The sequence below is a fragment of the Methylorubrum sp. SL192 genome, assembly GCF_026672325.1.
GTDB classification, from domain to species: Bacteria; Pseudomonadota; Alphaproteobacteria; order Rhizobiales; family Beijerinckiaceae; genus Methylobacterium; species Methylobacterium extorquens.
Genome location: NZ_JAPPQV010000003.1, coordinates 2,142,504 through 2,365,080, shown reverse-complemented (window position 1 = coordinate 2,365,080; position 222,577 = coordinate 2,142,504). Strand labels below are relative to the sequence as shown.

Sequence of the window (222,577 nt, the reverse complement as noted above, 5' to 3'; positions counted from 1 at the left end):
GCCTTCCTGCACGACCTGATGCAGACCGGTGCCGCGGTGCCGCTCACCCTGCTGCCCGGCGTGCTGTTCATCGGGCTGGTGCTGGCCGCGAGCGTGGTCGCGGGTGTCGCGCTGTGGCAGGACCGGCGCCTCGGCTACACCCTCTCCGTTCCGGTACAGCTCGCGCAGGTGATCTGGTTCGTCAGCGCGGGCCTCACCGTCCGCATCTCGGCCAGCGGCTGGCTGCTGGCCGACGTGTTTCTCCGAGCACCTGCGGAAGGTGAGCTCGTGCTGGGCTGGCAGTTCGATGCGGCACGCAAGGGCGGCTACGCCCTCTCGCTGGCCCCGCGGGAGGATTTCACCCTCGCGCTGAACCTGATCGCCTTCGCCATCCTAATCTGGCTCGGATTTCGCCTGCGCGGCCTGCTGCCGTTCCGCAGGGGCGGGTAACAGTTTCGCGCATCCGAAACAGGCTGCCCGAGCCCGGCTTTGTCGCCTTGCTGCGCTGCGTTATAGGGGCGGCGACAGGGTTCCGGAGAGACGCGCGAAGGGCAGCCGGCCGGGCGCGCGGCACCGGGCAACTGAGGGACCGACATGGCGAAGATCAAGGTGGCCAATCCGGTCGTCGAGCTCGACGGCGACGAGATGACCCGGATCATCTGGGCGGAGATCAAGAACAAGCTCATCCACCCCTACCTCGATCTCGATCTCGACTATTACGATCTCGGTGTCGAGCACCGCGACGCCACGAACGATCAGGTGACGATCGATGCGGCCGAGGCGATCAAGCGCCACGGCGTCGGCGTGAAATGCGCCACGATCACGCCGGACGAGGCCCGCGTCGAGGAATTCAAGCTCAAGGAGATGTGGCGGTCGCCCAACGGCACGATCCGCAACATCCTCGGCGGCGTCATCTTCCGCGAGCCGATCATCTGCAAGAACGTGCCGCGCCTCGTGCCCGGCTGGACCCAGCCCTTCGTGATCGGCCGCCACGCCTACGGTGACCAGTACCGCGCCACCGACTTCAAGGTGCCGGGCAAGGGCCGCCTCACCATCAAGTTCGAGGGTGACGACGGCACCGTCATCGAGAAGGAGGTGTTCAAGTTCCCGGACGCCGGCGTCGCGATGTCGATGTACAACCTCGACCAGTCGATCATCGATTTTGCCCGGGCCTCGTTCAACTACGGCCTCGCCCGTAAGTACCCGGTCTATCTGTCGACCAAGAACACCATTCTCAAGACCTATGACGGCCGCTTCAAGGACCTGTTCCAGAAGGTGTTCGACGAGGAGTTCAAGTCGAAGTTCCTGTCGCTCGGCCTGACCTACGAGCACCGCCTGATCGACGACATGGTGGCCTCGTGCCTCAAGTGGTCGGGCGGCTATGTCTGGGCCTGCAAGAACTACGACGGCGACGTGCAGTCGGACACGGCGGCCCAGGGCTTCGGCTCGCTCGGTCTGATGACTTCGGTGCTGATGACGCCGGACGGGCAGACCGTAGAGGCCGAGGCCGCCCACGGCACCGTGACGCGCCACTACCGCGAGCACCAGAAGGGCAAGGCGACCTCGACCAACTCGATCGCCTCGATCTTCGCCTGGACCCGCGGCCTGTCGCACCGGGCCAAGCTCGACGGCAACGCCGACCTCGCGAAGTTCGCCGCGACCCTGGAGAAGGTCTGCGTCGACACGGTCGAGGCCGGCCACATGACGAAGGATCTCGCGCTCCTCGTCGGCCCGGACCAAAAATGGCTCACCACCAACGGCTTCCTCGACAAGGTCGATGAGAACCTGAAGACGGCGATGGCCGTCTGAGATAAGGGAGCAATCACCCTCCCCCCTCTGCGGGGGAGGGTGTCCGCGGAGCGGACGGGAGAGGGGCCGGCTCAGGTCTCTCCGGAAAGGTCGCTCCCCTCACCCGACCCCCTTCGGGGGCCACCCTCTCCCGCAGAGGGGAGAGGGATCAGCGTTCGTCAGCCCGCCTTCTTTGCTGCATTCCGCTTGCGCGTCTCGGCCGCCTTCTTGGCCGAGGCGGAGCGCTGCTCCTTCGTGCGCGAAGCCGAGGCCGTGCCGCCGGTGCGGCCGCCTTTATGCGCGGCGGGATGGTCCGTCGTCTTGCCGCGGCCCGAGCCGCCGGGCTTCTTGCCGCCGCCATCGTCCTTGTTGACGGTCGCCCAGGCGCGGGCCTCCGCTTCCTTTTCCGGAACGCCGCGGGACTCGTAGGATTCGGCGATGTGCTCCGCCTTGCGGACCTGCTTGTCGGTGTATTTCGACTTGTCACCCTGAGCCATGGTGCTCTCCCGATCTGTCGCGCCGGTCAGCTCCGGTTCGGCGCATCGATGGCCGCCCGCACCCGCCGGATCAGCTCGGCACGGCGGTACGGCTTGTTCAGGATATCGAACTCCGGACGCTCGATTCCGGTTCGCTCCAGGCTGGCCTCGGCATAGCCGGTGGTGAGCAGGATCTTCAGATCGGGATGGCGGCGGCGCGCTTCGCGGGCGAGCGTCAGGCCGTCCATGCCGCCGGGCATGATCAGGTCGGAGAAGAGCAGGTCGATCTCCGGATGGTCGTTCAGGATCTCCAGGGCCTCGCGGCCGTGGCGGGCCATCAGGGTGCCGTAGCCGTAATCGCGCAGGATCGCCCGGGCGAGTTCGGCGACGTCGGCGCGATCGTCCACGATCAGGATCGTCTCCGTGCCCGGCCGCTCCTCGACGGTGGCGGCCGGTTCTGCGCTCTCCGGCGCACCGGCCTCGTCGCTCGCGGGGAAGGAGATACGCACCGTCGTCCCCTCCCCCATCACCGACTCGATCTGCGCGAAGCCGCCGGACTGCTTGGCGAAGCCGTAGACCATCGACAGGCCGAGCCCGGTGCCCTTCCCCTCCTCCTTGGTGGTGAAGAACGGATCCATCACGCGCGCCAGCATGTCCGAGGGGATGCCGGCGCCCGTATCGGTCACCGCGACGCTCACGTGCCGGCCCGAACCGTCGGGCCGGCCGGATTCCTCGTTGCGGGTCGTGATCGTGACGCGCCCGCCCTCCGGCATCGCGTCGCGCGCGTTGATGAGCACGTTGAGCAGGGCGACCTCGGCCTGGGTCCGGTCGATCCGGCAGGGCCAGAGGTCGGGGGCGAGATCGGTCTCGATCGTCACCGCGTCGCCCAGCGTGCGCCCGGCCAGTTCCTTCGTCTCGGAGACGAGGTCGTTGAGGTTGAGGGTGCGGCCGTCGAGGCGCTGCTTGCGGGCAAACGAGAGCAGTTGCTGCGTCAGCGTCGAGGCCCGCTCGGCCGCCTCGCGGATGTTGCCGACGGCGCGGCCCATGCGGCCCCGGTCGGCGTCCGGCCGGTCCAGGTTGGTCGCCAGCGAGTCGGCGTAGCCCAGGATCACCTGGAGCAGGTTGTTGAAGTCGTGGGCGATGCCGCCGGTGAGCCGGCCGATCGCCTCCATCTTCTGCGCCTGATGCAGCGAGTCTTCCGCCAACCGGCGGCGGGTGATGTCGAGCTGCGAGCCGAAGAAGTACAGGAGGTCCCCGGCGGCGTTGTAGACCGGGCTCACGAACAGCGCGTTCCAGAACGACGAGCCGTCCTTGCGATAGTTGAGGATCTCGGTGGCGACGTCGCGCCGCGCCGCGACCGCGTCGCGCACCAGCGCCCGCGTCGCCGGATCGGTCTCCGGGCCCTGGAGGAAGCGGCAGTTGTGGCCGATCACCTCGTCCCGAGCGTAGCCGGTCATTTCCAGGAAGGCTTGGTTCACGAACACGATCGGGTGGTCGTCCTGGTTCGGATCGACCACGACCATCGGCATGCGCGTCATCTCGACGGCGGCGAAGAAGATGCCGCTGCCGGATTCGAATTCGTGGCCCTTCGCACCCGCCTCGACGCTGGGATGGACGCCGTGGGGTCTCTTCTCGGGGATGTCGGTCATGCGAACCCACGGCGTGACAAATCTTGTGAGGCTGCCGGCACGGCCGGCGCATCCCCGATGCAGAGCGTAAGATAGGGCTGCGGGAAGAATATAGGGTCCGGAGCGTCGAGGCTCCGGACCCCATCGAAATCGGCAGGGGCCGCTTGCGGCGAGCGGCCCCTTGCCCGCGCCATCAGACCTCCTCGTCGATGCCGAAGCTCACGCTCTCGACATTCGCCCGCTCGAAAGCCTGCATCACGTATTGGTAGGAGCGCTCCATGTCGCTGTGCTCCTCGTCCTCGTCCTCGTTCTCGACGGGCTTGAGGACGAACATCAGCATCGAGCGCCCCGTGACCGAGTAGCTCTCGCCGACGGCGAAGCTCTCCACCTCCTGGCTGTCGGGCAGGTTGGTATCGAGCAGCCGCGTCCAGGAGGTGCCGCCCGGCGCCTCGGGGAGAGTGAAGTCCACTACGTCGTGATAGGCGTTGTAGAACAACAGCAGGGTGGCATCGCCGCCGCGCTTGTGGATGCCGCTCGCCTGGGCGCGCCCGTCGAGCAGCACGGCGAGGGTGCGCGAGTTGCCGTCGTTCCAGTTCTCCGGGCTCATCTCGGTGCCGGTGGGCGTGAGCCAGGTCACGTCCTTGACGCCGAACTCCTCGTCGTAGGCTCCCGTGACGAAGCGCCCGCGCGAGAGCATCGGCAGGGCGTTGCGCAGCAGGATCAGGCGCTGCGTGAACTCGGCCAGATCCCGCTCCTCCTCGCCGATGGCGCCCCAATCGACCCAACTGACCTCGTTGTCCTGGCAATATGCGTTGTTGTTGCCCTTCTGCGTCCGGGCGAACTCGTCGCCGGCGAGCAGCATGGGCGTGCCCTTCGACAGGAACAGGGTCGCCAGCATGTTGCGCATCTGGCGCAAACGCACCGAGCGGATCTCGGGATCGTCGGTCGGGCCCTCGACGCCGTAATTGTAGGAGAGGTTGTGGCCGTGCCCGTCGCGGTTGCCCTCCTCGTTCGCCTCGTTGTGCTTCTCGTTGTACGAAACCGTGTCGTTCAGGGTGAAGCCGTCATGTGCGGTGATGAAGTTCACCGAGGCCCAGGGGCGGCGACCGCGCTTGTTGAACTTGTCGGCCGAGGCGGTGATGCGCGAGGCGAGCCCCGGCAGCAGCCCGGCATCGCCCTTCCAGTAGCCCCGCACGTCGTCGCGGAACCGGTCGTTCCACTCGGCCCAGCCCGGCGGGAAGCCGCCGACCTGATAGCCGCCGGGGCCGCAATCCCACGGCTCGGCGATGAGCTTCACGTCGTTGAGGACGGGGTCCTGACGGCAGGTGTCGAGGAAGCCGCCGCCCTCGTCGAAGCCGTAGGGCTCGCGGCCGAGAATGGTGGCCAGATCGAAGCGGAAGCCGTCTACCCGCATCTCGGTCGCCCAGTAGCGGAGCGAGTCCGTGACGAGCTGCAGCACGCGGGGATGCGAGAGGTTGAACGTGTTCCCGGTGCCCGTGTCGTTGATGTAGTAGCGCGGCTGGTTCGGCAGCAGGCGGTAGTAGGAGGCGTTGTCGACGCCCTTGAACGAGAGGGTCGGGCCCTTCTCGTTGCCCTCGGCCGTGTGGTTGTAGACCACGTCGAGGATCACTTCGAGGCCAGCGCCGTGCATGCGCGCGACCATCTCCTTGAATTCGGAGAAGGCGAAGTCCGGCACCGCCGCGTAGCGCCGGGCGGGCGTGAAGAACGAGATGGTGTTGTAGCCCCAGTAGTTGATGAGATCCTTCTGCTGCAGGTAGTCGTCCTGCACGAAGGAGTGGACCGGCAGCAGCTCGACCGAGGTGACGCCGAGGCTCTTGATGTAGTCGAGCACCGCCGGGTTGCCGAGGCCGGCATAGGTGCCGCGCAGCTTCTCCGGCACCGCCGGGTGCAGCTTGGTGAACCCCTTCACGTGGGTCTCGTAGATGATCGTGCGCTCCCACGGCACGCGCGGCTTCACATCCCGGCCCCAGGTGAAGGCCGGGTCGATCACGCGCGAGCGGCGGGTGTAGGGCGCGGAATCGCGCTCATCGAAGGTGAGGTCGTCGCCCGTCTCCATCTTGTAGCCGAACAGGGCGGGGTTCCACTGGATCGTGCCGACCAGGCCCTTGGCGTAGGGGTCGATGAGGAGCTTGTTCGGGTTGAAGCGGTGGCCGGCCTCGGGCTCGTAGGGGCCGTGGACGCGGTAGCCGTAGATCGTGCCGGGGCGCGCGTCCGGCAGGTAGCCGTGCCAGACCTCGTCGGTGTACTCGGGCAGCTCGATGCGCTCGATTTCGTTCTCGCCGGCATCGTCGAACAGGCACAGCTCGACCTTCGTGGCATGGGCCGAGAACAGCGCGAAGTTCACGCCGCGGCCATCCCAGGTCGCACCGCGGGGATGCGGCGAGCCTTCGCGGATACGCGTGCGCGATGTGCGGGGCCTCGGCGTCGCAGTCCTGTCGGTATCGGCCATCGATCGTCCCATTCTCACTTATAGCGGCCCCCGCGGGTCCAGCCGGACTCTGAACGTGCACGGAACGGCGAAGCTCCGTGTCGTCTGACGCGACGCAGCAAATTTTTGTCGATCCGCTGCGCGCCGCCGCGGATGTGGTAGGCCTTGGACGAAACTCACGGTGAGGGTTCGCGTTGCAAGGCCCCTCATCGATCGACACGGACAGGTTCGAGGGGGACCATCACCCATGATCGAAGACCCCGAACATCGGCCCGCCGGGCTTCAAGCCCTGGCCGAGCGGCACGGCGTCAGCCTGGAGGCGGTGCGCCATCTGCTGCGCGCGCTCCAGGCGGGCCAGGGCAACATGGCCCAGTTCGACCACCCCGATCTCGGCGGCTTCGGGCAGTGGTCGCGCGGCGGCATGGTGATGGTCGGGCGCATGAACGACCATGCCCTGAAGGCGCAGGTCGATGCCCTGTGCACCGAACTCGCCACGGCCCTGCCGCTCTCCGGCTTCCGCGAGGAAGCCGCCTCGGGCAATTGGTGGCCGGACGAACTGGGGCTGCCGTCGAGCGCGGGCGCGCAGAACGCCACGCGCTACGCCTTCTTCCCCGAGCGCCGACGCCTCGCCATCGAGACCGACGGGCGGCTCGCCCTCTACGACACCGGGGACCGCCTCGTCACCGGCGTGAGCCAGCAGCAGGGCGGCAGCTCGTCGCTGCGCTTCAGCGGACCGCAGGGGAGCTTCTCGCTGGAAGATCTGACGCCGGTCGAGCGGGATACGGGGGCGGCGGCGCCGCAGCCGCCCAAACCGCCGGCGGACACGAGTGTCGCCGCGTTCGCGTCGTCATCGGTCGCCTCCGCGGCCAGCCCGGTCCCGTCGGCGCCTGCCGCCAGCCGGCCGGTCGCGGCACCCTCCGGTGCACCCTCGGGTGCGGGCCCGACCGACATCCTGTCGATCCTCGAACGGCTGGCCGACCTGCACAAGAAAGGCGTGCTGACCGAGGGGGAGTTCTCGGCCAAGAAGGCGGAGCTGCTGGCGCGGCTCTGACAGGACGGCCTGTCGCCGCAGGCCCCGCCGGAAGGCCGCGCTCGCCCTAGATCCAGGCCATGGCCCCGCGCGACCTCATCGACATCGACCGCATCTTCCACGAGCCGGCGGTCGCCGATTATCCGCGCGGACGCGAGATCCTGGCCCGCTATCCGAATGCCGAGCGGATCGCGGTCCCGTCGCACTGGAACATCCCGGAGCTGCACGGCAATGCCGGCTCGGTCGAGGACTGGGTGCGGATCAAGCGATCGACCCTGGTGCTCGGCGTGAAGAAGGGGCTCGCGATGCGGCCGAACGGCCGTTCCGCCCACTTCATCGCGCCCTCGACCTCGAACGGCTGCGCGATGGCCTGCGCCTACTGCTACGTGCCGCGCCGCAAGGGGTTTTCCAATCCGATCTCGCTGTTCGTGAACGTCGATGCGGTCTGCGCGGCGATCACGCGCCATGCGGCCAAGCAGGGCCCGTTGCCGGAGCCCGATCAGATCGACCCGCAAGCCTGGGTCTACGATCTCGGCGAGAACGGCGACCTCTCGATCGATGCGATGATCTGCGACAACGTCCGCGATCTCGTCACGCAATTCCGCGGGATTCCCAACGCCAAGGGCTCGTTCGCGACCAAAGCCGTGAATCGCGATCTCCTCGCCTACGATCCGCAAGGCCGCACCCGCATCCGCTTCTCGCTGATGCCGGCGCGGATCGCGCGGGTCGTCGATGTGCGCACCGCGCCGATCCCCGAGCGGATCGCCGCGATCGACGACTTCCTGCGGGCCGGCTACGAGGTCCACGTCAATTTCTCGCCCGTGATCCTCTACGAGGGCTGGGAGGCGGATTGGACCGCGTTGTTCGACGAGATCGACGGGACGATCTCGAATGCCGCCAAGAATCAGCTCGCCTGCGAGATCATCATGCTGACCCACAATGCCGGGCTGCACGCGGTGAACCTCGGCTGGCACCCCAAGGCCGAGGATCTGCTCTGGCGACCGGACATCCAGGAGACCAAGCGCTCGGAAGGCGGCGGCGAAAACCTGCGCTACCGCACCGGCTGGAAAGGGAAATGGCTCGCCCGCTTCAAGGCGCTGCTCGCCGAGCGGATGCCCTATTGCCGGGTGCGCTACGCATTCTAGAGCCGTATCCGACCTGACTGCATCAGGTTGGATACGGCTCTAGATCTTTGTTTTGACATCCTCTTTTTCCGAAAGCCGGTGACCACCTTTCGGGACGATGTCCTCAGGAGAAAACCGATGCCGGATCACGAGAGCTATCTACGCGAGGCGACCGAACTTGCCCTCGCCAACGTCGCCGAGGGTGGCCGACCCTACGGCGCGGTGATCGTGCGGGATGGGGAGGTGGTCGCGCGGGCGGCCAACCGCATCCATGCGACCAACGATCCGAGCGACCACGCCGAGATGGTGGCGATCCGCGCGGCGAGCCAGCAGCTCGGCCGGCCCAAGCTCGACGATTGCATCGTCTACGCCAGCGGGCGGCCCTGCCCGATGTGCCACGCGGCGATGCGGCTGGCCGGGGTCAAGCAGGGCTACTTCGCCTTCACCGCCGAGGAGGCGGAGGCCGAGGGTCTGCTCAGTGCCGGGATCTATGCCGAGCTGTGCCAGCCGCTCGAAGAGCAGCCGATGCAGGTGCGCCACCTCCCGCTTGCCGATGATCCGAGCCCCTACCGCGCCTGGGCGGAGCGGAAAGGGCGCTGAACGCGAGGTCCCGCCTCACGAAATGCCCGCTGCTTCCGGCGCGGCGGGCGCCTCGTGAGAGACACTCAGTGCGTCCAGGGCGCCGTGCGGTTGAACTTGAAATTGTCGGAGTAGGAGAGGCCCTTGCGCGCGATCGGCGGCGGCGTCTCCTCGACGCGATAGGCGATGCCCGAAGCCTTGGCGTAGGCCACCGCCTCGTCCGAGGTGTCGAATTCGAGCCGCACCTGCTGCAGCATGTCGGAGGAGCCGGTCCAGCCCATCAGCGGGTCGGTCTCGCGCGGTTCGGTCTGGTCGAACTCTAGAACCCATTGCTTCGTGCGGGCGAGCCCGGACTGCGTGGGATCCTTGGCGGGACGGTAGATGCGGGCGCTCGGCATCGGACGGCTGACGTCTCCGGGGAAGGTATGGTCGGGGCGATAGGATTCGAACCTACGACCCTCTGCTCCCAAAGCAGATGCGCTACCAGACTGCGCTACACCCCGACGCTGTGAGGGAGATACCCCCTCGGGTCCCGGCCGGCAAGGCGCTGCTCGTCACACGAGAATGTCGAGGACGCGTTTCTCGGTCTCGATCGAGGATTTCAGCACGGCGGTGTTGATGGAAACACCGAGCGAGGCCGAGGCCAGCTCCGTGACGGCCGTGACCGGCTCGGCGGCGGATTGCGGTGAGGCGACGCGGGAGGCCGCCCCGTCGAAGCGTTGCACGGCCGCGCTGAGGCCCGCCGAACTCGTGGACACTGCCGAGACCATGAACCGCCCTCCCTGCGTCCCGGCAACTCAGCACGAAAAAGGTAAAGGCCGTCCTCAGCGGACTGGCGCAAGGCGAGCGCATTCCGACGAAGTGGCCACCGGCTCCTCGAAAGAAGGCGCGTCACAACAAGGACCGAGAGACGCCGGCCCGATGCAATGGGGTCGGATACGGGTCGAATGGGATCGGCCGCGGCTTGATCGGATCGCTCGACATTCCCACTTCGCCGCAGGCCTGAGGCATCGCCCTCGTGGGCGCGAAGACAAGGTGTCGCGATGATCGACCTGCATTACTGGCCGACCCCGAACGGTCACAAGGTGACGATGTTTCTGGAGGAGGCCGGCCTCCCCTACACGATCCACCCGGTGGATATCGGCAAGGGCGCGCAGTTCGAGCCGGCCTTCCTGAAGATTGCCCCGAACAACCGGATGCCGGCCATCGTCGATCACGAGCCGGCCGATGGCGGTGCGCCGGTCTCGCTGTTCGAGTCGGGCGCGATCCTGCTCTACCTCGCGGAGAAGACCGGGCGCTTCCTGCCCGCCGACCTGCGCGGCCGGGCCGAGACCCTGCAATGGCTGTTCTGGCAGATGGGCGGCCTTGGGCCGATGCTCGGCCAGAACCACCACTTCTCGCAATATGCGCCGGAGAAGATCCCCTACGCCATCGACCGCTACGTCAAGGAGACGAACCGGCTCTACGGCGTGCTCGACCGGCGGCTCGCCGACCGCGCCTTCGTCGCGGGTGCCGATTACACCATCGCCGACATGGCTTCCTATCCCTGGATCGTGCCGTGGGAGAAGCAGGGCCAGCGCCTCGACGACCACCCCAACCTGAAGCGCTGGTTCGAGGCGATCGCCGAGCGCCCCGCCACCAAGGCCGCCTATGCGCGGGCGGTGGAAGCCAACCCGAACCACGGCCAGCCGATGAGCGAGGACGCGAAGAAGGTGATGTTCGGCCAGACCGCGACGAACACCAAGCGCTGAGGCTTACCGCCCGCTGCGCCGGGCGGCCACCGTGGCGAGCCCGGCAAAATCCTTGTCGCCGTCGCCGTGGGCGATGGCGTCGAGGAGGTTGTCGCGCAGCACGCTGGCGAACGGCATCGGCACGTTGACCGCCTCGCCCGCGGCCAGAGCGAGGCGGACATCCTTGAGGCCGAGCCGCATGGTGAAGCCCGGCGGCTCGTAGCGGCCTTCCATGATCATCGCGCCGTAATTCTTGTAAACCGGCGAGGCGAAGAGCGTGCTGGTGAGCATCTCCAGCACGTCGGCCCCGGCGATGCCGTGCCCCTCTGCGAAGGCGGCCGCCTCGCCCATCGCCTCGATGGCCGAGACCAGCATGAAGTTGCCCGCGAGCTTGACGGCGTTGGCCTTCTCCGGCTCCGCGCCGAAGCGCCAGGTCTTGCTGCCCATGGCGTCGAACAACGGCTGCACCCGCGCGATCGCCGCGTCGTCACCCGCGGCGATGATGTTCAGCGCCCCCTTTTCCGCCGCGTCCGGCCGGCCGAAGACCGGCGCGGAGACGTAAGGCACGCCCGCGCGGCCGTGGACCGCCGCCAGTTCCCTGGCGAGCGCTACCGAGATCGTGGACATGCCGACATGGACGCCGGGCCGCTGCCCGGAATCGAGCAGCCCGCCCTCGATGGTGACGGCGCGCAGGGCCACGTCGTCGGCGAGCATGGTGATCGCGGCGTCGCCCGCGAAGGCCTCCGCGGCGTTGGCCACGGGCTCGGCGCCCTCGATCGCCCTCGCCGCCTCCGGCGACCGGTTCCACACCCGCACCCGGTGGCCCGCCGCGACGAGCCGCGCCGCCATGACCCGGCCCATGCGGCCGAGCCCGATGAAACCGACATCCATGTTTGAAACTCCGGATTTGCTGTCACGTCGCCGTCCGGGTGCAACGCCCCGGCCGGCGATGGGTCGCGAACGGTCGAGCGATCAGTGCGTGTTGAGGAATTCCAGCGTCAGCGTGTTGAACATCTCGGTCGCCTCCATGTGGACGAGGTGGCCGACATTGTTGAGGACCTCGGCCTTGCCGTTCGGCATCCGGCCGGCGAGCGCGCGGGCATGGCCCGTGTTGTCGCCCATGCTGGAGCGCATCTCCGTCGGCGCAAAACCCTTGCCGGGGGCGTTGTGGTCGTTCGCGCCCATGATGAACAGGGTCGGCGCCTTCACGAGCGGGATCTCGTGGACGATCGGCTGGCCCCAGATCATCTGGTAGGAGTTCACGAACGACTTGAGCCAGCGCGGATATTCGCCCGAACCCTTCACCCGCTCGCGGATCGACACGAACGGCTCGATCGCCGAGGCGGGGATCGACAGCGCGTAGCTCGTCATCAGCTGCTTGCGGTAGGCGTCCGCCGTCAGGTCCGCCTCGCGGGCGATCAGGGCCTCGTCGGAGACCGGCGGGACGGTGAAGCGGTAATCTTCCAGCCCGATCGGCGCTTCCAGCACGAGGCTGTTGACCCGCTGCGGATAGTTGCGGGCCATCCGCACCGCGAGCATGCCGCCCATGGAATGCGCGACGATGTCGAACCGCTGGATCTTGAGGCTGTCGGCGAGCGCCAGGGTGTCGGCGGCCATCCGGTCGAAGGTGTAGGAGCCGATCGGTTTCGAGGACTTGCCGAAGCCGAGCTGATCGGGGACCACGACGCGGTAGCCCGCGTTCGACAGGGTGCGGATCACCGGCTCCCAGTAGCTCGACGGGAAATTGCGTCCGTGCAGCAGCAGCACCGTGCGTCCGTTGGCGTTGTCGGCGGCCGGCACATCCATGTAGGCGAGGCGCTGCGCTTCGCCGTCGCGGCTCAGCGGCAGGAACCGCACCGGAAACGGATAGGCGAAGCCTTCGAGGCCGATGCCGAGCGGCGACGGCTCCTCGGCATGGGCGGCGGGCGCCAGCACCGGCGCGAGCGCGAGACAAAGCGCGAGGCAAGGCGCGAGGATCGGCGCGAAAATCGGGTGGGCACGCATGGACACTTCGTCTCCGGCTCGAGCATCGTCCCGAAAGGTGGTGGCCGGCTTTCGAAAACAGACGATGCAGATACAAGACGCCTGCGCATCCTCCCCGGCGCGGGCTCCGGGGGCGTTGCGCGAACGGCGCGGGCTCTGCCCCGGCGGCGCGCCGACAACGCGTGGCGCGGCCTCCGGTGAGAGACAGATAGGGCGGATCGCTCGCCTGCAAGCACCGGAAGATGGACGGTGACGGCTCAAAAGGCCGGAGACCGGAGCGGCGACGGGCTGCCGCTGCGCGAGCGGCTCCTGGCGCTCTGCGCCATGGCGCTCGCCATCTCCATGGCGGTGCTCGACGGAGCGATCGTCAACGTCGCCCTGCCGGTGATCGCCCGCGACCTCGACGTGCCGGCTTCCGAGGCGATCTTCGTCGTCAGCGCCTACCAGATCGCGGTCACCGCCGCCCTGCTGCCGCTCGCCACGCTGGGGGAGATCTGGGGCTACCGCCGGGTCTATCTCGCGGGGCTTGCCGTCTTCACCGTCGCCTCGCTCGCCTGCGCGGTCTCGCCGAACCTGGCAAGCCTCACCGCTGCGCGAGTCGCCCAAGGGCTGGGTGCGGCCGGGATCATGAGCGTCAACATCGCTCTGGTGCGCTTCATCTATCCGAGCCGGCTGATCGGGCGCGGCGTCGGCAACGTCGCGCTCATCGTGGCGGTGGCGTCGGCCGCCGGTCCGACGGTCGCCGCCGCGATCCTCTCGGTCGCCGCCTGGCCCTGGCTGTTCCTCGTCAACTTGCCCGTCGGGCTGGTGGCGCTGGCGGTGGGCGCGCGCACGTTGCCGCGAACGCCCCGCTCCGCCCGGCGCTTCGACCTGCGGAGCGCAAGCCTCAACGCCCTCACCGTCGGGCTGCTGATCGTCGGTCTCGACGCGTTCGCGGATCCCGACACGCGCGGGCTCGCCGTGGCCGCGATCGGCGCCTCGGTCGGGGTCGGCATCGTCTTCGTACGGACCCAAATCCGGCTCGCGGCGCCGCTGCTGCCGCTCGACCTCCTGCGGATTCCGGCCTTCGCCCTGTCGATGGTGGCCTCGATCTGCTCCTTCGCGGCGCAGATGATCGCCTACGTCGCCCTGCCCTTCTACTTCCACGACGCCCTCGGCTTCTCGGAGACCCGAACCGGCTTCCTGATGACGCCGTGGCCGCTCGCCATCGCGGCGATGTCGCCCTTTGCCGGCCGGCTCGCCGACCGCGTCCCGCCGGGCTTGCTCGGCAGCCTCGGCCTCGTCCTGCTCGCCTTCGGCATGGCGGCGCTGGCCCTCCTGCCGGAGGCGCCGGCGACCTTCGACATCGTCTGGCGGCTGACCCTGTCGGGGATTGGTTTCGGGCTGTTCCAGTCGCCCAACAACAAGGTCATCATCACCAGCGCGCCGCGGGAGCGCAGCGGTGGCGCCAGCGGCATGCAGGCAAGCGCCCGGCTCGTCGGCCAGTCCCTCGGTGCGGCTTGGGTCGCCATGTTGTTCGGCCTCGTCCCCGGTGGTCCAGCGGGCGCCTTCGCCGTCACGCTCTGGTGCGCCGTCGCCCTGGCGCTGGCGGGTGCCCTGGCGAGCGGCCTGCGGCGGACGGGACCCTGACCGCGCATCTTCGCTCAACACCATGGCCCGGCTCGTGCGTTGACGCCGGGACAGGGATGGCCGCGGCCAACGGAGGCGGATGATGGATATCGACTTGAAGGGGCGCAGTGCCCTCGTCACCGGTTCCACCGGCGGCATCGGCTACGCGGTGGCCCGCGAACTCGCCCGGCTCGGCGCCTACGTCGCCGTCAACGGCCGCACCGGTGAGCGGGTGGAGGCGGCCATCGCGCGCCTGCGCGGCGAGGTGCCGGGGGCCGAGTTCATCGCCGGCATCGGCGATGTCGGCACCGAGGAGGGGGCGGCCGAACTCCTCGCCGCCCTGCCGCGGGTCGACATCCTGATCAACAACGCGGGGATCTTCGAGCCGAAGCCGTTCTTCGAGATCGCCGATGCCGAGTGGCGCCGCTTCTTCGAGATGAACGTGATGAGCGGCATCCGCCTCTCCCGCGCCTACGGTCCCGGCATGGTCGAGCGCGGCTGGGGACGGATCGTCTTCATCGCCAGCGAGTCGGGCGTCAACATCCCGCCCGAGATGGTCCATTACGGCGTGACGAAGACGGCGCAGCTCGCCGTCTCCCGCGGTCTCGCCGAGACGGTGGGGGGCAGCGGCGTCACCGTCAACAGCGTGCTCCCCGGCCCGACCATGACCGAGGGTGTCGCGGATTTTCTCGAATCGATGGGCGGGGGCGAAGGCGATCTGGAGGCCAAGGGCCGCGCCTTCATCGCCGAGAACCGGCCGACCTCGCTCCTGAAGCGCCTCGCGCAGCCGGAGGAAGTGGCCAACATGGTCGCCTATCTCTGCACGCCCGCTGCGAGCGCCACCACGGGGGCGGCCCTGCGGGTCGATGGCGGCGTGCTGCGCGGCATCATCTGAGGCTCACCGCTCCCGAGCCCACCGGACGTACGGGGCCGGCTGGACCGGCACCGTACTCCGAGGGACGGCCCGCGAACGGTTCCTTCAAATCAGGACTTGAGGTGCGCGGCGAGGTGCTTGTTCATCTCGAACATCGAGCACTTGTCCTTGCCGAAGATCTTCTTCAGCTTGTCGTCGGCGAGAATCTCGCGCTTGTTCTCCGGGTTCTGGAGATTGTGCTTCTTGATGTGCTCCCACACCTTGCTGACGACTTCGCCGCGCGGCAGGGGATTGTCGCCGACGATGGCGGCGAGTTCGGGAGACGGCTTCAGGGGCTGCTGAAGCGCGTTGGGCTTGGTGCCGGAGGCGGCCTTCGTGGCGGTCTCCTTCTTCGGGGCACTCTTGGGCGCAGCCGCCTTCTTCTCCGTCGTCTTGGTAGCCATGGTTTCCCTCCGTCCTGCGGACCGGCGATTCGTGACACGAGGCCGAGCGGCATCGGGGCACTGAGGAGCAACAACTAAGCGGTGCCGCGCCCGTTCCAAGTGGAGAACAGCGCCGCCACCGTGTCCATCCACAGATCAGCGGACCTTTCCGCAGCTCAATCCACTGCCTGAGGGATTTTTTCGCGCTGACCGGGGCTGCTCCGGTGATCCGCGGCCTGTCCCGGTCGGGGCGGGAACCGGGCTTGCCGCCTCGCATTCAACCAAGACACCCGGATCACGGGCCTGTCGCGGGCCTGTCAGGGATATGCTGGAGACGTGGATGCCGACGGATCTGCCCGAAGAGCGGGCCTATCGTAAGCCGGGAACGCTTGAACTGGACCCTGCCTCCGGCGAGGGGGTCGCGACCGACGAGACGCCCCGGTTGATCGCTTCCGACAAGGTCGAGGGTACCCCGGTCTATGACAGCACCGGGCGCCACCTCGGCAGCGTTTACAATTTCATGGTCGACAAGGTGTCGGGACAGGTCGCCTACGCCGTGCTGTCCTTCGGTGGCTTCCTCGGCTTTGGCGAGAACCACCACCCCCTGCCCTGGAACGCGCTGACCTACTCGGTCGAACTCGGCGGATACGTGGTCGATATCGACCCTGCCGATCTCGAAGGCGCGCCGACCCAGGGGCCCGGCGAAAATCCGTTCGACGATCCCGGTTTCGGCGGGCGCCTCAACGATCACTGGGGCGGCCGCAAGGCGCCGACCGCCTGAGGCGGCGGCGCCTGTAATCCAAGGTCAGGTGCGGCTCAGAATTTGCCGCCGAGGCCGACACTGCCGCCCGCGCCCATCTGGGGGGCGAGACCGCCGGAGCTGGACCGCGACGTCGTCTCGCCGTCGATCTCCTCCCGGCGGATGCGGCGCGGGCCGTCATCGGCGGTGCGGGTGTCGCCGCGGAAGTTCTTCGGCAGCTCCAGGGCGCGGGTCGGGGCGGCGGCGAGCGGACGGCCGTCATCGTCGGTCTGGGCGCTGCGCAGGGGGCGGCCGGGCAGCGTGCCACGGGCGGAGGGCGGCGGGCCGAGATCGGTTTCCGGCATTACGCCACCACCGCCACCGAGCGCCTGGCAGCCGCCAAGGCTGGCCGCAAGAAGCGCCGCGGCGCAGAGTCTCGACGGGTCGAACATGCAGTCTTGTCCTCGTACCGGCCGTTCCCGGCCACGGCTCGGCCGGGGGACGGCCAAGGGTCGGGAACGTTAAGATTTCCTGCATCCGTCTAAGGCAGGGTTTGGGCGAAAACCAGACGGCCGTCGCCCGTGTCCACCCGGTTCCGGCGCGACGGTTGGAGCGGCGTTTCCGGCCCATCCACAACTTCGCCGTGGTTGCCGGGCATGGACGATGCGTCCGCCCGCCCCATGATGTCCGGGGAGCGCCGGCCCGCAGAGGCCGGCTCGCTCATCTTTTTCGACTGTCGAGAGGTAGTAGGGGTGCTCAGACTGATCCGGCCGATCGTGACACCGGCGATCGCCCTCCTCGCTACGGCGGCCATGGCCGCGGACGGCTCGTCGGGTGCCCCCGGCGGCGCTTCGCCTCCCGTTGTGACCGCTTCGCCTCCCGCCGTGTCCGCTCCGCCTCCGGCCGCAGCGACGGCGCCGGCTGCACCCGCGAACGGTGCCGTGACGCCGTCCCAGGAGGGCGGCACCCCGGCGGTGGTGCTCGATACCCAGGATTACGAGAGCCTGCTCGGTAAGAGCGTGCGCGCGATGAACGGCGACGATCTCGGCCGGATCATCGACGTCATCATCGACCGCGACGGACGTCCCCGTGCCGCGGTGATCGATTTCGGCGGCTTTCTCGGCGTCGGCTCCCGCAAAATCGCGGTGGATTGGCGCGTCCTGAAGTTCACCACCGAGGGCAAGGTCGGACGCCTCACGCTCCAGCTCAACCGCAATCAGGTCCGCGTCTCGCCCGAATACAAGTCCGGCGACCCGATCGTCGTGCTCGGGGCCGCCAGCCCAGGTGCCCCCCCCAGCCCGAGTGCCTCCAGCCCAGGTGCTGCGAACACCGGTGCGACCGTCCCGCCGGAAGGCGATGCCTCCGCCGCCGCCGAGAAGTCTGCCGCCCCGTCCGACAAGGCCCCGGACCGGCCACCGGAGAAGACGCCGGACAAATGACGGCAAGCCCGGTGACGGAACGGCGCGCCTATCCAGCGCGCGAGCGCGACAGCCATCGCACCGACCTGCGCGAGCGCGGCGGCCCCCGTCCGGTGCGGCGCGCGGGCCGACCGAGCACGCCCGGTCCCGCCGATCCGTCGCGCCGGGCGACCTACGGCCTCGACGCGTTCACGTTCTTCATCGCCAACCTGCAGACTGGGTTCGGGCCCTTCCTCGCCGTCTACTTCACCCAGCAGAAGTGGACGCAGTCGGATATCGGCCTCGCGCTCACCGTGGGCAGCCTCGTCAGCCTGCTCGGGCAGATGCCGGGCGGCGCCTTCGTCGATGCCTCCCGCTCGAAGCGCTTCGCCGCCGGTTTCTCGGCGTTGTGGGTCGGCGCGAGCGCCGTGATGCTGGCTGCACTTCCGACCTATCTCGTCGTGATGCTCGCCATGGCGATCCACTCGGCGGCGAGCTGCGTGCTGACGCCGGCCATCGCCGCGATCTCCATCGGCCTCGTTGGCCATGCCCGGGCCGGCGAGCGGCTGGGGCGCAATGCCAGCTTCTCGGCGGTGGGCAACGCGCTCGGCGCCGCCGGCATGGGCGCGATCGGCTATTATCTCTCGAACAACGCGGTGTTCTATCTCGCGGGCGTGTTGGTGATCCCGGCCCTGATGGCCCTGTCGTTCATCCCGTCGGGACGCGCCGTGGACGCCGGCAGGCCCCGGCCCGCCGCTCAGGAACCGGAGCCACGGGAGGCCGGCGGCGTCTCGGCGCTCCTGAAGAACCGGGCGCTTCTGTGCTTTGCCGCCTGCATGGTGCTGTTCTTCCTGGCCAATGCCGCGATGCTGCCTTTGGTCGGCAGCGTCATGACCCTGCGCGCCAGCGAGACGGCCACGGCTCTGGTGGCCGCCTGCATCATGGTCCCGCAGGCGGTGCTCGCACTCACCGCCCCCTTCGTCGGCCGCCTCGCCGAACGCTGGGGACGAAAACCGCTCCTCGTGATCGGTTTCGCGGCCCTACCTGTCCGTGGCCTGCTCTTCGCTTTCGTCAGCGACCCCTACTGGATGGTGGCGATTCAGGTCTTCGACGGCATCTCGGCCTCCGTCCTCGGGGTCATGGTCCCGCTGATCGTCTCCGACGTCACTCGCGGCACCGGCCGGTTCAACACCGCACTCGGGGCGGTCGGGACCGGCATGGGCATCGGCGCTGCCCTCTCCACGGCGCTCGCCGGCTTCATGGCCGACGAACTCGGCAGCCGAACCGCGTTCCTGGGGCTCGCCATCGTCGGCGCCGCTGGCCTCGCCCTCGTCCTCCTGATCATGCCGGAGACCCGGCGCAGGAACGGGGATGAGGCGCATGACCCGTCTTGACCTGCGCCGGCCGACGGGGTTGGAATCGTTTTTGCGCCGCACATCCGCTTAAGCGCGGTTCATCTTCGCCGAGCTATCCGGCGGAAAGCCCCGCGCGCTTGAAACATAAGGCGACGCTTCGCGTTGCGGTTAACGGGTGCCCTGTGCGCCCTCCAGCCACAATCGGCGCCCAGCGGGTCTGATCGAATCGGGACTGACGATCGCGATGGAAGATCTCTGCCAATACGCCAACAGACCGGGGGCCTTTGTCGGGCGCTATCTCAGGCGCCGGATCGTCCCGCATCTCGTGATTCTCTTCTCCGTGCTCGGTGCGGTGTCCTTCTCGGTCTCGACCGACTACGCGCTCAAGGGCGTGGTCGATGCCCTCGGCAAGGGGCCGAGCGCAGGGCAGGTCTGGACGGCCTTGGCGGTGCTGATCGGCTTCATCGCCGCCGACAACCTGCTCTGGCGCGTCGCGGCTCTGGTCGGGGCCTTCACCTTCGTCGGCGTGACCGGCGACATCCGCCGGGATCTCTTCCGCCACATGACGGGCCACGCCCCGTCCTTCTTCGCGGACCGCCAGCCCGGTACGTTGGCCTCGCGCATCACCGCGACGTCGAACGCGATCTTCACCGTCGAGAACATGTTCACGTTCAACGTGATGCCGCCCTGCGTCGCGGCCGTGCTCTCGATCATTTACATCGGCACCGTGAACCTCACGATGGCGCTCGTGCTCGCGGGCATCTTCGCCGCGGTCGTGCTGCTGATGTTCAAGATGGCCTCCGCCGGCAAGCCGCTGCACCACGACTTCGCCGCCAAGGCCGCGAGCGTCGATGGCGAGATGGTCGATCTCGTCGGCAACATGCCGCTGGTGCGCGCCTTCTCCGCGTTCAACCGCGAATTCGTGCGCTTCGACGGCACCATCGGCTCCGAGATGCGGGCGCGCCGCTCCTCGCTCCTCTATCTCGAGAAGCTGCGCATCACCCACGCCATCCTCACCGTGATCTCGATCCTCGGCTTGCTCTACTGGTCGATCAAGATGTGGGAAGCCGGTCAGGCCACCACCGGTCAGGTCGTCCTCGTCTGCACGCTGGGCATCCGCATCCTCGCCGCTACCCGCGACCTCGCCGTCGCGCTGGTGGATGCGACCCAGCACACCGCCCGCCTGTCGGAGGCGCTGCACACGCTGCTGCAGCCGCACGAACTGGTCGATCATCCGGAAGCGGAGAAGCTCATCGGCCAGACCGGCGCCGAGATGCATTTCGACCACGTCGCCTTCAGCTATCCCGACGGGCGCACCGTCTTCTCCGATTTCGACCTGCTGATTCCGGCCGGTCAGACGGTGGGGCTGGTCGGCAAGTCGGGCGGCGGCAAGTCGACCCTGTTCTCGCTGATTCAGCGCTTCTACGAGGTGCAGGGCGGGCGCATCCTCATCAACGGACAGGACATCAACCGCGTCACGCAGGATAGCTTGCGCGAGGCGATCACGGTGGTGCCGCAGGACGTGTCGATGTTCCATCGCTCTCTACGCGAGAACATTCGCTACGGCCGGCCCGACGCGACCGACGAGGAGGTCTGGAAGGCGGCGGAAGCGGCCCACTGCACCGACTTCATCCAGTCGCTGCCGGAAGGCTTCGACACCATTGTCGGCGACCGCGGCGTGAAGCTCTCCGGCGGCCAGCGCCAGCGCATCGCCATCGCCCGCGCCATCCTAAAGGATTCGCCGATCCTGCTGCTCGACGAGGCGACCTCGGCGCTCGATGCCGAGTCCGAGGAGGCGATCCGCGCCGCGCTCGCCAACCTGATGAAGGGCCGCACGGTGATCGCCATCGCGCACCGCCTCTCGACGCTGAAGGACTTCGACCGGATCGTCGTACTGGAGGGCGGGCGCATCGTGCAGGACGGCTCGCCGGAGAAGCTGACCCATCTCGACGGCTTCTACCGCGAGTTGATGAAGAAGGAATCGATGTCGATGTCGCTCGCCGCGGCCTGACATTCGAGCGGCTGCATCTCTGCCCATCGGCTGGGAGGGGTGCAAAAATCGGCCCTTGGATCGACATGGGTGTCATGAGGCCGGGCGGGTCCCTCACCGCCCGGCCTTCTTTTTGACGCCGATACGAAGCGGGAGCGTGCCGTGGCCGAACAGCAATTCGCCAGCGACAACTATGCCGGGATCTGCCCGGAGGCCCTCACCGCGATGCAGGCGGCCAATGCCGGCCACGCCCCCGCCTACGGCGCCGATACCTGGACGCAGGCCGCGGCCGACGGCTTCCGGCGGTTGTTCGAGACCGATTGCGAGGTGTTCTTCGTCTTCAACGGCACCGCCGCCAACTCGCTGGCGCTGGCTTCGCTCTGCCAATCCTATCACAGCGTGATCTGTGCGGATTCGGCGCATATCGAGACCGACGAATGCGGCGCGCCGGAATTCTTCTCCAACGGCTCGAAGCTGCTGACCGCCGCGACCGATGACGGGAAGCTCACGCCCGAGATCGTGCGGACGATCGCCGGCAAGCGCAGCGACATCCACTTCCCGAAACCGCGGGCGGTGACGCTGACCCAGGCGACGGAGACGGGGCGGGTCTACAGCCTTGACGAGATCGCGGCCATCTCGGCCGTTTGCCGCGCATCGGGCCTGCGCCTGCACATGGACGGCGCGCGCTTTGCCAATGCCTGCGCCTCGCTCGACGCGTTCCCGGCCGAGCTGACCTGGAAGGCCGGCGTCGACGTGCTCTGCTTCGGCGGCACCAAGAACGGCATGGCGGTGGGCGAGGCGGTGATCTTCTTCGACCGAAAACTCGCGGAGGATTTCGACTATCGCTGCAAGCAGGCGGGCCAGCTCGCCTCGAAGATGCGCTACCTCTCGGCGCCCTGGGTCGGCATGCTGGAGAACGGGGCGTGGCTCGACAACGCCCGCCACGCCAATGAATGTGCCCGACGGCTGGTACGGGGGATCGCCGACGTACCGGGCATCTCGCTCGCGGCACCGGTAGAGGCCAACGGCGTGTTCCTGAACTTGCCGGCACCGGTCCAAGAGGGGCTGCGCGCCCGCGGCTGGCAGTTCTACGGCTTCATCGGCGGGGCGTCCCGCTTCATGTTCGCCTGGGATTCAGAGCCGGCGCGGGTTGATGCGCTGGCGCAGGACATCCGCCTCTGCGCCCTGCCCGCGGCGGCGTGACCGCGGCGGCGTGACCGCGGCTTCGTTCGCGGCAGGATCAGACGAGATAGGTGATGGTGGCTGCCAGAGCCGTCGCCACGGTGGCGATGGCGAAACCCGATGACGAGAGCAGCATCGCGGAACGGGACGCGGTCGGCTCGGGCTCGTCGGCATAGCCGAAGGCCTGGCCCGCGGCCTGTTCCAGGCGCATGAGGGAGAGGTGACGCGCTTGAGCGGCAGCGGGGGTCATCGGCGTGGCTCCCTTACGGTCAAGCTGACCGTGCTGAGTTAACGTCCGGAAACCATCTTCTGTTCCCATCGCCATCCTGGGCCGCGCCGCCTTAACGTTCCGCTGCCTTGTTTCAGCCGCAGGATTGCCGCCCACCACAGGCTTCGTGAGGCCGTCTTAACCATCCGCCCGCATCACTGTGATGACAACGCGCCGGGCTTGGCAGGATCGTCGGGCTTCGAACGCGGCCGGCCGTCGTGGTACTGCGACCGGCGGAAGCGGACAGGAGACTTTTTGTTTCCTGTTTGTTCCGCTACAGTGAGGGTATGAAGAGCCATGCAGCCCGTCTCCGACCCGATTCGAGGAGCCGTCGCGTGAGCGATCCGGCACGCGACCTGTTCGGGCCTGGTGCCAAGCCTCCCCCCGCGGAGGCCGAGCGCCGCCGCCGCCTCACCCCCGTGGCACCGTCTCCGGCGCCCGCGCCAGAAACGGCGGAGGCGGGTTATGACGCCTCGACGATCGAGGTGCTGGAGGGGCTGGAGCCGGTGCGGCGCCGGCCGGGCATGTATATCGGCGGCACCGACGAGCGGGCGCTGCACCACCTCTTCGCCGAGGTGATCGACAACTCCATGGACGAAGCGGTCGCGGGCCACGCGAGCTTCATCGAGGTGGAGCTGGAAGAATCGGGCTCTCTCGTCGTCACCGATAACGGCCGCGGCATCCCGGTCGATCCGCATCCGAAATTTCCGGGCAAATCCGCGCTCGAGGTCATCATGACCACGCTGCACGCGGGCGGTAAGTTCGACTCGAAGGTCTACGAGACCTCCGGCGGCCTGCACGGCGTCGGCATCTCCGTCGTCAACGCGCTCTCGGACGTGCTCGAGGTCGAGGTCGCGCGCAATCAGACCCTCTACCGGCAGTGCTTTTCCCGCGGTCATGCGCAGGGAAGCCTGGAGACGATCGGGCGGGTGCAGAACCGGCGCGGCACGCGGGTGCGCTTCCATCCCGACGCGCAGATCTTCGGCTCGCTGCGGTTCGACCCGCGTCGCCTGTTCAAGATGGCCCGTTCCAAGGCCTACCTGTTCGGCGGCGTCGAGATCCGCTGGCGCTGCGCCCCGGCCCTGCTCGAAGGGCTGGAGGATGTGCCGGCCGAAGCCGTGCACCGCTTCCCCGGCGGGCTCTCGGACTATCTCGCCCGCGACATAGAGGGGAAGGAGCTCGTCCTCGATTCCATCTTCTCGGGGAAGATCACCAAGCCCGGCTCGCACGGCTCGCTCGAATGGGCGGTCGCCTGGACGGTGGCCGATGACGGCGTCTCGCACTCGTACTGCAACACGATTCCGACGCCGGAGGGCGGCACCCACGAGGCGGGCCTGCGCGTCGCCCTGCTGCGGGCGCTCCGCGAGCATGCCGAGCGCGTGAACCAAGCCAAGCGCATGACGGCGGTGACCACCGACGACGTGATGGCGACCTGCGCCTCGATGCTCTCGGTCTTCATCCGCGAGCCGGAATTCCAGGGCCAGACCAAGGACAAGCTCGCGACGGTGGAGGCCTCCCGCATCGTCGAGACGGCGATTCGCGATGCCTTCGACCACTGGCTCGCGGCCTCGCCCGCCCAGGCCAACAAGCTGCTCGACTGGGTGATCGACCGGGCGGAGGAGCGCCTGCGCCGCCGCCAGGAAAAGGAGGTCGCCCGCAAGAGCGCCACCCGCAAGCTGCGCCTGCCCGGCAAGCTCGCCGATTGCTCGGCCGCCGGCACGGTGGGCTCCGAGATCTTCATCGTCGAGGGCGACTCGGCCGGCGGCTCCGCCAAGCAGGCCCGCGACCGCGCCACACAGGCGGTGCTGCCGTTGCGGGGAAAGATCCTGAACGTGGCCTCGGCGAGCCGCGACAAGCTCGGCGCCAACCAGCTCATCTCGGATCTGACGCTGGCGCTCGGCTGCGGCACCGGCGCGAACTTCCGCGAGGCGGACCTTCGCTACGACCGGGTCATCATCATGACCGACGCGGATGTGGACGGCGCCCACATCGCCTCGCTCCTCATCACCTTCTTCTACCGGCAGATGCCCAAGCTCATCGACAAGGGGCATCTCTACCTCGCGATCCCGCCGCTCTACCGGATCAGCCAGGGCGCGAAATCGGCCTATGCCCGCGACGATGCGGACAAGGAGCGGATCATCAAGACCGTGTTCAAGAACGGCAAGGTCGAGATCGGCCGCTTCAAGGGCCTCGGCGAGATGATGCCGGCGCAGTTGAAGGAGACGACGATGGACCCGAAGAAGCGCACGCTGCTGCGCGTCGCGATCCTCGACGAGGCGCGGGAATCGACGGGTGATACGGTCGAGCGCCTGATGGGCAACAAGCCCGAGGCGCGCTTCGCCTTCATCACCGAGCGGGCATCGTTCGCGGATGGGACGGAGCTGGATATCTGATCCGCTCCGCTTTTCCCTCGACGGAAGCCGTCTGGGGCAATGAATCGCCGTCGTGCCGAGTCGTGTCGCTGATGCTCGCGCCGCAGCGATCCGTCAGGCCGGCTCGGCCATCGCTCTCTCCGTGATCTCCACGATCCGCCCTTCCGCCAAATGCAGCACCCGGTCGGCGGCGTCGAAGTAGCGATCGTCGTGGCTGATAACGATGAGGGTTCGGCCACCGCTTCGCAGGTCCGGCAGAAGCGCCTCGTAGAAGCGGCGCCGGAAGGTCGGATCCTGTTCCGCTGCCCACTCGTCCAGCACGAGGACCGGGCGTCCTTCGAGGGCGGCCTGGACCAGGGCGAGGCGCTTGCGCTGGCCGGTCGAGAGGTCGGTGGTGGAGAAGCGTCCCTCGCTGATGCCGACCTTGTGGGCCAGATCGAGCCGTTCCAGCAGGGGCCGGGCGGCCTCGGAGTCGGCGCCATCGGCGGGGATCAGTTCGTCGAACAGGTGGTAGTCGAAGAAGATCGCCGAGAAGTGCTGGCGGTAGGCGTCGCGCGTCTGCGCCGTCACCGGCACGCCGTCGAGCAGGATCTCTCCCGTTTGCGGCGGGTACAGACCGAGCAGCAGCTTGATCAGCGTCGTTTTGCCCGAGCCGTTCTCGCCGACGATGAACAGGATCTCGCCCGCCCGGATCGTCAGGTCGAGCGGGCCGAGCGTGAAGGGGGCCTTGTCGCCGGCCGCCGGGAAGCCGTGGCTGACGCCGCGCAGGGTGATCTCGCGGATGCGGCGGCCCGCCTCCGACGGCACGGCTGCGAGAAGGCCGGCTTCCGCCTCCGTTCCCTCTTCCGAAAACTCGGCGATGCGCCGGTAGGCCACTTGGGCCTGCCCAATCATGGGCACGAAGTGGATGAGCTGGCCGATCGGCGCCTGGATGTAGAGCAGCACGAGCACGAAGCCGGAAAGTTCGGCGCCGCTGATGCCGGCCAGGACCTTGTAGGCGATGAGACCGGCGAACAGCAGGAAGTTGGTCGATTGGCTCAGCATCGACAGCGATTGCTGGATGACGGCGATCCGCGTCATCAGATGGCGCCCCTGCTCGATGCAGGTACTGAGGGCGACGTCGCGGAGGTGGAGCCGGCGTTCGCGGCCGATGCGGAGCTCCTTCGCCGCCTCGGTCAGGGTGAGGTAGTGCTTCTGGGTCGCCTCGCGGTTCTTGCGGACCTCCTCGAAGGACCGGAGCATGTTCCGGCGCAGGGCGTTCGCGCCGAGGCTCTCGAGGATCAGGACCACCGCCGTCACCGCCGAGAGGGAGGGTGACAGGAGGATCATGTAGGCCGCGCAGCCGATGAGCGTCCCGCCCGCGACCACCATCGGCGAGAGGAACGCGATGGCCGTGAAGATGGTGGTGACGTCGCCCTGGAGCGAGGCGAGCAGCTTGTGCTTGCCGAGGCGCTCGATCCGTTCGATCGGGGCGGTCAGGATCTTATCGGTGAGGTCGCGGCTGAGCGCCGCCTGGATGCGCCCGCCCGCGTAGCTGTTGCCGAAACTGGCCGCAAACGTGCCGAGAACGCTCAAGGCGGCGAACCCGGCAAACGCCAGCAACACGCCGTCGGCGAGCGCGCCCTCGCCGTAGAAGGCCTCGTTGATCTTGGCCAGAGCCGCGGCGGTGGCAAGGCCGCCGACCGCCCCGAGCGCTGTGGCCACGCTCACCAGCGGCCAGACCGGCCGGAGCAGCCGGATCGCGTCGTGCCGGAAATGACGAAGGATTGCGCCGTCCTGCCCCATCCTGCCGATTCCTCCAAGCAAGGTCGCCGCCCGCTACGGCGACCGGGGCGTCTGCACTAACGACAGGTCTGGTGAAGGTGAAATGCCGATCCGGCGCGGCTCACCCCTCGCGCGCATGGGTTTTACAAATTCTCACTTCGGAGATATTTGAAGAGCAGGCCCGATTCGCCGATGCGCTCAGTCTAAAAGCGCCGGATCGCTCTGCGGCGGCCTACGGCTTCGTCCCCACGCTTACCACCGGCGTCGCCTCGCGATCGCCCACGATCATGATGAGCATGTTCTGGGCCATGCTGGCGCGGCCCTGATCGTCGAAGAGGATGCCGGCATGGCCGTCCTCCGGCTGTTCCAGGCGGCGGATCGTGTCGCGCACGATGGCGACCGCGCCCTCCACGATCTGGCGGCGGGCCGCGATGATGGCGCCGGCCTGCTGGCGCTTGAGCATCGCGCCCGCGATTTCCGGCGCGTAGGCAAGATGGGTGATCCGCACATCCTCCACCACCACGCCCGCCACCGCGACGCGCTGGCCCAGTTCGGCGATCAGGTCGGCATGGATGGCGTCGCGGTCGGCCCGGAGCGAGGCGACGCGGGTGGCCTTCTCCGCGAGCCGGCGCTTGGCGTCGCCCGCCTCGTCGCCGACGTTTTCCGCCTCCTCGTGGTCGTAGGGCCGGGTCGAGGCGATGTTGCGCAGGGCCGCTTCCGCCTGGAGCGAGACGAAGTCGTGGTAGCTGCCGACGTCGAAGGTGGCGCGCGCGGCATCCTGTACCCGCCAGATCGCGGCGGCCGCGATGGTGATCGGGTTGCCCATCAGGTCGTTGACCGTGATGATCTTGGTCTCCTGCGCCTCGGTCGCGAGCGAGACCTTGGCCACCGCGGTCAGCGGGTTGCGCCACCAGAAGCCGTCGCGGGCGATGGTGCCGTGATAGCGCCCGAACAGAGTCAGCACCGCGGCCTGCCGCGGCTTGAGGGTGATGAGCCCGGCCAGCAGCACGATCCCGGCGACGAACTCCACCACCGGGACCAACAGGGAGGTGGGGCCGACGCTGCCGCGGACGAGCACCAGCGCGCCGCTGCTGAGGAAGGTCAGGGCCGCCAGCACGAGGCAGGGGATGGCGATGAAGAGTGCCAGCCAGCCGTTCAGAGCGCGATAGGGCACATCCTGCGTGACGCTCGCTCCAGCCATGCTCGCTTCCCTCGTATCGCCGTGCGACCCCAACCTTACGGAGGCGGTGCGTGCAATCCTAGGGCGGTGGCCTCCTCACGGCCGGTGCTCACAAGCAATGATGCCGGCCTGAGGTGGCGCACCATATCGGCGGCACCGAAAGGTTGATGCGGACGGAGGACCCCGTTGAGCGAACCTCGAAAACAACTCCATCTCGGCGCGTTCATGCGCCCGATCGGCATCCACACCGCGTGGTGGCGCTATCCCGGCGGCTTTCCGGACGCGAACTTCAACCTCGACCACCTCGTGCGCTTCGCCCGCACCCTGGAGGCCGCCAAGTTCGACGCCTTCTTCATGGCCGACCATCTGGCGGTGATGAACATGCCGATGGAGGCGCTGAAGCGCTCGGCCACCGTCACCTCGTTCGACCCGCTGACGCTGCTGCCGGCGCTGGCCATGGTGACGGAGCGGATCGGCCTGATCGCCACCGCCTCCACCACCTATAACGAGCCCTACCATGTCGCCCGCAAGTTCGCCTCGCTCGATCATATCTCGAAGGGGCGCGCCGGCTGGAACCTCGTCACCTCCGGCAACCCGGACGAGGCGCTGAACTTCGGCCGCGACGCGCATCTCGACCACGCCACCCGCTACGCCCGCGCCCGCGAGTTTTTCGAGGTCGTCACCGGGCTGTGGGATTCCTGGGCCGACGACGCCTTCATCCGCGATGTCGAGCAGGGACTGTTCTTCGACCCCGAAAAACTCCGCACGCTGAACCATCAGGGCGAATTCCTGAAGGTGAAGGGGCCGCTCAACGTCGCGCGGCCGGTGCAGGGCTGGCCGGTGATCGTGCAGGCCGGCGCCTCCGAGGCCGGGCGCCAGATCGCGGCGGAGACCGCCGAAATGGTGTTCGGCTCGGCCTCGTCGCTGGAGGCGGGCCAAACGTTCTACGCCGACGTGAAGGGGCGGATGGCGGCGGCCGGCCGGTCCCGCGACGCCCTCAAGATCCTGCCCGGTGCCTTCGTCGTGGTCGGCGGCACGGAGGCGGAGGCGAAGGCGAAGAAGGCGCGGCTCGATGCGCTGGTGCCGGTCGAGAGCGGGCTCGCCAACCTCTCGGTTCGTCTCGGCACCGATGCCAGCGGCTTCGACCTCGACGCGCCGCTCCCCGAAATCCCGGAATCGAATGCCAGCAAGAGCGGGCAGGCGCAGATCGTCGACTATGCCCGCCGCACGGGGGCGACGGTGCGCGACCTCGCCCGCCGCGTCGGCGGCTATGGCGGGCTCAGCTTTATCGGCACGCCGGAGCAGATCGCCGACCGGATGGGGGAATGGCTGGAGGGGGAAGCCTGCGACGGCTTCAACGTGATGTTCCCCTTCGTGCCGGAAGGGCTCGACGATTTCTGCGCCGGCGTCGTGCCCGAACTCCAGCGGCGCGGCCTGTTCCGGACGGAGTACGAGGGCACGACCCTGCGCGACCATCTCGGCTTGGAGCGGCCGGGCAACCGCTTCTTCGAGACGCGATAGGCTCCCCGCCGAACCCATCGACGGTCCCGCGGGGAGTCTTTCAGCGCAGGTCAGCGCCGGTTCGTCATCCCGTAGATCGCGAAGCCTACGAGCGCCGCGAGGCCGAGGGTGAGCAGGCGGTTGCTGCCGAGCGTGTCGGCGGCGGCCCAGCCGGTGCTCTTGGCGCTCTCGATCACGGCGCGGCCCCGCAGGATGCGCGCGGCCCGCTGCCGGTTCGCCTCCCGCGTCGGCAGATGGACGATGTAGGTGTCGCCCTCACGGTCGATATCGATGCTGTTGCGGGCGAACCCCGCCCGCACGAGGCGGTCCTTGGCGGCGTGGGCCGCTTCACGGCTCGTGAAGTCGGCTTCGACGCTGACGGTCTCCTGGGACATGTCTCCTCCTCGACAAATGTGGGGATGTGCCGCGCGCGATCCGTTCGCCGCGGACCGTCGCAAGACGGCCGGTGGCATGCGTTTCGTGCGGCACTCCAAGCGGGAGGAGCAATCCGGGCCTGGCCTTCACGGTTCCGCGAGAAGGCTCACGCCGCCTCGGCCTCGCAGGCATCGATCCGCACGGCGCCGTCGGCCGTCAGCGAACAGATCACCTCCGTTCCATCGTCGAGCGCGAAAGCATGGAACAGGCGGCGCTCGAGTTCTTCGAGCCCTTCGCCGGGTAGTTCTGCGATTTCGCCCCGCGTCCGTTCTTCGAGAGCGGGAAGAACACCACTTCTCTCAGCGATTTCCTGCGCGGATTGCGTCAAAACGATATCGAAAGACATTGCCGCCTCCCTGTTACGACGCCGGTTACGACTTGTTCGATCCACGTGAAGACAGGCCCCTCTTGCGACTTTTTTGGGGCAGCCTTTTTACGGCGCGGGAAACACGTTCGCGATCAACGGCTTGGCAGAGGCCCGCAGCCGCGCGACCGATCGCGGCGTATTGGCCGGAATGACTTGGGACGGGCCGCCGGCCGGATCGGAGCGCGGACATCCCGTCCGGCCGAACCCGACCGGGCTGCTGTGACGCATCGGCTCGGCGCAGCTTTTCGAGGTCTTCTCCGGTTTCGACCAGCGGGCCGCGCGTTCGACGCTGGCCCGCCGGTCTCAAAGGTCCGCCTAAAGGGTCCGCCGGAGCGTCGCGCGTTCCGACCACGCGAAGAACATCCCCGGCAGGGAGGCCGGCCCCATGAATTCCATCCTCGTCGTCGCCTTGATCTGTGCGTCCAGCGTTCAGATGCCCGATTGCTCGCGGGAAACCGCTCTGGACGTGATCATCGGTCCGGCCCACACCCTTCAGGAATGCCTGATCCAGGGTCCGGTTCTGGCCGCAAGCGCGGGCCATGGCTCGGGCGCCGACACCTACGTGAAGACGCGCTGCGAACAGCGGAAGCCGCGATAGGTTTCTGTGTCGCGCCGGCTTCTTCCGAAGGACGGCAACGACCCTGTGGGGCAAGGCTTTGGGAGGCACCGATGACAGAGGATGAAACGGTCGATCCGGAGCGCGCCGTCGCGGTGGGCCTGCGGGCCCGCCTCGCGGTGGTCGAGCGCACCGCATGGTTCGGTTTCATGCACGCGATGCGCGAGCGGCCCGAGGAAACCCAAGCCTTCATCGAGGCCGAGCGCGTGCGATGCCGCGAGGGTTTCGGCAGCGGCGCCTGGGCCAAGGACCTGACGGCGGCGGAGCGGGCGCTCCTCGGCGAAGAGGTCGATGCCGGCCTCGCGCAGCTCGTGGAGGATGCCCGCGCCGAGCTCGGCGACGGCACCGACGGCACCTGAACGGCGCCCTCCCCCGCGCCATCCTTTCGCCTTGCGGACATGGCGGGAAGAGTACAGTGTCCCCCGCCAAACCGGGACCGGCCGGAGGAAGCTCCGTCCGTCGGGCCCGCGAAGGAGCCGTGACTGGTGCCCATGTTCGGATACGCCGCCCGCCGGAGCGCCACCGCGCTCACCCTGCTGCTTGCTTCGACCGGTCTCGGCTCTCTGCCGGCGGCGGCCATGCAGCCGCGGGAATCCTCACCGCTCTCCGAGTACGAGCCGGCGGAATCGCTCGAGGGCAACTTCCTCTCCGCCTATATCGCCGGTGCCTCGAAGGACACGGCCGCCGCCGCGAGCTACTACCGCGAGGCGGTGAAGGGCGACCCGCGCAACGCCGAGCTTCTGGAGCGCGCCTTCGTGTCGCTGCTGGCCGACGGCGCGATGACCGACGCCTTCCGCGCTGCCGAGCGGCTCGCCACCCGCGAAAGCTCGAACGGCCTCGCTCAGCTCGCCCTCGGCGTGCGCCAACTCAAGGCCGGCCAGTACGGCCCTGCCCGCCAGAGCTTCGGCCGCAGCGGCCGGGGTGCGGCCGCCGACCTCACCGGGACGCTGCTGACGGCGTGGGCCTATGCCGGCGCGGGTGACGGCAAGCGCGCCTACGAGACCCTGAACCGCCTGCGCGGCGAGCGCTACTTCAACGTCTTCCGCGACTACCATGCCGGGTTGATCGCCTCGGTCATCGGTGACCGGGCGGAGGCCGAGCGCAAACTGAAGGCGGCCTACGACGCCGACCACAACACTCTGCGCATCGTCGACGGCTATGCCCGTTTCGAGGCCGGCATCGGCCGCACCGATCTCGCCATCGACGCCTACAGCGAGTTCGAGAAGGTGATGCCGCGCCACCCCCTCGTGGTGGACGCGCTCGACAAGCTCAAGGCCGGCAAGCCGCTCAGCCCCCTGATCGCCTCCGCTCAGGAGGGCGCGGCGGAAGTGCTGTACGGGCTCGGTTCGGCCGGCTCGACGCAGGGCGACGAGCTTCCGGCGGTGGTCTATCTGCGGCTCGCGCTCTACCTCGCCCCCGACCACGCCGTGGGACGGCTGACGCTCGCCGACGCCCTGGACCGCATGAAGCAGGTCGAGCGCTCGAACGAGGCCTATGCGCAGATCCCGGCTTCCTCGCCGCTCAAGCTCAACGCCGACATCCAGATCGGTCTCAACCTCGAGCAGTTGGGCCGGGGTGACGAGGCGCTCCAGCACCTCGACACGGTCCTCAAGGCGAACCCCGACAACGTCGACGTCATCTCGGCGCTCGGCAACGTGCAGCGCGCGCGCAAAAAGTTCACCGAGGCGACCGAGACCTATACCCGCGCGATCAACCTGATCGAGCCCGGCCGCGAGGCGAACAACTGGACGCTGTTCTACTTCCGCGGCACCGCTTACGAGCGGGCCGGCGAGTGGCAGAAGGCCGAGGCCGACCTCAAGAAGGCGCTGAACCTCGTTCCGCCAACCCAGCCGAACGCCAAGGCGCAGGTTCTCAACTACCTCGCCTATTCCTGGGTCGATCGGAACATGAACATCGACGACAGCTTCACCATGCTGAAGCAGGCCGTCGATCTCTCTCCCCGCGACGGCATGATCATCGACAGCCTCGGCTGGGCCTATTTCCGCCTGGGTCGCTGGGACGACGCGGTGCGCGAGTTGGAGAAGGCGGTCGAACTGAAGCCGGGTGACCCGACCATCAACGACCACCTCGGCGATGCCTATTGGCGCACCGGCCGGCGGCTTGAGGGCAAGTTCCAGTGGCAACACGCCAAGGACCTGAACCCCGAGCCTGAGGAACTCGCCAAGATCAACGCCAAGCTGAAGGACGGCCTGCCCGAGCCGGACAAGCCGACCGCCACCGCCGAGAACCCGCCCGCGCAGGACCCGGCGCAGACCGTGCCTGCCCCGGTGGCGGCGCCGCACAACGCGGAGAACCCGGAATTGCCGAAGGGCGCCCCCGCCCCGAGCGAGCCGCCGGGCGCCGCGGACAAGAAGCCGGGGAAGTAAGGGGCGACGCGTCCCTCCTCCCCTGCACGATGTCGCGCTCGAATCCGCCGCGTGGCGCGGCCGCTGACGGCCATGGCGAGGCTCGGCGCCGCTCATCCTGAGCGCCGCTTCGTTCGGCGCGTTCGCGTTTGTGATGGCGCAAGAGCGAATCGACTGACGCGCTTCGCCCCCATGATGTCCATGCGTCGTCCGGGACGTCGGGCGGGCCTTTCGTGATGCATCGTCTGTTCGCGAGGCTCGGCCGTCACCGCTCGGATGGTTGCCCCAAGACGGGCCTCTGCCCGAACCGGTGGCCGGGTTCTGCTGCAAATGTCGGCATCGCCGACTTGGCCCCAGGTGCCTCTGCACCCGCCTCCGCCGCCCGAAATCCATGTCCGAAGCGGTAACTTATCATTTGTTGCATTGGCGCAACATGTGGCCCGAGGCGGATGTGTAGGTTTGATCCTGCCGTATTTCGACGACTCGCGTATTCTCAGCGAGCGCTCGACAATCCATTCGCGACCGAGGAAATTTGTCGGCTAAACTGGCCACAGTTGTTTTTATAAGTCGGATGATTTACTTTATTAAGGAATTTAATATTGCATATGAATAAAATTGTGGCCCTAAATTGCGATCAAAGTGATCTTATTGCAAGTGTAAATTCCTCCTGGCTGAGTTTAATATTTCATAAGCTGAATGCACCGGTAAACTCATGCTCTGATTATTTGATTTTCTATTTCTTATATCGATCTATGTGCAGGTCGTCGATACCTTTTGGCTCCTCATCATCGTTAGATTGAATTAAGGCCGTGGACTGCGGCCTACACTTGACACATGTCGCCGCGCGGATTGTGCGGCCGGTCGGGTCTTGCGAGACGGCACCGATCTGAGCGGCACAGGACTTGTAGTAGCTTCGACATCCGCAAACCAACCGGCGCGTGTAGCCGGAAGAGGAGTGTCGATGTCGCGGTTGAAATCGGGCCTGCTGGCCTGCTGCGCCAGTCTCGCCGCCGGCCCTGCCGGACACGCGGCGGATTTCCCCAGGGGGGACAGCGGACTGGCCGACGACTTGCGCGCCTGCAACGCCTACGGTGCCGGCTTCTTCTTCATTCCCGGTACGGATACGTGCGTGCGCTTCTCCGGCCGGGCGCGCTACGAGGCAGGTTTCGTTCCGAACCGCAACCGCACGCAGAGCCAGGGTGACCAATCCCAGGCGCGCGGGATGATTCGTCTCAATCTCGATGCCCGCAGCCAAACCGATTTCGGCGTCTTACGGGCGTTCCTCCGCATCGACGCCGCGAGCCGCACCGGCATCCTCCAGTCCACCGGTACGCAGCAGCGCATTGCCAATGCCTCCCCGGCGCTCGGTCAGGATACGTTCGGCCGCATCCAGAACTTTTTCATTGCCGAAAAGGCCTTCGTCCAGTTTGCCGGCATCACCGCTGGCCGCGCCGCCTCCTTCTTCGACTTCTACGCGCATGATTATGAGATGAGCGGCCTCACGACCGGATCCAATCTCTCCTCGACCAACCTACTTGCCTACACGTCGAGGATCGGCGGCGGCTTGAGCTTGAGCCTGTCGATGGAAGACCCGTTTTTCCGGAAGCAGCCGGTCTACGCGGCCTCCGTCGCGGCCGCTGCCGCCCCGCTCGGTGCGCCCTCGCAGTTCGTCGCGCCGACGGCGGCGCCGACACCTGTAATCCTGGCGACCGATGGCGGCTTCAACGCCACGGGCGCTGCCTTCCTCGACGCCGTGCAGCGCTCGCGCATGCCGGACTTCGTGGCAGCGCTGCACTACGATGACAGTTGGGGCTCCGCCCATCTCTCCTCCGCCGTCGCGAACATCAATGTGGGCGGCTTCATCGCCACCCCAGCGCTCGGTCCGGCCGGCACCACCATCGCGAATGACACGGCGGCCGCACTCCTGGCGGCGCGGGGTGTCACGTCCGGCGCGCAGACGGATTACGGCTGGGCGGTGCAAGCCGGCGTCAAGCTGAACCTGCCGATGATCGCATCGGGCGATGGCATCTACCTTCAGGCGGCCTATGCCGAGGGCGCCATGAACTACACCGGCTTCACGTTCTTCACGGGCAGCTACGCCAGCAATCTGACGCCGATTCAGGGGGCTTCCGTCCAGCAATTCGTCTCGGATGCCGTGGTCAACCCGATCACCGGCAAGCTCGAATTGTCGACGAGCTTCACCGTGGTCAGCTCCTTTCTCCATTACTGGACGCCGGAATGGCGCTCGGCCTTCTACGGCAGCTACGGTGCGCTCAACTACAAGCGCGGAACCCGCGAGACCTTCAGCATGCTGAATGGGTTGGTTGGCAACTCCGCCCCGCCCAATGCTTTCGCCAATCCGGTTGCCTTCGGCCTCAGCCCCGTGCTTCGCGACACGGATCAGGTGATCGCCGGCGTGAGTCTGATCTGGTCGCCGGTCCGGGATCTCGATATCGGCATTGAGGGCACGTATATCGGCACTTCGGTCCAGAGCGGGCGCGTTCCGGATGCGACCTACCCGATCCTGGTGAACGGTCTGCCGTTCGTGACGGCCAATCGCCACGATGCGGGTCAGATCCGCATGCGCATCCAGTGCGATTTCTAGAGCATCGCCCCGAAAGACGGGTGCGCGGCCGTCGCCCGTCGGCCGCTGCGGGCCGGTGCGAACCGCCTTGCTCGTCGGGAAGGCTCCCCCTATGGCAGTGCCCGTCCCCCGCCTCATCGGCCGAGAGCTCCTGTGTCCGTCCTCACCACCCGCGCTCCGGCCAAGATCAACCTGACCCTGCACATCCTCGGCCGCCGGCCCGGCGACGGCTACCATGCGCTGGAGAGCCTCGTGGCCTTCGCCGACGTGGCGGACACGCTGGAACTGGTGCCGGGCCCTGATCTGTCGCTGGACATCTCCGGCCCCACCGCCGGGCCCGCCGGACCGCTCGACGACAACCTCGTCCTGCGCGCCGCCCGCCACCTCGCTGCGGGCGTGGACGGCCTGAGGCTCGGCGCCTTCCGCCTGCACAAGCAACTGCCCGTCGCGGCGGGGATCGGTGGTGGCTCCTCGGATGCGGCGGCGGCCCTGCGGCTGCTGGCCGAGCTGAACGGGCTCGCCCTCGACCATCCTGCTGTGATCGCCGCTGCGCGGGCGACCGGCGCCGACGTGCCGGTCTGCCTCGATCCGCGGGCGCGGATGATGCGCGGCGCGGGCGAGGAAATCGGGCCGGTGCTCGGCCTCGCATCGCTGCCGGCGGTGCTGGTCAATCCCGGCGTGCCTGTCTCGACCGCGCCGGTCTTCAAGGCGCTCGGCCTCGCGGTCGGTCAGCGGCTCGACGGGGCGGAGCATCCGGTCGTCGGGGCTAGCCTCGATGCGGACGCCGTGCTCGGCGTCATCACCCCCGCTCGCAACGATCTCGAGGCGCCGGCCCTCACCGTCGCCCCGGTGATCGGCGAAGCGCTGGCGCTGCTGCGGGCTCAGGCCGGGTGCCGGCTCGCGCGGATGTCGGGCTCCGGGGCCACCGTGTTCGCAATCTTTTCCGATGACGGGGCGGCGGAGATTGCGGCCGCAGCGATCCGCACCGCCGAGCCGGGCTGGTGGGTCGAGCCGACGCGGCTCGCCTGACCCGTCGGCTGCGGGCGCTCAGTGCGCCCGGGCGATGCAGAAATCGACCACCTGCAGCAGGGCGGCCTTCATCGGCCCCTGCGGGAACGGCTCAAGCGCCGCGCGGGCCTGATCGCCGTAGTGGTGCGCCCGCTCGATCGTGTCGTCCAGGGCGCGATGGCGGCTGAGGATGGCGAGCGCCTGCTGAAGATCGCCCTCCGCCCGATCCTCCCGTTCGAGGGTGCGGCGCCAGAAGGCGCGCTCCTCGTCCGAGCCGCGGCGCAGCGCCAGCACGATCGGCAGGGTGATCTTGCCCTCGCGGAAATCGTCGCCGACATTCTTGCCGAGCGCCGCGCTGGTGCCGCCGTAATCGAGCACGTCGTCGATGAGCTGGAACGCGATGCCGAGATTCATGCCGTAGGCGCGGCAGGCTGCCTGCTCGGATTCCGGCCGTCCGGCTAGGACCGGGCCGACCTCACAGGCCGCCGCGAACAGCTCCGCGGTCTTGCCGCGGATCACGGCGAGATACTCGTCCTCACTGGTCTCGATGTTCTTGGCGGCGGTGAGCTGCATCACCTCGCCCTCGGCGATCACGGTGGCCGCCGCGGACAGGATGTCGAGGGCGCGCAGGCTCCCGACCTCGACCATCATGCGGAAGGCTTGGCCGAGCAGGAAATCGCCGACGAGCACGCTCGCCTCGTTGCCCCACTTGATGCGGGCGGCGACGCGCCCGCGGCGCATGTCGCTCTCGTCCACCACGTCATCGTGGAGGAGGGTCGCGGTGTGCATGAACTCGACCGCGGCGGCGAGCTTCACCGCGCCGTCGCCGCTGCCGTAATCACAGAGATCGGCGCAGGCGAGCGTCAGGATCGGACGCAGGCGCTTTCCGCCCGACGCAATCAGGTGGTTGGCGACCTCGGGGATCATCGCCACGTCGGAGCCCGTGCGCGACAGGATGGTCGCGTTCACCCGCTCCATCCCGGCCGCGACGAGGCTCACGAGATCGGTGAGGCTGGCCTCCGGATCGGAGCGGCCTTCATCGAGGGTAACGACGACGCCCAAAGCGCGATGCCTCCGGAAAAACTCTCGACCGGCACCCTGCCGGAACCCCTGCCCCGCGGCTGCCCCTGTCGCACGGGGCCGGCGGCAGGGCAACACGCGGTCGTGCCGCACGGCTGCGCAACAGCGTGGAGAATGTTACCAGCCGGGAGGCCGCGCGATCCCGCCACGGGGTGCCGGCGAAGGATGATGGTGCCGTGAAGGAACTGATCCGCAGCAACGACATCGTCCTGATCGGCTTCGCGCGCTCGCTCCTCGAAGAGGCGGGCGTGCCGCTCTTCGTCGCCGACGAGCATATGAGCGCACTCGAAGGATCGATCGGCGTGTTCGGCCGGCGCCTGCTGGTGCCCGACGACCATGCGCCGCAGGCCCGCCGCATCCTCATTGATGCCGGCCTGTCCGCCGAACTGCGCGACGAGCCCTGAGTGGGCGCCGAGCCGGATGCCTTCCTCGGCGGTCGCCTGAGGCTGCGCCAGCCGCCCCGCGGCGCCCACCGCGCCGGAACCGACGCGGTGCTACTCGCTCGCATTCTGGCGCCGGCGCCGGGCGCCACGCTCTACGACCTCGGCGCGGCCACCGGCGCGGTCGGGCTGGCCGTGGCGCGGCTCACCGAGGTGGGCCGTGTGGTGCTGGTCGAGCGTGATCCCGACCTCGTCGCCCTCGCCCGGGAGAATGCCGCGGCGAACGGGCTCGACGCGCGTGTCGCGGTGATCGAGGCGGATATTCTGGCGCCGGGGGTGCAGCGCCGGGCGGCGGGCCTGGAGCCGGACAGCGCCGATATCGTGCTGACCAACCCGCCCTTCTTTGAGGAGGGCGCACACCGCCCCTCCCCCGTCCCGCAAAAAGCCTCGGCCCACAGCTTCGCGGCCGGCGGGCTCGATCTGTGGCTGAGAACCTGCGCCGACCTGCTGCGCCCCGGCGGCCGGCTCGGCCTGATCCACCGGGCCGATGCTCTGCCCGCCTGCCTCGACGCCCTACGCGGGCGTTTCGGCGATTGCGCCGTCCGCCCGGTTCACGGGCGGGCCGATCGACCGGCGATCCGCGTGCTGGTTGCGGCGGTGAAGGGCAGCCGCGCCCCGTTTCGCCTGCTGCCGCCCCTGGTGCTTCAGGACGAGGCCGGGCGCTTCACCGGGGAAGCCGAGGCGCTGCATCGGGGCGAACCCTGGCCGGCGCCGTGAAGCCGGATCCCGGTCGAAGCGGGCGCCCGCTGCAATGGATCGGCTGGCGACGTCCTGTTAACGGAGAACGGACCTGCCTCGTGGAGCCGTATCCGACCCGATTGCATCAGGTCGGCGTCTCCCGCCCCATATTTAGACGCGCAGTCTTTCGACGAATCGGTGACCGCTTCGTCGGGATGCGATCTAGGAAGCCGCGCACCCGCGCGTTCTGAAAAAAGGCCGCCATGCCGCTGACCATCCCGACCTGGATGCGCCGCCTCCTGCCCCGCCGCTTCCGCGAGACCCCGCCGCGGGTCGCCGTGGTGCGCCTGAGCGGGGCGATCGGCGCCGTCTCGCCGATCCGGGCGGGCCTTTCCATCGGCACGGTGGCGCCGAGCCTGGAGCGCGCCTTCACCATGCCGGGCCTGTCGGCGGTGGCGCTCGTCATCAATTCCCCCGGCGGATCGCCGGTGCAGTCGCACCTGATCTACCGGCGCATCCGGGCGCTGGCGGCGGAGAAGGAGATCAAGGTTTTCGCCTTCGTCGAGGATGCCGCGGCCTCGGGCGGCTACATGATCGCCTGCGCCGCCGACGAGATCGTCGCCGATCCCGCCTCGCTCGTCGGCTCCATCGGCGTGGTCTCGGCCGGCTTCGGCTTCGACCGGCTGATCGAGCGCATCGGCATCGAGCGCCGCGTCCACACCCAGGGCGAGGCCAAGGCGATGCTCGACCCGTTCCGCCCGGAAAACCCGCAGGACATCGCCCGGCTGAAGGAGATCCAGGCCGACGTGCAGGCCCTGTTCTCCGGCCTCGTGCGCGAGCGCCGGCCGACACTCGACGCCAGCCGCGACCTGTTCACCGGCGCGGTCTGGACCGGGCGGCAGGCGCTCGATCTCGGCCTCGTCGATGCACTCGGCGATCTGCGCGGCACCCTGCGCGCCCGCTACGGCGAGAAGGTGGATCTGCGGCTCGTGGCCGAGAATCGTGGCTCCTGGCTCGCCCGCCTGCTCCGCCGCGCCGGTCCGGGCCAGACCGCGGCCGGACTCCCCGATGCGCTGATCGCGGCGGTGGAGGAGCGTGCCGCCTGGGCGCGGCTCGGGCTGTAGACTGCGAGCGAAGACTCGCGGTCCTGTTCGCGGCTCATGATTGGAATCCGCCCGACACAGCTTCGAGATCAGGCTTGTCGGCGCAAGAGAACGTCTGTACCGATCGGTATTGATCGTACCGATCAGTACAGAAAGGCCTTGCCATGTCGCGCCCCCCGCTTCCGCCCTTCACCGACGAGACCGCTGCGCAGAAGGCGCGCATGGCGGAGGATGCCTGGAACAGCCGCGACCCGGAGCGCGTCGCCCTTGCCTACACGCCGGACAGCGTCTGGCGGAACCGCGCGGAGTTCGTCCGGGGACGCGAGGAGATCGCGGCTTTCCTACGCCGCAAGTGGGCGCGTGAGTTGGAGTACCGGCTGATCAAGGAAGTCTGGGCGCATCAGGGCAACCGGATCGCCGTGCGCTTCGCCTACGAGTGGCGCAACGACAGCGGCCAGTGGTTCCGTTCCTACGGCAACGAGAATTGGGAGTTCGACGAGGCGGGCCTGATGCGCCACCGGATCGCCTCCATCAACGATCTGCCGATCGCGGAAGCCGACCGGAAGTATCATTGGCCGCTCGGCCGCCGCCCGGACGACCACCCGTCCTTGAGCGATCTGGGGCTGTAGGGCGTGGCCCGCACCGTCGCCGAACGGTCCGACGTGCTGCCGCTGCTCGCGGAGGTGTTTCGCGAGCACGGCTACGAGGGCGCGAGCCTGTCGCTGATCTCGAAGGCGACGGGGCTCGGCAAGGGCAGCCTCTACCACTTCTTTCCCGGCGGGAAGGAGGAGATGGCAGGCGCCGTGCTCGCCGAGATCGACGGCTGGTTCGAGGCCAACGTCTTCCGCCCCCTGCGGGAGGCGGAAGACCCGGCGGCGGCCGTGGCCGCGATGTTTGCGACGGTCGGCGACTATTTCCGCTCCGGCCGCCGGGTCTGCCTCGTCGGGGCCCTGAGCCTGAGCGACGCCCGCGACCGGTTCGCGGGCCGTCTCCGAAACTACTTCGCCCGTTGGGTCGAAGCCCTTGCCGCGGCTTTGGGCCGGGCGGGACATCCTTCGGCGTCGGCCGGCATGATCGCCGAAGAGGCCGTCGGCGGCATCCAGGGGGCGGTGGTGCTGGCCCGCGCGCTCGACCGGTCGGAGGTGTTCGAGCGGATCCTGGCGGGATTGCGGGTGCGGTGCCTCGCCCGACCCTGAGCCGGTTTCAGCTCAGCGCGCGCAGCCGGCCGGAGCGGCGTAGCCGGAATAGACCACCCGGACCTTGCGGGCGCAGGTCTCGGAGGCGGGCATGGCGGCGACCGGCGCGATCTCGACGGGGGTGACCGCCACCGTCTTCTCGACGATGCCGCTGCCATCCGGCGTGGCGAAAGCGTTCGAGGCGCCCATCATGAGCGACGTAGTGGCGAGCGAGGCCGCGACGAGGGCGGCGAAAACAGTCAAACCCGTGCGCATGATCTGTCCGAAAGTGTTAACCGCTCGCCGCGAGGGCCGGAGCGTGGCTGTTCATTTGCCGTCTTAACTTGGCAGAAACCTTTGCCGTTCCCGCGATGCGGCCGCGTCCGGTAAAAAGATGTGCCGGGGCGCACCGGGGCCTCGCCACCGGCCCCGTTCGGCCCCCGGCCTCGTAAATGCCGGCCGGCGCCCCATATGAAGGAAACCCTCCGCGCAATCCCGTGCTTTGGGCGTTTTTGCGGAGACCGATATGGCTTATTCTTCGGATAAGGGGGGCGCACGCCCCGTGTCAGCGACCGACTTCAACGACCGCGTGAAGCAGTTGCTGGCAGACAAGCCGGCAATCCAGGCGGTGCCGAAGGACCGGACGGCCAAGCGGAACTTCACCCGCTCCGCACCCCGGGCCTAGACCGATGACAGGGGGCGGCCCCGGCAGCGAGTTTGCTTGACACCCCGCCCCCCGCTCTTAAACGGTCCGGCAGCTTCCCTCCTGTCGGACCTTCCATGCCGAGTGACGCCGACCTTTCGCCGACACGCTCGTTCCAGGGCCTGATCCTCACCCTGCAGCGCTTCTGGGCAGCCAAGGGCTGCGTGATCCTCCAGCCCTACGACATGGAGGTCGGCGCCGGCACCTTCCATCCGGCCACGACTCTGCGGGCCCTCGGCCCGAAGCCCTGGAAGGCGGCCTATGTGCAGCCCTCGCGGCGGCCGAAGGACGGACGCTACGGCGAGAACCCCAACCGGCTGCAGCACTATTACCAGTTTCAGGTGATCCTGAAGCCGAACCCGCCGGACCTCCAAGAGCTGTACCTCGCCTCGCTGGAGGCGATCGGCGTCGATCTCAAGCTCCATGACATCCGCTTCGTCGAGGACGATTGGGAGAGTCCGACGCTCGGCGCCTGGGGCCTAGGCTGGGAATGCTGGTGCGACGGGATGGAGGTGAGCCAGTTCACCTACTTCCAGCAGGTGGCGGGCTTCGAATGCGCCCCAGTGGCCGGCGAGCTGACCTACGGCCTGGAACGCCTCGCGATGTACGTGCAGGGCGTCGAGAACGTCTACGATCTCAATTTCAACGGCGGCGAGGGTGAGGACAAGGTCACTTACGGCGACGTCTTCCTCCAGGCCGAGCAGGAATATTCGCGGCACAACTTCGAGGCCGCGGACACGGCGATGCTGTTCCGCCACTTCGCCGATGCGGAGAAGGCCTGCCGCCTCTATCTCGAAGCCGGTGCCCCGGAGAGCGAGGGCGCGCGCCACCGCATCGTGCAGCCGGCCTACGACCAGTGCATCAAGGCGAGCCACGTCTTCAACCTGCTCGACGCCCGCGGCGTGATTTCGGTCACCGAGCGTCAGAGCTACATCCTGCGCGTACGCGAACTGGCCAAGGCCTGCGGTGCCGCATGGCTGAAGACCGAGGCCGGCGGCCACGCCGCAGCGGCCTGAGATGCGGCGGCGCGCCGTCCTCGCTCTGGCGTTCGCGCTCCTGGCGGGGCCGGCCTTCGCGCAATCCGCGACCGACCCGGTGGAGACCGTGCGGGCCTTCTACGCGGCGGACGACATCAACGCGGTGCGCTTCTACGCCAAATCCCTGCGCGCGCTCTACGAGCGCGACCAGCGCGAGGCCAAGGGCGAGGTCGGGCGGCTCGGTTTCGCTTTTTACGTCAACGGCCAGGACACCGAGCCGGGTTTCGCCAAGTCGTTGGCCCTCGCCCCGCTCTCGAACGACGGCGACCGGGCCGAGGTGCGAGCGACCTTCCGCAACGGCGGGCCGCAGGAACTGCGCTACAACCTCGTGCGCGAGGCCGGCGCATGGACAATCGCCAACGTTCGCTCGCTGAAGGGCGAGACCTGGGATCTCGCCGCCATCCTGTCGGCGCCGCTGCCCTAGAGCCGTATCCGACCCCATTGCATCAGGCCGGCGTCTCTCGGTTTTTATTTCAACATGCTTTCTTTCGCCGAACCGGTGTCCACTTCGTCGGAAAGCGCTTGAGCGCGCGGCCGCACCGGGAACCGTCCCGTCATCGAAGCGACATCGGACGGGCGTAGGCGCGCCGCCTCACGACGGTGGAAGAGACGCGCCCGATGTCCGACACGCCCGACGCTCCGACCCTCGATGCGGTGATCGCGCAGCGCTTCTCTCGGCGCGACCTGATGCGCGGCTCGCTCGCCACCGCACTCGCCGCCGGAATCGCGCCGCAGACCGTCGCGGCCCCCGCCGATTCCTCCGCCTTCGACTTCCCCGAACTCGCCGCCGGAATCGATGAGCACCTGCATGTGGCCGAGGGCTACGAGGCGAAGCCGCTGCTGCGCTGGGGCGACCCGCTGTTTCCCGACGCGCCGGCCTTCGATCCTCAGAAGCAGAGCGCGCGGGCTCAGGAGCGCCAGTTCGGCTACAACAACGACTTCGTCGGTTTCATCCCGCTCGACAAAGACGGCCAGCGTGGTCTCCTCGTGGTCAATCACGAATACACCAATGCCGAGCTGATGTTTCCCGGCCTCGCGGCCGCCGACCGCAAGGCCGTGATCCTCGCCCTGAGCCCGGAACAGGTCGCGATCGAGATGGCCGCCCATGGCGGCTCGGTGGTCGAGATCGTCCGCGAGGCGGAAGGCTGGCGCCCGGTGATCGGCTCGCCCTACACGCGGCGCATCACGGCGGAGACGCCGATCGCCCTCACCGGCCCGGCGGCGGGTCATCCCCGCCTCATGACCGAGGCCGACCCGAGCGGCCGGCGCGTGCTCGGCATGATCAATAACTGCTCGGGCGGTGTCACGCCCTGGGGCACGTGGCTCTCGGGCGAGGAGAACATCAACTACTACTTCTCAGGAACTCTCCCTGCCGGACATGCGGAGGCCGGCAATGCGAAGGCGATCGGCCTGGGCAGCCCGCAATATGCCTGGAGCCGCTTCCATCCGCGCTTCGATCTCGCGCAGGCGCCGAACGAGGCGAACCGGTTCGGCTGGGTGGTCGAGATCGATCCGTTCGATCCGAGCTCGACCCCGAAGAAGCGCACGGCGCTCGGCCGGTTCAAGCATGAGGGTGCGGCGGGCGCGCGTTCGCTCGACGGGCGCTACGTCGTCTATCTCGGCGACGACGAGCGCTTCCAGCATGTCTACCGCTTCGTCAGCGAGGGCCGGGTGCAGGCCGAGCGCGCGGACAACGCCGACCTCCTCGATTCCGGCACGCTCAGCGTCGCCCGGTTCGAGCCCGACGGCACCGGCCGCTGGCTGCCGCTGGTGCACGGCGCGAATGGGCTCGATGCGGGCAACGGTTTCGCTGGCCAGGCCGACGTGCTGATCGAGGCCCGCCGCGCCGCCAAAAGCCTCGGCGCCACGCCGATGGACCGGCCCGAGGACATCGAGGCGAACCCGCGCACCGGCCGCGTCTACGTGATGCTGACCAACAACGGGAAGCGCACCGCCGATCAAGAGGAGCCCGCCAACCCGCGCGGCCCCAACACCTTCGGCCACGTCATCGAGATCACCCCCGACGGCACCGACCACGCCGCCGAGACCTTCCGCTGGGAGGTGCTGGTGCGCTGCGGCGACCCGGCCAAGCCCGAGGTGAAGGCGAGCTTCTCCGCGCTCACCACGCAGAACGGCTGGTTCGGCATGCCCGACAACTGCACCATCGACGGGCGCGGCCGCCTCTGGATCGCCACCGACGGCAACAATCGCCGCGCCACCGGCCGGGCCGACGGCATCTGGGCGGTGGAAACGGAAGGCCCGCGCCGGGGCACCGCGCGCCACTTCCTGCGGGTGCCGGTGGGCGCCGAGATGTGCGGCCCCTGCTTCACCCCCGACGACGAGACCTTCTTCGTCGCCGTCCAGCATCCCGGCGAGCCCGACGAGGAGGGCGCCCTCGGCTCCTACGAGAAGCCCTCGACCCGCTGGCCGGATTTTTCGCCCGATCTGCCGCCGCGGCCCTCCGTCGTGGCGGTGCGGCGGACGGGGGGCGGACGGATCGGGTGACGGGACCGTCGTCCCGAGGAGACGCCGAATCAATCCGGAGAAAATGCGTCCATGGGCTGCTTCGCCGACGCGCGCGATGACGATGGGGCGGCGGTGACAGATGGGGGCCATCTCCCGTCTCGACGCGGCCCGAGCGGGCGGCTATTCCCGCGCGCATGCCTGACCTTCTGCTCGAACTCCGCTCCGAAGAGATCCCCGCGCGCATGCAGCGGCGTGCGGCCGAGGATCTGAAGAAGCTCGTCACGGACGCGCTGGTCGAGCGCGGTTTCCTCTACGAGGGCGCCAAGGCGTTCGCGACGCCGCGGCGGCTGGCGCTGCACGTCGCCGGGCTGCCCGCCCGCGGCGAGGCGGTGCGCGAGGAGCGGCGCGGTCCCCGTGTCGGCGCGCCGGAAGCCGCCGTGCAGGGCTTCCTGAAGAGCGCGGGACTCGCGAGCCTCGATCAGGCCACCACGGTCACCGATCCGAAGAAGGGCGAGTTCTATCTCGCGGTGATCGAGCGGCCCGGCCGCGAGACGCTCGACGTGCTCGCCGAGATCCTGCCGGGCATCATCAAGAGCTTTCCCTGGCCGAAATCGATGCGCTGGGGCGCGGCCTCGGCCCAGCCCGGCTCCCTGCGCTGGGTGCGCCCGCTGCAATCGATCGTCGCCACCTTCGGCCCCGAGACCGAGACGCCGGAGGTCGTGCCGTTCTCGGTCGATGGCATCACCGCGGGCATGGTCACGAGCGGCCACCGCTTCCTCGCGCCCGAACCCTTCGAGGTGCGCCGCTTCGACGATTACGTGCAGGCGCTGGAGCGCGCCGACGTGATCCTCGATGCCGACCGGCGCAAGGACATCATCCTGCATGACGCGAAGGATCTCGCCTTCGCCCGCGGCCTCGACCTCGTGGAGGACGAGGGTCTGCTGGAGGAGGTGGCCGGGCTGGTGGAGCGGCCCGTGGTGCTGATGGGCTCGTTCGAGGAGCGCTTCCTCGAGATCCCGGCCGAGGCGATCCGGGCGACGATCCGCGCCAACCAGAAGTGCTTCGTGCTGCGCAAATCCGGCTCGGACGAACTGGCGCCGGCCTTCGTCCTGGTCTCGAACCTTATCGCCTCCGATGGTGGCGTGGCGATCACCGCCGGCAACGAGCGCGTGGTGCGGGCCCGCCTCTCGGACGCACGCTTCTTCTGGGAGACCGACAAAGCGACGAAGCTGGAGGATCGCCTCCCCAAGCTCGATTCGATCGTCTTCCACGAGAAGCTCGGCACGCAAGGCGAGCGCGTCGCCCGCATCGCCGCGCTCGCGAAGGAAATCGCCCCGCTGGTCGGGGCCGACCCGGCGCTCGCCGAGCGCGCGGCCCGGCTCGCCAAGGCCGATCTCGTCACCGAGATGGTCGGCGAGTTTCCGGAATTGCAGGGCCTGATGGGCCGCAAGTATGCGGCGCTTCAGGGCGAGCACGACAGCGTCGCCGCGGCGATCGAGGAGCACTACAAGCCGGTGGGTCCGAGCGACCGCGTGCCGACCGATCCGGTCTCCATCGCCGTGGCGCTCGCCGACAAGCTCGATACGCTCGCCGGCTTCTGGTCGATCGACGAGAAGCCGACCGGCAGCAAGGATCCGTTCGCGTTGCGGCGGGCGGCTTTGGGCGTGATCCGCGCCGTGATCGAACGGTCGCTGCGGCTGTCACTGGCATCCCTGCTGAAAGGCCGCTTCGCGAGCGGAAGCGACGAGCGCACCGCGGATCTCCTCGCCTTCTTCGCTGACCGCCTAAAAGTCTACCTTCGTGACCAGGGCGCTCGCCACGACCTGATCGACGCCGTCTTCGCCCTGCCCGGCCAGGACGATCTGCTGATGGTCGTCCGCCGGGTCGAGGCGCTCGGCGCGTTCCTCGCCACCGACGACGGGAAAAACCTCCTCGCCGGCTACAAGCGCGCGGCCAACATCCTGCGCATCGAGGAGAAGAAGGACGGCCGCGCCTACGACGAGGCCCCCGATGCGGCGCTGGCCGCTTCCGGCCAGCCGGAGGAGCGGGCGCTCGCCGAGGCGCTGGCAGCGGCCCGCCAAGAGGCGTCCGCGGCGGTGGCGGCCGAGGATTTCGCCGGGGCGATGCGGGCGCTGTCGCGGCTGCGGGCGCCGGTGGACGCCTTCTTCGAAAAGGTCACCGTCAACGCCGACGACCCGGCCCTGCGCAAGAACCGGCTGCTCCTTCTGAACGCCCTCCGTGCGGCCACCCGCGAAGTGGCGGACTTCTCCCGCATCGAGGGCTGACGGGGCGGGCCGGCGGTCCGGCCCGGCTTCTCGCGGCTCGACGGGGCGATCTGGGTATCGCGGCGGCGTTCGCGCGTGAGCGTAACATTTCCGCCGCAAGTCGTGGGGCAATCCGGGAAAGACCTCTCAAGATCGAGAGCTGTGGCGCATCGGCAATCGTCGGTTGCCCTGGAACATGCTTCAGATTGGGGTTCGTTCCACCCGGAGCGCCTTCCGTCGAAGTGGTTGCCGGTTCGGCGAAGGAAGGCGCATCACAATGAGGGTCCGGAGGCGCCGACCTGAGGGAATCAGGTCGACATCTCTCATGTCGGTCGATGCCCGGTTTCGATCCTCTCGCCTTGATCGACGCGTGTTACGCGGCGGCCGTCGAACCCGAGACGTGGTCTGACGCGCTCGACGGGATCGCCGATGCGGTCGGGGCCCGCGGTGCGGTGATCGTCTCGCACGATCCCGCGCGCACGGCGCAGACGCTGGCCTCCGAGCGGATCGCCGACGTGAATCTCGATTACGGCGTCGGCGGCTGGTGGCAGCACGACACGCGCATCCGCCTCGGCCGGGAACGCGGCATCATGCGGCCGGGCATGGTCACGGTCGATGAGATGTACCTCACGGCGGAGGAGAAGCGCGCCGATCCGTTCTTCCAGCACTTCATCGACCGGCACCGCCTCGCCAACCTCTGCGCCTATGTCGGGGCCGATCCGATGGACCGCCACACCCTGTCGTTCAGCGCCTCGCGCGATGTGCGCAACGGGCCGTTCGAGGGCGCCGAGATCGAGCGGATGGGGCTCGTCGGCCCGCACGTCATCCGCGCCTTCCGGCTGACGGCGCTCGTCGGCGAGATGCGGCGCGAGGCGGAGGGGCTGACCTCGGCCCTGGAGCGGATGCGCGCCGGCATCGTCGTTCTCGACGTCCGCGGCCGGGTCCGTCTCGTCAGCCCCGTGGCGGAAAGGTTGGCAGCGGGCTACCTCGCCCTGCGCACCGGCGCCGAGCCGGAGGCGGCGGAGCCCATCGACAGCGCGCGGTTCGGCCGCTTCCTGGCGGATGTTCTGCCGGAGCGCAGTTGGCCGCGACAGGAGACGATCCTCCTGCGCCGCCGGGGCGGCGGGCGCCCGCTCTATGTCGAGGCGCTTCCCTTGCGCGGCGCCGATCCGTTTCCGGTGGCAGGCGCCGGGCTCGGCGGCGTGGTCCTGCTCCTGCGCGACCTGCTCGCGCCGAGCACGCGCCCGATCGAGCCGCTGCTGGAACAGCTCGGTCTCACCCGGGCCGAGGCGCGGGTCGCGGCGCTGGTCGGCCGGGGTGCCGCGCCGCGGGAGGTGGCCGAGCAACTCGCCGTCGGCGAGAGCACGGTCCGCAGCCAGCTCAAGGCGGTCTACGGCAAGCTGGCGATCCGTCGGCAGAGCGAGCTGGCGGTCTTCATCACCCGTCTCGACAGCCTCTGACCACCGGATCTCTTATTCCGGCTCGTCCCGGCGCAGGCGCAGTTCGGGGGCGGGCAGCTCCGGTTCGGCGACCGGCGTGCCCTGGCTCTCCGAGCGGCTCGAATCCACGAACAGCCGCGCCTCGCCCTCGCGCACGCCGAGGCTGCGCAGGGCGTAGGTCATCATGCCGAGCGCCAGTTCCCGCTCGGCCATGAGGACGAGGCCGACGCCGTCCTCCTCCAGCCGGCGGCGCTCGCTGTCGCTATGGGTCCGCACCACGCTGTCGATGCCGGGATTGGTCGCCCGTGCCTTGGTCAGCAGCCGGCGCGCCTGATGCGGGTCGGGCGTCGCGACGACGACGAGGCGGGCGGAGCCGATATCGGCGGCCTCCAGGATGCCGGGTGCGGTGGCGTCTCCGAACACCGCCGGAACGCCCTGAGCGCGCAACTCCTCGACCCGGCGCCGGTCGCGCTCCACCACCACGAAGGGCAGGTTCCAATCCTCCAATGCCTTGCCGATGGCGCTGCCAACACGGCCGTAGCCGATGATCACCGCGTGGCCGCTCATGCCGGGCGCGGATGCGTTGACCGGCAGCGGAGCGGCGGCGCGGCGCTCCAGGCGGCGGCGCAGCTCCGGCCGCTCGCCGAGCCAGCGCGACACCCGGCCGGCCAGTGCGAAGAACAGCGGATTGAGGGTGATCGACAGCAGCGCGCCGCCGAGGATCAGGTCGCGCCCTTCCTCCGGCAGCAGCTTCAGCGAGATGCCGAGGCCGGCCAGGATGAACGAAAACTCGCCGATCTGCGCGAGACTCGCGGCGATGGTGAGCGCCGTGCCGACAGGGTGACCGAAGGCGAGCACGATGGCGATGGCCGCCAGCGACTTGCCAAGCACGATGACGCCGACCACGCCGAGGATCGAGAGCGGCTCGCGCAGGACGATGCCCGGATCGAACAGCATGCCGACCGAAACGAAGAACAGCACCGCGAAGGCGTCCTGCAACGGCAGGGAATCGGCCGCCGCCTGATGGCTGAGGTCCGATTCGGCGAGCACCATCCCGGCGAAGAACGCGCCGAGGGCGAAGGACACGCCGAACAGCTCGGACGAGGCGAAGGCGATGCCGACGGCGCTCGCCAGCACGGCCAGGGTGAACAGCTCGCGCGAGCCGGTACGGGCGGCCAGACCCAGCAGGTAGGGAATGAGGCGCCGCCCGCCGACGAGCATCACGGCGACGAACACGCCGACCTTGGCGAGCGTCAGCCCGAGCGTCACCCACAGGCCGTGCTCCGGGGGCCCGTGATGGCCGGCGGCCTGCATCGCCTCGCCGCCGAGCGAGGGCGCCAGCGCCGGCAGCAGCACCAGGGCCACCACCATGGCGAGATCCTCGACGATCAGCCAGCCGACGGCGATGCGGCCCTTGTCCGAGTCGAGAAGCCCCTGCCCTTCGAGCGCCCGCAACAGCACCACGGTGCTCGCCACCGAGAGCGCCAACCCGAAGACGAGGCCCGCCCCGGCCCCCCAGCCGAAGCCCCAGGCGAGACCCGCGCCCATGGCGGTCGCCACCGTGATCTGCACGATCGCGCCGGGCAGGGCGATGGTACGGACCGCGAGCAGGTCGCCGATTGAGAAGTGGAGCCCAACGCCGAACATCAGCAGGATGACGCCGAGTTCGGCGAGCTGGCTCGCCAAAGCCGGATCGCCGACGAAACCCGGCGTGAACGGGCCGATGGCGATGCCGGCGACGAGGTAGCCGACGAGCGGGGGAAGCCGCATTCGCTGGGCCAGCATGCCGCCGATGAACGCGCAGACCAGCCCCAGCGCGATGATCGAAATGAGATCGGTGGCGTGTTGCAACGCGCTTCTATCCTCCTGGGGCAGGAGCCGGCCCCAGGATCAGATAAGGCAAATCACGGTCCCGTGTCCGCAACAGCGATGCAGTGCGTGCACGGTTCCTGTCGATCCCTCACACCTTCATGCCCTCACGCCTTCATGCGGACATAGGTGCCCGGTGCCGGCGCCAGGGAAGGCAGGGCCCCCGTTCCGGGAATGCGGGCGGGCACGCGCTCGGGCGCCTGCTCCTCGAGCCACTTGTACCAGTAGGGCCACCACGAGCCTTGATGCTCCGTCGCCGCCGCGACCCAATCCTCGAACCGGCCTCGGGCCGGTCCGCCGGTGCGAAAGCCGTATTTGGCCTTGGGGCCCGGCGGGGCGACGACGCCGGCGATGTGGCCCGAGCCCGCCAGCACGTAATCGACCTTGCCGCCGAACTTGGCCGACCCTTCGAAGACCGAGAGCGCCGGGGCGATGTGGTCCTCGCGGGTGGCGAGGTTGAAGACCGGCACCTTCACCTTCTTGAGGTCGAGGCGCACGTTGCCGAGCACCATCTGCCCCTTGGCGAGCGTGTTGTTGAGGTAGCAATTGCGCAGGTAGAACGAGTGGTTGGCCGCGGGCATCCGCGTGGCGTCGGCGTTCCAGTAGAGCAGGTCGAAGGCGGCCGGCGCCTTGCCGCGCACGTAGTTGTTGACGACGTAGGACCAGATCAGGTCGTTGGGCCTGAGCATGTTGAAGGCGTTGGCCATGCGTGCGCCCTCCAGGTAGCCGTGCTCGGCCATCCGCTCCTCGATCGCCTTGATCTGCCCCTCGTCGGCGAAGACCTTGAGATCGCCCGCATGGGTGAAATCGACCTGCGTCGTGAGGAAGGTCGCGCTCTTGATGCGCCGGTTACCGGTCGCCGCCTGGTAGGCCAGCGTGACGGCGAGCAGCGTGCCGCCGACGCAGTAGCCCGCCGCCGCGACATCGGTCTCGCCGGTCGCCACGCCGATCATGTCGATGGCGGTCTCGATGCCTTCCCGCATGTAGGACTCGAAGTCCTTGTCGCGGTGGCGCTCGTCCGGGTTCACCCAGGAGATCACGAACACCGTGATCCCCTGAGACACCATCCAGCCGATGAGGCTCTTCTGCGGGTTGAGATCGAGGATGTAGAACTTGTTGATCCAGGGCGGCACGATCAGCAGCGGACGCTTCAGCACCGTCTCGGTCGTGGGCGCGTACTGGATCAACTCCATCAGATCGTTGCGGAAGATGACCTCGCCGGGTGTCACCGCCACGTCCTTGCCGAAGGTGAAGGCGGACAGGTCCGTCTGCCGCACCCGGAGCTGACCGCCGCCGGCTTCCAGATCCTCCTGCAGCATCTTCATGCCGCGCATCAGGTTGGCGCCCCCCTCCTCCAGCGTCTGGCGCAGGAGCTCGGGGTTCGTCATCACGAAGTTCGAGGGCGAATAGGCCGAGAGGAGCTGGCGCAGGTAGAACTCCGCCTTGTGGCGGGTGTGCTCATCGATGCCTTCGGCCGTCTCGACCATCTCCTCGGCCCAGCGGCCAAGGAGCAGGTAGCTCTGCTTGATCAGGTCGAAGACCGGGTTCGCGCTCCAATCGGCATGGGCGAAGCGCTTGTCCGTGGGCGGGGGCTGGACGACGGGCTCGGTGACGGCCCCCTGCATCCGGGTCAGGGTCGAGGCCCAGAGCGCGGCGAAGGACTGGCCGAGCTTGGTCTGGGCCTGGAGCGCCTTCTCGGGATCCTTCAGCCATGTCTCCGCGACCCGCGTGAGAGTGCGGGTCATCTCGTCGATCTCGCTGGCGCCCTGGAGGTTCGCGCCCGGGAGCAGGGCTCCCTGGCCCGCCGACTCGAACGGCTTCAGCGAGGCGGCGGCCGATTGCCGGAACACCTCCGCCAGCTGATTCGCGTTGCGCGCGATGGTCTCGAAATCCGGCGCTGCCGGGTTCGTCCGCTCGGTGCCCACGCGACACGTCCTCCCAAAGGTCCGCCCGCATCCCGTCCCGTGGGGCGGCCCGAGCCTCGTTTCCGACAAATTAACGCTCCACCCAGCAGAAGTCGCCCATCCCAGACTCCATTTTCAGACCGTTGTCATGAACGTGCGCCGCACCGTCCGCGCCATCGCCATCGCCTTGCCGGTTTTCGCCGCCGCGGCGGCGACCGGCGGCTGCTCCGGCGACGTGAATCCGCTGAAGGCGGCGATGGTCGGGGCGGGCTCCGGCATCAAGCCGGTGGAGGCGCCCGATTTCGTGGCGCAATCCCGCAAGAGCGATGCGAGCTACATGCCGGTGGGCGAATCGGCGCCTCGGCGCGCCGTCCGCGCCCGCAATTCCGCCGGACAGAGCGCCCTGCAGGCCGAACTGGAAGGCGCGCGCAACCGCAACGAGTCCAAAGGGCGCGCGGCGGAAGGGGCGGCCAAGAACGCCGCGCAGGGGCTCGCGCCCAACCCGGTGGAGTGATCGTTCCACTCCGATCGCGGCGGGGCCTCGCGATGTTGATTTTTAAGTCGGCGCGCGAACGCGTCGATGGTAAACAGGCAGGCTCCTCACCGCCGACGCATCCTCGCGGGAGGATCAGTTCCGCGACACCGGACAGACCAACGCCATGACCGATTTCCACCGCATCAAGCGCCTTCCGCCTTACGTCTTCGAGCAGGTGAACCGGATCAAGGCCGCCGCCCGAGCCCGCGGCGCCGACATCATCGATCTCGGCATGGGCAACCCCGATCTCGACGCGCCGCGCCACGTCATCGAGAAGCTCGTCGAGACCGCCGGCAAGCCGCGCACCGACCGCTACTCCGCCTCCAAGGGCATTGCCGGCCTGCGCCGCGCCCAGGCCGGCTACTACCAGCGCCGCTTCGGGGTGAGCCTCAACCCTGACACGCAGGTCGTGGCGACGCTCGGCTCGAAGGAGGGCTTCGCCAACATGGCCCAGGCGATCACCGCGCCCGGCGACGTGGTGCTGGTGCCGAACCCGAGCTACCCGATCCACGCCTTCGGCTTCCTGATGGCGGGCGGCGTGATCCGCTCCGTGCCCGCCGAGCCGACCCCGGCGATGTTCCCGGCCCTGGAAAAGGCGGTCGTCCACTCGATCCCCAAGCCGGTGGCGCTGGTCGTCTGCTACCCCTCGAACCCAACTGCCTATGTCGCGAGCCTCGACTTCTACCGGGATCTCGTCGCCTTCGCGAAGAAGCACGAACTGATCCTGCTCTCGGATCTCGCCTATGCCGAGGTCTATTTCGACGACAACAACCCGCCGCCCTCCGTGCTGCAGGTGCCGGGCGCGATCGACTGCACCGTGGAATTCACCTCGCTGTCGAAGACCTTCTCGATGGCGGGCTGGCGCATGGGTTTCGCCGTTGGCAATGAGCGCCTGCTCGCGGCGCTGACGCGGGTGAAGTCCTACCTCGATTACGGTGCCTTCACGCCGATCCAGGTGGCGGCCACCGCCGCGCTCAACGGACCGGACGACTGCATCAAGGAGATGCGCGCGACCTACAAGAAGCGCCGCGACGCCCTGGTCGAGTCCTTCGGCAAGGCCGGCTGGAAGCTGCCGACGCCCGAAGCCTCGATGTTCGCCTGGGTGCCGATTCCGGAAAAATTCCGGGACCTCGGCAGCCTGGAATTCTCCAAGCTGCTTCTGGAAAAGTCGGATGTCGCCGTGGCGCCGGGCATCGGCTTTGGCGAGCACGGGGACGACTATGTCCGCATCGCGCTCGTCGAGAACGAGCAGCGCATCCGGCAGGCGGCCCGTAACGTCCGCCGCTTCTTCGACAACGCCGACCGCACGCTCCACAACGTCGTGCCGTTGCAGAAGGCGGTCTAGCATCCTGTGACGCCGATCCCGACTGATGGCGGGATCGGCGCGGCTGGATGAACCGCGCCGGACGTTGTTGCGGCGGGGCGACAGGGCCCGCGCAATCGGCCCTGTCCGGGTGGGCATCGGACCGGGGAAGCTTGTCAGCGGGCATCCGTATCCGCAGGGTCATGTCCGGTTTTGCCGCCGGGTCGTCCCGGCGGACGGACGCGTTTCGAGGTTCCGCATGCGCCGCCTGAAGCTCTTCGCCGCCCTGGCGCTCGCCGGCGCTGCCGCCGGAGCCTGCGCGCCCCACCCGATCGTGGCGCGCGATCCCGTGCCCGCCCCCTCGCCCGAGGAGGCCTATTCCTGCAGCTCGACGCCGCTCCCGCTGAACGCCTACAAGTCCGATTGCAGCCCCGTGGTGCGCGAACCGCGCACCGTCCTGCAATCGAAGGGGTGAGGTGACGATTGCGGAGGGCCGAGAACGCCGGGCTTCCGCACGTCAACGTTTCCTTGTCACGTTCCGGGGTCTGATCGCAGCCTCGAGACGTCAGTCCGAGCCGATCCCGATTGCGCTGCGATCCCGATCGGCTCATGTCCTATCTTGTTGCGTTCTCACGGCTCGGAGCGGCCATCGCTTCGGTCGGAAGAGCGCCGACGACGGAGCAACCCGTGGCCCGTGCCCACCTCCTCCTTGCCGCCTCCCTCTTCGGGCTCGCCGCCCAGGGGGCTTCTGCCCAGAACTTGCAGGATCGCCCCTACGGCGATGCGCGCGGGCCGACGGTGTACGAGGTCGATCCCGAGAGCGGCCGCTTCCGTGGCCCGCCGATCAGCACCGACGGTCAGGATCTGCGCGCCATCGGTGCCGTGCCGGTGCCGACCGTGATGAATGGCGGCGGCTTCGGCCCCACCGGCAACGACTATTACGGCAATGTGCTCCTCGCGACGCCGCAGGGCCCGCGCCGTGCCTCGGACGGCTACGTCCTGGCTCCCGCCTACAGGGCTCCGCCGCTGCGCTGAGGCGCTGGCCTCGGGGCGCCCGGTCGGCAGCCGGGCGCTCGGTTTTCTGCGCATGGGCGAGGGTCGCGCCCGGTCTCGGATCGAGACGTTTTCTCCCAAGCCGGCCTCTGCCGGGAAATGCGCTCGTGCGTCCCGCATCCCCCCGTTCGCATTGCTCTAACAGCGTGACTGCGGCCTGAATCCAGCGCGCGTGTTCGAGTGCGCCCTGCGCTAACTTCGATGCGCCAAGTTCGATACCGTTTCGGCCCGTGTGGGGGCCGGACATCGATGATGATCTCCGAACGCCTGATCAACGACCCCTGATCGTATCGGGTCCGCTTCTTCGCTTCCTTGCAGCGAACCGAAGATCGGCGATGCCGGCAAAGGCGTTGCTCGCGGCAGCACCCATCTCATAGACGGCGATAGCCCTTCCGCCTGGCGTCTGTGGAACCCGAAGCAAAGCCCGGCGGCCATCGAGGCCGACGGCTTCACGGGCTGAGCCGAGGCGGCGCGCGATCCGAGGTGCTCCCGGCCCTCCGATCTTCTGCGCCGACGCCAAAAATGGGCTGCCTCGAGATTGTCCGGACGGGGAGCGAAGGCAGCTTCTCCGAATGTCTGGCGCCGCAGCGATTGCACTGCAGTAACACGAAACTTGTCAGTATTCTGCGTATTGGCCGTTTCGAAAGGTTCTCAACGGCACGAGGCATTTGCGCTGGACGCCGAAGTTTGGCAATTAAGTTCAGCTTCTCGAGGGAGGGCGCCTGAAGCCGAGCAACGTCGCAGCAACGTTCGACGGCCATTCCGGCCGGGCTCGGCACACCACAATCAAAAATCAAGGACGCACGCATGACCGCACTTTTGCTGATCATCGTGGGCGGGCTCTGCGCCGTTGCCTACGGTGTCGTGACTATCCGTGACGTAATGCGACGCGATGCCGGCACCCAGCGCATGCAGGAGATCGCAGGCGCCATCGCCGAGGGCGCGCAGGCTTATCTCAGGCGCCAATACGCCACGATCGGGATCGTCGGCGTCGTCCTCTTCGTCCTTCTGGCCTACTTTCTCGGCATCAAGGTCGCCATCGGCTTCCTGATCGGCGCGGTGCTTTCGGGCGCGGCCGGCTTCATCGGCATGAACGTCTCAGTCCGTGCCAATGTCCGCACCGCGCAGGCCGCCACCCAGTCGCTCGGCGGCGGGCTGGAGGTCGCCTTCAAGTCCGGCGCGGTCACCGGCATGCTGGTGGCGGGCCTCGCGCTGCTCGGCGTCGCCCTCTACTACCTCTTCCTCACCCGCGGAGCCGGGCTGGCGCCGGGAAGCCGCGAAGTCATCGACTCGCTGGTGGCACTCGGCTTCGGCGCCTCGCTGATCTCGATCTTCGCGCGGCTGGGCGGCGGTATCTTCACCAAGGGCGCCGATGTCGGCGGCGATCTCGTCGGCAAGGTCGAGGCCGGTATTCCCGAGGATGATCCGCGCAACCCCGCCACCATCGCCGACAACGTGGGCGACAATGTCGGTGACTGCGCCGGCATGGCCGCGGACCTGTTCGAGACCTATGCGGTGACCGTGGTCGCCACCATGGTGCTTGCCGCGATCTTCTTCGCGGGCAACGCGCTCGTGCTCGAAGCGATGATGATCTACCCGCTCGCCATCGGGGCGGCCTGCATCGTCACCTCGATCATCGGCACCTACGCGGTGAAGCTCGGTGCCAACCAGTCGATCATGGGCGCACTCTACAAGGGCCTGATCGCGGCGGGTGTACTCTCGATCGTGGCCATCGCCGGCGTGAATCTCGCGCTGTTCGGCGGGTTCTCGACCACCTTCACGACGAATACCGGCCTGACCTTCTCCTCGGGCGCCCTGTTCGGCTGCGCGGTGCTCGGCCTCGTCATCACCGCGCTGATCGTCGTCATCACCGAGTACTACACCGGCACGAACTTCCGCCCGGTGAAGTCGATCGCCACCGCCTCCGTCACCGGCCACGGCACCAACGTGATCCAGGGCCTCGCGATCTCACTCGAATCGACCGCGCTGCCGGCCCTCGTCATCGTGGCGGGCATCATCTCCACCTACGCGCTGGCCGGCCTGTTCGGCATCGCCATCGCGGTCACGGCGATGCTGGCGCTCGCGGGCTTCATCGTGGCGCTGGACGCCTTCGGTCCGGTCACCGACAACGCGGGCGGCATCGCCGAGATGGCAGGCCTCCCCGCCGAGGTGCGCAAGGCGACCGACGCGCTCGATGCGGTGGGCAACACCACCAAGGCGGTCACCAAGGGCTACGCCATCGGCTCGGCCGGCCTCGGCGCCCTGGTGCTGTTTGCCGCCTACACCTCGGACCTGAACTACTTCATCGCCAATGCCAGCCCGACGCAGTACCGCTTCTTCCAAGGCGTGAGCGTCGATTTCTCCCTCTCCAACCCCTACGTCGTGGTCGGCCTCCTGCTCGGCGGCCTGATCCCGTTCCTGTTCGCGGGCATCGCCATGACGGCGGTGGGCCGCGCGGCCGGTGCGGTGGTCGAGGAGGTGCGGCGCCAGTTCCGGGCCAAGCCCGGCATCATGCAGGGCACCGACCGGCCGGATTACGGCCGCGCGGTGGACATGCTGACCCGGGCGGCGATCAAGGAGATGATCATCCCCTCGCTGCTGCCGGTGCTCTCGCCGATCGTGATCTTCTTCGTGATCCAGGCGATTGCGGGCAAGTCGCAGGCTTTCGCGACGGTCGGCGCCTCGCTGCTCGGCGTGATCCTCACCGGCCTCTACGTCGCGATCTCGATGACCTCGGGCGGCGGCGCCTGGGACAACGCCAAGAAGTACATCGAGGACGGCCACCACGGCGGCAAGGGCTCGGACGCGCACAAGGCGGCCGTGACCGGCGACACCGTCGGCGACCCCTACAAGGACACGGCGGGCCCCGCCGTGAACCCGGCGATCAAGATCACCAACATCATCGCCCTGTTGCTGCTCGCCGTGCTCGCGCACGCCTGAACCCGGACATCGCAAAAAAAGAACCCGCCGCGGTCATCCGCGGCGGGTTCTTTTTTTCCAGGACTGAAATTCCAAGAAAATCAGTCGCAGTTCTCCTTGGTGACCGTCTTGCGGTCGCCCACGTCGTTTTCCTTCGTCACCGTCTTGCTGGAGCATCCGTCCGAATGCTCGCGCCGCTCGACGGTGGTCGAGGAGCTGCTGGGCGAGCGATCCACCACGACCCGATCCGGCGCGTCGCGCTCGATCACGGTGGTCTGGGCCATGGCGCCCGAGGCCCCGGCGAGCGTCAGAACCGCGGCGGCGGCGAGAAGGGATTTGCGCATGACAATCCTCCGATTGGGATAAATCTGCGCCTGTAACGGCGAGCGAACCTGAACCGTTCCAGCGAACTTCAGATCGGAATTCGCGTCGCCGCCCGGCTCATCAAAGATACGCGATGAGAAGTTGTAGACCGGGCGCGGCCTGAACTTTCACGCGTTCTCCCGGTTCGCTCCCTCAGATTTGCTGAGACGCGAGACTTTTTATGACTGCTGCACCGATTCGCTACCACGACGGTATCGAGACGCTGAGCCCCGACGAGAACGAGACCATCGATCGGATCATCGCCGCGATGACCCACGAGAGCGAGATCACCGCCGAGCGCTACGGACATGCGGTGCGGGCCTCGCATGCCAAGATCAGCGGCGTTGCCGTCGGTACGTTGGAAATTCTCCCGAACCTTCCGCCCGAACTGGCACAGGGCCTGTTCGCGACGCTGGGCACGCATTCGGTCATCGTGCGCTTCGCGCAGGGGCCCGGCGAGCTCCTGAAGGATCGCGTCTCGACCCATCGCGGCATGGCGATCAAGGTGCTCGGCGTCGAGGGCGACAAGCTGCCCGGCCACGAGGCGCCGACCCAGGACTTCGTGTTCGCCACCGGGCCGGTCTTCCCCAATCCCGACGCCAAGGGTTTCCTGGGCAGCATGAAGCAGCTCGAGGCGGGCACCTCCGCGCCGGAAGCGGTGAAGGCCGCGGTCTCCCGGAGCGCGCGGGCGCTCGACGGGGTGGTGCAATCGATGACGGGCGAGAGTTCGCCGCTCCTCGACTTCTTCGGCCACGTGCCGCACCACCCGCTGGCCGAACCGTACTACTCCCAAGCCGCGCTCCGCTACGGCGACCACGTCGCCAAGCTTGGCGCCTTTCCCGCCTCACCGGCGCAGGCGGCGCTCGCCGACGCGCGGCTCGACACCGGCCGCGAGGACGGGAACGTCTTCCGCCACGCGGTGCTGAGCTATCTCGCGGGCCGCGAGGCGGTGTTCGAGATTCGCGTCCAGCTCTGCCTGAACCTCGAAGCGATGCCGGTCGAGGACGCCTCGAAGCGCTGGGACGAGGCGCAGAGCCCCTATCGCACCGTCGCCCGCCTCGTTCTGCCGCCGCAGGACGCGTTCAGCGAGGCCCGGCGGAACTATGCCGACGACGTGCTCTCCTTCCGTCCCGCTCACAGCCTGGCGGCGCACCGGCCGCTGGGCTCGCTGATGCGGGCGCGGCTGAAGACCTATCAGGCGCTCTCCCGCTTTCGCCATGCACGCAACGGCGTGCCGGAGGTGGAGCCGGCCTCGATCGACGACGTGCCGGCCTGACGGGGACAACGCTTTCGTGAAGGACCCCGGCCGCGTGCGCCGGGGTTGCGCTGGCAATCCCGCCGATCATCGGCCCGAGGTTGTCCGACCATGACCAGATCCCTGACCGCCCTCGCCGTGGCACTCCTCACGGGCACGATGGCGAGCGCCCTCCCCGCCCGCGCGCAGGAGGGAAAAGCCGCGCTCACGAAGGTCGCCAGCTTCGAGCATCAGGTGACCGGCATCACGGTGGCCCGCGACGGGCGCATCTTCGTCAACTTCCCGCGCTGGAGCGAGGACGCGCCGGTCTCGGTGGCCGAACTGAAGGACGGCAAGCCCGTGCCTTTCCCCGACGACCAGTGGAACGCGTGGCGCAACGCGCGGGCCGACGAACTCTCGCCGAAGGACCATTTCGTCTGCGTGCAGAGCGTCGCCGCCGACGGGCAGGATCGGCTCTGGGTGGTGGACGCCGCCGCCCCCGCCATGGCGCATGTGATCAAGGACGGGCCGAAGCTTGTCGGGATCGACCTCAAGACCAACAAGGTCATCAAGACGATTACCTTCGACACCACCACGGTGCTCCAAGCCTCCTACCTCAACGACGTGCGGATCTCGCCGGACGGCAAGACCGCCTATCTCACCGATTCCGGTGCCGAGGGCGCGCTGATCGTGGTTGATCTCGACAGCGGATCGGCCAAGCGCATCCTGTCGGGCGATCCCTCGACCATGCCGGACAAGTCGGTGACCGTGAGCTACGACGGCAAGCCGCTGCGCCGCCCCGACGGGCGCGGCGTGGAATTCGCCGCCGACGGCATCGCGCTCTCGAACGACGGCAAGACGCTCTACTGGCAGGCGATCAAGGGCAAGACGCTCTACAGCCTGCCGACCGACGCACTCACCAGCTGGGCCGCCGCCTCGGTCGTGCCCGACACGCTCACCGACAAGAGCCTTGCCGGCAAGGTCGTGAAGGTCGGCGAGAACGGCGTCGCCGACGGCCTGCTGATCGCCCGCCGCGACGGGCGCATGTACGTGACCTCGCCGCAGGACAACGCGGTGAAGGTGCGCGACCTCGCGGGCGGCAAGGACGGGCTCGCCACGTTGGTGCAGGACCCAAGCCTGCGCTGGCCGGACACGTTCGGCGAGGGGCCGGACGGGACGATCTACGTCACCACCTCGCACATCCAGGATTCGGTCGACTACAAGCCCGGCGCGCCGCTCAGCCTTCCGACGGAGCTGTGGGCCATCAAGCCGCCCGCCTCCGACGCCACCGGCTCGACCCAGACCGCTCCGGCCCGCTGAGCCGGCCCTCTGACGACCCAACGGACCCATGGGGCGCGCATCGGCGCGCTCCGCTCAAGGAGCCCGGCATGCCCTTCATCGAGACCAGGGACGCGACGCGCCTCTTCTACAAGGATTGGGGCAGCGGCCCTCCGGTGGTGCTGATCCACGGCTGGCCGCTCGATGCCGACATGTGGGAGTATCAGCAGCCTGCCCTGACAGGCGCGGGCTTTCGCACCATCGCCTATGACCGGCGCGGGTTCGGGCGCTCGGACCAGCCCTGGAGCGGCTACGATTACGATACCTTCGCCGACGACCTGAAGGCCGTGCTCGACAGCCTCGACCTTCAGGACGTGACCCTCGTCGGCTTCTCCATGGGCGGCGGCGAGATCGCCCGCTACCTCGCGCGCCATGGCGGCGCACGGGTGGCGCGCGCGGTACTGGTCTCGGCGGTGACGCCGATGCTCGCCAAGACGCCCGATCACCCCGAGGGCGTCGATGCCAGCGTGTTCGAGGGGATGATCGATGGGATCGAGCGGGACCGGCCGCACTTCTGGTCGAACTTCGTCAAAAGCTTCTTCGGCGCCGGCCTGCTTTCCTCGCCGGCCTCTTCGGAGCTGATGGCCTGGACCGGGATGCTGGCGATGCGGGCCTCGCCCAAGGCGACGGTCGATTGCGTGCGCGCCTTCGGCGGATCGGATTTTCGGTCCGACATGGCCGCGTTCCGGGTGCCGACCCTGGTGATCCACGGCGACGCCGACCAGACCGTGCCCTTCGACATCAGCGGCAAGGCCGCGGCGCAGGCCATTCCCGGCGCCCGTCTCGAAGTCTACGAGGGCGCGCCGCACGCCATCCCCTTCACCCACAAGGACCGGCTGACCGCGGATCTCCTGGCCTTCCTGCGCGCGTAGGGGGGCCGATCAGCCGTCCTGAAGCGCTGCCGTTGCGTCGGCACCGATCAGGCGCGCCCGGAGCGGCTGGGCGCGCCCCGTCAGCGTCAGCTCCTGAAGCGCACCGGGGGAGAGGCCGGCGGCCTCGTAGACGGCCTCCGACACGATCGCGACCTGCCGCATCGGCCCGGTCAGCCCCTCCAGCCGGGCGGCGACGTTGACCGTGTCGCCGAGCACCGTGAAGCGGGATTCGGTCTCGTCGCCGAACTCGCCGACGATGGCCATGCCCGCATGCAGGCCGACGCCGTAGCGCAGGCGCTCGCCGAGATCGGCGGCGAGCATGCGGTTGAGCTGCTCCACATGGCGCGCGATGCCATCGACCGCCTTCAGGGCATCGCGGGCCGCGTGCTTGGGATCGCGATCGAGGCCGAAGATCGCCATCAGCCCGTCGCCGAGATGCTGGTTCACGGTTCCGCCCGACTCCCGCACCGCCCGGCCGACGGTGCCGAGGAAGCGGCCGATGACGAAGACGGTGTCGTAGGGCAGGTGCTCCTCCGCGAACCGCGTCGAGCCGCGCAGGTCGGCGAACAGCACGACGACGAACCGCTCCTCGCCGGTCGCGGCCCGCTCCGGATCGCGCACGGAGGCGGCGCGGGCCTGCGGCGTGAACAGCGGCGCGACGGTGAGATCGCCGTCGGGCCGGAGCTGGCAGGCGAGCCGGATGCCGGGGCTCGCGCCGATGCGGTCGAGAACGAGACGCTCGGCCCGTTCCGGCTCCGGCAGGAGGCGGCTGCGCTCCGTATCGACGACCCGGATGCGGCAGGTCGAGCAGCGCCCGCGCCCGCCGCACACGCTCGCATGCGGGATGCGGCCGCGCCGGCTCGCTTCCAGCACGCTGCTCCCCCGCGGCACCCGGACGGTGCGCCCGTCGGGATAGCCGATGCGCACGAAGCCGCCCCGCGTCTCGGCGAGGGTGCGGGCGCCGCGCGCGAGCAGGACGAGGGCGAGCAACGCCATGTACGCCAGGAACAGCCCGCGCCGGATCGCGCCCAGCCGTTCGGTCTGCTCGGCCAGTCCGAGATGGTTCGGCCCGAGCTCCTGCGCCCGCCACGCCGGATCGGCGGCGAGCGCCGCGACGCTGCGCCCGCCCTGCACCACGCCGAGGAGGGCCAGCACCGGCACCAGCACCGCGCCCGCGAGCAGCCAGGGCGCGGCGCGGGCAAAGCCGCGCTTGAGCCGGAGCCAAAAATAGAGGCCGAAGCAGCCGTGCAGCCACGCCACGACGAGGCCTACCGCCAGCATCAGGCCGTGGCCCGACGCGGCGACCCAGGCGGCGTAGAGAACCTGGGCATAGCCCCGGTCGAGCTCTTCCACGCTCCAGGCCAGACGCGTGCCGACGACATGACTGAGGAGGAGCAGGGGGACGGAAAGTCCGAGCAAGAGCTGCGCGGTCTCCGCCGGCCGCATCCGGTAGAAGCGCCGCTCGTAGAAAGCCTGGAGCCCAAGGGCGAGGTGAATGAAAAGCGCACCGTAGAGGACCACGAGCGCGGGCGGCGTGCGCCAGAGCGCGACCTTCACCGCAAGCCCGGTCTCCAGCGCATCGAGCGAGATGTTGCCCAGCGCGTGGCAGAGCAGGTGCGTGAGCACGTAGGCGAACAGCACGAGGCCGCTGCCGAGACGAAGCTGACGCAGGGTGGGCCGGGCGGGCCAGCGCAAGCCAAGGGTGCGGCCGAAGCCCGGACGCGCCGCCTGCCCCACCGCCCCCGCTCCCTTGTTTGAAAGATGATTCCGCAGCCTTCATAGCGCGGGCCGATGCGGCGGCGAAACCGTACGGTCGCCCGCCTCTTACAGCGGAGCGGCCAGCACCTCTTCCAGGGTGACGCGGCGCCCGGCCTCCTCGAAGCGGCGCAGCAGCGCCGATTGGCGGAAGCGCGGATCTCCGGTTACCTCGAGGCCGAGCCAGGCCGGGCGCTCGAAGGCCTGGGCCTCGTGCTCCAGCTCCACCTCGGCCAGGATCATCCCGGCCAGCGTCCCACCGTAGACATCGATCTCCCAGACGAGCCCGGCATGCGGCACGCAGTGGCGGGTCTTCTCGATGAAACAGGTATCGCAGACGAGGCGCATCATCGCTTCCGCGTCCGCCCGCGGAATCTCGTATTCGAATTCCGGCCGACCGAGGCCGACGCGCGCGCCCTTGATGGTGAGCCAAGCCCGGTCCTCGTCGAGCCGAACCCGCACCTTGCCGGTGTCGAACTGCCCGATCAGCCCGTCGGTGAGCCGGTGCCGGCGGACGACGCCCGCCTTCCAGCCGTCATCGGCCACGAGGAATTTCCGCTCGACCTCGAAACGCATCGGCACAAAGTGACCCTGGCGGCGGGATTATTCCCGCCCCCTTCAGCCGCTCCGCCTTACGGTACTCACAGGTTGCGCGCCATCGCCTCTCGCGCAACGCCCTGTCGCGGGTCGGGATAACCTCAACGCCAGAACGGCTTGGTGTCGACGAGATCCTCGTGCGCCTCGGCCGCGGCCTCCAGGAGCTTACGGCTGCGCGCCTCGATATCGGCCGCCGTCATCCCGGCGGCGAACAGGGTCGTGGCCCCGGCCGGCTCGACCGTTAGGTCCCGCATCAGTTCGTGGCCGGTGGCGATGTCGTTGAGCGCGCCGAGATGGTCCTGCAGGTCGGAAAGCGCCTTGCCGAAGGCGCCGTGGCGCTTGCCCGCCTTCTTGCCGGGGAACAGGGGCGCAAAGAATTCGGCGCCGTAGCGCAGCTTCTTGGCGGCGATGCGCACCCGGTGACGCTCCTCGGGGTCGAGGTCGTCGAGATGGCGCCCGCGCCGCTTCACCTGCCGCCGCCGCCGGTCGAGTTCGCGGGCGGCGAAGACGCGGGCCGGCTCCTCGCGCAGGGAGACGCGGCCGGGGCTGTCGTCCCGCAGCCAGGGGCCGGCATTGATCCAGCCGATCAGATCGAGCAGCAGCATACGCCACGCATCGGAGCGTAGCAGCGCGGCGAGGTCGCGATAGGCCTTCGCGCGCTCGTCTTCGAGCTGCCGCTCGAGGCCGAGCAGGCCGACCTCGTCGGGATGGCGCTCGCGCTCGGCCGGCAGGATGGTGGCGAGGAAGACATCGAGGTTGCGCGCCCGACCCAGCGGCTCGGTCGCCGCCTTCAGCTCCGCGCGGATGCGAACGCCGAGCGGGTCGTCCACGAGGTCGCCGAACAGCGAGAAGGCCGAGCGCAGGCGCCGGATCGCGACGCGCATCTGGTGCAGCGCATCGGCGTCGCGGCTCTTGAGCAGGATGTCCTCGTTGATGCGCATGTGGCGCAGGCAGGCATGGGCGACGGCGCGGAACGCCTCCGCCGCGCTCATGTCGTCATGCAGCGGCACCGGCTCCGACTTGCGTACCCGGTCGATCTTGCCGGCGGCCAGGGCGTAGCCGCGCTCGGCCTTGCTGCGCACGCCGAGCCGCACGGGCACGAGGGCGGCGATGGCGTAGGCGAGCGCAAACACGTCGCTCGCGGTCCCCTCCTTCAGTTCGAGCTCGATCTCGCAGATCGACAGGATGTCGTCGCCGGCGGCCGGCGACTCGATCCGGCCGAGATCGAGGGCGACCTCGATGCGGGACTCACCCTGCTCGACGAGGTAGGTCCGCCGGGTGACGCGGCTGGTGAAGAGCGGCTCCAGCGCGGCATCGTCCGCGACGCGGCGCGCGAAGGGCGTGTCGGCGAGCGCGGCCCGGTCCGGCTCGGCGCCCTCGACCGGCTGCTCCCATTCCGGCCGGTCGAACAGGCCATCACCTTCGGCCTTGAGGGTCTGGACGAAGCGCCCCTCGCTCTCGCGCACCCGCAGCCCGAGCCCGGCTGCGTGCAGCTGCCGGTCCGGCGTGTCGAAATAGACGGAGGCGAGCTCGGCTTCCCCCTGTACCGCCGCCTCCCGCAGGAGCGGATGATCCTGCAGGACGGCGAGGTCGGAGGGCTCGCATTCCAGCTTCAGCTCGATCTCGCGCGGGTCGCTCATGCGGTTTCGTCCTGCTCCTCGTGAGGGTTGTGGCGGATGTGAGCCTACATCCTGCCGCATCGTCCGGGACAGGCACAACGCGGCTGAACCCGTGATGGATCACGCATCCGCGTGACGATCCAGCGACAGAAGCGGAGATATGGTCCGAACAACCTCCGCCATCGACGGCCGCGCCCGGGGATCGGCCCCGCGGCAGGCCTGCTCCAGCGCGCGCCAATCCGCGATGCCGGCGGGTTCGGTCGCGCAAAGGTCGAGCAATTCGCCGAGCAGGATGCCCCAGGCGCGGGTCTCGATGCGCTGCCAGGCGGCGCCGGCCTCGCCGCGCGGCAGCACGGAGGCGGCCCCGAAATCGCTCAGCACCGCCTCGCCCGCACCCCCGTCCCACAAGGTGTTGTGGCCGTAGAGATCGCCGTGGAGCACGCCGCAGCCGTGAAGATGGGCCGCCGCCCGCGCCACGCCGGCCGCGATGCGCAGAGCCGTCTCCGGCGCCAGGGCGAGATCCGGCGCGTAGACGTCGCGGCTGCAGCTTTTCAGGCTCGGCGATCCGGCCAGAACCCGCCAGCCCCCCGGGATCAGCGGCATCAGCAGCCCCTGCATCCCCTCCGGATGCCCCTCGATCCGCCCGAGCGCGCCGGTGAGGTGGGGATGCCGGCCGGCGGCGAGGCAGGCCGCCATTTCCTGTTCGGGCAGCCCGTCGCTGGTCATGCGGCCCTTGAACAGTTTCACCGCGACCGCCGCCTCCCCGTCCGGCCGACGCCACAAAGCCCGGTGGATCCGGCCCGAGGCGCCCTCACCGAGGCACGGGCCGAGCGCGAGCGCCGCCCAGGGCACCTGCGGCACGCGGGCCGGCGCCGGCTCGCCGTCGAGGGGATTGCCGGCCCAGGCGATCCAGGCGAGCCGCGGCAAAGCCGTCAGCCAAGCGGGCAGCGCGTCGAAGCGGTTGGCGGAGAGGCGCAGCAATTCGAGGCTTGGTGCGCCTTCGAGCGACGCGGGCAGCGCCTCCAGCCGGTTTCCCGCCAGCATCAGCTTCTGCAGGTGCGGGCGCCGGCCGAGGGCGTCGGGCAGATGCTCGATCCGGTTGTCGGTCAGCGTCAGCCAGCGCAGGGCCGGCGGCAGCGCCTCGCCCGGCACCTCCCGCAAGCCGGTGGCGCGAAACCCGACCTGGCTCAGCGCCGGGCAATCCCCGAGGGCGGGCGGCAGACGCTCGAAGCGGTTGCCGGAGCAGAACAGGACGCGCAGCCGCTTGAGCCGGCCGATGTCATCCGGGAGTGCGGTGAGTCCGCAATCGCTGAGATCCAGCAGCTCCAGGGTGTCGGCGAGGCCGAAAATTTCGGGCGGGAATTCTTTCAGCGTTCCGCTGAGGCGCAACACTTTGGCCCCGGCGAGGTCGCCGCGGCGGAGGGCGTGCAGCGTTGGTGGCATTGAGGCGTCCATGGGAATCCCGCGGGGGCTCCCGCCGGGATGACCGCCTGGCGGCCGGCGATCAACCCTCTGCACGCGGGAGCGACCGCCCAACGGTCCTACGCTGCACGACAATCGAGACGAAACTCAGGATTTCGAATCAAACTCAATATTCCGAAAATAAGAAAATTTATTCAAAGGCGAGTTAAGTTGGTGGTAGGACTCGGTAAACAATCACAAGGCTATCATCAGCATTCCATTGCCTATGCCAATCTCTATCGGTGACGACTGTAAAAGTTATTTGGAATTGCTCGCCAACCATCTGGTTTGTAATTGGTACTTGCGCGACGCCGCCTCGGCCCTCAGGGCCATCGAACACCCGCCAGCTAGTTGTGTAGCCTGCACGATCGAAGCTGCTATCGACATCAACTTCAGCAATCAAAGTCTGGCCGGGACGCAAATCTCCGAGGCCTCCTCTTCTCATGTCGATGATCCTGCTACTCATTTCTAGAGGAACATCGGTCAAATGATTTTCGTTTCCAAGATTATCAACAAAGCGAACTATGAGCGGAACATCGTATTCGCGGCCCATGCCTTCTTCCCTATAGAACTCAGATATCGAGAAAATAAGATCATTGGAGTAACAAATGGCCTGCTCAAGCGATCTTGCGCTGCAGCCACGGCCGTGAGCTAAGCCGTTTCTTATGTCTCTGATTCTTGTTAGAAAAGTCCTAGCTTCAGAGCTGCCGTCCGGATAAGCCCCATTTAAAGGAATGCGGAAGTGCTTATTGTAAAGATCGGGGTTCAGTAAAACATCGATTGCTTGATCAAATGAAGTGGCATCAATAGTTCTCGGCAAGCGCGCGCTCAGGGAAGTATTTTGTTGTTGTATCCAGTCCCGTACTTTACGCGGAAGTACCCCTGGCTCTGTAGCGTATCCAGGGCCGTGTGCGGCGGACAGACGTTCATGGATGATGCGCCGCATCCACGCTTCGGCGCTATCAATGTGACGGCGAGCAACTTCATCACGCTCTTGACGAGTCAGACGATCTAGCACGATGCGGCGCCCTCCGGTTACCTAGAACGTTACCCAGGCTCTAGATGCGCGATGTGCAGCGGCAATTGAACTATCGGAATTTATGGTGAGCGCGCTGGGACTCGAACCCAGGACCTACAGATTAAAAGTCCGTTGCTCTACCAACTGAGCTACGCGCTCGCACCCGGTTCGCGCGGGGCCGCCGTGGGGCGGGCCGGTTGCGCTCGGGGCGTGGGGCTCGCAATAGGGGGTCGGGCCGGGAGGGTCAACACAGCTTCCGCATGGTGCCAACCGCTGAGTCGATACGAAACCCGATGACGAGAGCGAACCCGGCGGGCGCGCCGCCGGAATGGCGGCGTTTCGTCCTGCTGTTCCTGGCTATGGCGGCCGTTCTCGGCGCCGTCTGCATCGGCTTTGTGGCCGCCCTCGACCCCTACGGGTTGCGGGCCGGGCCGGGGCGGGCGCAGGGGCCGCTGATGGATGGCAACCAGCGCTTCATGTACCCGCAGATCGCGCGCAGCGGCGCCTACGATGCGGCGGTGTTCGGCACCTCGACCCTGCGCCTGCTCGACCCGGCGGATCTCGGCCGCGCCTTCGGGGGCCGCTTCGCCAATCTGTCGATGAATGCGGCGACCCCCTACGAGCAGAGCGAATTGGCCCGGCTCTACCTGCGCCACGAGCGGCCGACGACGCTGCTGTTCGGCATCGACCCGACCTGGTGCGAGCCGGATGCCGCCGAGCGCCGCCTGACCTTCCGCGCCTTTCCCGCCTGGCTCTACGGACGCATCACCCTGTGGGACGCGCTGCGGCAGGTGAACTGGCAGAGCCTCGGCACCGCTTTCGAGGCCGCGCTGTACCGGCTCGGGCTCGTGCGCGCGCGGCTTGCCGAGAACGGCTACGCGGTCTTCACCCCGCCCGAGGCGCTGTACGACGCGGCCCGCGCGCAGGCGCATATCCGTAGCGCAGGGGCGATTCAGGCCGCCGCCGAGGCCGCGCCGGGCTACCGGCCGACGCCCCCCGAGGCGGCGATGCCGGCGCTCGGCTGGCTCGATGCGCTCCTGGCGCAGGCCCCGCCCGAGACCCGGACGCTTCTGGTCTTCCCGCCCGTCCACGTCTCGCAACAGGCGGCGCCCGGCTCGCCCGCCGCGGCGCGGGAGGCCGCCTGCAAGGCGCAGGTGACGCGGATCGGCGCGGCCCATGGGGCGACCGTGGTCGATTTTCGCATCCCGTCGCCGATCACGACGCAGGACACGAACTACTGGGATCCGCTGCATTACCGGCTGCCGATCGCCGGCCGGATCGTGGCCGGTCTGAAGGCGGCGCAGGCGAGCGGGCGCGACGATCCTGAGGGCACCTACCGGGTTCTGGCGCACGCGCCGTAGGCCGAAAATTCGATGAACCGCGCCGCGGAACGGGGGTTCTCCGTGGCGCATGAGTGGCTTGGTCCGTGTGGCTTGGACTGCCACGAGCCGGCCGTACTCTCGCCCGATCGGCAGGCTCTACACCCCGCGGCCCCTCCCGCTGCGCCTGCCTTAAAGGCGGGGGCGGAGGGGGCCGTCATATCGGAGTTGCAGAGAGTCCCATGATCGCACGCACAGCCATCGCCCTGATGATCACCACGAGCGCGGCTCTGGCCGGCCCGGCGGCGGCACCGGCGGGGGACCGCGACGCCCTGCGGCAGTACTGCACCGGGGATTACCTCAGCTATTGCGGCGAGTTCGCGCCGGACAGCACCGAGGTGCGCGCCTGCTTCAAGCAGAACAAGGCCAAGCTCTCGCCGGGCTGTCAGGCGGCCATCACCAGCTACAACAAGGCCCAGAAGCGCGCCGACCTGCGCTGAGGCCAGCTCAGGCCGGCTGGCCGTCAGCCCTTCGCGGCGGCCTCGGCCCGCGCCCAGCCGTCCTTGGTCTCGGCCACGAAATCCGCGAGCCGCCCGGCCGCGATCGCCGCGCGCATGCCGGCCATCAGCGCCTGATAGTAGGCGAGGTTGTTCCAGGTCAGCAGCATCATCCCCAGGATCTCGTCGGAACGGACGAGGTGGTGGAGATAGGCGCGCGAATAGTCCCGCGCCGCCGGGCAGTCCGAGGCCTCGTCCAGCGGCCGCGTGTCCTCGGCGTGGCGGGCGTTGCGCAGGTTGATCCGGCCGTGCCTCGTATAGGCGAGGCCGTGGCGGCCGGCGCGGGTCGGCATCACGCAATCGAACATGTCGATGCCGCGCATCACCGACTGCATCAGGTCGTCGGGGGTGCCGACGCCCATGAGGTAGCGCGGTTTGCCGGCCGGCAGGTGCGGCTCCACCGTCTCGATCATCGCCAGCATCACCGCCTGCGGCTCGCCGACGGCAAGGCCGCCGATGGCGTAGCCCTTGAGGCCGAGATCGGTCAGCGCCCGCGCGCTCTCGACGCGCAACTCCGGCACGTCGCCGCCCTGGACGATGCCGAACAGTGCCTTGCCCGGCTGCTCGCCGAAGGCGACGCGGCAGCGCTCGGCCCAGCGCAGGGACAGGTGCATCGCCTTCTCGATCTCTGCCCCCTCGGCCGGCAGGCGCACGCATTCGTCGAGCTGCATCTGGATGTCGGAGCCGAGCAGGCCCTGGATCTCGATGGAGCGCTCCGGGCTCATCCGGTGGGCGGTGCCGTCGATGTGGGAGCGGAAGGTGACGCCCTCCTCATCGATCTTTCGCAGCGCCGAGAGCGACATCACCTGGAAGCCGCCGGAATCGGTGAGGATCGGCCCGTCCCAGCGCATGAAGCGATGGAGCCCTCCGAGCCGCGCCATGCGCTCGGCGCCGGGGCGCAGCATCAGGTGGTAGGTGTTGCCGAGCACCACGTCGGCGCCCAGATCGCGCACCTGCTCCGGATACATCGCCTTCACGGTCGCGGCCGTACCCACCGGCATGAAGGCCGGCGTACGGATTTTCCCGCGCGGCATGGCGATGTGGCCGGTGCGGGCCTGTCCGTCGGTGGCGGAGACCGTGAAGGAGAAGTCGGTCGGGGGATCGAGCGGTTCGGTCATCGGTCCGGGGATGTGTGAGGCTCGGGGCGGGCGTGATAGCCCGGCGCGGCGTCGATCAGGAAACGCATCGCATCAAGGCCGGCCCGCATCGTCGCCTGCGACACCGCCTCCAAGTCGCCGAAGCGGGCCGCGAGGGCGTCCTCGACCGCTTCGTGATAGGTCTTCGGGAGCAGGACCGTCAGGCGGCGTCCGGCCTCGGTCTTCGAGACGATCCGGCCGCTGGCGAGGGTCTCGACGATGCGGCCCACCCCCAGCACGCCCCATTCCAGCGCCCCTGCGTCGCAGGCGTCGTCGGGCAGCTTGCCGGCCAGCGCCGTCTCGTGATGCGCGAGCCAGGGGCGCCAATGGGCTTCGAGGTGGGCGAGGCCGTAGGCGTGCAGCGTCGCGTCGTCGTCGGCGATGTTCAGCGCCGCCGGCGTCGCCCCGAGGATCGGACGGCTGGACCGGGCAAGGCACCGCCAGGCGGCCGGATTCACCGCGTGGCAGGGCTCGCCGCTGCGAAGCTGCCCGTCCACGCTGAAGGGTACGACGGCGCCGGTCTCCGGCGGGTGACGCAGGGCCTCGATCGGCAGGTAGAAGCCATCGAAATGCGGCCCGCCGGCCCGCGCCAGGGCGGCGTGGACCCGCGCCAGCGCGTCCGTCTCCGCCTCACTGAGCGGGCCGTCGAGGAGGGCGACAAAATCGATATTGCTGCGGCCCGGTCGGAAATCACCGAGCGCCACCGAGCCGACGAGATAGAGGCCGCGCAGTTTCGGGCCGCCCTCGCTCGCGATCAGGCCGAGGAAGCGATCGACGGTGCGGGCGACATCGACTCGGAGCGGTGGGCGCCGGCTGCTCATGTGATGGACTCCGAAACCGGGGCACCCTCCGGAAACAGCAGGCTGGCATCGCCGTAGGAGTAGAAGCGATAGCCGGATTGGATCGCGTGGGCATAGGCCGCACGCATGGTGTCGAGGCCGGCAAAGGCCGAAACCAGCATGAACAGGGTCGAGCGCGGCAGGTGGAAGTTCGTCACCAGGGCATCGACCGCGCGGAAGCGGTAGCCCGGCGTGATGAAGATGTCGGTGGCCCCGGAGAACGGGCGGATCGTGCCGTCCGGGTCGGCCGCGCTCTCCAGCAGGCGCAGGGCGGTGGTGCCGACGGCGACGACGCGATTGCCCCTCGCCCGCACGGCGTTGAGCCGCGCGGCGGTGGCGGCATCGAGGATGCCGATCTCGGCGTGCATCCGGTGGGCGTCGGTGTCATCCGCCTTCACGGGGAGGAAGGTGCCGGCCCCGACATGCAGGGTGACGTGGACCCGCTCGATCCCCGCCGCGTCGATGCCGGCGAGCAGCGCGTCCGAGAAATGCAGGCCGGCGGTGGGGGCGGCGACCGCGCCGGGCTCGCGGGCATAGACGGTCTGGTAGTCGGTCGTGTCCTGCGCGTCGGTGGCGCGCTTGCCCGCGATGTAGGGGGGCAGCGGCAGGGCACCGAGCCCGGCAATGGCCTCGTCGAGCGCCGGCCCGGACAGGTCGAAGCGCAGCAGGATCTCGCCGCCCTCCCCCCGCTCCTCAACCGTGGCATCAAGCCCCGACAGGGCGCAGACTTCGCTGGCGCCCTCGCTGCCGAAGCGGATGCGGTCGCCGGGGGCGAGGCGCTTGGCCGGGCGGGCGAAAGCGCGCCAGCGGTCGGGCGCCTCGCGCAGGTGCAGCATTGCCTCGCAGCGCTGTCCCGAGCCGCCGGCCCGATGGCGGATGCCGGAGAGGCGCGCGGGGATCACCCGCGTGTCGTTGAAGACGAGGGCGTCGCCGGGGCTCAGGAGGGCAGGCAGATCACGCACGCCGCGATCCGCCAAGGGGTCGCCGGGGCGCACCACGAGCAGGCGGCTCGCGTCGCGCGGGCTCGCCGGCCGCAGGGCAATCGCCGCCTCCGGCAACTCGAAATCGAACAGGTCCACACGCATCCCAGGGCCATCAGCACGGATGGGCGCCCGACGCAAATGGCGGATTGATCGCGGAAGCCGGCCGGAGCAGCATGACACAGGAGGCATCGCCTATGGCAGACGTCCTGATCGTCGGCGCCGGGCCGGTCGGCCTGACGCTCGCCTGCGAGCTGGCGCGCTACGGCGTCGGCGTCCGGCTGATCGACCGCGCGCCTCAGGCGACGCAGACCTCGAAGGCGCTCGTCGTCTGGTCGCGCACCCTCGAATTGATGGACCGGATGGGCTGCACCGAGGCCTTCCTCGCGGCGGGCCTGCGCGCCCGCGGCGCAACCCTGCGCGGTGGCGGCCGGGTGCTCGGCGGCCCGGACTTCTCCGACATCGCCAGCCCCTACGCCTTCGGGCTGATGATCCCGCAGAGCGACACCGAGCGGCTGTTGGCCGAGCACCTGCGCAGCTTCGGAGTCGCGGTCGAGCGCGCGGTCGAACTCACGCGCTTCTCACAGACGCCCGATGGGGTGGAGGCACGGCTCTCCCACGCCGATGGGCGCGAGGAGCGGGTGGCGACAGCCTTCCTGATCGGCTGCGACGGCGCCCACAGCGCCGTGCGCCACGGGCTCGGCCTGCCCTTCCGCGGCACGGCGCAGGGCGATGAGTGGCTGCTCGCCGACATCCGCCTCGACGGCGCGGGAGCCCCGCCCGGCGATAGAATCGCGGTCTATCTCCACCGGGAAGGTCCGTTCGTGATCTTCCCGATCCCCGGCGGCCGGGCGCGGGTGGTCGCCACGGTCGGACGCGCGGACGGGCGGCCGAGGCCCGATCCGACGCTGGAAGAGGTGCAGGAGCTGGTCGCCGCGCGGGCCGGGCCCGGCCTCCGGGTGTCGGATCCTGTCTGGCTCAGCCGTTTCCGCATCCATGAAAGGAAGGTCTCGGAGTACGGCCGTGGCCGCGTGTTCCTGGCGGGCGATGCCGCGCATATCCACAGCCCGGCCGGCGGCCAGGGCATGAACACCGGCATGCAGGACGCGGTGAACCTGGCCTGGAAGCTCGCCCTGGTGCGGCGCGGCGCGGCCGCCCCATCGCTCCTCGACAGCTACAGTTCGGAGCGCAACGCCGTCGGCGAGATGGTCCTGCGCAATGCCGGATGGCTCACCGCCATGGCGACGCTCACCCACCCCCTCGCCCAGGCCGTCCGCAACCGCGCCCTGCGTCTTTTCCTCGGCTTTCACGCCGTGCGGCGCCGGATGGCGGCGACGATGAGCGAGATCGCGATCGGCTATCCCGCCTCTCCGCTCTCGGTCGGGCCCGGCGCCGGCCGGCGCTGGCGGCCGGAGGATGCGGACGGCCCGCCGCCGGGCGCCGGCGCCGACCCACGCTTCGTCCTCTACGCGGCCGATGCTGAGCGCGGGACGGCGCTCGCCGCCCGCTTCCCCGGTCTGGTTCAGCCCGCACCACGAGCGAACCCCGAGCCGGAGCGCCTGCATCTGGTGCGCCCCGACGGGTATGTCGGCCTCGCAGCCGGCGCGGCCGATTGGGACGCCGCGGCGCACTACCTGAAAGAATGGGGACCGGTCTGAACGCGGTGCAGCCGAGGCGCCTGTTCGCGCGTTGAGGTAGCGATTCGACGGAGAACGCCGCCCACAATGAAATGGTTTGCAATCAGCCCACGGGATTTCGCCGACCCGCGCTGGCCGCTTCCGGAAACGCCGCGGATCACCCTCAAGGCCGAGAACGCGAACGACGCCCGCCGCCGCTTCGAGGAAGCCTATCCAAGCGAGCCCTTCGGCACGCCGGGCCATCCCACCGGCGATGTCGGACTCGGCAGTTTCCGGGGCGATGCGGAGGCGCTGCTGGTCGACGAGACCGACACGCCACCCGCACCGGACGCTTGAGCCGTGCCGCCGGCCACAGGAATCTTCGCGCCATGACCGAAACCACGACCGAAACCGGCAAACGCCCCCCGCACGAGACCCTCGACGCGCAGCTCGTGCGCTACTGGGAGCGGGAGGCCACTCGCTTCGACGAATTGTCGGCGCGGGCGAGCTTCGGCTGGATCAGCCGCAACTATGCCCGCAGGGCACAGCGTGCCCGTGAAAAGGCCGAACGCAGCCGCGCCAAGGAGGTCGCCCGCGGACGCCTGCCCGCATCCGCGCAGGCGGCCGATCGGGACGGCGATAGCCCGAGCTAAAACCTTTGCCGTGGCCTTCCGGGGCCACGGATCGTAAGGGCGGGACCGTCCCCTCCCCGTCCCCTTGAGCCGCATGACAGGAACCGAAAAGGCTGCCCTGGCGAGCGCCGCCGTCGGCGTGCTCGTCACGGCGCTGAAATTCACCGCCTATTGGCTCACCGGCAGCCTCGCGCTCTATTCCGACGCGCTGGAGAGCATCATCAACGTCGTGGCCGCGGCCTGCGCGTTCCTGGCCGTGCGCGTCGCCGCGCAGCCGGCCGACGAGGATCACCCCTACGGCCACCACAAGGCGGAGTATTTCTCCGCGGTGATCGAGGGCGCGCTGGTCATCGTCGCCGCCCTGCTGATCCTGCGCGAGGCGTATTTCGGCATCCTCGACCCGAAGCCCCTCGACGCGCCCGCGCTCGGTCTGGCTGTCAACGGCGTCGCCACGATCATCAACGCGGTCTGGGCGACGCTGCTGTTCCGGCGCGGCCGGCGGCTGCGCTCGCCCGCCCTGTTGGCCGATGCCCGCCACATCCTCGCCGACGTGGTGACGTCGGGCGGCGTGCTCCTCGGCCTCGGCTTCGTCCTAGCCACGGGAACGCCGGTGCTCGATCCGGTCGTGGCAGGCTTGGTGGCCCTCAACATCCTTTGGTCGGGCTGGACGATGGTGCGCGATTCGATCAACGGCCTGATGGATCAGGCGGCCTCACCCGAAATGGTCACGCGCATCCGCGCCCTGATCTCGGCTCACAGCGAGGGCGCCCTGGAGGCCCACGACGTGCGCACCCGCCATGCCGGCAGCGCCACCTTCATCGACTTCCACCTCGTCGTGCCGGGCGAGATGACCGTGTTCGAATCCCACGCGATCTGCGACCGGCTGGAGGGTGTGATCGAAGCGGGGATCGAGGGCGCGGTCGTGGTGATCCATGTCGAGCCAGGCGATCAAGCCAAGCTGCGCGGCGTGCCCGTGATTTGAGGCCGGCTTCAGGCGCGATATCGGGGCTCGCATGAAGCGGGTCTTCCTTACCTCCACGCTGAGCCACCGCAACGCCTCCGACCTGTTTGACGGACGCTGGGCGAGCGATCTCAGCGAACTTGTGCCCGACCTGATCCGGGTGCTCGCCCATCACGGGCTGACCGAGACGACGATCATCGCCGACGACCCCGACTTCGGGAACGGCCCGGCCGTGACGCTCGCCGCGCAGCGGCCAGGCGTGGCTTCACCGGCTTGACCCGTCCGGCACGGTCTCCCTACACACTCGGACAGGCGCCGATCCGGCGGCGCCGGCACTGAAGTCGAAGAGAATGACCGAGCGCGTCGATCCGAAGAAGCTCATCAAGGGCGGCCTGCACGACTGGGAGGTCGTGATCGGCATGGAGATCCACGCCCAGGTCACGAGCCGCTCCAAGCTGTTCTCCGGCGCCTCGACCGAATTCGGCGGCGAGCCCAACGACCACGTCTCGCTGGTTGATGCGGCCATGCCCGGCATGCTGCCGGTCATCAACGAGGAATGCGTCGCCCAGGCCGTGCGCACCGGTCTCGGGCTGAAGGCCCAGATCAACCTTCGCTCGGTGTTCGACCGGAAGAACTACTTCTATCCGGATCTGCCGCAGGGCTACCAGATCTCGCAGTACAAGGACCCGATCGTCGGCGAGGGCGAGGTGCTGGTCGATCTGCCCGAGGGCGAGTCGATCACGGTGGGCATCGAGCGCCTGCACCTCGAACAGGATGCCGGCAAGTCGCTGCACGATCAGGATCCGACCAAGAGCTTCGTCGATCTCAACCGCTCCGGCGTGGCGCTGATGGAGATCGTCTCCCGACCCGATCTGCGCTCCTCCGAGGAGGCCCGGGCCTACGTGACGAAGCTGCGCACGATCCTGCGCTATCTCGGCACCTGCGACGGCGACATGGAGAAGGGGAGCCTTCGCGCCGACGTGAACGTCTCCGTGCGCCGCCCCGGCGAGCCGCTCGGCACGCGCTGCGAGATCAAGAACGTCAACTCGATCCGCTTCATCGGTCAGGCTATCGAGACCGAAGCGCGCCGCCAGATCGCGATCCTGGAGGACGGCGGCAAGATCGATCAGGAGACGCGCCTCTACGACCCGGGCAAGGGCGAGACCCGCTCGATGCGCTCGAAGGAAGAGGCGCACGACTATCGCTACTTCCCCGATCCCGACCTGTTGCCGCTCGAATTCGATCAGGCCTACGTCGATGCGCTGGCCTCGGGCCTGCCGGAACTGCCGGACGCCAAGAAGGCACGCTTCATCAAGGATTTCGGCCTCAGCGCCTACGATGCCGGCGTGCTCGTCGCCGAGCGGGCCTCGGCCGACTACTTCGAGGCGGTCGCCCGCGGGCGCGACGGCAAGGCCGCCGCGAACTGGGTCATCAACGAGCTGTTCGGCCGCCTCAACAAGGAGGGGCGCAGCATCGAGGACACGCCGGTCTCCGCCGAGCAGCTCGGCACCATCGTCGATCTGATCGGCGACGGCGTGATCTCGGGCAAGATCGCCAAGGACCTGTTCGAGATCGTCTGGTCCGAGGGCGGCGACCCGCGCGCGATCGTCGAGGCCCGCGGCATGAAGCAGGTCACCGATACCGGCGCCATCGAGGCGGCGGTGGACGCGATCATCGCCGCCAACCCCGACAAGGTCGAGCAGGCCAAGGCCAAGCCGACCCTGCTCGGCTGGTTCGTCGGCCAGACCATGAAGGCGACGGGCGGCAAGGCCAATCCGGCCGCGGTCAACGCGCTGCTGAAGGACAAACTCGGTATCGAGTAGGTCCGGCGGTCGCACCTAGAGTGCGTTCATACCAAGGGGCCCCCGGTTCGTCGGAAGAATGCGTGGCAACGCGATGACCTCGGCTGCTTTTGCAACGAAGCGGATGCCGGTTCGGCGAAAGAAAGCGCATTGAAACAGTGGCCTGGAGACGTCGGCTCAATGCAACCCGATCGGATACAACTCTAGCCAGATCAGGATTCCAGCCGTTACCGCAGATGTTGGTCCGATGGTCGCCGGGCGACCCTCGGGCCAACGTTAAGTCAATTCGCAGTTCGCGTCGTGAGGGTCGCGGGCGGGGAAATATTTTCAGGAATTGTCTCTCAGCATCCAATCTCCTTTAACTTCGAGCTGAGAAGCTTCGCTCTCCCCACCAGCCTCGGGCGCCGGCCTCGGTCGACGCTTTCGGGGGAGCCAAGCGATGTCCGCGTCCCGTCCGGTGCCACACAGCGATCGTGGAGCCGCCGCACCCGTCCAGAACGCGCCGCGAGAGGACGGGCTGGAAAGCCGCCTCGACGCCCTGTGCCGCTCCGTCGCCGAAATCTTCGCCGTCCCCGTGGCGGTGATCGCGCTCATCGACGCGGATCGCATCCGTTTCCGCGCCCGCTACGGGCTCGCGGAGGCCGTCATCGACCGCGAAGACGCCCTCTGCCAACACACGATCCGCCAGCCGCGCGGTCACGCCCTCGTGGTGTCGGACCTGATCCGTGACGAGCGTTTCGTCCATTCTCCCCTCGTCGTCGGCGCGCCGCATGCCCGCTTCTACGCGGGTCTGGCGATCCGCTCGGGAGCGGGCCGGGTCGTCGGCACGCTGTGCCTGATGGATCGGGTGCCGCGGGACGATGTCTCGTCCGACCGAGTGCGCGTCCTGCAAGAACTGGCGCTCGTCGCCGAGGCGCATCTTGAGCTCGACGAAGCCCGCCGCGCGAGCGAGGCCGCGGAACGCCGGCGCGCGGAGGCGCATCTTCTGGAATGGGAGGCGCGCCAGAGGGCGCTCGAGGCGGCCCATGCCATGGCCGAACAGATCGCCGCCTTCGGCCATTGGCGGATCGATGCGGCCACCCGCACCATCGCGTGGTCGGACGGGATCGCCCGCATCTTCGGGCGCAACGCCGAACGCGCGACGCTGCCGCTCGAAACCCATATCGGCTTCTATCATCCGGATGACCGCGAACGCGTCTGGGCCGCCATGGACGAGGCGCTCGCGGGCCGCAGCCGGACCCTGGGGGGTGGCTACGAGCACCGCTCTCGCATCCTTCGTCCCGACGGCGAGATCCGGGTGGTGGCCGTTCACGGGATCGGTGAACACGATGATGCGGGCCGGCTCGTCTCGATCTTCGGCGTCTGCCTCGATGTCACCGGCATGGCCCGCTCCGAGCAGCGCCTGCGCGAGACCGGCGAGGCGATGCGGGCCGCTCTCGAGGCGATGGATCAGGGCCTCGTCATGATCGGACCCGACGACCGGGTTCAAGTCCACAACCAGCGCGTCCGCGATCTCCTCGAACTGCCGGAGGACGTCCTGCACGAGGGCGTGTCCTACCGGGCGGTGCGGCGCTTTCTCGGCCGGCGCGGCGAGTTCGTGCATGCGCCGCCCGAAGCCCAGGAATGGCTGGAGCACGGTGACTTCCCGCCCGGCGTCCAACGCTACGAGGGGATGCGGCCCAACGGCACGATCCTGGAGGTACGGCACGCTCCGATGGCTTCCGGCGGCCACATCTGCACCTTCACCGACCTGACGGCGTCGCGGCAGAGCGAGGCGGCCCTGCGCTCGGCCGAGGCCGATTACCAGTCGTTGTTTCAGAATGCGGTGATCGGCGTCTATCGGGCACGGCTCGACGGCGGCATCGTTCAAGCCAACCGAGCGCTCGCCCGGCTGCACGGCTACGGCGATGCGGGCCAGTCCTTGCCGGAGGGCGGCTTCAGCCACGACTGGTACATCGAGCCGGGCCGGCACGAGGCCTTCCTGGCCTGCCTGGAGCGGGAGGGCCACGTCGAGGACTTCGTATCCGAGGTGCGCCGTCACGCGGGCGGGGAACGCATCTGGGTCTCCGAGACCGCCTGGGTGGTGCGCGACGCGGCGGGCCGGCCGATCTGGTTCGAGGGCACTGTCGCGGATGCGACGGAGCGCAAGCGCGCCCAGGCGCTGATCGAGCACATGGCCCGCCACGACGCACTGACCGGGCTGCCCAACCGCCGGCTGTTCCAAGAGACCCTGGCCCGGGAGATCGACGGGGCCCGGCGCGACGGCGGCTCGGTGGTGGTGCTGTGCTGCGACCTCGACCGCTTCAAAGCGGTCAACGACACCTTCGGCCATCCCGCGGGCGACGCCCTGCTCCGCGTCATCGCGGGCCGCCTCCGCGCGACCCTGCGCGAGGGCGACGTGGTGGCCCGGCTCGGCGGGGACGAGTTCGCGATCATCCTGCCAAGCCGAGGGAAGCAGCGCCGTATCGCCGCCTTCGCCCGCCGGCTGATCCAGGCCGCCGGGCGGCCGGTCGATCTCGGCGGCCGCGCCACCACCGTCGGCGTCAGCATCGGCGTGGCGGTTTGGCCCAAGCACGGCGACAGCGCCGACACCCTGTTCAAGAACGCCGACATCGCGCTCTACCGGGCCAAGGATTCCGGGCGAAACACCTTCCGTTTTTACGAGAGCGGGATGGCTCTCGCGGTCGTGACCCGCAACCTCCTGGAAATCGAGATGCGCGAGTCGATCCGCTCCGGCGGGTTCGCGCTGCATTACCAACCGATCTTCGCCCTCGCGGACGGTGCGCCGCAGGGCTTCGAGGCTCTGCTGCGCTGGAATCATCCGATGCGCGGGCCGATCTCGCCGGGGGCCTTCATCCCGCTGGCGGAGGAGAGCGGCCTCATCACACAGCTCGGCGCCTGGGCGCTGCACGAGGCCTGCCGCGAGGCGGCCTCCTGGCCGGGCGATCTGCGGGTCGCCGTCAACGTCTCGGCGGTGCAGTTCCGCAAGACCGGGCTGGAGCAGAGCGTCATGCGCGCGCTGGCCGCCTCGGGCCTACCGGCCGGGCGGCTTGAACTGGAGATCACCGAAAGCGTGCTGATGCAGGATTCGGACGCGGTGATCGGTTCTCTGCACCGCCTGCGCGCCATGGGCGTGCGGATCGCGCTCGACGATTTCGGCACGGGCTACTCGTCCCTGAGCTACCTGTGCCGGTTCCCCTTCGACAAGATCAAGATCGATCGCGCCTTCATCCGCGACATCGACGAGCCCGTGGCGGCGGCGGTGGTGCGCGCGGTGGTGGGTTTGGGTGAGCGCCTCGGCATGGCCATCACCGCCGAGGGCGTGGAGACGGAGGAGCAATTGGTGCAGGTGCGGCGCAAGGGCTGCACCGAGGTGCAGGGCTTCCTGCTCGGCCGGCCGTTGCCGGCCGCGGAGGCCATGACCCTCGTCGCGGGGCGGGTGGCAGCCTGAGCCGGTGCGCGAGGACGGCCGGATGGCGGCACCTGTCGAGGGCGGATCGGCGGAAGTCCTGAGCGGAGGGCGAGCCGGCGCGTCGATCGGAAAGACTGAAATTTAAGAGTAATCGGCTATCGCTTCGGCGGTGACGTCGATGGCGAGAGCGGTGTCCGACCCCGTTGGGTCGGGCACCGCTCTATCCTCTTGTTTGCGGCGCTTTCTTTCGATGAACCGGAACCCGCTTCGTCGGAAAGCGCTCGAGGGGCGGTGATGCAGGGACAGATGCAGCAGGCGGATCCGGACCTCGACCGCGCTCTGGCTCCCGCGCACCGCGCCTGGGAGGCGCTGCGGCAGTATGCGCTGCCGCCCTCCCCGCGGAACTACGAATTGCTGCACACCTTCTTCGCCGGCGCCAATCCGCCGCTGAGCGAACGCCTCGCGGCCTGTCTGGCACCCGGTGGAACGCTGACCGAGGAGCAGGCGAGCGCGCTCTACGACGCTTGTATCGCCGGGACCGGGACGGAGGCCTCCGTGCTCGATGGGGCGGGCCGGCTGGCGGAGGCGGCCGGTACCCTGGCGGAGCGCGTCGCGGGCAGCCGGAGGGCGCTCGCCGGCTATGGTGACGCCCTGACCCATTGGTCCGGCCGCCTGAATGCACGTCCGACCGCCGATGAGCTGATGACGGCGCTCGTCGCCCTGATCGGCGAGACCGAGCAGGCGCAGACCCGCAACCACTTGCTGGAGGAGCAGCTCTCGGCCTCCGCCGCCCACATCGCCAAGCTGCACAAGGATCTCGTCGAGACGCAGCGCGCGGCGGCGACCGATGCCCTGACGGGGCTTGCCAACCGCAAGACCTTCGACGGCTTCCTGCGCGACTCGATCGCCCGGACCCGGAGCGATTCCGGCAGCACCTTCTCGCTGCTCATGCTCGACATCGACCACTTCAAGGGCCTCAACGACCGGCACGGCCACCGCTTCGGCGATCAGGTGCTGCGCCTCGTCGGACGGCTGCTCAGCGCGAAGACGACGGATCGCGACCTCGCCGCGCGCTACGGCGGCGAGGAATTCGCGATCGTGCTCGGCGAGGCCGGCATCGGTGCCGGCGTCGCGCTCGCCCAGGAGATCTGCGGCCGGCTGCGGGGTCAGCGGCTGGTCAAGCGCGGCACCGGCGATGTCGTGGCACAGGTCACGATCTCGGCCGGCGTCGCACAGTACCGACCGGGTGAAGCCGCCCGCGACGTGATCGAGCGGGCCGACCGCGCGCTCTACGAGGCCAAGCGGACCGGCCGCGACCGCGTCTGCCCGACGCCGCGGGCCGCGGTCGCGTGAGGGCGCGCGGCGATCAGCGGAAATCGGTCGGCGCGAGGCCGTAGCGGGCGATCTTGTCGTAGAGGGTCTTGCGCGGCACGCCGAGGGACTCGGCCGCCAGCCGCACGTCGCCGCCGGCCATGATCAGCTCCTCCCGGATCAGCCCGCGCTCGAACCGCTCGACCTGGTCGGACAGGCTGAGAACCGCCATCGGCGCTGCCTCCGGGGCGGCCTGACCGGCGAGGCCCAGCGCGCAGCGTTCGGCGAAATGATCGAGTTCACGCACGTTGCCCGGCCAGGAATGGCGCAGGAGGTGATCGCGCATCGCCGCCGTCACCGGGGGCGCCTCGCGTCCGAACCGGGCGGCGGCGCGGGCCAGGAAGTGCTGGAACAGCATCAGGATGTCCTCACGCCGCTCGCGCAGGGGCGGGATCACGACCGTGACGACGTTGAGCCGGTGGTAGAGGTCGTCGCGGAACGTGCCGGCGGCGGCCTCCTGGCCGAGATCGACCTTCGTGGCCGAGACGACCCGCATATCGATCGGCCGCCGTTCGTTGGTGCCGAGCGGCTCGACCACCCGCTCCTGCAGCACGCGCAGCAGCTTCACCTGAAGCGCCAGCGGCATGCTCTCGATCTCGTCGAGGAACAGCGTGCCCCCTTGCGCGTGCTCGATGCGCCCGACCCGGCGCTTGAGCGCCCCGGTGAAGGCGCCGGCCTCGTGGCCGAAGAGCTCGCTCTCCACCACGCTGTCGGGCAGCGCGCCGCAATTCATCGCGACGAAGTTCTTCGAGGCGCGCCGGCTCCAGCGGTGGAGGGCGTTGGCCACCACCTCCTTGCCGGAGCCTGTCTCGCCGAGCACCAGCACGTCGACATCGGCGCCGGCCACGTCGCGCACGAGGCGGCGCAGGCGCACGATTTCCGGCGAAATGCCGAGGAAGGCGGGATCCTCCTCGACCGCCGCGTCGAGCCGGGCGATGAGCCTGCGGTTTTCCAGAACGAGGCGGCGGCGGTCGAGGGCGCGACGCACCGAACCCATCAGCGCTTCGGCCGGATAGGGTTTGGCCAGGAAATCGTAGGCGCCCGAGCGCATCGCCGCGACCGCCATCGAGATGTCGCCGTGCCCGGTGATGAGGATCACGGGCAGGTCCGGGTCCTCGGCCTGGATCCGCTCCAACAGGGCGCGCCCGTCGAGACCCGGCAGGCGCACGTCGGTGACGACCACCCCCGGTGGCTCGGCCCGGATCGCCGCGAGCGCGGGTTCCCCCGCCTCGAAGGTCTCGACCTGGAAGCCGTCGAGTTCGAGGCTCTGGCGGTTGGCGCGCCGCACGTCCTCCTCGTCGTCGATGAAGACGATCCGCTCGGACGCGCCGTCCGGCTCGCTGCTCATATGGCCTCCAGGCTCCCGACCGGCTTCGCGTTCCGCTTGTCCTGCGCCGCGTCCGCCGGGGCGGGGGCGCGGGTCAACTCCATCCGGAAGGTCGTGCCGTCGGCGCCCGAGTGCAGCCCGAGCGTTCCGCCGCATTCCTCGACGATCCCGCGGCAGATCGCCAGACCGAGCCCGAGGCCTTCCGATTTCGTGGTGAAGAACGGGTCGAACACCTGCGCCCGCACGGCTTCCGGGATACCCGGCCCGTTGTCGGCGACCTCGACCGCGATCCGCTCCTCGCTCGCCTCGACCCGTAGGGCGATCCGCGGCTCCGGGCGGCCGGTCACGGCGTCGAGGGCGTTCTGCAGCAAGTTGACGACGACCTGTTCCAGGCGCGGCCCGTCGCCGAGCACGGCGAGATCGGGCGCGGGAAGCGGCGCATCGAGGGCGATGCCGGCTTGCGCGGCGCGCCAGGAGACGACTTCGAGGCTCCCGCGGACGATGTCGGCCAGGCGCACCGGCTCGCGCCGGCCCGAGGCCCGGCGGGCGAAGCCCTTGAGCTGGCGGGTCAGGGTGCCGATGCGCTCGGTCAGCCGACCGATCGCCGAGACGTTCTCCGCCGCATCCTCGACGCGCCCGCGGCGCACGAGAATCGCGGTGTTGTCGGCATAGGAGCGGATCGCGGCGAGCGGCTGGTTGATCTCGTGAGCCATGCTGGCCGCGAATTGACCCAAAGCCGCGAGCCGCCCGGCCTGGGCCAGTTCGCGGCCGAGGCGCTCGCGCTCGGCCTCGGCGCGGCGGCGCTCCTCGATCTCGGCGAGAAGCTGCCGGTTGGCCTCGCTGAGCGCGTGCGTGCGCTCGGCCACTCGCGCTTCCAGGTCCTCGCGCCGGGCGGCCGCCTCGGCAAGCCGGGTCCGCATCCGCCGCCGCCGGCCCATCAGCATGGCGAGCCCGGCCCAGGCGAGACTCGTCGTCAGCAGGGCGATCACCCGGCCCTGTGCCCGCTCGCGCTGAACCGCGGCGGCGATCGGGGTCAGGGTGTGGAGGCGCCATTCGGTGCCGGGGATCGGGGCGTCGAGCATCAGCGCCGGCCAAGCGGGCTTGGCGCTACCGCCGACCCGGACGAGATCGTCGGCGCCGAGATCGGCGTAGAGCGGCAGGGGCAAGAGCGTCGCTTCGCCGAATTCGAGCGCCTCACGGATGCGCTTGCGCTCCGCCTCGTCGATGGCGCGCAGCGCCTTGAAGCGCCAGGCCGGGTCGCTCGCCACCAGCACGATACCGCGGGCATCGGTGACGAACACGCTCTCGCGGCTCGTGCGCCATGCCGCCTCGATCGCGTCGAACTCGATCTTCACGACGACGACGCCGGCCGCGCGGGGCAGCCGGCGGGCGAGATAGTAGCCCGGCCGGCCGCTGACGGTGCCGAGGGCGAATTGCGAGCCGGAGCCGGTCGCCATCGATTCCCTGAAATAGGGGCGAAAGCCGTAGTTGCGGCCGAGGAAGCTCTTTTCCGAGGTCGCGTTGCTCGCGGCGACCGTCACGCCGTCGGTGCCCATCACGTAGATCACCGCGGCCCCGGTCGCCTCGGCGATCTGAGCGAGGCGGCCATTCACACCCTCGACGAGTTCGGGGTCGGGCGCAGGTGCCACGATGCGGGCGATCTCGGGGTCCGCGGCGAGCGCAAGCGGCAGCGAACTCTGCGCCTGCATCTCGGCTCGAAGCGCTGCGACCTGGAGTCCGAGCGTCGAGGAGGCCGAACGCCGCAGATCGGTCAGCGCCCACCGTTCCGCCATCCGCCCGCCGAGCCAGCCCGACAGCAGCAGAGCCGCGAGCCCCGCCAGCACCACGAGTGCGCGCCGGTAATCTTTCGCGGAAAGCGGAGCGGCGACGATCACCGCGGCAAGTCCAGTGCGAAATTCCGGAACGATCCGGAACCCTGCGTGCGGATCACCGCACCAAGCATTCCAGCGCCTTGCACCTGCGAACGTGAAATATCATTCATTTCAGTGCTTTAACAAAAAGTTATCGGCGCCCTCGGATTGGCATGCCGGTTGCCATTCCCTGATCGTAACGCAGCCATGACTGAACTGCAGAGCTGTGTGCCGCGAGGCCAAAAGCAAGAGCGGACGGTACCGGAATCCTCCTCGGGAGGCGTCCGGCGAACCGATCCGACGGACCGCCCACCGTCCGACAGGGAGAAACGCCCATGGCCACCGTGCCGTCCCCTTTGACCGCGCCCCACGCGCCGCCCGCACCCAAGCCGCTCTATCGCACGCTGTACTTCCAGGTGCTGGTCGCCGTCGCCATCGGCATTGCCCTCGGGCATTTCTACCCGAAGCTGGGCGCCGACATGAAGCCGCTCGGCGACGCCTTCATCAAGCTCGTCAAGATGATCATCGCGCCGGTGATCTTCCTCACCGTCGTCTCCGGCATTGCCGGCATGACCAATCTCGAGAAGGTCGGCCGCGTTGGCGGCAAGGCGCTCATCTACTTCATCACTTTCTCGACGCTGGCCCTGATCGTCGGCCTCGTCGTCGCCAACGTGCTCCAGCCCGGCCACGGCCTGCATATCGACCCTAACTCGCTCGATCCGAAGGCGGTCGCGACCTATGCCGGCAAGGCCAAGGAGCAGAACATCGCCGACTTCCTGATGAACATCATCCCGACGACGGCCGTCGGTGCGTTCGCGGGCGGTGAAATCCTCCAGGTGCTGTTCTTCTCGGTGCTGTTCGGCTTCGGCCTCGCCTTCCTCGGCGAGCGCGGCAAGCCGGTGCTCGACATCATCAAGGTGATGTCGGAGGCGATCTTCGGCGTCGTCAACATCATCATGAAGGTCGCCCCCATCGGTGCCTTCGGCGCGATGGCCTTCACCATCGGCAAGTACGGCATCTCCTCGCTCGCCAACCTCGCCTACCTCGTCGGCGCCTTCTACCTGACCTCGGCGATCTTCGTGCTCGGCGTGCTCGGCGCGGTCGCCCGCTACAACGGCTTCTCCATCCTCAAGCTCATCCGCTACATCAAGGAAGAGCTGATGCTGGTGCTCGGCACCTCCTCCTCGGAGTCGGCCCTGCCCTCGCTCATCGACAAGATGGAGAAGGCCGGCTGCTCGCGCCCCGTCGTCGGCCTCGTGGTCCCGACCGGCTACTCGTTCAACCTCGACGGCACCAACATCTACATGACGATGGCGGCGCTCTTCATCGCCCAGGCCACCGACACCCCAATCACCTATGGCGAGCAGATCCTGCTGCTGCTGGTGGCCATGCTCTCCTCGAAGGGCGCTGCGGGCGTGACCGGCTCGGGCTTCATCACCTTGGCCGCGACGCTCGCCGTCGTTCCCTCCGTGCCGGTCGTCGGCATGGCGCTGATCCTCGGCATCGACCGCTTCATGTCGGAGTGCCGCGCCCTCACCAACTTCATCGGCAACGCGGTCGCCTGCATCGTCGTCGCCCGCTGGGAAGGTGAGGTCGACGAGGCCAAGCTTCACGCCGCGCTGGGTGGCAAGCCGGTCGCCGAGGCGACCCCTGCCCCGGTCCTTCAGCCGGCTGAGTGATCCGGTCAGGAGGGCGCACCGTCCTGCGTCCTTCGTCCGGTATGGGAGCCGCGGCAGCCTGGAAGAGGGCTGCCGCGGTTTCTCGCTTTCTGAGGCCTCTCGGAGCGCATTTTCGCAGCGTCTGTTCTTACCGATCCTTGGAGACGATGCTCTATCCTCCGGCGCATCGCTGCTTGGCGATTCGAGGAGGTTTCATGCTCAAGGGACGCTGCCATTGCGGGGCCATCACCTACGAGATGCCGAGCGAGGTGGCCCACAACACGCTCTGCCACTGCTCGGATTGCCGGCGCCATTCCGGCGCGCCGATGGTCGGCTGGGCGACGGTGCCGGCCGAGCGCGTGACGATCTCCGGCGAGCCCTCGGTCTACGCCTCATCAGAGCACGGACGGCGGCATTTCTGCGGGCGTTGCGGCACCGGCCTGTTCTACGTCAACGAGCAGACCCTGCCGGGCATGATCGACGTGCAGACCGGCACCCTCGATACGCCCGAAGCCCTGCCGCCGCAGGCGCATATCCAGGTGGCCGAACGCGTCGCCTGGATGGAGGAGGCGCACCGGTTGCCAAGCTTCGAGCGATTTCCGGGCGGTTGATACCAAGCTGTATGGACCCCGACCGATGCTCGCTTTCCGGGCGTTCTGCGGAAGCTCGCCGCGCCGCCGCCTGGGCAATCGGCGATGAACCCTCATCGTCGTCGATTGTATGAGGTCTCCTCCGGGACATGCGTGGGGCTTTGTATTCTACCCTATGTTGCATTTGCCTGATGCGCCTGCGAAGCAGAACGGGCGGATAGCCGGTCCGTCGCCTGCCAAGAGCCCGTCATGCCGAGTGCGCCGTGGCCGCTGATCGAGATCTCCGTCGCGGCGGTGTCCGACGATAACCGGAGCAGCCTGCGCAGCGCATTGCTGGAATTGGTGGCCGAGACTCCGGGCCTCGATTTCTCGACCGATTCGACAACCGGCCAATTCATCTTCAAAGCCGGGACCGAGCGGTGTCTCGGCGCCGCACTCGAGCGTCTCCGAGCCGGTCCGATCGCCTTCGAGACCGGGCGGCTGCAGGTCGCTTATCGCGAGAGACTGACCCGGCGACGTGAGATCGACTTCCTGCACAAGCGTGTGATCAAAGGCAACGAAAGCCAGTTCGCGCGCGTGAAGCTCCGGTTCGAACCGAGCGAGCCCGGTGTCGGCAACGTCTTCAACGCGACGATCACCGAAGGGATTCTGCCGATCGAGTACGTCGATGGTATCGAGAGGGGCGTCGCTTCGGTGCTGACCGCCGGTGTCGTGGCCGGCTGTCCCGTGATCGACGTCACCGCTGAACTGATCGACGGCGCTTATCACGAGATCGATTCTTCGCCCCTCGCCTTCGAAATCGCAGCCCGCGCAGCTTTCCGTGAGGCGCTTCACGGCAGCGCCGTGCTCGCCGAGCCGATCATGGCAGTCGAAATCGCCGTACCGGAGCGATCCGCCGCATGGGTGATCAGCGACTTGCAAGGTCGCCGCGGCCTGATCTGGGACAGAAGCGTGCGCAGCGACGCGACCCTCATCACCGCGACGGTGCCTCTCGCTGAGATGCTTGGGTTTGGTTCGCGCTTGCAATCCGTGCCCGGCGACGAAGCCCGCTTTTCAATGGCATTCAGCCATTATGCACCCGTCCCATCGTTGGATCTCGATCCGCCGCCGATGGTTGCTGCGCTAGGCGCGTGAGGATCTTGCGCCGAGCGTGAGAGCGCTCGCGCAAGAGAATTAGAACGCCGACAGCCGTCGGCGAACCCGCTCGATGAACCGTGCGCGCATCGGCTGCGTGGCCCCATCCATGCCGGTGAGCGCGATCCAGTCGAGCCGGCAGCGCGGGGCACAAAGCGGGCGGATGCCGAAGCGGAACATCCGCCAATCGGGCCAGCCGACGAGCCAGAGCAGCCAGCGCGGCGAGCCGTAGGTCGTCACCACGGCAATCCGTCGGATGTTGGTGAGGCGTGGTTGCAGCACCTTCGCCCCGCCCAGCGCGAAGGCCACGCCCGGCAGCCAGACCCGGTCGAACCAGCCTTTCAGCATGGCCGGCGGCCCGAACCACCATGTCGGGTAGACGAGGACCAAAGCCTCGGCCCGGCGCAGGGCGGCGATGTGGCCGGCAAGGTCCGGCCGCCCGGCACCCTCGTCGTAATAGGCGCCCCGTTCCCCCGCGCTCAGCCGCGGATCGAAACCCTCTTCGTAGAGATCGAGCCGTTCGATCACATGGCCCGCCGCTTCGAGCGCGATGGCAGCGGTGTCGCACAGGGCCGCGTTGAAGCTGTCGCGGCGGGGATGGCAATGGACCAGCAGGACGCGCATCGGCGGCTACGGTGCTGGCTTGTCTGCTGCTCGCACCCGATCGAGCAGGGCGGCATCGGCATAGCCGTCGGGGACGAGGCCCTTGGCTTCCTGGAAGGCGCGGATCGCGGCGCGGGTCTTCGGGCCGATCTTGCCGTCGGCGCCGCCGACCGGATGGCCGAGGGCGGCGAGCCGGGTCTGCAGGTCGGTGCGCTCTTCCGTCGTGAGCATGCGGTCGGTCCGCGGCCAGTCGCGGGTGAAGCCCGGTGCGCCGCGCAGCCGGTCGGAGAGATGCGCCACGGTGAGCGCGTAGGCGAGCGCCGTGTTGTAGCGCAGGATCACCCGGAAGTTCGGTTCCAGCAGGAAGGCCGGCCCCTTCGCGCCCGTCGGCAGCAGCAGGGCAGCGCGGCGCTCCGCACCATCGGGAAAGGCGCGGTTGGCCGGCTTGAGGCCCAGCCTTTGCCATTCGGCAAAGGGCCGCTCGGTGGTCTCGTCGGCAACCCGGTAATCGAACCCGTCCGGCAGCAGCACCTCGAGGCCCCAGCCCTCGCCCGCGCGCCAGCCGGACTGCTTCAGGAAATTGGCCGTCGAGGCGAGCGCGTCGGGCACCGAGTGCCAGATGTCGCGCCGGCCGTCGCCGTCGAAATCCACCGCGTGGCGCAGGAAGGCGGTCGGCATGAACTGGGTGTGGCCCATGGCGCCGGCCCAGGATCCGCGCATCCGTTCCGCGTCGGCATCGCCGTCGGTAAGGATCTTCAGGGCCGCGACGAGTTCGTCACGCCACAGGCCGGGCCGGGCGGGATCGCCGCAGGCCAGCGTCGCCAGCGCCGGCACGACCGGACGGATGCCGGCGCCTTCGAGGGCGGCCCCGTAATTCGACTCGACGCCCCAGAAGGCGACCAGAACGTGCCGATCGACGCCGTAGGCCGCCTCGATCCGCCCCAGCACCTCGGACCATTGGGCGAGCTTGGCTTGGCCCGTCGCGATCCGCTCCGGCGTGACGCTCGCCTCGATATACTCCCAGACCGGCTTCACGAACTCGGCCTGCGACTGGGTCGCCGGCACCACCGACGGATCGGGCGCGATCCCCGACAGGGCCGTCTCGGCCACCGTCCGCGGCACGCCGCGCTCCTCGGCGAGCGTCTTCAAGGCACCGAGGCAGTGCGCGAAATCAGGCGGCGCCGGGTCGGTCGGTGCCTCGGCCCGCGCCGGGATCGGCCCGGCGAGGATCGCGGTGGCGAGAAGGAGCGCTTTGGCAGAGGGCTGCATGGGCGCAGCCTTACCATTTCTCCGGCCGATCGCGCGACCGGGCGCGTCAGCTTCCGAAGGCGGTCGCCCGGGCGAAGGCGGCGGCGAAGCCGGCGAGCGGCACGGTGATGATCGTCGGCTCCTTGGCGTCCGGCTTCGTCGCCGAGACGGTGAGGCTGGTCGCCGTCTTCATCGTGTCGGTGGCCAGCGTCGGCAGGCTGATCGGCACGAGGCAGCCGTCGCTGACGCAGAACGAGAAGGGCGCGCCCTTGCCGAGTTGCCGGTCGTCGAGCTTGAACGAGACGCCGGGCTCGATCTGAAGGCCGAACGGCATCAGGATCAGGCCCTCGCTCTTCCCGTCCTTGGGCGGCCGCAGCTCGACGCTGAACAGCCGCTTGCCCGTGCGCCGGTCGCCCTGCGACTGGATGATCACGCAATCGGTGCGCGCCTCGGCGCGGTTGCAGTTCATCGTCCAATCGCCGTAGCTCTCGCTGACCGAGGTGGCGCCGGGCGGCCACTGGGCCGATCCGGAGGCCGCTGCGGGTTCCAGCACCGTGCCGGAGGGCGCGGCGCTCGCCGGCTCTTTTGCCTCTTCCTTCTTCGGTGCCGGCTTGCGCGGGCGCGGCTTCGGTCGCGCGGCCGGCTCCGCGGGGGCGGCCTCGGGCGTGGCATCCTGAGCGGAGGCGATGGCCGGCCCGACCAGGGCCATCAATCCGGCGAGCAGAAGCGCCGTGGAGGACGCGGTTCCGCGGGACAGGGACGGCCGAGACAGGGACGGCATGGTGGAGCTCCTGCGAGTGTCGTCCGGGGCTCTGAGACTACCTCACACAAAGTCCGATCACCGATCGTCTCCCTTCCGGGCCCGTTGGCCCGGCGGGAGTTGTGTAGGAGACACTAAGCCCTTGTTTTAACGTGCTCTCTTGCGCCGGGCCGGTATCCGGTCCAGCCGAGAGCGCTCTAGCCCCGCTTGATCAAGGATGCAATTGCAGGGACGCCGCACGGCACGGGACAATGGAATTTCCAGTCGAGCCTGGAATCGTTCCACGAAATTCAGGACAATATCACCCTTGGAGACGGGACTATTGAGCAATCGACGGCGTTGGGAGCGGTCATGAGCAACCTCTACGATCACGTCCCACGCGACGCGCGCGGCGGACCGCATCCCCTGTCGCAGTATCGCGGCAAGGTGCTTCTGGTGGTCAACACCGCCTCGAAATGTGGGTTCACGCCGCAATATCAGGGCTTGGAGACCCTATGGCGGCGCCATCGTACCCGCGGCCTCGTGGTGCTCGGCCTGCCCTGCAACCAGTTCGGTGCACAGGAGCCGGGCGATGCCACCGCCATCGAGCAGTTCTGCTCGCTGACCTACGACGTGACCTTTCCGGTCCTCGCCAAGATCGAGGTCAACGGTCCGGGCGCCGACCCGCTCTATGTCGATCTCAAGCGCGAGAAGCCCGGCCTGTTCGGCACGCAGGCCATCAAGTGGAATTTCACGAAATTCCTGATCGGCCGGGACGGCCGGGTGATCGGCCGCTTCTCCCCGTCCACGAAGCCCGAGGCCCTGGACGGTGCAATCGAGCGCGCCCTTGCGGAGCCGGGCGAGTAGCCCTTACCGCCCCGCCCGTGCCGTCGGCCCCGGATCGATCGCCGGCAGCTCGCCGGGGGGCAGGCCGGGAATCGCGGCGGATGCCTGCGGCGCTTCGAGGCCGCGGGCGCGGTTGGCGAGCGCCACGGTCAGCTTCTCGGCCGGCTCCGAGCCCATGAGGGCGAGCACCTCGGCCATCTTGCGCGGGTTCATCGCCGTCACGATCGGCACCAGTGTCTCGAGGTTCAGGCGGTCGAAGACCCGGGCCGCGTCCTTCGGCTTCATCGTCTCGTACATGAGGACGATGCCCTTCATCCCGGCCTTCTCCGCCTCGGCCCGCTTGGTCCCCTCGGACCCGACCTTGTCCTCGGCGCCCTTCAGGTCGGCCACGCCGGTTTCGAGCTTGCGCTCGGCATCCTTGAGCATCTGTTCGCGCAGGTCGAGTTCGTCCCGGCGCTGCTTGAGCGTGTCGCGGCGGGCCGCGAGCTTTTCCAGGATCGCCCGCTCGCTGTCCGAGACCGGCTCCGGGACCTGCGGCTGGTAGACCGGCGGCGGGGCGGGTTCCGCCGTCTTCGGCGGCGCCGAGACGGAGCCCGTGGTCGTCGGGTCGGTCGGCTCGTAATTGGTGCGCGCCTTGGCCAGCACGCGGGCGAAGTCCGGCAGCGGCGCGCCGGGCGCCGGCTCGTCCGCGGCCACCAGCGCGGTGAGCTTGAGCACGAGAAGCCCGATCGCCGCCAGGGTCACGGCGTCGATCAGGCGCAGCCGGAAGGGGCGCGCCGGAAGGCTCGCGAGACGTGCGAGTCGGCGCGCGGGAAGGGTCATGCGGCCCTGGCCCGGAGGCGGTCGAGGGCGCGTTCGGACAGGGCCTGGGCCGCGGCGAGCGCCGCGCCGACGCGCTCACCATTGCCGATGGCGGGCACGGCCTCGATGGCCACCGGACGCGGCGCGGCGGGGGCGGCGGCAGGCGCCGCCGTGGTCCGCGCCTGGCCGACGATGGCCGCGATGCGGCTGATCACGCTCTCCCCCGCCTGCACATGTGCGGCGAGATCGGTGCTGGTGCGCTCGGCGCCGGCGAGACGCTCGGTCAGCGTCCGGTCACACTCGTCGAGGGTGGCGCGCAGGCCGGCGATGGCTCGCTCGGCGGTGGCGCTCGCCACCACGAGGTCGCCGATGGTGGAGCGCAGGGCCGCCTCGTCCGCCTTGAGCCGGTTGATGCGCCCCGACAGCTTCACCGAGGAGGCGATGGTGGCGACCAGAAGAACGGCGACGAGCACGTCGGCGGCCATCGAGACGAAGAAGGTCATCATGGTCTTCCTGCCGCTACCCGTCGTTACGGTTCTGCATCGAGATCTCGTAGGCCTGCAGCGTTGTGCGGGACTGCCGCAGCGGCCGGGCGATCTGCACTGCGATCGCATCGTCGATCCGGCCGATCCGCCCTTGCGTCAGCGCCCAGTCGCCGCAGCGCACGGTGATGAGGTCGGACGGCTTGCGGTCGAACATCAGCGTGTCGCCGACCTTGAGGTTGAGCACCCGCTTCAGGGGCAGCGTCACCTCGTGCAGCACCGCCTCCATGTCCACATCCGCCTGCCAGATCTCGGTGGCGAGGTGGCTTTCCCAGACCTGATCGCGCCCGAGCCGCTCGCCCATGAAGCTCTGCATCAGCAGGTCACGGATCGGCTCGACCGTCGCGTAGGGGAACAGGATCTGCATCCCGCCGCCGCGCCCGTCCATGTCGAGCTTGAGCGTGATCAGGATCGCCGCGTTGCCAGGCCGGGTGATGGTGGCGAAGCGTGGGTTGGTCTCGATGCGGTCGATGCCGAAGCGCACCGGCGAGAGCGGCTGGAACGAGAGTTCGAGGTCGGTGAGGATGATCTCGACGAGGCGGCGCACCAGGCTCATCTCGATCGTGGTGAAGGGCCGCCCGTCGAGCCGGCTCGACGAGCCGCCGCGCTTGCCCCCGAGCAGGAGATCCATGGTCGAGTAGGCGAGCGTCTGCTCGACGGTGACGAGGCCCGAGCCCTCCCAGGCATCGGCCTTGAACACGCCGAGCAGGGTCGGGAGCGGGATCGCGTTGAGATAGTCGCCGAAGCGGACCGAGGTGATGTTGTCGAGGGTCACCTCGACGTTGTCCTGGAAGAAGTTGCGCAGGCTGGTCGACAGCAACCGGATCATCCGGTCGAAAACGATTTCCAGCATCGGCAGGCGTTCGTACTGAACGACGCCCGAATCGACGATGGCGCGCACGCCCCCCGCACCGGAGGCGGAGAGCTCGCGCAGGGAGAAGCCAAGGACGCCGTCGATCTCGTCTTGGTTCAGGATGCGGTCGTTGCCGGCGAGTTCGGGGAGATTCTCGGTCTCCCCGTCCTCGATCATCGTCGCCCATTCGGCGGCGACGTCGCCGGCACTCTTGGTCGTGCCCTGTTCGGCGAGCGCCGCGCCCCATTCCTCGGCCAGCGACGCGTCGCCGCCACCGCCCTCGCCGCCCTGCTCGGCAAAGGCGGCCGCCCAATCGTCCTCCAGCTCGTCTTCGGGGCCGATCATGCCTGTCGCGCGCTCGCGGTTGTCTTACGAAAGGGGGATTCGGAGGGATCTGGGTATGGGGACGGGGCGGCCGCTCGGTTCACTGGACGATCACGTCCTTGAACAGCACCGCCTCGGCCTTGGCCGGGTGCAGCGCGATGTTGACCCGCCGCAGCAATTCCTCGCGCAGGCGGTAGAGGCCGGCGGAACCAGCGAGATCGCTCGCCCGGATCTCGCGCAGGTAGGTCTGGAAGGCATCCTCGACCCGCGGCATCAGCGGCTTGACCGTCGCCTCGACCTTGGCGTCCTTCAGCTCCAGCGCGACGCGCAGCTTGAGCACGTTGGACTTGGTCGCCCCCGGATCGGGGCTGAGATTCACCAGCATGTCGCGCATGTCGAGGAACACGGCCTGCGCTTTCGGGTCGAGCTTCTCGGCCCCGTGCTCGCCGTGGGCGTCGGCATGCGCCGCCCGGCCCTTCATGAAGAAGAACCCGCCCCCGCCGCCCCCGAGCAGCAGCACCGCGGCGGCGATGATGATGAGCTTCTTCTTGGACTTCGGCGCTTCCGCCGCGCCCTCCTCGCCTTCGGCCGCGGGCGCCTTCTTCGGCTTCTTGGCCATGTGCTGCTCGTCGGCAAACCGGATCGGGGCGATGGGCGGGGCTCGCGCGTGGCGCGCAATCCCCTTGCCTTCCGTTCTCGGCCGACGTGGTTAACCCTCGGTTAAGGCGGCAGAACTTGCCGGGTCGGACTTGCCGCCGTCCCCCGGCGGGCCGGTGTCGGCGTAAGGCTTCGCTTCAATCAAACTACTGATTGTTAAGGTAAAAACGAAGTTTGCGGGATTGGCACGGCCCCTGCGGTGGAGGGAGCGAACCCGTCGCCATCCGAGGCACACCATGCAGAACGCGCTCTTCGTCGGAGTCTCCGCCCAGACCGCCCTGGCTCGCGAACTCGACGTCATCGCCAACAACATGGCCAACGTCTCGACCACCGGCTTCAAGGCGCGCTCGGCCCGCTTCCAGGAATATCTGATGCCGGTGGCCTCCGCCGACAGCTTCCAGCGGAGCGACCGCCGCCTCTCCTACGTCATCGACCAGGGCACCCCGCTCGACCTCACGCAGGGGCCGGTGGAGCCTGACAGCAACCCGATGCACGTGGCCCTGCGCGGCGACGCCTTCCTCGCCGTCCAGACGCCGCAGGGCCTGCGCTACACCCGCAACGGCGCCTTCGAACTCGACGCCACGGGCAACCTCGTCACCTCGGACGGCCACGCGGTGCAGGGCGACGGCGGCCCGATCACCATCGGCCAGCAGGAGACGGGGCTCGCCATCGCCCCCGACGGCACGATCTCGACCAATCTCGGTATCCGCGGCCGGCTGCGCCTCGTCACCTTCGCCAACGCGCAGGCGCTGAAGTCGGAGGGCGCCAACCTGTTCTCGTCCGAGGCGCCGGCCCGGCCCGCCGGCCCCGGTGCCCATCTGGAGCCCGGCGCGCTGGAGCGCTCCAACGTGAAGCCGGTGGTCGAAATGACCCGGCTGATGGACGTGAACCGCACCTACTCGATGGTCTCGAGCGTGATTTCGCGCCTCGACGACCTGCGCGGCACGGCGATCCGCCGTCTCGCCGACGTCGCCTGACACCCCGGCTCTAAGGACCGACGCCGATGCGCGCCCTCTACGCCGCCGCCACGGGCATGGCGGCCCAGGAACTCAACGTTCAGGTCATCTCGAACAACATCGCGAACCTGCGCACCACCGGCTACAAGCGCCAGCAGGTGCATTTCCAGGATCTGCTCTACCAGAACCTGCGCCGCTCCGGCTCCTCGACCTCGGACCAGAACACGATGCTGCCCGCCGGCCTCGCGCTGGGCTCGGGTGTGAAGACCACCTCGACCGCCCGCGCGATGAGTCAGGGGCCGTTGGCGCAGACCGAGAAGGACTACGACGTCGCGATCCGCGGCGAGGGCCTGTTTCGCGTCCGCCTGCCGGACGGGCGCACCGCCTACAGCCGCGACGGCTCGTTCGACCTCGACGCGCAAGGGCAGATGGTCACCCGCGACGGCTACCTGCTCGATCCCGGCGTGACGGTGCCGAACACCGCGACCTCGGTGACGATCTCGGCCACCGGCGCGGTGCAGGCGACCATGCCGGGCCAGACCGCGCCGCAGGCGCTCGGCCAGTTCCAGCTCGCCCGCTTCGTCAACAAGGTCGGCCTCGAATCGATCGGCGACAACCTTTTCGTCGAGACCGCCGCCTCGGGCCCCGCCATCACCGGTCTGCCGGGCTCGGAAGGCTTCGGCAATCTGCAGCAGCGCTACCTCGAAGAGGCCAACGTCAACGCGGTCACCGAGATCTCGTCGCTGATCGCGGCGCAGCGCGCCTACGAGATGAACTCCAAGGTCGTCACCGCCGCCGACCAGATGCTCTCCACCACCTCGCAGATGTTCCGCGGTTGAGGATTCGACCCGTGATGCACGCCCTCCGGCCGATCCGCCGTCCCGTCCCGCTCGCCGTCACCCCGCTCTCGCGCGGCATGATCGGCCGGACCGTCCTCGCGCTGGCCGCCTTCCTCACGGTGACGTTGTTCACCCTGCCGCTGATGGCCGCCGGCACGACGCTGCGCCTGCGGGGCGACGTCACCGCCCGCGGCGACACGCTCAGCTTCGGCGACCTCGTGGAAGGTGCACCCGCCGATCTCGCCGCCCGCGCGCTGTTCCGCGCGCCGGCCCTCGGCGCGGTCGGCACGATCCAGGCCCGCCGCATCATCGAGGCGGCGGCCGCCCTCGGCCTGACCGGGATCGAGACCGGCGGGCGGCTCCAGGTGACGGTGCAGCGCGCCGCCCGCCGGGTCGGGGCGACGGAGATCGAGGCGGCGCTGAAGCGCGCGCTGGAGACCGGCTACGGCCTCGATCCGAAATCCCTCTCGGTGCGCCTTGACGGCGATGCGCCGATGCTGCTCGCCCCGCTCGACCTCGACGGGCAGGCGGCGGCGGTGGACATCACCTACGATCCGCGCACGCGCCGGGTCGCCGGCCTCGTGGTGCTCGGCGAGCGTCAAGCCTCGCTTCGGGTGGCCGGCGTGGCGGTCGAGACCCGCGAGGTAGCGGTGCTGACCCGCAGCCTCAACCGCGGCGAGGCGATCGCCAGCGCCGACCTCACCGTCGAGCGCCGCCCGCGCGACGGCGTGCCCAACGACGTGCAGGGCGCGCCGACCCTGGTCGTCGGACAGGTGGCGCAGCGTCCCCTCAGCGCCGGCGCCGTCCTGCGCTCGGGCGACGTGGCGCCGCCGGATCTGGTTGCCCGCGGCGACAGCGTCGCCATCGTGTTCGAGACCCCCGGCGTGTCGCTGTCGCTGCGCGGCATCGCCAACGAGAGCGGCCGCATCGGCGCCAGCGTCTCGGTGACGAACGCCGCCTCGAAGAAGGTGCTGCAAGCCGTGGTGATCGCCCCGGGGCGGGTCTCAGTCGGCCCGGCTCCGCAGCCTCAGCCGATCCTTCAGGCCAGTGCGGCCCCGTGAGCCGCGCCGCGTCCCTTCCGTCTTTCTCCCCTTCCCGCTAGCGCCGGACCCATCCGATGACCGCTCGCCGTCCCCGCCTCTCCCGCCTTGCCGTGATCCTGGCGCTCGCGCCGCTCGGCGCCTGCAATACCGTGGACCGCCTCTCCCAGGTCGGCGCCACGCCGACGCTCTCGGCGATCGAGGATCCGACCGCCCAGCCCGGCTACCGGCCGGTGCGCATGGCGATGCCCGACACGAGCCCCGTCTCCTACGCACCGAACTCCCTCTGGCGCACGGGTTCGCGGGCCTTTTTCAAGGACCAGCGCGCCGCGCGGATCGGCGACCTGCTGACTATCAAGGTCAACGTGACCGACCGGGCCAACCTCAACAACGAGACCAAGCGTTCGCGCACCAACGCGGAAGGCTTCGGCCTGCCCAACGCCTTCGGCCTGGAGAACAGCGCGGGCGTGGCCGCGGCCGGCATCGCCCCCGACAAGCTCATCAACGGAACCTCGACCTCGTCGAGCGACGGAGCGGGCTCGGTGCAGCGCGCCGAGACGGTGACCACCAACGTCGCCGCCGTCGTCACGCAGGTGCTGCCCAACGGCAACCTCGTGGTCGAGGGCAAGCAGGAGATCCGCATCAATTTCGAGGTGCGCGAGCTGATCGTGGCGGGCGTGGTGCGGCCCGAGGACATCGAGTCCGACAACACCATCGATTCGAGCAAGATCGCCCAGGCCCGCATCGCCTATGGCGGCCGCGGCCAGATCACCGACGTGCAGCAGCCCCGCTACGGCCAGCAGCTCGTGGACATCCTGCTGCCGTTCTAACGGCTCCCGCGAAACGCCCGCTCCACCGCCATGCCCTAAGGGAAGACAAGCGGTGACCGGGCATTCGGTGAGGTGCTTCCAAGCCGGACGGCGCCGGCGCTTTCACCCGGCAAACAGCAAAAGCCTCGTCCTGGTTATCGGATCCGGGACGAGGCTTTTTCCTGTTGTTCTGCTTCGTCGTCTTCCGAAAGCCGGCAGCCCCCTATCGGGGCGCCGCTCCGGAGGCGTCAGTGCTCGGTGCCGGGCCGGTTCGGGCGAGGCGCTTCGCCGTGGGCCTGGGTGAAGGCCGAGCGGTGCGGGTCGTTCTTCGACTGCGCCACCCGGGCCCGCTGCCAGATCGCGAAGGCCGCGACGAGGACAATGGTGACGATGGCGAGCAGCGGAATGAGCACGTCGTTCGACATCGCCATTTCCTCCGATGATTGTGTTCGGGGGCAAGCGACGCGCGGATGAAAAGTTCCGGAAGATCGTGCTTAGCTATTCAGCCGCGGTGCTGCCAGTTTTCGCAAGTATCTGATGGGATTCGGAACGCTACCACTTCACGCCTTCGCGAGCGGAAAGCGTCCGTGAGCCGGCCGTAGCGCTTCGGGACGGCGCTGGCTCATGGCCCAGCGCGGCCGAGGCGGCGTGGTTCGCTCGCGGCTTTTCTCGCGCGCCATCGATGCCCGGCCATGCGCGGCCGGTGGCACCTGATGTCACGGGGCCGCCGGGGCGCCGCAGCCCCGGATCGTGTCGCCGATGCTTACAGGCTGCGCGAGAACACCAGCGGCCCACCCTGGGCACCCCGGCCGTAGGGCGAGGGCGAGACGGAGGGGCGACCGTAGACGGTGGGTGTGCGCGCCTTGGCGACTTCCTCGGCCAGGGCCTTGATCAGCCCTTCGGAGACGGCGCGGGCGGTGGCGAGCACCTGCTGATTGGTTTCCACCACGGCGGCGAAGCGGTGCTGGGCCGCCTTCAGCGCCTCCAGACCCTCCGGCGCGAAGCGGGCGAGCGCGATCGCGTTGGCCTTGGCCGCCTCCAGGCCGTTCATGTAGGCGGAGGCGAGTTCGGATTTCGACGCGGAGTCCGTCAGCGCCTGGGCGATCCGCCCGGCCCGCACGCCGTCGCTCTCGCGGGTGAGCACCGCTTCCAGCTCGATCATGGTGGCGAGCAGCCCGCGCACGAAGGTCTGGGCCGAGGGGCGGTCGGTGAGGCGCAGGGCGAGGGTCCGATCAGCGGCCATTGCCCGCCTCCTGCATCCGCATCATCTCGGAATAGACCTGATTGCTGATGCCGACGCCACCGGTCTTCACGATGGCGTTGGCGTATTCCTTGGTCATCATCGAGCGCCAGACGCCGCCGCCGGTGCCGTTCTCGCCCATCGGCCCTTCCGTGCCCTCGCTCTGCGTCAGCTTCTCCAAGCTGTCTTCCAGGAACATCTTTTCGAAGTCGTCGGCGGTCTTGCGCGCTTTGACCGAGGCGGTGGACTTGGCCGTGTCCATCGTGTTCGCGTCGGTTTTCGCGAGCGTGTTGAGCAGGTTCTTGCCGACGCCGACGGCGGCGGAGGCCGCGAAGGTTGCGAGGGGCAGCATGGTGCGGTCTCCCAAGGGGAAAGAAGTTACATCAGCTCGATGTCGGCCTGGAGCGCGCCGGCCGTCTTGATCGCCTGAAGGATCGAGATCAGGTCGCGCGGGCCGACCCCGAGCGCGTTGAGGCCGTCGACGAGTTCGCGCAGGCTCACGCCCTCCTTCACCAGGGCGAGCTTGTTGCCGTCACCGGTATCCACCTTCACGCCGGTGCGCGGCACGACCGCAGTCTGGCCGTTCGACAGCGGCGCGGGCTGGCTCACCATCGGCTGCTCGGTGATCGTCACCGTGAGGTTGCCCTGCGCGATGGCGACCGTGGAGACCCGCACGTCGCGGCCCATCACGATGATGCCGGAGCGCTCGTCCACCACCACCCGCGCGGTCTGGTCGGGCTCGACCTTGAGCTGCTCGACCTCGGTGATGAGGCGGATCATGTTGCCGCGGTACTTGGCCGGGATCTGGAGGGTGATCGTCGCCGGGTCGGTCGGCTCGGCGGTGTCGGCGCCCATGAAGTCGTTGATCGCCGAGGCGATCCGCTTGGCGGTGGTGAAGTCGGGGTTGCGCAGCGACAGCCGCAGGGAGCGCGCCTCGTTGAGCTTGAACGCCATCTCGCGCTCGACCAGCGCGCCGTTGGAGATGCGCCCGTTGGTCGGCACGCCGCGGGTGATCTTGGCGGCCTCGCCCTCCGCCGAAAAGCCGGCGATCGCCACCGAGCCCTGCGCCAGGGCGTAGATCTCACCGTCGGCGCCGAGCAGGGAGGTCGCCACCAGGGTGCCGCCCTGAAGCGACTTGGCGTCGCCGAGCGAGGAGACCGTCACGTCGATATGCGTGCCCTGGGTCGCGAAGGGGGGCAGGTTGGCCGTCACCATCACCGCCGCGAGGTTCTGGGTGCGCATGGTCGCGCCGCGGGTGTTGATGCCGAGCCGCTCCAGCATCGCCTGCAGGGACTGCTTGGTGAAGGGGATGTTGTTGAGGGTGTCGCCGGTGCCGTTGAGGCCGACCACGATGCCGTAGCCGACGAGCTGGTTGGAGCGCACGCCCTCGACGGCAGCGAGATCCTTGACCCGCGACAGGGCGCTGGCCGGGGCCGGCGGCAGCAGGACCGCGAGGCAGGCGAGCACCGCGACGAGACGGCGGGCGAACAGGGCAGGAGACAGGGGACGAGGCAGGGGCATCGGAACTCGGCAGCCGGACAGGCGACTTTACGCCGGTTCGATCTCTGCCAGGGCCGTGCCAAACACTAAGTCGCTGAAGATGAGACCGTTTCTCTTTTTCGGTGCCGCCGGAGTGGCATGGGGGACGAGAGCGTTTCCTGCCGCCCCGGCAGCTTCTGCCGGGCTGTTTACCCGCGCTTAACCCTGTCGGCCGATGTCTTCGAAGATCGGCACCCGCCGTGCATCGTCGGGTGCGAAAAGGTTTCGGACGATCATGCGCGTCGACACACGCTTTGCCGCGGCCGCCGCGGGTGCGCTCAACGCCACCCGCCGCGCCGCCGCGCCGGGCGCCTTCGCCCCGACGTCGGGAGCGGAAGAGACGCCCCGGGCGGCGACCGCGGGCGCGAGTCAGACCGGCATGCTCACCGGGCTCGACGCCCTCCTCACGCTCCAGGGACAGGACGGGGCCGACGCGCAGAAGGAGCGCCGCCGCCGCTCGGTGCAGCGCGGGCACGACCTGCTCGACGGGCTCGACCGCCTGAAAGCCGCGCTGATCGGCGGGCGGGTGGCGACGCGCGACCTTCAGGCCATCGCCGGCCGTCTCGCCGAGCGGAATGCGGAGAGCGGCGACCCCCGCCTCGACGGGCTGGTGGCCGAGATCGAACTGCGCGCGGCGGTGGAACTCGCCAAGCTCGAAGCAGCGCGCGGCGCCTGAACACGAAAAGGGCCGGACCCCTTTGCGAGGTCCGGCCCGTACGATCACCAGTAATAGGGCCGTGGGCGGTAATAGCCGTAGGGCCGGTAGAGCGGCCGCGGGCGATAATAGCCGGGGGGCGGGCCGCCCCAGTAGCGCCGCGGACCCCAGTTCGGGCGGCAGATGCCCCAGGGATTGGGGTGGAAGCCCGGCCCACAGCCGCCGGCGGTGCGCTCCACGAGCGCGTTGTCCGTCGCGGTCGCGAGGGGAGCGGGGCTGAAGGGCGCCGCCTGGGCGCTGCCCGCAACACCAAGGCTGCCGGCGATTACCGCAGCCAATGCGAACGCCTTCGCGTGCGTCATCGTACGATTTCTCCGTTGCGGCCGGACCATACGGCCGATGCCCGAAGCTAGGTCTGCCTCGATGAACCGAAGCTGACTGAGGCGTCTCCTTCGCGATGCTGCACGACCACTGCCGGTGAGCCTTGCACATATCCAGGTCATCCGTAGTCCGGACCCTGGTTGCTTGCCGGTATTTCCGTCTGCCCCTCACGGTATCCCCAGGGGCGAGGATGATTCCGACGCGCCCCGAGACGCTTCGGCGCGATTGACGGTTCCGCTTCGATCCTCGACAAGGCTGGCCGCGTGAGCGGGCGCGCGCCGGTCTCACCGGATCGCCAGCGGAGCCGGATCGCCGAGAGACCGGATCGCCAAGGGAATCGTCCGCGCCGCGATGCTGTTCAACTCCTTCGTCTTCCTGCTCGCCTTCCTGCCGGCCGCACTGCTGCTGCACGCCGCCGCCGAACGCTATCGGCCGCAGGCGCGGCTGCCGCTTCTCGTCGGGCTGTCCTTCGTCTTCTACGCGTGGTGGGATTGGCGCTTCCTGCCGCTGCTTCTCGCCTCCATCGGCGTGAACTGGCTCGTAGCCCGCGCCCTGCCGCAGGATCGCACCGGCTGGCTGTTTCCGCTGGCACTCGCCGGCAACCTCGCGGTGCTGGGCGCCTTCAAGTATCTCGGCTTCCTCACCGATCTCGCCGACATGATCCCCGGCATCGACCTTCCGCGGATCGACCTCGCCTTGCCGCTCGGGATCTCGTTCTTCACCTTCCACCACATCATGTACCTGACGGACCTGAGGGCCGGGCGCGCGCCGGGCTTCGGGCTGACCCGCTACGCCCTCTACATCGCCTTCTTCCCGCAGGTTCTCGCCGGCCCGCTCGTGCGCTGGAGCGAGATCATGCACCAGTTCGAGGAGCGCCCCTACGCGCGTCCCGACGCGGCCGAGCGGATCGGGCGCGGGCTGATGCTGCTGACCGTTGGGCTTTCCAAGAAGGTGTTCCTCGGCGATCCGCTCTCGGTCTACGTCAACCCGGTGTTCCAGGCGGCGGCCGCGGGCAAGGCGGTGACGATGGCCGAGGCGTGGCAGGCGACACTCGGCTTCACCTTCCAGATCTATTTCGACTTTTCCGGCTACACCGACATGGCGCTCGGCCTCGCGCTGCTGTTCGGGATCGTGCTGCCGCAGAATTTCGACGTGCCCTACCGCGCCACCTCGCTGCGCGACTTCTGGCGGCGCTGGCACATGACGCTGTCGCGCTTCCTGCGCGACTACCTCTACATCGCCATGGGCGGAAACCGCCGCGGTCTCGCGCTCCAGGTCGGCGCGCTGTTCGCGACCATGACGCTCGGCGGCCTCTGGCACGGGGCGGGGCTGACCTTCGTCGCCTGGGGCGCCGCCCACGGCGTGGGCCTCGGGGCCGGCGTGCTCTGGCGCCGGGCGGGCGGACGGCTGCCGCACCTCCTCGGCTGGGCGCTGACGGCCGGATTCGTGATCCTGACCTGGGTCCTGTTCCGCGCCTCCTCGTTCGAGGCGGCTTTGGCGATCTACAAGGGGCTATTCGGGTTGGCGCCCACGGGGGCGGGCTTCAAGTGGCGCACCATTGCAATCGCCGCCGCCGTCGCGATGATCGGCCCGACCGCCTGGGCCGCCGTGCACCGCCTGCCGCCGAACCGTTGGCTCGCGGCCGCCTTCGCCCTGTTGTTCGTCGTCGTGCTCCTCAAGATCGGGGACGATGCGAACTACGAATTCATCTACTTCCAGTTCTGAGATGGGACCCGCCTCCGGCAGCCATGGGCGGCAGGACTGGGCGGCCTTCGCGCGCCGGTTCCTTGGGACTGCCATCGGCCTGCTGGCCGGATATCTCACGCTCGCTGTCCTGATCGATCCCTACGACAGCGGGCGCTCGACGCTGTTCTCGGCCGGCGCCGTGCGCCCGCAGGGTCCGCGCACCGCCGCCGCGTCACGCGGGCGCGACCCGGCTTTCGCCGGGGCGGTGTTCGGCAATTCGCACATCCAACTGATCGAGCCCGCGCGGCTCACGGCGGCGACCGGCATTCCCTTCGTGCAGCTCTCCGTGCCTGGGACGGGCCCTGGGGAGCAGCTCGCGCTGCTCGGTTGGTTCCTGCGCCACCATCCGGCGCCGCAGGCCGTGATCCTCTCGGTGGACGATTTTTGGTGCACCGACGATCCGGCGCTGCCCAACGACAAGCCGTTCCCGTTCTGGCTCTACAGCCCCGATCCGCTTGCCTATCTGCACGGTCTCCTGCGCTTTTCCGTGGCGCAGGAAGTCGTTGGCCGCATCGGCTGGCTCGTCGGTGCGCGCCGCAAGCGGGCGGCCGCCGACGGCTGGTCGGACTACGAGCTGGATTTCCTGAAGCGCGGCACGCTCGACGACGAACGCCTCCGCGTCATGCGCGAAACACCTTTGCCCGACGCGGCGGCTCCGGGCAAAGCAGGGCCGGACTTTCCCGCCGCGGACCGTCTTGGCACCGCCCTCGCCGCGTTGCCGGCCGAGACCGCCGTGGTCCTGGTCTTCCCACCGGTCTACGCCGCCGGCCTCCCCCGGCCCGGCACGCCGCGGGCCCAGGCCGAGGCCGCGTGCCGAAGCGCGGCGTCGGCGGCACTGCAACGGCACGGGCGCAGCGCGCTCATCGATGCGCGGCGTGAGCGGCCGGCCCTGCACGATCCCGGCCTGTTCTTCGACCAGACCCATTACCGGCACGCCCTCGCCCGCCCCCTGGCCGACGCGATCGCCGCCGCCCTCGTCCGGCTGCGCGGTACGCCCTGAACCGGGATGGTCTCATGGAGGAGCAGTCCCTGCGTTCGTGGGCGGCCTCCATCGCGCGACTGTGGCAGCGGACCCACCGGCTCAACCTGACGGCGGGTCTGGGGCCACTTGAGCGTGTCGTCTATGCCGCATCGCGAGAGCTTTTCACGCGAGACGGTGCAAGGCGGCATCCGCGCGTTGTAGAGCTTGCCCGGCTCGATTATAGCCTCGCCGACGATCGCCGCTGACCGGCAGGGAGCGCGAGGATAAGACGATGGCGAAGGTCACGATCGAGGACGGCTACAGGCCCTCCGACGACGAGCCCTTCATGAATGAGCGGCAGCGCGAGTACTTTCGGCGCAAGCTGCTCAATTGGAAGAGCGAGATCCTGCGCGAGGCGCAGGGGACTCTCACCGCGCTTCAGAGCGAGAACGAGAACCATCCGGATATCGCCGACCGCGCCTCCTCGGAGACGGACCGGGCGATCGAGCTGCGCGCCCGCGACCGTCAGCGCAAGCTGACGAGCAAGATCGACGCGGCCCTGGCCCGGCTGGAGGACGGCTCCTACGGTTTCTGCGAAGAGACCGGCGAGCCGATCTCGCTCAAGCGGCTCGATGCGCGGCCGATCGCGACCCTGTCGCTGGAAGCGCAGGAACGCCACGAGCGCCGCGAGCGCGTCTATCGCGACGACTGACCCGGGCCGCTTCGGCGTTCCTCAGCGTTGTCCCGCCTCGATCCGGACGAAGCTGCGGACGGGTCCGAGGGCGGAATCGGTCCTCGTATCGACCGCGATGCGGCCCTGCACGGGGACGGCACGATGGCGCGGGCCGACATCGGCACCGGCCGTCACCCGGCCCGACAGGCGGATGCAGCTCGCCGTGCCCGGAATCCGGAAGAAGCCCGCCCCCTGGCTCGGGCAGGGTTCCATCGGCGCCTCGGAAGGATGCGGTGCGCGCTCGAACGCGCTTGCGGAGAATGGCACCAGTGCGAGGCACAGGCCGAGGCAGCGCATCACGCTCCGCATTACGCTCTCCCCTGCCCTCACGACGTCAGCGCGTCTCAGTAATGCGGTGGCGGCGGCTCCGGCGCGCCGCTGGCGCTCCGGAAGGCGCTGTCCTCGACCTGCTCCTGCAACCGGCCGAGCTGCCGGGTGAGCCGGTCGATCACCTTCCACTGCGCGGTGATGGCCGCGTTCAGATCCTCGATCATGGCCTCCTGCTCGGTCAGCCGAATCTCGAGGCGTGCAAGGCGATCGGTGTCGGGCGGCAGGTCGCTCATCGCTTGACCATGCCCGGAGCGGCCGCTCCCTGACAACCGGCTCTGATCAACACTCCCCGTTCGCCATCGTATCTAAGCATGAATGATATGCTCCCCGGGAATGGCTATCGGCTGGGATCGGAATTCATCCGGCCTGAAGGCCCGCCACCGAATTCCGTTTCGTATTGTCGCCAGCGTTTTCGTTCGCTGAGAGAAATGTCGTGTAAAAATCTTTGTCGGTTACAAGCTAGAAAGCCGAGAGACGTCCTCTGAATTCGAACCTGTTCGACAGGGGCGAGACCAGGACTGGGTCGGCGGTGAGGCGAGGCGGTCCTCGCCACATTCGGGCGCTTGGTCCGGCGGCTCGGCCGCGAAAATTTCGGAAAAGTCGAGGGATTTTCGGCGTTTTCCCTTCAGGGCTGCAAGGCCAGTGTCGCGCAACGATGACACGCGGCACCATGATCGAGCGCCCAGCTTCCAACCTCCATACGGTGTTCCTCCCTGCGCTGTGCTGGAGCCGGCGGCAGCCCGACTTCTACGCGGTGACGCAGGATCTTTCCCGCACCGGCATCACCTTCCGGTCGGCCTCCGATCCGGCGGTCAATGAGCCGCTCACCTGCAGCATCCGCTACATCGGCCAGGTCGAGGCCCGCGTCGTCAGCAGCGGCGACAACCAGTTCGTCGTCCGCCTGATGGCGTCCCGGCAGCGGGCGGCCGAGGTCGCCCGCACCATGCTGGCGCTGGCCCGCGAGCAGGGGCGGACCTTCGAGTCGGCGCGGGCGCATCCGCGGATCAACCCAGCGCGCAAGGACGTGCTCGTGACCCTCGAAGACGGTCGCGTCCTGCCCGGTCGGCTGATCAACGTCTCGTCGTCCGGCGCAGCGCTCGCGATCGACCACACGCTTTCGCGCGGGGCGAGCATCACGATCGGAGACACGGCGGCGAAGGTGGTGCGCATCTTCCGGGACGGCATCGGCGCGGCCTTCGCCTTTCCCCTCGATCCCGGGCAGGTCCATGCCGGGATCCGGCTCTGACGGTGCGGCCCTTCCCCTCGCATCCCGCCCTCGCATCCCGGCCGCGGAAGGACTAAGTCCCGGGCGTGCCCTGCCCGATGACGCGGCCGAAAGCCTGCCCGTGACCGACTACATCAAGAAGATCCTCTCCGCCCGCGTCTACGACGTGGCGATCGAGAGCCCCCTCGATCCGATGCCCCGGCTGACGAAGCGGCTCGGCCGTCCCGTGCTGCTCAAGCGCGAGGATCTGCAGCCGGTCTTCTCGTTCAAGCTGCGCGGTGCCTACAACAAGATGGCCTCGCTGCCCCAGGAGCGGCTCGAGAGCGGCGTGATCTGCGCCTCGGCCGGCAACCACGCGCAGGGCGTGGCCCTGGCGGCGGCCAAGCTCGGCGTGCGGGCGGTGATCGTGATGCCGCGCACGACCCCGGCGATCAAGGTCGATGCCTGCCGAGCCCGCGGTGCCGAGGTGGTCCTGCACGGCGACGCCTTCGACGAGGCTCTGGCGGAGGCTCGGCGCCTCGAAGCGCAGTGGGGCCTGACCTTCCTGCACCCGTTCGACGATCCCGAGGTGATCGCCGGGCAGGGTACGATCGGCATGGAGATCCTGCATCAGCATACCGGACCGATCGAGGCGATCTTCGTGCCGATCGGCGGCGGTGGCTTGGCCGCCGGCATCGCCACCTTCGTGAAATATCTGCGCCCCGAGACCAAGGTGATCGGCGTCGAGCCGGACGACGCCGCCACCATGTCCGAGGCGCTCCGGGCGGGCGACCGGGTGATGCTGCCGAGCGTCGGGCTGTTCGCCGACGGCGTCGCGGTGCGGCAGGCCGGCGAGGAGACCTTCCGGCTCTGCCGCGAGCATCTCGACGCGGTCATCACCGTCGACACCGACGCGATGTGCGCCGCGGTCAAGGACATCTTCGACGACACCCGCGCGATCTCCGAGCCGTCGGGCGCACTGAGTCTGGCCGGCGCCAAGGCCTGGTCAGCGATGAATCCCGGTACCGGGCCGCTGGTGGCGATCTCGTCGGGCGCCAACCTCAACTTCGACCGCCTGCGCCACATCGCCGAGCGGGCGGAGATCGGCGAGGAACGCGAGGTGCTGCTCGGCGTCACCATCCCCGAATGGCCCGGCGCCTACCGGGCCTTCATCGGCGCGCTCGGGCCCCGCGCGATCACCGAATTCAACTACCGCTACGCGCAAGGCAGCGACGCGCGCATCTTCGTCGGCATCAACCTGCCCGGCGGCAAGCCCGAGAAGCGCGACCTGATCGCGGCCCTGGAGAGCGCCGGCTACCGCGTCGCCGATATGAGCGACAACGAGATGGCCAAGGTGCATGTCCGCTACATGGTGGGCGGGCGCGCGGCGGGGCTCGCCGACGAGCGGCTCTACCGCTTCCAGTTCCCCGAGCGGCCCGGCGCGCTGATGAAGTTCCTGGAAGCGCTCGGCGACGGCTTCAACATCAGCCTGTTCCACTACCGCAATCACGGGGCCGATTACGGCCGGGTGCTCGCGGGGATCGAGGTGCCGACAGCGGAGCGCGCCCGCTTCGACGCCGCCCTCGAAGCGCTCGCCTATCCCTATGTCGACGAGACCGACAACCCGGCCTACCGGCTGTTCCTCGACAACGGCATCGGAGCAGCCGACCACTGACGCACCGTCGCGCCCGGCCCGCGTCCGTCACGCGGGCCTTTGCCGGTCATCCGGCGGGGACCGGATCGCATTACGCGGTGGCGTGAGCGGGCTGGCTGCGGAACAGGGCGGTGCAGCCGGCATCCCGATGCATGCTCAGGATCGAGGCACGATCGATCTCGGGATGTTCGGCGAGAACGCGGCGCACATCTTCCACGACCTTGTCGTAGCGGTGGGCGTCGAAATTCTTCTCGAGCGGACTGACGGCGATATAGGCCTCGACCACGAGCACCCGTTCGGTGCGCTCCTTGGTGACATCGACGGCGATCCAGGCCGATTTGACCAAGCGATTGGCGGCGAGCATGGGACGACCCTCCGATGCCGCCGCGTTGTCCGGCGGCTTTCGACGGCGAGCATGTACCGCGCCGAAGACATTGCCAAGGGATTCCCGAGTCGAGAGCAGCCTCAATCCTCACGGATCTTGCGCAAACTCTCTCGGAACCTGCGCAAGAACCAGCCCGGTCTGCTGCCGGCGCCGACATGAGCATCGCACGCGGACCTTGGTTGCGAGGCGACCGCATGGCGGTGGTGTGATTGTGCGCCGGGGGCCTCGTGCGAGGGAATCGAGCGCATGCCCGATGGCCCTGGCGATGCCCCCGACCTCTCCCGTCACATCACGTGTCGGAGACGAGCCGCAGGCCCCCGTATCCGTTCGGGCGGGACGGCGGCGCGTAGCTTCCCGTGCCGTCCTCGGCATCGGCATCGGCCGATCCCTTCTTGCGCCCTTTCATCAGCGTCGGGCGTGCGATCCACCGCACCACCTTGTCGCCGTTGTATCGCCCGGTCCGCCGCTCGTCCCTGCGCAAGACCCAGCGCGGATGAACCGCCCCATTCCTCACCATGACCCGTCCCCCTCGGGGGGCGCCGCGCCGCAGCCGGCGCCCCCTTGGCACGCCCCGGTCTCACTGCGGCCTGGGCCCCCTCGGGTCGTAGCAGGCAATGATTTCGGGACAATTGCATCCTCCAAATTAGGGATATCCGGCATCATTTGCACTTAAGTAGTCTCGGGCATCCTCAAAGATATTTTTAAGCCTCACAGCGCATGACGCCTCTTCCGTCACCGCATCCAGCCGGCCGTGCATTCAACGCAACAATCGACGCAACATGTCGGCAAACCGCCAAGGCTAGCCCGCTTCTTGCGAAATGTGAGATTCCAGGAGGGGAAAGATGCCGAAGATCGTCGCCGCTGCCCGTGTCGCCGCGATCGTCCTGACCTGCACGGCGTGATGCGGCCATGACCCTGTTCACGATCCTGCTCGCCTGCAACCTCGCCCTCGGGCTGGTCTTCTCACTGATCGCCGCGTCGGTTGAGTGAGCCTGATGGCTGGCGCCGGGGCTTCGGGCGGCGCGCTCGACCGGCGCGCTTGACCTCGGTGCCGGCTTGCGCGCACGAGGTCTTATGCTGACGCTTGTTCGCCTGATGGCATGGGTCGTGGCCATCGGCCTCGTCGCCGTGACGCTTTCGCCGCTCGAGGCACGTCCGGTCCTGGCGCCCCCGACCCTGGAGCGGGCCGGCGCCTACGCATTATTCGGCTTCCTGCTCGTGCTCTCGTATCCGCGGCGTTGGGGATGGGCGCTCCTCGTGGCCGTTGCGCTGGCCGGGGGGCTCGAGGCGGCACAGGGCCTGACCGTGAGCCGGCATGGCCGGCTCATCGATTTTCTGGTGAAGGGCGGCGCGGCTCTGGCCGGAGGGCTCGCCGCGCAGGGGATGCATCTCCTGCTCACCCGCCGCGCGGTGCGTTAGGCCATCCGTCGGCTCTTGGGACCAGGCTCGGGAGACCGATCGACTGACAGCCGGATCAGTCGTAGCGGGCCAGGGCGCCGACGCCGACATGGCGCAGACCTTGGCGGCGGGCCTCTTCCGGCGCGTAGACGTTGCGCAGATCGACGAGGACGGGGGCGCGCATCAGACCTTTGAGCCGGGCGAGATCGAGCGCCCGGAACGCGTTCCACTCCGTCACGATCACCAGCGCGTCGGCCCCTTCCGCGCAGGCATACGCATCTTCGGCGTAAGCGACGGCCTGAAGCAGCGGCCGCGCCTGCTCCATCCCCTCCGGATCGTAGGCCACGATCTGTGCGCCCGCATCCTGCAGGCCGGCGATGATCGACAGCGAGGGCGCGTCGCGCATGTCGTCGGTGTTCGGCTTGAACGTCAGGCCTAAGAGCGCCACCCGCTTGCCCCGCACCGACCCGCCGCAGGCCGCGATCACCTTGCGTGCCATCGCGCGCTTCCTCTGGTCGTTGACCGCCACCACCGTCTCGACGATCCGGACCGGCGTGCCGTAATCCTGCGCCGTCTTGACCAGCGCCAGCGTGTCCTTGGGGAAGCACGAGCCGCCATAGCCCGGCCCCGCATGCAGGAACTTGCCGCCGATGCGGTTGTCGAGGCCGATGCCGCGGGCGACTTCCTGCACGTTGGCCCCGACCTGTTCGCACAGATCGGCGATCTCGTTGATGAAGGTGATCTTGGTGGCTAGGAACGCGTTGGCGGCATACTTGGTCAGCTCGGCCGTGCGTCGTCCGGTGAACAGGATCGGCGCCTGGTTGAGGTAGAGCGGTCGGTAGACTTCCTGCATCACGGTGGCGGCGCGGTTGTCCTCGGCGCCGATGACGATGCGGTCGGGCCGTTTGAAATCGCCGATGGCGGCGCCCTCGCGCAGGAATTCGGGGTTCGAGGCGATGCCGACATCGATGTCGGGGCGGGCCTCGCGAATGATGCGCTCGACCTCGTCGCCGGTGCCGACGGGTACGGTCGATTTGGTGACGACCACGGTGTAGCCGGTCAGCGCCTCGGCGATCTCGCGGGCCGCGGCATAGACGTAGGAGAGGTCGGCAAAACCGTCGCCGCGGCGGGACGGGGTGCCGACCGCGATGAACACGGCTTGCGCCTGCGCCACGGCGGGCTTGAGGTCGGTGGAGAAGGAGAGGCGTTTGGCGCGCACGTTCTCGGCGACGAGAGTGTCGAGGCCGGGCTCGTAGATCGGCATGCGGCCCTCGTTGAGGGCGGCGATCTTGCCGGGATCCTTGTCGATGCAGACGACCTCGTGGCCGAAATCGGCGAGGCAGGCGCCCGACACGAGGCCGACATAGCCCGAGCCAATCATCGCGATGCGCATCGGTGGTCCGTCTCCCTGAAGTGGCGGACCCTGATCCTCAAGAACCGTCGAGGAGACCGCCCGTCACGAGGGTCGGCATATTTTCCGATGCGGGCAATTCGCTCAGCGTGGCCGGCGCAGGCGCATCCGGGGGAAGGCGAAGTCCCGAAAGGCTGTGATCCGTTTTCGGGAACGAGGATCGGGCGACGCGCCGTCCAGGGCCTCTGCTCCGAGGCGCTGGCCCGCAAGGGCTCTACTGGTCCCCGTAATAGTCGAGATACCACCTTACGAAGGCGGGGATGCCGGTCTCCAGCGGCGTCTCGGGCAAGCGGCCGACGAGGTCGCGCAGCAGGTCGGGACTCGCATGGGTCCGGATCACGTCGCCGGGCGGGAGCGGCTTCAGCACGCGCTCGGCCTTGCGTCCCAGGGCCGCCTCCAGGGCGCCGATCATGGCATCGAGCCGGACCGGGCGGCCGCCGCCGATATTGACCATACGATAGGGCGCGACCGTGCTCAGCGTGTCGGCGGCCGAGACCGGGCCGCCCTCGGACGGCATCGGCGGCGGGCGCTCCGACAGCGCGACGATCGCGTCGATGAGATCGTCGATGAAGGTGAAGTCGCGCTCCGCCGCGCCCTCGCCGAACACCTCGATCGGTTCGCCCGCCAGGATCTTCCGGGTGAACAGGAACAGGGCCATGTCCGGCCGCCCCCACGGTCCGTAGACCGTGAAGAAGCGGAACGCCGTCGTCGGTATGCGGAACAGGTGGGCGTAGGAATGCGCCATCGCCTCGTTGGCGAGCTTCGAGGCGGCGTAGAGGGTGAGCGGCGAGACCGCACGGTCGGTCTCGCGGAACGGGACGCTCGCGTTGCCGCCATAGGCCGAACTGGTCGAGGCGACGAGCAGGTGCTTGACGGGGTGGGCGCGCACCGCCTCCAGCAGGTTGGCGAAGCCGACGAGGTTCGCCTCGACATAGGCGCCGGGGTCGATGAGGCTGTAGCGAACGCCCGCCTGCGCCGCGAGATGGAAGACGAGGTCCGGCTTGACCCGCGCCATCACGTCGAGGAGCGCGCCGGGCGTTTCGAGCCGGGCCTCCACCGCCTCGAAGCCGGAAGATTGGGCGAGATCCGCGTGCCGGGCGCGCTTCAGCCCGACATCGTAATAGGGCGAGAGGCCGTCGAACCCCGTCACGCCGAAGCCCGCCGCTAGCAGGCGGCGGCTCAGCGCGTGGCCGATGAAGCCGGCCGAGCCCGTGACGAGAGCATGCATGCGAGGCCCGGTGCGCCGTCTTCCAGAGGATCCGTGTCGCTCACTCAACTCCCGCTGCGCCGCCGTGCCAAGTGCCTTGCCAAGAGGAGAGGCGATTGGAGCGGTGATCGGTCGCCGGGATTTTCATGAGGCCATCCGAAACGGGATAGCGTCCGCCCGCCCGCGTCGCAAGGAACGCAATCAGCCGTCATGAGGCCGGTCGCCGGGCGGATCGGGAACGTTGTGTCTCAACTTCGATTATCGTTTTCACAGGGTTTTTCAGGCAGGTGTCCGCCCGCCTTTCGCCCGGTGAACGAGCTAACCCTGCTTCCAGCGCGCAGCTGTCGCGCCGGCTCAGGGGTTGTTTGTCGGGGAATCAGGTATACTTACACCAGACTATCAGCCGACCTTCGTCTTGCGCCCGTTCGCGACGCCGGTCCCGCGTTCCGCCGGGACTGACCGTCGTCGTACGGATCGCGTGAGACGCGCGGGCCGGCCGAAACATCCGTCCAGGCCCAGGGCGCTGTGCCGCCCCTCGCTTGGGTCCAGCGAGTCCGAACACCGAGTGTCCGCACGATGAACCAACTTTTCCGCCTGCCGCAAGTCGGTGAGGCCGATGCGATTGCCGAACCGTCCGCCGATCTTCGTGTTCCCTTCGCGCAATCCGGCACTTTCGTCTGCAAGTTCATCATCGGTGAGCCGAGCGACCAGGCCGTGTGCTGCGGGGCTCCGGTCGCCGATGGCAAGAGCTGGTGCGCCTATCACCGCCGCATCGTGTTCGAACCGGCTCGTCCCGGCCGCGCTCGCTGAACGCCTCTCACGTCTCCGGTATCTGACGGCCCCGCCTCTGTCGAAAGGCGGAGTCGATCACCTATGCCGCGCCGAATCAGTCGAACGGTGATGGCTGGCTGCTCACGAGGCCGGTCGGCACGCCCGGCCCTCGCCAGCGCATGACGAGGTGGCCGTCCCCGCCCATCCCGACGGCGCGATAGGCCGGTGAGCCGTCCGACGGGAGGCCGAGCTCGCCCGGCCTGTTCCCGACGGTTCCGACCCGGCGCTGCTCGTAATAGGCCTCGGCCGGGGCATCGGGTGCGATGTACCCATAGACCGGGCTCAGGCTCCGTCTCATCGCCCTGACCGTCCTTGGTGGCGGCATCATCCGGGCCACGACCCGCCGGCTCGGTCGGCTCTCTACCTTCCGCGACACTTCCACCCGTGCTTGCCGGATCGGCCGGGCGCGGATCGTGGCCGTTCGAACCCGCTCCGGGCGAGCCTTGGCCGCGCGTCGAGCCGGCCGGGCTTCGGAACGGGCCGAGACCTTCGGCTCTTCGATTTTCGCAGGAGTCGCGGCCGGTTTCGTCGCGGCCGCGTTCATCGCCGGAGTGTTCACCTTGGCCGGCGGATCGGTCCATTGGCCTGCGGCCTTCTCCTCGGCGCCAGCAGAAGGCGCCGCCAGGATCGTGCCGAGCAGGAGGAGAAAGGTCGGAAAGCGGCTGCCGCGCGACATGGAAAATCCTCTCGGGGTCGGAGAAGGACAACGCCGGCCGTGGGCTTTTGCATCGCGTGCATCGGCACCCGCTGCGGAAGCTTTCAGCAAAGATAGGGGCGCCTCCGCACGGCGTCCATAGATCCATGTATCAAAACGCGAAGTTCTGCGAAGCTTCCACCAGAAGTCTCAGGCAAGACGCTTTCGCCTCGGCGGCTCCACCCCTAAAGCCGTATCCGACCTGATCGCATCAGGCCGGCGCCTGTCGGTCCTTGCTTTGACGCACATTCTTTCGGCGAACCGGTGACCACTTCGTCGGAATGCGCTCTCGTTTCGCTGTCCGATACAACCGGAGCGGTAACGGGTCCGGTCTCACCTTCGATCGATCTCAGGAGTCGGCATGGCAGCGGATGGCACGGTCGCGCGGCGGCTCTGGATACGCGATCCCCTCGCGATCCTGGCGGACGGAGCCGGCGGGGGCGTCGTCGTCGAGGGTAGCCGCATCGCCGAACGCGTGCCGGCCGGCGGGCAGCCCGCCGCACCGGTGGACGAGACGTTCGACGCCTCGCGGCACGTCGTCATCCCCGGGCTCATCAACACGCATCACCACTTCTTCCAGACGCTGACGCGGGCCCATCCGGCGGCGATCAACAAGCCGCTCTTTCCTTGGCTGCAGGCGCTCTACGGGATCTGGGGTCGGCTGACGCCCGAGGCGTTCCGGCTGGCGACGCGGCTCGCCTATACCGAGCTGCTCCTGTCCGGCTGCACCACGGCGGGCGACCACCACTACCTGTTCCCGCAGGGGCTGGAGAACGCCGTCGATATTCAGGTCGAGGAGGCGCGCAGCCTCGGCATCCGCGCTGTCGTCACCCGCGGCTCGATGAGCCTGTCGCAGGACGAGGGCGGCCTTCCGCCAAAAGCGCTGGTGCAGGACGACGACACCATCCTGGCCGACAGCGAGCGGGTGCTGCGCCTGTTCCATGATTCCGAGCCCGGCGCGATGGTGCGGATCGGGCTCGCTCCCTGCTCCCCCTTCGCCGTTACCAAGCGGCTGATGCGGGAGAGCGCCGTGCTGGCCGAGCGCTACGATTGCCCGCTTCACACCCATCTCGGCGAAACTCGCGACGAGAACGCCTTCTGCCTGGAAGCGTTCGGGCAGCGCCCGGTCGATTACCTCGAAGAGGTCGGCTGGATGACGCGGCGGGCTTGGCTCGCCCACGGCATCCACTTCAACGACGACGAGGTGCGCCGCCTCGGCGCGGCCGGCGTCGGCGTGTGCCACTGCCCGACCTCGAACATGGTGCTGGCCTCGGGCCATTGCCGGACCTGCGAGTTGGAGGCGGCGGGCTCCCCCGTCGGCCTCGGCGTCGACGGCTCGGCCTCCAACGACAGCTCGAACCTGATGGAGGGCGTGCGCCACGCCCTGATGATCAACCGCCTGACCTACGGCGCGGAGGCCGTGACCCATCTCGACGCCCTGCGCTGGGCGACGGAGGGCTCCGCCGCCTGCCTCGGACGCAGCGATATCGGCCGGATCGAGCCCGGCCGCGAGGCGGATCTGGCCTTGTTCACCCTCGACGAACTCCGCTTCTCCGGCGCCCACGACCCGCTCGCGGCGCTCGTGCTGTGCGGGGCCCACCGGGCGGATCGGGTGATGGTCGCGGGCACGTGGCGGATGATCGACGGGCAACCGCTCGGCATCGAGACCGGACGCCTGCGCGAGGAGCATTCGCGGCTCGCCCGGCACCTGTTCGGCTGACATCAGCGTCCGCGATCGTTCTGGCCGCTCCAGGGGCTGGCGACGAGTGGGACGTGATACGGCCCCTCCGGCTCCGCCGCACAGAAGCGCATCGGCACCACGTCGAGGAAAGCGGACTCCGACAGGATGAGCCCAGTGCGGCGGAAATGCTCGCCGATTGGGAAGCGAGGTTCGTGGGTCGCGATCGGCACCGGGCGACCGCCGATCAGCGGGGCATCAGTGTGCCCGTCCGCATGGGTCACGGCGCGGGCGACTGTCATCGATTCGCCCCCGACGATCGGCTAGGCGGGGTGGGCGCGGTACCCCTTCACGGGATGCCGCTCGTTTAGTCCCGGCAGAAACGCGCGCCGTGTCCGTGCGCACATGTCGGGAAAGGATCATGCCACATGCTATGCGAGCAGGCAGATTCTTTCGAGAAATAGCTAAATCACGGAGAAGTATGGAAAATATCGTACCGCCGAGGCTGCGGTCTGCAGCTTGGGTTGTTTGAAGCGTTCTGTTGCTGCCCGCATTGTACGCAATCGGTGGCTATCCGGTGGGCTTCGCTGCACAAATTCTGTGAGCATCGCGCCCGCGCCGTGCTTATCTCCCTGACCGAAACACTTCGTTCGGGAGACAAGAACATGTCCGTACGCATCTTCTCCGCCGCACTCGTCGCGCTCGCGGTCTCTTCGGGTAGCGCTTTCGCGGGAGACCGGGGCCGGATGTCCGGGGCGCCGCAGCCGGAGGCGACCGGCAGCGTTTCCCGCTCGGCCGAGCCGCTGAACCTGTTCGGCGTCCCGGAGCGCGATCCCCGCCTGGTCGCGCCCGAGCGTCAGACCCGCAGCACCTTCAACGCCAACACCGCCCGCGCGCGCCACTACGAGCGCTGAGCGCCTGTCGGGCGACCTTGCTTCGATGCGTCCGGCCGCTCCCTACCGAGCGGCCGGGCTTCGAGGCTGCGGGCGCAGCGCCTCGATCGAGGGCCGTTGCGAAACAAGCCGCCTCGGCGCTCAGCGACGCTGCCGGCTTTCCGCCTCTGCGGGGGTGATCAATCGCCCTTGGAATCCGGACGCGGCAGGACGCGATAATGTCGCCCGGCATAGAGCAAACTCTCGGCGCCGCTGATCTCGGCGAGCGCCTCGACCGCGCAGATCAGCACGTCGTGCGTGCCGACCTCGTGGCGATCGACGATCCGGCAATCGAAGGCGACGAGGGCACCCGCCAGCACCGGAGCGCCGGTCTGCAACCGGCCCCAGTCCGGTCCCGCGAAGCGCTCCGCCTGCGGCACGCGGCCGGCGAAGTCGGTGGCGAGGCCTTCATGGGCCGCCGTGAGCGTGTTGATGCAGAGCACGCCGTTGCGCAGGAAAGCCGGATAGGCAGTTGAATTGCGGTTGAGGCAAACCAGCAGCGTCGGCGGGCCGTCGCTGACGCTGCACACCGACGTCGCCGTCAGACCCGCACGGCCGCCGGGCCCGTCCGTGGTCACGAGATGCACCGCACTCGCGAGCTGAGCCATCGCTTCGCGGTAGGCCGAGGCGGAGACGGCCTCGGGGTCGGATGAAATCATGACGATCGCCTCTCGGGGCCGGATGAGGTCCCGATCGTTGAGCAGGACGTCGCAAGGCTCGGTTGAACGCCCTTGAAACGATGACGCGGTGGGCGTTCCGGCCGCTCCGGTCAAGGGGAAGAGTGACCACCTCACGGTCAAGAACGGCCGTCGCTGCCCGCATCCTGTGCCATCGCTGCCAAAGATCGGTGCGGGATGGCACCCGACCGATGGGGCCCGCCACCTTGCGGAAAAGGGCTCGGGTGGCCGATGAAGCCGGCACCCGCTCCGCCGGAGGCCGTCCGATCCCCGCCGCCGAACCGCTCCGCCCCGCCTTGTCTCGCCAGCGCTCGCAGGGCGCGGTGCATCTGCGCGTCGCCCCGGCCGGAACGGCCGCGGACGCGCCGACGCGGATCGTCGATCTCGCCGAGAGCGGTCCCTTGCGCCTGCGCTGTCCCCGCCAGGGGGCCGAGCGGATGCTGGAAGGCGTGCTCGTCAACACCGGCGGCGGCATCGCCTGCGGCGATGTGTTCACGGTGTCGGTGACGGTCGAGCCGGGTGGGACCTGCGTGCTGACCACCACCGCGGCGGAGAAGATCTACCGCTCGGACGGACCCTGCGCGCAGATCGTCAACCGGGCCAGCGTCGGCGCGGGCGGGCGGCTCGATTGGCTGCCGCAGGAGACGATCCTGTTCGACCGCGCCCGGCTGGTGCGCCGCTTCGAGGCGGATCTTGCCCCCGACGCGTCGCTGCTTGTCGCCGAGATCGCGGTGCTCGGCCGTGCCGCCCGCGGCGAAAACCTGGAAGAGGCCCTGTTCGAGGATCGCTGGCGCATCCGCCGCGACGGCCGCCTCGTCTATGCCGACAGCTTGTGCCTCGACGGCGCGGTCACGGCCCTCATGGACCGCCGGGCGATCGGCGGCGGGGCCCGCGCATTGGCGACGATCCTCGACCTTTCGCCGCGTGCGGAAGGCCGGCTCGACGAGGCCCGTGCCCTTCTCGACGCCCTGCCGGCGCAGGTCGAGGCCGGGGCGAGCGCCTGGAACGGCCACCTCGCCGTGCGGATGCTGGCCCCCACCGTCGCTCCCCTGCGCGACGCCGCCGCCCGCTTCCTCGCCGCATGGCGCGGGCAGCCGATGCCGCGCGTGTGGCAGACCTCACCAGCTTGACCTTGAGCCGAGCATGATCCTTGCTCGGCCCACCTTCAGGCCCGCCCGACTCTCACCTCAGGACGCACGCCTTGCTCCTTACGCCCCGCGAGAAAGACAAGCTCCTCGTCGCCATGGCCGCCCAGGTCGCCCGCAACCGGCTGGCGCGGGGGGTGAAGCTCAACCATCCGGAGGCGATCGCCCTCATCACCGACTTCGTGGTCGAGGGCGCCCGCGACGGGCGCTCCGTCGCCGAGTTGATGCAGGCCGGCGCCCGCGTCCTCGATGCCTCCCAGGTGATGGAGGGCGTGCCCGAGATGATCCACGACATTCAGGTCGAGGCGACCTTCCCCGACGGGACCAAGCTCGTCACGGTCCACCACCCGATCCGCGGCGCACCCTCGGCGGACGTGCCGGGTACGGTGACGACATTGCCCGGCGAGATCGTCTTCAATGCCGGCGCGCCGCGCACGGTGATCGAGGTGGCCAATACCGGGGACCGCCCGATCCAGGTCGGCTCGCACTACCATTTCTTCGAGGCGAATCCCGGCCTCGTGTTCGACCGCGACAAGGCCCGCGGCCAGCGCCTCGACATCGCACCGGGCACGGCGGTGCGCTTCGAGCCCGGCTCGACCCGCGAGGTGGCGCTGGTGCCGCTCTCGGGCGACCGGAAGGTCTATGGCTTCCGCGGCGACGTGATGGGGCCGCTGTGAGCGGGCTCGATCTGGATCGTCGGGGGGACGTCGCGCTCGTGTCGCGCGCGGCCGATTTCGCCGCCCGCCGGCACGCGGGCCAGCAGAGGAAGGGCGCCGCGCGTGAGCCCTACCTCAACCATTTGGCGGAAGTCGCCTGCCTTCTCGCGGAGACGATGGGGGAACCCGACGCCGCCCTCGTGGCCGCCGGCTGGCTCCACGATACGCTCGAGGACACGCAGACCGACCGCGAAGAGCTGGAGCGCCTGTTCGGCCCGCGTGTCGCCAGTCTCGTCGCGGAGGTGACGGACGACAAGTCTCTCCCGAAAGCGGAGCGCAAGCGGCGGCAAGTCGAGGCGGCGCCGCACAAGTCGGCGGGCGCCAAGGCGATCAAACTCGCCGACAAGACCAGCAATCTCCGCTCGCTGACGGCGAGCCCGCCGGAAGGCTGGGAGCGGCAGCGGATCGCCGACTACATCGCCTGGGCGCAAGAGGTCGTGGCGGGCTGCCGCGGCACCAACACCGCCCTGGAAGATCGCTTCGACCGCGCCGTCGCCGAGGCGCGAAGGACTCTTTAGAAATGGCAGACACCCGCAAGCCCGCCGCCCTCCCCCGCGCGGCCTACGCCGCCATGTTCGGGCCGACCACCGGCGACCGTATTCGTCTCGCCGACACCAGCCTCGAGATCGAGGTCGAGCGCGATCTCACGACCTACGGCGAGGAGGTGAAGTTCGGCGGTGGCAAGGTGATCCGCGATGGGATGGGCCAGTCGCAGGCAACCAACGCCGAGGGCGCCGTCGATACCGTCATCACCAACGCGGTGGTGCTCGACCATTGGGGCATCGTGAAATGCGATGTTGGCATCCGCGCCGGCCGTATCTTCAAGCTCGGAAAGGCCGGCAACCCGGACGTTCAGGCCAATGTCGACATCGTCGTCGGTCCCGGCACCGAGGTGATCGCCGGCGAGGGCAAGATCCTCACGGCCGGCGGCTTCGACAGCCATATCCACTTCATCTGCCCGCAGCAGATCGAGGAGGCGCTCTGCTCCGGTGTGACGACGATGCTGGGTGGCGGCACCGGGCCGGCGCACGGCACCTTCGCCACCACCTGCACCCCCGGCCCCTGGCACATCGCCCGGATGATCGAGGCGGCGGATGCCTTCCCGATGAACCTCGCCTTTGCCGGCAAGGGCAACGCCTCGGTGCCCGGCGCGCTGGAGGAGATGATCCGCGCCGGCGCCTGCGCGATGAAGCTGCACGAGGATTGGGGCACCACGCCCGCCGCGATCGATACCTGCCTCTCGGTGGCGGACGCCTTCGACGTGCAGGTGATGATCCACACCGACACGCTCAACGAATCGGGCTTCGTCGAGGACACCATCGCCGCCTTCAAGGGCCGCACCATCCACGCCTTCCACACCGAGGGTGCCGGCGGCGGCCATGCGCCGGACATCATGCGGGTCGCCGGCCTCGCGAACGTGCTCCCGTCATCCACGAACCCGACGCGGCCCTTCACAAAAAACACCATCGACGAGCATCTCGACATGCTGATGGTGTGCCACCACCTCGACCCGTCGATTCCCGAAGACCTCGCCTTCGCCGAGAGCCGCATCCGCAAGGAAACCATCGCGGCCGAAGACATCCTGCACGACATCGGCGCGCTCTCGATGATGTCGTCCGACAGTCAGGCGATGGGCCGGGTCGGCGAAGTCGTGATCCGCACCTGGCAGACCGCCGACAAAATGAAGCGCCAGCGCGGCGCCCTGCCCGGAGACGCGTCGGGCAACGACAACCTGCGCGCGCGGCGCTACGTGGCGAAATACACGATCAACCCGGCCATCGCGCACGGCGTCTCGCGCCATATCGGCTCGATCGAGCCGGGCAAGCTCGCCGACCTCGTGCTGTGGACGCCCGCCTTCTTCGGCGTGAAGCCGGACCTCGTGCTCAAGGGCGGCATGATCGCCACCGCGCCGATGGGCGACCCCAACGCCTCGATCCCAACGCCGCAGCCGGTGCATTACCGGCCGATGTTCGGCGCCTACGGCCGGGCGCCCTATGCCACCGCGCTCACCTTCGTCTCGCGGGCGGCGCTCGAGGACGGCGTGAAAGAGAAGCTGCGCGTCTCCAAGGAGCTGGTGGCGGTGGAGAACGTGCGCGGCGGCATCTCGAAGAAGAGCATGATCCTCAACGACGCGACCCCGAACATCGAGATCGACCCCGAGACCTACGACGTGCGCGCCGACGGCGAATTGCTGGTCTGCGAGCCGGCGGAGGTCTTGCCGATGGCGCAGCGCTACTTCCTGTTCTGAGCTATGATTGGCCTGTGACAGGAGGTCCTTTGATGACCAGGGCTGCGCTGAAGCCGCCTCCGGCGGCCGATCTCTATGACAGGGATTTTTACGCCTGGACTCAGGCCCAGGCCGAATTGCTGCGCGCAGGTCGGTTCGATGAACTCGATCTTCGTAACCTGATCGACGAGGTGGCCAGCGTGGGGGGCAGCGAGAAGCGCGAGATCGAGAGCCGCCTCGACATCCTGCTGGCGCATCTCCTCAAATGGAAGTTCCAGCCGGGCGCCCGGACGAGCAGTTGGCAGGCGACACTGCGAGAGCAGCGCATGCGCATCGGGCGGATCCTGAAGTCGAGTCCAAGCCTGAAGCGCTATCCGGCCGAAGTCTTCTCGGAATGCTATCTCTCTGCTCGCCTGGAGGCGGCCAAGGAAACCGGTATCGACTTCAGCCTGTTTCCGGAGAAACCTCCCTTCACCGTCGAACAGGCACTCGACCCGAACTACTTTCCGAAGGAGCCTGGGCTCCTCGATCAATCTTGAGCTCATGATCCGCGCCACCCGCGTCATCCGCCGCGACCGTCTCGGCTCCGGCGAGATCGTCGATCGCATCGTGCTCGACTCGAACGACCGGCATCGCCGCCGTATGGCGATGCGCGGCGTCGGCGGCACCGCGTTCCTGCTCGACCTCGCCGAGGCGACCGTGCTCGATGACGGCGACGCCCTCGCGCTGGAGGACGGCCGGCTCGTCTGGGTCGAGGCGGCGCCCGAGGTGCTCCTGGAAATCCGCGCGCCCACCCCGCACGCCCTCAAGCGGCTGATCTGGCATATCGGCAACCGGCACATCCCCGCGGAGATCGGCGAGGAGGCTGTGTGGATCGGTCACGACCACGTGCTCGCCGAGATGGTGCGGGGTTTGGGCGGCAGCGCCGAGCCGGTGACGCGGCCGTTCCGGCCCGAGGGCGGGGCCTATGCCGGCGGTCATGCACATGGCCACGGTCACGGACATTCGCACGATCATCCGCACGCCCATGATTGACGCCCTGCGGCTGATGGCGTGGCTCTCGCCGACCTATCCGGTCGGCGCCTTCGCCTATTCGCACGGGCTCGAATGGGCGGTGGAGTGCGGCGACGTCCGCGATGCCGCCACCCTCGGCGATTGGCTCGCCGACGTGCTGGAGCGGGGCGCGGGGCGCAACGACATGATCTTCTGTGCCGCCGCGCATCGCGTCACCGAGGCCGGAGACGATGCAGGATTGGCCGAGATCAACGACCTCGCTTTGGCACTCGCCCCCTCCCGCGAGCTTCACTTGGAGACGAGCCAGCAGGGGCGGAGCTTCCTGGATGCGACGCTGCGGGCCTGGCCTTGCCCTGCCCTCTCGACGGTTGCCGACCGGCTGAACGCCGAGGTCGCCTACCCGGTCGCCGTCGGTGCGGCGGCGGGGGCGCACGGCGTCGCGCGGGAGGCGACGGTGGCGGCCTACGGCCTCGCCTTCCTCCAGAACCTCGTCTCGGCCGCGCTGCGGGTGGCGCCGGTCGGCCAGAGTGCGGGCACGACGATTCTCGCCGCGCTGACCCCTCGCGTCGCCGGACTGGCCGAGGCGCTGCATGAGGCCAGACTCGACGCGCTCGGCAGCGCAACCCTGCGGCTCGATCTTGGCTCCTTCCGGCACGAGACGCAGTATTCCCGCATCTTCCGCTCCTGAGGATTTTTGGAAGTCATGGCATCCGAGAACGGACCCCTGCGCGTCGGCATCGGCGGACCCGTCGGTTCCGGCAAGACCGCGCTGATGGAGCAGCTCTGCCGCCGCTTCCGCGATTCCTACGAGATCTGCGCGATCACCAACGACATCTACACCAAGGAGGATGCCCGCATCCTCACGGTGGCCGGCGCCCTGCCGGAGGAGCGCATCCTCGGCGTCGAGACCGGCGGCTGCCCGCATACGGCGATCCGCGAGGATGCCTCGATCAACCTCGCGGCGGTGGCGGAGATGCGCCGCCGTTTCCCGAAGCTCGACCTCGTGCTGATCGAATCCGGCGGCGACAACCTCGCGGCGACCTTCTCGCCGGAACTGGCCGACCTCACCCTCTACGTCATCGACGTGGCGGGCGGCGAGAAGATCCCCCGCAAGGGCGGCCCCGGTATCACCCGCTCCGACCTGCTCATCGTCAACAAGACCGACCTCGCCCCCCTCGTCGGCGCCGACCTCTCGGTGATGGAGGCCGACACCCAGCGGATGCGCGGCACGCGGCCCTACGTGTTCGCCTCCCTGCGCGAAGGGCACGGGGCGGACACGGTCGCCCGCTTCATCGTCGAGGCCGGGGGGCTGGGCTGAGGGTGCTTCGCAAAACCTGATCGAGTCAGTGCATGCCCTCTCCCCGCGCAGGGAGAGGGGAACCCGCTCGTTATCATTACGACGCGGCCGAGCGGCGGAAGGCGTCGCGCTCCTCCAGCACCTCGATCAGGTCGAGCACCCGCACGACCTGCTCCGACACGTTCCACCACGGCGGCAGGCGGCGCGCTGCCGGGACCGGATGGTGCATCACGGCTTCCACGAGGAAGGCGGTCTCGGGCAATGGTGGCGCCGATAGCCCCCCGCCGCCCGCGGGCAGGATGGCGGTGGCCAGAAGCCCGGCCTTGCGCGCGCCGGTGACGCGCGCGCGGCGCGTGACCGAATCGAGGCCGTTCGCCTCCACGGCGCGGCCGATCTCCGCGTAGATCAGGCCGGCGGCGCGGATCGCCGGGCGGCAGCTCAACGGGAGCGCGGCGATACCGGGTTCGGCGCGGGCGTAGAGTTCGTCGGCCGCGGCCAGCAGATCGGCCACCACCCGTTGCAGGCCGGGACCGAGCCGAGGCTCGGAGAGGAAGGCGTTCGCGTCGATGCCGGCCGCGTCGAGCCACTCACGAGGCAGGTAGAGGCGCCCGGCGCGGGCATCCTCGCCGACGTCGCGGGCGATGTTGGTGAATTGCATGGCGACGCCGAGATCGCAGGCGCGGGCGAGCGCGGGGCCGTCGCGCACCCCCATCACCAGCGTCATCATCGCCCCGACCGCGCCCGCGACCCGAGCGGCATAGGCTGCCAGCTCCGACAGGGTGTCGTAGCGCCGGCCTTGCGTGTCCCAGGCCAGCCCTTCGAGCAGCGCCCGCGGCAACGCTTCGGGGATGGCGTAGTGGGCGAGCACTTCGGCGAGCGCCCGGTCGGCCGGGTGGTTGTCGGGCCGGCCGGCACAGGCCGCCGTCAGCCGTCGCTCCAGGCGGGCGAGGGCCGCGGCGCGGTTGCCGCCCGCCTCGTCCACCGCGTCGTCGGAGAGTCGGCAGAAGGCGTAGAGGCCGTAGGCCGAGACCCGAACCGAGGGCGGCAGCAGCAGCGAGGCCGCGAAGAAGCTCTTGGAGCCGGCGCGGATCGCGGCCCGGCAGGCAGAGCGGTCCGCCGCGCTGGCGGCGAAGGGTTCAGGCGCAAACACGGGCATCCGGCACCACGGAATCGAGGACACGCGCCGAGGACAGCACGCCCGGCAGACCGGCGCCGGGATGCGTCCCCGCGCCGACGAGGAAGAGGTTGGCCACGTCTTCCGAGCGGTTGTGCGGACGGAACCACGCCGATTGCGTCAGCACCGGCTCCAGCCCGAACCCGGAGCCGCGGAAGCTCAGGAAGTCGTCGGAAAAGTCCTGCGGCGTCGTCACCCGCGAGGTGACGAGGGCGTCCGACAGCCCCGGCAGTACCGAGCCTTCGAGGAAGCGCGCGATCCGCTGGCGGTAGGGCTCGGCAAGCTGCGCCCAATCCTGGCCGCCGTCGAGGTTCGGCACCGGGGCGAGCACGTAGAACGCGTCGTGCCCCGGCGGGGCGAGCAGCGGGTCGGTCGCGGTCGGGCGGTGGAGGTAGAGGCTGAAATCGTCCGACAAGTGCTTGCGGTCGAAGATGTCCTGCAACAGGCCGCGATAGCGCGGGCCCATCAGGATCATGTGGTGATCGACCTCCGGGTACTTCTTCCGGGTGCCGAAATACCAGACGAACAGCCCCATGGAGGACGAGGCGCGCGCCAGACGCCGCGGGCTCCAGCGCCGGGTCCGGCCGCCGAGCAGCGTGCCGTAGGTGAAGGCGGAATCGGCGTTCGAGACGACGATGTCGGCGGGGATGACCTCGCCGCCCGCCAGCACCACGCCGGTCGCCCGCGCCTCCTCGACGCGGATGCGCGAAACGTCCTCGCCGCAGCGGACGCGGCCGCCCTGCCCCCGGATCAAGCCGCAGAGCCCGTCCACCAGCCGCCCGGTGCCGCCCATGGCAAAGTGGACGCCCCATTGCCGCTCCAGATGGGCGATCAGGCAGTAGATGCCGCTGGCGCGAAACGGGTTGCCGCCGATGAGCAGGGGATGGAAGCTGAAGATGGTGCGCAGCCGCTCGTCGCGGATGAAGCGGGACACCACGTCGTAGACGCTGCGATGGCCCGACAAGCGCAAGAGATCCGGCGCGATCCGCAGCATCGAGCCGAGGCTGCCGAACGGGATGTGGCCGAGTTCCTCGAAGCCCATCCGGCACACGGCCTCGCTATGGGCCATGAAGCGCTCGTAGCCCGGCACGTCGTCCGGCGAGAAGCGGGCGACCTCGGCCCGCATCGCCGCGCGGTCGCCGCTATAGGCGAAGCTCTGCCCATCCTCGAAGCGGATGCGGTAGAACGGCTGCATCGGCACGAGGGTCACGTCCTCGCGCATCTCCCGCCCGCACAGCCGCCACAGCTCCTCGAACAGGAACGGCGCGGTGACGATGGTGGGCCCCGCATCGAAGGTGAAGCCGTCCTGGCGGTGGACGCGGGCGCGGCCGCCCGGTTGGTCGAGTCGTTCCAGAACGGTCACGCGATAGCCGCGGGCGCCGAGCCGAACCGCCGCGGCCAGCCCGCCAAAGCCGGCCCCAATCACGACCGCATGCGGCCGGGCATCGGGGTCGGACGTGACAGTCGGTTTGACGGCCAGTGTCAACATAGGTTGACACTATGGCTGGGATTTTCGTCAGCGCAAGAGGCGTTTCAGGGTACCGAGGCGCGAAGGGCTTCCGCCTCCGTCAGAATGATCTCCGCCACCCGCTCCGGCGCCTCCTCATGCGCGAGGTGGCCAAGCCCGCGCAGCAACTCGACGCGGGCACTCCGCAGCCGCTCGCGCAAGGCGAACGAATCGTCCGGCTTGATCGCTTTGTCGTCCCCGCCGACGACGAGAAGCGTGCGGGTTTCGAGCTGCGGCAGGTCGCGGGCGAGCGCCGGAAGATCCCAATTCGCCATCATGCCGAGGGCGCCCGCGACATGGCCGGGGCGGGTGAACAGCCGCCGGTAGAGGTCGAGCCCCTGCGGGTCGAGGCGCGAGCCGGTGCCGTCGATGAGGCGACGCACCGCCGCCCGGTCGGCGCTCCAGGCGAAAACTTTGGGCGTCACGGGGTTCAGGAACAGCATCCGGGCGATGCCGGGGAAGAGGAAGCTGGCGACACCCGGAAACGGGGTCAGCGCGCCGTTGAGCGCCACCAGCAGGTCGGGATCGATGCGCCGGTCGAGGCACATCCGCACGAGCACCGCCGCACCGGCAGAATGGCCGATCGCGAGCCGCGGGTTCAGGCCGAGAGCGGTGACGAGGCCGCCCACCGCCTCGGCCATTCCCGGTAGGGAGAGGCGGCGAGGGGGCAGCGGATCGGTGAAGCCGTGGCCCGGCAGATCGGGCGCGACGACCCTGAACCGTTCGGCGAGAAGCGGAGCCAGCCCGCGCCAGGAATGGGTCGCGGCGCCGGTGCCGTGGAGGAGCAGCAGGCCGGGCGCATCCGGCTCGCCGAATTCCTGCACGTGCCAGCGCAGGCCTGCGGCCTCCACGAAGCGGCTCGCCGCCCGGTGCGGCCAATCGCGGCCGTCGCGCTCCCAATCCGGCCGGTCGTCTTTTGGAGGCAAGGGCAAAGGGGGCCTCAGGCTGTGGCGGCGCGCACCGCCGCGCTGACGCTGCCCGCATCGGCATGGGGTAGCGGACAGTAACGCCCCTGCGCCGCCTCGGCGAGGCCGCGCGCCCCGTCGGGCCGGGCGCCAGTGTCGATCACGAGGATGGGGAGCGCCTGCACCCGCAGCCCGCGGGCGGCGGCCAAAGCCTCTTCGCCGGCCAGCGCCCGGCCGCCGAGGCCGGAGCGGGCGACGTTGGCGCGCCCGTCGGTGAGCAGGACAATGACGGGGCTTCCGCCCGCGCGCCGGACGCTAAGGGCTAGGGCGGCGGCGGTATCGAGCCCGGCGGCGAGCGGCGTGCCGCCTCCGCCGGGGAGGCCCGCGAGCGCGCGCTTGGCCCTGACCAGGGAGCGCGTCGGCGGCAGCACCGTCTCGGCCCGCGCGCCGCGGAAGGCGACGAGGGCGATGCGGTCGCGCCGGATGTAAGCCTCGGCGAGGAGCAGTTCGATGGCGCCCTTCGCCTCCGCCAGCCGTTCGAGCGCCGCCGATCCGGAGGCATCGACGCAGAAGATCGTCGTCGTCTCGCTGCGCCGCTTCAACCGGCGAATCCGGAAATCCTCCGGGGTGACGAGGACGCGGCGCGGATCGGCCTCGCCCCGGCGCAGGCGCTGCCACGGGGCGGCGGCGCGCAGGGTCGCGATCAGGTCGAGCCGTCCCCGGCGCGGATCGCCGGGGCGGCTGCCGACCGGGCGGCCCGCGAGCGGCGAGGCGGAGGCCGCCCCCATCCGCCCGACCGCTCCGGCGCGCAGCGGCGGGCCACCGGCCAGCAGCCGGGCGAGCAAGTCCTTCGGGAGGGCGGCACGGACCGCGTCGAGCACCGTCTCGTCTGCTTCTCTCGGCGTGGCATCCGCCCGCTCGGCCGCGTCCTCAGGGGGGCGATCGGCGTCCTGTGGGGGCTGCGGCTCCGGCGGCGGCGGGTCCGCCGGTTCCGGCTCGGCCGGTTGCGGCGGAGCGGGCAGACGCGTCGCCCGCGGCGCCAGGACGAGACGCGCGGCTTCGATCAGGTCGGCCTTGCTCGGCTCGTCGCGGCCGGCCTCCCCTGCGATGAGCCGGGCGATCCGCAGGGCGAGAAGCGGCGCCCGCAGCGAGGCGATGCCGAAGGCTTCTGCCACGGCGCAGAGGGTGGCGGTGGCGTCGGGCGCGGGTTGGCCTGCCTCTGCGTCCGTTCCACGAGCGGTATGGGAAGGGGCGGCTCTCACGTCCCGCAGGCTCACGCCGGACAGGTCGAGGCGGAGTGCCAATCGGTCGGCCAGCGCCTCGGCGACAGTCTCGTCCTCCTGCCCCTCGTCGAGCAGCACGAGGCCGAAGCGGGCCGGGAGCCGTGCGGCGAGGCCATCACGTTCCAGCACCAGCATGCCGGTGTCGAGGGCGCCCGCGAGCCGGGCCACGGTGCCGCGCTCCAGGCGTTCGGCCATTGGCACCACGACGACACCGCCATCAGCTTCCGCCAGCAGGCCGCGCTGGATCACCGGGCGGCCGGCCCGCAGTGTGGCGGGCAGGTCGAGCCCGCCGATCAGACGGTCGTCGGCGATGCCTGGCGGCATCCGCCGCACCGGGCCCGTCAGCCTGTCGCGGAGATGATCGAGCCAGAGGTCGCGCACCGGACCGGCCCCGGCGCGCAGCACGATGCCGCCGAGGCCGTGCGGGTCGGCGGCGAATAGGTTGGCGGCACGCAGCGCATCGTTCCAGACCCCGGCCGGATCGTCGGGCTCCGGGGCCATCACCGCTAGCGCTTGAACATCGGGTGCTCGACCCGGTCGCCCGCGCGGATGCCGAGCTTGGCGGCGGTGCCGGCGTTGAGTTCGAGCACCGCGAGAACCGGCTCGCCCGACGGGATCACCTTGGTCGAGAGCGGCTCGGTATCCGGGGCGATCCGGGCGATCGAGCCGTCGGAGCGGATGAACACCATGTCGAGCGAGAGGTAGGTGTTCTTCATCCACATCGTGGCCGGCGCCGGCCGCTCGAAGTCGAACAGCATGCCGTGGTCGGCGGCCATGGAGCGGCGGTACATCAGCCCCTTGGCCCGCTGCGCATCGGTGCGCATCACCTCGACCTGGAAGGCATGGCGGCCGTTCTTGGCGACGATGCCGAGCGGCTCGGTCGCGGCCTGGGCGGCGGGCGCCGCCTCCTGCGCGCGGAGCGGAAGCGCCGGCAAGGCCGCCAGCGCGGTGAGGCAGGCGGCGAGGTGCAGGAGCTTTGTCGCGGAGGGAAACACGGGCACGCGGATCACCGTCAATGGGAAGCCGGAAGCGCCCCGTCGACGAGGCGGACTTCCGCCGCCATAGCACCCTTCGAGCCGTCGCCGTAGCGCACCATCACCTCCTCGCCGGGCTTCAGCTCGGCGATGCCGTAGCGGCGTAGGGTCTCCATGTGGACGAATATGTCCGGCGTGTCGTCGCCGCGGCTGAGGAAGCCGAAGCCGCGCAGGCGGTTGAACCACTTCACCACTGCGCGCTCCAGCCCGCTCGTCGGCGTGACGACTTCGTGGGTGCGCGCCATCGGCAGTTCGGAGGGGTGGAGCGCGGTGGACTGATCGAGCGAGAGCACCCGGAAGGCCTGCCAACCGCGGGCGCGCTGCACCGCCTCGACCACGATCCGCGCGCCTTCGCTCGCGGCCTGGTGCCCGTCCCGGCGCAGGCAGGTGATGTGCAGCAGCACGTCCGCCGAGCCGTCATCCGGCACGATGAAGCCGAAGCCCTTCGAGACGTCGAACCACTTGATGCGCCCGGCGACCTCCAAGAGTTCGGCCGGACGTTCCTCCTCGGTCTCCCGCTCCATCGCGCGGTCTCGCGTCTCCGGCATACGAAGCCCGACGGCACTCAGTTCGTGTTCGTTCGACATGTAAGCAACCCGTGCCGAATCGCGCGGCGCAATCCCGGAGCTACGTTAACAAAGTCACATTACGCGGAAAGCCCGTTTGGTCGGCAACGGGACACTTCAAATGATCATTTTTCAGAAGCATGGCGACAATGTCGCATCTCGCATGCGCCGGGTTGCCCGTCCTCTCAATTGATTTGAATGCCGTTCCGCGACGCGAGAGCGTGGCCGGACAACGGGTTAGGATCATCCGTACCGATTTCAGTGCCTTTTAGGTCTCATGCCGGGCTGATTCGATTGGCCGCAAGGCGGTCCGAGCGACAGGTCGTGTCTCGTTGCGCCTGCCCTTCGCCTCGACCGGGGAACGGTGATAGGGCGCGGCCATGCCTGCCTCCCCCGCGACCACGCCCCGCCTTTCGAGCCGGCGGATCGATGCTCTCGACCTCGCCCGCGGCGCGGCGCTCGCGGCGATGGCGGCCTATCATGGGCTGTGGGATCTCGGATTCCTGCAGCTCACGCCGCAGAACTTCGCGCTGACCCCTGCGGGGCGGCTGGCGGCCCACGGCATCGCCGGGGCGTTCCTGCTGCTGGTGGGTGTCGGCCTCGTTCTCGCCAATGGCGACGGCGTGCGCTGGCGGCCCTTCGCCCTGCGGCTCGCGCGGATCGGCGGGGCGGCGCTCCTCATCACCCTGGCGACGCGGATCGCCTTTCCGCAGAGCTACATCTTCTTCGGCATCCTGCACTGCATCGCCGTCTCGAGCGTGCTCGGCTTGCCCTTCGTGTTCCTGCCGGCCCTGGTCACGGCGCTTGCGGCCGCCCTCGTGCTGGCGGCGCCGCACGTCGTGGCCCATCCCCTGCTCGACGCGCCGGAACTCTACTTCCTCGGCCTCGGCCGGGGGCTGCCGGACACCAACGATTGGGTGCCGCTATTTCCCTGGTTCGGGATGGTGCTGGCCGGGATTGCCCTCGCCCGGATCGCGCGGCCGGCTTTGGCCGGGTCGTGGCTCACCCGCTGGCAGGCCCGGAACGCCGTGGCGCGCGGGGCAGCCTTTGCCGGGCGGCACAGCCTCGCCGTCTATCTCGTTCACCAGCCGGCTTTGCTCGCCCTGTTCACCGGCCTCGTCACGCTGACCGGGCCGCATCCGAAGGCCGGGCTCGCGAGCTTCCGCAAGGATTACGTGGGCAATTGCACCCGCTCCGGCGGCGAGCCGCAGGCCTGCCGGATCGCCGCCCGCTGCACGGCCGATGCCCTACGGCGGGAGGGGCTCTGGGGCTCGGGCAAGCCCTATTCCGCGGAGGAGCGGGCCAGGGCGCAGGGTCTCTCGCAGCTTTGCTACGAGGCCGCGGAAGGCACCGCGGCTCCGCCGTGAGCGGATCTTTCGATCGGAAACCCCAAGCCTTTCCCTCATCCTGAGGTGCCAGCGCGAAGCGGAGGCCTCGAAGGGTGTTCCAGAAGCCGCGCGGAATCTGGAGCACCCTTCGAGGCCCGCTATCGCGGGCACCTCAGGATGAGGAGTGGATGGGGGAGCCGCCGACCGAGAGACAATTAGTCCTTGGCGCGCTCCACGTAGGAGCCGTCCGCCGTCATGATGACGACGCGGGTGCCGGTGCTGACATGCGGCGGCACCGAGGTCTTCACGCCGTTCGACAGGAGCGCCGGCTTGTAGGACGAGGAGGCGGTCTGGCCCTTGGTGACCGGCTCGGTCTCGACGATCTCGAAGGTCATGCGCTGCGGCAGCTCGATGGTCAGCGGCACGCCGTTATGGGTCGAGAGGGTCACGGTCATGCCCTCCTGCAGGTAGGGCGCGGCGTCGCCGACCACGTCCGCGGGGACGGCGATCTGCTCGTAGCTCTCGGGGTTCATGAAGTGATACCCCTCGCCGTCCTGGTACAGGAAGGTGTGGTCGCGATCCTCGACGAAGGCCCGCTCGACCTGCTCGGTGGTGCGGTAGCGCTCGGAGATCTTCACGCCGTCGGTGATGCGGCGCATATCGAGCTGCGTCACCGGAGTGCCCTTGCCGGGGTGGATGTTCTCCGCCGTCAGGATGACGTAGAGCTTGCCGTCCTTATCGACGACGTTGCCCTTACGAAGGGTACTGGCGATCACTTTCACGAGCGTGGACCTTGGCTTGACGAGAACGGCGGCTCTTCACCGGCGTCTCGGCCGGATGAGCGGAATCATCCGCGAGGCCCTACCCTATCCGCGGCTCGGTTGCCAGCCGGAGGCTGTTTTCGCGTGAGTCACGAGTCTTCGCCCTGGTGGCATCCCGGCCTCCATGCGGATCGCCGGCCGCTGCTGCTCACCCGCAACCGCATCCTCGCGGGTTTTCGCGCGTGGTTTGCCGAGCGCGATTTCGTCGAGGTCGAAGCCGCCGCGCTGCAAGTCTCCCCCGGCAACGAGGCGCATCTCTCGGCCTTCGCCACCGAGGCGATTCTGCCCGATGGGGCGCGCGAGCCGCTCTACCTCCACACCTCGCCGGAATTCGCCTGCAAGAAGCTGCTGGCGGCGGGCGAACCGCGCCTGTTCAGCCTCGCCCACGTCTTCCGCAACCGCGAGCGCGGCGCGCTGCACCATCCCGAATTCACGATGCTCGAATGGTACCGGGCGGGCGAGAGTTACGACGCACTGATGCAGGACGGCGCCGCGCTGCTGGCGCTCGCCGCCGAGACGGCGGGCGTGCGACGCCTGACCTTTCGCGGGCGCGAGACCGATCCGTTCGCACCCTTCGAGCGGCTGACCCTGGCGGAGGCCTTCCAGCGTTACGCGGCCATCGACCTCCTCGCCACGGTCTCGCCCGATGGCGGCACCGACCGGGATACACTGGCCGACGCGGTGATGACCCGCGGCCTGCGGGTGGCACCGGACGACACCTGGGCCGACCTGTTCAGCCGCGTCCTCGTCGGGCTGATCGAGCCGCATCTCGGCCAGGGGCGTCCGACCATCCTGTGCGAGTATCCGGTGAGCGAGGCGGCGCTCGCCCGGCCGAGCCCGCGCGATCCGCGTGTCGCCGAACGCTTCGAGCTCTATGCCTGCGGCGTCGAACTCGCCAACGCCTTCGGCGAACTCACCGATCCGGCCGAGCAGCGCCGCCGCTTCGAGGCGGAGATGGCGGAGAAGGCCCGCGTCTACGGCGAGCGCTATCCCATTGACGAGGAGTTCCTGGATGCGCTGGCGATCATGCCCGAGGCGAGCGGCATCGCGCTCGGCTTCGACCGGCTGGTGATGCTCGCCACCGGCGCACCCCGCATCGACGACGTGATCTGGACACCGGTCCCCCGGAACCGGTCGCGGTGAGCCTCGCCCTGAAGAGTGCCACGGCGCTGGCCCGCGCCGGGCTGGTGGACGCAGCTGCCCTCCCCACCCTTGAGCGGGTCGCGGCGCGCTACGCGGTCTCGGTGACCGCCGACATGGCCGAGCTGATCGACGCCAGCGATCCCGCCGACCCGATCGCCCGACAGTTCATCCCCCGCGCGGAAGAGATCGAGACGCGTCCGGAAGAGCGCGCCGACCCGATCGGCGACGACGCGCATGAGGCGGTGCCCGGCATCGTCCACCGCTATCCCGACCGGGTGCTGCTGAAGCCGCTGCACATCTGCCCGGTCTATTGCCGCTTCTGCTTCCGCCGCGAGCGCGTCGGGCCCGCCGGCCAGGGTTCGCTCAGCGAGGCGGAGTTGGCGGTGGCCTACCGCTACATCGCCGCGCATCCGGAGATCTGGGAGGTGGTGGTGACCGGGGGCGACCCCTTCGCCCTCTCGCCCCGGCGGCTCGCGGCGATCACCGAGGCGCTCGGCGCGATCCCGCATGTGCGCGTGCTGCGCTTCCACACCCGCGTACCGGTGGTCGAGCCCGCCCGCGTCGACGCGGCCTTGGTCGCCGCCCTCAAGGGCTTTTCCGGCGCGGTGTTCGTGGCGCTCCACGCCAATCATCCGCGCGAGTTCACGCCGGCCGCGCGCGCGGCCATCGCCCAACTGGTCGATGCCGGCATCCCGATGGTGAGCCAGAGCGTGCTCCTGCGCGGCGTCAACGACGATGCGGAAACGCTCCAAGCCCTGATGCGGCGGTTCGTCGAGAACCGGATCAAGCCCTACTACCTCCACCACGGCGATCTCGCGCCGGGCACCGGCCATCTGCGCACGGAGCTGCCGGAGGGGCAGGCGCTGATGCGAACCTTGCGCGGTCGCCTCTCGGGCCTCGCCCAGCCGCTCTACGTGCTCGACATTCCCGGCGGTCACGGCAAAGTGCCGGTCGGGCCGGGCTATCTTGACGCGGCGGGCGAGTCCTGGCGGGTAACCGATCCGAGCGGGGCCGTTCACGCCTATCCCCCCGAGAGCGACGACGAGGACCGAGGATGACGCTGAAGCTGTGGGGGCGGGCCAGCTCCGGAAACGTGCAGAAGGCGCTCTGGGCGCTCGACGAACTTGGTCTGGCCTATGAACATATCGAGGCGGGCGGTGCGCACGGCATCGTCAATGATGCCCGCTACCGCGCGATGAATCCCAACGGCCTCGTGCCGACGCTGGAAGAAGACGGCTTCGTCCTCTGGGAGTCGAACGCGATCCTGCGCTACCTTGCTTATGCCCATGGCGGCCCGCTGGCCCTGCCGGAGGCGCCGCGCGCCCGCGCGCTCATCGACCAGTGGCTCGATTGGCAGGCCACCACCTTCACTCCGGCGATGCGCGACGCCTTTCTCCAACTCGTGCGCGTCGCCCCCGACAAGCGGGACGAGGGGGTGATCGAGGCCTCGCGCGCCGGCTCCGAGCGCTGTGCCGCCCTGCTTGATCGGCATCTGGCGGACACGGCCCACGTGGCGGGCGAGCACTTCACCATCGCCGACATCGCCGTGGGGCTCGCGGCGAATCGCTGGTTCCAGCTGCCGCTGGAGCGGGAGGAGCGCCCGAACATCCGCCGCTGGCTGGGCACCCTCGCGCAACGGCCCGCCGCCTCGGCCGTTCTGTCGCTGCCGCTTACCTGAACTGTTTGCGGCGAAGCTCAGCCCGTGACGGATGCCGTGTCGAACCCCGGACGAAAGAAGACGATGTTCTTCCCGCTCTCGAAGCTGATCTTCTTCGTCCTCACGCCGTCGAACTTCCTGATCCTGCTCGGACTCCTCGGCTGCCTCCTGCTCTTCACCGAGGCCGGCCGCGGGATCGGACGGGTTCTCACGGTCGCCAGCTTCGTCGGGCTCCTCGTCGCCGGGCTCTCGCCGCTCTCGGCCTGGACGCTGGCGCCGCTGGAGAACCGGTTTCCGAGCTTCACCGATGACGGCACGCCCGTCACCGGCATCGTCGTGCTCGGCGGCACGGTCGAGGCCGATACCTCGATCGGCCGTGACCAGATCACCGTCAACGAAGCGGGCGAGCGGGCCATCGCCCTGGCCGACCTTGCCAGGCGCTACCCGCAGGCGCGTCTCGTCTTCTCCGGCGGCGCCGGCAGCACGCGCGAGGACGCGGTCTCAGAGGCCGAAATCGTCAGCCGTTACGCCGACACGCTCGGCGTGCCGCGCAACCGCCTGATCCTGGAACAGCAATCGCGCAACACCCACGAGAACGCGGTGTTTACCGCGCGGATGGTGCAGCCGAAGCCGGGCGAGCGCTGGCTCCTCGTCACCTCCGCCTGGCACATGCCGCGCTCGATGGGCTGCTTCCGCAAGGCCGGGTTCGACGTCACCGCCTATCCCGTCGATTATCGCACCAACTGGCCGCGCGACGCCTACCGCCTCGCCAGCTTCGCCTCCGACGGTCTGGGGGAGCTCGATATCGGCGTGAAGGAGTGGATCGGGATGATCGCCTACCGGCTCACCGGCTACACCGACGCGGTGATGCCGGCGCCGTGAGCCGCCGTCACGCCCGCGGCAGGCTCAAGCGATAGATCCCGCGGAAATCGTCCGGATCCTCCACCGGCTTGCCCTTGCGCAGGATCTGCACCCGGCCCGCCTTCGTCAGCCGCACGGCGACGCGGCGGACCGGCTGCATCAGCGGGCTCCAGCCGTCCGGATGCGGGCCGCCGAGCGCGCGGGCGATTTCGGAGGGGCAGCAGGTCTTGTCCGCCCCGCGCTCGCTCACGAGCCGCAGCATCGTCTCTTCGATCGCCGCTTCATCGGCCATTTGGGTCTTCCTCGGCGAGCAGAAAGGCGCGAATCCGCGAGGAGAACTGGCGCCGCCACATCACCCAGACCACGCTGGCGGTGGCGAGCATCATCACCGGCGCGCTCACGAACCAGCCGAGATAGGCCAGCGCGAACAGGAAAGCACGCTGGCCTTTGGCGAAATGCGAGCCCGCCGCCACGTTCATCGCGCCGGCCCGCTCGGCGGCGCGCAGCATCACCGCCTCTGAGGCGCCCGAGCCCTTGGGCGGGACCGCGCCGATCAGGATCGCGCCGTAATTGAACAGACGGTAGGCCCAGGCGAATTTGAAGAAGGCGTAGACGAACACGACGGCGAGCCCGGCGACCTTGATCTCCCAGGTCTGGCGGGTCGTCCCCGCGCCGAAGGGCAGCGCGGAAAACAGGTTGAGCACGTCGTCGCCCGAGCGGGAGAGTGTCAGCACCGAACCGAGTGCGATCAGCGAGGTCGAGGCGAAGAAGGCGGTGCCGTTCTGAAGCGAGGCGTTGATCGTCGTGTCCACCACGCGGTTGTCGCGGGTGATCATCTGGACGGCCCATTTGTGCCGCTGCCGATTCATGATCTGGCTGAGGCTCAGCCGGTCGCCCCGTCGCCGCTGCACGGCAAAGCTGTAGCCGGCCCAGGACGCCACGAAGAAGAGGAGCGCCGCGAAGTCGAGCGGGGAAAAGGCGTGGAGGTCCCACATGGTCAGGGCGTCGTCATCGCGGTGTCGTCTCGCCGGTCCGGGTGGGCGTGCTGCCCCGGCGGCTACAGGCCGGCGGCCCGACGGGCAAGCCCTCGACCTGTCTAGGCGCGGATGTTGAAACCCGCGCCCGGAGCCGGCTCGGTCTCCTCGCTCACCTCGATGCCGTCGACGCGCGCCGCGAACGGACCGCGCCGGCAGGCGGCGAGCAGCGCATCGACGGCCTCGACGGGACCGGAGAACAAAGCCTCGACGGTGCGGTCGGGCAAGTTGCGGACCCAGCCCGCGACGCCGTGCCGGTCCGCCTGCTTCTTGGTCCAGGCGCGGTAGGACACGCCCTGCACGCGACCGCGGATCACGACGCGGATGGCCTTGTCGTCTGTGCTCACGATGGAGGGGACTCCCGGTTCCGTGCCGGAGCCGGGAGCCTCGCGCTTCCGGCTAGCGGGTGGCCATGGCGGCGGCCGGCGCAGCCTCGGTGCGGCGCGCGGCTGCCGCCTGCGGACGGTCGATGAGATACCACGCCGGCGAGATGAAGAGCACGTCGCCGCCGACGTTGCCGAAGCAGCACGGCGGAGAGCGGGCTACCGAGGAAGTTCCAGCCGAAAGTTGCACAGTTCGAGTGCCAGCGATCGCGTCGAGCCGTGCGGGTCAGGCCGGAGTGCGGCGCTGCCAGCCGCGGATTTCCTGGAGATAGGGCCCCGGTAGTTGGGCCGCCTGCCCCGCCGCGAGCACGGCTTCGAGATAGCCCGGCCGCGGCAGGCCGCCGGCTCCGCTGCGGCCGAGATAGATCAGGGCGCGTTTCGTGCCGGCATCGGTGACGATTGGCTGATAGGCCTTCACGTAGAGGCCGCCGGCCACACCCTCGTAGCGGTCGAGGGCCGGCACGTCGGAGAGCGCCAGTTCCCACAGCACGCCCCAGACCGTGGCGCCCGGCGCGCGCACCACGGAAGCCCAGCCCTCCCGCATGATGATGAAGCGGTGCCGCGGCAGGCGACCGCGCCCGATCAGCTGCGAGGCCGGGCAGCGCTGGGCCATGGCGGCGGCGTCCATGTTGGCGCCGTAGGCGAAGTAGAGCGGCATATCTTCGGGGCGGATGGAGGGGCGTGCCCGCGCTCCGGCGGATGCGGTCGAAGACCGAGGTGATTCGCCCCCGATCCTCGTCGTACGTCTCCAGCCCGGACGTTCGGCGGAGAGGGAGCGGTCGTGCAGATCGCGACATCGTCGCGCTGCCCGACCGCTTCGCTCGCGCCGGCAGGCGCGTCCTGCGATCAGGCGAATTCCAGGATCACGGCATCGACCGCAAGGCTGTCGCCTTCCTTGGCGGCGATCTTGGAGATGGTGCCGTCGCGTTCGGCGCGCAGCACGTTCTCCATCTTCATCGCCTCGACGATGGCCAGCGGCTCGCCGTTCTTCACCTCCTGGCCCTCGCTGACCATGATCTGCTTGACCAGGCCGGGCATCGGGCAAAGGAGCTGCTTGCCGGAGCCGGCATTCTCCTTGACCGGCATCAGGTCGGCGAGTTCGGCCTCGCGGCGGGTGAAGACCCGCGCTTCCGCCGCCGCGCCCGCATGCTGCAGGAACACGCCGTTGAGGAGCGGACGCACCTGGATCGCGACCGACTGATCGCCGACCGTGCCGCTCCAGACCGGCGCACCGGGGCGCCACGCGCTGCGCACGGGGGCTGTCGTGCTGTCATCGAAGGTGACGAGGAGGTCGTCGCCGTCAGGATCGACGGTGACGTTGAAGCGCTGGCCGGAGAGCACCACCACGCGCTCGCGCTGGAAGGTCAGTAGGCTCGGGTCGCGCATCTGGCCGGAGATGCCGCGCTTGCGGATGTTGAGCTTGTGGTCGATCGCCGCCGCCACCGCCGCGAGCCGATGAGCCACCGGCCCCTCGGGCTCGGGTGCGATGAAGCCTTCCGGGAACTCCTCCTTGATGAAGCCCGTCGAGAGCCGGCCGTCGCGCCAGCGGGGATGGGCCATCAGGGTGGCGAGGAAGGGGATGTTGTGGCGGATGCCCTCAATGGCGAAGGCGTCGAGCGCGGTCGCCTGCGCGTCGATGGCTTCCAACCGGGTCGGCGCCCAGGTCACGAGCTTGGCGATCATCGGATCGTAGTGGATCGCGATCTCGCCGCCCTCCTCCACGCCGGTATCGTTGCGCACGATCGCCCCGCCGAGCGGGCCCTCCTCCGGCGGCTGGTAGGTGGTCAGCCGGCCGATCGAGGGCAGGAAGTTGCGGGTCGGATCCTCGGCATAGACGCGGCTCTCGACCGCCCAGCCGTCGAGCTTCACCTGATCCTGCGTCAGCGGCAGCTTCTCGCCGGCGGCCACCCGGATCATCAGCTCGACGAGGTCGAGCCCGGTGATCATTTCGGTGACCGGGTGCTCCACCTGCAGGCGGGTGTTCATTTCGAGGAAGTAGAACGACTTGTCCTGGCCGGCGACGAACTCGACGGTGCCGGCGGAGTCGTAATTCACGGCTTTGGCCAGCGCGACGGCCTGCTCGCCCATCTTGCGGCGGGTCTCTTCGTCGAGGAGCGGCGACGGCGCCTCCTCGATGACCTTCTGGTTACGGCGCTGGATCGAGCACTCGCGCTCGCCGAGATAGATCACGTTGCCGTGCTTGTCGCCGATCACCTGGATCTCGATGTGGCGCGGGTCGGTGATGAACTTTTCCACGAAGACGCGGTCGTCGCCGAAGGAGGACGAGGCCTCGGACTTGGCGCGGGCGAAGCCCTCGGCGACCTCGTCGGCCGATTCGGCGATGCGCATGCCCTTGCCGCCGCCGCCCGCCGACGCCTTGATCATCACCGGATAGCCGATCTCGTTGGCGATCGTCACGGCGTGCTCGGGGCTCTCGATCACGCCGAGGAAGCCCGGCACCGTCGAGACCTCGGCCGCGGCCGCGGCCTTCTTCGATTCGATCTTGTCGCCCATGGCGGCGATGGCGCCCGGATTGGGGCCGATGAAGACGATGCCCGCTTCCGCCAACGCCTTGGGGAAGGACTCGCGCTCAGAAAGGAAGCCGTAGCCCGGATGGACCGCCTGGGCGCCGGTCTGCTTGCAGGCGTCGATGATCTTTTCGATCAGAAGGTAGGACTGCGCGGCGGGTGCCGGGCCGATATGCACCGCCTCGTCGGCCATCGCGACGTGGACCGCATCACGGTCGGCGTCCGAATAGACCGCCACCGTCTTGATGCCCATTTTCTGGGCCGTCTTGATGATACGGCAGGCGATTTCGCCCCGGTTGGCAATCAGGATCTTATCGAACATCGCAGCCGCTTCTTGAGGGTGACTGTCCCGACCTGCCCCTCCCGAAGGCAAGCCCGAACGCATCCCGATAAAGCACTTATGCGAGAGACGGAAGCTGTGCTGCACTCCCCAAAAGGCCAGCTTCGGTGAAATCCGATTGAAGGGCCGTCAATTCGAATTTCGATGGGGCTCGGATGCTAGCCGCGGAGCCGATGCCGTCGGCGCATCTGGGTTCAAAACTGAATTCATCATGCAGCGCAGGGCATGCGACCGGTGCTGCACGCGGAGGCCTTGGCAATTGCGCTCTTCGTCGTCGCGCTCTTGGCCTTGAGGGCGAAGGCGATCAGCGTCTCGTCGCTGGTCTCGGCCTCGCGCACGATCTCCATGGCGATGCGGCTGCCCAGTGCGGTCGGCCCCTTGCGGCCGGCGATGGAGGCGGAGAGCCACGCGGACATCTCGCGGGTGATGATGCCGGTGGGGCGCTCGCCGTAGACGGCGAAGTTCACAACTTCCACCGTGACGAAGGTGGAGAAGCCCTCGTGGGTGTCGGCGACGGCGCGGTCGAGCGCCAGCAGCAGGTCGGCCTCTTCGCGGCCCATGATGCCGTCGGGGAGGATGTCGCGGGCGAGTTCGCGAACGTCGTCCTGGTTCAGGCTGCCGGCGTCGACGATGCGGGTGCAGAACAGTTCAAGCGCAGTGTTGGTCATGGTCTGGTGCCTTTCGAGCTGGTTGTTGCCGGTGTTCGTCCGTGTCTGTGCTGACATTACGGACCGACAACGCTCGAAGAGGTTAATGGCCAAATCTGAACCCGTGTTCAGGTAAACGGCTGCTCACGATTGAGCCTTTCGAAAAGCTTGCTGGACCGAAGTAAGACTCTCTTCAGCGAACCACGACCTTCGTCCCGACGGGCACCCGCTCGTAGAGGTCCATCACGTCGTCGTTGAGCATGCGGATGCAGCCCGAGGAGACCGCCTGCCCGATCGTCTCCGGCTCGTTGGTGCCGTGGATGCGGTAGAGCGTGTCCCGCCGGTTCTGCGCGAGATAGAGCGCGCGGGCGCCGATCGGGCTGAACGGGCCGCCTTCCAGGCGCGACGGCAGATCGGGGTGGCGGCCGATCATGTCCGGGGCCGGGTTCCAGTCCGGCCATTCGAGCTTGCGATCGATCTCGGCCCGGCCGGTCCATGCGAGACCCGCCCGCCCCACCGAGACGGGGTAGCGCATCGCCTTGCCGCCGGGCTGCACGAGGTAGAGCCGCCGCTCGGCCGTCTCAACGACGAGGGTGCCCACAGGCTCCCGTGTCGCGAAATCGACGGTGGTGCGGGCCAGGGCCGGATCGAGGGGCGCTTTCGGCGCGAGCTTCATCCAGGCCGCATCCCGCTCCGGCCCCGGCGGCAGCGGTGGAACGGCGGGCAATTCGGCGACGATGGGGATGGGTTGTGCGACCTGCGCCGTCTGCGACTGGCAGGCCGCCAGCGGCATGAGGCCCACGAGAAGCGCGAGGGCGGGCGAAGAGCGCATGACGGGGGCCGGTCGTTCGAAGAAAGCCACCGCAGGTTGAAGGCGCGTTTGTGGCCAAGCTTCGACCGCGATACGGCCGGTTGTGGACGAGATCGATCCGAGCCCCTGTCCTGGTTTGCGTTGTTGCGCGCGGGCGCCAAGATCGACAAGTTCGAGAAAACAAGAGCGGTGACAGGCCCGGCGCAAGATCGGGCGCACCGCATCGGCAACAACACGCTCGCCCCGCTTTCGCAGGGCGGCACGTGACGAGGCGGGGCGCCCGAAAGGCATCACCGTCTTGGGCACCGGGAGAAACGGCCCTGAGCACTCTCTACGTCACCCATCCGAGCGCGGTCGAACACGTGGTCCCGACCGGCCATCCAGAGCGGCCGGCCCGCATGCAGGCGGTCGAGCGCGCCCTCGAGGACGAGCGCTTCGCCGCCCTGGTGCGCTGCCACGCCCCGAGGGCGGAGGCTTCGGTCGCCGAACTCGTCCACCCGGCGTCCTACGTCGAGACCATCGTCGCGGCCTCGCCCGACGAGGGCTTCTTTCAGATCGACGGCGACACGCTGATGTCGCCGGGCTCGCTCAACACCTGCCTGCACGCCATCGGCGGGTCGAACCACGCCGTCGATGCGGTGATGAAGGGCGAGTGCGCCAACGCCTTCGTCGCCATGCGCCCGCCCGGCCACCACGCCGAACGCGACCGCGCCATGGGCTTCTGCCTGTTCAACCACGCGGCGATCGCCGTGCGCCACGCCCAGAAGGCGTTCGGCGCCACCCGCGTCGCCTTGGTGGATTTCGACGTCCATCACGGCAACGGCTCGCAGGACATCTTCTGGGCCGACAAGACCGTGATGTATGCCTCGACCCACCAGATGCCGCTGTTTCCGGGCTCCGGCGCCACGGGTGAGCGGGGCGACCACGACACCATCGTCAACGCGCCGCTCAAGGCGTTCGACGGCAGCGAGTTGTTTCGTGAAGCCTTCGAGGCGCGCATCCTGCCGCGGCTCGACGCCTTCGCGCCCGACCTGATCGTTATCTCGGCGGGGTTCGACGCGCACAAGCTCGATCCGCTGGCCAACATCCAGCTCGACGAGGCGGATTTCGGCTGGGCGACGCGGCGGCTGATGGAGGTCGCCGACCGCCATGCCGGCGGTCGCGTCGTGTCGATCCTGGAGGGCGGCTACAGCCTCGACGGCCTCGCCCGCTCGGTCGCCGCGCACATGGATGCGCTGATGGGGCGGTGACGGGCACCGCCCCGGCCGGATGGCCTACCCGTGCGCCGGGATCAGGGTGATCAGCGCGGCGTTGGCGGACAGAGAGTTCCGGCAACACGGCTCAGCGCCGGCACGGCCGCGCTTGGCCGCAAGGGGCCGAGCGGCCGCCGGCCCTCAGCCCTCCAGCGGCTCGTCGCTGACCAACTCGATGCCGAAGCCCGACAGGCCGACATAGGAGCGCGACGACGAGGAGAGGTTGCGGATCGAGACGACGCCGAGATCGCGCAGGATCTGCGCGCCGAGGCCCACCTCGCGCCACTGGCGCACGCGCTGCGCCTCGGCGCCCTCTTCCTCCGCGTAGCGGTTGAGCGGCACGCCCGCGGTGCCGTCGCGCAGATAGACGAGGATGCCGCGGCCCTCCTTGGCGAAGCGGCGCATCACGCTTTCGATCTGCCCCCCGCCCTCGATCACGTCGGCGACGACGTTGGAGCGGTGCAGGCGCACCGGCATGTTGCGGCCGTCGCCGATGGCGCCGTGAACGAAGGCGAATTGCTGGATCGGCTCGAACGGGGTGACATAGGCGTAGCCGGTCATCGCGCCGAACTCGGTCTTCACCGGGAACGTGCCGACCCGCTCGACCAGCCGGTCGCGGGCCTGCCGGTAGGCGATGAGATCGGCCACCGAGACTCGCTTGAGGCTGTGCTGCTCGGAGAAGGCGTCGATCTGCGGCCCCTTCATCACGGTGCCGTCGTCGTTGGCGAGTTCGCAGATCACGCCGACCGGCGGCAGACCCGCGAGCTTGCACAGATCGACCGCGGCTTCCGTATGCCCGGAGCGCATCAGCACGCCGCCGTCGCGGGCGATGAGCGGGAAGACGTGGCCCGGCCGCACGAAGTCGCCCGCGCCCATATTGCCGTTGGCGAGCGCGCGCACCGTGTTGCAGCGCTGCTCGGCCGAGATGCCGGTGGTGAGGCCGTGGCGAACATCCACTGTCACGGTGAAGGCGGTGCCGAGCGGCGCGTCGTTCGAGGCCACCATCGGGTCGAGATGGAGACGGCGCGCTTCATCGAGGGTGATCGGCGCGCAGACGATGCCGCAGGTGTTGCGGATGATGAACGCCATCTTCTCCGGCGTGCAGAGCGAGGCGGCGACGACGAGGTCGCCCTCGTTCTCGCGATCGTCGTCGTCGGTGACGACCACGATCTCGCCGCGGGCGAAGGCTTCGATGGCCTCGGTGACGCTGCAATGGGGCACGGGCTTCGTCTCGTTCAGCGGTTCGAAAAGAGTCGTTACACCAATCGACGATCCCCCATCCACCGCCTCTCCCTGAGGCCGCTTCGCGGCGCCTCAGGATGAGGGGTTCGATGGGAGATCGTGCGTTCTCACGGGCGCTCGCCGTTCTGCCCGCGATGGCGAAGAGTGTGATCGGCCAGCACGCAGGCCATCATCGCCTCGGCGACGGGGACAGCGCGGATGCCGACGCAGGGGTCGTGGCGGCCCTTGGTGATGAGGTCGATCTCTGCGCCGTCGCGGTTCACGCTCTGGCGCGGGGTCAGGATCGAGGAGGTCGGCTTTACGGCAAACCGGACAACCACCGGCTCGCCCGACGAGATGCCGCCCAGGATGCCGCCGGCATGGTTGGCGAGGAAGCGCGGGCGGCCGTCATTGCCGGCGCGCATCTCATCGGCATTGTCCTCGCCGCGGAGGGCTGCGGCGGCGAAGCCGTCGCCGATCTCGACGCCCTTGACCGCGTTGATCGACATCATCGCTGCGGCGAGATCCGCGTCGAGCTTGCCGTAGATCGGTGCGCCGAGGCCGGGCGGCACGCCTTCGGCCACCACCTCGATCACCGCGCCGACCGAGGAGCCGTCCTTTCGGATTGCGTCGAGATAGGTCTCGTAGAGCGCCGCCGCCTTGGCGTCGGGGCAGAAGAACGGATTTTGGCCGACCTGCTCCCAGTCCCAGTTCGCGCGATCGATGGCGTGCGGCCCCATCTGCACCAGGGCGGCGCGGATGGTGATGCCGGGGATGACCTTGCGCGCCACCGCGCCGGCCGCGACCCGCGCGGCGGTCTCGCGGGCGGAGGAGCGTCCGCCGCCGCGATAGTCGCGGATGCCGTACTTGGCGTCGTAGGTGAAGTCGGCGTGGCCGGGGCGGTAGCTGTCGCGGATCTCGGAATAGTCTTTTGAGCGCTGATCGGTGTTCTCGATCATCAGCGCGATCGGCGTGCCGGTGGTGAGCTGGCGCCCGCCGGTGCGGTCATCGCTGAACACGCCGGACAGGATCTTCACTTGATCCGGCTCGCGCCGCTGTGTGGTGAAGCGCGACTGGCCGGGCTTGCGCCGGTCGAGTTCCGCCTGGATGTCCTCGGCTTCCAGTGCGAGGCCGGGCGGGCACCCGTCCACCACGCAGCCGAGCGCCACCCCGTGGCTCTCGCCGAAGGTGGTGACGCGGAACAGGTGGCCGAAGGTGTTGTGCGACATGGCGCGCGTGCCTTAGCGCGGGATGCGGGGCGGCACAAATCCACACCATCGGGAAGTTCGATCAGCAATACGGCGGATGGTACGGAACTTCGACACGGAAACGGTGATGGAAACGACTCCCTACGACTCGGCCGAATTCCTCGACAGCGACGAGGCCGTGGCCGAATATCTCGCTGCGGCCATCAAGGAGGGCGATGCCTCGCTGTTTCGTCGGGCGCTTGGCGTGGCGGCGCGTGCCTGCGGGATGACCCAGATCGCCCGCGAAACGGGCCTGTCGCGGGAAAGCCTTTACCGGGCGCTGTCGGATGACGGTAACCCCAGCCTCGACACGGCGTTGCGCGTCCTCAACGCGCTGAACCTGCGCCTCACGGCCTCCGTGGCGCCTCACTGACACTTCAAGCGCTGAGCTGTAAGTTCGAGCCCGCCCCGCGCCTTCAGCGCCCGGTAGGCGGCGAGGCCGGTGGCGAGGTCGGCGCGCAGGCGACGCTCGTCGCCGAGGTCAGCGAGATCGTAGGTCAGGCCGAGGATGTGGGCGGCCTCGTAGCCCTCGGGCAATTCGCCCGCGCTGCCGAGGGTGATCGCCGAGACCGGCAGGGCATCTGAAAAATCGGAGAGCCGTTCCCGCAGCCGCGCCCCGCTGGCACGCAGGTACTCGCCCGAGCGCGGCCCGTGCTCGCGGATCGCTGCCACGGTTCCTTGCGCGAGCGAGAGATGCACCGCCTCCCGGTGCGCCGGGAACAGGTAGACGAGATAGTAGCCGCGGGTGGCGCTCGTCGTCACGGCGGGGTCGAACACCGCAAGCCACGGCACCGCGGCCCAATGGCTGCCGCGGCCGGGGCTGCCCTTGACCAGGAACGGCCCGTCGAGCGGCGCGAGTGCCCGGCGCAGCTCGTCCGGCGCGCCTTTTCGGATCACGTGCGCGAGCGGATGCCCGGCCGGCGGGTCGGTGCGCGCGAGCGGGTATTCCTCGACGATGCGGCGCAGGGCGTGGCCGAGGCTCACGGTTCGGAAATAAGCCCACCTGTCACCGGCGCGGCGACGCCGGTCGTTTTCGGATAGGTGAGCGGCAATCCCTCCAGCGCCCGCAGGGCGAGGTAGGCGAAGGCTTGGGCCTCCAAAAAATCCGAGGACCAGCCGATCGCGTTGGCGTTCAGGACCTCGGCGTCGAGGAGGCGTTCCAGCATCGCCATGAGCGTGCGGTTCCTCGCGCCCCCGCCGCCGACGATCCAGCGGGTCGGGCGCTCGCTGGCGAAGGCGAGGCTGCGGGCGACGGCGTGGGCGGTGAAGGCGGTGAGCGTCGCCGCGCCGTCCTCGACGGTGAGATAGCCGGCGAGCCGATGCGAGAACCAGTTGCGGTCCAGCGATTTCGGCGGCGCGCGCAGGATCAGCGGATGGCCGAGCAGGTTTCCGAGCAGACCTTCATCCACCGTACCGCGGGCGGCGGTGGCGCCGTCCTCGTCGAAATCCTGGCCCGTGCGCTCCTTCATCCAGTCGTTGATCGGCCCGTTGCCCGGCCCGGTATCGAAGGCAAGCATGTTGCCGCCGGAATCGATCAGGGTGGCGTTGGCGAGGCCGCCGATATTGAGGATGCCGAGCGGGCCGGTGAAGCCCGCGGCCTCCGCCAGGGCCTTGTGGAACACAGGCACCAGCGGCGCGCCCTGCCCGCCCTGCGCCACGTCGTTGGCGCGCATGTCGGACACGACGCGGATGCCGAGACGCTTGGCCAGAGCCGCGCCGTCGCCGATCTGGACCGTGAGGCCGAGCTTCGGCCGGTGGATCACCGTCTGACCGTGGAAGCCGATGACGTCGATATCCTCGGGCCGAAGGTCGTTCTCCGCCAGGAACGCTTCGATCGCCTCGGCATGGGCGCGGGTGACGAAATCTTCCGCCTCCGCGAGGCGTCCCGGCCGGTCGGTGCGCGCCCGCAGCCCTTCCGCGTCACGGGTCGCCTCGCGCAGCAGCGCCTTCTCGGCCTCCGCGTAGCCGCGATAACCCGTCGGCCCAAGCGGCGCGACGAGGCCGTTGGCGGATTTGACGAGGCGGATGCGCTCGCCGTCGCTCTCGATCAGCGCCACGTCGATCCCGTCGAGAGACGTGCCGCTCATCAGGCCGATCGCGCGCTTCATCGCCATGGCCGCCCCTGTTCCCCAAAATCCGGGCTCGTGCCTTTCGCGGCCTGCCCTGCTAAGAGCGCGCGCGAGCGCTTCCCCTCGCGGGATAGCATTGCGGCCGCGCTCCTGTCGCGCCGCCAAACCATCCGAGACCGATCACCATGACCGCCGAGAGCTTCGCGCCGAAATCCGACTTCATCCGGGTGCTGCAGGAGCGCGGCTACATCCATCAGGCCTCCGACCTCGCCGGCATCGACACCCTGGCGGCGGAAGGGGGGCTGACGACCTATACCGGCTACGATTGCACGGCAGCCTCGCTCCATGTCGGCCACCTGCTCTCGATCATGATGCTGCACTGGCTGCAGAAGACCGGCGGCAAGCCGGTCGTGCTGATGGGCGGCGGCACCACCCGCGTCGGCGATCCTTCGGGGCGCGACGAGACGCGCAAGATCCTGACGCTGGAGCAGATCGAGGCCAACAAGGAAGGCATCAAGCAGACGTTTTCGCGCTTCCTCTCCTTCGGTGAGAGCGGAAACGGCGCGGTCATGGTCGACAATGCCGAGTGGCTGACGAAGCTCAACTACATCGAGATGCTGCGCGACATCGGCCGGCACTTCTCGGTCAACCGCATGATGTCGATGGACAGCGTGCGGATGCGCCTGGAGCGCGACCAGGAGCTGTCGTTCCTCGAATTCAACTACATGATCCTGCAGTCCTACGACTTCGTGGAGCTGAACCGCCGCTTCGGCACCCGCCTGCAGATGGGCGGGTCCGACCAGTGGGGCAACATCGTCAACGGCATCGATCTCGGTCGCCGCATGGGCACGCCGCAGCTCTACGCCCTGACCTGCCCGCTCCTGACCACGTCGTCGGGCGCCAAGATGGGCAAGACCGCCGCCGGCGCCGTGTGGCTCGATGCCGGGATGCTCAGCCCTTACGATTACTGGCAGTTCTGGCGGAACACCGAGGACGCCGATGTCGGCCGCTTCCTCAAGCTGTTCACGCTGCTGCCGCTCACCGAGATCGAACGCCTCGCCGCGCTTCAGGGCGCCGAGATCAACGAGGCCAAGACGGTCCTCGCCACGGAAGCGACGGCGCTGATGCACGGCGCGGAGGCCGCCGCCGCCGCCGCCGAAACCGCCCGGAAAACCTTCGTCGAGGGCACGCTGGCGCAGTCGCTGCCGACGATTCCCGTGCCGCCCGCATTGCTCGAGGCGGGCCTCGGCGTTCTCACCGCCTTCGGGCCGGACTACGCCAAGCTCGTCCCTTCGACCAGCGAGGCGCGCCGCCAGATCAAGGGCGGCGGCCTGCGGGTCAACGACGTGCAGGTGAGCGACGAGAAGGCGGTGCTTCGCAAAGAAGACCTGACGGCCGAGGGCGTGATCAAGCTCTCGTTCGGGCGCAAGAAGCACGTGCTGCTGCGGCCGGAATAGCCGATCCGCCCGGCCAGGGGTCCGTACCACGGGCCCCTATTCGCTTCCGCGTGCCGCGCGCGTCAGGCGGCCTGAAGCCCGCGCACTCGGGCGAAGCCGACCATCTTGCGTGCCTCTTCGTCCCAGAGCGCCAGCTTCAGGCAGCGCAGGCTGTCGCGCAGGGTCAGACGGCCCACCCGACCGAGAACCTCGTGGCCGTCGAGGCATTCCTGCAGCCGGTAATTCGGGATGCGGCTGTTGAGGTGGTGGACGTGGTGCAGGCCGACATTGCCGGTAAACCACTGAAGAACCCGCGGCAGCGCGTAGTAGGAACTGCCGCCGAGCGCCACGCGGTGGAAATCCCAGGCGTCAGCCTCCTCCCACACGGTCTCCTCGTACTGGTGCTGGACATAGAACAGCCAGCCGCCGACCCAGGCGGCGACGGCGATCACCGGCAGGAACACCCAGAGCACCGGCCCGATGCCGCCCGCCGCGAGCGCCAGTACGGCAAAGGCCGCAAGGAGCACGGCGTCGAGCGCCAGCACATCGCGCCATGCCGTCCGCCACGGCAGCCCGACGCCGGTGGGCAGGCGCTGCAGGATGAGGAAGTTGATCGGCGAGCCGAGCACGATCAGGATGAGCGGATTGCGGTAGAGCCGGTAGCGCAGCCGGCCCCAGCGCGGCAGCGCGAGGTATTCGCGCACGGTCAAGGTGTGGACGTCGCCCGTGCCGCGGCGGCTGAGATCGCCGGTCGTAGCGTGATGCAGCGCATGCGCGCGCTTCCAGCTATCGTAGGGCGTCACCGTCAGCAGGCTGAGGGCGCGGCCGAGCCAATCATTGCCCCGGCGTGAAGGCAGGAACGAGCCGTGCCCGCAATCGTGCTGGATGATGAAGAGCCTCACCAGGAGGCCGCCCGCGGGCACCGCCAGCGGCAGGGCGAGAAGCGCGTAGCCGTTCGCCGCCGCGACGAGCATCGCCGCGCAGAGGATCAGGTAGGGCAGCAGCGTATCGGCCACCTGCCGAAAGGCCATCCGGGGTATCGGTTCGCGGAACGCGGCGCAGTGTCGGGCCACCTCCCGCGCGAGCTTCGCGTCCTCGGTTCGGGCGTCCTCGTCCGCGAGCGGGCCTTGCGCGGTCGGGTTCAATGGTGCGGCGATCACAGTGACCGGCAATCCTGTTCGTCGAGCGCCTTGCGAGGCGGGATAGGCGTGAAAAGGAGCCGATCGCGTGATGCGACCGGGCCGCTGCGGTCGGTCCCGCTTCCACGGTCCGAACGGGTCTTGATTGAGGTTCCGGCCAAGCCGGTCCGAGGGTGCGAACCGCTCGGCCCTGCGCCGTGATCTCACGGGGATTGGGACGGAAGGATGACTTTCCCCGTCCTTCGAAGACGCTGCGATGAGCGCCGGACGTGGATGGAGGACTTGGACGCGGGAGCCGTCACCGATCAGGCCGTTCGAACCGGTTGGCCTCAAGGCCGTATGCGAAAGGCCGATCCTTGGAAAGGCGCGACTTGAAGCACCGTCCCGCCCCCGATCCGCCCCGCGCGGATTTTCGATACGGGCTCTTCGTGGGCTCTGCCGCGTGCGTCATCAGGCTCAACGCACTCACTGAGGGGGCGACGCCACCGAGCGCTGTTGTGCCGCATCGCGCCCGATCAAAGCCGGCTCTCGGCGCAGTCCGGATGTCGTCCGCTCGATCATCCGCTCCCAAGCCCTGCCGGTCTCTCCCTAGGGACAGGACGGCGGAGTTTCCGACCCCTACCGCTCGGGCCCGCCCGGCCCGGCGCCGTTGGCGAAGGTGTCGCCGCTTCCGGCGCCGAACAGTTTTCGCAGGAAGCCGGGGGCGACCGCCGAGAGCGGGTTCACGTTGACCGTCGGTTTGGCGATCGGTCCCGAGACGTTGAAGTTCACCGCGAACAGGCCCTCGTTGCTGCCGCCCGCCAACAGCGGCCCGAACAACGGCACCTGCGCCACCACGTTGTTGAGCCCGTAGAGCGGCACGAAGGTGCCGTCGATCTGCGTGCGCTCCTTGGCCGTGTCGAGCCAGCCGGTTGCGGTGAAGCCCATCGCCGCGTTCGAGATCGCCGCGTCGGAAAAGCTCACCCGCGGGCCGCTGCGGGTGAAGTTCGCGCGCATCTTGTCGAAGCCGACATCGTTGGCGTTCGGGGCGGCGCGCCGTCCGTCCGAGGGCGGCGGGGCCTGGGCGACGATGCTCGACAGGGCCGGTTCGTTGCGCAGGGCAAAGTCCTTGATCTGGACCACGCCGGCCTGCGGACCGTCGTTGAGGTAGACGTTGAGTGCGAGCCGCCCGCCATACATCCGCTTGTAGATGTCGAGGAAGCGCAGCGTCGCGCCGGAATCGGCGGAGTCGAGGGTGAGCAGCGGCGCGCCGCGCTCGCTCCGGACCACGGCACTGAGCGGGGAACCGCCGAAACGGCCCTTGAACTGGGCGGCGCGCAGATCACCGCCCTTGAAGCTCGCCTTCAGCGTCGCGTTGGTGAGCGACTCGCCGTTGAAGCCGGAGACGATGTTGGCGGCGACATCCGCCTCGATGTCCTTGCCGGGCTCCTTGCCGCCCTTGTCGTCGCCGCTCGTCATGCCCTTGAGGAAGGGCCGCGCATCGACGACGGCGCCCTTCACCGCGACCTTGTAGGTCGAGCCGGCCCGGTCGAGGCTGACGCGCATGTCGTCGCCCGGCGAGAGCTTGAGCGCGGTCAGGTCCGCCCGTTCGAGATTGCCCTCGGCCGAAATCGTGGCGCTGCCGCGGGCAAGCGCGGGGGCGGCGTCGAGGGTGATGTCGCGCAGCTCCATCCCGCCGCCCGCCGCTTCCACCAGGGTGAAGCCGAGGCGCCCGGCCTTGCCTGCGGGCTTGCTCCAGCCGGGCATCAGACCGTTGATCGAGGCGCGGGTCAGGTCCGCCTCGACGCGGGCCGGCGGCTTGCCGGCGGAGGCGGGGCGCCCCACCGGCAACACGACGCGGGCCGGGATGACGCCGCCGAGCTGCGGCGCGGTGGGCAGGCCGCGCTTGGCCCGGAAGGCGTCGTCGAGGTTCAGGCTCACCACCGCCTCGCCGGGGGCGCCGGGCTTGGGCTGCTTGAGGTCGATGGCGACGGGGGCGCCGAGCAGCCGCCCGTCGCCCTTGAGGGCGAAGCCGCTGCGGTCGAAGGAGAGGGTGAAGCGACCCGCCTCGAAGCGATCCTTGCCGACCGCCTTGTCCATGCTGAACTCGGTGATCGAGCCGGTCAGCGTCACCGGCATCTCGGCGAGATCGGGCACGTGCTTGAGGTTGATCGGTACGTCGATGCGCAGATCCGCCTTGCCCTTCAGCGTGGCCGGATCGATGTCGGCGCCCGTGATTCCCTTGAACATCGGGGTTTCGAGGAGTGCGGCCAGCGAATCGACGGAGCCGGACAGCCGCAGGCCGAGCTGGGCGATGATCTTGTCCGGCTGCGGATCGCGGATGAGGAAGGAGGCGTCCGAGATCGTCAGGGCCCGCGTGTCGGAGAGGCGGATCTCGGCGGTCGCATTCTGGATCGTCGTGGTGCGGCCGGTGATCGTGCCGGTGACCCGGCCGTGGCTCAGGGGCGGCGCGTCCTGAGAGATGGTCAGTCCGGCATCCGAGACCGCGAAGGCCACGTTGAGCGCGGCATCCGGCATCGGGTCGCCACGGGTCGCCGCAGCGAGTTCCGGTCCGCTCATGTCGATCTGGATGTCGGCCTGATCGAGGCGTCCGCCGCGTAGCTCGTCCACGAGGTAGTTGCGCACGCCGGGCGCGATGTTCTCGGGCCAGAGCCGCATGGCCTTGCGGCCGTCGGTGTTGCTGGCGACGATGTGCAGGGTGATGCCCTCGTCGTCGGCCCGCGTGCCGACCGTCCCGCTCAGGCGGCCGCGCAGGCCGTCGCCCGCCAGCGCGATCGACTCGATGTTCACGCCCCCGGCCCGGCCGGTGATCCGCCCGCTGATCTCGCCGATGCGGAAGGACGGGTCGCTGCGGGCGGCGCCGCGCAGCAGCGCATCCTTGCCGGCGAAATCGAGCGTCCAGGCGTCCACGGCATCGGGCGGACCGATGGCGAAGGCGCCGGTCAGGTGGGCGTCGTTGCCGCCGCCCTTGTAGTCGATGGCGGAGATGGCGAGCGCGCGTCGCGCTTCGTCCCAGCTCGCCTCGGCGCGCAGCTCGTCGATGACGACCGGGTTGAAGTCCTTCTCGTCGATGAGGAGCGTGCCGCCGCCGGTCTTCACCTCGGCCTTCATCGTCTCGATGCGGCCGCCCGACAGCGCCACGTCGGCTCGGGCCGAGAGCTTGAGGTCGGTTTCCACCGGCATCTTCGAGTGGCCAGAGAGCAGCAGCAGATCGGTGATGGGCAGGTCGTCCAGGGTGATGACGCCCGCGCGCCGCCCCTCCCCCGCCTCGTGGACGCGGCCGCCGAAGCGCCACTCGCCGTGGGGCCCGTCGATGCGCAGCTCGAACACCCGCGAATCGTCGCTGGTGCCGCGGCGGAACAGGCCGTTCACCCGCTCGAAGGTGGCTTGGTGCCGGGCGTCGTCGACGAGGGTCAGGCGTCCGTTGGTGATCCGCGCCCGGTCGAGGGCGCCGATGACCCCGGCCGGATCGAGCACCACGCCGAAGATCGAGGCGACCGCCGCCGAGACCGGCGAGACGGTGCCGCGGGCGGCGTCCACGCTCGGCAGGGTGTGGGGCTTGGCCGCCTCCCCTGCTCCATCCCCCTGCGTCGGTGACGAGGCGGCGAAGGCGATGGACCCGTCGTCATGGACGAGGGCGGTCATCTCGATGTCGCGGAATTCGATGGAGCGCGGCTGGACCGAGAGGCGCAGCAGGCTCCACGTATCGAGGCTGACCACCGCGAGCGGGGCGCGCACCACCAGCGCACCCTCCGGGTTGAAGATGTCGAGCCCGCCGACCCGGAGTGCCAGCGAGGATTCGCTGTCGAGTTCGAGCGCAGAGTCGCGCAAAGCCACGCGCCAGCCCGGACCGAAGCGGCCCGCCACCGCCTCGGCGACCTGATGCGTCAGGCCGTCGATGCGCAGCGGACCCTGCGACAGCCGCAGGGCGACGAGCCCGCCGCCGAGACCGAGCAGGAAGACGAGGAGCAGCGCGCACCAGAGCACCGGCCGCCGCCGACGACGGCGCGCTTTGCGCGGCGCAGGCGCCTCGACCGCCTCCTGGAGCAGGGTCCTGGCCGTTTCCTGATCCATCACTCGTTCGCTGCTACACCCGTAGGTTCGGGCGAAGGTCCGATTGCCGCGGCGGCTTTCCTCAGGATTCAAGCCACTCCGGCATGGCGTCCCCGGAGGTCTGCGTGCATGGGATCAGGCACACCATCAATCGGCCGAAAGGAAGGCGAAATGCCGCTTGAGACCGGCAATGCCGCGCCCCTGTTCTCGTTACCCGGAGCCGGCGGCGAGACCATCTCTCTCGAGAGCCTGCGCGGTCACAAGATCGTGCTTTATTTCTACCCAAAGGACGATACGAGCGGTTGCACCCTCGAGGCGCAGAACTTCAACGCCCAGAGCGAGGCCTTCGCGGCAGCCGGGGCGAAGGTGGTCGGGGTCTCGCCGGATCCGGTCAAGAGCCACGATAAGTTCAGGGCCAAGTACGGCCTGACCTTCCCGCTCGCTTCCGACGAGGCGAAATCGATGCTGGAAGCTTACGGCGTCTGGGTCGAGAAGAGCATGTACGGCCGAAAATACATGGGCGTGGAGCGCACGACCGTGCTGATCGACCGCGAGGGACGGATCGCGCGGGTCTGGCACAAGGTGAAAGTGCCGGGCCATGTCGAGGAAGTTCTGGAAGCCGTCAAAGCCCTGGCCTGAGGACGGATCGCACGCCGGCGTCATTCCGAAAGAGGGCCTTTGGTTTTCGGGATGACGCGATCTGTTGAACCGGCGCCTCGTGTTCCGATGCAGGCCGCGGATCGCTAACAAACGCTAGGCTTCCTTAACCTTAATCGTCTGTGATCGGGCCCGTCTCCGAACGTCCGACGTGCCATGCCATCGACTGCTCAGGCCCGCCGCAAAGCCGGCCTTTCCCCTCTCTCCCAGCGCCGTCTCGTCCGGGCGCTCGGCCTCGGGCTCGCCGTCTCGACGCTCTGGGCGGCGGCCGCGAGCTACTACCTCGTCTTCCACGACGAGATGCTGGCCCGCTTCGTTTCGCGCCAGAGCGCGATGCAGTTCACCTACGAGGAGCGGATCGGCACCCTTCAACGCGCCCTCGACCGCGCGGCGGCCGAGCGCAACGCGGAGCGCGGCAATGTCGAGAACCGGCTTTCCGCCCTGACCGAGCGGCAGGCCCTGATCGAGAAGCGCCAGGGGCTGCTCTCCGGTCTGGGTGGGGCCGCCGCGCCGATCGATGATGTGCCGCCGCCTGCCCCGATCCCGGTCGCGGAGCCCGCGGCGCGTGTCCAGAAGCCGTTCCCGACGCCGGAACTGCGCATGGGCGGCGAGGACCGGGCCGAGGCCGCCGGTCCCGCCTCGTCCGCGCGCCTGTCGCGCCTGGAGGAGGCGCTCCATCGTGTCGCCGAGGCGCAGTCGCGCGCCGCGGCCGGTATCGCCCTTCAGGCCGGGCGCAGCGCCGAACGCTTCCGCGACCTGATCGCCCGCACGGGTCTGTCACCGGCCCGGTTCGATCCACCTGCAGGCGGCGTCGGCGGCCCCCTCGTTCCGCTCGGGCCCGACGCCTTCGAGCAGGCGCTGGCCGAGGCCCGGCGCCAGATCGAGGAGGAGACGCATCTGCGTCGGGTGACCGCCGCCCTCCCCTTCCGCCAGCCGCTTCCAGGCGAGCTTGCCTTCACCAGCAGCTTCGGCGCCCGGCTCGATCCGTTCACCCGCGGCTACGCGCTCCATACGGGCGTGGATATGCGCGCCGAGACCGGCGCCCCGGTCCGGGCCACCGCCGCCGGGCGGATCACGGCGGCCGAATATGCCGGCGGCTACGGCAACATGGTCGAGGTCGATCACGGGCGCGGCCTCGTCACGCGCTACGCGCATCTCTCCGGCACTGCGGTCTCGGTCGGCCAGCGGGTCGAGGCGGGAAGTGTGGTCGGGTTCGCCGGCTCGACCGGCCGCTCGACCGGCAGCCACCTGCATTACGAGACCCGCATCGACGGCGAGCCGGTCGATCCGCAGCGGTTCCTGCGGGCCGGGGCGCAGCTCGTCTTCGCGGATTGAGGCCGGCTGTCCCCTCCCCGTGAGGAGAGGAGACTAGAGCATCGTCCCGAAAAGTGGTTGCCGGCTTTCGGAAAAGATGATGCAAAAACAAGTGCCTAGAGCATCGTCCTGGATCTGATATCCAGGACGATGCTCTAAGGGGCGTCAGTCGATGTCGGCGACGTCTTCGCTGCCGCCGAACACGCGTTGCGCCAGCGAGGCTTCCATGAACGGGTCGAGGTCGCCGTCGAGCACCTCGTCCGGGTCGGTCGATTGCGTGCCCGTGCGCAGGTCCTTCACGAGCTGGTACGGCTGAAGCACGTAGGATCGGATCTGGTGGCCCCAGCCGATATCGGTCTTCGAGGCCGCCTCGGCGTTGGCCTTTTCCTCGCGCTTCTTCAGCTCGGCCTCGTAGAGGCGGGCGCGCAGCATGTTCCAGGCGGTGGCCCGGTTCTTGTGCTGCGAGCGCTCCTGCTGGCAGGCCACGACGATGCCGGTCGGGTTGTGCGTGATGCGCACCGCCGAATCGGTCGTGTTGACGTGCTGGCCGCCCGCACCCGACGACCGGTAGGTGTCGATGCGGCAGTCCGATTCCTTGATCTCGATCTCGATCCGGTCATCGACGACCGGATAGACCCAGACGCTGGCAAAGCTGGTATGCCGCCGCGCGTTGGAATCGTAGGGCGAGATCCGCACGAGCCGGTGCACGCCCGACTCGGTCTTGAGCCAGCCATAGGCGTTGTGGCCCTTGATCAGGAGCGTGGCGCCCTTGATCCCGGCCTCTTCGCCGTCGGTCATCTCGACGATCTCGACCTTGAACTTCCGGCGCTCGGCCCAGCGGGCATACATGCGCTGGAGCATGTTGGCCCAGTCCTGACTCTCGGTGCCGCCCGCGCCCGCATGGACTTCGAGATAGGTGTCGAAGCCGTCGGCCTCGCCCGAGAGCAGGGTCTCGACCTGCCGGCTCGCGGCTTCCTTCTCGACCGCCTTGATCGTGGCCTCGCCCTCGCTGATGGAGGCTTGGTCACCCTCCATCTCGCCGAGTTCGATCAGCGTCGCGCCATCCTCGAGATCGCGTTCAAGCTTCTTGATCGCGGTGACGGCCTCGTCGAGCTCCTGGCGCTCGCGCATGACCTTCTGTGCGGCCTCCGGATCGTTCCAGAGGTCGGGGTTCTCGGAAGCCGCGTTCAGCTCCGCGAGACGTTTATCGACGGTGTCCCAGTCAAAGATGCCTCCTCAGCAGCCCTATAGACTGCTTGGCGGCATCCGAGGCCTGTTCGATCTCGGCGCGCATCTGGTGTGAAACTCGTATGTCGGTGTGGTCCGGGGTGATACCGGGCGCCTCCCGCCCTGTAAACCGCTGCACCGCGATGCCGAGCCTCCGATCCCGCCGCCTCCGCCTCTTCGTCGCGGTCCTCGCCGTGATCGCGGCAGGCCTCGGCGTGCGCTATCTGCCGCTCGGCCTACCGAAGGAGGTCGTGAAATACGCGGGCTCCGTCGTGTGGGGCGCGATGGTCTATGGGCTCATCGCCCTTGCCCGGCCCGCCGCCCCAGTCGCGCGGCTGGCGGCGATCGCCCTGATCGTTGCCGTGCTGGTCGAGCTGTTCCGCCTCGTCCACACGCCGGGGCTCGACACGTTCCGCTTGTCGCTGGCAGGGCAGTTGCTGCTCGGCCGCGTCTTCTCACCGTGGAACGTCGTGGCCTACGCCGCCGGCATCGGGCTGGCGGCGGCACTCGATCGGAGCACACGGCGGCCGGACGGGCGGCGGCACGTTGCCGATGCGCTGGCGATGCCGGGCGCCGCGGAGATCGATTTCGAGCCGCCTCGCGCGAAGATCGATCGCCGGCCGGCCGATTTCTCGTGATGCGAGGTGGCCGGCGACGAACCGGCCGGCGTGGCTTAGCCTCCCGACAGGGCCCGCACCACCGCCCGGTTCGGCGCGATCAGGGCAGCGAGGGTGCGGAGGATGCCAGCCAACGCCCGCATCCTCCGCATCGGCCCCACCCCTGCTCAGGCCGCGGCCGCCTTGCGGCTCTCGAGGAAGGCCGCGTGCTCGGCCACCAGCGCGCCGCTCAGCGCCTTCTCGATCAGCGCCCGGGTGCCCGCCACGCCGTAGAGCGCGATGAACGAGCCGAAGCGCGGCCCCTGCGCCTCGCCGAACAGCACGTTGTAGATCGAGGCGAACCACGTCTTGGAGACGCCGGGCCGCCCGTCCGGGCTCTTGGCCTTGCCCGAGAGGTCGGGGAAGTGGCGCCGGCCGACTTCGTAAACGATCGCCTGCAGCGCCTCCGGATCGGTCGACGCCTCGTGCTCCTTGAGCGTGTCCGAGAGGTCGCGCAGGGCCGCCGCCTCTTCCTCGGTCGGGGCGCGGTACTGCTTCTGCGGGCGCACGAAGTCCCGGTAATAGGCGAGCGCCCGCGTCACGAGGCCGGCGAGCCGCGGATGCGTCTCCGGCCCGACATTCGGGGCGTAGCGACGGATGAAGCCCCACAAAACCGCCTCGTCCTCGGCATTGGCCACCGCCACGAGGTTCAAGAGCATGCCGAAGGAGAGCGTGGTGCCGGCCTCGTCGATGGTTTCGACGGCCGGCGGCGCGCCCGCATGCAGGTGCCAGACCGGGTTGCCGAGCCGGTGCTTGGCTTCCTGGCCGGCAAAACGGCCGAGGAAGTTGTCGTACTCATCGACGTTGCGCGGAATCACGTCGAAGAACAGGCGCTTGGCCTCGCGCGGCTTGTTGTACATGAACAGGGCGAGCGACTCGGGCGTGGCGTAGGTCAGCCATTCGTCGATGGTCAGGCCGTTGCCCTTCGACTTCGAGATCTTCTGGCCCTTCTCGTCGAGGAAGAGTTCGTAGTTGAACCCCTCCGGCGGCTCGGCGCCGAGCGCGCGGGCGATCTGTCCCGAGAGCTTGACCGAATCGATCAGGTCCTTGCCGGCCATCTCATAATCGACGCCGAGCGCGACCCAGCGCATCGCCCAGTCGGGCTTCCATTGCAGCTTGACGTGGCCGCCGGTCACCGGCGTCTCGTAGGCCTCGTTCGTCGCCGGATCGCGCCAGACGATGGTGCCGGCGCTCGGGCGCACCTCGTCGATCGACACCTGCATGACATGGCCGGTGACGGGGTGGATCGGCAGGAACGGCGAGTAGCTCGCCGAGCGCTCGGCCCGCAGCGAGGGCAGCATGATCGCCATCACCGCCTCGTAGCGCTCCAAGACGAGGCGCAGCGTGTCGTCGAAGATGCCGGCCTTGTAGCACTCGGTGGCCGAGCGGAACTCGTAGTCGAAGCCGAAGGCGTCGAGGAAGCGGCGCAGCTCGGCGTTGTTGTGCGCGCCGAAGCTGTCATGCGTGCCGAACGGGTCCGGGACCTGGGTCAGCGGGAGGTTGAGCGCTTCGGCCAGCCGCTCACGGTTCGGCACGTTGTCCGGGACTTTGCGCAGGCCGTCCATGTCGTCGGAGAAGGCAATCAGCCGAGTCGGCACCGCGTCCTTGGTCAGCACGCGGAAGGCGTGGCGCACCATGGAGGTGCGGGCCACCTCGCCGAAGGTGCCGATATGCGGCAGGCCCGAGGGGCCGTAGCCGGTCTCGAATAGAACCTCGCTCTTGGGCTTGCGCTCCAGCCGCGCCACGAGCTTGCGCGCCTCCTCGAACGGCCAGGCGGCGGCGGAGGCAGCGGCCTCCAGAATGTCGGGGTCGAGGCGGAGGGGCGCGGACATCACAAGCAAGCTTTTCGGGGTCTGGACAAGCGCCGCGCCGGCCATTCGGGCCGGGGCGCAAGAGCGGGCAACCTATGGAGCGAGGGGGCCGGGGTCAACGCAGCCATCCTATGCGACGACCCGAGATCCCGCTTGAGAGCGAAGTCCGAAAAACTATCCGCGCCCGAGCAGCATCAGCCAGCCTACGGTCGTGGCGGTCGCGGCCAGCGTCGAGACCAGTACGGCGGCGGCAACCAAGCCCTGCTCGCTCTTGTAGCGCACGGCCAGCAGGTAGGCGTTGATGCCCACCGGCATCGCCGCGAACAGCACGGCGACGCCGGCATAGGCCGGCGGCATGGTGAAGACGTGGAAGGCGAGGAGATAGACGGCGAGTGGGTGCAGGCCGAGCTTCAGGGCGGCGACGATGCTCGCGCCGCGCAGGTCGTGCAGCACCTTGTAGCGGGTGAGGCCGGCTCCCAGCGCGATCAGCGCGCAGGTCGAGGCGGTGCCGGCCAGCGAATCGACCAGGGCCTTCGGGATGCCCGAAAAGGAGAGGCCGCCGGCCTTCATCGCCATGCCGACGGCGAGCGCCAGGAAGATCGGGTTCTTGCCGAGCGCGAGGCCGAGCGCCTTCAGCCGCTGGCCCATGGGGCGCCCGCCCTCCGATTCGATCAGGAAGGTCGCGGCACCCATCATCAACGGCAGGTGGACGGCGAGCAGCATGAAGAGCGGGAAGGCGCCCGATTCGCCGTAGGCCTGGAGAATCATCGGCACGCCGACGAAGACGGTGTTCGACTGGCTCGCGGCAAAGCCGTGCAGCACGGCGCCGCGCCGGTCCACGCCCTCGGTGCGGCGCCCGATCAGTGAGCCGGTGGCCCAGGCGATGGCAGCCCCGCCGAAATAGCTCGCCCAGTAGCCCCAGGCGATCTCGCCCGACAGGCCCGGCCGCGTCAGCGTCGAGACGATGAGGGCCGGCACCGCGAGTGAGAAGACGTATTCGGACAGCCCGTCGCCGACCCGCTCCGAGATGATCTTGGTGAGCGAGGCGAGCCAGCCGACCAGCACGAGGCCGAAGATCGGGATGATGAGGGTGAGCGCCGTCATCGGCCGGGGGACCCTGTCGAACGGAAAAGGCCACCGGGCGCGATTCGCGCATCCGGTGGCCTCTCCGATTCGGTTGGACGATCGTTCGGGCCGTGTGCCGGCCCGACAAGACTTACGCGGCGGCGGGCGTGGCCGGCTCGGCGATCTTCTTCTCGATCTCGCGCTTGAGCAGGCGGGCCGTCTGCGACAGCTCGATCTCACGAGCCTTCACGAGGAAGGCGTCGAGGCCGCCGCGGTGCTCGACCGAGCGGAGCGCGTGGGCGGTCACCCGCAGGCGGACGCGGCGGTTGAGGGTGTCCGACTGCAGCGTGACATTGCAGAGGTTCGGCAGGAACCGGCACTTGGTCTTCCGGTTCGAGTGGCTCACGAGGTGACCGACCTGAACGGCCTTGCCCGTGAGTTCGCAGCGACGCGACATCGTTACAGTCCTGTCAACGTTAGGCCGGGTCTCGGCGCTGAAGCGTTTCGGCAATGCCACACGGCTCTCGCGCCGAGGGCGTCGAACCCTCGCGACAATCGATACCGGCGGAGTCCTATGGAAGTGGCGAGCCTATAGGGGAGATGCGCCGGTTTCGTCAAGGTCGGCGGGCCAAGATCCCGGCTTTACTGGATCGCCGACCGTGCGAGCTGCCGCCCCGGCGTCGCCGCGACGGCCTGGGCCGTCTTCGGTGCCGCGCGGCGGGCGGCCATGGCGCGCATCTCGCGCATGTTGGCTGCCGCTTCCGCCGGGCCGAGATCCTGGGCCAGCACTTGCTCCGCCTCGTCGTAGCGGCCCTTGAGGCCGAGCACCAGTGCGAGGTTCTGGCGCACGCGGGCATCGGCCTTCGGCTGGGCCACGGCGAGACGCAGGGTCGTTTCGGCCTCGTCGAGGCGGCGGGAGAGTGCGTAGGACAGGCCGAGATTCGACAGGATCCGCGGCTCGTTCGGCGCGATCTTGAGAGCGGTGTCGTAAAGGTTCTGCGCCCGGGCGTGGTCGCCGGTCTCGTCGGCCACCATCCCCTGCGCCGAGAGCACGCGCCAATCGGGCTGGGCCGGGCTGTGGGCGTTCTGAAGGACTTCGTTGGCCTCCTGGTAGCGGCCGGCATCGGCGAGGCTCTTGCCGTAGGCGGCGAGCACGACCTTGTCCTTCGGGTTGCGCAGGGCGACCTGCTGCAGCACCGCCACGGCCTGTGATTTCTGGTCGGTCGCGCGCAGGGCCGCGGCGTAGCGCATGGCGGCGCGCACGTCGTTCGGGTCCGCGTTGTAGCGCGCTGCCAGGGCATCGATTTCGGCGCGGGGCGAGCGTTCGGCACGGTTCGCGCCGAGCAGGTTGAGGCCGCCGATCGAGCCGGTCGTCTCGGGCGAGCGGCTCTGGCAGCCGGCCAGCCCGAGGCCGACGAGGGCCAGGGCGAGCAGACGGCGTGTCCGGACCATTCCAGGCTGGCTCGGAGCCGCGCTGCAAATGCCGGTCATGGTGTCCTCTCCCCCCAATGCCACGGCCGGCGCTTGCGCCGTACCGATGGCGGGGTGATAGAGCGTTAACCCTAATGGCCGGTTAAGCTTATTTTCCATGTCCGCACCTCTCTCGCAGCACGGCCCCTCCCTTCTCGATGCAGGCGCGGATGCGGTCCCGATCCGCTGCGTGACGGAGGAAGGATGGGGCGCTGTCGCCGCCGGATTGCCCCCGCTCCAGCGTAGCTTTGCCGACGCCACCGGCTTTGCCCCCAAGGCCGGCCGCGTCGCCCTCCTCCCCGGAGAGGACGGGGGCCTCGGCCGCGTGCTGTTCGGCCTGGGCGACGCGAAAGCAGGCGGTCGCGACCGCTTTCTCGCCGGCAAGCTGCCGGGCGCCCTGCCCCCGGGCAATTACCGGTTCGAGCCGTGCGACGATCTCGATGAGAGCGAGGCGGCGCTGGCGTGGCTGCTCGGCAGCTACCGGTTCGAGCGCTACCGCAAGCCGGGCGAGCCGCGCCCGCGCCTCGTTGCTCCGGACGGAATCGACGCGGCGGCGATCGAACGGCTCGCGGCTGCGGTCGCGGCCGGCCGCGACCTCGTCAACACCCCGGCGAACGATCTCGGACCGGCCGAAGTCGAGGCCGCCGTGCGGGCGCTGGGCGAGCGGTTCGGTGCGACGGTTTCCGTCACCGTCGGCGCGGATCTCGAGAAAGAATTTCCTCTCGTCCACGCCGTCGGCGTCGCCTCGCCGCGGGCGCCCCGCCTCATCGATCTGACCTGGGGGACCGAGGGCGCGCCGCGGGTGACGCTGGTCGGCAAGGGCGTCGTGTTCGACACCGGCGGGCTCGACATCAAGCCGGCCTCCAACATGCTGCTGATGAAGAAGGATATGGGCGGCGCCGCCGCGGCCCTGGCGGCGGCCGAGATGATCATGGGCGCCGGCCTGCCCGTGCGGCTGCGGCTGATCGTGCCGAGCGTTGAGAACGCCATTGCCGGCGATGCCTTCCGGCCCGGCGACGTGATCCGCTCCCGCGCCGGCCTCACCGTCGAGATCGGCAACACCGATGCGGAGGGGCGCCTGATCCTTGCCGACGCGCTGGCGCTGGCCGATGCCGAGGCGCCGGACCTCATCCTCGATTTCGCGACGCTGACCGGCGCCGCCCGCGTGGCGCTGGGCCCCGATCTGCCGGCCTTCTTCACCGAGGACGAGGGGTTGGCCGCTGCGGTCGCGGAAGCGGGCCTGCGCGTCAACGATCCGGTCTGGCGCCTGCCCCTGCACCTGCCCTATGCGAGCCTGCTCGATTCGAAGGTCGCCGACCTCAACAACGCGCCGGGCGGCGGCTTTGCCGGGGCGATCACGGCCGCCCTGTTCCTGTGCCGCTTCGTGCGCCGGACCCAGGCGCACGTGCATTTCGACCTCTACGGCTGGAATCCCTCGACCAAGCCGGGCCGACCGGAGGGCGGCGAGGTCCAGACCGCCCGCCTCGCCTATGCCCTGGTGGCTGAGCGGTACGGCCGCGACGTCTGACGGCCTTCCGGGGCGGCGATCGCTGTTCAGCGGCGCCCGGCCGGATGCGCGGGAGCTGGCAACTGCCGCTCCTGAACCCGCGCCACGCTCGGCGGGAGTCCCTCCTCCGGCTTGGCCGCCCCCGCTGCCCCCGGTACGGACAGATCCCGGTCACCACCGCGTTCGAACGCCCAGCCCGCATTCACCCCGGCGTAGAAGCCGGAGAAATCCTCCGCCGCGGCGGGTGCCGTGCCCAGGAGCAGCAGGCCGAGCGCGCTGACGGTCCGACGCATCGCGTTCTCCCTCATCGTCGTTGCCGGGCGAAGCCTGTCGAGATGGCCAACCCGACAAACGAAAACGGCGGCCCTGAGGCCGCCGCTTCGTAAGCTTCCGTTCGGGCCGCCGCGCGGCCCGCGTCGATTAGTATTCGACGGTGATGCTCGAGGCCTCGCGGCCCTTCTGACCCTCGACCACGCCGAGGGTGACCTGCTGGCCTTCGGCCAGCGAGTCCAGGCCGGCGCGGGACAGCGCCGAACGGTGCACGAACACGTCCTTGCCGCCGTCGTTCACCGAGACGAAACCGAAGCCCTTGGCCGGGTCGTACCACTTCACGGTGCCGGTCATCTCGACCGACGGGCCGGAGGCGAAACGTCCACCGCCGCCGCCGCCAGCACCCGCGCCGCCGAAGCGATCACGGCTGCCGCCACCGAAACGGTCGCCGCCGCCGAAGCGGTCGCCACCGCCGCCACCACCGAAGCGATCACCGCCGCCGCCGAAGCGCGGGGCCTCGCGCCGGGGCGGAGCCGCCTCGGCCGTGGAGGTGTCGACGCTGTTCACTGCGGTGACCTGCGGGCCCTTCTGGCCCTGGGCGGTCTGGACCGTCAGGCGTGTGCCGGGAAGGAGGTCGTCGTGACCGGCGGCCTCGACCGCGCGGATGTGGAGGAAGGCATCGCCGGAGCCGTCGCCGAGCTCCACGAAGCCGAAGCCCTTCTCCTTGTTGAACCACTTGACCGTCGCATCACGCTCCGGTCCCGTCGGTGCAGCCGCTGCGCGCGCCGGGCCGCGGTCGAAGCCGCCACCGCCGCCGCCGCCGTAACCACCACCACCGCCGCCGAAGCGGTTGCCGCCGGCGCTACCGCCGCCGCCGAAGCGGTCACCACCGCTCGGGGGCAGTTCATCGGGCCAACGCGGCTCGGAACCACCCTCGTCGAAGCCGCGCTTCTGCGGCCCCCTGAAATCACGACCACGTCCCATTGAAAGCTCGCAAAAACCGTCCGCCCGCCAAGTCTCGAATACCGCGTGCGCGCTATCTCGAGACAGCCGACGCGCCGCACTATCATCCCCCCGGCTGCGGCTACCGGGAGCGATGCCTCAGGTCTGACGCAATCCCGCCCATACCGCAAGGTTCTTCTAACCGATCCGTGCTGTAGGCTCCGCATTTTCGCGGTGAAACTGCGTACGTACCCCCTTTGGGATCCCGTCCGTTCCGAATCACGCTTGCACGCAGGGGGCGCAGAGGGGGACGATTCTCGCTTCTGATTCCCGCGCACTCGGTCGCGCTTTAGGAAAACGCAAACCCAACGGGGTTAGTTTCGCCGCGAAACGGCCCGGATTCGAGCCGGGCGCCGGCTGCCGATGATCGCAACTCCGACCTTTCCGGATCTCTCCGCCCTCGTCGTGGACGAGAGCCTCTACATCCGCCGCATCGTGCGCGACATGCTGATGCGCGTCGGCATCAAGCGCGTGCTGGAGGCGCCCGACGGCGCGGAGGCGCTCGGCGTGCTCGCCGAGAGCAAGCCCGATCTCACGATCATCGATTGGGATTTGGCGATCCTGTCGGGGGAGGAGTTCATCCGGCTTGCCAGAACCCCGGCCACCTCGCCCTCGCCGACCGTGCCGATCATCCTCATGCTGGCCCAGCCGCGCCGCAACGTGGTCGATCGGGCGATCGCGCTGGGCGTCAACGAGATCATCTCCAAGCCGTTCTCGCCCAAGACCCTGTGGTCGCGCCTCGACGAGGTGATCAACCGTCCGCGGCCATTCTCGCAGGTGAAGAGCCTGCTGCGTCCCCTGCCCCGGGCCAACGGCCTGTCGAAGATGGGCGCGCTCTGACCCGTCCGGGTCGGCTCAGGTGTGGCGCTGGCGCCGCCGATGGACCAGTCCGATCCGGTCCGCGGGCGGCGTCTCGATGTCGAAGCCCGATAGTTCGCCGATGCCGCCGGCCTCGTCGAGGCCGCGCTCGGTCACCGCGATCCGGAAGCCGTTCTCACCCGGCGTGACCGTGTAGAGGTAGTAGGAGGCGCGCCGGTTGGTCAGGAGCGTGCGCGCCGAGGCCGAGGGCGCGCCGACCACCGGCACCGGACGCCCGTCGGGCCCGGTGATCCGAGCCACGGTGCCGACATGGTTGTGCCCGTGCAGGATCAGGTCCGCCCCGGCCCGGCCGATCATTGCGGCGAAGGCGGCCGCATCCTTCAATTCGCGTCCCGAGGCCGCCCCGTCCGGATGGGGCGGGTGGTGGATCATCACCACGCGGCAGGGCCGATCGGGCGCTGTGGCGAGGTCGCGCAGCACGCGCTCGGCCGCCTCGATCTGCACCGGCCCGAGCCGGCCGCTCGCGACGAACGGCTTGGTCGGGATCGCCGAGGACAGGCCCACCAGGGCGAGCGGCCCGCGCCGCCGCAGATAGGGAAAGAGGCGGATCTGCCCGTCGTCGGCCTCCGTCCAGCCGCCGCAGGCGGCGAGCAGTCCCTCCAGCGAGCCGCGGACATAGGCGTCGTGGTTGCCCGGCACGAAGCTCACGCGGTCCGCCGGACCCAGCGCTTCGAGAAACACCCGCGCGCTCTCCCATTCGTCCGGAAGGCCGAGATTGCACAGGTCACCGGTGCAGGCGACATGGTCGACGCCCTGGCCGTGCAGGTCGGCGATGAGGGCGCCGAGCAGGTCCATGTCGTGGTGGCGGCTGCGGCCCCGACGCCAGTTCACGTAGCCGGCCGCCCGCTTGCTGAGAAGCTGGCGCAGGCGCGGCCGCGGCAGCGGCCCGACATGGGGATCGGTAAGATGAGCAAGACGGAACATACGCCATCCCGCATCGCGGCAACGCGGGCCGGCGTCAATATCCGGCATCCTGCGGCATCACCCCCGGCGCCGACTTGGCTTTACGTTTTTGGCTTCGTATAACACAGGTTAATATCTGAGAGCGGCTCCGTTGCGTCCACCGTACGGTCGGGTCTAGACAGCCGCCGACCCCGCATGTCGGCGCGGGAGGCCGACGGTCGGTCGATAAGCGAATCGGGACAGAGCGGTCAGAACCCATGGGCCTGATCAAGACCATCGGCCGCAAGCCGAGCGTCCAATGGGCGCTCAGCCATCTGGCCTCGGGCTATCTCCGGCTCGTCCGGCGCACCAACCGCTTCACCCTGGAGCCGGCAGACGCCTATGCGCGGCTCGATGCGTTCGGCCCGTTCATCGCGGCCATGTGGCATGGCCAGCACATCATGATCTCGTTCATGAGCCGTCCGCAGGACCGGGTCGCCACGATCATCTCCCGCTCGCCCGACGGCAACATCAACACCATGGCCCTGACGCGGATGGGGGTGCGGGTAATGCGCGCCTCCGGCGCCCGCGGTCGCGCGGTCAAGGACGCCCGCGCCAAGGGCGGCGCCGAGGGACTGCGGGCCATGGTCAAGGCGCTGAAGGGCGGCGAGACCGTCGCGTTTTCGGCCGACGTACCCAAGGTCTCCCGTGTGTGCGATGCCGGCATCATCCTGCTCGCCCGCTTCTCCGGCGCGCCCATCGTTCCGGTGGCGGTGGTGACGAGCCGGCATATCCGTTTCAATTCCTGGGATCGGGCCTGCCTCGGCCTGCCCTTCGGCCGCGGCGCCATGGTGTTCGGCGAGGCGACCTTCGTCCCCCGCGAGGTCACGCCCGAGGAGGTCGATGCCCTGCGGCAGCGGGTGCAAGACGAGCTGAACCGCGTCCACGACCGGGCCTACACCCTCGTCGGCCGGCCGGACCGGGTCGGCGGCGTGTCCGCGCCCGCATCGCAGGGCAGTCCGGCGTGAGGGTCCCGAAGCTTCCCGTCGCCCTGCGCGCCTACCGCTACGGTCTCTATCTCGGCGAACCCGCCGTGGCCGGGCTGCTGGCGTGGCGCTCGCGCCGGGGCAAAGAGGATCCGGTCCGGCTGTCCGAGCGCCGCGGCCTGCCCGGCCGGGCGCGGCCGGTGGGCCATCTCGTCTGGATGCACGGGGCGAGCATCGGCGAGGCGCTTTCCCTCGTCGGGTTGATCGAGGGCATGATCGCCCGCGGCTGCTCGGTTCTCGTCACCACCGGCACGCGCAGCGCCGCCGACCTGCTGAGCAAGCGCCTGCCCCCCGGCGCCGTGCATCAGTACATGCCGCTCGACGCGCCGCGCTGGATCGAGCGCTTCCTCGCGCATTGGCAGCCCGATCTCGCCATCGTCGCCGAATCCGAGATCTGGCCCAACACCATCGTGTCGCTGCACCGCCGGGGCATCCCGCTGGTGCTCGTCAACGGCCGGATGTCGGAGCGATCGTTCAAGGCCTGGACGCGCTCGCCCGACACCGCTCGGGCGCTGCTGGCGCGGATCGCGGTCTGTCTCGTCCAGACCCGCGAGGACGGCGAGCGCTTCGCCCGGCTCGGTGCGCCGCGCATCAACGTCGTCGGCAATCTCAAATACGATTCGGCCGTGCCGCCCGCCGATTCGCAGCAACTCGCCTATCTCGGCGACATGATCGGGGACCGGCCCGTCTGGGTCGCGGCCAGCACCCATGCCGGCGAGGACGAGGTCGTCGCCCGTGTCCATGCCGGCCTGAAGGCGCGTTTCCCGCGCCTGCTGACGGTGATCGTGCCGCGCCATCCGCGCCGGGGCGAGGAAGCGGCGCGGATTGCCACCGCCGCCGGCCTGCGGGTGAGCCGGCGCGCCAAGGGCGGGCGCCCGCTGCCCTCGATCGACCTCTACGTCGCCGACACGATCGGTGAACTCGGCCTGTTCTACCGGCTCTGCCCCCTGGTCTTCCTCGGCGGCTCATTGGTGCCGCACGGGGGCCAGAACCCGATCGAGCCGGTGCGCCTGGACAGCGCGATCCTGCACGGGCCGCATGTCCACAACTTCCACGAACCCTACGGCGCGCTCGACACCAGGGGCGGCGCGCGTCGGGTCGCGGACGAGGCGGAGCTTCAGAAGGCCGTCGGCGAACTGGTCGCCGACCCGCGCGCGCTGGCGGCGATGTGGGCCAAGGGCCAGGCCGCGCTCCTGCCCTTCGAGGGCGCAGTGGCGCGCACTTTCGCGGTGCTCGAACCCTACGTCGCGCAGATGAAGCTCTCCGCGCGCGAGCGCGACTGAGGCCGCGATGCGTCCGCCCGGTTTCTGGTCCCGGCCGCCCACGCATCCGCTCGCGCGGCTGCTGGCCCCCGCCGGCCGGGTCTATGGCGGCCTGACCGCCGACCGGATGGACCGGCCCGGCGCGGAACCGCCCTACCCGGTCCTGTGCGTCGGCAACTTCACCCTCGGCGGCGCCGGCAAGACGCCGACGGCCCTCGCCCTCGTCCGCCTGCTGCGCGATCTCGGCCGGACGCCCGCCCTGCTGAGCCGGGGCTATGGCGGCCGGCTCGCCGGGCCGCTGGTCGTGGATCCTGCTCGGCACGCGGCGGCGGAGGTCGGCGACGAGCCGCTGCTTCTGGCGCAGGTGGCGACCACCATCGTCGCCCGCGACCGCCCGGCCGGCGCCCGCCTCTGCGCCGCCTCCGGTGCCGACGTGATCGTCATGGATGACGGCCTGCAGAATCCGAGCCTGACCAAGACGCTCGCGCTCGCGGTGATCGATGCGGGCGCTGGCCTCGGCAACGGCCTGCCCTTCCCCGCCGGACCGCTGCGCGCGCCGCTGGCCCGGCAATGGTCCCATGTCGCCGGCCTCGTCCTGGTCGGCGAGGGCGGCCCCGGCGAGGCGACGGCGGCGGAGGCGGAAAGCCGCGGCCTGCCGGTCCACCGTGCCCGTCTCGTTCCCGAAGCCGGGCCGGACTGGGCCGGCCGCCGCGTCGTCGCCTTTGCCGGGATCGGCCGTCCGCAGAAGTTCTTCGAGACGCTGCGGAGCCTGGGCGCCGAGATCGTGGCGGAACGGGCGTTTGCCGACCATCACCCCTACACGCCGAAGGATTGGGCGGCTTTGTCGGCGCTCGCCGCGCGCGAGGGCGCAAGCCTCGTCACGACGGAGAAGGACGCGGTGCGCCTGCCGGGCGAGGCGCGCACGGCGGTGGCCGTGTTGCGGGTGACCCTCGCTTTTTCCGACGAAACGCGGCTTCTCCAACAGCTCGCAGCGGCCTTGCCGCACGCCTGACGCGGGCGCCGTTCACCGGCAGGAACCGAAGGCGGTCCGACCCAGTCGGTCGAGGTCGGGTGGCGGACGGCCCGTCCTGCCGTCAACGCGCCGCGCCGGTCTCCTTGAGGCGCTGCATCGCCGCCTCGGGGGTGGCATAGGCCTCTTGGCGATCGACGTTCCAGTAGCGCAGGGCGTCGAGGGCGATCGGCTCGCCGGTCACGGCGCAGCGGACGTAGGTGCCGGGCTTGACCACCCGCATGGTGCCGTCGCCGTACTCGACCTTGGCTTCGCCGCCGGTCGATCCCCGATCGTAGCGTCCGAGCATTGTGTAGGCTCCCGGTGCCGCGCCCGCGCGCGATCGGCCTGCCTTAGAAGCCGTGCGCGCCTCTGTCGACCGTTGCCCCCTCGACAGGGCCCCTTTCCTCGGGCCAAACCGCAGGATGCACCGCGAACCGCTCAGGCCTCATCCGTGACCGAGCCCGATTTCGATGCCCTGTTCGCGGCCGCCGCCGCCGTGCGCGCACGGGCCCATGCGCCCTATTCGGGCTTCGCCGTCGGCGCCGCCTTGGTCGATGACGCCGGCGGCGTCCATGCCAGCTGTAACGTCGAGAACGCCGCCTACCCCGTCGGCACCTGCGCCGAGGCTGGCGCCATCGCCGCGATGATCGCGGCCGGCGGCCGGCAGATCCGGGCGATCCTCGTCCTCGCCGACAGTCCTACCCCGGTGACGCCCTGCGGCGCCTGCCGCCAGCGCATCCGGGAATTCGCGCGTCCCGACACGCCGATCGCCTCGGCCGGTCCCGACGGCGTGCGGGCGCGCTACACGCTGGAGCAATTGCTGCCCGCCTCCTTCGGCCCGGAGCATTTCGTCCATGGCGCCTGAAGACGCGGCCATCGCGCTTCTACGCGCGGCAGGTTTTTCCGGGCCCTATGCCCTGGCGATCGTCACGGGGACCGGGCTCGGCGCCCTGGTCGAGGCGGTCGCGGATCGCGTCAGCCTCGATTACGCGGCGATTCCCGGCTTTCCCGCCCCCGGCGTCAGCGGCCATGGCGGGCGGCTGCATCGCGGGCGCCTGTCGGGGCGGCCGGTGCTCGTGTTCGAGGGGCGGACCCACGCCTACGAGACCGGCGATGCTGCCGCCATGCGGGTGCCGCTCACTGCCGCGCGGGCGCTCGGCGCGGCGCGGCTGCTGCTCACCAACGCCGCCGGTTCGCTGCGCCCGGCGATCGGTCCCGGCCGCCTCGTGATGCTGGCCGACCACATCAACCTGTCCGGCCTCAATCCCCTGATCGGGGAGCCGAGCGACGCCCGCTTCGTGCCGATGACGGAGGCCTACGATCCGGGCCTGCGCGCTCACCTGAGTGCGGCGGCCGAGGCAATCGGGCTGCCGCTGCCTGCCGGCGTCTACGCATGGTTCTCGGGCCCGAGTTTCGAAACACCGGCCGAGGTGCGCATGGCCGGGATTCTCGGCGCCGACCTCGTTGGCATGTCCACCGTGCCGGAAACGATCCTCGCCCGTTTCCTCGGCATGCCCGTGGCGGCGATCTCCGTGGTGACGAACCTTGCGGCGGGGATCGCCGGCGGAGACCCGCACCATGCCGAAACCAAGGCGGTCGCCGCCCGCGCCGGGGCGGATCTCGCCCGGCTCGCCGCCGGCTTCGTCGGCCGGCTGCCCGAAGCGTAGGGAACACGGATGACCGCTTCAGCCCCCTCCCCCCACAGGATGCGGCCCGCGTCAGGGCGGATCTGGCGCGGCGCGCCTTGCCGCTGCTCGATCTCACCGACCTGAGCGACGCCTGCACCGCCGCCGCCGTCGAGGAGCTGTGCGAGAAGGCCCGCGCGAGCGAGGTCGCGGCCGTCTGCGTCTGGCCGCGTTTCGTCGCCGATGCGGTTCGTGGGCTTCGCGGAAGTGGCGTTCGGGTTGCCACCGTCGTCAATTTCCCGGAAGGCGGCGAGGCGGTGGAGCGCACGGTCGCGGAGACCCGGGCTACGCTCGGGGACGGCGCCGACGAGGTCGACCTCGTCCTGCCCTATCGCGCCTTGATGCGGGGCGACGCGGAGAGCACCCGCGCCATGGTGGAGGCCGTGCGCGCGGCCTGTGGCGGCCGGCTTCTCAAGGTGATCCTGGAGACCGGCGAACTCGAAGACCCGGACCTGATCGCGCAGGCGAGCCGCCTGTCACTCGAAGCCGGGGCCGATTTCATCAAGACCTCCACCGGCAAGACCGCGGTCTCGGCGACGCTGCCGGCGGCCGAGATCATGCTGGAGGCGATCCGCGCATACGGTGGCGACCGGCCGGTGGGGCTCAAGGTCTCGGGCGGTCTGCGCCGGGTCGAGGACGCCGCCGCGTATCTCGCGCTCGCCGACCGGATAATGGGGCCGGATTGGGTGAGCCCGAACACCTTCCGCCTCGGCGCCAGCGCGCTCCACGCCGAACTCGTCCGCGCCGACGAGGCTGCCCGATGAGACTTCCCCAGGAGATTATCCGCGACAAGCGCGACGGACATGCCCTGTCGGGGGCCGACATCGCCGGCTTCATCGAGGGGCTGACGCAGGATCAGGTCACCGAGGGGCAGGCCGCGGCGTTTGCCATGGCGGTGTTCTTCCGCGGCCTCTCGCTCGACGAGCGCGTGGCGCTGACCCGCGCCATGACGCATTCGGGGACGGTGCTCGCGTGGGATCTGCCCGGCCCCGTCCTCGACAAGCACTCCACCGGCGGCGTCGGTGACACCGTAAGCCTTCCGCTCGCCGCGATGGTCGCGGCCTGTGGCGGCTACGTGCCGATGATCTCCGGCCGCGGCCTGGGGCATACCGGCGGCACGCTGGACAAGCTTGCGAGCATTCCCGGCTACGACGTGACGCCGGGCCTCGACCGGTTCCGCAAGGTCACGGCCGAGTCCGGCTGCGCCATCATCGGCCAGACCGCCGAGCTCGCGCCGGCCGACCGGCGCCTCTACGCGATCCGCGACGTCACCGGGACGGTGGAATCGCTCGATCTCATCACCGCATCGATCCTGTCGAAGAAGCTCGCGGCGGGGCTCCAGGGCCTCGTCATGGATGTGAAGACCGGCTCCGGCGCCTTCATGGCCCGGCGCGAGGATGCGCGGGCGCTCGCCGAGAGCATCGTGACGGTTGCCAACGCGGCGGGCCTGCGCACGCGCGCGCTCATCACCGACATGGACGCCCCGCTGGCCTCCTGCGCCGGAAACGCGGTCGAGGTGGCCTATGCCGTCGATTACCTCACCGGTCGCGCCCGCGAACCGCGCTTCCACGCCGTGACGGTGGCGCTGGCCACCGAGATGCTGGTGATCGGGGGACTGGCCGCAAACATCGCGGAGGCGGAGGGGCGGCTGACGGCGGCGCTCGATTCGGGCCGGGCCTGCGAGGCCTTCGCGCGGATGGTGGCGGCGCTGGGCGGCCCCGGCGATTTCGTCGAGGCGGCGGACCGGCACCTGCCCCGGGCGCCGGTCGTGCGGCCGGTGTCGGCGCAGGAAGCGGGCGTGGTGGAGGCGGTGGAGACCCGCGCCATCGGGCTCGCGGTGATCGGCCTCGGCGGCGGGCGCACCCGGCCGCAGGACGCCATCGACGCCCGCGTCGGTTTCACCGGCCTCGTGCGGCCGGGCGACCAACTGTCACCGAACGATCCGATCGGCATCGTCCACGCCGCGGACGAGGCCGCCGCCGAGCGGGCAGCGGCATCGCTCCGGGCGGCCTATCGGATCGGCGCAACGCCACCGGAGCCGCGCAAGGCCGTACTGGAGCGCTTGGGCTGAGCGAGCGGCTTTGAGCCCGCCTCATGCCCTACCAGTGGTGGCGGTGGCCCCAGTGCCTGCGGTGATGGCCCCAGTGGCCGTGATGGTGATGGCGGTGGCCCCAGTGGCGGCGGTGATGCCCCCAATGGCCGTGATGGTGGTCGCGGTGACCCCAATGGCGGGGATGGTGACGGTGGCCGAAATGGTGGTGCTGCCACTGCACCGTCTCGACCGTCGCCTCCGAGGCGAGAGCCGCTTCCGGAGCCGGCGTGAGCGGGGCAGCGTTGGCGGTGCTCGCGCCGAACAGGCCGCCGGCCATCAGGGCCAGTGCAGCGAAGGTGAAGCGGGTTCGACGCCCCAAGGATGTGTCCGACATCGTGTGACCTCCGTTCATCGGGCTGTCCCAACAGCCTTGATGACGAAGCTAGGAGCGAGCGGATGAACGCGCACTGAGCACGATCCGAACAATCGGAAACAAGTCCGTTCGAGCCCAGCGGACACAGTTGGAAAGCCAGGCCGAATCGTCCGGATTGCACCGGACATGCGCCCGAGAACATTCGGATCAGGTCAGCGGCTTTTCAAAGATATTCTGGTGCGGTGGAGCCGGCTCTTCGCGGCTCGGCCTCGCGAGGTGTCCAGGATCAGACGGTGCCGGCCTTCGGCTCCGGACGCCGATAAACCCAGACGCGGGCCGGGGGGAGGTTGAGCCAGACGCGGTTGGAGCGGCTCGCCGTGTAGCTGCCCGCCTCGCACTTCGCCGGGATCGGCGGCACGACGGCGTAGGTGAACTGCACGAACGGCGCGCCGGGATGCATCAGGTCGTGGGCGCCTTGCAGCAATTCGAAGCGCTGCTCCAGCGGCTTGGTGAACAGGGGCAGGCTGGAGATCGTGGCGGCGCAGAGGCTGCCGAGCCGGTCGCGCAACGTCTCGCGGATCCGGTAGGCGTCGCCGCAGATCACGGTCACGCCGGGGAAGCGGCGGCGCAGCAGCGTGCAGAAATCGGGATTGAACTCGACGAGGACGAGCCGGTCCTGATCGAAGCCGCGGCGGATCAGGGCCTCGGTCACGGGGCCGGTGCCCGGTCCAAGCTCGATCACGGGGCCGCTGACATTCGGGTCGGCATAGGCGGCCATGGTGCGCGCCAGCATCCGTCCCGAGGGTGTGACCGCGCCCGTGACGAGCGGACGCTCGAACCAGGAGCGCAGAAAGCGCGCCTCGTCCTCCAACGGATCTTTGCGCTCACGGACGGTGCGTGCGGCGGAGACGGCGCGGGCACTGGAACGGCGAAGCGGCGGCACGTCCGAAGGTCCTCGGCTCATCATGGATCGAACAGGCTAGACGACGAAAACCCGTAAGCAGTCAAGCTTCGCCGTAAGGGGCTGGGCGTGGGACCGCGGCGGCAAGCCGCGGTCATAACCGGTGGAAGGCGGGGTTTGATCCCGTCCGCCGCGAGCGATCACGCCCGCGTCGCGCCGCTCACGAAGAAGTCACGCACCTTCGAGAAAAACCCGGCACTCTCCGGGTGGTTCTCGTCCGAGGCGCTCTGGTCGAACTCCTGTAACAGCTCGCGCTGGCGCTTGGTGAGGTTCTGCGGCGTCTCCACCGAGACCTGGATGTAGAGGTCGCCGACCTCCCGCGAGCGCAGCACCGGCATACCCTTGCTCTTGATGCGGAACTGCTTGCCCGTCTGGGTGCCGGCCGGGATGCGCACTTGCGTCTGCGAGCCGTCGATCACCGGCACGGTGATTTCGCCCGACAGCGCGGCCGTCACCATCGAGATCGGCACGCGGCAGAACAGGTCGGCCCCGTCGCGCTGGAAGAACGGGTGCGGCTTGATCGAGAGGAAGACGTAGAGGTCGCCCGCCGGCCCGCCGCGCATGCCGCTCTCGCCCTCGCCCGCGAGTCGGATGCGCAGCCCGTCATCGACGCCCGCCGGCACGTTGATCGACAGCGTGCGCTCGCGGTTGACCCGACCCGCGCCGGAGCAGGCCGTACAGGGATCGTCCACCACCTCGCCGCGGCCGTGGCAGTTCGGGCAGGTCCGCTCGATGGCGAAGAAGCCCTGCGCCGCCCGCACCCGGCCGTAACCGCCGCAGGTCGAGCAGGTGCGCGGCTTCGAGCCCGCCTTGGCGCCCGTCCCCGAGCAGGTCTCGCAGGCGATCGAGGTCGGGATGCGGATGGTTTCGGTCTTGCCAGCGAAGGCCTCTTCGAGGCTGATTTCGAGGTTGTAGCGCAGGTCCGAGCCGCGCTCACGGCCCGGTGCACCGCCGCGCCCACGCCCCGCTCCGCCGCCGGGTGTCGCGCGCCCGTCCCCGAAGAAATTCTCGAAGATGTCCGACATGAAGTCGCCGAACTCGTTGCCGAATCCGGGCCCGCCCGCGCCGCCCTGGCTGAAGGCGGCGTGACCGAACCGATCGTAGGCCGCGCGCTTCTGGCCGTCGGAGAGGCACTGATAGGCCTCGTTGACTTCCTTGAACTTGATCTCGGCTTCCTTGTCGCCGGGATTGCGGTCCGGGTGATGCACCATGGCCAGCTTGCGGAAGGCGACCTTCAGCTCGCTCTCCGAGGCCGTCTTCGCGACGCCCAAGACCTCGTAATAGTCCCGCTTCGACATTCCCGGCCCCTGGAGCCTCTCGTTCGCGTCGGCTGCCGGCTCGCTGACCGGCATTCCTGCCGGATTGTAGCCGCGCCGCGATCCGCCTCCCGACTCGAACGGGACAGGCCGGATCGACCTTCGCTTCTATCGGATGCCCGGCATGGTTGATCCCCGAGCCTTGCCCGAGGATCAAGCCGCCCGCGCCGATGACGATGAAAATAATGTCGGGAGCGGCGCTGGCGCACCGCTCCCGAACCGTCCTTGCGGACTTACGCGCGCTTCTTGCGCTCGTTCTCGTCCACTTCCTGGAAGTCGGCGTCGATGACGTCGTCCTTCTTCTCGTCCGTGGACGCGGCACCGTCGGCGCCGGGTGCACCCTCGGTCTGCGAGGCGGCGTACATCGCCTCGCCGAGCTTCATCGAGGCCTGCATCAGGTCGTTGGTCTTGGCCTTGATGCCCTCGGCGTCCTCACCCTCGAGCGCGGAGCGCAGCGCGGTGATGGCGGACTCGATGGCACCCTTGTCGGCGGCCGAGACCTTGTCGCCGTACTCCGCAACCGACTTCTCGGTGGCGTGGATCAGGCTCTCGCCCTGGTTCTTCACCTCGACCAGCTCGCGCCGCTTCTTGTCCGCCTCGGCATTGGCCTCGGCGTCCTTGACCATCTTCTCGATGTCGGCGTCCGACAGGCCGCCGGAGGCCTGGATGCGGATCTGGTGCTCCTTGTTCGTCGCCTTGTCCTTGGCCGTCACGTTGACGATGCCGTTGGCGTCGATGTCGAAGGTCACCTCGATCTGCGGCATGCCGCGGGGCGCCGGCGGAATGCCGACGAGATCGAACTGGCCGAGCAGCTTGTTGTCCGCCGCCATCTCGCGCTCACCCTGGAAGACCCGGATGGTGACCGCGTTCTGGTTGTCCTCGGCCGTGGAGAAGACCTGGGACTTCTTGGTCGGGATCGTGGTGTTGCGGTCGATGAGCCGCGTGAACACGCCGCCCAGCGTCTCGATGCCGAGCGAGAGCGGGGTCACGTCGAGCAGCAGCACGTCCTTCACGTCGCCCTGGAGCACGCCGGCCTGGACCGCGGCGCCGATGGCGACGACTTCGTCCGGGTTGACGCCCTTGTGGGGCTCCTTGCCGAAGAACGCTTTCACGACCTCCTGCACCTTGGGCATGCGGGTCTGGCCGCCGACGAGCACGACCTCGTCGATCTCGGAGGCCGAGACGCCGGCATCCTTGAGCGCTTTGCGGCACGGTTCGATCGTGCGCTGCACGAGGTCGTCGACCAGCGACTCGAACTTCGCGCGGCTGAGCTTGAGCGCGAGGTGCTTCGGCCCGGAGGCGTCGGCGGTGATGTAGGGCAGGTTGATCTCGGTCTGGGTCGCCGAGGACAGCTCGATCTTGGCCTTCTCGGCGGCCTCCTTGAGGCGCTGGAGGGCGAGCTTGTCCTTGGTCAGGTCGATGCCCTGCTCCTTCTTGAACTCGGCGGTCAGGTACTCGACCACGCGGTTGTCGAAGTCCTCGCCGCCGAGGAAGGTATCGCCGTTCGTCGACTTCACCTCGAACACGCCGTCGCCGATCTCGAGGATCGACACGTCGAAGGTGCCGCCGCCGAGGTCGTAGACCGCGATGGTGCCGGCCTTCTTCTTGTCGAGGCCGTAGGCGAGCGCCGCCGCCGTCGGCTCGTTGATGATGCGCAGCACTTCGAGACCGGCGATCTTGCCGGCATCCTTGGTGGCCTGACGCTGGGCGTCGTTGAAGTAGGCGGGCACCGTGATGACGGCCTGCGTCACCGGCTGGCCGAGATGCGACTCGGCCGTCTCCTTCATCTTCTGAAGGGTGAAGGCGGAAATCTGCGAGGGCGAATACTTCTTACCGTCGGCCTCGACCCAGGCATCGCCGTTGTCGCCGCGGGCGATCTTGTAGGGCACGAGGCCCTTGTCCTTCTGCGTCAGCGGATCGTCGTAGGTCCGGCCGATCAGACGCTTGATCGCGAAGAAGGTGCGCTCAGGATTGGTCACGGCCTGCCGCTTGGCGGGCTGGCCGACGAGGCGCTCCCCGTCGTCCGTGAAGGCGACGATGGACGGGGTGGTGCGGGCGCCTTCCGCATTCTCGATGACCCGCGGCTGCGTGCCTTCCATGACGGCCACGCAGGAATTGGTGGTGCCGAGGTCGATACCGATCACTTTACCCATGGTGGGATCCCTCTGTTGGATTTTTCAAGCAGACCGCCGAGCCCCGAAGCAGCTCGACCCATGGCGGTTGAAAACGTCTGGTTTGAGAACGGGATGGTCCGAAGCGCATCGCCCTGGCGGGCTGTGCTTCCCAGGCCTCGTCCCGTGTCCCGCCGCATATAAGAAGACGGCTACGCCGCCGCAAGAACGGCCGCAAGAACGGCGCTCAACGGTTGAGCGGCGGGCGTCATCCTTCGCCGCGCCGGGACCGCTTTCCGAGGCGCGACACCGAGAGGAAGGCTTGTTTGTTGCCAGGCTGCCACGTCCGCGCCACGGGTGACGTGCTAGGACACCGGCATATGGCTCATGCATACCGCCCGTGAAGTGGCGGCAAACCGGGAGGCCGACCGCCTGATGTTCCTGCCCGTGTCCGAAAGGGTTTTCGCGAAGAAGCCTCGCCCGTTGCGCGTCGCGACGGGGGCGTTGCTCGTGCTCGCCGGCCTGGCCGTGGTCCCGGCCACCCCGGCGCGGGCGCAGAACTTCTTCGAGGAGCTGTTCGGCATCGGGCGGGCGGCCCGTCCGCCGCAGCCGCCGCGCAACGTACCCGTCCAGCCGCCGCCGCAACCCACGGAGCCGGGCGCTCCGGTACCGGGCGAAGGCGCCGAGACGCGGCCGAGCGTGCCGGCCCAGCCCCGCCAGCCCGTGGTGCTGCGGGTGCCGGCCGAGGACAACGTCGCGGGTCAGGACCTGCTGCTGAATGGGCTGAACGGATCGCTGAAGATCGAGCGGAGCGGTTCGGCCTATACCGCCCAGATGACGCTGCCGGGCACCAAGATCTCGCAGCCGACCGAGAACTGCACGGTCAAGCTCGACGGCGGCAAGCCGATGCCGCTGAGCGCCGAAGGCCGCGCACAGGGCGTCTCCCGCTTCTCGACGGCGAGCGCCGAATGCCCGCTGCGCTTCGAGATCCTCGACGGCAGCGTGCTCGCCACGCCGCTCGGCTCGGGCTCGGCCTGCACCTTCACGGCGGCGGATTGCGAGACGACGCCGTCGGGTCTGTGGGGACCGAACGCCGCCGCACTGCTCTCGCAGGCGGGCGAGTTCGACACCGCCCGCGGCGTCGCCGACAAGGCGGTGCGGGACAATTACAAGATCATGACCCAGCGGGCGCGAGGCGGCGACGTCCGCCCGATCGTGCAGGAACAGGCGGCGTTCTCCTCCGACCGCGAGCAAGCCTGCCGGACCTATGCCCGCGAGGGCGCGCACGGTTATTGCCACCTGCGCTTCACCGAAGCGCGGGCGATCGCGCTCGCAACCCGGCTCGGCGCCAACACCGCGACGCCGACGGCGGCGAACGCTCCGGCACGCCCCCGTCGCAGCCGTGCACCGGTGGAGGGGATGAACCCCGACGCCCAGGGGGCGGAACCGTTCGCCGACCAATAGGCCGCGTGGCGCTTCTCACAACGCCGTAGGCATCGTCGCACGGGCGGAACTCTGCGTTTGGCGCGGATGTTGGCCGGAGGTTCACGCGAAGCGAGCCCGGCCATGCCCGACGAGAAGATCGAAGCCTATACCGACCCGGCCGGCGGATGGGGGTCGGCCCGCTCGCTCATCGACATCCTGACCCGCGAGGAGATCCCAGCTTCCGGCGCGGCGATGCTGATGAAGCAGAACAAGCCGGGCGGCTTCATGTGCGTGTCCTGCGCATGGTCGAAGCCGGCCAAGCCGTCCACGTTCGAGTATTGCGAGAACGGCGCCAAGGCGACCGCCTGGGAGCAGACCCGCAAGCGGATCGGCCCCGACTTCTTCGAGCGCCACTCGGTCACCGAATTGCTGACCTGGCCGGACTACGACCTCGAGGAGAAGGGCCGGCTCACGCACCCCCTGCGCTACGATCCGCAGCGTGACCGCTATGTGTCCGTCTCCTGGGAGGAGGCCTTCGCGGAGATCGGCCGCGAGCTGAAGGCTCTGCGCGAGACCGATCCGACCGCGGCCGTGTTCTACTCGTCGGGTCGGGCCTCGCTGGAGACGAGCTACATGTACGCGCTGTTCGCGCGCATGTACGGCAACAACAACCTGCCCGACTCCTCCAACATGTGCCACGAATCGACCTCGAAGGCGCTGCCGCAATCGATCGGCGTGCCCGTCGGCACGACGGTGCTGGAAGATTTCGAGACGACCGACCTGATCCTGTTCTTCGGACAGAATGTCGGTTCGAATTCGCCGCGGATGCTCCATCCGCTGCAGGACGCCCGCCGCCGGGGCGTGCCCATCATCACCTTCAACCCATTGCGGGAGCGCGGGCTGGAGCGGTTCACCAACCCGCAATCGCCCGTTGAGATGCTGACCCATTCCTCGACGCAGATCTCGACCCAGTACCATCAGGTGAAGGCCGGCGGCGACATCGCGGCGCTCGGCGGCATCTGCAAGGCGCTCTTCGCCATGGACCGAGAGGCGCAGGCGGAAGGGCGCCCGCGCATTTTCGATATCGATTTCATCGCCGAGCACACCCACGGCTTCGATAAGTTCGAAAAGTTCTGCGACCGGCTCGAATGGCCGGCGCTGGAGACCAAGTCCGGCCTGAGGCGCGAGGGAATGGAGGCGGCCGCCGCCGTCTACGCCCGCGCGCGGGCGGTGATCGGCATCTACGGGATGGGTCTGACCCAGCACCGCCGCGGCACCGAGACGGTGCAGATGTTCGTCAACCTGCTGCTCCTGCGCGGCAATATCGGGCGGCCCGGCGCCGGCATCTGCCCCGTGCGCGGCCACTCGAACGTGCAGGGCCAGCGCACCGTCGGCATCGCCGACGAGCCGTCGCTGGTGCCGCTCGATAAACTCAAGGAGATGTACGACTTCGAGCCGCCCCGCGAGAAGGGGATGAACACGGTCGAGACCTGCGAAGGCGTTCTCTCCGGCAAGGTGAAGGCCTTCGTCGGGCTCGGCGGCAATTTCATCCGTGCGGTCCCCGACACGAAGCGGATGGAGGAGGCGTGGCGCTCGCTGCGTCTTACCGTCCAAGTCTCGACCAAGCTCAACCGCTCGCATCTCGTGCACGGTGAGGTTTCCTACATCCTGCCCTGCCTCGGCCGGATCGAGGTGGACGAGCAGGCGAGCGGGCCGCAGGCGGTGTCGATGGAGGACTCGACCTCCTGCTTCCACGGCTCGCGCGGCGTCGCCCGGCCGGTGAGCGACCATGTGCGCTCGGAGCCCTGGATCGTGGCGCAGCTGGCCAAGGCGACGCTGCCGGCCAACCCCAAGGTCGATTGGAACGCCTGGGTCGGCGATTACGCGCGGGTGCGCGACGCCATCGAGGCGACCTATCCGGAGAAGTTCAAGAACTTCAACGCGCGCCTGTTCGAGCCCGGCGGCCAGCACAAGCCGATCGCCGCGCGTGAGCGCAAATGGGAGACGTCCACCGGCAAGGCGAACTTCATCGTGCCGCCAGACGGGCTCGACATGGACCCGGACATGAAGAGCGACCGGCGCGACGTGCTCGACCTCATCACGCTGCGCTCGAATGACCAGTTCAACACCACGATCTACGGCTATCACGACCGCTTCCGCGGGGTGAAAGGCACCCGCCAGGTGCTGTTCATGAACGAGAACGACATCGAGCGGCTGCAACTCGCCGATGGTGAGACCGTCGATGTCGTGACCGAGGCCGCCGACGAGTTCGCCCGTGAGGTGAAGGGCCTGAGGATCGTCAAGTACGACATCCCCGCCGGCAATTGCGCCGGCTACTACCCGGAGCTGAACGTGCTGATCCCGCTCTGGCACCATGATGCCCAGGCCAAGGTGCCGGCGGCCAAGGCGATTCCCGTGCGGATCGCCAAGGCGGCGACATTGGCCGTAAGGGACTGATCCGGGGGTTGTCCGGCTCCGGCGGCTCGGCGCACGACGGCGTTCAAGATTGTACGGTGTGCAAATCATCACTTGCACGCTGTGCAAACCAGGCTCATCCCTAAGGGCGTGACGACGCGGTCACGCCCTCGGAGTGATGCCATGTTGACGCTGTTGCGAACCCTCGCCCGCGGCGCTGCCGCCCAAGCCTGCGAGGAGGTCCACGACCGCCACGCCCTCCTCGTGCTCGATCAGCAGATCCGCGAGACCGCCGCCGATCTGGAGCGCGGCCGGCGCATGTTGGCTGCAGCCATGGCCGGGGACAGCGCGGAGGCGCGGCGTCTCACGCAGGTCGAGGCTCGCGCCGCCGACTTGGAGACCCGCGCCGTGGCCGCGCTTGTGGCGGGCCGCGAGGATCTGGCCCGTGAGGCGGCCGAGGCGATCACGAGCCTTGAGGCCGAGCGGGACGCTCTGCGCGCCGCACGGGCGACCTTCGCGGCCGAGGTGGTCCGGATGCGCGCGGTGCTCGCCGACGCGACCCGGCGACAGGCGGCCCTGGAGCGCGGGCGGCGGGTCGCGGCGGCGTCCGAAGCGGTCCGGCGTCTGCGCCGGACGGAGGGCGTGCGGGATCGCGCGACGTTGCGGGAGGCCGAGGCGACGCTGGCCCGGCTTCAGCGGCTCCAGGCCGAGGCAACGGATACCGACGACGCGCTGGCCGCGATCGAGACGCCCGAGGAGACCCTTGCCGAGCGCCTCGAACGGGAGGGCTTCGGGCCCCGGACGCGCCCCTCCTCCGACGACGTGCTCGCCCGCCTGCGAAGCCGCGCCGAGGCCGCCCGCACCGCTTCCGTCTGATCCGCCCTCCCGCGTTCCAAGGAATTCAGCCATGTCCCAAGAGACTGCACAGCATACCGGCGCCTGGGTCGTGTTCACCCAAGCCTCCTTCGTCGCCTCCGCCGCACTCGTCGGTTTCGGCATCCTTTTCATGCCCCTCGACTTCTGGATGAAGGGCTATCTTGCCATGGGCACGGTGATGCTGGTCCAGTCCTGCATCACCGCCACCAAGACGCTCCGCGACGTCCATGAGGGCCGCCGCATGGTCAATCGCCTGGAGGATGCCCGCACCGAGCGCCTGCTGATGTCGGTCGGCAAGGAGTGACGCAAGGAGCCATGCAAGGAGTCATTTAAGACGGCGGCCTCGGGAGACTCGACGCGCGCCCGCGACGGTCCATATTCCGTGGCATGGACAGTTCGGACGGAGCTCACGCGCGACGGCAGGCGATCATCGATCGCTTGCTCAGCGACGCCCTGCGCCCGGCCGGCGGGATCGTGCTGCCGAGCCACGATGCCCTGCCGGCCGACATCCGCATGACGGTCGATCGCCTGCTCGCCAAGGCGGACGCCGAGCGCCGCCGCTCGCTGACCTACGACGACCTCGAAGAGGCGTTGCCGCCGCGCGACGTGACCGCCGACGATCTGGAAGCGATCTTCTGGGTGCTGGCGGAATACGGGATCGAGCTCGACGAGGGCGATTAGGCATCGTCCCAAAGGGTGGTCGCCGGCTTTTGGGATGAGACGATGCGTCGAAGGCTCAGCCTTCGGCTCCCAGGAGCAGTCGTGCCGCCGCCGCGCGCGCCTCGTCGGTGACGGTGGCGCCGGCCAGCATCCGGGCGATCTCTTCCCGGCGCGCATCCGCCGCGAGCCCGACCACGCGGGTCGTCACCCGTTCGGCGCTCTTCTCCGCGCCCTTGGCCGCTTTCCCCTTCACGCTGTCCTTGGCGATGCGGAAATGCGTCACCGCGCGGGCGGCGACCTGCGGCGCGTGGGTCACGGCCACGACCTGAACCTGCTCCGAGAGACGGCCGAGCCGCGCGCCGATGGCGTCGGCCACCGCGCCGCCAAGGCCGGTATCGATCTCGTCGAAGATCAAGGTCGGCGCCGAGCCCTTGCCGGCGAGCACGACCTTGAGCGCCAGCATGAAGCGGGACAGCTCGCCGCCGGAGGCGACCTTCATCATCGGGCCAGCGCGGGTGCCGGGATTGGTCTGCGCCCAGAACTCGACCCGCTCGGTGCCGGCGGCGTCGCGCGAGGCTTCGTCCACGGTGATCTGCGTGATGAAGCGGGCGCCCTCCAGCTTCAGCGGCGGCAACTCGGCCTGCACCGCCGCATCGAGCGCCTTGGCCGCCTTGCGGCGCCCATCGCCGAGCCGCTTGGCGGCCTGGGCATAGGCCGCTTCCGCCGCCGTGAGTTCGGCTTCGAGCCCGGCAAGCGCCTGCTCGCCGGCATCGAGGGCGGCCACGTCCGCATCGTAGCGGCTTCGCAAGTCGGCGAGGTCGTCGGCCGGGACCGAATATTTTCGCGAGGCGGCGCGCAGGGCGAACAGCCGTTCCTCGACACGCTCCAGCTCGCGCGGATCGAACTCGGCGGCGAGCACCGCGGCATCCAGGGCGGCGCGCGCCTCGTCCAGCGCGACGAGGGCGGCATCGAGGGCGGCGATGCTCGGATCGACCAGGGTCGGCACCGTGGCGCTGCGCCGCTCCAGGCGGCGCACGGCGGAGGAGAGATGCGGCACGAGCGAGCCGGAGCCGCCGACGAGGTCGAGCGCCTCGTTCAACTCGCGGGCGACCTTCTCGCCCTGCTGCATCAGCGTGCGGCGCTCGGCGAGCTTCGCCTCCTCGCCCGCCTGCGGATCGAGGGTGCCCAGTTCCTCCACCGCGTGGCGGAGAAAGTCGGCTTCCTTCTGCGCGGCCTCGACGCGTTCGCGCTGCTCGGCGAGCGTCGAGCGGGCGGCGCGCACACGTTTAGCGGCCGACGCGACCTGCGTCAGCGGGCCCTGAAGCCCGCCGAACGCATCAAGGATGCTGCGGTGTGTGGTGGGGTCGGCCAAGGCCCGGTCGTCGTGCTGACCGTGGATCTCGACGAGCGCCGTGCCGATCGCCCGCATGGTCTGCACGCCGACCGGCTGGTCGTTGACGAAGGCGCGGGTACGCCCGTCGGCGAATTGCGTGCGGCGCAGGATCAAGTCACCGTCGGTGTCGATCTCGGCGGCTGCCGCGACGGCGCGGGCGGGATGGTCGAGGGCCACGTCGAACACGGCGGTGACGCCGCCCTGCGCCTCCCCCTGCCGCACGAGACCGCCATCGCCGCGCCCCCCGAGCGCCAGGGCGAACGCGTCAAGCAGGATCGACTTGCCCGCACCGGTCTCGCCCGTGAGAACGGTGAGCCCCCCGGAGAAGGTCAATTCGAGCTTGTCGATCAGAACGATGTCGCGGATCGCGAGCTGGACGAGCATGAAGCGGCGCCAGAGCCCCTTATTGGATTGTGCGCGGGTTTAGCCGTAAGCGGAGAGGACTTCATCCGGAAAGTGCTGCGGGGCCCGCGACCGACGATCGGCCGCGCGACGGCCCCAAGGCAGGCTGCTCCATTCATCCGGCTGAAGGCGTCTGGAGAGCCATTGCATGCGTGTGGTCGCGGTGAGCCGAGTGCTCGATGAGGTCGATGTCATCGAGGCGTTCATTCGGCACGCGGCGGCCTTCGTCGATCATCACATCATTCTCGACAACGGCAGCCGGGACGGGACCGTCGAGATCATCCGAAAACTCGCCGAAGAGGGGCTTGCGCTCACGGTCTACCAGTCGCCGTCGATCTGCTTCTCCGAGCGGGACATGAACAACTGGCTCTACAACGAGGCGGTCGACCGGCACGATGCGGATTGGGTCGCCTGTCTCGACAGCGACGAGTTCTACGACGAGCGTCAGCTGCCGGGAGGATTGCGGAACTACCTCCAAGAGCTGGAAAACGCCGGCGGGAACGTCGTCGCCGTCCGGGTCCCCTGGGCTCACTACAACTATACGACCCGGGATGATGCAGGAGAAAACCTCGTCCCGCGCCGCATCACTCATCGCACGGAGATCGCCAGCGACGGCAAGATCATCGCGAGCTGGCGGTTGGCGAAGGAGAAGGGCCTCGTGCTTGAGGGACAGCACGACGTGCATCTGCCGGAGGGTAGCCGCGGCACGGTGGTCGTCGAGCGGCGGCTCTGGATCGCACATTTCTCCGAGCGCAACGCGGCGCAGTACGTCACCAAATTCGTGAGAGGGTGGGCAAAGATCCTCACCGCCGGGCAAGCCTGCCAGGATCGGGGCTTCTCGGCCCATTACCGCGGACCGTTCGAGCTTCTCAGAGACCATCCCGAGACGCTGCTGAGGTCTGACGAGTTCCTCGAGAGAAAGAACGAGGACCGAAGCGCCATCCATGACCCGATGGATTACCGCGGCGGCCCCCTTCGCTACACGCCTCCGAACGATCCGGAGATGCAGTCGGTCCGAGCGCTCGTCGGATTCCTCTCGGATGTCTGCGCGCGCTACGGCGAACTTACCGATGCGTTGCCCGTGGCAAGGGCCTATTCCGAGCGAATCGAGCGGCGGATCAACCGGCTCATCTGAACCGTGCTCGCCCGGCCCAAGGCCGAGGCCAAGCCCGATCCGTCCGGCGTGATGCGGCTGGCTCCGTCTCGGACGCTAAGTTTCGTCCAACGCCGATATCGCGCGTGTCTGCCAAGCGACCTGCGGCGCACGATCTCCGGACGGTCCGCGGTCAACTCCGCGTCGCGGAGACGACGGAGGGACGGAAACGAAAACAGCGCCCCGGATCTCGGATCCGGGACGCTGTTCGAAGGCTTCGCCTGTATTGCGCAAGCGCTGTGAGGAGGCCCTACTCCGCAGCGGCGGTCCGCCCAATCACGCCGCGGTAGATCTTGCTGATCCAGGAGGACTTTTCCTCCCGCGGCTCCAGGCCGCCGGTCTGCAGGAGCTTGTAGGCATCCTGGTACCAGGGGCTGTCGGGGAAGTTGTGGCCGAGCACGGCTGCGGCGGTCTGCGCCTCGCCGGTGAGGCCGAGCGCCATGTAGGCCTCGACCAGACGCTCCAGCGCCTCTTCGGCGTGACGGGTCGTCTGGTACTTGCTGACCACGTCGCGGAAGCGGTTGATCGCCGCCGGGAAGGCACGCTTCTCGAGATAGAAGCGGCCGACTTCCATCTCTTTGCCGGCGAGCTGGTCGCGGGTGATCTGGATCTTGGCCTTGGCGTCGGCGGCGTATTCGGAGGTCGGGTACTTCTGCACCAGCTCCTGGAGGGCGATGAGGGCGCGCTCGGAGCGCTCCTGATCGCGGGTCACGTCCGGGATCTGCTTATATTGCGACATCGCCATCAGGTACTGGGCGTAGGCCGCATCCTTGCTCGCCGGGTGGCGCTGGAGGTAGCGCTTCGAGGCGTTGATGGCGTCGTCGTACTTCGCGCCCTCGTAGTTCGCATAGGCCGTCATAAGCAGCCCTTTCCGCGACCAGTCGGAATAGGTGTACTGCTTGTCGAGCTGATCGAACTGCTTGGCGGCGTTCTCGTAATCCCTGTCTTCCATCTTCGCCAAGCCCTCGCTGTAGAGCTTGTCCGCGGGCGTATCCGGGATCGCCTCAGGCTTGTACTTTTCGGCGAAGAGGTTGGTCGGATCGAGGGCATCGCAGCCGCCGAGCCCGATGCCCAGGCTGAGGAGCACGGCCGCCATCGCGCCACGGGTCGGGAAGGTCACAGGCATCGCGGTCAATTTCCCTGTCAGGTCCGGCCGCTTGAGGAGCGGCGCGCGACCTACGCGCAGGCTTTTACGGTTGGCGGTCGATTCGGGCGTCAAAACGGCAGGGCGTAGGGAACCTTTAAGGCATTCCGCCTGCGACGTGGATCGAGGGCCGATGTGGCGTCCGGGTTACAGTTCGGCGGCGAAGGCGGCGAGCCCGAGGCCAGCACCGAAGTCGGCGCGGGCGGTCTCGCGGCGGATGCCCTGGCCCTCGACGATGGCGTAGTTCGCGCGGTCGGCGAACAGGGCTTCGAGGATGCCGACATTCATGCGGTGGCCGCCGCAATAGGAGCGGTAGGCGCCCTGGAGCGGCAGGCCAGCCAGCGCGAGGTCGCCGACCGCGTCGAGGAACTTGTGACGGACGAACTCGTCCGCGAAGCGCAGGCCCTCCGGGTTGACGACGGCGGTCTCGCCGACGGCGACCGTGTTGTCGAGGGAGGCGCCGAGCGCGAAGCCCGCCTTCCAGTAGCGCTCCACGTCCTTCATCATGCCGAAGGTGCGGGCGGGGGCGATCTCGCGGCGGTAGGCGGCCGGGGTCAGGTCCATCGCCTTGCGCGAGCGGCCGATCACCGGGGATTCGAAGTCGATCTCCACGTCGAGGCGGAAGCCGCGGTCGATCGGGCGGAGTTCGGCGAAGGCGCGGCCGGCCTCGATGCGGACAGGCTGGAGCACCTTGATCCAGCGGCGCGGGGCGCCGCAGAGGGCCAGGCCGACGCTGTCGATGGCCTGGACGAAAAGGCGGGCGCTGCCGTCGAGGATCGGCATCTCGGGGCCGTCGATCTCGACCAGAGCGTTGTCGATACCGAGCCCGTAGAGGGCCGACATCAGATGCTCGATGGTGGCGACGGCGCCGGTCTCGACGTCACCGATGACGGTGCACAGCTCGGTGGCGGAGACGCAGGCGAAGTGGGCCTTGATGATCCGGTCGTTGCCGGTGGTCGTGCCCGTCCGAAGGAAGGCGATACCGTGGTTGGCTTTGGCGGGGTGGAGCGTGATCTCCGCCGGGTTGCCGGAGTGGACTCCGATTCCGGTCAGCGTCACGGACGTTTTGAGTGTTGTCTGTTGGTTCGTCCGCATACCTTAGCCCTCGGCCAGGATCCTTCCCGCGCACCCCGTTTCGGGGGGCGGTATGAGAAAGTCCGTCCGCTGCTTGAAGCCCCTGCGAGCGCTGGCAGTCGATCGACCGGCCGCGCCTTCTGTCGTTCCGGAAGCGTGTATAGCTGTGGCAATCAGGCCGGCCAAATCACGGATTCTTACGATCTGTTACAGCCACGGTTTCGCCACGATCTTTGAAAAGCATTTTCTGATCAGGGTCTTAACAAGTAGCTAAACCCGGAACCTTGCGGTTCCGGGTCTGTGGCCGAAATACCCCAATGAGGGTCGATGGAGGCCGAGTTGCCCCCATCGATCCACAGGCAATCCAGGTTTCAGTTCGCCTGACGGCGAAGGAAGGCCGGGATTTCGAGCTGGTCGTCTTCCATCATCCGCGGCGGCAGCGCACGGCCCTGCGCGTCCAGATTGCCCTGAGCGGGGCGGTACTGCGGCGCCTGGGGCGCGGGCGCCCGCAGGGCCGGCTCGACGCGGGGCGCGGCGACCGGAGCCGGAGCGGCGGCGCGGGGCGCCGGCACCGGAGCGGCCTCGGCTTCCTCGCGGCGACCGCCGAAACCGACCGTGGCGAGCCGGCGCAGCAGGGTCATGCGCTTGGAATCCTGGTTCGGCTCCGGCTGGGGCTCCTCGCCGCGGCTCTTGAGGATCTGCGCCTGGGTGTGGGGCGGCAGGTCCGAGATCTGCGGCATGCGCGGCGGGCGGGCGAGTTGCGGACGCGGCGGCACGTAGGGGCCGTTCGCGGCCTGAGCAGGCTCCTGGGCCTGGGCCGGGGCCGGCTGCTCGTAAGCCGGGACGGCGGCGCGGGCCGGCGCCTGGGTCAGCACGACGTCGTGGTGGTGCATCGCCGGGGCGGGCTCGGCGCGCATCGGCTCCGGCGCTACCGGCTCCGACAGCATGGCGCGCGGGCCGGCGTTCGGGGCGAGCAGCGGCTCGGGGCCGGGACGGTGCGACGGCTGGTGGCCGTTCTGCTGCGCCGCCTGATGCGTCGAAGCGGGGCTCAGGGCGGCGGAAGCGCGGGCGCGGGCCTCGGAGCGCAGACGCTCGGCGACTTCGGCGATGCGCTGCTCGGTCTGGGCGATTTCCGGGTTGTTCGGGGAATCGGCCGAGATCAGCGCCGGCTCGATGCCGGTGGCGACCACCGAGACGCGGATGATGCCGTCGAGGCTCTCGTCGAAGGTGGCGCCGAGGATGATGTTGGCGTCGGAATCGACCTCCTCGCGGATGCGGGTGGCAGCTTCGTCGAGTTCGTAGAGGGTGAGGTCGGAGCCGCCGGTGATCGAGATCAGCAGGCCGCGGGCACCCTTCATCGACACGTCGTCGAGGAGCGGGTTAGCGATCGCCGCTTCCGCCGCGCGGTTGGCGCGGTTCTCGCCGGACGCCTCGCCGGTGCCCATCATCGCCTTGCCCATGCCGCGCATGATCGCGCGCACGTCGGCGAAGTCGAGGTTGATCAGGCCTTCCTTGACCATGAGGTCGGTGATGCAGGCGACACCCGAGTAGAGCACCTGGTCGGCCATCGCGAAGGCGTCGGCGAAGGTGGTCTTCTCGTTGGCGACGCGGAACAGGTTCTGGTTCGGGATGACGATTAAGGTATCGACGGCCGCCTGAAGCTCCTGGATGCCGGCCTCGGCCGTGCGCATCCGGCGCATGCCCTCGAACTGGAAGGGCTTGGTCACGACGCCGACCGTCAGGATGCCCATGTCACGCGCCGCGCGGGCGATGACCGGGGCCGCGCCGGTGCCGGTGCCGCCGCCCATGCCGGCGGTGATGAAGGCCATATGCGCGCCCGAGAGCTGATCGCGGATCTCGTCGATCACCTCCTCGGCGGCGGCCGAGCCGACCTCGGGGTGCGAGCCGGCGCCGAGGCCCTGCGTCACGCCGATGCCCATCTGGATCACGCGCTCGGCCTTCGAGGAGGTGAGCGCCTGGGCGTCGGTGTTGGCCACGACGAACTCGCAGCCGAGCAGCCCCGACTCGATCATGTTGTTGACGGCGTTACCGCCCGCGCCGCCGACGCCGAACACCGTGATGCGGGGCTTGAGTTCCCGGATGTCCGGAGCCTGAAGAGAGATGGCCATGTGGTCGAACCCTTCGTGACTTTCGATTGCCTGAACGACGCCTTGTGACGCCTGCCCTGTCTTGCTTGTCCCGCGCTGGCCTCGCGGCGGCGCGGGGTCGTTCTGTTGGAGCCGTTCCCCGTCCGGTGGGGTCGGGGACGCCTCCAAGTCGTTGTTTTATCGCGATGTCTTCACGCGAACCGGAAACCCGACGCGCGACATCGCTCTAGAAACTTTCCCGGATCCAGCGTCCGACCCGCGAGAAGTAGCCGTCCGTTCCCGTGCCGGCGAAGGCGCCCTGCCCCCGCGGCTCGAAATGCTCCGCATGCGCCACCTGCGGGTAGACCAGCAGGCCGACCGAGGCCGAGAAGGCGGGCCCCTTGGCGGCTTCCGGCAGGCCGCGGATGCCGAGCGGGCGCCCGATCCGAACCTGTCCCTGAAGGATGCGGCGGGCCGTCTCCGGCATGCCGACGAGCTGGCTCGCGCCGCCCGTGAGCACCACCCGGCGACCGGCCTGAGCGCCGAAGCCCGCACTGCGCAAGCGGTCGCGCACCAGTTCGAGCACCTCCTCGACCCGCGGCTTGACGATGCGCACGAGCTGCGAGCGCGGCACGTGGCCGGGTGCCTCGCCCTCGTCCTCGCCGACGCCGTGCACGGCGATCATGTCCCGCTCGTCGGAGGCCGTGGCGATGGCCGAGCCGTAGAGGGTCTTCAGCCGCTCGGCGACGGAGACCCGGGTCGAGAGCCCGCGGGCGATGTCCATGGTGACGTGGTGGCCGCCGACCGCGACCGCGTCGCAATGGACGAGGTGGCCGCCCATGAAGACGCCGACGCTGGTGGTGCCGCCGCCCATATCCACGACGGCGCAGCCGAGTTCGGCCTCGTCGTCCACCAGCGCCGAGAGGCCGGCGGCGTAGGGCGTGGCGATCACGGCATCGACGCCGAGATGGCAGTGCTCGACCGCCAGCATCAGGTTGCGCGCGGCGGCCGCCTCGGCGGTGACGACGTGGAGATCGACGCCGAGCGCGTTGCCGATCATGCCGGACGGATCGATCACCGCGCCCTGCCCGTCCAGCGCGTAGCCGGTCGGCAGGGCGTGCAGCACCGCCCGGCCGGGGCTGACGCCATGGGCGCTCGCGGTCTCGAGAACCCGCTCGACGTCGGAGCCGGTGACGGTGCCGGAGCGGACGTTCACCCGCGCCTCGAAATGCTGCGAGGCGATGCGCCCGCCGGAAATGTTGACGATGACCGACTGGACCTCGGCCTTGGCCATCCGCTCGGCGGCGTGGACCGCCTGACGGATCGCGCCCTCGGCGGCCTCCAGATCGACGATGGCACCGCCCTTGAGCCCGAGCGAGCGCTGGTGGCCGATGCCGATGATGCGGGCGAGATGGGTGCGCCCGCGCAGCGTCGACATCGCCTCGGCCGGCTGCAGCTCGGCGATGAGGCAGACGACCTTGCTGGTGCCGATGTCGAGGACCGACATGGTCGCGCTCCGACGGGCGGAAAGCGGTTTCAGGCGCGGCGTGAGGCCGTGATGGGTCTGCATCGGACGCTACTCGGCGGATACGCGACAGGGCACGGAAGAGAGTGCGGCGGGGCGGAACGCGCTCATGTCGCGGTCCCCTTTTTCGGCTTCTTGCGGCTCTCCGCCCGGGCGGCCGCAGCCTCCTCGGTCAGGCGCACCACGACGCGGTCGGCCATGCGCAGGTCCACCGCGATGATGTCCTTCTCCAGAATCTTGCTCTCCCGCTCGAGCCGCACCAGCCGGGCGAGCGCCTCGGCGGGGTCGGCCTCGGGCAGGCGGATGTCGACGCCGTCGAGCTTGAGCGTCCAGCGCCGGCCGGAGACGTAGGTGCCGGCGCGGATGCGCGATCCGAGCGGACCGGCCGCCTCGATCAGCGCGAGATATTCCTTGAGGCGCTCGTTGGCGCCCGCGCCGACGACGAGCGGCAGGTTGACGTAGCGCTCGTCGCGCAGGTCATCGATCACTTTGCCGTCGGCGGCGATCACCTGGATCTCGCCGTTCTGCTGCCAGAGCGCGGCGGGCTCGCGCTCGACCTGATTGATGACGATCTCGTTGGGGTAGAGCTTCCGCACGGAGGCGCTGGCGATCAGCTTCTCGGCAAGCAGGCGATCACGCACCCCGTCGACGTCGAGGAACGGCACGGAGGAGCGCCAGTCGATACCGGCGGTGCTCAGCACCTCGCGCTCGTACATCCGCGACAGGCCGGTGATGGTCACCCGCTCGACGCCGAAGCCGGCGATCCGCGCGAGGATGTCGAGCGGCCGGCCATTCTCGGCGACGAAGCTATCGTAGCGCCCGCTCATGACGAAGCCGGTCAGCGCGACGGTGCCGGCAAGCCCGGCGACCAGCGCCGTGCCCGCGAGCCGCGGCACGCGTGCCTCGATCGGCACCGCCGGCCGGAGCCGACGTGCCGACGAGAACCGCCTGAGGATCTTCGGGAGCCGCAGCCCCGCAAGGATCCCGCCGCTGCCGGGGTGACCGGCTGCGTTCAGCGGTTGAGAGAAGCGTCCTCCACCATCCATCGGACGAGTTCACCGAAACTCTGGCCTGCGTGGGCCGCGATCTCCGGCACAAGGCTCGTCTGGGTCATCCCTGGCTGCGTGTTGACCTCGAGGACGACGAGAGCGCCGGTTCCACCCGGCGTGTCGTCGTAACGAAGGTCGGCACGGCTGACGCCACGACATCCCAGTGCTTGATGCGCCGTTAACGCCAACTCTTGGACACGCTGGTAAATATTTAGTTTAAGATCCGCGGGGAGGACGTGGATCGACCCCCCTCCGGCGTACTTCGCATCGAAGTCGTACCACTCCCCCGAGACGGGCTTGATCTCGGTCACTCCGAGGGCCCGGTCGCCCAGCACCGCGCAGGTCAGCTCGCGACCCGCAACGTAAGTCTCTGCAAGGACTTCCTCGCCGTAGACCCACTCGTCGGAGGCGAGAATCTGGGGCGGGTGGGAGCGCTCGTCACGCACGATGATGACCCCCATGGAGGAGCCCTCGGCGATCGGCTTCACGACATAGGGAGGGGTTAACGGGTGTGACTTCGCCGCATCATGACGGTTAACGACCCGGCCCTCCGGAACGCTGACTCCGGCCGCGCGCATGACCGTTTTGGCACGTTCCTTGTGCATGGCGAGCGCCGAGGCCAGCACGCCGGAATGGGTGTAGGGGATCTTCAGGATCTCCAAGAGGCCCTGGATCGTGCCGTCCTCGCCGGCCGGGCCGTGGAGCGCGTTGAGCGCCGCGTCGGGCCGCAGCTCGGTCAGCACCGTCGCGATGTCGGGCCCGACATCGACGCGGGTGACGCGATACCCCTCCCCTTCCAGCGCCTCGGCACAGGCATTGCCGGAGCGAAGCGAGATTTCCCGCTCGGAAGACCAGCCGCCCATCAGGACGGCGACGTGCTTGGACATGGTGGGGCTCCGTAGGCGAAGGTCGATTCGGGGGGCAGAGCGATCAGGCGGGCGAGGCCTCGACGCCGATGCGCTTGATCTCCCAGTGCAGCTCGAAGCCCGAATGCTCGCGCACCCGGCGGCGCACCTCCTCGCCGAGCCCTTCGATGTCGGCGGCGGTGGCGCCGCCGCGGTTGATCAGGAAGTTGCAGTGCATCTCGGAGACCTGGGCCCCGCCCCGGATCAGCCCACGGCAGCCGGCGGCGTCGATGAGCTGCCAGGCCTTGCCGCCCTCCGGGTTCTTGAAGGTCGAGCCGCCGGTGCGCTCGCGGATCGGCTGGGCGGCCTCGCGGGCGGCGGTCACCCGCTCCATCTCCGCCTCGATCGCCTCGCGGTCGCCGGGGCGGCCGCGGAAGGTCGCGCCCGTGAAGATCACGTCGTCCGGCGCCGAGGAGTGGCGATAGCGGAACCCCATCTCGGCATGGGTGAAGCGGCGGACCTCGCCCTTCCGGTCGATGCCGCGGACCTCGACCAGCACGTCGGTGGTCTCGCCGCCATGCGCTCCGGCATTCATGCGCAGCGCGCCACCGACGGAGCCGGGGATGCCGCGGAAGAAGGCGAGCCCGTCGAGGCTGGCTTCCGCCGCCGCCTTGGCGAGCCGCATGTCGGGTACTGCGGTGCCGGAGCGAATCGTCTCGTCGTCGATCTCGACCGAGCCGAACGCCTTGCCGCCGAGCCGGATCGTCACGCCGGGAATACCGCCGTCGCGCACGATCAGGTTCGAGCCAAGCCCGATCACCGTGACCGGCACGGACGGATCGAGGGCGGCGAGGAAGGCGGACAGATCCGCCTCGTCGGCCGGGCTGAACAGCACCTGCGCCGGCCCGCCGACGCGGAACCACGTCAGGTCGGCGAGCGACTGATTTTCGAGGAGGCGGCCGCGAAGATCGGGCGCGGCGGCGCGGATGTTTTCGATTAGGTCGGGAAAGGCGGTCATCCAGGGTCTCCCCCTCTCCCCGCACGCGGGGACGAGGGCTTCGGCGACCTCGTCGTCGCCGAAGCGAGGCGGCAGCCGAGGGTGAGGGGGCGCATCCGGAGGAGGCTCTCGCGTCGAGGCCCCCTCACCATCGCCCTGCGGGCTCGTCGCGCCGACGACAGGGTCGTCGCGACCCTCTCCCCGCGTGCGGGGAGAGGGGGGAAGCGCGGCAAGGATCGTGTCTAATACGCCGATCACGTTGTCCGAAACCTCCGCGTTCCAGAAACGGAGAACGCGATAGCCGCGCTCGACCAGCCACGCATCTCTCGCGGCGTCATAGGCGCTGTCTGCATGCTGGCTGCCGTCGAGCTCGACGATCAGCCTTGCCTCGCGGCAGCAGACATCCGCCACGTAGGAGCCGATGCTCTCCTGCCGGACGAACTTGAAGCCGGCGAGACGGCGGTCGCGGAGACGAAGCCAGAGGCGGCGTTCGGCCTCGGTCGAGTCGTGCCGAAGCCGTTTGCGAAACTGTCTCCGCTCGTCGTCCGCGGAGCGCACATCTCACCCCTGCAAAGCCGCCAGCTCTCCCGGCAGCGCATAGGCCCACTGGGTGATCGTGCCGGCGCCCAGGCACACGACGTAGTCGTTCGAACCGGCGCGGCCGGCGACGAGGCGGGCCAGATCCTCCGGGCGCTCAAGGGCGACGGCGTCGCGGTGGCCGCGGGCCTTCAGGCCGGCAATCAGCGAATCGCGGTCGATGCCTTCGATCGGCGCCTCGCCCGCCGCGTAGACGGGGGCGACGATCACCGTGTCGGCGTCGTTGAAGCAGGTGCAGAAATCCTCGAACAGCGACTGAAGCCGGGTGTAGCGGTGGGGCTGCACGATGGCGATGACCCGGCCGTCGGTCGAGGCGCGGGCCGCGCGCAGCACCGCCTGGATCTCCACCGGGTGGTGGCCGTAATCGTCGAAGATCGTGGCGCCGTTCCACTCGCCCGTGCGGGTGAAGCGGCGCTTAACGCCGCCAAAGCCCGCCAAAGCCTTGCGGATCGCATCCGACGGCACGCCGAGTTCGTGGGCCACCGCCAAAGCCGCGGTGGCGTTGAGGGCGTTGTGGCGGCCGGGCATCGGCAGGACGAGATCCTCGATCTCCATGCGGAAGCCGGGGCGGCGGTCGCGGATCATCACCCGGAAGCGGCTCTGGCCGCCCTTCAGGTCGATGTCGATGAGGCGCACGTCGGCCTGCGGGTTCTCGCCGTAGGTAATGATGCGCCGGTCCTCGATATGGCCGACCAGATCCTGCACGATCGGGTGATCGATGCACATCACGGCAAAGCCATAGAACGGGATGTTGTCGATGAAGCGCCGGAACGCGTCCTTAATCGCCTCGAACGAGCCGAAATGGTCGAGATGCTCGGGGTCGATGTTGGTGACGATGGCGACATCCGCCGGCAGCTTGAGGAAGGTGCCGTCGGATTCGTCGGCCTCCACCACCATCCAGTCGCCGGCACCCATGCGGGCATTGGTGCCGTAGGCGTTGATGATGCCGCCGTTGATGACGGTGGGGTCGAGGTTGCCGGCGTCGAGCAGGGTGGCGACGAGCGAGGTCGTCGTGGTCTTGCCGTGGGTGCCGGCCACCGCGACGCAGGACTTGAACCGCATCAGCTCGGCCAGCATCTCGGCGCGGCGCACCACCGGCAGGCGGCGCTCGCGGGCTTCGATCAGCTCCGGGTTGTCGCGACGGATCGCGGTGGAGACCACGACGAGGGCCGCGTTCTCGACGTTCTCGGCCCGGTGGCCGACGAAGGTGCGGATGCCGTTCTCGGCCAGCCGCCGGACATTGGCGTTGTCGTTCGCGTCCGAGCCCTGCACCGTATAGCCGAGATTGGCCATGACCTCGGCGATGCCGGACATGCCGATGCCGCCGATGCCGATGAAGTGGATAGGGCCGAGCTTTTCGGGCAGCTTCATTTCGAAAACCTTTTGAGTCCGGGGCGCTGACGAGCCCCGGCCGTCTCGTTCCGGAATCCGACGATCACGGATCGTCGAACTCCGCGCGTGCGGGGCGACCGTCGGCCGGACGCGGCAAGCCGTTCGGGCTTGCCGCAGATTTCAGGTCGCGGCCGCCGTCTCGGCGACGAGCGCGGCGAGGCGGTCGGCCGCGTCGAGGATGCGGGCGGTTTTGGCCGCAGCGGCGGCCTGGGTCAATTTCCGCGGTGCTTCGAACAAATCCACCAGCTCGGCGGCGAGCCGATCGGGAGTGAAGGCGCTCTGCGGAATCGAGAGCGCGGCACCGATCTGGGCCAGCGTCGCGGCGTTGGCCGCCTGATCCTGATCGAGCGCTCCGGGCAGCGGCACGAGGATGGCGGGCCGGCCGATGGCGGCGAGTTCGGAGACCGTCGAGGCGCCGGAGCGCGCCACCACGAGATGGGCGCTCGCCATGCGGCCAGGCAGATCCTTGAAGAAGGGGGCGGCCTCGATCCCGCCGAGCCCCATGGCCAGGTAGCGGTTCTGCGTCGCGGTCAGATCCTCGGGCCGCGCCTGCTGCACGAGGTGAAGGCGGGCGCGAAGGTCTTGCGGCAACTTTTCAATCGCTGCCGGCACCACCTCGCTCATCACGCGGGCCCCCTGGCTGCCGCCGAACACGAGGAGCCGGAGCGGCGCCTCCGCGTCGAGGGACGGATAGGGCGTCTCGGCCACGGCCAGCACCGCCGGGCGGATCGGGTTGCCGGTATGGACGCGGCGCGCGGTCGCCTTCTCGGGCACGCCGCGCACCTCCTTGAAACCGGTGGCGATGACGCGCGCGCCCTTGGCGAGGAAAGCGTTGGCCCGGCCCATCACTGCGTTCTGCTCGTGCAGGATGGTCGGGACCCGCAGCAGCTGCGCCGCCAGCATCGGCGGCACGGTCGGGTAGCCGCCAAAGCCGACCACCGCCGCCGGGTTGAGGCGCCGCACGGCGCGGGCGGCCTGACCGAAGCCGCGCCCGAGCGTGACGACGGCGCCGGCCCGGCGCAGCACCGAGCGGCCCGAGGGCGTGGCCGAGGCGATGGTGACGATCTCTTCCGCCGGGAAATCGCCCGCGATCGAATCGACGCGGGCATCGGTGGCGAGCGCGACGCGAATCCCGCGATCCTTCAGAGCGTAGGCGAGACTCTGGGCCGGGAACAGGTGACCGCCGGTGCCACCGGCGCAGACGAGAACCAGGGGGGTGAAAACGGTCACTGCATCAGTCCCGGAACGGCCGAGGGCATGGTGCCGGGCGGGCGCTGGTTGACCGCCGTGGTGCGGGGGCGCTTGCGGGTGAGGGCCACGAGGAAGCCCATGCCGAGCGCCAGCGAGATCAGCGAGGAGCCGCCGTAGGAGACGAACGGCAGAGTCATGCCCTTGGCCGGCATGAGCTGCGTGTTCACCGCCATGTTGATGCAGGCCTGCAGGCCGAAGAGCGTCGTCAGACCGGTAATGGCGAGCCTCGTGAAGGTGTCGTCGGTGCGGCGCGCGAGTTTCAGCCCGCGGATGACGATGTAGGCGAAGAGTGCCACGAGGCCCAGGCAAACCAGCACGCCGAATTCCTCGCCGGTCACCGAGAAGATGAAATCGGTATGCGCGTCGGGCAGGTGGCGCTTGGCCACGCCCTCGCCGGGGCCGGTGCCGAACCAGCCGCCGGAATTGAACGATTCGCGCGACCAGACCTCCTGGAAGCTGTCGCCCGATTCGGGATCCATGAAGCGGTTGATGCGCTCGCGGACGTGGTGGAGGAAGGTGTAGGCGGTGAAGACGCCGACGATGCCGGCAAATCCGAGACCCGCCACCCAGAACCAGTGCAGCCCGGCGACGAAGAACAGGGTGCACCACACCATCGTGATCAGCATGGTCTGGCCGAAATCGGGCTGGAGGATCAGCGGCACGATGGTCATCGGCAGCAGCATGAACGCGAAGATGACGCCAGGCATGTCGCGGCGGTTGGCACCCTCCGAGAAGGCCCAGGCGGTAACGACCACGAAGGCGGGCTTCACGAATTCCGACGGCTGGAGGCCGAAGGAGCCGAACTGGATCCAGCGGTGCGCGCCCTTGATCTCGGGGCCGAACTTGCCGGCCAGGATGCAGAGCACCACGCCGAGCAGCCACGTCACCAGGGCGAAGCGCCGGATATGGCGCACCGACAGGAACGATACGGCGATGATGAGCAGGACGGTGGGGGCGAGGTACATCGCCTGCCGGTTGAGGAAATAGAAGGTCGGCAGGCCGATGCGTTCGGCCACCGGCGGTCCGCCACCCATCAGGAAGACGAGACCGGCCACCATCAGGCAGCCGAGGCCCGCAAGCAGGCCGCGATCGACCGTCCACCACCAATCCGCGAGGGGGCTGCGTTCGGCGCGCGACATCATGGCGAGGGGCTCGTCTCCAGCCGGCCGGTCCCGCGAAGAGACGCGGATGGCCAGCCCGGATGGTGGAACGTAAGGGTTAACGGTGTCTTGCGGTTCGCGACGAGATCGGCCGGGCGTTGCCGATTGCCGGTCAGCCATGCACCGCGAATGGATGCGGCGGCTTTGCGTGCGCGGGGCGCCCATGATACTGGCCCCTGCCAACCCGATCCCGCTGGCCGCGACCTTCCGGCCCGGCGCAACACTCGTCTCCGGAGTTGGTTTCCATGGCCCGTATCAGCGCTGACTCGATCATCGAGGGCCTGACCTTCGACGACGTGCTGCTGCGCCCCGCCGCCTCTTCGGTGATGCCGGGCGAGGTCGATATCGCCAGCCGCCTCACCCGCACGATCCGGCTCAACATGCCGATCATCGCCTCGGCGATGGACACCGTGACCGAGGCGCCGATGGCCATCGCCATGGCGCAGAACGGCGGTCTCGGCGTCATCCACCGCAATCTCGAGCCGGCCGAGCAGGCCGAGCAGGTCCGCCTCGTCAAGAAGTACGAGTCGGGCATGGTGCTCAACCCGATCACCATCCACCCCGACGAGACCCTCGCCGACGCCTTCGAGGTGATGAAGCGGAACCGGATCTCCGGCATCCCGGTGGTCGAGCGCGGCCCCAACGGCTCGCGCGGCAAGCTCGTCGGCATCCTGACCAACCGCGACGTGCGCTTCGCGACCAATGCCGGCCAGCCCGTGGCCGAGCTCATGACCCGCGACCGGCTCATCACCGTGCGCGAGGGCGTGACGCAGGACGAGGCCAAGCGGCTGCTGCACCAATTCCGCATCGAGAAGCTGCTGGTGGTCGATGACCACTATCGCTGCATCGGCCTCATCACCGTCAAGGACATCGAGAAGCAGGTCACCTATCCCAACGCCGTCAAGGACGAGCAGGGCCGGCTTCGGGTCGCGGCGGCAACCACCACGGGCGATGCCGGCTTCGAGCGGGCCGAGCGCCTGATCGATGCGGGCTGCGACGTGGTCGTGGTCGACACCGCCCACGGCCATTCCCGCAAGGTGCTCGACAGCGTCGCCCGGGTGAAGCAGCTCTCCAACGCCGTGCAGATCATCGCCGGCAACGTCGCCACCGCCGAGGGCGCCCGCGCCCTGATCGATGCCGGTGCCGACGCGATCAAGGTCGGCATCGGACCGGGCTCGATCTGCACCACCCGCATCGTCGCCGGTGTCGGCGTGCCCCAGCTCACAGCGCTCATGGAAGCGGTCGAGGCGGCGCACGGCGCCGACGTGCCGGTGATCGCCGATGGCGGCATCAAGTTCTCGGGCGATCTCGCCAAGGCGATCGCGGCCGGTGCCTCGGTGGCGATGCTGGGCTCGCTGCTGGCGGGCACCGACGAGGCGCCGGGCGAGGTGTTCCTCTACCAGGGCCGCTCCTACAAGAGCTACCGCGGCATGGGTTCGGTCGGCGCGATGGCGCGCGGCTCGGCCGACCGCTACTTCCAGGCCGAGGTCAACGACACCCACAAGCTCGTGCCCGAGGGGATCGAGGGGCAGGTGCCCTACAAGGGTCCGGTCGCGGCGGTGCTGCACCAGCTCGCCGGGGGCCTGCGCGCGGCGATGGGCTATGTCGGCGCCCCGACGGTGCCGGAGTTCCAGGAGCGGGCGCAGTTCGTGCGCATCACCAATGCCGGCCTGCGCGAGAGCCACGTCCACGACGTGACGATCACCCGCGAGAGCCCGAACTATCCCAGCCGCTGATGACGGGGCCGCGCGGTTCCGTTCGGGAATCGCGCGGCGCTGCATTCAGCGTGCCTCACAAAACGCCCGATCACCGATCGTCTCCGTTCCGGGCACGGCGGCGCATCGGGCGTCTCGTGAGAGACACTTAGAGCCAGATCAGGCTCGCGATCAGGGTCAGACATTCCAGGAAGACCAGCACGCAGAGCGTGGCGGCGACGGCGCGGTCCTGTGCTGCCGTCGGGTCCGGAGAACGGATGCGCCCCATGGTCGGTCTCCGCGAGACAACAAGCGTAGGGCAATCCAGGGTTTGGCGTTTTAATAAAGATCAATCTTGGCCATGAAAGTCTCGCGGGCCGCAAAAAGTCTCCGCAGGCCTGGGGGTGGCCGCGGAGAGAAGTCTTGGGAGGAATGCATCGAGCCGCGAGGGTCCGCCGACGCTCCGGAACTCGAGCGGCGACTTCGGCTGGTGCAACCGAAGCCTCTCACAACCGGATCTGCACGCTCAATGATGTAGATCAAACCGCACGAAGTCGCTTCGACAACACGCTACGGTTTCACGGTCGAGACCGCCGGGGCGGCTCCCGCTTGCTGGTCGATCACCGTCGCGAACTCGTCCGGACTCAAGGTGATGAACCGGCGCAAAGCCTCCTGAAACTCCGCATCCTTGTCGGCGGTGGGGCAGGCAAAGCCGCGGGACTGTGTGACCTGCGCCCGCATCGCCGCCTCGTAGGGCGCCATTTCGGGCTGGAGCGCGGACATCTTCGTATCGACGGCGGCGCGCTGCGCATCGGTTGCCGTGACGCTGCAAGACCTCAGCACACCCTGCAGGGCCAGCCCCACCGTATAGGTGGCCATCCGTGCCCGTGGCGGCAGCGGCGGTGCGGCGGCGACCGCTGGCCCGTTCGAAGGAGCCGCGGCGCAGCGTCGCAGGGCGGCGACGGCGGCAGCGAGATCGGGAGCCACGAGCGGCTTATCGCCGTCCGCGAACCGCAGGGACAGCGTCCGCGCGTCCAGCAGGGCCGGCACGATCGTCTCCGGAAGCGCCGTGCGCAGGATCTGGCCATCCCCGGTCCAGATCAGCGTCGCGCCGGCCGGCTTCCCATCGAGCAGAATCGGCACGCTGAACCGGTCGCTCGCCGAGAAGTCCCAGTTCCGGTCGGCGACCGCCAGGGTGAGACCGCCCCGATCGATCGAGACGATCACGACGCCGGCGAGTTCGCCCTGCGCATCCTTCTCGGTGTGGGTCATCCGGCAGGCGGGGGAAGCGGTTTCGCTGCCACGGCGCTCCACCGTCCAGCCGCGCACGGTCTCGAACGGCGCGCGGTCCGCGGCGGCGAGCGGGCCGCCGAGGAGCGTCGCCAGCATCGCTGCCGTGACGGGTGAGAGGCGCACGCGAACACTCCCGCGGGGACGGCCGGCCCCCGCCGCCCGCGGAATGCGGGATGGCCAGCCGGCCGGGGAAGCCTAGCCGCAGCCCGCCGGCGCAACCAGCCTCGAAGCCGGCGTCTCTCACAGCGTTTTATGGGCAGAGGCGAAGACGGGCTTCGCCCGACCCGCGGGCTCGGCCCGCCCTCGCGCCGAACCCCGCACCGTATTCGCGGTCGCGAAGCCTTATGCCAAATCCGGTCGATCCTTTCGGGATCGCGGATTTGGCCTGGCTCATCTGCCGCGCGGGCGGAGTGATACAGTCCCCGCTCCAATCGAGCGGGAGCCGTCTTACAGCTTCGAATCGGAGGGGGTGTTCGGGCTCTTCTCCGGCGCGGGCTGCTTTTCCAGGGCGGCGACCAACTCTTCGGGGCTCAGCTCGACGAACTTCCGCAGGATTTCCTGGAAGTCCGCCTGCTTGTCCGCCGCGGGGCAGGACTCGCCGTTGCGCTTCAATTCGCTGCGCACCTGCGCTTCGAGCGGTGCCATCTCCGGCTGGAGCGCGGCCATCCTCGCTTCGACGCCGGCGCGCTGCTTGCCGGTGGAGGGGACGTCGCAATCCTTCAGCACGCGCTGCACGGACACCCCGATCACGTAGGCCGCGATTCGCTGCTGCGACGGCGCGGGGGGCCCGACGGGGGCAGCCTGCGGTGCCGCAACCGCGGCGGGTTTGGCCGGCGTGGCATCGCAGCGCCGCAGGGACTCGTAGCCCGCCGCGAAATCCGGGATCCGGAAATCGGCGTCGCTGTCCTCGAAGCGCAGGATCACGGTCTTGGCCGCGAGCAGATCGGGAACGACGCTGTCCGGCAGCTGGGTGCGCAGGGTCTTCCCGTCGCCGATCCAGGTCGTCTTCACCTTGATCGGCTTCTTGTCGAGGAACAGCGGCACCTTGACCGACTGCTCCTTATCGAAGTCCCAGCCCTGATAGACCAGCACCATGACGGCCGTGGAATCCCGAAGAGCGAAGACGACGGCATTGGCAGCGTTGTTGTCGTCCTTGTCCTCGTAGGCGTGGGTCATGATGCAAGGATTGGCACTGGTATCGCCGACCGTCCGCTCGACTTCCCAACCCTTCACGACTTCGAACGGCTGGCGTTCCGCGGCCGAGACGGGTTGTGCGAAGAGGGCGGGAAGTAGTCCGGCCGCCAGAATGGCGAGGGTCGGCAGGGTGCGCATGAGTGAAATCCGCAAAAGCCAGCAATCGCCGGTGCGGAATGCAGGGGCCGTCTGGTGGACCCAAGCTTTGCCGCGGGATCGTTACGATTCCTTCGTGGCGCGCGGCGCGCCGACGTCTCGAAAATCACCAGCCGCATCCCGTTTTCGGCGGGGTGCGGGCGGCGAGGCTTCGGCGTATGTGAGGACGCAACAGGAAAGGGAGGACGATGCGGATTCTCGTGGTCGGAGCCGGCGCGACGGGCGGCTATTTCGGGGCGCGGCTCGTGGAGGCCGGGCGGGACGTGACGTTTCTGGTGCGCCCGGCGCGCGCGGAAAAGCTGGCGGCGCGGGGCCTCTCGGTCCGTAGCCCGGTCGGCGACATCCGCATCGATGCGCCGAAGACCGTGACGGCGGACGCGCTCGCCGGGGCCGGGCCGTTCGACCTCGTCCTCCTCTCGGCCAAGGCCTACGACCTCGACTCGGTGGTCGCGGACGTGGCGCCGGCCGTCGGACCCGGCACGGCGGTGCTTCCGATCCTCAACGGCCTGCGCCATCTCGACGTGTTGGATCAGGCGTTCGGCGCCGACCGGGTGCTGGGGGGAAGCTGCGCCATCGTCGCGACGCTGACGGGTGACGGCGAGATCCGGCAGATGACCGATCTGCACACGCTCACCTACGGCGAGCGCGACGGGACGCGCTCCGAGCGGATCGAACGCATCGAGGCGCAGATGGCGGGCGTGCGGTTCCAGCCGCGTGCCAGCGACAAGATCCTGCTGGAGATGTGGGAGAAGTGGGTCTTCCTCGCGACGCTTGCGGGATCGACGACCCTGATGCGCTCGGCGCTCGGCGACATCGTCGCGGCGCCCGGCGGCCGGGCCTTCATCGAGGCGCTCCACGACGAGTGCCAGGCGGTGGCCGGCGCCAACGGGAACGCCGCCCGCGAGAAGGTCTTTGCCGGCGCCCGCAAGATGCTGACGGCGGAGGGCTCGGCGATGACCGCCTCGATGCTGCGCGACATCGAGGGCGGCGCCCGCATCGAGGCCGACCACATCATCGGAGACCTGATCGAGCGCGGGCAGGCCAAGGGCATCGAGACGCCGGTGCTCGCCCGGGTGCTGACGCACCTCAAGGCCTACGAGCACCGGCGCGCCCGCGAGGCGGCCTAACTGTCTCTCACAAAGCTCCCGCTGCGCCGTCCTCGCCAAGGCAAGAACGGTCAGAGATCGGGAGTTTCGTGAAGCACTCGAGCTGCCTCGCTTGCGCCGTTCGTCAGTAGCGGCCGGGCGGCGGCGGGGGCGGGCTGCCGTATTCGAGCTGCGTCTTGGCGTCGGGCCGGCGGGCGGGCGGCGGCACCGGATCGAGGCTGGGCGCGGCCGGCGCGGTGGAGCAGGCGGCAAGCGTGAGCGCAAGCAGGCTCGCGCAGACCAAGGGCTTCAAACTCAGGCTTACGGACGGCATCCGAAGGGTCCTTTCCTCACTTGTCCTTGACGGACAGGGCCATCGTGCCGTTCTGAACGTCCAAAGTGCCGGAAGCTCGGCCTTATCGTGTCGGGTTGCGGGTCCAAGCGTGGCCGCAAGACGGCAAGTTTAACGAAACCTTTCCGGAGCCGATCCTGACCCCCTCCGCCCGCCTCTCCGCCGCCATCGAGATTCTCGACGACATCGCCGATCGCCGTCGTCCGGCCGCCGACGCCCTCAAGGATTGGGGGCTCGCCCACCGCTACGCCGGCTCCGGTGACCGCGCCGCGATCGCCAGCCTCGTCTATGACGGACTGCGGCGCCGGGCCTCCGCTGCCTGGGTGATGGGCGCGCAGACCGGCCGGGCCATCGTGATCGGCATGCTGCGCCTTCAGCGCGGTCTGGCCGAGCCCAGCATCGCCTCGCTGTTCGACGGCGCGCGCTTCGCGCCCCCTCCCCTGACTGAGGACGAGCGCAAGCGATTGGCGGAGGGAAGCCTCGCCGATGCGCCGCCCGAGGTCGCGGGCGATGCGCCGGCCTTCGTGCTGCCGTCGCTGACCGCGCTGCTCGGCGATGCGCTGCTGCCCGAATTGCGGGCGCTCGGCCGCCGGGCCCCGCTCGATATCCGCGTCAACACCCTGAAACAGAGCCGTGAAGAGGCCTTCGCGGCGCTCGCCGACCTATCGCCCGAGATGACGCCGCTTTCGGCCCTCGGACTGCGCATCCCGCTCGGCGAGGATGGCCGCGGCCCGGCGCTCCATGTCGATCCGCTGTTTCTGGAGGGCGGGTTCGAGATTCAGGACGAGGGCTCGCAGATCGCGAGCCTGCTCGCCGGGGCGAAACCGGGCGAGACCGTCGTCGATCTCTGCGCGGGCGGGGGCGGCAAGTCGCTGGCACTCGCCGCGATCACCGGCAATGCTGCCCACATCATTGCCACCGATGCCGATCCGCGCCGGCTCGCCCCGATCCATGAGCGCCTGCGCCGTTCGGGTGCGCAGGTCGAGGTGCGCACGCCGCGCACCGGCAAGGCGCGCGCCGACGTGCTGGCCGATCTCGACGGCACGGTCGACCGGGTTCTGGTCGATGCGCCCTGCACCGGCACCGGCACGTGGCGCCGCAACCCGGATGCCAAGTGGCGCCTGCGGCCGGGCAGCCTCGCCGGCCGGCTCGCCGAGCAGGCCGAGGTGCTCGACCGGGCGGCCCGTCTGCTGCGCCCCGGTGGAACCCTCGTCTACGTCACCTGCTCGCTCCTGCCCGAGGAGAACGACGCCGCCGTCGACGGATTGCTCCAGCGCAGCGGGGCGATCCGGCCCGTGGCGACCGATCTCGCGCCCGTGCCCGGTCTCGACGAGAAGGTCCGTAAGACGGCCCGCGGCATCCAGATGAGCCCGGCGCTGACCGGCACCGACGGTTTCTATGTCGCGACAATGACACGCAAAAGCTGATCCGAGGCCGGATCGGTTGCGCGTTGATCCCGTTGTTCACCGGGACCGCGCGGGGGACAGGCCGGGGCAGCCGCCACGGACGAGATTCCTGCGCATTGCCGCGGCGGGAGTTTCGATGACGGCGAGGCCGAGACCATGACGTTGCACCGGCGAGCCCTGCTGGCCGGGACGGCGGCGGTGCTGACCGGGGCCGAGGCGCGGGCGCAGGACTCGGCGGTACCGCCGGACGTGCGTCTTCCGGTGCGTCCGCAGACCGGTGAGGTGGTCCAGCCCCTGCCGAAATCCGCGCCCGGCTCCGATCTCGAAATCATCGATCTGTGGCCGGATCTGCCGCCGGGCGGCGGTGGGCCGTTCCGGTCGGAATATCGGTTCGACGAGACCCTGACCGGCGTCATCACCGGCGTGGTGCGGCCCTGCCTTCTCGTGATCCGCCCCCAGCGCCCGAACGGCGCCGGGATCGTGATCGCGGCGGGCGGCGGCTATCTGCGCATCGACATCGGCAACGAGGGCCTGCCGGTCGGGCAATGGCTGGCACGCGCCGGCATCACCGCCTTTGTGCTGGTCTACCGTCTGCCGAGCGAGGAATGGCGTGACGGCCCCGACGCGCCGCGCCAGGACGCGCAACGGGCCATGCGCCTCGTGCGCTGGCGGGCGGAGGAATACGGCCTCGACCCCGACCGGATCGGCGTGCTCGGCTTCTCCGCGGGCGGCCACCTGATGGGCGTGACTGCGACCGATGCCGAGCAGGATCTCTACGACGATACCGACGAGGCGGACGGCCTGAGCGCCCGCCCCTCCTTCGCCGGGCTGATCTACCCGATCGTCACGATGCGGGCGCCGTTCGACCGGACCATGTCGAGCCGCCGGGTGCTCGTCGGCGACGACCCGCCCGATGCACGGCGGCGGGCCTATTCGGTGGAGGTGCAGGTCAACGAGCGCACCCCGCCGGTCTTCATGGTTCAGGCCTCCGACGACCGGATCGCGGTGACCGACCATCCGCTCCTGATGTACGCGGCGCTGCGGGCGGCGAAGGTGCCCGCCGAGATGCACCTGTTCGAGCGCGGCGGCCACGGCTTCGGGCTCGGCGTGCCGGGCAGTCCCGCAGCAGCTTGGCCCGCCCTGTTCATGGCCTGGATGCGCGGCCACGGCCTGCTGAAGTCGTAGCGACGCTGCGATCGCTCCCATGCGGACACCGATCAGCCACGGTGCGAAAGCTCTCTCGCGGGCGCGTGTCGTGCTGCGAACGATTGCCGATCCCGGGCGTTTAGGGCCATGCTTGCGAAGACACCGAGACATTCGATCCGCGCCCGAGTCACGCAATTGGCCGTTGGCATCGAGGCGGCCGACGTCGCTTCCGGCCTCTCGCTCGCGCGGGCGAAGGATCGTCCCGCCATCCAGGCCATGGGTTCGGCCAGTGAAATCGGCAGTTGGCAGGCTCTGTTTGCGTTATCGGCGACGGCCCTGGCCCTCGGCCTAGTCGCCCGTGACCGCCGTCTCGCGCATGCGGGACGCAACATGCTCAAGGCGGGCCTTGTGGCGAGCCTCGTGAAGACGACGATCAAGCGGACGGTCCACCGCACCCGTCCCAACGTGTTCATGGACGAGGGGCACTACGCCCGCGGTCGGCCTGGGACCGGCAACGGCCCCTGGCAATCCTTCCCCTCGGGGCACGCCGCCTTGAGCGTTGCCGTGGCGCGATCGGTGGCGCGCACCTATCCCAACGCCGCGGCCCCGGCCTATTGCGCCGCGGCTGCCATCGCGGCCGTCCAGGTCGTCCGCGGTGCGCATTTTCCCGTCGATGTCCTGGCCGGTGCCGTGATCGGTGTCGCCGCCGAAGCCGTCAGTCACCGCCCCTTCACGGATGAGGCCCAGCGAAACGGCTGAAGCGACCGCGGCTTTCGAGACAAAACCCTGCTCCGCAGCCGTTTTCGGGCTGAAGGGTAGAGACCGCGGCTTCCCGTGCGATGCGGATGCTGCCCGGATATCGTCTCCGCGCGATGGCGGGTCCGCCAAATGAAAACGGCCCCCGTCTCCGGGGGCCGCTCGTCGTTCTGAGATAGAGGTCGTTATCAGAAGCAGCGGCGCTCGCGCGTGATGACCACGCGGCCGAACCGGCCACGGCGCTTGGTGACGACGGTCCGGCAGCGCGGGCCGCGGACGACGCGGCGGCTGTACTGAGCCTGCTGGAAAAGGCCGTCCGTCAGCGGGGCGGCACCGGAAAGGGGAAGGGCCTGGGCCGGCGCGGCGGCGCCGAAACCTGCGATCGTGACGGCGATTCCGAAGAGGGCTGCTCTCATGGTCGGATGGCTCCTGTCCGTTTCGAGGGGCGTGCCGTGTCGCCCCGAAACCGTGAACGTAAGATTAACGGCACCGACTTGAGGGCTGCCGCATGTGCCTCCTGACCCCAGGCGCGTTGCGCCGTTCCGAGGCCTCGTCTAACCGGTATCGCAGAAGGCCCGAGGCAGCATGACCATCGATACCTCCCACCACGACAAGATCCTGATCGTCGATTTCGGCTCCCAGGTGACGCAGCTCATCGCCCGCCGCGTGCGCGAGGAGGGCGTCTATTGCGAGATCGTGCCGTTCACGAAGGCCGAGGCCGCTTTTGAGGCGCACCGGCCCAAGGGCGTGATCCTGTCGGGAGGGCCAGAATCGGTCACGACGGATCTCTCGCCGCGCGCCCCGCAAAAAATCTTCGAATCCGGCGTGCCGGTCTTCGGCATCTGCTACGGCCAGCAGACCATGGCGGCCCAGCTCGGCGGCGAGGTCGAGGGCGGCCACCATGCCGAGTTCGGCCGCGCCGAGGTCGAAATCGTCTCGGATTCGCCGCTGTTCCGGGGGGTCTGGCACGCGGGTGAGAAGTACCCGGTCTGGATGAGCCACGGCGACCGGGTGACGAAGCTGCCGGACGGCTTTGCCACCATCGCGATGTCGCGCAACGCACCCTTCGCCGCGGTGGCGGACGAGGCCCGCCATTACTACGCCGTCCAGTTCCATCCGGAGGTGCACCACACCCCGCACGGCGCGCTGCTGATCCGCAACTTCGTGCGCGACATTGCCGGCTGCTCCGGCGACTGGACCATGGGCACCTACCGCGAGGAGGCGATCGCCAAGATCCGCGAGCAGGTCGGCAAGGAAAAGGTGATCTGCGGCCTCTCCGGCGGCGTCGATTCCTCGGTCGCGGCGGTGCTGATCCACGAGGCGATCGGCGATCAGCTCACCTGCGTTTTCGTCGATCACGGCCTGATGCGCCTCGGCGAGGGCGACGAGGTCGTCCGCCTGTTCCGCGACCACTACAACATCCCCCTCGTCCACGTTCAGGCACAGGATCTGTTCATCGGCGCGCTCGAGGGCGTCGATGACCCCGAGGTGAAGCGCAAGACGATCGGCCGGCTGTTCATCGATGTATTCGAGGCGGAGGCCGGCAAGATCGGCGGCGCCGCTTTCCTCGCCCAGGGCACGCTCTATCCCGACGTGATCGAGAGCGTCTCGTTCTCCGGCGGTCCCTCCGTGACGATCAAGAGCCACCACAATGTCGGCGGCCTGCCTGAGCGGATGAACATGAAGCTCGTGGAGCCGCTTCGCGAGCTGTTCAAGGACGAGGTTCGCCTGCTCGGCAAGGAACTCGGCCTGCCCGAGAGCTTCGTCGGCCGCCACCCCTTCCCCGGACCGGGCCTCGCCATTCGTTGCCCTGGGATGATCACGCGCGAGAAGCTGGAGGCCCTGCGCAAGGCCGACGCGATCTATCTCGACGAGATCCGGCAGGCCGGCCTCTACAACACGATCTGGCAGGCCTTCGCCGTAATCCTGCCGGTGAAGACCGTCGGCGTGATGGGCGACGGGCGCACCTACGACCACGTTTGCGCCCTGCGTGCCGTCACCTCGGTCGATGGCATGACCGCCGACTTCTACCCCTTCGACATGGCCTTCCTCGGCCGCGTCGCGACGCGGATCATCAACGAGGTGAAGGGCATCAACCGGGTAACCTACGACATCACCTCGAAGCCGCCCGGCACGATCGAGTGGGAGTGAGAACGGATCGCTGAGAGGCTCGGTCTCGGGTTGGTCGGCGCAGGCGGCTTTATGCCAGCAACTGCGTCGGGACGCCGAGAACCGGGCCGGCTTCGGCGAGGCGGCGGTCGAGCGTGTAGACGGTCGCGCCGTGCATCGACGCAGTGGCGAGATGCAGGGCATCCCCGGCCCGAAGCCCGAGCGTGTGCTGATCGACGAACTTCGCCGCCACCCGGAAGTGTCCGCCAGCGACCGGCAGGACCTGCAGGCTCTCGGCCGTCAGCCTGTTGAACATCGCCAGCGCGGCCGCGCGCTGCTTCAGATCGATCTGACCCGTCCGAACTTTGATGGCGAGGGCGGACGACATCTCGGTGATGGTCCAATCGCTGATGCCGAGATCTTCAGGCTCCTGCTCGCCTAGCCATTGCTGGGTCCGCGCCGTCGATGTCTCATTGGAGAGGGCGGCGACGATCAGCGAAGTGTCGAGATACAGCATCAGGAACGGTCGCCGTCCCGCATCGAGCGGACGAGCTCGGCAGCGCCCTCGGTCTGCGGCGGCATCGTTGCCGTCAACGCTTGAAGCATACCCGTATCGATCCGCTGCCGCGGTCTTGCGACAGACGTGAGCCTCGCCACGGGCTTTCCGCGCCGCGTAATGCCGATTGATTCTCCGGCCTCGACCCGATCGACCAATTCGCTCAGGCGCCCTTTGGCATCCGCCAAGTTGATCGTGTCCATCGCCGGCTCCTGACCATCACGATGGTCATATGACGCATCGCACGAATGAGTTCCAGCGGTGCCCGCCGCATTGACGCGTCGCCGGTTGCTGCGCCGACCGCGCCACAAGGTGAGCCTCAAAGGGCTCTGGAGCCCGATGCCCGAACCCACGCTGACGGGCACACCCGCATCGTTAAGCTGTTCGACGAGTGCTACCAGAGTCCGTCCCCTTCCTCGGGCCGGGGCCCGCAGTCTATGGCGGGGCTCGACTGACCTCGTTCTGAGCCCGTGATGCGGCTGCGCCACGCCTTCGCCCTGCTGCTGACCTTCCTGCCGAACGCATCTTTCGCCGCGGCGATGCCGACGCGCGTCGTCTCGATGAACCTGTGTGCGGACGAACTGGTCCTGCGCCTCGCCGACCGGGCGCAGGTGGCGGGAATCACCGGGTTTGCCCGCGATCCGCGCGGCTCGCTCGTGGCGGACAGGGTCGAGGGCCTGCCGGTGATCCGCGGCCTCTCGGAGGAGATCGTGGCATTGCGGCCCGGCCTCGTCGTGGCGGGCGCGTTCACCACGCGGACCACCGTGGCCATGCTGAAGCGCGCCGGCTTCCCCGTGCTCGAACTCGGCGTGCCGGCTGATCTCGACGGCGTGCGCGCGCAGATCCGCACCGTGGCCGCCGCTCTGGGCCATGCGGAGCGCGGCGAGGCGATGGTTGGGGATTTCGATGCGCGGCTTGCTGCGATCACGCCCTCGGAAAAGCCGCTGCGCGCCCTGGTGATGCACCCGAACGCCTTCACCGTGGCGCCCGGCAGCCTCGGCGATGCGCTGATCCGCGCCGCCGGGCTCGTCAACGTCGCCGCCGAGATCGGCCGTGACCGGTTCGGACAGGTGCCGCTGGAGGCCGCAGCCTTGGCGAATGCGGATATCATCGTCCTGGACCAAGCCGAGCCCGGCACTCCCTCGCTCGCCGACACGCTGCTGCACCATCCGGTCCTCGTCGCGCTCCGGCAGCGGGGCCGCGTCGTCTCGATCCCGAACCGGTTGTGGACCTGCCCCGGCCCGCAGGTCGCCGAGGTGGTGGCGCGCCTCGCCGAGGCGGCTCGGCAGAGGGCAGAACGGCCGTGAACGCCCCTCTTCTCCGCACCGAGCGCCCGACGCGGCGGTTCCGCCCGGCGCGCCCGGCCCCACTCACGCTTGCCCTTGCGCTCGCCTCGGTGGTCCTCACGCTCGCCTCGGTGGCGGTCGGCTACGCACCCTTCGATCTCGTCGCGGCGGTGGGCGACCGTATCGCTGGCCGGGAGACCCTGACCGCTTTGGTGCTGTGGGAGCTGCGACTTCCCCGCGCCCTGCTCGGCGGGCTCGTCGGCTTCAGCCTCGGCCTGACCGGGGCGGTGATGCAGGGTTTCCTGCGCAATCCGCTGGCCGATCCCGGCATACTCGGCATCTCCTCGGCGGCGGCCCTCGGCGCGGTGATCGTGTTCTATGGCGGCCTTGCCGGCAGCGTGGGCCTCGCCCTGCCCCTCGGCGGCATTGCCGGGGCGGCGTGCGCCGCGATTCTGCTGATCGGCCTCGCCGCCCGCGGCAGCGGTACGCTCGGCCTGATCCTCGCGGGCGTCGGTCTTTCCAGCTTTGCGGGCGCGCTCACCGCGCTCGCCCTCAACCTGTCGCCCAACCCCTATGCGGCCCTGGAGATCGTGTTCTGGCTGATGGGATCGCTGGCCGACCGCAGCCTCGACCATGTCCTGCTCTGCCTGCCGCTGATGGCTTTGGGCTGGGCGCTGATGCTCTCGACGGCCGCCGCGCTCGACGCCCTGGCGCTCGGCGAGGACACCGCGGCGAGCCTCGGCTTCGATCTCACCTCGGTCCGGTTGCGGATGATCGCGGGGGCGGCGCTCGCCGTCGGCAGCGGGGTTGCGGTGAGCGGCGCCATCGGTTTCGTCGGGCTCGTGGTCCCGCACCTCGTGCGGCCGTGGGTCGGCGGGCGGCCGGGGGCGAGCCTATGGCCGAGCGGCTTTGCCGGCGCCGTGTTGGTGCTCGCGGCCGATCTCGGCGTGAGGCTGCTCGCCACCCGGCCCGAACTCAAGCTCGGCGTCGTCACCGCCCTCGTCGGCGCGCCGTTCCTGGTCGTCCTGCTGCTGCGGAACCGGGGGCGGCCCGCATGAGCCTTTCCGCCCACGCCGTCGATGTCGCCATCGACGGTCGCGCCCTCCTGTCCGGCGTCGGCCTCGCGCTCGAGCCCGGCCGCCTCGTCGGCCTGGTCGGGCCGAACGGGGCCGGCAAGACGACGCTGCTGCGGGTTCTCGCCGGCCTCCTTCCCCCGGCGAAGGGTGGCGTGACCCTCGACGGCGCGCCGCTCGACCGCCTCTCCCGCGAGGCCCGCGCCCGCCGGATCGCCGCCCTGTTCCAGGGGGCGGGTGTCGGCTGGCCGATGCGGGTCCGCGAGATCGTGGCGCTCGGCCGCCTGCCCCACCGCCGCGCCTTTGCCGGCCTCTCGGATGCCGATGCGGCCGCCATCGCCCGCGCCATGGCGGCGACCGGTATCGCCGACCTCGCCGAGCGCTTCGAGCCGACGCTGTCCTCCGGCGAGCGGATGCGCGTGCTGCTCGCCCGCGCGCTCGCGGTGGAGGCCGCGTGGTTGCTCGCCGACGAGCCGATCACCGCCCTCGACCCGGCCCACCAGCTCGACGCCATGGCCCTGCTCCGCGACATCGCCCGCGGCGGGACGGGCGTGGTGGCGGTGCTGCACGATCTCACGCTGGCCGCTCGCTGCTGCGACCGGATCGTGGTCATGGAGGCCGGGCGCATCGTCGCCGACGGGCGGCCCGAGGACGCGCTCACCGATGCGCGGCTGGCCGCGACCTTCGGTGTCACGGTCCGGCGCGGACAGGCACCCGACGGCACGCCCTACATCCTGCCCTGGGCCCGCGCGACAGCCAAGGAGACGAGAGATGCTGCCGACCCCCGACCCGTCTGAGGTCGAAGGCCTGCTGCGCGCCGCGCTCCACGATGCCGGCACCGCCTGGAGCCTCGGCAGCTTCGGCGCCATCGCCGAGTTCATGCGCGACGACGACGAGCCGGTGCGGCCCCTGCCGGACGCGCGAATCGGCCTCGCCACCGATCGCGGCGCCATCGCGCTGACACTCAGCCCCGGCCTCAGGCCGGTCGCCTACGAGACCGGATTCTCCGGCGGCTACAACCACGCCGTGGCCCTGTGCCTGCCCGACTCCGCCTGCGCCATGAGCGCGCGAACGGTCGTCACCGAACTCGGTCCCGACCGGGAGGCGGCGCGGGAGCAGGACCGTGCGGCGATCCTGTTCGATCTCGGGCTCGGGCTGCGGGCCGTCGATGCCTGTGTGCGCGCGAGCGATCCGGACACCATCGCCTGCCTGCGCGCGGGGGTCGGGAAGCCGGTCTTCGCCACCGACAATCCGATCGGCCCGCGCCTCGCAGCGATGAGCCCGCACCGGATCTTCCGCGCCCGCATCGGGCGGATCGAGGTCTATGCGCCGATCCCCGGCCCCGGCGGTACCAGCCCCGAAGGACCGCACACGCACGTTCTGCCCAAGCTCCTGCGGGCCGGGCGCACCCATGCGGCGACGACGCCGATCCCCGGCGGCTTCGTGCCCTGCGGCGGGCTTCACCCACCCCACCCCTACAAGGACGGGATGGGCCGCCGCATCGCCTTCGACCCCGCCCGCCACGCCGCCTTCCAGGCGCTGCTCGAACGCTGGGGCGACCCTGACCTCCTGGCGATCAAGCGGGGGCTGGCTCCGCTGGAACCCGTCTCGCCCAAACACGCGCAATCGGTCCGCCGCGTCGCCGATCTCCAGGCACGCTTCCTTCGCGGTGAGGATGCCGAGGCGCGGGCGGGCGACGAGGACCAGGGGGCCGACGCACAGGTCTGACCCGGCCCTCGCTTCAGGCACCCGAAGGCGGGGCGCGGGAGAAGCCCGCGCCGGGGCGGTCCCGCGCCGGCCGGCGGACCGTCAGAACGACAGCTTCATCCCCGCTACGAACGTGCGCGGGGGCCCGGCAAAGATCGAGCCCGTGGTGCCGGCGAGCGCGGCGCGGCCGTTCTGGGCGCCGGTTGCCGCATTGAGCGTGTTCGCCAGCGGGTTGGCTGAGCCGACATAGGTCGTGTCGAGGACGTTGCGGACCTCACCGTACAGGTCGATCCGCCGGGCGTAGCCGTTCGGCAGCAGGGCCGCGTAGTGGATGTTGAGGTTCAGGATCGCGAAGCCCGGCACCTTCAAGAAGTTGGCGTTGTCGATGAAGTAGCCGTCCTGCGCCACCACTTCGGCGAAGCCGCCGAGTCCGGCCAAGGCGCCGGCCGGCACGTCGTAGCCGACCCGTGCCAGGAGCTGATGCGCCGGTACGCCGGGAACGCGGTTGCCGGCCCGGTCGAAGCGGGCGGTGAGCGCGGCGGCACTGAGCTGCTCGACGTAGTCGGTGTAGACCTGATCGTCGAACGTGTAGGCCAGCACCCCGCGCCAGCCCGGAGCGAAGGTCCAATCCGCCCCAACCTCGATGCCGCGATGCTCGGAAGCCGGCGCGTTGAAGGTGTAGTTCAGCAGGCCCGCCCCCGGCGACTGCGTGACGAACTCGTTGTGGAAGAACTCGTAGAAGCCGGTGAGGCTGAGCCGTAGTCCCGGCAGGGGCATGAAATCGGTGCCGAGATCGAAGCCGAGATTCTCCTGCGTCTTCAGGTCGGTGTTATTGCCGGGCAGGCCGGTGGCGTTCACGAACATGCTGGAAAAGGACGGCGTCGCGTAGCCGGTGGCCACCCGGCCGCGCAGGGCCCAGTCCGGATCCGGCCGGTAGACCAGGGCAAGTTCGGGCGCCACGTTGAGGAAGCGGCGGTCGGCCTGCGCCAGGGTCGATCCGGTGCCGGCGGCCGTCGTCGCGAAGGTGCGGTTGCGCCCGATGATGCTCGATTCCTCCGCGCCGAGGCCAGCCACGGCTGTCCATTGCGGCGCGAGTTCGAGTTCGAGTCGGGCCCGGCCGCCAAGATTCGATTGCAGCGCCTCCTGCAACCCGATCAGCGTGCCGAGGCGGGCGCCGCCATAGGGCGCGCGGTTATAGACGGACGCCGCGATATCGACCGCGCTGTAGGCGAGCGTCATGCTGCCGACGGCCGGCAGGCCGAACAGTTCGCCGCGGCGCGTCAGGTCGGTCTGCACGAAATAGGAGGGCAGGCTGCCGCGTCCCGAGGTCGTGTAGAACGGCTGGTTGTAGTTGCGCTCGTCGAAGCCGACCTGCACCCGCCACGCGGTCTGCGCATCGATGTCGTGCTCCCAGCGGCCTGCGATGATCGTGCGCCGGTCGTTACGGCGGAACGCCCCTTCGCTCGCCGTCACCGGCACCCGCGGGCCGAAGGCGCCGTTCGCCAGGAGGCCGAAGGTGGTGCAGCCGGGGGCTGCCGTCGCCGCCGCGTCGCAGCCGCGCTGGTACGGGTTGATGCGGAACTGGTCGAGCGAGGACCGGGCGGGGATGTTGGCCGTGACCTCGTTGTTGATGACCTTGAGGGTGAAGCGGTTGTCGGGGCTCGGCGTGTAGCTCGCGAGCAGGTTGATCGTCTGGGTGTCGTAGGAGGAATGGTCCTGATAGCCGTTGGCGCGCACGTCGCTGGCAAACAGGCTGATCTCGAACGGACCGCTCACGCCGCCGACGCTGAAGTAGTTGCTGAGATAGCCGAAGCTCCCGGCATCGACGCCGATCTCGTAGCCGTCGATCTCGCGGCCGGTGCGGGTGCGAAAGGCCAGAGCGCCGCCGGTGGCGAAATTGCCGAACAGGGCCGATTGCGGCCCGCGGAACACGTCGATGCGCGAATAGGCGCGGGGATCGACCAGATCGAAGCGCGAGGCGCCGTCGGGCTGGGTGACGGGGAAGCCATCCTCCAGCACCACCATGTTGCGGGTGACGCCGGTGGCGCGGGCGTTGTTGCCGCGGATCGAGATCACCACGTCGCGCCCGCCATTGCCCTGGCGCAGGGTCACGCCCGGGCTGTCGAGCAGCACCGTGCCGATGGAGGTGGCGGGGCGGTTGGCGATCGTCCCCTCGCGCCCGACCGCAGTGACGACCTGCCCGGTCGGGCGCTCGATGCCGAGGGCGGCCGCGCCCGGCGGGCCGGAGACCCCGAAGCCCGGCGCACCGGACCCGGCTGCCGCTTGGCTTTGCGGCGTGCCCTCGCCGGTGACGGCGAGTTCCTCCAGGGTGACGGACTCACCGGCGGTCTGGGCCGCGGCCAAACCCGACAGGGCCAGCGGCGAAGCGGCGAGGAGCCAGGCGGCACGGCGCGCGGCGGGGTGGGAACGCATGGGACGGCTCGTGGCGGTGTGAGATCGGGGCGGGCCGCAGGGGCCCGCGAATGGCAGGCGTCAGGTGCGCGCAGCGAGGCGCAGACCTTGGGTCGCAAGGTCGAGGCCGAGCAAAACCAGGATCGCGAGGCCGGTCAGCGGGAACAGGGCGCCGAGGCCGAGCATCAGGCCGGTGACGGTGGCGACGACGCGCCGATCCCGCGGCCAGGGCGGCGTGCCGAGGCGTCCGGCCGGGCGGCGCTTCCACCACATCACCGCAGCGGTGACCGAGAGCAGGATCGTGCCGAGGCAGAAGGCGAGCATGGCAAGCTGGTTCGCCCGCCCCCAGAACTCACCCTTGTGGAGGCCGATGCCGTACTGGATCGCCCGCGCCACGGGACCGAGATCGGAAAAGTGCACGTCGATGATCGGCTGTCCGCTGTAGCGGTCCAGGGAGACCATGCGCTGACCCGTGACGTCGCGCGGATAGGCGGAGGCGGCGTAGACGCCGGTCTCGCCCAGCGGCAGCGCCAGTTCGAAGCCCCCGGGCAGAGCCATGTCGCGAAGGGTCGCGACCGCGCGGTCGATGCCGAGGGACGGCGCTCCGGAGGGGGCCGATTGCGGCATCAAGGCATCTTCGAGCGCCCAGCCGGCGCTTTCCAGGTGCGCGCCCATCGGCACGGTGGAGACGGCCTTGCCGGCCCAGAGCTGGGTCGGTTGGCCGAGCCCGGCCCGGTTCGACCACGCCCGCAATTCCTGCCCCCACCAGACTGACCAGGGCAGACCGGTGAGCGCGAGAAACAGCAGGCCCGCCCCGGCGAACAGGCCGGTGGCGGCGTGAAGATCGCGCCACCAGACGCGACGTCGCGGCGTCTCGCGCAGGCTCACGGCACGTCCCCGGCGCTGCCCCTCCCCTTGCGGCCACCACAGATAGGCGCCGGTCACGACGAGGATGATCGCGAACCCGGCCACGATCTCGATCAGGGCGTTTGCCGCCGTCCCGAACAGGGTGAGGCTGTGCAGGCCGCGCACGATCCCGAAGAACTCGCGATCCGCGGCGACACGATCGAGCACGTCGCCGGTATAGGGGTCGAGGTAGACGAGGATCTTGGCGTTGCCCTCGGCGAGGGTGACGAGGGCCGAAGCCGTGGGGCCGGCGGGCTCGGTGTAGGAGAGCGGGTTGCCCTCCGGCACCGCCTGCATGGCGTTGAAGATCAGGCGGTCGGGCTCGAGCGGGGATCGGCCCGAGGATGCGACCACGGTGCGGTGGGCGAACACGGTCGCGTTGATCTCCGCCTTGAACAGGTAGAGCGCGCCGGTGGCCGAGAGCAGGATCAGGAAGGGCAGGCAGAGCAGGCCGGCATAGAAATGCCAGCGCCATACGGCACGATAGA

General features: G+C 69.2%; 214 protein-coding genes, 2 tRNA genes and 1 pseudogene (2 of these 217 only partly in view). 112 read left to right on the top strand and 105 right to left on the bottom strand.

Annotated features, from left to right (window positions below; translation table 11 throughout):
• A protein-coding gene (locus tag OVA30_RS11910; RefSeq protein WP_268175546.1) for a hypothetical protein crosses the window boundary here: on the top strand, positions 1-429 show its 3' portion. Its footprint begins 84 nt before the window's first position; 429 of the gene's 513 nt are visible here — the last part of the coding sequence; its start codon lies beyond the left edge, outside the window; it ends in the stop codon at positions 427-429.
• A gap of 144 nt (positions 430-573) precedes the next feature.
• Complete coding sequence (locus OVA30_RS11905) at positions 574-1,788, top strand: NADP-dependent isocitrate dehydrogenase (protein WP_015951578.1); 1,215 nt, start codon at positions 574-576, stop codon at positions 1,786-1,788.
• Between the two features lie 158 nt (positions 1,789-1,946).
• Here the strand turns inward: OVA30_RS11905 and OVA30_RS11900 are convergent, their stop codons facing one another.
• From OVA30_RS11900 to glgX, 3 genes are all read right to left on the bottom strand, one after another.
• Positions 1,947-2,264, bottom strand: coding sequence for a hypothetical protein (locus tag OVA30_RS11900; protein ID WP_015951577.1), 318 nt, complete (start codon positions 2,262-2,264; stop codon positions 1,947-1,949).
• Positions 2,265-2,290: 26 nt separating this feature from the next.
• Positions 2,291-3,892, bottom strand: a complete 1,602-nt coding sequence (locus OVA30_RS11895; RefSeq protein WP_268175545.1) for a hybrid sensor histidine kinase/response regulator — start codon at positions 3,890-3,892, stop codon at positions 2,291-2,293.
• 172 nt (positions 3,893-4,064) lie between these two features.
• Positions 4,065-6,341 carry a glycogen debranching protein GlgX gene (gene glgX, locus OVA30_RS11890; RefSeq protein WP_238506711.1) on the bottom strand — a complete coding sequence of 759 codons (2,277 nt, stop codon included), beginning with the start codon at positions 6,339-6,341 and terminating at the stop codon, positions 4,065-4,067.
• Positions 6,342-6,567: 226 nt separating this feature from the next.
• Here glgX and OVA30_RS11885 point away from each other — a divergent pair, with 226 nt between their 5' ends.
• The 3 genes from OVA30_RS11885 (at position 6,568) to OVA30_RS11875 (ending at position 9,074) form a co-directional block, all read left to right on the top strand.
• Positions 6,568-7,371 carry an SHOCT domain-containing protein gene (locus OVA30_RS11885; protein WP_268175544.1) on the top strand — a complete coding sequence of 268 codons (804 nt, stop codon included), beginning with the start codon at positions 6,568-6,570 and terminating at the stop codon, positions 7,369-7,371.
• A 59-nt stretch (positions 7,372-7,430) separates the two neighbouring features.
• The gene (locus tag OVA30_RS11880; RefSeq protein ID WP_268175543.1) at positions 7,431-8,495 is read left to right on the top strand and encodes a spore photoproduct lyase family protein; all 1,065 of its coding nucleotides are present in this window, start codon (positions 7,431-7,433) and stop codon (positions 8,493-8,495) included.
• Between the two features lie 117 nt (positions 8,496-8,612).
• Positions 8,613-9,074 carry a nucleoside deaminase gene (locus tag OVA30_RS11875; RefSeq protein WP_268175542.1) on the top strand — a complete coding sequence of 154 codons (462 nt, stop codon included), beginning with the start codon at positions 8,613-8,615 and terminating at the stop codon, positions 9,072-9,074.
• 65 nt (positions 9,075-9,139) lie between these two features.
• Here OVA30_RS11875 and OVA30_RS11870 read toward each other — a convergent pair whose 3' ends face one another.
• The 3 genes from OVA30_RS11870 to OVA30_RS11860 all read right to left on the bottom strand — a co-directional run bounded on the left by OVA30_RS11870 (position 9,140) and on the right by OVA30_RS11860 (position 9,823).
• Entirely contained in the window at positions 9,140-9,451 is a 312-nt protein-coding gene (locus OVA30_RS11870) for an ETC complex I subunit (protein WP_003597950.1), read from the bottom strand.
• 28 nt (positions 9,452-9,479) lie between these two features.
• A tRNA-Pro gene (locus tag OVA30_RS11865) sits at positions 9,480-9,556 on the bottom strand.
• Positions 9,557-9,607: 51 nt separating this feature from the next.
• Positions 9,608-9,823 carry a hypothetical protein gene (locus tag OVA30_RS11860; protein ID WP_268175541.1) on the bottom strand — a complete coding sequence of 72 codons (216 nt, stop codon included), beginning with the start codon at positions 9,821-9,823 and terminating at the stop codon, positions 9,608-9,610.
• 273 nt (positions 9,824-10,096) lie between these two features.
• Here OVA30_RS11860 and OVA30_RS11855 point away from each other — a divergent pair, with 273 nt between their 5' ends.
• Positions 10,097-10,804: a glutathione binding-like protein gene (locus tag OVA30_RS11855; protein WP_056118144.1), complete on the top strand. Its 708-nt coding sequence runs from the start codon at positions 10,097-10,099 to the stop codon at positions 10,802-10,804.
• Positions 10,805-10,807: 3 nt separating this feature from the next.
• Here OVA30_RS11855 and OVA30_RS11850 read toward each other — a convergent pair whose 3' ends face one another.
• Entirely contained in the window at positions 10,808-11,674 is an 867-nt protein-coding gene (locus OVA30_RS11850; protein WP_003597953.1) for an NAD(P)-dependent oxidoreductase, read from the bottom strand.
• Positions 11,675-11,755: 81 nt separating this feature from the next.
• A complete protein-coding gene (locus OVA30_RS11845) occupies positions 11,756-12,787 on the bottom strand; it encodes an alpha/beta fold hydrolase (protein ID WP_012254433.1) in 1,032 nt (343 codons plus the stop codon).
• A gap of 228 nt (positions 12,788-13,015) precedes the next feature.
• Between OVA30_RS11845 and OVA30_RS11840 the strand changes: the two genes are divergently transcribed.
• Together OVA30_RS11840 and OVA30_RS11835 are read left to right on the top strand one after the other, a co-directional pair.
• Positions 13,016-14,395, top strand: a complete 1,380-nt coding sequence (locus OVA30_RS11840; RefSeq protein ID WP_268175540.1) for an MFS transporter — start codon at positions 13,016-13,018, stop codon at positions 14,393-14,395.
• 82 nt (positions 14,396-14,477) lie between these two features.
• Positions 14,478-15,269: an SDR family NAD(P)-dependent oxidoreductase gene (locus tag OVA30_RS11835; protein WP_268175539.1), complete on the top strand. Its 792-nt coding sequence runs from the start codon at positions 14,478-14,480 to the stop codon at positions 15,267-15,269.
• A gap of 89 nt (positions 15,270-15,358) precedes the next feature.
• Here OVA30_RS11835 and OVA30_RS11830 read toward each other — a convergent pair whose 3' ends face one another.
• Positions 15,359-15,691: an SWIB/MDM2 domain-containing protein gene (locus OVA30_RS11830; protein WP_003597961.1), complete on the bottom strand. Its 333-nt coding sequence runs from the start codon at positions 15,689-15,691 to the stop codon at positions 15,359-15,361.
• Positions 15,692-16,010: 319 nt separating this feature from the next.
• On the opposite strand from OVA30_RS11830, the gene OVA30_RS11825 reads away from it, so the two are divergent.
• On the top strand, positions 16,011-16,451 hold the full coding sequence (locus OVA30_RS11825) for a PRC-barrel domain-containing protein (protein WP_238506719.1): 441 nt from the start codon (positions 16,011-16,013) through the stop codon (positions 16,449-16,451).
• A gap of 35 nt (positions 16,452-16,486) precedes the next feature.
• On the opposite strand, the gene OVA30_RS11820 is transcribed toward OVA30_RS11825, so the two are convergent.
• Positions 16,487-16,861, bottom strand: a complete 375-nt coding sequence (locus OVA30_RS11820; protein WP_003597964.1) for a hypothetical protein — start codon at positions 16,859-16,861, stop codon at positions 16,487-16,489.
• A gap of 300 nt (positions 16,862-17,161) precedes the next feature.
• Between OVA30_RS11820 and OVA30_RS11815 the strand changes: the two genes are divergently transcribed.
• From OVA30_RS11815 to OVA30_RS11800, 4 genes are all read left to right on the top strand, one after another.
• Complete coding sequence (locus OVA30_RS11815; RefSeq protein WP_268175538.1) at positions 17,162-17,848, top strand: PRC-barrel domain-containing protein; 687 nt, start codon at positions 17,162-17,164, stop codon at positions 17,846-17,848.
• Entirely contained in the window at positions 17,845-19,200 is a 1,356-nt protein-coding gene (locus tag OVA30_RS11810; protein WP_268175537.1) for an MFS transporter, read from the top strand. Before OVA30_RS11815 ends, OVA30_RS11810 begins: the two co-directional genes overlap by 4 nt.
• Before the next feature lie 205 nt (positions 19,201-19,405).
• Complete coding sequence (locus tag OVA30_RS11805; RefSeq protein ID WP_003597969.1) at positions 19,406-21,172, top strand: ABC transporter ATP-binding protein; 1,767 nt, start codon at positions 19,406-19,408, stop codon at positions 21,170-21,172.
• A gap of 141 nt (positions 21,173-21,313) precedes the next feature.
• Positions 21,314-22,354: a threonine aldolase family protein gene (locus OVA30_RS11800; protein WP_268175536.1), complete on the top strand. Its 1,041-nt coding sequence runs from the start codon at positions 21,314-21,316 to the stop codon at positions 22,352-22,354.
• Positions 22,355-22,391: 37 nt separating this feature from the next.
• Here OVA30_RS11800 and OVA30_RS11795 read toward each other — a convergent pair whose 3' ends face one another.
• Positions 22,392-22,583 (bottom strand): hypothetical protein, encoded by a 192-nt coding sequence (locus tag OVA30_RS11795; protein WP_003597973.1) that lies wholly within the window; start codon positions 22,581-22,583, stop codon positions 22,392-22,394.
• Between the two features lie 353 nt (positions 22,584-22,936).
• Between OVA30_RS11795 and parE the strand changes: the two genes are divergently transcribed.
• Entirely contained in the window at positions 22,937-24,994 is a 2,058-nt protein-coding gene (gene parE / locus OVA30_RS11790; protein WP_268175535.1) for a DNA topoisomerase IV subunit B, read from the top strand.
• A gap of 93 nt (positions 24,995-25,087) precedes the next feature.
• Here the strand turns inward: parE and OVA30_RS11785 are convergent, their stop codons facing one another.
• A complete protein-coding gene (locus tag OVA30_RS11785; RefSeq protein WP_268175534.1) occupies positions 25,088-26,758 on the bottom strand; it encodes a cyclic peptide export ABC transporter in 1,671 nt (556 codons plus the stop codon).
• Positions 26,759-26,969: 211 nt separating this feature from the next.
• Positions 26,970-27,938: an SPFH domain-containing protein gene (locus OVA30_RS11780; RefSeq protein WP_268175533.1), complete on the bottom strand. Its 969-nt coding sequence runs from the start codon at positions 27,936-27,938 to the stop codon at positions 26,970-26,972.
• Positions 27,939-28,103: 165 nt separating this feature from the next.
• Here OVA30_RS11780 and OVA30_RS11775 point away from each other — a divergent pair, with 165 nt between their 5' ends.
• The gene (locus OVA30_RS11775) at positions 28,104-29,438 is read left to right on the top strand and encodes an LLM class flavin-dependent oxidoreductase (protein ID WP_268175532.1); all 1,335 of its coding nucleotides are present in this window, start codon (positions 28,104-28,106) and stop codon (positions 29,436-29,438) included.
• 50 nt (positions 29,439-29,488) lie between these two features.
• Here OVA30_RS11775 and OVA30_RS11770 read toward each other — a convergent pair whose 3' ends face one another.
• Together OVA30_RS11770 and OVA30_RS11765 are read right to left on the bottom strand one after the other, a co-directional pair.
• The gene (locus OVA30_RS11770) at positions 29,489-29,812 is read right to left on the bottom strand and encodes a hypothetical protein (RefSeq protein WP_003597981.1); all 324 of its coding nucleotides are present in this window, start codon (positions 29,810-29,812) and stop codon (positions 29,489-29,491) included.
• A gap of 146 nt (positions 29,813-29,958) precedes the next feature.
• Positions 29,959-30,198: a hypothetical protein gene (locus OVA30_RS11765; protein ID WP_012254422.1), complete on the bottom strand. Its 240-nt coding sequence runs from the start codon at positions 30,196-30,198 to the stop codon at positions 29,959-29,961.
• A gap of 406 nt (positions 30,199-30,604) precedes the next feature.
• Here OVA30_RS11765 and OVA30_RS11760 point away from each other — a divergent pair, with 406 nt between their 5' ends.
• The 5 genes from OVA30_RS11760 (at position 30,605) to OVA30_RS11740 (ending at position 36,814) form a co-directional block, all read left to right on the top strand.
• Complete coding sequence (locus tag OVA30_RS11760) at positions 30,605-30,817, top strand: hypothetical protein (protein WP_003597985.1); 213 nt, start codon at positions 30,605-30,607, stop codon at positions 30,815-30,817.
• A 71-nt stretch (positions 30,818-30,888) separates the two neighbouring features.
• A complete protein-coding gene (locus OVA30_RS11755; protein WP_012254421.1) occupies positions 30,889-31,194 on the top strand; it encodes a hypothetical protein in 306 nt (101 codons plus the stop codon).
• A 132-nt stretch (positions 31,195-31,326) separates the two neighbouring features.
• A complete protein-coding gene (locus OVA30_RS11750; protein WP_012254420.1) occupies positions 31,327-33,222 on the top strand; it encodes a tetratricopeptide repeat protein in 1,896 nt (631 codons plus the stop codon).
• Between the two features lie 940 nt (positions 33,223-34,162).
• Positions 34,163-35,806: a porin gene (locus tag OVA30_RS11745; protein WP_268175531.1), complete on the top strand. Its 1,644-nt coding sequence runs from the start codon at positions 34,163-34,165 to the stop codon at positions 35,804-35,806.
• Between the two features lie 132 nt (positions 35,807-35,938).
• Complete coding sequence (locus OVA30_RS11740; RefSeq protein ID WP_268175530.1) at positions 35,939-36,814, top strand: 4-(cytidine 5'-diphospho)-2-C-methyl-D-erythritol kinase; 876 nt, start codon at positions 35,939-35,941, stop codon at positions 36,812-36,814.
• A gap of 18 nt (positions 36,815-36,832) precedes the next feature.
• On the opposite strand, the gene OVA30_RS11735 is transcribed toward OVA30_RS11740, so the two are convergent.
• Entirely contained in the window at positions 36,833-37,855 is a 1,023-nt protein-coding gene (locus tag OVA30_RS11735; protein WP_015823345.1) for a polyprenyl synthetase family protein, read from the bottom strand.
• Positions 37,856-38,049: 194 nt separating this feature from the next.
• On the opposite strand from OVA30_RS11735, the gene OVA30_RS11730 reads away from it, so the two are divergent.
• From OVA30_RS11730 to OVA30_RS11710, 5 genes are all read left to right on the top strand, one after another.
• On the top strand, positions 38,050-38,277 hold the full coding sequence (locus OVA30_RS11730) for a putative signal transducing protein (RefSeq protein WP_012753244.1): 228 nt from the start codon (positions 38,050-38,052) through the stop codon (positions 38,275-38,277).
• Positions 38,278-39,030, top strand: a complete 753-nt coding sequence (locus tag OVA30_RS11725; RefSeq protein WP_268175529.1) for a tRNA1(Val) (adenine(37)-N6)-methyltransferase — start codon at positions 38,278-38,280, stop codon at positions 39,028-39,030. It abuts the gene before it with no gap.
• 224 nt (positions 39,031-39,254) lie between these two features.
• Positions 39,255-40,115 carry a S49 family peptidase gene (locus tag OVA30_RS11720; RefSeq protein ID WP_265244138.1) on the top strand — a complete coding sequence of 287 codons (861 nt, stop codon included), beginning with the start codon at positions 39,255-39,257 and terminating at the stop codon, positions 40,113-40,115.
• A gap of 143 nt (positions 40,116-40,258) precedes the next feature.
• Positions 40,259-40,723 (top strand): nuclear transport factor 2 family protein, encoded by a 465-nt coding sequence (locus OVA30_RS11715; RefSeq protein ID WP_238506733.1) that lies wholly within the window; start codon positions 40,259-40,261, stop codon positions 40,721-40,723.
• 3 nt (positions 40,724-40,726) lie between these two features.
• Positions 40,727-41,290 carry a TetR/AcrR family transcriptional regulator gene (locus OVA30_RS11710; RefSeq protein WP_268175528.1) on the top strand — a complete coding sequence of 188 codons (564 nt, stop codon included), beginning with the start codon at positions 40,727-40,729 and terminating at the stop codon, positions 41,288-41,290.
• Positions 41,291-41,302: 12 nt separating this feature from the next.
• On the opposite strand, the gene OVA30_RS11705 is transcribed toward OVA30_RS11710, so the two are convergent.
• Positions 41,303-41,545 carry a hypothetical protein gene (locus OVA30_RS11705; protein ID WP_268175527.1) on the bottom strand — a complete coding sequence of 81 codons (243 nt, stop codon included), beginning with the start codon at positions 41,543-41,545 and terminating at the stop codon, positions 41,303-41,305.
• Positions 41,546-41,831: 286 nt separating this feature from the next.
• Here OVA30_RS11705 and OVA30_RS11700 point away from each other — a divergent pair, with 286 nt between their 5' ends.
• The 6 genes from OVA30_RS11700 (at position 41,832) to OVA30_RS11675 (ending at position 49,199) form a co-directional block, all read left to right on the top strand.
• Entirely contained in the window at positions 41,832-41,954 is a 123-nt protein-coding gene (locus OVA30_RS11700; protein ID WP_256371246.1) for a hypothetical protein, read from the top strand.
• A gap of 95 nt (positions 41,955-42,049) precedes the next feature.
• Complete coding sequence (locus OVA30_RS11695) at positions 42,050-42,988, top strand: glycine--tRNA ligase subunit alpha (RefSeq protein ID WP_268175526.1); 939 nt, start codon at positions 42,050-42,052, stop codon at positions 42,986-42,988.
• A 1-nt stretch (position 42,989) separates the two neighbouring features.
• Positions 42,990-43,433 (top strand): DUF3828 domain-containing protein, encoded by a 444-nt coding sequence (locus OVA30_RS11690; RefSeq protein WP_268175525.1) that lies wholly within the window; start codon positions 42,990-42,992, stop codon positions 43,431-43,433.
• 194 nt (positions 43,434-43,627) lie between these two features.
• Positions 43,628-45,514, top strand: coding sequence for a PhoX family protein (locus OVA30_RS11685; protein ID WP_268175524.1), 1,887 nt, complete (start codon positions 43,628-43,630; stop codon positions 45,512-45,514).
• A gap of 155 nt (positions 45,515-45,669) precedes the next feature.
• Positions 45,670-47,760: a glycine--tRNA ligase subunit beta gene (gene glyS / locus OVA30_RS11680; protein WP_268175523.1), complete on the top strand. Its 2,091-nt coding sequence runs from the start codon at positions 45,670-45,672 to the stop codon at positions 47,758-47,760.
• A 338-nt stretch (positions 47,761-48,098) separates the two neighbouring features.
• Positions 48,099-49,199 (top strand): helix-turn-helix transcriptional regulator, encoded by a 1,101-nt coding sequence (locus OVA30_RS11675; protein WP_268175522.1) that lies wholly within the window; start codon positions 48,099-48,101, stop codon positions 49,197-49,199.
• A gap of 12 nt (positions 49,200-49,211) precedes the next feature.
• On the opposite strand, the gene ybaL is transcribed toward OVA30_RS11675, so the two are convergent.
• Together ybaL and OVA30_RS11665 are read right to left on the bottom strand one after the other, a co-directional pair.
• Positions 49,212-51,029: a YbaL family putative K(+) efflux transporter gene (gene ybaL / locus OVA30_RS11670; protein ID WP_012254405.1), complete on the bottom strand. Its 1,818-nt coding sequence runs from the start codon at positions 51,027-51,029 to the stop codon at positions 49,212-49,214.
• Between the two features lie 125 nt (positions 51,030-51,154).
• On the bottom strand, positions 51,155-52,972 hold the full coding sequence (locus tag OVA30_RS11665; RefSeq protein ID WP_268175521.1) for a PHA/PHB synthase family protein: 1,818 nt from the start codon (positions 52,970-52,972) through the stop codon (positions 51,155-51,157).
• A gap of 127 nt (positions 52,973-53,099) precedes the next feature.
• Between OVA30_RS11665 and OVA30_RS11660 the strand changes: the two genes are divergently transcribed.
• From OVA30_RS11660 to OVA30_RS11640, 5 genes are all read left to right on the top strand, one after another.
• Positions 53,100-53,465 carry a hypothetical protein gene (locus OVA30_RS11660; protein WP_056456097.1) on the top strand — a complete coding sequence of 122 codons (366 nt, stop codon included), beginning with the start codon at positions 53,100-53,102 and terminating at the stop codon, positions 53,463-53,465.
• 145 nt (positions 53,466-53,610) lie between these two features.
• The gene (locus OVA30_RS11655; protein ID WP_003600977.1) at positions 53,611-54,831 is read left to right on the top strand and encodes an LL-diaminopimelate aminotransferase; all 1,221 of its coding nucleotides are present in this window, start codon (positions 53,611-53,613) and stop codon (positions 54,829-54,831) included.
• Between the two features lie 217 nt (positions 54,832-55,048).
• Entirely contained in the window at positions 55,049-55,264 is a 216-nt protein-coding gene (locus OVA30_RS11650; RefSeq protein WP_003600978.1) for a hypothetical protein, read from the top strand.
• A gap of 212 nt (positions 55,265-55,476) precedes the next feature.
• The gene (locus OVA30_RS11645; RefSeq protein ID WP_268175520.1) at positions 55,477-55,824 is read left to right on the top strand and encodes a hypothetical protein; all 348 of its coding nucleotides are present in this window, start codon (positions 55,477-55,479) and stop codon (positions 55,822-55,824) included.
• Between the two features lie 825 nt (positions 55,825-56,649).
• Entirely contained in the window at positions 56,650-58,782 is a 2,133-nt protein-coding gene (locus OVA30_RS11640; protein WP_268175519.1) for a sodium-translocating pyrophosphatase, read from the top strand.
• An 80-nt stretch (positions 58,783-58,862) separates the two neighbouring features.
• Here OVA30_RS11640 and OVA30_RS11635 read toward each other — a convergent pair whose 3' ends face one another.
• A complete protein-coding gene (locus OVA30_RS11635) occupies positions 58,863-59,105 on the bottom strand; it encodes a hypothetical protein (protein ID WP_015951539.1) in 243 nt (80 codons plus the stop codon).
• Positions 59,106-59,305: 200 nt separating this feature from the next.
• On the opposite strand from OVA30_RS11635, the gene OVA30_RS11630 reads away from it, so the two are divergent.
• The 3 genes from OVA30_RS11630 to OVA30_RS11620 all read left to right on the top strand — a co-directional run bounded on the left by OVA30_RS11630 (position 59,306) and on the right by OVA30_RS11620 (position 62,568).
• Entirely contained in the window at positions 59,306-60,400 is a 1,095-nt protein-coding gene (locus OVA30_RS11630; protein WP_268175518.1) for a catalase family protein, read from the top strand.
• A 90-nt stretch (positions 60,401-60,490) separates the two neighbouring features.
• A complete protein-coding gene (locus tag OVA30_RS11625; protein WP_268175517.1) occupies positions 60,491-61,678 on the top strand; it encodes an L-dopachrome tautomerase-related protein in 1,188 nt (395 codons plus the stop codon).
• A 68-nt stretch (positions 61,679-61,746) separates the two neighbouring features.
• The gene (locus OVA30_RS11620; protein WP_268175516.1) at positions 61,747-62,568 is read left to right on the top strand and encodes an alpha/beta fold hydrolase; all 822 of its coding nucleotides are present in this window, start codon (positions 61,747-61,749) and stop codon (positions 62,566-62,568) included.
• 9 nt (positions 62,569-62,577) lie between these two features.
• Here OVA30_RS11620 and OVA30_RS11615 read toward each other — a convergent pair whose 3' ends face one another.
• The 6 genes from OVA30_RS11615 to OVA30_RS11590 all read right to left on the bottom strand — a co-directional run bounded on the left by OVA30_RS11615 (position 62,578) and on the right by OVA30_RS11590 (position 69,177).
• Positions 62,578-64,305, bottom strand: coding sequence for an adenylate/guanylate cyclase domain-containing protein (locus OVA30_RS11615; RefSeq protein WP_268175515.1), 1,728 nt, complete (start codon positions 64,303-64,305; stop codon positions 62,578-62,580).
• Between the two features lie 87 nt (positions 64,306-64,392).
• Positions 64,393-64,899: a CYTH domain-containing protein gene (locus tag OVA30_RS11610; RefSeq protein WP_003600995.1), complete on the bottom strand. Its 507-nt coding sequence runs from the start codon at positions 64,897-64,899 to the stop codon at positions 64,393-64,395.
• A 122-nt stretch (positions 64,900-65,021) separates the two neighbouring features.
• Positions 65,022-66,560, bottom strand: coding sequence for a CYTH and CHAD domain-containing protein (locus OVA30_RS11605; protein WP_268175514.1), 1,539 nt, complete (start codon positions 66,558-66,560; stop codon positions 65,022-65,024).
• A 99-nt stretch (positions 66,561-66,659) separates the two neighbouring features.
• Positions 66,660-67,994, bottom strand: a complete 1,335-nt coding sequence (locus OVA30_RS11600) for a leucine-rich repeat-containing protein kinase family protein (protein WP_268175513.1) — start codon at positions 67,992-67,994, stop codon at positions 66,660-66,662.
• Positions 67,995-68,166: 172 nt separating this feature from the next.
• A complete protein-coding gene (locus tag OVA30_RS11595) occupies positions 68,167-69,018 on the bottom strand; it encodes a hypothetical protein (protein ID WP_268175512.1) in 852 nt (283 codons plus the stop codon).
• A gap of 83 nt (positions 69,019-69,101) precedes the next feature.
• Positions 69,102-69,177 (bottom strand) — tRNA-Lys (locus OVA30_RS11590).
• A gap of 134 nt (positions 69,178-69,311) precedes the next feature.
• On the opposite strand from OVA30_RS11590, the gene OVA30_RS11585 reads away from it, so the two are divergent.
• The gene (locus OVA30_RS11585) at positions 69,312-70,379 is read left to right on the top strand and encodes a hypothetical protein (protein WP_268175511.1); all 1,068 of its coding nucleotides are present in this window, start codon (positions 69,312-69,314) and stop codon (positions 70,377-70,379) included.
• A gap of 200 nt (positions 70,380-70,579) precedes the next feature.
• Positions 70,580-70,837 carry a hypothetical protein gene (locus OVA30_RS11580; RefSeq protein ID WP_003602368.1) on the top strand — a complete coding sequence of 86 codons (258 nt, stop codon included), beginning with the start codon at positions 70,580-70,582 and terminating at the stop codon, positions 70,835-70,837.
• Positions 70,838-70,860: 23 nt separating this feature from the next.
• Here OVA30_RS11580 and tgt read toward each other — a convergent pair whose 3' ends face one another.
• From tgt to queA, 3 genes are read right to left on the bottom strand one after another with little or no spacing between them, the layout of a single operon-like run.
• Complete coding sequence (tgt, locus tag OVA30_RS11575; protein ID WP_268175510.1) at positions 70,861-72,012, bottom strand: tRNA guanosine(34) transglycosylase Tgt; 1,152 nt, start codon at positions 72,010-72,012, stop codon at positions 70,861-70,863.
• Positions 72,009-72,851 carry a nucleotidyltransferase domain-containing protein gene (locus OVA30_RS11570; protein ID WP_268175509.1) on the bottom strand — a complete coding sequence of 281 codons (843 nt, stop codon included), beginning with the start codon at positions 72,849-72,851 and terminating at the stop codon, positions 72,009-72,011. Before OVA30_RS11570 ends, tgt begins: the two co-directional genes overlap by 4 nt.
• Positions 72,848-73,954, bottom strand: a complete 1,107-nt coding sequence (gene queA, locus OVA30_RS11565; RefSeq protein ID WP_003602372.1) for a tRNA preQ1(34) S-adenosylmethionine ribosyltransferase-isomerase QueA — start codon at positions 73,952-73,954, stop codon at positions 72,848-72,850. Before queA ends, OVA30_RS11570 begins: the two co-directional genes overlap by 4 nt.
• 92 nt (positions 73,955-74,046) lie before the next feature.
• Here queA and OVA30_RS11560 point away from each other — a divergent pair, with 92 nt between their 5' ends.
• The 8 genes from OVA30_RS11560 (at position 74,047) to OVA30_RS11525 (ending at position 83,625) form a co-directional block, all read left to right on the top strand.
• On the top strand, positions 74,047-75,507 hold the full coding sequence (locus OVA30_RS11560) for an FAD-dependent oxidoreductase (protein WP_268175508.1): 1,461 nt from the start codon (positions 74,047-74,049) through the stop codon (positions 75,505-75,507).
• Positions 75,508-75,573: 66 nt separating this feature from the next.
• Complete coding sequence (locus OVA30_RS11555; protein ID WP_253396743.1) at positions 75,574-75,822, top strand: hypothetical protein; 249 nt, start codon at positions 75,574-75,576, stop codon at positions 75,820-75,822.
• 32 nt (positions 75,823-75,854) lie between these two features.
• Positions 75,855-76,118 carry a hypothetical protein gene (locus tag OVA30_RS11550; RefSeq protein WP_056118228.1) on the top strand — a complete coding sequence of 88 codons (264 nt, stop codon included), beginning with the start codon at positions 75,855-75,857 and terminating at the stop codon, positions 76,116-76,118.
• 73 nt (positions 76,119-76,191) lie between these two features.
• Positions 76,192-77,079, top strand: coding sequence for a cation diffusion facilitator family transporter (locus OVA30_RS11545; RefSeq protein ID WP_015823312.1), 888 nt, complete (start codon positions 76,192-76,194; stop codon positions 77,077-77,079).
• A 31-nt stretch (positions 77,080-77,110) separates the two neighbouring features.
• Entirely contained in the window at positions 77,111-77,335 is a 225-nt protein-coding gene (locus OVA30_RS11540) for a hypothetical protein (RefSeq protein WP_268175507.1), read from the top strand.
• A gap of 73 nt (positions 77,336-77,408) precedes the next feature.
• On the top strand, positions 77,409-78,881 hold the full coding sequence (gene gatB, locus OVA30_RS11535) for an Asp-tRNA(Asn)/Glu-tRNA(Gln) amidotransferase subunit GatB (protein ID WP_015951442.1): 1,473 nt from the start codon (positions 77,409-77,411) through the stop codon (positions 78,879-78,881).
• Positions 78,882-79,299: 418 nt separating this feature from the next.
• On the top strand, positions 79,300-82,311 hold the full coding sequence (locus OVA30_RS11530) for a bifunctional diguanylate cyclase/phosphodiesterase (RefSeq protein ID WP_268175506.1): 3,012 nt from the start codon (positions 79,300-79,302) through the stop codon (positions 82,309-82,311).
• A 255-nt stretch (positions 82,312-82,566) separates the two neighbouring features.
• On the top strand, positions 82,567-83,625 hold the full coding sequence (locus tag OVA30_RS11525) for a GGDEF domain-containing protein (protein ID WP_268175505.1): 1,059 nt from the start codon (positions 82,567-82,569) through the stop codon (positions 83,623-83,625).
• A 13-nt stretch (positions 83,626-83,638) separates the two neighbouring features.
• Here the strand turns inward: OVA30_RS11525 and OVA30_RS11520 are convergent, their stop codons facing one another.
• Entirely contained in the window at positions 83,639-84,991 is a 1,353-nt protein-coding gene (locus OVA30_RS11520) for a sigma-54-dependent transcriptional regulator (protein WP_268175504.1), read from the bottom strand.
• Positions 84,988-86,865, bottom strand: coding sequence for a sensor histidine kinase (locus OVA30_RS11515; RefSeq protein WP_268175503.1), 1,878 nt, complete (start codon positions 86,863-86,865; stop codon positions 84,988-84,990). The genes OVA30_RS11520 and OVA30_RS11515 overlap by 4 nt, the downstream gene beginning before the upstream one ends.
• A gap of 311 nt (positions 86,866-87,176) precedes the next feature.
• Between OVA30_RS11515 and OVA30_RS11510 the strand changes: the two genes are divergently transcribed.
• The 3 genes from OVA30_RS11510 (at position 87,177) to OVA30_RS11500 (ending at position 90,223) form a co-directional block, all read left to right on the top strand.
• Positions 87,177-88,520 carry a dicarboxylate/amino acid:cation symporter gene (locus tag OVA30_RS11510; protein WP_003605007.1) on the top strand — a complete coding sequence of 448 codons (1,344 nt, stop codon included), beginning with the start codon at positions 87,177-87,179 and terminating at the stop codon, positions 88,518-88,520.
• A gap of 194 nt (positions 88,521-88,714) precedes the next feature.
• On the top strand, positions 88,715-89,110 hold the full coding sequence (locus tag OVA30_RS11505) for a GFA family protein (protein WP_003605008.1): 396 nt from the start codon (positions 88,715-88,717) through the stop codon (positions 89,108-89,110).
• Between the two features lie 228 nt (positions 89,111-89,338).
• Positions 89,339-90,223, top strand: a complete 885-nt coding sequence (locus tag OVA30_RS11500; RefSeq protein ID WP_268175502.1) for an elongation factor G — start codon at positions 89,339-89,341, stop codon at positions 90,221-90,223.
• 39 nt (positions 90,224-90,262) lie between these two features.
• Here the strand turns inward: OVA30_RS11500 and OVA30_RS11495 are convergent, their stop codons facing one another.
• Genes OVA30_RS11495 through OVA30_RS11485 form a run of 3 tightly spaced genes read right to left on the bottom strand, consistent with a single transcriptional unit; the run spans position 90,263 to position 92,855 of the window.
• Entirely contained in the window at positions 90,263-90,847 is a 585-nt protein-coding gene (locus OVA30_RS11495; protein WP_268175501.1) for an NAD(P)H-dependent oxidoreductase, read from the bottom strand.
• Between the two features lie 6 nt (positions 90,848-90,853).
• A complete protein-coding gene (locus tag OVA30_RS11490) occupies positions 90,854-92,095 on the bottom strand; it encodes a lytic murein transglycosylase (RefSeq protein WP_268175500.1) in 1,242 nt (413 codons plus the stop codon).
• A gap of 46 nt (positions 92,096-92,141) precedes the next feature.
• Entirely contained in the window at positions 92,142-92,855 is a 714-nt protein-coding gene (locus OVA30_RS11485) for an invasion associated locus B family protein (protein ID WP_268175499.1), read from the bottom strand.
• Between the two features lie 330 nt (positions 92,856-93,185).
• Between OVA30_RS11485 and OVA30_RS11480 the strand changes: the two genes are divergently transcribed.
• Positions 93,186-93,680 (top strand): glutathione peroxidase, encoded by a 495-nt coding sequence (locus tag OVA30_RS11480; protein ID WP_268175498.1) that lies wholly within the window; start codon positions 93,186-93,188, stop codon positions 93,678-93,680.
• Between the two features lie 3 nt (positions 93,681-93,683).
• On the opposite strand, the gene OVA30_RS11475 is transcribed toward OVA30_RS11480, so the two are convergent.
• The 4 genes from OVA30_RS11475 to fliL all read right to left on the bottom strand — a co-directional run bounded on the left by OVA30_RS11475 (position 93,684) and on the right by fliL (position 96,798).
• Positions 93,684-94,481 (bottom strand): MotE family protein, encoded by a 798-nt coding sequence (locus tag OVA30_RS11475; RefSeq protein ID WP_003605014.1) that lies wholly within the window; start codon positions 94,479-94,481, stop codon positions 93,684-93,686.
• Entirely contained in the window at positions 94,478-94,966 is a 489-nt protein-coding gene (locus OVA30_RS11470; RefSeq protein WP_012753229.1) for a DUF6468 domain-containing protein, read from the bottom strand. Before OVA30_RS11470 ends, OVA30_RS11475 begins: the two co-directional genes overlap by 4 nt.
• A 13-nt stretch (positions 94,967-94,979) precedes the next feature.
• Entirely contained in the window at positions 94,980-96,200 is a 1,221-nt protein-coding gene (gene fliM / locus OVA30_RS11465) for a flagellar motor switch protein FliM (protein WP_003606769.1), read from the bottom strand.
• Positions 96,201-96,279: 79 nt separating this feature from the next.
• Positions 96,280-96,798, bottom strand: coding sequence for a flagellar basal body-associated protein FliL (gene fliL / locus OVA30_RS11460; RefSeq protein WP_056118252.1), 519 nt, complete (start codon positions 96,796-96,798; stop codon positions 96,280-96,282).
• A gap of 274 nt (positions 96,799-97,072) precedes the next feature.
• On the opposite strand from fliL, the gene flgF reads away from it, so the two are divergent.
• From flgF to flgH, 4 genes are read left to right on the top strand one after another with little or no spacing between them, the layout of a single operon-like run.
• Complete coding sequence (gene flgF / locus OVA30_RS11455) at positions 97,073-97,813, top strand: flagellar basal-body rod protein FlgF (protein ID WP_076643388.1); 741 nt, start codon at positions 97,073-97,075, stop codon at positions 97,811-97,813.
• A gap of 26 nt (positions 97,814-97,839) precedes the next feature.
• The gene (flgG, locus tag OVA30_RS11450) at positions 97,840-98,631 is read left to right on the top strand and encodes a flagellar basal-body rod protein FlgG (RefSeq protein WP_003606772.1); all 792 of its coding nucleotides are present in this window, start codon (positions 97,840-97,842) and stop codon (positions 98,629-98,631) included.
• A 14-nt stretch (positions 98,632-98,645) separates the two neighbouring features.
• Positions 98,646-99,692, top strand: a complete 1,047-nt coding sequence (gene flgA, locus OVA30_RS11445; protein WP_268177487.1) for a flagellar basal body P-ring formation chaperone FlgA — start codon at positions 98,646-98,648, stop codon at positions 99,690-99,692.
• Between the two features lie 56 nt (positions 99,693-99,748).
• On the top strand, positions 99,749-100,501 hold the full coding sequence (gene flgH, locus OVA30_RS11440; protein WP_003606667.1) for a flagellar basal body L-ring protein FlgH: 753 nt from the start codon (positions 99,749-99,751) through the stop codon (positions 100,499-100,501).
• A gap of 227 nt (positions 100,502-100,728) precedes the next feature.
• Here the strand turns inward: flgH and OVA30_RS11435 are convergent, their stop codons facing one another.
• From OVA30_RS11435 to OVA30_RS11420, 4 genes are all read right to left on the bottom strand, one after another.
• On the bottom strand, positions 100,729-100,905 hold the full coding sequence (locus OVA30_RS11435) for a hypothetical protein (protein WP_003606666.1): 177 nt from the start codon (positions 100,903-100,905) through the stop codon (positions 100,729-100,731).
• A gap of 338 nt (positions 100,906-101,243) precedes the next feature.
• The gene (locus OVA30_RS11430; protein ID WP_012254360.1) at positions 101,244-101,723 is read right to left on the bottom strand and encodes a hypothetical protein; all 480 of its coding nucleotides are present in this window, start codon (positions 101,721-101,723) and stop codon (positions 101,244-101,246) included.
• Positions 101,713-102,072, bottom strand: a complete 360-nt coding sequence (locus OVA30_RS11425) for a rod-binding protein (protein ID WP_003606664.1) — start codon at positions 102,070-102,072, stop codon at positions 101,713-101,715. Before OVA30_RS11425 ends, OVA30_RS11430 begins: the two co-directional genes overlap by 11 nt.
• A 26-nt stretch (positions 102,073-102,098) precedes the next feature.
• The gene (locus OVA30_RS11420) at positions 102,099-103,241 is read right to left on the bottom strand and encodes a flagellar basal body P-ring protein FlgI (protein WP_003606663.1); all 1,143 of its coding nucleotides are present in this window, start codon (positions 103,239-103,241) and stop codon (positions 102,099-102,101) included.
• Positions 103,242-103,494: 253 nt separating this feature from the next.
• Here OVA30_RS11420 and OVA30_RS11415 point away from each other — a divergent pair, with 253 nt between their 5' ends.
• On the top strand, positions 103,495-103,935 hold the full coding sequence (locus tag OVA30_RS11415; protein ID WP_012254358.1) for a flagellar assembly protein FliX: 441 nt from the start codon (positions 103,495-103,497) through the stop codon (positions 103,933-103,935).
• Positions 103,936-103,979: 44 nt separating this feature from the next.
• On the opposite strand, the gene OVA30_RS11410 is transcribed toward OVA30_RS11415, so the two are convergent.
• Complete coding sequence (locus OVA30_RS11410; protein WP_003600195.1) at positions 103,980-104,276, bottom strand: GCG_CRPN prefix-to-repeats domain-containing protein; 297 nt, start codon at positions 104,274-104,276, stop codon at positions 103,980-103,982.
• Between the two features lie 370 nt (positions 104,277-104,646).
• On the opposite strand from OVA30_RS11410, the gene OVA30_RS11405 reads away from it, so the two are divergent.
• The 3 genes from OVA30_RS11405 (at position 104,647) to dksA (ending at position 107,714) form a co-directional block, all read left to right on the top strand.
• Positions 104,647-106,020: an MBOAT family O-acyltransferase gene (locus OVA30_RS11405; RefSeq protein ID WP_268175497.1), complete on the top strand. Its 1,374-nt coding sequence runs from the start codon at positions 104,647-104,649 to the stop codon at positions 106,018-106,020.
• A 1-nt stretch (position 106,021) separates the two neighbouring features.
• On the top strand, positions 106,022-107,041 hold the full coding sequence (locus OVA30_RS11400; RefSeq protein ID WP_268175496.1) for a hypothetical protein: 1,020 nt from the start codon (positions 106,022-106,024) through the stop codon (positions 107,039-107,041).
• Positions 107,042-107,294: 253 nt separating this feature from the next.
• Positions 107,295-107,714 carry an RNA polymerase-binding protein DksA gene (gene dksA / locus OVA30_RS11395; RefSeq protein ID WP_003600201.1) on the top strand — a complete coding sequence of 140 codons (420 nt, stop codon included), beginning with the start codon at positions 107,295-107,297 and terminating at the stop codon, positions 107,712-107,714.
• Between the two features lie 21 nt (positions 107,715-107,735).
• On the opposite strand, the gene OVA30_RS11390 is transcribed toward dksA, so the two are convergent.
• Together OVA30_RS11390 and OVA30_RS11385 are read right to left on the bottom strand one after the other, a co-directional pair.
• Entirely contained in the window at positions 107,736-108,044 is a 309-nt protein-coding gene (locus tag OVA30_RS11390) for a porin (RefSeq protein WP_268175495.1), read from the bottom strand.
• 35 nt (positions 108,045-108,079) lie between these two features.
• Positions 108,080-108,298, bottom strand: coding sequence for a SlyX family protein (locus OVA30_RS11385; protein WP_056456177.1), 219 nt, complete (start codon positions 108,296-108,298; stop codon positions 108,080-108,082).
• Positions 108,299-108,735: 437 nt separating this feature from the next.
• Here OVA30_RS11385 and OVA30_RS11380 point away from each other — a divergent pair, with 437 nt between their 5' ends.
• The gene (locus OVA30_RS11380) at positions 108,736-109,311 is read left to right on the top strand and encodes a PilZ domain-containing protein (protein ID WP_041929019.1); all 576 of its coding nucleotides are present in this window, start codon (positions 108,736-108,738) and stop codon (positions 109,309-109,311) included.
• A gap of 100 nt (positions 109,312-109,411) precedes the next feature.
• Positions 109,412-110,944 (top strand): threonine ammonia-lyase, biosynthetic, encoded by a 1,533-nt coding sequence (gene ilvA / locus OVA30_RS11375; protein ID WP_268175494.1) that lies wholly within the window; start codon positions 109,412-109,414, stop codon positions 110,942-110,944.
• 70 nt (positions 110,945-111,014) lie between these two features.
• Here the strand turns inward: ilvA and OVA30_RS11370 are convergent, their stop codons facing one another.
• A complete protein-coding gene (locus OVA30_RS11370; RefSeq protein ID WP_012254350.1) occupies positions 111,015-111,287 on the bottom strand; it encodes a hypothetical protein in 273 nt (90 codons plus the stop codon).
• A 310-nt stretch (positions 111,288-111,597) separates the two neighbouring features.
• Positions 111,598-111,741, bottom strand: coding sequence for a hypothetical protein (locus OVA30_RS11365; RefSeq protein WP_238506774.1), 144 nt, complete (start codon positions 111,739-111,741; stop codon positions 111,598-111,600).
• A 641-nt stretch (positions 111,742-112,382) separates the two neighbouring features.
• Between OVA30_RS11365 and OVA30_RS11360 the strand changes: the two genes are divergently transcribed.
• Positions 112,383-112,727 (top strand): hypothetical protein, encoded by a 345-nt coding sequence (locus tag OVA30_RS11360; protein WP_003600209.1) that lies wholly within the window; start codon positions 112,383-112,385, stop codon positions 112,725-112,727.
• Between the two features lie 55 nt (positions 112,728-112,782).
• Here the strand turns inward: OVA30_RS11360 and OVA30_RS11355 are convergent, their stop codons facing one another.
• Together OVA30_RS11355 and OVA30_RS11350 are read right to left on the bottom strand one after the other, a co-directional pair.
• Positions 112,783-114,099 carry a UDP-glucose dehydrogenase family protein gene (locus OVA30_RS11355; RefSeq protein WP_238506776.1) on the bottom strand — a complete coding sequence of 439 codons (1,317 nt, stop codon included), beginning with the start codon at positions 114,097-114,099 and terminating at the stop codon, positions 112,783-112,785.
• A 232-nt stretch (positions 114,100-114,331) separates the two neighbouring features.
• Positions 114,332-115,345, bottom strand: coding sequence for an NAD-dependent epimerase/dehydratase family protein (locus OVA30_RS11350; protein ID WP_268175493.1), 1,014 nt, complete (start codon positions 115,343-115,345; stop codon positions 114,332-114,334).
• A gap of 555 nt (positions 115,346-115,900) precedes the next feature.
• Here OVA30_RS11350 and OVA30_RS11345 point away from each other — a divergent pair.
• Positions 115,901-116,134 carry a hypothetical protein gene (locus tag OVA30_RS11345; protein ID WP_003600212.1) on the top strand — a complete coding sequence of 78 codons (234 nt, stop codon included), beginning with the start codon at positions 115,901-115,903 and terminating at the stop codon, positions 116,132-116,134.
• 76 nt (positions 116,135-116,210) lie between these two features.
• Here OVA30_RS11345 and OVA30_RS11340 read toward each other — a convergent pair whose 3' ends face one another.
• Positions 116,211-116,453, bottom strand: coding sequence for a hypothetical protein (locus OVA30_RS11340; protein WP_268175492.1), 243 nt, complete (start codon positions 116,451-116,453; stop codon positions 116,211-116,213).
• Positions 116,454-117,210: 757 nt separating this feature from the next.
• Between OVA30_RS11340 and OVA30_RS11335 the strand changes: the two genes are divergently transcribed.
• Entirely contained in the window at positions 117,211-118,569 is a 1,359-nt protein-coding gene (locus tag OVA30_RS11335; protein WP_268175491.1) for an 8-oxoguanine deaminase, read from the top strand.
• 2 nt (positions 118,570-118,571) lie between these two features.
• On the opposite strand, the gene OVA30_RS11330 is transcribed toward OVA30_RS11335, so the two are convergent.
• Positions 118,572-118,829, bottom strand: coding sequence for a hydroxyisourate hydrolase (locus OVA30_RS11330; protein ID WP_268175490.1), 258 nt, complete (start codon positions 118,827-118,829; stop codon positions 118,572-118,574).
• Between the two features lie 363 nt (positions 118,830-119,192).
• On the opposite strand from OVA30_RS11330, the gene OVA30_RS11325 reads away from it, so the two are divergent.
• Complete coding sequence (locus tag OVA30_RS11325; RefSeq protein WP_268175489.1) at positions 119,193-119,441, top strand: hypothetical protein; 249 nt, start codon at positions 119,193-119,195, stop codon at positions 119,439-119,441.
• Positions 119,442-119,599: 158 nt separating this feature from the next.
• Here OVA30_RS11325 and OVA30_RS11320 read toward each other — a convergent pair whose 3' ends face one another.
• Entirely contained in the window at positions 119,600-120,118 is a 519-nt protein-coding gene (locus tag OVA30_RS11320) for a flavin reductase (protein ID WP_082289768.1), read from the bottom strand.
• 209 nt (positions 120,119-120,327) lie between these two features.
• Here OVA30_RS11320 and OVA30_RS11315 point away from each other — a divergent pair, with 209 nt between their 5' ends.
• The 8 genes from OVA30_RS11315 (at position 120,328) to ureG (ending at position 126,556) form a co-directional block, all read left to right on the top strand.
• Complete coding sequence (locus tag OVA30_RS11315; RefSeq protein ID WP_268175488.1) at positions 120,328-121,266, top strand: urease accessory protein UreD; 939 nt, start codon at positions 120,328-120,330, stop codon at positions 121,264-121,266.
• 71 nt (positions 121,267-121,337) lie between these two features.
• Entirely contained in the window at positions 121,338-121,958 is a 621-nt protein-coding gene (locus tag OVA30_RS11310) for an urease subunit gamma (protein ID WP_003600223.1), read from the top strand.
• A complete protein-coding gene (locus OVA30_RS11305; RefSeq protein WP_268175487.1) occupies positions 121,955-122,515 on the top strand; it encodes an HD domain-containing protein in 561 nt (186 codons plus the stop codon). Before OVA30_RS11310 ends, OVA30_RS11305 begins: the two co-directional genes overlap by 4 nt.
• Before the next feature lie 2 nt (positions 122,516-122,517).
• Entirely contained in the window at positions 122,518-124,245 is a 1,728-nt protein-coding gene (gene ureC, locus OVA30_RS11300; RefSeq protein ID WP_268175486.1) for an urease subunit alpha, read from the top strand.
• 32 nt (positions 124,246-124,277) lie between these two features.
• Positions 124,278-124,763, top strand: a complete 486-nt coding sequence (locus OVA30_RS11295) for a DUF29 domain-containing protein (RefSeq protein WP_056456202.1) — start codon at positions 124,278-124,280, stop codon at positions 124,761-124,763.
• Positions 124,764-124,767: 4 nt separating this feature from the next.
• Entirely contained in the window at positions 124,768-125,259 is a 492-nt protein-coding gene (locus OVA30_RS11290) for an urease accessory protein UreE (RefSeq protein WP_268175485.1), read from the top strand.
• A complete protein-coding gene (locus OVA30_RS11285; protein WP_442786097.1) occupies positions 125,192-125,926 on the top strand; it encodes an urease accessory protein UreF in 735 nt (244 codons plus the stop codon). The genes OVA30_RS11290 and OVA30_RS11285 overlap by 68 nt, the downstream gene beginning before the upstream one ends.
• A gap of 15 nt (positions 125,927-125,941) precedes the next feature.
• Positions 125,942-126,556, top strand: a complete 615-nt coding sequence (gene ureG, locus OVA30_RS11280; protein ID WP_056456208.1) for an urease accessory protein UreG — start codon at positions 125,942-125,944, stop codon at positions 126,554-126,556.
• Positions 126,557-126,632: 76 nt separating this feature from the next.
• Here the strand turns inward: ureG and OVA30_RS11275 are convergent, their stop codons facing one another.
• From OVA30_RS11275 to OVA30_RS11250, 6 genes are read right to left on the bottom strand one after another with little or no spacing between them, the layout of a single operon-like run.
• Positions 126,633-127,691 (bottom strand): phytoene/squalene synthase family protein, encoded by a 1,059-nt coding sequence (locus tag OVA30_RS11275; protein WP_268175483.1) that lies wholly within the window; start codon positions 127,689-127,691, stop codon positions 126,633-126,635.
• Positions 127,672-129,198, bottom strand: coding sequence for a phytoene desaturase (locus tag OVA30_RS11270; protein WP_268175482.1), 1,527 nt, complete (start codon positions 129,196-129,198; stop codon positions 127,672-127,674). The genes OVA30_RS11275 and OVA30_RS11270 overlap by 20 nt, the downstream gene beginning before the upstream one ends.
• A gap of 44 nt (positions 129,199-129,242) precedes the next feature.
• Positions 129,243-130,148, bottom strand: a complete 906-nt coding sequence (gene bchO / locus OVA30_RS11265; protein ID WP_268175481.1) for an alpha/beta fold hydrolase BchO — start codon at positions 130,146-130,148, stop codon at positions 129,243-129,245.
• 8 nt (positions 130,149-130,156) lie between these two features.
• A complete protein-coding gene (locus tag OVA30_RS11260) occupies positions 130,157-131,905 on the bottom strand; it encodes a magnesium chelatase subunit D (protein ID WP_268175480.1) in 1,749 nt (582 codons plus the stop codon).
• 5 nt (positions 131,906-131,910) lie between these two features.
• Positions 131,911-132,420 carry a DUF192 domain-containing protein gene (locus OVA30_RS11255; protein WP_268175479.1) on the bottom strand — a complete coding sequence of 170 codons (510 nt, stop codon included), beginning with the start codon at positions 132,418-132,420 and terminating at the stop codon, positions 131,911-131,913.
• Entirely contained in the window at positions 132,417-132,962 is a 546-nt protein-coding gene (locus tag OVA30_RS11250; protein WP_003599271.1) for a cold-shock protein, read from the bottom strand. Before OVA30_RS11250 ends, OVA30_RS11255 begins: the two co-directional genes overlap by 4 nt.
• Positions 132,963-133,384: 422 nt before the next feature.
• Here OVA30_RS11250 and OVA30_RS11245 point away from each other — a divergent pair, with 422 nt between their 5' ends.
• A complete protein-coding gene (locus tag OVA30_RS11245) occupies positions 133,385-134,371 on the top strand; it encodes a heparan-alpha-glucosaminide N-acetyltransferase (RefSeq protein WP_268175478.1) in 987 nt (328 codons plus the stop codon).
• A gap of 176 nt (positions 134,372-134,547) precedes the next feature.
• Here OVA30_RS11245 and efp read toward each other — a convergent pair whose 3' ends face one another.
• Positions 134,548-135,114, bottom strand: a complete 567-nt coding sequence (efp, locus tag OVA30_RS11240; RefSeq protein WP_003599274.1) for an elongation factor P — start codon at positions 135,112-135,114, stop codon at positions 134,548-134,550.
• A 123-nt stretch (positions 135,115-135,237) separates the two neighbouring features.
• Between efp and epmA the strand changes: the two genes are divergently transcribed.
• The 4 genes from epmA (at position 135,238) to OVA30_RS11220 (ending at position 138,835) form a co-directional block, all read left to right on the top strand.
• Positions 135,238-136,296: an EF-P lysine aminoacylase EpmA gene (gene epmA / locus OVA30_RS11235; protein ID WP_056118309.1), complete on the top strand. Its 1,059-nt coding sequence runs from the start codon at positions 135,238-135,240 to the stop codon at positions 136,294-136,296.
• Positions 136,293-137,354, top strand: a complete 1,062-nt coding sequence (locus tag OVA30_RS11230; protein ID WP_268175477.1) for a lysine-2,3-aminomutase-like protein — start codon at positions 136,293-136,295, stop codon at positions 137,352-137,354. The genes epmA and OVA30_RS11230 overlap by 4 nt, the downstream gene beginning before the upstream one ends.
• Positions 137,351-137,974 (top strand): glutathione S-transferase family protein, encoded by a 624-nt coding sequence (locus OVA30_RS11225; protein ID WP_268175476.1) that lies wholly within the window; start codon positions 137,351-137,353, stop codon positions 137,972-137,974. Before OVA30_RS11230 ends, OVA30_RS11225 begins: the two co-directional genes overlap by 4 nt.
• A 63-nt stretch (positions 137,975-138,037) precedes the next feature.
• On the top strand, positions 138,038-138,835 hold the full coding sequence (locus tag OVA30_RS11220; RefSeq protein WP_268177486.1) for a YdcF family protein: 798 nt from the start codon (positions 138,038-138,040) through the stop codon (positions 138,833-138,835).
• Between the two features lie 7 nt (positions 138,836-138,842).
• On the opposite strand, the gene OVA30_RS11215 is transcribed toward OVA30_RS11220, so the two are convergent.
• The 7 genes from OVA30_RS11215 to OVA30_RS11185 all read right to left on the bottom strand — a co-directional run bounded on the left by OVA30_RS11215 (position 138,843) and on the right by OVA30_RS11185 (position 144,578).
• Positions 138,843-139,106 carry a DUF3253 domain-containing protein gene (locus tag OVA30_RS11215; protein WP_003599281.1) on the bottom strand — a complete coding sequence of 88 codons (264 nt, stop codon included), beginning with the start codon at positions 139,104-139,106 and terminating at the stop codon, positions 138,843-138,845.
• Positions 139,096-139,809, bottom strand: a complete 714-nt coding sequence (locus tag OVA30_RS11210) for a DUF599 domain-containing protein (RefSeq protein ID WP_003599282.1) — start codon at positions 139,807-139,809, stop codon at positions 139,096-139,098. The genes OVA30_RS11215 and OVA30_RS11210 overlap by 11 nt, the downstream gene beginning before the upstream one ends.
• A gap of 101 nt (positions 139,810-139,910) precedes the next feature.
• Entirely contained in the window at positions 139,911-140,195 is a 285-nt protein-coding gene (locus OVA30_RS11205) for an acylphosphatase (RefSeq protein ID WP_268175475.1), read from the bottom strand.
• Between the two features lie 262 nt (positions 140,196-140,457).
• Positions 140,458-140,889: a gamma-glutamylcyclotransferase family protein gene (locus OVA30_RS11200; RefSeq protein WP_268175474.1), complete on the bottom strand. Its 432-nt coding sequence runs from the start codon at positions 140,887-140,889 to the stop codon at positions 140,458-140,460.
• Positions 140,890-141,077: 188 nt separating this feature from the next.
• Positions 141,078-143,081, bottom strand: a complete 2,004-nt coding sequence (locus OVA30_RS11195; RefSeq protein WP_268175473.1) for an acetyl-CoA carboxylase biotin carboxylase subunit — start codon at positions 143,079-143,081, stop codon at positions 141,078-141,080.
• 227 nt (positions 143,082-143,308) lie between these two features.
• The gene (locus OVA30_RS11190) at positions 143,309-143,767 is read right to left on the bottom strand and encodes a hypothetical protein (protein ID WP_042509211.1); all 459 of its coding nucleotides are present in this window, start codon (positions 143,765-143,767) and stop codon (positions 143,309-143,311) included.
• 172 nt (positions 143,768-143,939) lie between these two features.
• Complete coding sequence (locus OVA30_RS11185) at positions 143,940-144,578, bottom strand: L,D-transpeptidase (protein ID WP_268175472.1); 639 nt, start codon at positions 144,576-144,578, stop codon at positions 143,940-143,942.
• 36 nt (positions 144,579-144,614) lie between these two features.
• Between OVA30_RS11185 and OVA30_RS11180 the strand changes: the two genes are divergently transcribed.
• Positions 144,615-144,824: a hypothetical protein gene (locus tag OVA30_RS11180; RefSeq protein ID WP_268175471.1), complete on the top strand. Its 210-nt coding sequence runs from the start codon at positions 144,615-144,617 to the stop codon at positions 144,822-144,824.
• A gap of 53 nt (positions 144,825-144,877) precedes the next feature.
• The gene (locus OVA30_RS11175) at positions 144,878-145,807 is read left to right on the top strand and encodes a histone deacetylase family protein (RefSeq protein ID WP_042509209.1); all 930 of its coding nucleotides are present in this window, start codon (positions 144,878-144,880) and stop codon (positions 145,805-145,807) included.
• Between the two features lie 144 nt (positions 145,808-145,951).
• Here the strand turns inward: OVA30_RS11175 and ribB are convergent, their stop codons facing one another.
• Positions 145,952-147,031 (bottom strand): 3,4-dihydroxy-2-butanone-4-phosphate synthase, encoded by a 1,080-nt coding sequence (ribB, locus tag OVA30_RS11170; protein ID WP_015823256.1) that lies wholly within the window; start codon positions 147,029-147,031, stop codon positions 145,952-145,954.
• Between the two features lie 128 nt (positions 147,032-147,159).
• On the bottom strand, positions 147,160-148,260 hold the full coding sequence (gene aroC / locus OVA30_RS11165; protein ID WP_015951392.1) for a chorismate synthase: 1,101 nt from the start codon (positions 148,258-148,260) through the stop codon (positions 147,160-147,162).
• A gap of 106 nt (positions 148,261-148,366) precedes the next feature.
• Between aroC and OVA30_RS11160 the strand changes: the two genes are divergently transcribed.
• Positions 148,367-148,651, top strand: a complete 285-nt coding sequence (locus OVA30_RS11160; RefSeq protein WP_041357893.1) for an addiction module antidote protein — start codon at positions 148,367-148,369, stop codon at positions 148,649-148,651.
• Here OVA30_RS11160 and OVA30_RS11155 read toward each other — a convergent pair.
• Both OVA30_RS11155 and OVA30_RS11150 read right to left on the bottom strand, forming a co-directional pair.
• Positions 148,645-149,262: a DUF3578 domain-containing protein gene (locus OVA30_RS11155; RefSeq protein WP_268175470.1), complete on the bottom strand. Its 618-nt coding sequence runs from the start codon at positions 149,260-149,262 to the stop codon at positions 148,645-148,647. The two genes, OVA30_RS11160 and OVA30_RS11155, sit on opposite strands and share 7 nt — an antisense overlap.
• Entirely contained in the window at positions 149,259-150,392 is a 1,134-nt protein-coding gene (locus OVA30_RS11150) for an anhydro-N-acetylmuramic acid kinase (RefSeq protein WP_268175469.1), read from the bottom strand. Before OVA30_RS11150 ends, OVA30_RS11155 begins: the two co-directional genes overlap by 4 nt.
• Before the next feature lie 140 nt (positions 150,393-150,532).
• Here OVA30_RS11150 and tyrS point away from each other — a divergent pair, with 140 nt between their 5' ends.
• A complete protein-coding gene (gene tyrS, locus OVA30_RS11145; protein WP_268175468.1) occupies positions 150,533-151,804 on the top strand; it encodes a tyrosine--tRNA ligase in 1,272 nt (423 codons plus the stop codon).
• A 62-nt stretch (positions 151,805-151,866) separates the two neighbouring features.
• Here tyrS and OVA30_RS11140 read toward each other — a convergent pair whose 3' ends face one another.
• Positions 151,867-152,943: a fatty acid desaturase gene (locus OVA30_RS11140; protein ID WP_442786132.1), complete on the bottom strand. Its 1,077-nt coding sequence runs from the start codon at positions 152,941-152,943 to the stop codon at positions 151,867-151,869.
• 597 nt (positions 152,944-153,540) lie between these two features.
• Positions 153,541-156,996, bottom strand: a complete 3,456-nt coding sequence (locus OVA30_RS11135) for a YhdP family protein (RefSeq protein WP_268175466.1) — start codon at positions 156,994-156,996, stop codon at positions 153,541-153,543.
• A gap of 150 nt (positions 156,997-157,146) precedes the next feature.
• Between OVA30_RS11135 and OVA30_RS11130 the strand changes: the two genes are divergently transcribed.
• Together OVA30_RS11130 and OVA30_RS11125 are read left to right on the top strand one after the other, a co-directional pair.
• The gene (locus OVA30_RS11130) at positions 157,147-157,614 is read left to right on the top strand and encodes a peroxiredoxin (protein WP_268175465.1); all 468 of its coding nucleotides are present in this window, start codon (positions 157,147-157,149) and stop codon (positions 157,612-157,614) included.
• A gap of 174 nt (positions 157,615-157,788) precedes the next feature.
• The gene (locus OVA30_RS11125; RefSeq protein ID WP_268175464.1) at positions 157,789-158,967 is read left to right on the top strand and encodes a M23 family metallopeptidase; all 1,179 of its coding nucleotides are present in this window, start codon (positions 157,789-157,791) and stop codon (positions 158,965-158,967) included.
• Between the two features lie 144 nt (positions 158,968-159,111).
• Here OVA30_RS11125 and prfB read toward each other — a convergent pair.
• Positions 159,112-160,240 (bottom strand): peptide chain release factor 2 gene (gene prfB / locus OVA30_RS11120; protein ID WP_003599313.1). Its coding sequence is split into 2 segments (ribosomal slippage): positions 159,112-160,170 and positions 160,172-160,240, totalling 1,128 coding nucleotides; the frame shifts between segments, so codons are not numbered across the junction.
• Positions 160,241-160,316: 76 nt separating this feature from the next.
• On the opposite strand from prfB, the gene OVA30_RS11115 reads away from it, so the two are divergent.
• Positions 160,317-160,811 (top strand): ribosomal maturation YjgA family protein, encoded by a 495-nt coding sequence (locus OVA30_RS11115; RefSeq protein ID WP_268175463.1) that lies wholly within the window; start codon positions 160,317-160,319, stop codon positions 160,809-160,811.
• A 146-nt stretch (positions 160,812-160,957) separates the two neighbouring features.
• Here the strand turns inward: OVA30_RS11115 and OVA30_RS11110 are convergent, their stop codons facing one another.
• The 4 genes from OVA30_RS11110 to OVA30_RS11095 form a co-directional block, all read right to left on the bottom strand.
• Positions 160,958-162,661 carry a lysine--tRNA ligase gene (locus OVA30_RS11110; RefSeq protein WP_056118337.1) on the bottom strand — a complete coding sequence of 568 codons (1,704 nt, stop codon included), beginning with the start codon at positions 162,659-162,661 and terminating at the stop codon, positions 160,958-160,960.
• A gap of 153 nt (positions 162,662-162,814) precedes the next feature.
• Positions 162,815-163,744 (bottom strand): AEC family transporter, encoded by a 930-nt coding sequence (locus OVA30_RS11105; RefSeq protein ID WP_268175462.1) that lies wholly within the window; start codon positions 163,742-163,744, stop codon positions 162,815-162,817.
• A gap of 112 nt (positions 163,745-163,856) precedes the next feature.
• Positions 163,857-164,162, bottom strand: coding sequence for a 50S ribosomal protein L28 (rpmB, locus tag OVA30_RS11100; RefSeq protein ID WP_003599321.1), 306 nt, complete (start codon positions 164,160-164,162; stop codon positions 163,857-163,859).
• 185 nt (positions 164,163-164,347) lie between these two features.
• Positions 164,348-165,196, bottom strand: coding sequence for a tetratricopeptide repeat protein (locus OVA30_RS11095; protein ID WP_076643431.1), 849 nt, complete (start codon positions 165,194-165,196; stop codon positions 164,348-164,350).
• A 97-nt stretch (positions 165,197-165,293) separates the two neighbouring features.
• On the opposite strand from OVA30_RS11095, the gene OVA30_RS11090 reads away from it, so the two are divergent.
• Complete coding sequence (locus OVA30_RS11090) at positions 165,294-166,703, top strand: leucyl aminopeptidase family protein (RefSeq protein WP_268175461.1); 1,410 nt, start codon at positions 165,294-165,296, stop codon at positions 166,701-166,703.
• Between the two features lie 26 nt (positions 166,704-166,729).
• Here the strand turns inward: OVA30_RS11090 and OVA30_RS11085 are convergent, their stop codons facing one another.
• Positions 166,730-166,975 (bottom strand): hypothetical protein, encoded by a 246-nt coding sequence (locus OVA30_RS11085; protein ID WP_268175460.1) that lies wholly within the window; start codon positions 166,973-166,975, stop codon positions 166,730-166,732.
• A gap of 127 nt (positions 166,976-167,102) precedes the next feature.
• Positions 167,103-167,936: a cold-shock protein gene (locus OVA30_RS25950; RefSeq protein WP_326493615.1), complete on the bottom strand. Its 834-nt coding sequence runs from the start codon at positions 167,934-167,936 to the stop codon at positions 167,103-167,105.
• Positions 167,937-168,317: 381 nt separating this feature from the next.
• Between OVA30_RS25950 and OVA30_RS11070 the strand changes: the two genes are divergently transcribed.
• Entirely contained in the window at positions 168,318-168,794 is a 477-nt protein-coding gene (locus tag OVA30_RS11070) for a response regulator (RefSeq protein WP_003606671.1), read from the top strand.
• Between the two features lie 15 nt (positions 168,795-168,809).
• Here OVA30_RS11070 and OVA30_RS11065 read toward each other — a convergent pair whose 3' ends face one another.
• Complete coding sequence (locus OVA30_RS11065; protein WP_268175459.1) at positions 168,810-169,757, bottom strand: metallophosphoesterase family protein; 948 nt, start codon at positions 169,755-169,757, stop codon at positions 168,810-168,812.
• A gap of 236 nt (positions 169,758-169,993) precedes the next feature.
• Here OVA30_RS11065 and OVA30_RS11060 point away from each other — a divergent pair, with 236 nt between their 5' ends.
• Genes OVA30_RS11060 through lpxK form a run of 3 tightly spaced genes read left to right on the top strand, consistent with a single transcriptional unit; the run spans position 169,994 to position 173,035 of the window.
• A complete protein-coding gene (locus OVA30_RS11060) occupies positions 169,994-170,743 on the top strand; it encodes a lysophospholipid acyltransferase family protein (RefSeq protein WP_003606673.1) in 750 nt (249 codons plus the stop codon).
• Positions 170,740-172,044, top strand: a complete 1,305-nt coding sequence (locus OVA30_RS11055) for a 3-deoxy-D-manno-octulosonic acid transferase (RefSeq protein ID WP_056456273.1) — start codon at positions 170,740-170,742, stop codon at positions 172,042-172,044. Before OVA30_RS11060 ends, OVA30_RS11055 begins: the two co-directional genes overlap by 4 nt.
• A 7-nt stretch (positions 172,045-172,051) precedes the next feature.
• Positions 172,052-173,035, top strand: coding sequence for a tetraacyldisaccharide 4'-kinase (lpxK, locus tag OVA30_RS11050; protein ID WP_268175458.1), 984 nt, complete (start codon positions 172,052-172,054; stop codon positions 173,033-173,035).
• Positions 173,036-173,117: 82 nt separating this feature from the next.
• Here the strand turns inward: lpxK and OVA30_RS11045 are convergent, their stop codons facing one another.
• Entirely contained in the window at positions 173,118-173,342 is a 225-nt protein-coding gene (locus OVA30_RS11045; protein WP_003607557.1) for a DUF2093 domain-containing protein, read from the bottom strand.
• Positions 173,343-173,486: 144 nt separating this feature from the next.
• On the opposite strand from OVA30_RS11045, the gene cdd reads away from it, so the two are divergent.
• The 4 genes from cdd to deoA all read left to right on the top strand — a co-directional run bounded on the left by cdd (position 173,487) and on the right by deoA (position 176,791).
• Complete coding sequence (cdd, locus tag OVA30_RS11040; RefSeq protein WP_268175457.1) at positions 173,487-173,900, top strand: cytidine deaminase; 414 nt, start codon at positions 173,487-173,489, stop codon at positions 173,898-173,900.
• The gene (locus OVA30_RS11035; protein ID WP_268175456.1) at positions 173,890-174,702 is read left to right on the top strand and encodes a purine-nucleoside phosphorylase; all 813 of its coding nucleotides are present in this window, start codon (positions 173,890-173,892) and stop codon (positions 174,700-174,702) included. Before cdd ends, OVA30_RS11035 begins: the two co-directional genes overlap by 11 nt.
• 77 nt (positions 174,703-174,779) lie before the next feature.
• A complete protein-coding gene (deoC, locus tag OVA30_RS11030; protein ID WP_268175455.1) occupies positions 174,780-175,484 on the top strand; it encodes a deoxyribose-phosphate aldolase in 705 nt (234 codons plus the stop codon).
• Positions 175,481-176,791 carry a thymidine phosphorylase gene (gene deoA / locus OVA30_RS11025; RefSeq protein WP_268175454.1) on the top strand — a complete coding sequence of 437 codons (1,311 nt, stop codon included), beginning with the start codon at positions 175,481-175,483 and terminating at the stop codon, positions 176,789-176,791. The genes deoC and deoA overlap by 4 nt, the downstream gene beginning before the upstream one ends.
• Positions 176,792-176,819: 28 nt before the next feature.
• Here deoA and OVA30_RS11020 read toward each other — a convergent pair whose 3' ends face one another.
• The 4 genes from OVA30_RS11020 to dnaK form a co-directional block, all read right to left on the bottom strand.
• Complete coding sequence (locus OVA30_RS11020; protein ID WP_268175453.1) at positions 176,820-177,146, bottom strand: hypothetical protein; 327 nt, start codon at positions 177,144-177,146, stop codon at positions 176,820-176,822.
• Positions 177,147-177,411: 265 nt separating this feature from the next.
• Positions 177,412-178,068 (bottom strand): class I SAM-dependent methyltransferase, encoded by a 657-nt coding sequence (locus tag OVA30_RS11015; protein WP_003603953.1) that lies wholly within the window; start codon positions 178,066-178,068, stop codon positions 177,412-177,414.
• A 158-nt stretch (positions 178,069-178,226) separates the two neighbouring features.
• A complete protein-coding gene (dnaJ, locus tag OVA30_RS11010) occupies positions 178,227-179,384 on the bottom strand; it encodes a molecular chaperone DnaJ (RefSeq protein ID WP_268175452.1) in 1,158 nt (385 codons plus the stop codon).
• A gap of 251 nt (positions 179,385-179,635) precedes the next feature.
• A complete protein-coding gene (gene dnaK, locus OVA30_RS11005) occupies positions 179,636-181,555 on the bottom strand; it encodes a molecular chaperone DnaK (RefSeq protein ID WP_015823233.1) in 1,920 nt (639 codons plus the stop codon).
• Positions 181,556-181,900: 345 nt separating this feature from the next.
• On the opposite strand from dnaK, the gene OVA30_RS11000 reads away from it, so the two are divergent.
• The 5 genes from OVA30_RS11000 (at position 181,901) to OVA30_RS10980 (ending at position 186,910) form a co-directional block, all read left to right on the top strand.
• On the top strand, positions 181,901-182,977 hold the full coding sequence (locus OVA30_RS11000) for a hypothetical protein (protein WP_268175451.1): 1,077 nt from the start codon (positions 181,901-181,903) through the stop codon (positions 182,975-182,977).
• Positions 182,978-183,079: 102 nt separating this feature from the next.
• Positions 183,080-185,395 (top strand): FdhF/YdeP family oxidoreductase, encoded by a 2,316-nt coding sequence (locus OVA30_RS10995; RefSeq protein ID WP_268175450.1) that lies wholly within the window; start codon positions 183,080-183,082, stop codon positions 185,393-185,395.
• Between the two features lie 141 nt (positions 185,396-185,536).
• Entirely contained in the window at positions 185,537-186,229 is a 693-nt protein-coding gene (locus tag OVA30_RS10990; RefSeq protein ID WP_268175449.1) for a PspA/IM30 family protein, read from the top strand.
• 31 nt (positions 186,230-186,260) lie between these two features.
• Entirely contained in the window at positions 186,261-186,533 is a 273-nt protein-coding gene (locus tag OVA30_RS10985; protein WP_004447596.1) for a YiaA/YiaB family inner membrane protein, read from the top strand.
• Positions 186,534-186,616: 83 nt separating this feature from the next.
• Complete coding sequence (locus tag OVA30_RS10980; RefSeq protein ID WP_012254285.1) at positions 186,617-186,910, top strand: RNA polymerase sigma factor region1.1 domain-containing protein; 294 nt, start codon at positions 186,617-186,619, stop codon at positions 186,908-186,910.
• 55 nt (positions 186,911-186,965) lie between these two features.
• On the opposite strand, the gene recN is transcribed toward OVA30_RS10980, so the two are convergent.
• Positions 186,966-188,666, bottom strand: a complete 1,701-nt coding sequence (gene recN / locus OVA30_RS10975; RefSeq protein WP_268175448.1) for a DNA repair protein RecN — start codon at positions 188,664-188,666, stop codon at positions 186,966-186,968.
• A 166-nt stretch (positions 188,667-188,832) separates the two neighbouring features.
• On the opposite strand from recN, the gene OVA30_RS10970 reads away from it, so the two are divergent.
• A complete protein-coding gene (locus tag OVA30_RS10970; RefSeq protein ID WP_268175447.1) occupies positions 188,833-189,819 on the top strand; it encodes a glycosyltransferase family 2 protein in 987 nt (328 codons plus the stop codon).
• 268 nt (positions 189,820-190,087) lie between these two features.
• Here OVA30_RS10970 and OVA30_RS10965 read toward each other — a convergent pair whose 3' ends face one another.
• The 11 genes and pseudogenes from OVA30_RS10965 to OVA30_RS10915 all read right to left on the bottom strand — a co-directional run bounded on the left by OVA30_RS10965 (position 190,088) and on the right by OVA30_RS10915 (position 202,940).
• The gene (locus OVA30_RS10965) at positions 190,088-190,963 is read right to left on the bottom strand and encodes an outer membrane protein assembly factor BamD (protein WP_004447588.1); all 876 of its coding nucleotides are present in this window, start codon (positions 190,961-190,963) and stop codon (positions 190,088-190,090) included.
• Positions 190,964-191,128: 165 nt separating this feature from the next.
• A complete protein-coding gene (gene lpxC, locus OVA30_RS10960; RefSeq protein WP_268175446.1) occupies positions 191,129-192,076 on the bottom strand; it encodes a UDP-3-O-acyl-N-acetylglucosamine deacetylase in 948 nt (315 codons plus the stop codon).
• Positions 192,077-192,426: 350 nt separating this feature from the next.
• Positions 192,427-194,184, bottom strand: coding sequence for a cell division protein FtsZ (gene ftsZ / locus OVA30_RS10955; RefSeq protein WP_015823226.1), 1,758 nt, complete (start codon positions 194,182-194,184; stop codon positions 192,427-192,429).
• Between the two features lie 205 nt (positions 194,185-194,389).
• Positions 194,390-195,712: a cell division protein FtsA gene (gene ftsA / locus OVA30_RS10950; RefSeq protein WP_268175445.1), complete on the bottom strand. Its 1,323-nt coding sequence runs from the start codon at positions 195,710-195,712 to the stop codon at positions 194,390-194,392.
• 62 nt (positions 195,713-195,774) lie between these two features.
• Positions 195,775-196,713, bottom strand: coding sequence for a cell division protein FtsQ/DivIB (locus OVA30_RS10945; protein WP_268175444.1), 939 nt, complete (start codon positions 196,711-196,713; stop codon positions 195,775-195,777).
• Complete coding sequence (locus tag OVA30_RS10940) at positions 196,680-197,603, bottom strand: D-alanine--D-alanine ligase (protein WP_003602499.1); 924 nt, start codon at positions 197,601-197,603, stop codon at positions 196,680-196,682. Before OVA30_RS10940 ends, OVA30_RS10945 begins: the two co-directional genes overlap by 34 nt.
• Positions 197,604-197,646: 43 nt before the next feature.
• Entirely contained in the window at positions 197,647-198,579 is a 933-nt protein-coding gene (murB, locus tag OVA30_RS10935; protein ID WP_268177485.1) for a UDP-N-acetylmuramate dehydrogenase, read from the bottom strand.
• A 261-nt stretch (positions 198,580-198,840) separates the two neighbouring features.
• Positions 198,841-199,116: pseudogene (locus tag OVA30_RS10930) on the bottom strand (endonuclease domain-containing protein); the annotation flags it as partial.
• A gap of 3 nt (positions 199,117-199,119) precedes the next feature.
• A complete protein-coding gene (murC, locus tag OVA30_RS10925; protein WP_003602503.1) occupies positions 199,120-200,526 on the bottom strand; it encodes a UDP-N-acetylmuramate--L-alanine ligase in 1,407 nt (468 codons plus the stop codon).
• 141 nt (positions 200,527-200,667) lie between these two features.
• The gene (gene murG, locus OVA30_RS10920) at positions 200,668-201,777 is read right to left on the bottom strand and encodes an undecaprenyldiphospho-muramoylpentapeptide beta-N-acetylglucosaminyltransferase (protein ID WP_056456303.1); all 1,110 of its coding nucleotides are present in this window, start codon (positions 201,775-201,777) and stop codon (positions 200,668-200,670) included.
• Positions 201,774-202,940, bottom strand: coding sequence for an FtsW/RodA/SpoVE family cell cycle protein (locus OVA30_RS10915; protein WP_003602507.1), 1,167 nt, complete (start codon positions 202,938-202,940; stop codon positions 201,774-201,776). The genes murG and OVA30_RS10915 overlap by 4 nt, the downstream gene beginning before the upstream one ends.
• A 263-nt stretch (positions 202,941-203,203) precedes the next feature.
• Between OVA30_RS10915 and guaB the strand changes: the two genes are divergently transcribed.
• On the top strand, positions 203,204-204,694 hold the full coding sequence (guaB, locus tag OVA30_RS10910) for an IMP dehydrogenase (RefSeq protein ID WP_003602509.1): 1,491 nt from the start codon (positions 203,204-203,206) through the stop codon (positions 204,692-204,694).
• Between the two features lie 528 nt (positions 204,695-205,222).
• Here guaB and OVA30_RS10905 read toward each other — a convergent pair.
• Together OVA30_RS10905 and OVA30_RS10900 are read right to left on the bottom strand one after the other, a co-directional pair.
• The gene (locus OVA30_RS10905; RefSeq protein WP_268175443.1) at positions 205,223-206,068 is read right to left on the bottom strand and encodes a hypothetical protein; all 846 of its coding nucleotides are present in this window, start codon (positions 206,066-206,068) and stop codon (positions 205,223-205,225) included.
• Positions 206,069-206,392: 324 nt separating this feature from the next.
• Positions 206,393-207,277, bottom strand: coding sequence for a hypothetical protein (locus OVA30_RS10900; RefSeq protein ID WP_268175442.1), 885 nt, complete (start codon positions 207,275-207,277; stop codon positions 206,393-206,395).
• 206 nt (positions 207,278-207,483) lie between these two features.
• On the opposite strand from OVA30_RS10900, the gene panE reads away from it, so the two are divergent.
• Positions 207,484-208,422: a 2-dehydropantoate 2-reductase gene (panE, locus tag OVA30_RS10895; protein WP_268175441.1), complete on the top strand. Its 939-nt coding sequence runs from the start codon at positions 207,484-207,486 to the stop codon at positions 208,420-208,422.
• A gap of 103 nt (positions 208,423-208,525) precedes the next feature.
• On the opposite strand, the gene OVA30_RS10890 is transcribed toward panE, so the two are convergent.
• Positions 208,526-208,714 (bottom strand): hypothetical protein, encoded by a 189-nt coding sequence (locus OVA30_RS10890; protein ID WP_012254268.1) that lies wholly within the window; start codon positions 208,712-208,714, stop codon positions 208,526-208,528.
• Positions 208,715-208,809: 95 nt separating this feature from the next.
• Here OVA30_RS10890 and OVA30_RS10885 point away from each other — a divergent pair, with 95 nt between their 5' ends.
• The 3 genes from OVA30_RS10885 (at position 208,810) to OVA30_RS10875 (ending at position 212,043) form a co-directional block, all read left to right on the top strand.
• Positions 208,810-210,159, top strand: coding sequence for an RsmB/NOP family class I SAM-dependent RNA methyltransferase (locus tag OVA30_RS10885; RefSeq protein WP_268177484.1), 1,350 nt, complete (start codon positions 208,810-208,812; stop codon positions 210,157-210,159).
• Between the two features lie 135 nt (positions 210,160-210,294).
• Complete coding sequence (locus OVA30_RS10880) at positions 210,295-211,323, top strand: alpha/beta hydrolase (protein ID WP_056456314.1); 1,029 nt, start codon at positions 210,295-210,297, stop codon at positions 211,321-211,323.
• A gap of 108 nt (positions 211,324-211,431) precedes the next feature.
• The gene (locus tag OVA30_RS10875) at positions 211,432-212,043 is read left to right on the top strand and encodes a phosphatase PAP2 family protein (protein ID WP_326493614.1); all 612 of its coding nucleotides are present in this window, start codon (positions 211,432-211,434) and stop codon (positions 212,041-212,043) included.
• Positions 212,044-212,228: 185 nt separating this feature from the next.
• On the opposite strand, the gene OVA30_RS10870 is transcribed toward OVA30_RS10875, so the two are convergent.
• Positions 212,229-212,456, bottom strand: coding sequence for a hypothetical protein (locus OVA30_RS10870; RefSeq protein WP_003603049.1), 228 nt, complete (start codon positions 212,454-212,456; stop codon positions 212,229-212,231).
• A gap of 169 nt (positions 212,457-212,625) precedes the next feature.
• Between OVA30_RS10870 and guaA the strand changes: the two genes are divergently transcribed.
• Positions 212,626-214,191, top strand: coding sequence for a glutamine-hydrolyzing GMP synthase (gene guaA / locus OVA30_RS10865; protein ID WP_268175439.1), 1,566 nt, complete (start codon positions 212,626-212,628; stop codon positions 214,189-214,191).
• Between the two features lie 49 nt (positions 214,192-214,240).
• Here the strand turns inward: guaA and OVA30_RS10860 are convergent, their stop codons facing one another.
• Both OVA30_RS10860 and OVA30_RS10855 read right to left on the bottom strand, forming a co-directional pair.
• Positions 214,241-214,666 (bottom strand): type II toxin-antitoxin system VapC family toxin, encoded by a 426-nt coding sequence (locus tag OVA30_RS10860; protein ID WP_268175438.1) that lies wholly within the window; start codon positions 214,664-214,666, stop codon positions 214,241-214,243.
• A complete protein-coding gene (locus tag OVA30_RS10855; protein WP_056118403.1) occupies positions 214,666-214,908 on the bottom strand; it encodes a type II toxin-antitoxin system Phd/YefM family antitoxin in 243 nt (80 codons plus the stop codon). The genes OVA30_RS10860 and OVA30_RS10855 overlap by 1 nt, the downstream gene beginning before the upstream one ends.
• Positions 214,909-215,178: 270 nt before the next feature.
• On the opposite strand from OVA30_RS10855, the gene OVA30_RS10850 reads away from it, so the two are divergent.
• Genes OVA30_RS10850 through OVA30_RS10835 form a run of 4 tightly spaced genes read left to right on the top strand, consistent with a single transcriptional unit; the run spans position 215,179 to position 218,792 of the window.
• Entirely contained in the window at positions 215,179-216,012 is an 834-nt protein-coding gene (locus OVA30_RS10850) for an ABC transporter substrate-binding protein (protein WP_268175437.1), read from the top strand.
• Positions 216,009-217,049: a FecCD family ABC transporter permease gene (locus OVA30_RS10845; protein WP_268175436.1), complete on the top strand. Its 1,041-nt coding sequence runs from the start codon at positions 216,009-216,011 to the stop codon at positions 217,047-217,049. Before OVA30_RS10850 ends, OVA30_RS10845 begins: the two co-directional genes overlap by 4 nt.
• On the top strand, positions 217,046-217,861 hold the full coding sequence (locus OVA30_RS10840) for an ABC transporter ATP-binding protein (RefSeq protein ID WP_268175435.1): 816 nt from the start codon (positions 217,046-217,048) through the stop codon (positions 217,859-217,861). Before OVA30_RS10845 ends, OVA30_RS10840 begins: the two co-directional genes overlap by 4 nt.
• Positions 217,836-218,792, top strand: a complete 957-nt coding sequence (locus tag OVA30_RS10835; RefSeq protein WP_268175434.1) for a DUF6925 family protein — start codon at positions 217,836-217,838, stop codon at positions 218,790-218,792. Before OVA30_RS10840 ends, OVA30_RS10835 begins: the two co-directional genes overlap by 26 nt.
• An 81-nt stretch (positions 218,793-218,873) precedes the next feature.
• Here OVA30_RS10835 and OVA30_RS10830 read toward each other — a convergent pair whose 3' ends face one another.
• Both OVA30_RS10830 and OVA30_RS10825 read right to left on the bottom strand, forming a co-directional pair.
• Positions 218,874-221,204: a TonB-dependent receptor family protein gene (locus OVA30_RS10830; protein WP_135298631.1), complete on the bottom strand. Its 2,331-nt coding sequence runs from the start codon at positions 221,202-221,204 to the stop codon at positions 218,874-218,876.
• Positions 221,205-221,264: 60 nt separating this feature from the next.
• Positions 221,265-222,577 carry the 3' portion of a PepSY-associated TM helix domain-containing protein gene (locus OVA30_RS10825; RefSeq protein WP_268175433.1) on the bottom strand. 70 nt of this gene lie beyond the right edge of the window, so the window shows 1,313 of its 1,383 coding nt (coding positions 71-1,383); its start codon lies off the right edge, out of view; the stop codon is at positions 221,265-221,267.

What these genes read in the sequence shown, in the direction of transcription:
- OVA30_RS11905 (WP_015951578.1), top strand. Translation starts at nt 574, where the DNA reads ATGGCGAAGATCAAGGTGGCCAATCCGGTCGTCGAGCTCGACGGCGAC.
- OVA30_RS11900 (WP_015951577.1), bottom strand. Translation starts at nt 2,264, where the DNA reads ATGGCTCAGGGTGACAAGTCGAAATACACCGACAAGCAGGTCCGCAAG.
- OVA30_RS11895 (WP_268175545.1), bottom strand. Translation starts at nt 3,892, where the DNA reads ATGACCGACATCCCCGAGAAGAGACCCCACGGCGTCCATCCCAGCGTC.
- glgX (WP_238506711.1), bottom strand. Translation starts at nt 6,341, where the DNA reads ATGGCCGATACCGACAGGACTGCGACGCCGAGGCCCCGCACATCGCGC.
- OVA30_RS11885 (WP_268175544.1), top strand. Translation starts at nt 6,568, where the DNA reads ATGATCGAAGACCCCGAACATCGGCCCGCCGGGCTTCAAGCCCTGGCC.
- OVA30_RS11880 (WP_268175543.1), top strand. Translation starts at nt 7,431, where the DNA reads ATGGCCCCGCGCGACCTCATCGACATCGACCGCATCTTCCACGAGCCG.
- OVA30_RS11875 (WP_268175542.1), top strand. Translation starts at nt 8,613, where the DNA reads ATGCCGGATCACGAGAGCTATCTACGCGAGGCGACCGAACTTGCCCTC.
- OVA30_RS11870 (WP_003597950.1), bottom strand. Translation starts at nt 9,451, where the DNA reads ATGCCGAGCGCCCGCATCTACCGTCCCGCCAAGGATCCCACGCAGTCC.
- OVA30_RS11860 (WP_268175541.1), bottom strand. Translation starts at nt 9,823, where the DNA reads ATGGTCTCGGCAGTGTCCACGAGTTCGGCGGGCCTCAGCGCGGCCGTG.
- OVA30_RS11855 (WP_056118144.1), top strand. Translation starts at nt 10,097, where the DNA reads ATGATCGACCTGCATTACTGGCCGACCCCGAACGGTCACAAGGTGACG.
- OVA30_RS11850 (WP_003597953.1), bottom strand. Translation starts at nt 11,674, where the DNA reads ATGGATGTCGGTTTCATCGGGCTCGGCCGCATGGGCCGGGTCATGGCG.
- OVA30_RS11845 (WP_012254433.1), bottom strand. Translation starts at nt 12,787, where the DNA reads ATGCGTGCCCACCCGATTTTCGCGCCGATCCTCGCGCCTTGCCTCGCG.
- OVA30_RS11835 (WP_268175539.1), top strand. Translation starts at nt 14,478, where the DNA reads ATGGATATCGACTTGAAGGGGCGCAGTGCCCTCGTCACCGGTTCCACC.
- OVA30_RS11830 (WP_003597961.1), bottom strand. Translation starts at nt 15,691, where the DNA reads ATGGCTACCAAGACGACGGAGAAGAAGGCGGCTGCGCCCAAGAGTGCC.
- OVA30_RS11825 (WP_238506719.1), top strand. Translation starts at nt 16,011, where the DNA reads ATGCCGACGGATCTGCCCGAAGAGCGGGCCTATCGTAAGCCGGGAACG.
- OVA30_RS11820 (WP_003597964.1), bottom strand. Translation starts at nt 16,861, where the DNA reads ATGTTCGACCCGTCGAGACTCTGCGCCGCGGCGCTTCTTGCGGCCAGC.
- OVA30_RS11810 (WP_268175537.1), top strand. Translation starts at nt 17,845, where the DNA reads ATGACGGCAAGCCCGGTGACGGAACGGCGCGCCTATCCAGCGCGCGAG.
- OVA30_RS11805 (WP_003597969.1), top strand. Translation starts at nt 19,406, where the DNA reads ATGGAAGATCTCTGCCAATACGCCAACAGACCGGGGGCCTTTGTCGGG.
- OVA30_RS11795 (WP_003597973.1), bottom strand. Translation starts at nt 22,583, where the DNA reads ATGACCCCCGCTGCCGCTCAAGCGCGTCACCTCTCCCTCATGCGCCTG.
- OVA30_RS11785 (WP_268175534.1), bottom strand. Translation starts at nt 26,758, where the DNA reads ATGGGGCAGGACGGCGCAATCCTTCGTCATTTCCGGCACGACGCGATC.
- OVA30_RS11780 (WP_268175533.1), bottom strand. Translation starts at nt 27,938, where the DNA reads ATGGCTGGAGCGAGCGTCACGCAGGATGTGCCCTATCGCGCTCTGAAC.
- OVA30_RS11770 (WP_003597981.1), bottom strand. Translation starts at nt 29,812, where the DNA reads ATGTCCCAGGAGACCGTCAGCGTCGAAGCCGACTTCACGAGCCGTGAA.
- OVA30_RS11765 (WP_012254422.1), bottom strand. Translation starts at nt 30,198, where the DNA reads ATGTCTTTCGATATCGTTTTGACGCAATCCGCGCAGGAAATCGCTGAG.
- OVA30_RS11760 (WP_003597985.1), top strand. Translation starts at nt 30,605, where the DNA reads ATGAATTCCATCCTCGTCGTCGCCTTGATCTGTGCGTCCAGCGTTCAG.
- OVA30_RS11755 (WP_012254421.1), top strand. Translation starts at nt 30,889, where the DNA reads ATGACAGAGGATGAAACGGTCGATCCGGAGCGCGCCGTCGCGGTGGGC.
- OVA30_RS11750 (WP_012254420.1), top strand. Translation starts at nt 31,327, where the DNA reads ATGTTCGGATACGCCGCCCGCCGGAGCGCCACCGCGCTCACCCTGCTG.
- OVA30_RS11745 (WP_268175531.1), top strand. Translation starts at nt 34,163, where the DNA reads ATGTCGCGGTTGAAATCGGGCCTGCTGGCCTGCTGCGCCAGTCTCGCC.
- OVA30_RS11720 (WP_265244138.1), top strand. Translation starts at nt 39,255, where the DNA reads ATGCCGCTGACCATCCCGACCTGGATGCGCCGCCTCCTGCCCCGCCGC.
- OVA30_RS11715 (WP_238506733.1), top strand. Translation starts at nt 40,259, where the DNA reads ATGTCGCGCCCCCCGCTTCCGCCCTTCACCGACGAGACCGCTGCGCAG.
- OVA30_RS11705 (WP_268175527.1), bottom strand. Translation starts at nt 41,545, where the DNA reads ATGCGCACGGGTTTGACTGTTTTCGCCGCCCTCGTCGCGGCCTCGCTC.
- OVA30_RS11695 (WP_268175526.1), top strand. Translation starts at nt 42,050, where the DNA reads ATGCCGAGTGACGCCGACCTTTCGCCGACACGCTCGTTCCAGGGCCTG.
- OVA30_RS11690 (WP_268175525.1), top strand. Translation starts at nt 42,990, where the DNA reads ATGCGGCGGCGCGCCGTCCTCGCTCTGGCGTTCGCGCTCCTGGCGGGG.
- OVA30_RS11685 (WP_268175524.1), top strand. Translation starts at nt 43,628, where the DNA reads ATGTCCGACACGCCCGACGCTCCGACCCTCGATGCGGTGATCGCGCAG.
- glyS (WP_268175523.1), top strand. Translation starts at nt 45,670, where the DNA reads ATGCCTGACCTTCTGCTCGAACTCCGCTCCGAAGAGATCCCCGCGCGC.
- OVA30_RS11660 (WP_056456097.1), top strand. Translation starts at nt 53,100, where the DNA reads ATGAACGTGCGCCGCACCGTCCGCGCCATCGCCATCGCCTTGCCGGTT.
- OVA30_RS11655 (WP_003600977.1), top strand. Translation starts at nt 53,611, where the DNA reads ATGACCGATTTCCACCGCATCAAGCGCCTTCCGCCTTACGTCTTCGAG.
- OVA30_RS11650 (WP_003600978.1), top strand. Translation starts at nt 55,049, where the DNA reads ATGCGCCGCCTGAAGCTCTTCGCCGCCCTGGCGCTCGCCGGCGCTGCC.
- OVA30_RS11640 (WP_268175519.1), top strand. Translation starts at nt 56,650, where the DNA reads ATGACCGCACTTTTGCTGATCATCGTGGGCGGGCTCTGCGCCGTTGCC.
- OVA30_RS11635 (WP_015951539.1), bottom strand. Translation starts at nt 59,105, where the DNA reads ATGCGCAAATCCCTTCTCGCCGCCGCCGCGGTTCTGACGCTCGCCGGG.
- OVA30_RS11630 (WP_268175518.1), top strand. Translation starts at nt 59,306, where the DNA reads ATGACTGCTGCACCGATTCGCTACCACGACGGTATCGAGACGCTGAGC.
- OVA30_RS11625 (WP_268175517.1), top strand. Translation starts at nt 60,491, where the DNA reads ATGACCAGATCCCTGACCGCCCTCGCCGTGGCACTCCTCACGGGCACG.
- OVA30_RS11620 (WP_268175516.1), top strand. Translation starts at nt 61,747, where the DNA reads ATGCCCTTCATCGAGACCAGGGACGCGACGCGCCTCTTCTACAAGGAT.
- OVA30_RS11610 (WP_003600995.1), bottom strand. Translation starts at nt 64,899, where the DNA reads ATGCGTTTCGAGGTCGAGCGGAAATTCCTCGTGGCCGATGACGGCTGG.
- OVA30_RS11605 (WP_268175514.1), bottom strand. Translation starts at nt 66,560, where the DNA reads ATGAGCGACCCGCGCGAGATCGAGCTGAAGCTGGAATGCGAGCCCTCC.
- OVA30_RS11600 (WP_268175513.1), bottom strand. Translation starts at nt 67,994, where the DNA reads ATGGACGCCTCAATGCCACCAACGCTGCACGCCCTCCGCCGCGGCGAC.
- OVA30_RS11585 (WP_268175511.1), top strand. Translation starts at nt 69,312, where the DNA reads ATGACGAGAGCGAACCCGGCGGGCGCGCCGCCGGAATGGCGGCGTTTC.
- OVA30_RS11580 (WP_003602368.1), top strand. Translation starts at nt 70,580, where the DNA reads ATGATCGCACGCACAGCCATCGCCCTGATGATCACCACGAGCGCGGCT.
- tgt (WP_268175510.1), bottom strand. Translation starts at nt 72,012, where the DNA reads ATGACCGAACCGCTCGATCCCCCGACCGACTTCTCCTTCACGGTCTCC.
- OVA30_RS11570 (WP_268175509.1), bottom strand. Translation starts at nt 72,851, where the DNA reads ATGAGCAGCCGGCGCCCACCGCTCCGAGTCGATGTCGCCCGCACCGTC.
- queA (WP_003602372.1), bottom strand. Translation starts at nt 73,954, where the DNA reads ATGCGTGTGGACCTGTTCGATTTCGAGTTGCCGGAGGCGGCGATTGCC.
- OVA30_RS11560 (WP_268175508.1), top strand. Translation starts at nt 74,047, where the DNA reads ATGGCAGACGTCCTGATCGTCGGCGCCGGGCCGGTCGGCCTGACGCTC.
- OVA30_RS11555 (WP_253396743.1), top strand. Translation starts at nt 75,574, where the DNA reads ATGAAATGGTTTGCAATCAGCCCACGGGATTTCGCCGACCCGCGCTGG.
- OVA30_RS11550 (WP_056118228.1), top strand. Translation starts at nt 75,855, where the DNA reads ATGACCGAAACCACGACCGAAACCGGCAAACGCCCCCCGCACGAGACC.
- OVA30_RS11545 (WP_015823312.1), top strand. Translation starts at nt 76,192, where the DNA reads ATGACAGGAACCGAAAAGGCTGCCCTGGCGAGCGCCGCCGTCGGCGTG.
- OVA30_RS11540 (WP_268175507.1), top strand. Translation starts at nt 77,111, where the DNA reads ATGAAGCGGGTCTTCCTTACCTCCACGCTGAGCCACCGCAACGCCTCC.
- gatB (WP_015951442.1), top strand. Translation starts at nt 77,409, where the DNA reads ATGACCGAGCGCGTCGATCCGAAGAAGCTCATCAAGGGCGGCCTGCAC.
- OVA30_RS11530 (WP_268175506.1), top strand. Translation starts at nt 79,300, where the DNA reads ATGTCCGCGTCCCGTCCGGTGCCACACAGCGATCGTGGAGCCGCCGCA.
- OVA30_RS11525 (WP_268175505.1), top strand. Translation starts at nt 82,567, where the DNA reads ATGCAGGGACAGATGCAGCAGGCGGATCCGGACCTCGACCGCGCTCTG.
- OVA30_RS11520 (WP_268175504.1), bottom strand. Translation starts at nt 84,991, where the DNA reads ATGAGCAGCGAGCCGGACGGCGCGTCCGAGCGGATCGTCTTCATCGAC.
- OVA30_RS11510 (WP_003605007.1), top strand. Translation starts at nt 87,177, where the DNA reads ATGGCCACCGTGCCGTCCCCTTTGACCGCGCCCCACGCGCCGCCCGCA.
- OVA30_RS11505 (WP_003605008.1), top strand. Translation starts at nt 88,715, where the DNA reads ATGCTCAAGGGACGCTGCCATTGCGGGGCCATCACCTACGAGATGCCG.
- OVA30_RS11500 (WP_268175502.1), top strand. Translation starts at nt 89,339, where the DNA reads ATGCCGAGTGCGCCGTGGCCGCTGATCGAGATCTCCGTCGCGGCGGTG.
- OVA30_RS11495 (WP_268175501.1), bottom strand. Translation starts at nt 90,847, where the DNA reads ATGCGCGTCCTGCTGGTCCATTGCCATCCCCGCCGCGACAGCTTCAAC.
- OVA30_RS11490 (WP_268175500.1), bottom strand. Translation starts at nt 92,095, where the DNA reads ATGCAGCCCTCTGCCAAAGCGCTCCTTCTCGCCACCGCGATCCTCGCC.
- OVA30_RS11485 (WP_268175499.1), bottom strand. Translation starts at nt 92,855, where the DNA reads ATGCCGTCCCTGTCTCGGCCGTCCCTGTCCCGCGGAACCGCGTCCTCC.
- OVA30_RS11480 (WP_268175498.1), top strand. Translation starts at nt 93,186, where the DNA reads ATGAGCAACCTCTACGATCACGTCCCACGCGACGCGCGCGGCGGACCG.
- OVA30_RS11475 (WP_003605014.1), bottom strand. Translation starts at nt 94,481, where the DNA reads ATGACCCTTCCCGCGCGCCGACTCGCACGTCTCGCGAGCCTTCCGGCG.
- OVA30_RS11470 (WP_012753229.1), bottom strand. Translation starts at nt 94,966, where the DNA reads ATGATGACCTTCTTCGTCTCGATGGCCGCCGACGTGCTCGTCGCCGTT.
- fliM (WP_003606769.1), bottom strand. Translation starts at nt 96,200, where the DNA reads ATGATCGGCCCCGAAGACGAGCTGGAGGACGATTGGGCGGCCGCCTTT.
- fliL (WP_056118252.1), bottom strand. Translation starts at nt 96,798, where the DNA reads ATGGCCAAGAAGCCGAAGAAGGCGCCCGCGGCCGAAGGCGAGGAGGGC.
- flgF (WP_076643388.1), top strand. Translation starts at nt 97,073, where the DNA reads ATGCAGAACGCGCTCTTCGTCGGAGTCTCCGCCCAGACCGCCCTGGCT.
- flgG (WP_003606772.1), top strand. Translation starts at nt 97,840, where the DNA reads ATGCGCGCCCTCTACGCCGCCGCCACGGGCATGGCGGCCCAGGAACTC.
- flgA (WP_268177487.1), top strand. Translation starts at nt 98,646, where the DNA reads ATGCACGCCCTCCGGCCGATCCGCCGTCCCGTCCCGCTCGCCGTCACC.
- flgH (WP_003606667.1), top strand. Translation starts at nt 99,749, where the DNA reads ATGACCGCTCGCCGTCCCCGCCTCTCCCGCCTTGCCGTGATCCTGGCG.
- OVA30_RS11435 (WP_003606666.1), bottom strand. Translation starts at nt 100,905, where the DNA reads ATGTCGAACGACGTGCTCATTCCGCTGCTCGCCATCGTCACCATTGTC.
- OVA30_RS11430 (WP_012254360.1), bottom strand. Translation starts at nt 101,723, where the DNA reads ATGGCCGCTGATCGGACCCTCGCCCTGCGCCTCACCGACCGCCCCTCG.
- OVA30_RS11425 (WP_003606664.1), bottom strand. Translation starts at nt 102,072, where the DNA reads ATGCTGCCCCTCGCAACCTTCGCGGCCTCCGCCGCCGTCGGCGTCGGC.
- OVA30_RS11420 (WP_003606663.1), bottom strand. Translation starts at nt 103,241, where the DNA reads ATGCCCCTGCCTCGTCCCCTGTCTCCTGCCCTGTTCGCCCGCCGTCTC.
- OVA30_RS11415 (WP_012254358.1), top strand. Translation starts at nt 103,495, where the DNA reads ATGCGCGTCGACACACGCTTTGCCGCGGCCGCCGCGGGTGCGCTCAAC.
- OVA30_RS11410 (WP_003600195.1), bottom strand. Translation starts at nt 104,276, where the DNA reads ATGACGCACGCGAAGGCGTTCGCATTGGCTGCGGTAATCGCCGGCAGC.
- OVA30_RS11405 (WP_268175497.1), top strand. Translation starts at nt 104,647, where the DNA reads ATGCTGTTCAACTCCTTCGTCTTCCTGCTCGCCTTCCTGCCGGCCGCA.
- OVA30_RS11400 (WP_268175496.1), top strand. Translation starts at nt 106,022, where the DNA reads ATGGGACCCGCCTCCGGCAGCCATGGGCGGCAGGACTGGGCGGCCTTC.
- dksA (WP_003600201.1), top strand. Translation starts at nt 107,295, where the DNA reads ATGGCGAAGGTCACGATCGAGGACGGCTACAGGCCCTCCGACGACGAG.
- OVA30_RS11390 (WP_268175495.1), bottom strand. Translation starts at nt 108,044, where the DNA reads ATGCGGAGCGTGATGCGCTGCCTCGGCCTGTGCCTCGCACTGGTGCCA.
- OVA30_RS11385 (WP_056456177.1), bottom strand. Translation starts at nt 108,298, where the DNA reads ATGAGCGACCTGCCGCCCGACACCGATCGCCTTGCACGCCTCGAGATT.
- OVA30_RS11380 (WP_041929019.1), top strand. Translation starts at nt 108,736, where the DNA reads ATGATCGAGCGCCCAGCTTCCAACCTCCATACGGTGTTCCTCCCTGCG.
- OVA30_RS11370 (WP_012254350.1), bottom strand. Translation starts at nt 111,287, where the DNA reads ATGCTCGCCGCCAATCGCTTGGTCAAATCGGCCTGGATCGCCGTCGAT.
- OVA30_RS11360 (WP_003600209.1), top strand. Translation starts at nt 112,383, where the DNA reads ATGCTGACGCTTGTTCGCCTGATGGCATGGGTCGTGGCCATCGGCCTC.
- OVA30_RS11355 (WP_238506776.1), bottom strand. Translation starts at nt 114,099, where the DNA reads ATGCGCATCGCGATGATTGGCTCGGGCTATGTCGGCCTCGTGTCGGGC.
- OVA30_RS11350 (WP_268175493.1), bottom strand. Translation starts at nt 115,345, where the DNA reads ATGCATGCTCTCGTCACGGGCTCGGCCGGCTTCATCGGCCACGCGCTG.
- OVA30_RS11345 (WP_003600212.1), top strand. Translation starts at nt 115,901, where the DNA reads ATGAACCAACTTTTCCGCCTGCCGCAAGTCGGTGAGGCCGATGCGATT.
- OVA30_RS11340 (WP_268175492.1), bottom strand. Translation starts at nt 116,453, where the DNA reads ATGAGACGGAGCCTGAGCCCGGTCTATGGGTACATCGCACCCGATGCC.
- OVA30_RS11335 (WP_268175491.1), top strand. Translation starts at nt 117,211, where the DNA reads ATGGCAGCGGATGGCACGGTCGCGCGGCGGCTCTGGATACGCGATCCC.
- OVA30_RS11330 (WP_268175490.1), bottom strand. Translation starts at nt 118,829, where the DNA reads ATGACAGTCGCCCGCGCCGTGACCCATGCGGACGGGCACACTGATGCC.
- OVA30_RS11325 (WP_268175489.1), top strand. Translation starts at nt 119,193, where the DNA reads ATGTCCGTACGCATCTTCTCCGCCGCACTCGTCGCGCTCGCGGTCTCT.
- OVA30_RS11320 (WP_082289768.1), bottom strand. Translation starts at nt 120,118, where the DNA reads ATGATTTCATCCGACCCCGAGGCCGTCTCCGCCTCGGCCTACCGCGAA.
- OVA30_RS11315 (WP_268175488.1), top strand. Translation starts at nt 120,328, where the DNA reads ATGGGGCCCGCCACCTTGCGGAAAAGGGCTCGGGTGGCCGATGAAGCC.
- ureC (WP_268175486.1), top strand. Translation starts at nt 122,518, where the DNA reads ATGGCAGACACCCGCAAGCCCGCCGCCCTCCCCCGCGCGGCCTACGCC.
- OVA30_RS11295 (WP_056456202.1), top strand. Translation starts at nt 124,278, where the DNA reads ATGACCAGGGCTGCGCTGAAGCCGCCTCCGGCGGCCGATCTCTATGAC.
- OVA30_RS11290 (WP_268175485.1), top strand. Translation starts at nt 124,768, where the DNA reads ATGATCCGCGCCACCCGCGTCATCCGCCGCGACCGTCTCGGCTCCGGC.
- OVA30_RS11285 (WP_442786097.1), top strand. Translation starts at nt 125,192, where the DNA reads ATGCCGGCGGTCATGCACATGGCCACGGTCACGGACATTCGCACGATC.
- ureG (WP_056456208.1), top strand. Translation starts at nt 125,942, where the DNA reads ATGGCATCCGAGAACGGACCCCTGCGCGTCGGCATCGGCGGACCCGTC.
- OVA30_RS11275 (WP_268175483.1), bottom strand. Translation starts at nt 127,691, where the DNA reads ATGCCCGTGTTTGCGCCTGAACCCTTCGCCGCCAGCGCGGCGGACCGC.
- OVA30_RS11270 (WP_268175482.1), bottom strand. Translation starts at nt 129,198, where the DNA reads ATGTTGACACTGGCCGTCAAACCGACTGTCACGTCCGACCCCGATGCC.
- OVA30_RS11260 (WP_268175480.1), bottom strand. Translation starts at nt 131,905, where the DNA reads ATGGCCCCGGAGCCCGACGATCCGGCCGGGGTCTGGAACGATGCGCTG.
- OVA30_RS11250 (WP_003599271.1), bottom strand. Translation starts at nt 132,962, where the DNA reads ATGGAGCGGGAGACCGAGGAGGAACGTCCGGCCGAACTCTTGGAGGTC.
- OVA30_RS11245 (WP_268175478.1), top strand. Translation starts at nt 133,385, where the DNA reads ATGCCTGCCTCCCCCGCGACCACGCCCCGCCTTTCGAGCCGGCGGATC.
- OVA30_RS11225 (WP_268175476.1), top strand. Translation starts at nt 137,351, where the DNA reads ATGACGCTGAAGCTGTGGGGGCGGGCCAGCTCCGGAAACGTGCAGAAG.
- OVA30_RS11220 (WP_268177486.1), top strand. Translation starts at nt 138,038, where the DNA reads ATGTTCTTCCCGCTCTCGAAGCTGATCTTCTTCGTCCTCACGCCGTCG.
- OVA30_RS11215 (WP_003599281.1), bottom strand. Translation starts at nt 139,106, where the DNA reads ATGGCCGATGAAGCGGCGATCGAAGAGACGATGCTGCGGCTCGTGAGC.
- OVA30_RS11210 (WP_003599282.1), bottom strand. Translation starts at nt 139,809, where the DNA reads ATGTGGGACCTCCACGCCTTTTCCCCGCTCGACTTCGCGGCGCTCCTC.
- OVA30_RS11200 (WP_268175474.1), bottom strand. Translation starts at nt 140,889, where the DNA reads ATGCCGCTCTACTTCGCCTACGGCGCCAACATGGACGCCGCCGCCATG.
- OVA30_RS11195 (WP_268175473.1), bottom strand. Translation starts at nt 143,081, where the DNA reads ATGTTCGATAAGATCCTGATTGCCAACCGGGGCGAAATCGCCTGCCGT.
- OVA30_RS11190 (WP_042509211.1), bottom strand. Translation starts at nt 143,767, where the DNA reads ATGACCAACACTGCGCTTGAACTGTTCTGCACCCGCATCGTCGACGCC.
- OVA30_RS11185 (WP_268175472.1), bottom strand. Translation starts at nt 144,578, where the DNA reads ATGCGCTCTTCGCCCGCCCTCGCGCTTCTCGTGGGCCTCATGCCGCTG.
- aroC (WP_015951392.1), bottom strand. Translation starts at nt 148,260, where the DNA reads ATGTCGCACAACACCTTCGGCCACCTGTTCCGCGTCACCACCTTCGGC.
- OVA30_RS11160 (WP_041357893.1), top strand. Translation starts at nt 148,367, where the DNA reads ATGGAAACGACTCCCTACGACTCGGCCGAATTCCTCGACAGCGACGAG.
- OVA30_RS11150 (WP_268175469.1), bottom strand. Translation starts at nt 150,392, where the DNA reads ATGGCGATGAAGCGCGCGATCGGCCTGATGAGCGGCACGTCTCTCGAC.
- tyrS (WP_268175468.1), top strand. Translation starts at nt 150,533, where the DNA reads ATGACCGCCGAGAGCTTCGCGCCGAAATCCGACTTCATCCGGGTGCTG.
- OVA30_RS11135 (WP_268175466.1), bottom strand. Translation starts at nt 156,996, where the DNA reads ATGGATCAGGAAACGGCCAGGACCCTGCTCCAGGAGGCGGTCGAGGCG.
- OVA30_RS11130 (WP_268175465.1), top strand. Translation starts at nt 157,147, where the DNA reads ATGCCGCTTGAGACCGGCAATGCCGCGCCCCTGTTCTCGTTACCCGGA.
- OVA30_RS11125 (WP_268175464.1), top strand. Translation starts at nt 157,789, where the DNA reads ATGCCATCGACTGCTCAGGCCCGCCGCAAAGCCGGCCTTTCCCCTCTC.
- OVA30_RS11115 (WP_268175463.1), top strand. Translation starts at nt 160,317, where the DNA reads ATGCCGAGCCTCCGATCCCGCCGCCTCCGCCTCTTCGTCGCGGTCCTC.
- OVA30_RS11110 (WP_056118337.1), bottom strand. Translation starts at nt 162,661, where the DNA reads ATGTCCGCGCCCCTCCGCCTCGACCCCGACATTCTGGAGGCCGCTGCC.
- OVA30_RS11105 (WP_268175462.1), bottom strand. Translation starts at nt 163,744, where the DNA reads ATGACGGCGCTCACCCTCATCATCCCGATCTTCGGCCTCGTGCTGGTC.
- rpmB (WP_003599321.1), bottom strand. Translation starts at nt 164,162, where the DNA reads ATGTCGCGTCGCTGCGAACTCACGGGCAAGGCCGTTCAGGTCGGTCAC.
- OVA30_RS11095 (WP_076643431.1), bottom strand. Translation starts at nt 165,196, where the DNA reads ATGACCGGCATTTGCAGCGCGGCTCCGAGCCAGCCTGGAATGGTCCGG.
- OVA30_RS11090 (WP_268175461.1), top strand. Translation starts at nt 165,294, where the DNA reads ATGTCCGCACCTCTCTCGCAGCACGGCCCCTCCCTTCTCGATGCAGGC.
- OVA30_RS11085 (WP_268175460.1), bottom strand. Translation starts at nt 166,975, where the DNA reads ATGCGTCGGACCGTCAGCGCGCTCGGCCTGCTGCTCCTGGGCACGGCA.
- OVA30_RS25950 (WP_326493615.1), bottom strand. Translation starts at nt 167,936, where the DNA reads ATGGGACGTGGTCGTGATTTCAGGGGGCCGCAGAAGCGCGGCTTCGAC.
- OVA30_RS11070 (WP_003606671.1), top strand. Translation starts at nt 168,318, where the DNA reads ATGATCGCAACTCCGACCTTTCCGGATCTCTCCGCCCTCGTCGTGGAC.
- OVA30_RS11065 (WP_268175459.1), bottom strand. Translation starts at nt 169,757, where the DNA reads ATGTTCCGTCTTGCTCATCTTACCGATCCCCATGTCGGGCCGCTGCCG.
- OVA30_RS11060 (WP_003606673.1), top strand. Translation starts at nt 169,994, where the DNA reads ATGGGCCTGATCAAGACCATCGGCCGCAAGCCGAGCGTCCAATGGGCG.
- lpxK (WP_268175458.1), top strand. Translation starts at nt 172,052, where the DNA reads ATGCGTCCGCCCGGTTTCTGGTCCCGGCCGCCCACGCATCCGCTCGCG.
- OVA30_RS11045 (WP_003607557.1), bottom strand. Translation starts at nt 173,342, where the DNA reads ATGCTCGGACGCTACGATCGGGGATCGACCGGCGGCGAAGCCAAGGTC.
- OVA30_RS11035 (WP_268175456.1), top strand. Translation starts at nt 173,890, where the DNA reads ATGGCGCCTGAAGACGCGGCCATCGCGCTTCTACGCGCGGCAGGTTTT.
- deoA (WP_268175454.1), top strand. Translation starts at nt 175,481, where the DNA reads ATGAGACTTCCCCAGGAGATTATCCGCGACAAGCGCGACGGACATGCC.
- OVA30_RS11020 (WP_268175453.1), bottom strand. Translation starts at nt 177,146, where the DNA reads ATGTCGGACACATCCTTGGGGCGTCGAACCCGCTTCACCTTCGCTGCA.
- dnaJ (WP_268175452.1), bottom strand. Translation starts at nt 179,384, where the DNA reads ATGTCGAAGCGGGACTATTACGAGGTCTTGGGCGTCGCGAAGACGGCC.
- dnaK (WP_015823233.1), bottom strand. Translation starts at nt 181,555, where the DNA reads ATGGGTAAAGTGATCGGTATCGACCTCGGCACCACCAATTCCTGCGTG.
- OVA30_RS11000 (WP_268175451.1), top strand. Translation starts at nt 181,901, where the DNA reads ATGCATACCGCCCGTGAAGTGGCGGCAAACCGGGAGGCCGACCGCCTG.
- OVA30_RS10995 (WP_268175450.1), top strand. Translation starts at nt 183,080, where the DNA reads ATGCCCGACGAGAAGATCGAAGCCTATACCGACCCGGCCGGCGGATGG.
- OVA30_RS10990 (WP_268175449.1), top strand. Translation starts at nt 185,537, where the DNA reads ATGTTGACGCTGTTGCGAACCCTCGCCCGCGGCGCTGCCGCCCAAGCC.
- OVA30_RS10985 (WP_004447596.1), top strand. Translation starts at nt 186,261, where the DNA reads ATGTCCCAAGAGACTGCACAGCATACCGGCGCCTGGGTCGTGTTCACC.
- OVA30_RS10980 (WP_012254285.1), top strand. Translation starts at nt 186,617, where the DNA reads ATGGACAGTTCGGACGGAGCTCACGCGCGACGGCAGGCGATCATCGAT.
- recN (WP_268175448.1), bottom strand. Translation starts at nt 188,666, where the DNA reads ATGCTCGTCCAGCTCGCGATCCGCGACATCGTTCTGATCGACAAGCTC.
- OVA30_RS10970 (WP_268175447.1), top strand. Translation starts at nt 188,833, where the DNA reads ATGCGTGTGGTCGCGGTGAGCCGAGTGCTCGATGAGGTCGATGTCATC.
- OVA30_RS10965 (WP_004447588.1), bottom strand. Translation starts at nt 190,963, where the DNA reads ATGCCTGTGACCTTCCCGACCCGTGGCGCGATGGCGGCCGTGCTCCTC.
- lpxC (WP_268175446.1), bottom strand. Translation starts at nt 192,076, where the DNA reads ATGCGGACGAACCAACAGACAACACTCAAAACGTCCGTGACGCTGACC.
- ftsZ (WP_015823226.1), bottom strand. Translation starts at nt 194,184, where the DNA reads ATGGCCATCTCTCTTCAGGCTCCGGACATCCGGGAACTCAAGCCCCGC.
- ftsA (WP_268175445.1), bottom strand. Translation starts at nt 195,712, where the DNA reads ATGCAGACCCATCACGGCCTCACGCCGCGCCTGAAACCGCTTTCCGCC.
- OVA30_RS10945 (WP_268175444.1), bottom strand. Translation starts at nt 196,713, where the DNA reads ATGGATGGTGGAGGACGCTTCTCTCAACCGCTGAACGCAGCCGGTCAC.
- OVA30_RS10940 (WP_003602499.1), bottom strand. Translation starts at nt 197,603, where the DNA reads ATGTCCAAGCACGTCGCCGTCCTGATGGGCGGCTGGTCTTCCGAGCGG.
- murB (WP_268177485.1), bottom strand. Translation starts at nt 198,579, where the DNA reads ATGACCGCCTTTCCCGACCTAATCGAAAACATCCGCGCCGCCGCGCCC.
- murC (WP_003602503.1), bottom strand. Translation starts at nt 200,526, where the DNA reads ATGAAGCTGCCCGAAAAGCTCGGCCCTATCCACTTCATCGGCATCGGC.
- OVA30_RS10915 (WP_003602507.1), bottom strand. Translation starts at nt 202,940, where the DNA reads ATGATGTCGCGCGCCGAACGCAGCCCCCTCGCGGATTGGTGGTGGACG.
- guaB (WP_003602509.1), top strand. Translation starts at nt 203,204, where the DNA reads ATGGCCCGTATCAGCGCTGACTCGATCATCGAGGGCCTGACCTTCGAC.
- OVA30_RS10900 (WP_268175442.1), bottom strand. Translation starts at nt 207,277, where the DNA reads ATGCGCACCCTGCCGACCCTCGCCATTCTGGCGGCCGGACTACTTCCC.
- panE (WP_268175441.1), top strand. Translation starts at nt 207,484, where the DNA reads ATGCGGATTCTCGTGGTCGGAGCCGGCGCGACGGGCGGCTATTTCGGG.
- OVA30_RS10890 (WP_012254268.1), bottom strand. Translation starts at nt 208,714, where the DNA reads ATGCCGTCCGTAAGCCTGAGTTTGAAGCCCTTGGTCTGCGCGAGCCTG.
- OVA30_RS10880 (WP_056456314.1), top strand. Translation starts at nt 210,295, where the DNA reads ATGACGTTGCACCGGCGAGCCCTGCTGGCCGGGACGGCGGCGGTGCTG.
- OVA30_RS10875 (WP_326493614.1), top strand. Translation starts at nt 211,432, where the DNA reads ATGCTTGCGAAGACACCGAGACATTCGATCCGCGCCCGAGTCACGCAA.
- OVA30_RS10870 (WP_003603049.1), bottom strand. Translation starts at nt 212,456, where the DNA reads ATGAGAGCAGCCCTCTTCGGAATCGCCGTCACGATCGCAGGTTTCGGC.
- guaA (WP_268175439.1), top strand. Translation starts at nt 212,626, where the DNA reads ATGACCATCGATACCTCCCACCACGACAAGATCCTGATCGTCGATTTC.
- OVA30_RS10860 (WP_268175438.1), bottom strand. Translation starts at nt 214,666, where the DNA reads ATGCTGTATCTCGACACTTCGCTGATCGTCGCCGCCCTCTCCAATGAG.
- OVA30_RS10855 (WP_056118403.1), bottom strand. Translation starts at nt 214,908, where the DNA reads ATGGACACGATCAACTTGGCGGATGCCAAAGGGCGCCTGAGCGAATTG.
- OVA30_RS10850 (WP_268175437.1), top strand. Translation starts at nt 215,179, where the DNA reads ATGCGGCTGCGCCACGCCTTCGCCCTGCTGCTGACCTTCCTGCCGAAC.
- OVA30_RS10840 (WP_268175435.1), top strand. Translation starts at nt 217,046, where the DNA reads ATGAGCCTTTCCGCCCACGCCGTCGATGTCGCCATCGACGGTCGCGCC.
- OVA30_RS10835 (WP_268175434.1), top strand. Translation starts at nt 217,836, where the DNA reads ATGCTGCCGACCCCCGACCCGTCTGAGGTCGAAGGCCTGCTGCGCGCC.
- OVA30_RS10830 (WP_135298631.1), bottom strand. Translation starts at nt 221,204, where the DNA reads ATGCGTTCCCACCCCGCCGCGCGCCGTGCCGCCTGGCTCCTCGCCGCT.